Raw genomic sequence first — 230,686 nt, 5'->3', positions numbered from 1 at the left:
CGTCACCCCCGACGACTGGTCGATCGCGCCGTTCGCGGCGGACACGGTCCTCCGCCCGGACGGCCGCACCGCGATCGTGGGGCGCGGCGCGCTCGACGACAAGGGCTCCCTCGTCGCCCTGCTCGAGGCCGTCGAGGCGGCCGTCCTGCGGGGAGAGCGTCCCCGCCGCGACGTCTACCTGGTCTCCACGCACAACGAGGAGACGGCGGGGGACGGCGCACCGTCGATCGTCGCGCTGCTCGGGGCGCGCGGCGTGCGCCCCCGCTTCGTGCTCGACGAGGGCGGCAACGTCCGCCGCGGCATCGTGCCCGGAGTGACCACGCCGATCGCCGTCATCGGCGTCACCGAGCGCGGCATCATGAACCTCGAGCTGACCTGCCGCGACGCGGGCGGGCACGCCTCCGCCCCGCCGCCCCTGCCCGGCATGCTCGCCACCCAGCGGCTCGCGCGGGCGATCCACCGCCTCACCGAGAACCCGTTCCCCTCGACGCTGCCGGAGCCGATCGCCGAGCTGGTGCGCGCGGCCGCTCCCCGCGCCGACGCCGCGCACGCGGTCTGGTACGCGAAGCCGCACGAGCACCCGGACGCCGTCGTCGCGGCCCTGGCCGCCCACTCCAACCGCTCCGCCGCGATGCTGCGGACCACCGTGGCGATCACGCAGCTGCGCGGCAGCACCGGGGCGAACGTCCTCGCGTCGACCGCCAGCGCGGTCGCCAACGTGCGGATCAACCCGGGCGGCACCGTCGCCGGCGTCGTCGAGCGGATCCGCGCGGTGATCGACGACCCCGAGGTCGAGATCGAGGTGCGCGTCGCGCACGAGCCCTCCCCCGTCTCCCCCACCGGCGAGCCCGGCGACGGCGGCCCGTACGACGTGCTCCGCACCGTGGTGCAGGAGGTCTTCCCCGAGGCGATCGTCGCGCCCTACGTGCAGACCGGCGGCAGCGACGCCCGCCACTTCCACGCGATCAGCGACGGCGTCTACCGCTTCATCCCGTTCGAGATCAGCCCGCAGCAGCAGCTCGGCATCCACGGCGCCGACGAGTCGGTCGAGGTCGACCAGTTCGAGCGCGCCATCGCGTTCTACGCGCGGCTCCTGCTCGAGCTCTGACGACTCCCTCTGCAGAACCGATGCGGGCGTGGGCGATCGGTGTGCGGGGAGTGCGCACCCGGTGAGCGGTTCCTGAGGATGGAGCCGCTGTCCGGTGCCGAATCTGGGAAAACCGTTCGATGACGCGCCGGTCCTCGTTGGCCCGCCGTTCACCCCGCGATGATGGACTGAGCCTCGCGGGAGCAGTTCCCAGCCCGCGGACCAGCAGTACAGCACCATGCGACATCCCGTACCGACGCCGACTCGATCGAGCCGGCCCCACCGATCGTGGAACCCGAGGATCATGACTGTCCGCCAGGCCGAGTACCCCCGGCCGAACCACTTCATCCTTCACCTCAGCGACACCCACTTCATCGCCGGAGACGGCGGGCTGTACGGCTCCGACGTCGACAGCGAGGCCCAGCTCCGCCGCCTGTTCGACGAGCTGGAGGCCTCGGGCGGTCGCCCGGAGGCCGTGGTCATCACCGGCGATCTGGCGGACAAGGGCGAACCCGAGGCGTACGCCAAGCTCCGCGCCGTCGTCGAGCCGGCCGCCGCCCGCCTCGGTGCCGAGGTGATCTGGGTGATGGGCAACCACGACGACCGCGGTGCCTTCCGCTCCGGGCTGCTCGACCAGCTGCCCACCACGCAGCCGATCGACCGGGTGCACGACGTGAACGGACTGCGCATCATCGCGCTGGACTCGACCGTCCCGGGCGCGCACTACGGCGAGATCTCGGACGCTCAGCTCGACTGGCTCGCGGAGGAGCTCTCCAGCCCCGCGCCGCACGGCACGATCCTGGCGCTGCACCACCCGCCGGTCCCGAGCGTCCTCGACCTCTCCGTGCTCGTCGAGCTCCGCGACCAGCCCGCGCTCGCGGAGGTGCTCGAGGGCTCGGACGTCCGCAGCATCATCGCCGGCCACCTGCATTACTCCTCGACCGCGACGTTCGCCGGCATCCCCGTCTCGGTCGCATCGGCCACCTGCTACACGCAGGACCTCAACGTGCCGGTCGGCGGCACCCGCGCCCGCAACTCGGCGCAGGCCTTCAATCTCATCCACGTCTACGACGGCACGGTGTTGCACTCGGTGGTGCCGATCGGCGCCTCGACCGAGGTGTCCTACGTCTCGGCGAACGAGACCGAGCGGATCCTCGCCTCGCACGGCGTCGAGATCGCGCCGGCCACGGCCGCACCGCTCGAGCAGGTCGAGGCGCTCTACCCGCCCGTCGCGGAGCCGGTGGGCGTCAGCGCCTAGGGGCCTGCGTCCGGTCTGCAGGCGATCCGCGCCGAGAGACGATCCCGACCGCGGGTCCGAGGATCCGGGGCCGCGGATCGCCTGCAGAACGGACGTCAGCGCTTGGGACGAGTGCGGTCGAGGGCGAACAGGTGCCCCGCGAAGGCGAGGGCCGCGCCGAGCGCGATCCCGACTCCGATGCCTGCCCCGACCCCGATGCCCGGGAAGACGAGCGCGCTGGCGAGCCCGAGCAGCAGCCCGAGGACCCCTCCGCCGATCGCCCAGGCCATGCTCAGTCCACCCGCTCCCAGGGCGCCGGGATCGGGTAGTACTCCTCGAGGAAGTCGATCACGGCGCGGGTGCGCGCCTCCGCCGAGATCTCGGGGAAGCTGCCGTCGTTGAGGCAGAAGAAGTCGACGCCGCGGTTCTTCAGCAGCTTCTTCATGTCCTTGAGGCCCTGGTGCATCGTCGTGTCGACGTACTTCACCGAGGCGTTCTCCTGCACCACCGCGCGGCCGGTCATCAGCGCGTAGTAGTGGTACAGCGAGTTGGTGACGGAGACGTCGCTCGCCGAGCGGAAGCGGCTCGCAGCGGTCGCGGTGAACTCCGGCTCGAACTCGGTCTCCAGCTCGGCCATCACGCTCTTGCGGAGCGGCGTGGCGGCGTGCTCGAGGTGCCGGGTCGTCATCGCGCCGAAGCGCTCGCGGAGCAGCCGGCGGTTGACGCGCGCCGCGTTCTCGAACCCGCTGCGGGAGGCGTTGGAGTCGCCCATCCCGATGCGGGTGGTCGCCTCGATGAACTTGGTGATCCCGCCGGGCGAGAAGAAGATCGACGGGTCGACGGGGCGGCCGAAGAACATGTCGTCGTTGGAGTAGAGGAAGTGCTCGGCCAGGCCCGGGATGCGGTGCAGCTGGCTCTCGACCGCGTGCGAGTTGTGCGTGGGCAGCACCGAGAGGTCGCGGAAGTGGTCCTCGCTGCGGACCAGGGTGACGTCGGGGTGCTCGTCGAGCCAGCGCGGGCGCGGCGAGTCGGTGACGATGTAGATGTGCCGGACCCACGGCGCGTACATGTAGACGCTGCGCAGCGCGTACTTGAGCTCGTCGATCTGACGGAAGCGCGCGGGGGCGTCGTCACCCTCGCCCACGACGTAGCTGGCCATCCGGGCGGCGCGGGCGCGCTGGAACTCCAGGTCGGTTCCGTCGACCCAGGAGAAGACAATGTCGACGTCGAAGCGGATGTCGCTGACGAGCGGCTCGAACATGCCCTCGAAGGTCGGCCAGGTGCGGCCGTACGCCTCGACGTGCGCGTCGATCGCCTCGGCGACCGGGAGGCTGCTGCGCATCAGCGCGTTCTCGGCGGGAGTGGTGATCTCCTCCTCGCCGACCTTCCAGAACTCCAGGCGGACGCCGCTGCGGGCGCCGTAGCGCAGCGATCCGCTCGAGGAGACGCGGGGGCGGAAGAGCGAGAAGACCGCAGCGCGCGGGTACGGCGCGATCGCGCCCTCGGCCAGGAGCAGCGGCGGGGTGCCGCGCTTGTCGAGCGTCTTCACGTAGAACGGCTCGGTCGCGAAGGCGCGCGCGAGCAGCGTGGCCAGCTCGGCGCCGAGCGAGCGGTCGATCGCGAGGAAGGGCGCGCCCTTCGTGCCGCGGATGAGGCGGTAGGGGAACTCGGCCTCGTCGAGCACCTCGCCGAGCGCGATCAGGTCCTCGGTCCAGGCCGCCTGCGGTGTCGTACTCGAGTTGACCAGCGAGAACAGACCGGCATGGACGACCACGTCGTCACGGTCGAAATGGCGCGGACGCAGGAGGGCTGACGGCAGAGGACGGACGGAAGGCATGATTCACATTATCCGCCGCCTGTTTCGTGCGGATGACCGTCCTGCTCAGCTTGACAGGGAGTGCAGCCGCTCCAGGGCCGCGTCCCCAGCGCGCGAGGCCTCGCGAGCCCGGCTCTCCTCGCGGGCGGAGGCGACGCCGAGGGCGAACGCCGGCTCGCCGCGGCGGGCCGCCACGAGGGCGTGCGCGCGGAGCACGTCGCGGGCGGCGAGGGCGTCGCGCTCCTCCCCCAGCGCGTCGGCGACGGCCTTCGCCGCCTTGGCGATCCGGTGCGGCGTCGCGCCGACGGCGTCCGGGACGACCGCACTCCAGGCCTCGACGACGTAGCGCAGGCGCTTCGCGGCCTTGCGCAGCTCGTGCCGGGCCTCGACGTCGTCTCCACCCGTGCGGGCCTCGTCGACGCGCGAGACCTCCTTCGCGAGGGAGCGGTGGACGAGCTTCTTCGCGCTCGCGCCGGCCTTCGCCGTCCGCGGCGGGTCGGCCAGCAGGGCGTCGAGCGCGGCGAGCAGGGCGAGGTAGCGGGCGCCGCGCAGGGTCTTGGCGACCCGCTGCAGGGCGATCGCGTGCCGGCGCTCGATCGCGTCGAAGAGGGTGGTGCCGGCGACGGCCTTCGCGGGCAGTCCCTCCCCTGCCTCGTCGACGGCGGTGCGGAGCCGGGCCGCGAGGACCTCCTCGTCGCGGGCGGCGCCGAGGACGCCGGCGAGCCAGCGCAGCTCGTCGCGCAGCGGATCGAGGGCCTCGCGCTCCAGCACGGAGCGGGAGGCGGCGAGGACGCTGCGCAGGCGGCGGGTGTGCAGGCGCATCCGGTGCAGCGCGTCGTCGGCCTCGAGGCGCACCTTCGGATCGACGGCGCGCAGGCCGGTGAGGAGCTCGCGGATCGCGGCGAGCGCCGCCTCCCCGCCGTCCTCGGGTGCCGCGTGCGCGTCCTCGATCGGACCGCCGGTGGCGCGGGCGAGCTTCGAGGCGCTCTCGGCGGGGCGGGCGCCGGCGGCGAGCAGTCGCTCCTCGATCGCGTCGAGCACCGCCTCGCCCTCGGGGCCGTGGACGTCGACGAGCTCGACCTCCCACTCCCGCCAGCGCCGCTCGACGCCCGAGCGCTGATCGTGCGCGATGACCAGGTCGTCCGCGATCTCGGCGAGGCGGCGGCCGGCGGCGTCGGCGACGCGGGTGATCGAGCGGACGGTCTCCAGGGTGGCGAGCGGCTCGAGCCGCGAGCGGCCGACCTGGCCGAGCACCGGCTCCCGGACCTCGGCCGGCACGGTGCGGGAGGCTGTCAGCGCGGCGTGGATCTCGGTGCGGCCGGCCGAGCCGGGGAGCTTGACGTGCCAGCCCTCGTCCTCGCCGCCCTCGCGACGGCGGAGGGTGATCCGGCCGCGGGACAGGGCGCGGCCGGCGGTGTCGAAGTACTGGGCCCGGAGGCGGACGGGCTCCTCGGCGAGCGCCGTGGCGACGGTGCCAGCGCCGATCAGCTCCGGCAGGGCGGTGTCCGCGTCGACGTCGTACTTCCGCTCCACCTCGGTCTGCACGCGCCGCGGCGCCTCCGTCTTCGTCCGGTCCGCACGCTGAGCCATGGTCCATTGTGCGCACGTGGACGGTGCTCCCGGCGGCAGGCCCGCGGCGGGGCGCGAGGTCGGCCTAGGCTGGAGCGATGACCGCGCCCGTCCCTCCCGTCGCCCGCCGTGTCCCGCTCGAACGCCGTCACCACGGCGATCTCGTGGTCGATCAGTACGAGTGGCTGCGGCAGAAGGAGGAGCCCGAGGTGATCGCCCACCTCGAGGCCGAGAACGCCTACACCGACGCGCTCCTCGCTCCCCTCGCCCCGCTCCGCGAGCGCCTCTTCGACGAGATCCGCTCCCGCACGAAGGAGACCGACCTCTCCGTCCCCGTCCGCGAGGGCGCCTGGTGGTACTTCTCCCGCTCCTACGAGGGCCGCCAGTACGGCGTGCACTGCCGCGCGCCGATCTCCGGCCCGGACGACTGGACCCCGCCCTCCATCGCCGAGGGCGGGCCGCTCGAGGGCGAGCAGGTGGTGCTCGACGGCAACGTCGAGGCCGAGGGCCACGACTTCTTCTCGCTCGGCAGCTTCGACGTCTCCGCCGACGGGCGCTTCCTGCTCTTCGGCACCGACGTCGAGGGCGACGAGCGCTACACGCTGCGCATCCGCGATCTCAGCACCGGCGAGGACCTGCCCGACGTCGTCGAGGGCACCGGCGGCGGCGCGACCTTCGGCGCCGACGCCCGCTTCGTCTTCTACCCCACGGTCGACGAGTCCTGGCGGCCCGACACGATCTGGCGGCACACCGTCGGCACCGAGTCGACCGCCGACGAGGTCGTCTTCTCCGAGCCCGACGAGCGCTACTGGATCGGCGTGGGGCTCACCCGCAGCCGCCGCTTCCTCGTCATCGAGATCGGCAGCAAGATCACCAGCGAGTGCCTGCTGCTCGACGCGGAGGACCCGACCGGGGAGTTCCGCTCGGTCTGGCCGCGACGCGAGGGCGTCGAGTACGAGGTGGACCACGCCGTCGTCGACGGCCGCGACCGCCTGCTGATCGTGCACAACGACGGCGCACTCGACTTCGAGATCGTCGAGGAGCCGGCCGACCTCGCGCTCTCCCCCGAGGAGCGGGCGGCCGAGCGCCGCGTCCTCGTCCCGCACACCCCGGGACGGCGGATCGAGGGCGTCGACGCCTTCGCGCGGCACGTCGTCGTCTCCTACCGCGAGGCGGGAGCGACCCGCCTCGGCCTCCTGATCGACGGCGACGGCGGCGCGCGCCTGGACGAGATCGTCTTCGACGAGCCGCTGTACGACGCGGGCCTCGCCGGCAACCCGGAGTGGGAGCAGTCCGCGCTGCGGCTCGCCTACACCTCGTTCGTCACCCCCTCCACGGTGCTCACCCTCGACGTCGCGACCGGCGAGCGGACCGTGCTCAAGCAGCAGCCGGTGCTCGGCGACTACGACCCCGCGCGCTACGAGCAGCGCCGCGAGTGGGCGACCGCCGAGGACGGCACGCGCATCCCGCTGTCGCTGGTCTGGCGGAAGGACGCGGCGGCGCCCGACGAGGCCCCCGCGCCGCTCCTGCTCTACGGCTACGGCTCCTACGAGGCGAGCATCGACCCGGGCTTCTCGATCGCCCGGCTCTCGCTGCTCGACCGCGGCGTGGTCTTCGCCATCGCGCACGTCCGCGGCGGCGGCGAGATGGGCCGCTCCTGGTACGAGGAGGGCAAGACCCTCGCCAAGCGCACCACCTTCACCGACTTCGTCGACTCCGCGCGTCACCTCGTCGAGGCGGGCTTCACCACGCCCGAGCGCCTCGTCGCGCAGGGCGGCTCGGCCGGCGGGCTGCTGATGGGCGCGGTCGCGAACCTCGCCCCGGAGGCCTTCGCCGGGATCCTGGCGCAGGTGCCGTTCGTGGATGCGCTGACCTCGATCCTCGACCCGTCGCTGCCGCTGACCGTGATCGAGTGGGACGAGTGGGGCGACCCGCTGCACGACCCCGAGGTCTACGCCTACATGAAGTCGTACTCGCCGTACGAGAACGTGCGCGAGGGCGTCCGGTATCCACGGATCCTCGCGACGACGAGCCTCAACGACACCCGCGTGCTCTACGTGGAGCCGGCCAAGTGGGTCGCGCGGCTGCGCGAGGTCGGCGCGCCGGCACTGCTGAAGATCGAGATGACGGCCGGGCACGGCGGCGTGAGCGGGCGCTACGAGCGCTGGCGCGAGGTGGCGTTCGAGTACTCCTGGATCCTGGACGTGCTCGGGCTGGCGGAGGAGACCCGCGACTCCTGAGCCGGGGATCCGGATCGGGTGGGCGCGCCGCAAGCCCCACCGGAGCGTCGATCGCGCCGCGTAAGGTTCGGGGTGCCGACCGAGGGGAAGTGCAGAGATGAGCGCAGGACTGTCGATCGACCGGGCCGCGGCCTGGGTCGCCGATCAGCGGTGGTACGCGAGCAAGGGGCGCCGCCCCGAGCTGGAGATCCGGGGCGAGTGGCGCCTGGAGCGCGGTGACGGCGACGTCGTCGTCCACCTCGTCATCGACCGGGCCGGCTCGAGCCCGGTGCTCTACCAGGTGCCGGTGACGGTGCGCTCGGCGCCTTTCGCGGGCCTCGAGGACGCGCTGATCGAGAGCGACGGCACCCGCTTCGTCTACGACGGGCCCCGCGACCCGCTGTTCGCGCGGGCGCTCTTCGAGCTGATCGCCGACGGCGGCTCCTCCGACGCGGAGGGCGTTCTGGGCGGCGCCCGCGCCGAGGGCCACCGCCAGCCCGGTGCCGTGATCGGCGCGTTCGCGTCGTCGCGGATCCTCAGCGGCGAGCAGTCGAACACCTCGATCATCGTGCAGACCACCGCGGAGGACGGCTCGGCAGGCACCCCCGTGATCGTCAAGGTCTTCCGCGCGCTGCACCACGGCGAGAACCCGGACGTCACCGTGCAGTCGGCGCTGAACGCGGCGGGCAGCACGCTCGTCCCGCCGGTGATCGGCAACGTCACCGGTGAGTGGGACGACCGCGGCGAACCGACCGGCCGGGCCTTCGGGCACCTCGCCTTCGCGCAGGAGTTCCTGCCGGGCGTCGAGGACGCCTGGCGCGTCGCGCTCGAGGCCGTCGCCGGCGACACCGACTTCACCGGGCCGGCGCGTGAGCTGGGCCTGGCGACCGCGCAGGTGCACTCCACCCTCGCCGAGGTGATGCCGACCGAGGACGCGACGCCCGAGGTCGTGCAGCGGATGATCGCGACCATGCGTCGCCGGCTGCGGATCGCCTCCTCCGAGGTGCCCGTCATCGCCGAGGACGCCGACGCGATCGACGCGGTCTTCCAGGCGGCCGAGCAGGCGCCGTGGCCGCGGTTGCAGCGCATCCACGGCGACTACCACCTCGGCCAGGTGCTGGCCGTGCCCGGCCGCGGCTGGGTGCTCCTCGACTTCGAGGGCGAGCCGCTGCGGCCGATGCACGAGCGGCTGCTGCCGGACATCGCACTGCGCGACGTGGCCGGGATGCTCCGCTCCTTCGACTACGCGGCGGGCGCGCACGAGCAGGCGTCGCCGGGCGACTCCCGGTCCGCCTGGGCGCTGGCCAGCCGCCGCGCCTTCCTCGAGGGCTACACCGAGGAGGCGGGCGACGCGGTCACCGCGCACCGCGCCGTCCTGGACGCCTTCGAGCTCGACAAGGCCATCTACGAGGCGATCTACGAGGCGCGCAACCGCCCGGAGTGGCTGTCGATCCCGGTGACCGCGGTGCAGCGGCTCGTCGGACGCTCGTAGGGTGCAGGTATGACCGCACGCGACGAGACCAGCGACGCCCCCGACTCCACCAGCCACGAGGACGGGCCGCTCGACCCGCTGAGCGACTTCAGCATCCCCGGCGACACCGACCTGCACGTGGACGGCGACGCCTCCGGCGCCGACGGCCGGAAGGTCGCGGAGCCCACCGAGGACGACTCGGCCGAGTAGCTCGGCCGACGGCGGATCTCGATACGCCCGCTCCGCGGGCTACTCGATCACCAGGGGTGGCCGATGCGGGACGCCCTGCCGCAGAACATCGGCTGAGAGGGGTCGTCGTCGCTGATGAGCGATGACCGCGGCTCCCAGCTGATGTTCTGCTCGGGCCGAGCGGCTCAGCGCACCGGCGCGAGCGGGCTGACCGCCGGGCCCTCCAGCACCGACCCGTCGGCGGCGAAGCGCGAGCCGTGCAGCGGGCAGTCCCAGCTGCGCTCGGCGTCGTTCCAGGTGACGACGCCGCCCAGGTGCGGGCAGACCGCCGAGACGGCGCAGCGGCGGCCCTCGACCGTCGAGACGGCCACGGGCTGCAGGCCGTCACGGGCGAGCGCGCCGCGCCCCTCCTCCGGCACCACGTCCACCGAGCGCGGCGCGCGCAGGGCCGACCAGTAGCCGCGGGCGTACCACGCGCCGACCGCGGCGAGCGCTCCGGCCCCCTCCGCCATCACCCGGGGCAGCGTCGGGCGGCGGTGCAGGACCTTCGCCCACGGCGGCGTCTCGCCCCTCGAGTCGCCGACGAGCGTGAGCGCCGCCTGCACCGCGTTCGTCATCCCCCACTTGTCGTAGCCGGAGGCGAAGAAGATCCGCCCGCGGCCCCGCGGCAGCCAGCCGACGAACGGCACGCGGTGGAACGCCTCGTAGTCCTGCGCGCTCCACTGCGCGATCGGCTCCGCGCCGGGGAAGGAGCGGCGGGTCCAGGCGATCAGGTCGTCGACGCTCTCCTGCGTCCGCGCGCGCCGGCCGACGCCGTGGCCGTTGCCGCCGATCAGCAGCAGCCGCTCCCCGTCCCGCTCCACGTCGCGGATCGAGCGCGAGGGCCCGTCGACGGAGAGGTACATGCCGTCCGGGATCGTCTCGGCACCGCGGAAGGCCACCGCGTAGGAGCGCAGGGCGACCTGCTTGGCGAAGTAGAGGCCGCGGTCCAGGATCGGCGTGCCGGTGAGCAGGTAGGCCCGCTCGCCGGTCACCTCGCCGGCGCTGGTCCGCACGCGGACGGGCGCGGAGGCGCGCAGCCCGAGCGCGCGGACGCCCTGCACGAGGACGCCGCCCGCCGCACGGAAGTCGGCGGCGAGCGCCGCCAGCACCGCCATCGGGTCGAACTCCGCCTGGTCGTCGAGCGCCACGGCGGCGGTGCTCGGGAAGGGCGTGTCCAGCGCGCCGACGAGGCGGGTGGCGAGGCCGAAGCGGCGGGCCGTCTCGTGCTCGCGGAGCACCGCGTCCACACCGTCGGGGGTCTGCGCGTAGCTGTACGCGGTGCGGCGCTGCACGGGCACGCCGGCCTCGCGGAGGTAGTCGACGAGCCAGGTGAAGCCCGCGAGGTTCGCCGCGACGTAGGCCCGGGTGACCGCGGGGGTGTTGCGGGCGGCGATCCTCGAGAGGTGCGTCCCCTGCAGGAGGCTGAGCTTGGCGGTGCTGCTTCCGGTCGCGACCGCGCCGACCTCGCGGGCCTCGAGGACGAGGACGCGACGGCCGCCGCGCTGGAGCAGGAGCGCCGTCACCAGCCCGGAGAGGCCGGCTCCGACGATCACGTCGTCGTAGTGCGCGCCCGGCACGAACGCGTCGCCCGGGATCGGCGCGGCGTCCTGCCGCCAGAGCGAGGTCCGCTCGATCGCCGGCACGTCGATTCGCTTCATCGGGTCTCCCTGCACTCGGGCCGCGGAGGGCGGCTCGGACCGACGCTACGCGCGGCGGCCGGACCCGTCAGGGTGTTGACAGCGCGCGCGGCCGTCGGCGGCGGCTCAGAGCCAGCCCCAGCGCTTGAACAGCCGGTGCAGGACCACGCTCGAGGCGACCATCAGCCCGAGCGCCGCCGGGTAGCCCCAGGCGAGGTGCAGCTCGGGCATCGCGTCGAAGTTCATGCCGTAGACGCTGGAGATCATGGTCGGCGCGAAGAAGATGGCGGCCCAGGCCGAGATCCGCTTGACCTCGTCGTTCTGCTGGTTGCCCGCCTCCGCGAGCTTCTTCATGTCCTCGTTCTGGCGCTGCGCGACCAGCGTGGCGTTCACCGCGAGGATCTCGCGGAGCGTCGTCCGGAAGCCCTCGACGCGCTCGTCGACGACGGCGACGTGGTCGGCGACGTCGCGGAGGTAGCGGCGCAGCTCGACGTCCTCGCGGAAGACATCGAAGTCGGTGACCAGCCGGCCGAGCATGCCGGTCAGCGGACGGGTCGCCCGCTGGAAGTCGAGCACCTCCTGGGACAGCTCGTAGATGCGCCGGGACACCGCGGGATCCCCCTCGAAGACCTGCGCCTCGATCTCGTCGATGTCGTTCTCGAGGCCGGCGACGACCGGGGCGTACTGGTCGACGACCGCGTCGAGGATCGCGTAGAGGACCGCCACCGGTCCCTTGCGCAGCAGCTCGGGGTCGGCCTCCATCCGGCGCCGGACCAGGGAGAGGTCGGGCTTCTCGGAGTGGCGGACGGTGACGACGAAGTTCGGCCCGACGAAGAGGTGCAGCTCGCCGAAGTCGACCTCCTCGCGCTGGTCCGCGTAGCTCGCGGCCCGCAGCACCACGAACATGTCGCTGCCGTAGCGCTCGAGCTTGGGCCGCTGGTGCGCGCTGATCGCGTCCTCGATCGCGAGCGGGTGCATCGAGAACTCGTCCTCGAGGGCCGCCAGCTCGGCCTCGGTCGGCCGGTAGAGGCCGATCCAGGCCATCGCGTCCGGCAGCTTCTGCAGGGCAGCGAGGGCCTCAGGGATGCTGTGCGGCGAGACGACGCGACGGCCGTCCTGATAGATCGCGTTGTCGACGGTGCTCCGGCGGACCGGCTCCTCCTCGGGGCGGATCCGCTCGATCGGGCTGGTGTCCTCGGCGGCGGCGCGGGTGCGCGAGCCGAGACCGAGGAGGGTCGAGGGCACTCGGGGCAGCTTCACGCGGGGCCTCCTTCGATCGACCGACGACCCATTCTGCACCCGCGGGTGAACGGGAGGTGTCCGGCGGCGACGGCTCGGGCGGCGTCCGGTGTCGGAGCCGCTCAGTAGCCTGGAGGGGCACGACAGGGAGCGCCACCGCACACCCGCAGACCCCGCGAAAGGACGGTCGTGAAGCTCCTGCACACCTCCGACTGGCACATCGGCCGCACCTTCCACGGCCACTCGAGCGTCGCCGCGCTGGGCCTCGTGCTCGACGCACTGGTCGAGACGGTGCGCTCCGAGGCGGTCGACGTCGTCCTGATCGCGGGCGACGTCTTCGACTCCGCGGTGCCGGCGGCCGAGCACTACACCCTGCTCACCCGCACGCTCGAGGCGATCCGCGCGGCCGGCGCCGAGGTCGTGCTGACCAGCGGCAACCACGACTCCCCCGCCCGGCTGGGCTTCCAGGCCGGACTGCTGCGCGGCTCCGGCGTGCACGTGCTCACCGACCCCGAGGCGTACGCCGAGCCGGTCGTCCTCCGCGACGGGAGCGGGCTCGAGGTCGGCGTCTACGGCATCCCCTACCTCGAGCCGGCCCTCTACCGGCACCGGCACCCGGAGGAGTCGCTCCGCCGCCACGAGGACGTCCTCGCCTTCGCGATGCGCCGCATCCGCGCGCACGCCGAGGCGGCCGGGCGGTGCTGGGTGGTGCTCGCGCACTGCTTCGCCGTCGGCGCCCCGGCCGGTACGGTCGAGCGCGACATCACGGCCGGCGGGATCGACTACGTCTCGGTCGATCACTTCGCCGCTGCCGACTACGCGGCACTCGGGCACATCCACGGGCGGGCGACCCTGCTGCCGAACGTGCGCTACTCCGGCGCTCCGCTGCACTACTCCTTCGGCGAGGCCTCGAAGCCGCGCGGCGGCTGGCTGGTCGAGCTCGGCGCCGACGGGCTCGGCGAGGTGACCTGGTCGGCGCTGCCCGTGCCGCGGCGGCTCAGCGTGATCGAGGGTCGGCTGGACGAGCTGCTGAGCGACCCGTCGCTCGCCGAGTACGAGCCGGACTGGGTCTCGGCGGTGCTGACCGACGAGGTCCGCCCGCTCGACGCGATGGCGCGGCTGCAGTCCCGCTTCCCCGGCTGCGCGACGCTCGAGCACCGGCCCCCGCACGCGGCGGTCGACGAGCGGCGCTACGCCGAGCGGATCCGCGGGCGCAGCGACGTCGAGGTGATCGACGACTTCCTCGCGCACGTCCGCGGCGGGCACGGCGCGAGCGAGACCGAGCGCGCGCTCGCGCTCGACGCGCTGGCGCAGGTCGACGCCGAGGCGCTGCGGTGAGGATCCGCCGCCTCTCCTTCGCCGGTCTCGGCCCCTTCCGCGCGGAGCAGGAGATCGACTTCGACCGCCTGGAGGACGTCGGGATCTACCTGATCGCCGGGCGCACCGGCGCCGGCAAGTCGACGATCCTCGACGCGATCAGCTTCGCGCTCTACGGCTCGGTGCCGCGCTTCGACGGCACGGCCTCGCGCCTGCGCAGCGACCACAGCGCCCCCGAGGACGAGACGTTCGCCGAGCTCGACTTCGAGGCGGCCGGCCGGCTCTACCGGGTGCGCCGCTCACCGGAGTACGAGCGGCCGGCCAAGCGCGGCGGCGGCACCACCCGGCAGGCGGCGAAGGTCGCGCTGCTCGAGTACGTCGACGGCGAGTGGCGGGGCCTGTCCTCCAGCGCACGGGAGACGGGGGCCGACATCGGCCGGATCGTCGGACTGACCAAGGACCAGTTCCTCCAGGTCATCCTGCTCGCGCAGAACCGCTTCCACGAGTTCCTGCTCGCCAAGAACGACGACCGGCAGCGGCTGCTCCGGACCCTCTTCGCGACGGAGCGCTACGACCTGCTGCGCCGGCGGCTCGTCGAGCAGCGGCAGGAGAGCGGCGCGGCGCTCGAGGAGGAGCGCGCGGCGGTGACGGCGCTGGCCGACGAGGCGGTCCGGCTCACTGGTGACGAGGAGACGGCGCCGACACCGCCCGATGCGGAGTGGTTCCGCGCCCTGGTGACCCGGCTCGACGCTCCCCTCGGGCTCGCCCGCGACGAGGTGGCGGAGGCCGACGTCGCGTTCCGCGCGGCCGAGACCGCCCGGGACGAGACGCGGCTGGTGAAGCGGGCGCAGGACCGCCGCCGGAGCGCGCTGATCGAGGCCGAGGAGCTGGCGGTCGCGGAGTCGCTGGTCGTGCAGCAGCGCGAGCGGATCGAGCGCGCGCGGCGGGCGGACGGGGTGCTGCCGCTGCTCAAGGGCGCGCGCACGGCCGCCGAGCGGGCCGTCGCCGCCTCCCGGAGCCGCGACAGCGCGGCCGAGGCGTTCACGGCCGCCTTCGACGAGCCCGCGGACCGAGCCGCGGCCACCCGGGCCGCGGAGCGCCTCGCCGGAACGCTCGGCGCGCTCGCCGATGCGCTCGCCGACGAGCGCGGCCTGCCCGAGGCGGTCCGCCGCGCCGAGCGGACCGTCACCGCACGGGAGCGGTCCGCCGCCGCGCTGGCCGTCCTCGATCACGACCTGCGGGCGCTGCCCGCCCTTCTCGACGCGCTCTCGGCGGAGGAGGACGCGCTCGCGCCGGACGCGACGGCGCTGCCGGCCCGCACCGAGGAGCTGGCCGCGCTCGAGCGCCGGATCCGCGCCGCCGCCGAGCGTGCGAGTGCCGCGACCGCGCTCGATCGCCTCCGCTCCGCCCACGCCGAGGCGGCCCGGGCGCACGGCGTCCGCGCCGCCGAGCACGCCGAGCTGGTCGCCCGCCGTTTCGCGGGCTTCGCCGGCGAGCTGGCCGGAGCGCTCGTCCCCGGTGACCCGTGCCCGGTCTGCGGCTCCTGCGAGCACCCGCGGCCCGCCGAGCACGGCGAGCTGCCGCCCGTCGGCACCGGCGAGATCGAGAAGGCGCGCACCGCCGTCGACCGCGCCGCCGCCGCGATGGACGCTGCCCGCGAAGCCGAGAGCGCCGGCGCGCTCGCCCTGGCGGCCCTCGAGGAGCGGGCCGGCGCCACGACCGCCGAGGAGCTGCGGACCGCCCGCGCCGAGGCCGAGATGCGGCTCACCGCGTCCCGGAGCGCCGCGACGCGGCTCGAGGAGCTGCGGCGCGAGCGGTCGGACCTCCGTCTCCGCAGTGACGACCTCGCGGCTGCCCTCGAGACCGCCCGCGCCGAGCACCAGCGCCTCAGCTCCGACGCCGCCCTCGCCGCCGAGGCGCTGCGCCTCCTGCGCGAGCGGATCGACGCCCATCGCGACGGTGCGGCCAGCATCGCCGACCGCGTCGCGGCCCTCACCGCGCAGCGCCGCCTGGCCGAGGCGCTCGTCGAGGCCGAGGACGCGGCGACCACCCGCCGCGAGGCGGCCGAGGCGGCCGAGGTCCAGCTCGCCGAGGTGGTCGCCGACCGCGGCTTCGCGAGCGCCGACGACGCCGAGTCCGCCGCCCTCACCTCGGGCGAGCGCGCCCGCGCCGAGGCCGTGGTCGCCGAGCACGAGCGCCGCCGCAGCGCCGTCGACTCGGTGCTGGCCGACCCCGAGCTCGCCGGCCTGCCGACCGCCCCCGTCGACCTCGCCGCCGCGGAGGAGGACGCGCGCGCCGCCTCCGCCCGCCGCGACGAGGCCCGCTCGCGGCACTCGGTGCTCGAGCACCGCGCCGCCCGGCTCGCCGAGCTGGCGGGCCGCGCCGAGGAGCGCCTGGCGACTCTCGACGAGCGCCTGCGCCGACACGAGGAGCTCCGCGCCCTCGCCGAGACGATCGACGGCCGCGGGCAGAACACCCGCCGGATGGACCTCGAGGCCTTCGCCCTCGCCGGCAGGCTGGAGGAGATCGTCGCCGCCGCGAACCTGCGGCTGAACGCGATGACCAGCGGCCGCTACGCCCTCGTGCACGACGACTCGCTCGCCTACCGCGGCGCCGCCTCCGGTCTCGGGATCGACGTGCTCGACGCCTTCACCGGCGCCCGCCGACAGCCCGCGTCGCTCTCGGGCGGAGAGACGTTCCTCGCCTCGCTCGCCCTGGCCCTCGGGCTGGCCGACGTGGTCACCATGCAGTCCGGCGGCGTCTCACTCGAGACGATGTTCATCGACGAGGGCTTCGGCTCGCTCGACGCCGAGACCCTGGAGACCGCGCTCGGCACGCTCGACGCGCTCCGCTCGGGCGGGCGCACGATCGGCCTCATCAGCCACGTCGACGCGATGCGCGAGCGGCTGCCCACCGGGCTGAAGGTCGTCGTCAGCGACCGCGGTGACAGCAGGATCCTCACGGCGTGACGGAGCGACCCGCTAGGGTCGTCGGCAGTGACACGGGGTGCCCACCAGGGCTGAGAAGAGACCCGTCGAACCTGATCTAGTTCGTACTAGCGAAGGGATGTCGCGAATGAGCATTCGCACGCCTGCCCACCCGACCCTCCTCGACGGTGCGGCCGTCGCCCGAGACCTCGACGCGCTGCGCTCCGCCGCGCCCCTCGTGCAGTGCATCACCAACGCGGTGGTCACCGGCTTCACCGCCAACAACCTGCTGGCACTCGGCGCGAGTCCCGCGATGTGCGACCTGCCCGGCGAGGCCGGCGTCTTCGCGGGCATCGCCTCCGCGACGCTGGTGAACCTCGGCACCCCGCACGCCGAGCAGCGCGACGGCGCTCGCGAGGCCGTCGCGGCGGCGAACGCGGCCGGCACCCCCTGGGTGCTCGACCCGGTCGCCGTCGGTCCGCTGCCGGTGCGCACCGCCCTCGCGGCGGAGCTGCTCGAGGCGCGGCCCGCGATCATCCGCGGCAACGCCTCCGAGATCCTCGCCCTCGCCGGTCTCGGAGCGGGCGGTCGCGGAGTCGACGCCGTAGACGGCCCGGAGGAGGCGCTGGAGGCCGCGACCGCGCTCGCTCAGAGGTGGGGGTCGGTCGTCGCGGTGTCAGGTGCCGTCGACGTCGTCACCGACGGCGAGCGCGTCGTCCGCGTCACCGGGGGGCACCCGTTGCTCACCCGCGTCACCGGCGGCGGCTGCGCGCTGGGCGCCGTGATGGCCGCCTTCCTCGGCGCTCGGAGCTCCGACGCACTCGGGGCCGCGGTCGCCGCGTCCGTCGTCTGGGGGCTCGCCGCCGAGCGCGCCGCCGAGACCGCCGCCGGCCCCGGCTCGTTCGCGGTCGGCCTCCTCGACGCCCTCGCCGCGCTCTCCGCCGACGAGGTCGAGAGCGGGGCGCGGATCGCATGATCGACCTCTCGCTCCAGCTCGTCACCGACACCCGCCTCTGCGGTCCGCGCGGAGTCCCGGCGGTCGTCGCCGCGGCCGTCGCCGGTGGCGTCCGCATCGTCCAGGTCCGCGACCACGAGGCGACCGCCGCCGAGCTCGTCGCCCTGACCTGCGCCGTCGCCGCCGTCCTCGACGAGCGCACGACCCTGCTGGTCGACGACCGCGTCGACGTCGTCCTCGCCGCCCGCCTGGCCGGAGCCCGCGTCGACGGCGTGCACGTCGGCCAGTCCGACCTGCCCGTCCTCGCCGCACGCAGCATCCTCGGCGCCGGCGCGGTGATCGGGCTCACCGCGAACACCCCGGCCCACCTCGCCGCCGCCCACGCCCTGCCCGCCGGCACCGTGGACTACCTCGGCGTCGGCGTGATCCGCGCAACGGCGACCAAGCCCGACCACCCGGTCCCGCTCGGGATCGACGGCTTCGCCGCCCTCGCCGCCGCGACGCCGCTCCCCTGCGTCGCCATCGGCGGCGTCACGGCCGGCGACGCCGCGGCCCTGCGCGCCGCCGGCGCGGCCGGTCTCGCGATCGTCTCCGCGATCTGCGCGGCCGACGATCCGGAGTCCGCGGCCCGCGCCTTCCGGGCGGAGTGGGACCGATGAGCGCCGCGCTCCCGCAGCCCCGCCCGATCCCCCGCGTCCTCAGCATCGCCGGCACCGACCCAAGCGGCGGCGCCGGCATCCAGGCCGATCTCAAGTCGATCGGCGCGCTCGGCGGCTACGGGATGGCCGTGGTCACCGCGCTCGTAGCGCAGAACACCCGCGGCGTGCGCTCGATCCACCTGCCGCCCGCCGAGTTCCTCCGCGAGCAGCTCGACGCGGTCAGCGACGACGTCGAGATCGACGCCGTGAAGATCGGCATGATCGCGAACGCCGAGCTGGGCGCGGTCATCGCCGCCTGGCTCGATGCCGTGCACCCGCCGCTCGTCGTCGTCGACCCGGTGATGGTCGCGACCAGCGGCCACCGCCTGCTCGACCCCGAGGCGGAGGAGGCGGTCCGCGCGCTCGTCCGCCGTGCCGGCCTGGTCACGCCCAACCTCCCCGAGCTGGCCGTGCTCGCCGGAGCGGAGCCGGCCGCCGACTGGTCCGCTGCGCTCGAGCAGGCCCGCTCCGTGGCCCGGGATCTCTCCACCGCGGTCCTGGTGAAGGGCGGGCATCTCGACGGCCCGGCGACGCCGGACGCGATCGTCACCCCGGACGGCGGCGTGCGCGAGGTGCCGGGCGAGCGCGTCGCCACCCGCAACACCCACGGCACCGGCTGCTCGCTCTCCTCCGCGATGGCGACGCTCCTCGCCGGTGGCGGGACGACTCCGGACACCCTCACTCAGGCGCTGATCGAGGCCAAGGACTGGCTGAACGGCGCCCTCCGCGGCGCCGACGCACTCCGGGTCGGCAGCGGCAACGGTCCGATCGACCACTTCCACCGCCTGCGCGCCCCCGCGTTCTGCGAGCGGATGTGGACCGAGACGGAGGAGCTCCGCGCCGAGATCGACGCCCTGCCGTTCGTGACGGCGCTCGGCGACGGCTCCCTCGACCGCGACGACTTCGAGTGGTACCTCGAGCAGGACGCGCTCTACCTCACCGAGTACGCCCGCGTCCTCGCGATTGCGGCGCAGCGCGCGCCGAGCACCGCCGAGCAGGTCTTCTGGGCGGAGTCCTCAGCCTCGGCTCTGGCGGCGGAGGCGCAGCTGCACCGCGACCGCCTCGGCGAGCGGACGGCGACGGCGTCCCCCGTCACCCGCGGCTACGTCGACCACCTGCTCGCGGTCGGCACGAGAGGGAGCTACGGCGAGATCGTCGCCGCGCTGCTGCCCTGCTTCTGGCTCTACGCGGACATCGGCGAGCGCCTCGCGGCGGCGAACCGGCCCGGGCACCCCTACGCGGACTGGCTCGTCACCTACGCGGATCCTGCCTTCGCCGTCGCGACCGAGCGCGCGATCGCGATCACCGAGACGGCCGCCGCTCGCGGCACGAACGCGGAACGCGCCGCCATGGGCGACGCGTTCCTGCGCTCGAGCCTCTTCGAGCGCGACTTCTTCGCGGCTCCGCTCAGCCGATCGCCTCTCGGAGGACGTGCATGAGCGCGTCCAGCTGAACCGTGTCGGCCGAGGCGACCTCGGCGTCCGCGCCGTCGAGCGCGCGGGCGGCGAGGCCGGCCTTCGCGTCGATCAGCTCGGCGATCTTGGCGTCGATCGTGTGCGCCGCGATGATGCGCCAGGCCGTGACCGGCTCCTCCTGGCCGATGCGGTGCACACGGTCGATCGCCTGCGTCTGCTCGGCCGAGGTCCAGGACAGCTCGGCCAGGACGACGTTGGACGAGGCCTGCAGGTTGACGCCGACGCCCGCCGCGGTGAGCGAGCAGACCGCGACCGAGACGTCGGGGTCCTCGTTGAAGGCGTCGATCTGCGACTGGCGGAACGTCGCCGACTGGTCGCCGCGGATCGAGACGGAGGTGAGCTCGCGCTTCTCGAAGGTCTCCTCCGCCTGGTCCATGACGTCGATGTGCTTGGCGAAGAAGACCACCTTGCCGACCGAGCGGGCCAGCTGCGAGGCGTAGTCGGCGGCGAGCGCCGCCTTGGCCTGGCCGATCCGGCGCACCATTGTGAAGACGTTCTCGCCGGTCTTGGCCGACTTCGACTCCTCGAGCTCGCTCTGCGCGACGATGCGGACGAAGCGCTCGCGCTCGTCGTCGTCGAGCTCGTGCGTGATCGACGCGGTGACGGCCTTGTAGCGCTGCAGCATCCGGGCGCCGAGCTCGCGCTCCGCCTTCTGGATCGAGCGGCCGAGGTCGTCGTCCAGCTCGACCGGCAGGTCGACGATCCGCTTCGAGGGCAGGTCCGCGGCGACGTCGATCTTCTTCCGCCGGACGATGCCGAGATCGATGACCGCCTCGCGCGCCTCCGGGTAGAAGCCGGTGTCCGCGGGGGTGAGGCCGGTGTCCTCGAGCAGGCTCATCAGCTCGGGTCCGGGCTTGGTCTCGTCGATCCAGCCGAGAAAGCGCCAGATCGCGCGGAAGTCGTCCACGTCGTTGATCAGCGGCGTTCCCGTGAGGGCGATCATCAGCGGGTCGTGGCCCGGCGTCGTCTCGCGGATCTTCGCGGCGAGCGCCAGCACGCTCTGCGAGCGCTGCGAGCGGAGGTTCTTGATGAAGTGCGCCTCGTCGACGACCATGCCGCGGAAGCCGAGGCTGCCGAGCCAGCCGATGTGCCGGTCGAGGATGTCGTAGTTGACGATCACGACGTCGGCGAACGCGTCGAGCGTGCCGCCGTCGCCGTGGATGACGGTGGCGCGGCGCTGCGGCGTCCAGCGCTCGACCTCGCGCGCCCAGTTCATCTTCACGACGTTGGGCACGACGGCCAGCAGCGGGTAGGAGCCGGTGACGGACGCGGCGAGGAGGCTCTGCGCCGTCTTGCCCAGGCCCGGCTCGTCGGCGAGCAGGAAGCTGCGGTGCCCCTCGCGCGCGCCCTCGATGAAGCGGGCCTGGTGCGGCATCAGGTCGCGCCCGCGGGGGGTCACCCGGTCGATCTTCGGCGGCTCGGGCAGCTCCATACTGGCGGCGCGGCCGCCGGCGCCGTACTCGAACGCCTTGAACAGCGGACCGAGCAGCTCCCAGTCGTCGAGGCGACGGCGGGCGGGGGTGGGCGCGCTGGCGATCGAGAAGTCCGGCGGGAGGAAGGGGTTGGCGAGCTGGCGCGCGCGCACCGACGGCGGCACCACCTGGTTGACCGGCACCTCCGGCTTGGGCTCCGGCTCGGTCACGATCAGCAGCTCGTCGGGGCTCAGCTCGGCGCCGGCCTCCAGCAGCCAGTCGCGGCGCAGCTTCTGCGCCGCCGCAGTGATGCCCGCCTCCGATTCGAGCAGGGCGATCAGGCTGGTGTCGCGCGCCGCGGTCTTCGCGAGGATCGTCGCGATGCCGTCGAGGCGCTTCATCTCCTCCGCGCGCTGCGAGTCGCTCAGCTCGGTGTCGGTCTTCACCCGCTTGCGCTCCTCGCGCATCAGCAGGGCGATGACGAGGAACTTCGTGCGATTGGTGGGCCCGACCTTGCCGGTCTGGGCCTTCGCCTCGACCTCGCGCACGCGACGGGCGAGGATCGGGATGATCCCGGAGTTGTCGACGCCACGCGGGCGCGACCGCGGGCGGGTGCCCGGGCTCGCGTTCGTCGAACGACGCGACTGACCGGACTGACGCTGGCCGCTGCGAGCCATGCTCCTCCTCGACGTGGACGGGGGCGGAGGAGGGGTTCCCGCGCTCTACCGTCGCATTGCACTGTGCGTGTCTTGCGTGCTGTGCGGGTCTTGCCTGCACTGCGTGTGTTGCACTGGCCGCGTCACGCCTGGGACGAGACGGGCACCGATGCGCCCGGTGGCCGTCGGGAGCTCCGAGCAACGGGTCTGAGACCCGGTCGCAGCATCCCCGGCGTGCGGGTGCGCGTCGAGTCTACTCCTCAGCGCCGGATCGGCGGCACCTCACGCCTGCGGGCGCGTTCAGCGGCCGCCGGATCACTCGGCGACGCGCACTCGGATGATCAGTCCCGCGGCGACCACGACGCCGACCGCGGCGAGGTGGAGCGAGGACCAGACGGCGTCCGGGAAGGAGAACGGGAACACCGGGTTCCAGAGCACGACGATCGGCGCGAGCCCGATCAGCCAGTAGGACGCCTTCGCCTGGATCGCGAACCAGCCGATCACGGCCGCGAGGATCGCCACCGGATACCGGACGAAGTCGTAGGCGTCACCGCCGACCAGTGCGAGCCCCGCGAGCAGGATGATCGCCGCGAGGATCCCCGGCGCCAGCGCCATCCGCGCGCTCGAGCGGGACGGGTAGCGGGCGGTCGTGCCGCCGCGCGGGGGGCCGGACTTCTTGGCGTTCACCCGTCGATCGTACGGGGCGGTCCCGACCGCTCCGCTCCGGACCCCGCACGGCCCGTGCGGCTCCGGCCCCGCGCGAACCGACCCGAACCGGGCGCACGCCCGCGCACGGGCACCAGTACGCGTCCACTCGCAGAGCCGCGCCTCCGTGCCGTCACGATCGGACCCGGATCGGGTCCGGACCCACCCGTAGGCCCCGACAGCTGTCTGTTCGACCTCCTCCTCCCGAGCGAGTCGACCCGGTCTGGGCTCGAGTGCGCCCGCAGACCCCATCGAGCGTCGACTCGAAGGAGTGCGGCCCCGCTCGTGCGCGCCCGGACGCGACGAGGGGCCGGACGGGCCGGCGCACCCCAGCACGGGTTCACTCGTGCGCGGCACCCCGATCGAGACGACTCGAAACGGGCGCCGACGCTGCTTTCACCAATCACAGCTCGCGTCCTCTCGCGGGCCGATACCCCCGCCGGGTATCGGCGTCGAGGCGTAAACTGGGCGGGTGATCGAGGATCTGAAGAAGCGCTCCCTGCACCGCGCCCGCATCCTGGCGGGCCAGATGCGCGGCCTCGAGAAGGCCATCGAGAACGAGGACTACTGCGTCGACATCGTCACGCAGTCGCTCGCCATCCAGAAGTCGCTCGGCTCGCTGAACAAGCTGATCGTCGAGAACCATCTGCGGACGCACGTGACCGCGATGTTCGACGAGGGCGGCGACGCGCGCGAGGCCGCGATCGCCGAGCTCGTGAAGATCTTCGAGTTGTCGAACAACCGCTCGTGACCGCGCTCACCGCCGTCCGCGGCGACATCACCCGCGAGCAGGTCGACGTGATCGTCAACGCCGCCAACTCGTCGCTGCTCGGCGGCGGCGGGGTCGACGGAGCGATCCACCGCGCGGGCGGCCCCGAGATCCTCGAGGAGTGCCGGCGCCTCCGGGCGGGCGAGCTGCGCGACGGACTCCCCGCCGGCTCCGCGGTCGCGACCACCGCCGGCCGCCTGCCCGCCCGCTGGGTCGTGCACACCGTCGGCCCCGTGTACTCGCGGAGCGACGACCGCTCCGCCGTCCTCGCCTCCGCCTACACCGAGTCGATCCGCGTCGCCCGCGCCCTCGGCGCCCGCACCGTCGCCTTCCCGGCCGTCTCCGCCGGCGTCTACGGCTGGCCGATGGCCAGCGCGGCGCGCATCGCCGTCGACTCCGTCCGACTCGCCGCCGCCGAGGACCGCCCGGGCGCCCTCGACGAGGTCCGCTTCGTGCTCTTCTCGGACGACGTCCTCGCCGCCTTCCGCGAGGCCCTCGGCTAGCTCGCCGTCCCGGTCGCGGCGCCGGTGCCCGAGTCGGTCCCGGTGCCCGAATCCGTCCCGGTGCCGCTCCCCTGTCCGCCGAACGACCCGGGCCCGCCGCCGCCGGGGAAGCCGCCGTCCGGCATCCCGCCGCGCTGCGACGGGTCGAACCCGCCGACGGTGGAGGACCCGACCGAGTTCCCGACGGCGTAGCCGATCCCGAAGCCGCCGCCCAGCAGCAGTAGACCGGCGAGGACGGCGAGCGCGATCCACCGGACGCGGCGCCGTCGCCAGAGCGGCTGACGCGGCGACACCGGCCCCGCCGCACTCGGTGCCGCGGTCCCCGCCGTCGGCGGCGGCCACTCCGCCGTCCCCGGTCCCTGGTTCTCGATCGTGCTGCTCATGCTGCGCCTCCGGCTCTCGTGCGCACCCGGCCGGGTGCACGATCGACAGTGCCGTCGCCGCCTATGCCTCGGGCAAGAACCGCCGATCCATCCCCGAAGAGCCGTGCCATCGGAACAAGACTCGCGGTAGCAGGAGAAAAGAGAACCAGCCCATGTCGTTTCGGCGACTCGAGAATCAGTGAGCGACAGCGGGGCTGGTATTTCTGCATCGAGGCTACGGGCCGCTACTGTCGTCCATCCACGATGGCGTGGGATATCGGACCACTAAGGCGCAATCCGCCGCTCTCGACAACGAGGAAGGGGAGCAGGACCAGACGGTCCCACTCCCCTTCGCCTCGAGGCGCTACGCCGTCTTCGGCCGCGCGAACTCGTCGTACGGCAGCGTGATCGGCCGGGTGCGCGGCGGCATCCGCAGCACCGAGTCGAGGGCCGGGCCGAGGGCGTCGCGCCAGGCGCCGTAGCCGGCCTCGTTGAGGTGAAGGCCGTCGGGCGAGTACTGCTCGAGCAGGGCACCGTCCTCGCCGGCGAGCACCGGCCAGAGGTCGAGGTAGCCGGCGTGCGCGGTGGGCGCGAACTGCCAGAGGTGGCGGTTGACCTCGCGGATCTGCGCGCCGAACTCGCGGGCGCGCGGCAGGATCGAGGTCACCAGGATCCGCACGTCGGGGAGGTCGCGGCGGAAGGTCGCGACGATGGTCTCGATGTTGCGCACGATGTGCTCGGTCGTGCGGTGGTAGGCCAGGTCGTTCGTCCCGACGAGCAGGACCACCGTGTCGGGCGCCCCCTCGACGAGCTCGGGCAGCCGCTCGACGACGTCGTCGCTGGTCGCTCCGCCGATGCCCTCGTCGACGACCGTCGACGCGGTCAACCACTCGTCCCAGGACCCGCCCTGGATGATGCTGTCGCCGATGAAGGCGACCTTTCCCAGCTGGAGATCGCGCCCCGCGTCCGTGTCCGATCGTTCGCTCATCGTGCTCCTCTCGTTCGCGTCCGAGGCGGCGTCGCCGCCCGCGGACCCCTCCATTGTCACCGCTGCGCCCCGCGCCCACCAGGGGAGCGCTCCTCGCCGGCGTCGGCGAGGTCGGTCGCGGTGGCCGTGATGCGGTTGGCCATCCCGTTGAAGATCACGCCGTGGAAGGGCAGCACGGCGAACCAGTAGAGCCGCCCACCGAGACCCTGCGGGAAGAAGACGGCGCGCTGGGTGTACACGGATCCGCCGTCCTCGCCGGGCTCCGCGCGCATCTCCAGCCACGCGCCGCCCGGCACCTTCATCTCGGCGCGCAGGCGCAGCAGCGTCGGCCGCTCGATCGCCTCGACGCGCCAGAAGTCCAGGGCGTCGCCGGCGTGCAGCCGCTCGGAGTCGCGGCGCCCGCGCTGCAGGCCCACTCCCCCGACGAGCTTGTCCATCCAACCGCGGATCGCCCACGCGAGCGGGAAGGAGTACCAGCCGTTGGTGCCGCCGATGCCCTCGATGACCCGCCAGAGCTTCGCCGGGTCGGCGTCCGTCCGGCGCACCTTGAGGTCGACGTAGACCGTGTGGCCGGCCCACTCCGGGTCGCTCGGCAGCGGGTCGCTGGGGGCGCCGACGACCTCGGCGTTCTGCCAGCTGGTCTCGATCTCGCCCGCCTGCATCTTGCCCAGCGCGAGCCGGACCGAGCGGCGGTACGGCGTCAGCCCGCCCTCGGGGTCCGGGATCAGCCCGCGGATGTCGTCCTCGCGCACGACGCAGTCGTACTGCAGCGAGGCGATGATCGGCACCGCGAGCGAGCGCGGGATGGGCGTCACCAGGTTGACCCACTGCGAGGCGAGCCACGGCGTGAACACCGGCAGCGACGCGATCGGCCGCTGCGCGAGCCCCGCCTCGACCGCGTAGCCGTTCATCATCTGGCCGTAACGGAGGACGTCCGGTCCGCCGATGTCGAAGGTGCGGTTCAGCGTCGCGTCCTCGAGGGCGGCGGCGCCGAGCAGGTAGTGCAGCACGTCGCGGACGGCGATCGGCTGGATGAAGTTGCGGACCCACTGCGGGGCGGGCATGTAGGGCAGGACGTCGGTGAGGTGGCGGACCATCTCGAACGAGGTCGAGCCGGAGCCGATGATGACGCCGGCCTGCAGCGCGATCGTCGGCACGCCGGACGCCATCAGGATGCGGCCGACCTCGGCCCGCGAGCGCAGGTGCGGCGACAGCTTCTCCACGTCGGGGTGCAGGCCGCCGAGGTAGACGATCCGGTCGACACCGGCCGCGAGCGCGGCCTCGGCGACGTTCCTGGCGGCGCGGCTCTCCACCTGCTCGAAGCGCGCGTGGTCGGCGCCCGAGCCCATCGAGTGCACGAGGTAGTAGAGGACGTCGACACCCTCGAACGCGGCCGACAGCGACTCCGGGTCGCTGAGATCGCCCTGCGCCACCTCGACCTCCTCGGCCCACGGGACCTCGGCGAGCTTCCGCGGGTCGCGGACCAGCACGCGGACCCGGTAGCCGGCCTCGAGCAGGCGCGGGGTGAGGCGGCCGCCGATGTAGCCGGTCGCTCCGGTGACGAGCGCCAGGGGGCGCGACGGGTCCGAGGGGCGCGACGGGGCGGGTGAGGATTCGCTCATGCGAGCCACGGTACGCCGCCGCCCCTGGGCGCTCTCCCGCTGGTGCACCGCTCCGGCCACTGCTAGGACCGCCGGAGCCGCCCCCGCGGAGTCCGAGAGCGTCAGCCGGCCGGTCGCTCCGCGCCGAGGATCGTGCGGACCTTCTCGACGTCGTCGTTCATCTGCCGGATCAGCGGCTCGACGCCCTCGTAGGCCACCTGGCCGCGGATGCGCGAGACGAAGGCCACGTCGACGACGCGGTCGTAGAGGTCGATCGTCTCGTCCAGCAGGTAGGCCTCGACCTGCTTGGGCGGCACGCCGACGAAGGTCGGGTTGCTGCCGACGGAGATCGCGGCCGGGTAGCTGCGGCCCTCGGTGACGAAGCGGCCGGCGTAGACACCGTCGGCGGGGATCAGGCCCTGCGACTCGGGCGAGAGGTTCGCGGTCGGGAAGCCGAGCTCGCGGCCGCGCTTCGCGCCGTGCACGACGACGCCGCGCACCACCGGCTCGTGTCCGAGCAGCCAGGTCGCATGCTCGACGTCGCCCTCGGCGAGCAGCTCGCGGATCCAGGTGGAGGAGACGCGGCGGCCGTGCTCGGGACGCACGTCGTCGATCAGCTCGACCTCGAAGCCGTGGGTCTCCCCCAGCTCCCGCAGCATCGCGACGCCGCCGGCGCCGTGGGCACCGAAGCGGAAGTCCGAGCCGACCAGCACCACGCGCGCCTCGAGGGCGTCGACGAGCACCTGCTGCACGAACTCCTCGGCCGTGAGCGAGCGGAACCGCTCGTCGAACGCCAGGAGCAGCGTCGCGTCGATCCCCGTCCCGGCCAGCAGCTCGAGCTTCTGCTCGTTGCCGACCAGGGCCGGCGGGCACTTCTCCGGGGCGATCACGCTGAGCGGGTTGCGGTCGAAGGTGACGACGACCGCGGCCAGCCCGCGCTCGCGGGCCCGGGCGTGCAGGGTGTCGATCACGGCCCGGTGGCCGGTGTGCACGCCGTCGAACTTCCCGATGGTGACCGCGGACGGGCCGATGCCGGTGAGGTCGGCGGGGCGCTGCTCGACGCGCATCAGGCCGCCGTTCCCGCGGAGGAGCGCCGGCCCTGCACCCGCAGCCACCAGAGCCCGAGCACCGGCAGCACCAGCGGTATGAGCAGGTAGCCCGCGCCGAACGCCGCCCAGACCGTCGACTGCCGGCCGAACGGATCCGCGCTCGAGAGCCCGAGCAGCTGCGGGGCCAGCACGCTGATCGCGCCGACGACGAGCACGCCGACCAGCTCGAAGGTGATGGTCACGAAGGCGATGCGCTGCCAGACCCGGCCGGGCGCCACGAGGGCGATGGTCGCGAGGATGTAGACGACAGCCGAGAGCGCCGAGAGCGAGAACGCGAGCGGCGCCTCGTCGAAGCGGTCGATGATCTGGAAGACCGAGCGGCCCGTCGCGGCGAGCGCGAGGATGCCGTAGACGACGACGAGGAGGCTGCCGATCCCCCGGGATCGCGCCGAGCGGGCGGGTCGCTGATCCTGGTTCGGCAGAGCTGGGTCGTGGGCCGCCCGTCCGGGCGCATCGCTGGGTTGGTTCGACATCGCAGGGTCAATGGTAGGCGCTCGATGCACCCTCTCCCCCTCGGCCGGGGATCGGGAGCGTCAGGCGGCCTGGAAGAACCAGATCTGGTGCATCCGGTAGACCATCACGGCGATCGCGAGGCAGACGACGCCGAGGATGACCGTGCTCCACCGGCTGCGCTCGATCAGCGCCCAGAAGCCGGCGGCGAGCGGCAGGATCAGCGCCGAGACCAGGTAGATGTAGAACTCGGGCAGGCTGCCGGTGGGGCGGTTGCCGACCAGGGGCGAGACGATGGCGACGGCGAGCTGGACGATCAGCAGCAGCTCGACGATCGCGGTGGCGCCGACCGTGACGTCGGAGGGGCGCCGGCCGATCATGCCGAGCACCAGGCAGAGCAGGCCCGCCGCCACGGCGATGCCGACCTGGAGGGTGGTGAACCAGTCGATCACGACGCGCCCACCCGGAGCTCCTCGGTGGGGAAGTTGACGACGCTCTTCAGCGCGGCGCCACGGCGCTCGGCGAGGCCGACCAGGCGCTCCCCCGGACCGACGGCCGCGAGCAGGCCCTTGGCTCCCGCGAACGCCTCGGGCACCGGGATCCGCTTGCCGTTCGCGAGGTCGACCGCCTCGCCGGCGTCCAGGTGCAGCAGCGGGAACAGCTCGCCCGCGACCGCGGTCGGCGTGAGCAGGGCGGCGGGGACGTCGAGCTCGTCGATGACGCCGGCCCCGGCGACCCGGAACGGGCCGACGGCGGTGCGGCGGAGCACGGTGAGGTGCCCGCCGACGCCGAGCGCGGCGCCGAGATCGCGCGCGAGTGCGCGGATGTAGGTGCCGGAGGAGCAGGTGACGCGGACGTCGAGGTCGAGGAAGCCGTCGGCCTCGCGGCGCTCGAGCACGTCGAAGGCGCTCACGGTGACGGGTCGCGCCGGCAGCACGACCTCCTCGCCGTCGCGGACCCGGGCGTAGGCGCGGCGGCCGTCCACCTTGATGGCGCTGACCGCGCTCGGGATCTGCTCGATCGCGCCGGTGAGGGTCGCCACGACGGCGTCGACCGCCTCGGCGGTGAGGGCCGCCACGGCGCCGGGCTCGGCGGTCGTGAGCGTCTCGCCCTCGCGGTCGTCGGTGCTCGTGGCGGCGCCGAGGCGGATCGTGGCCTCGTACTCCTTGTCGAGACCGACCAGGTAGGTGAGGAGCCGGGTCGAGGGGCCGAGGCCGAGGATCATCAGCCCGGTCGCCATCGGATCGAGCGTCCCGGCGTGTCCGACCTTGCGCGTCCCGGCGCGGCGACGGGTCCGCGAGACGAGGTCGTGGCTGGTGATGCCGCCCGGCTTGTCCAGCAGGAGGATCCCGTTCGGAGCCGCCGCAGAAGGGCTGGGAGTCTCGAGCACGGGTGCGAGGATACACGCGCAGTTCGGGAGTCGGCCGCGCGGAGCCCGCGCCCGGCACGGCCGCCGCCCGCCGCGGTTCTAGGCTGTCCGGATGAGGATCGCCGTACTCGGAGCGGGCGCCGTCGGCGGCACCGTCGCCGCTCTCCTGGACCGCGCAGGACACGACGTCGAGGTGACCGCCCGCGGCGAGAACCTCACGGCGATCCGGCGGCAGGGCCTCCGCCTCGACGGCGCCTGGGGCGAGCACACCGCCTGGGTGCGCTGCGGCGAGACGCTCGACCTCGTTCCCGATCTGGCCGTGCTCTGCACGAAGGCGCAGGACGCCGAGGACGCGCTCCGCGCCAACCGCCGCACGGTCGACGGCACGCTCCTGGTCGTGGTGCAGAACGGGCTCGACGGCCTGGACGCCGCCGCCCGCCAGGTCCGCGACGCCCGCCTCGTCGGCGCGCTCGCCCTCTTCGCGGCCAGCCACCTCGAGCCCGGCCGCGTCACGGTGACCGCCCCGGCGACGACGACTCTCGGCGTCCCCGGCCGCCCCGCCGACGACGACGTCCGCCGGGCCGCCGCGATCCTCGGCGAGGCGGTGCCCACGGCCACCACCGACGACTTCCTCGGGGCGCAGTGGACGAAGCTGCTGATCAACGAGGTCAACGCACTGCCCGCGATCACCGGGCTCTCCGTGCAGGAGACGATCGCGCACCCGGGCCTGCGCCGGCTGCTCGCGCGGGCGATGCGGGAGGCGGCGCGGACCGGCCTGGCCGCCGGCGTCCGCTTCGGCGCACTGCAGGGCCTCTCCGGCGCCCGGATCCGCGCGCTCGCGGCCGCGCCGCTGCCGGTCGTCGAGCTGCTGCCGCGGCGGATGGCGACCCGGATGGGCGACGTGCCGAACCCGGGGTCCACGCTGCAGAGCGTGCGGCGCGGAGTCCCGAGCGAGATCGACCATCTGGCCGGCGCGGTCGTCCGCACGGCGCACCGCCTCGGGCGCGAGGCGCCGGTCAACCAGCTGCTCGTCGACCTCGTGCACGAGGTCGAGCGCTCGGGCGCCTTCCTGCCCGCGGACGACGTGGTCCGGCGGGCGTCCTCCGTCTAGCGGAGGAGCGCGGGACGACTCAGCAGGAGTCGGCGAAGAGCCGGCGCGGGTGCTCCGGGTCGCGGACGTCCACCAGGATGCCCGCGATCCGCTTCGGATCCGTGCTCGCCCGATAGGCCTCGTCGACCGGCGGCTCCTGGGTGTCGAGCCGGATCGACGTGCTCCACGCTCCGCGGAGCTCGGGGCGCAGGGCGAACGGCCCGTCGACGAGCAGCACGGCGTCGCGGCCGGCGGTGCGCCAGCGCGCCTGCCGCGCCTCGTCGCGCACGCCGTCGTAGCCGGCCAGGACGAAGCCGGTGCTGCCGCCCAGCTTGAACGGATCGAGCAGCACGCGCCGCAGCAGCTCGTAGTCGTAGCCCGCGAGGTAGGCGCGCTGCGCCTCCGGGATCGACGGATCCTCCCGCTCGGCCCGCGGACGGCGGAAGTCGGCGAGGTGCGCGACCACCGTGTCCCGGCCCGCCCGGCGCATCGCCTCGGCCAGCGCGAGCGCGGTCTCACCGGACACCTCCGGGTCGTCGCCGTCGATCCCGACCGCCACGCGGCCGTGCCCGTAGTTGTGCAGCACCTCCGCCGCGAGAGCGTCGAGCACATCGGCCTTCTGCGGAGCCCACTTGGTCATTCGGCCACGATACGCGGCACGGCCTAGGGTGACCTGATGCCCACCGGATCGACGCCCGCCGCATCGATGCCCGCCGCATCGATGCCCGCACTTTCCGCCGCGATCGTCGACTGGTTCCGCGAGAACGCCCGCGACCTGCCCTGGCGCCGCGAGGGCTTCCCCGCCTGGGGCACCCTCGTCAGCGAGTTCATGCTCCAGCAGACGCCGGTCGTCCGAGTGATCCCGCGGCTCGCCGAGTGGCTCGAGCGCTGGCCGACCCCGGCCGATCTGGCGGCCGTCCCTCCGGGTGAGGCGGTGCGCGCCTGGCAGTCGCTCGGCTACCCGCGCCGGGCGCTGCGCCTGCACGCCTGCGCCGTCGCGATCACCGAGCAGCACGGCGGTGTCGTCCCGCACGACGTCGACACGCTCCTCGCCCTCCCCGGCATCGGCGACTACACGGCGCGCGCGATCGCCGTCTTCTCCTTCGGCCACCGGCACCCCGTCGTCGACACCAACGTCCGGCGGGTGATCGCCCGCGCCATCGACGGCGCGGCCGAGCCCGGGCCACCGCGCGCGAAGACCGACCTCGCCGCGATGGCGGCGCTCCTCCCCGACGACCTCGCCGACGCCGCCGCCTTCAACGCGGGCGCGATGGAGCTCGGCGCGATCGTCTGCACCGCACGTGCTCCCCGCTGCGACGGCTGCCCGATCCGGGACGCCTGCGCCTGGCGGGCCGCCGGCTACCCGGCCTACGACGGCCCGGTCAAGGCGCGACAGAAGAAGTACGAGGGCTCCGACCGGCAGGTCCGCGGCCTCGTCCTCGCCGAGCTGCGCGCCGCGCACGGCCCGGTGACCGCCGCCGAGATCGCCTCGCTCTGGCCGGACGCCGAGCAGCGCGACCGCGCCCTCGCCGGACTCCTCGCCGACGGCCTCGCCACGGGCACGCCGGACGACGGCTACCTGCTCCCCCACTCCTGAGCGGCGCTCCAGTGTCGGAGGAGGCGGGTAGCGTGGCGCCGTGACCGGTCGCCGACTCCGACTCCCCCGCCCCGACGCCGAGCTCGACAGCGCGCTCGCCGCCGTCCGCACCGCGAACGACCTGCCGGGCGCCTTCCCGCCGGACGCCCTCGCCGAGGCCGAGCAGGCCGACCGCACGGCGGACGACACGGGCCGGATCGACCTCACGCGCGTCCCCTTCGTCACGATCGACCCGCCCGGCTCCCTCGACCTCGACCAGGCCGTGCACCTCGAGCGCCGCGGATCCGGAGTCGTGCTCCGCTACGCCATCGCCGACGTACCGGCCGTCGTCCGCCCCGGCGGGGCCCTCGACGCCGAGACCCGCCGCCGCGGCCAGACCTACTACCTCCCCGACGGCCGCGTCCCGCTGCACCCGCCGGTCCTCTCCGAGGGCACCGCCTCGCTGCTCCCCGACCTCGAGCGACGCGCCCTGGTCTGGACCCTCGAGCTCGACGACGCCGCCGAACCGACAGACGTCCGCCTCGAGCGCGCCCTCGTCCGCAGCACCGCCCGACTCGACTACGACGGCGTCCAGCGCAGCGTCTACGCCGGCGAGCCGCACCCGTCGATCGCGCTCCTTCCCTGGTTCGGCGCCGAGCGCCTCGCCCGCGAGGCCGAGCGCGGCGGAGCGAGCCTCGCCCTCCCCGAGGAGGAGATCGTCGCCGTCGACGGCGGCTACCGGATCGAGCGCCGGGCACCCCTCGCGTCCGAGGGCTGGAACGCCCAGGTCTCGCTGCTCACCGGCATGGCGGCCGCGACGATGATGCTCGACGCGGGCGTCGGCGTCCTCCGCACCATGCCTGCAGTCGACGAGGACACCGTCGCCGCCTTCCGCGCCCGCACCGAGGCCCTCGGCGTCCCCTGGGGCGCCGACGAGCTCTACGGCGCCTACCTCCGCCGCCTCGACACCGCCGACCCGGCGCAGCTCGCGATCATGTCCGCCGCGGCGACGCTCTTCCGCGGCGCCGGCTACACCGCCTTCGACGGCGTCGCCCCGGATCAGCCCGAGCAGTCCGCCCTCGCCGCCCCGTACGCGCACGTCACGGCCCCGCTCCGCCGCCTGGTCGATCGCTTCGGCCTGGCCACCTGCCTGGCGATCTCGACCGGAGCGGAGCTCCCGGCCTGGCTCCGCACGGCCCTGCCCGAGCTGCCCGCCCTGATGACCGCGAGCGACCGCCGCTCCGGAGCCGCCTCGCGCGCCGCGACCGACGTCGTCGAGGCCGCCATCCTCCGCGGCCGCGAGGGCTCCTCCTTCGAGGGCGTCGTCGTCTCCTCCGCGAGGACCCGCTCGCAGGTCCAGCTGCTCGACCCCGAGATGACCGTCGACGTCCCGGTGCCGCAGACGCCGGGAGCCCGTGTCGTCGTCGTCCTGGAATCGGTCGACGTCGCCACGGGCTCCGCGGTGTTCAGGCCTGCTGCCTAGTCCTCGTCCTCGTCCTCGCGCGGCTTCACGTAGGGGTCCGCGTCGCCGGCGTAGTCCGCCTTCGCGGCGAGCGACTGCACCTGAGTGTCCTGGTTGCGCGCCGTCGCGAGGAGGTCCTCGATGTGCTTCGCGTTCTCCGGGATCGCGTCGAGGATGAACTCGAGCGACGGCGTCAGCCGCGCCGTGATGTTCTTGCCGACCTCCGTGCGGAGCATGCCGGTCGCCGCCTTCAGAGCGAGTGCCGAGTCGGCGCGCTCCTCGTCGGTGCCGTAGACCGTGTAGAACACGGAGGCGTGCTGCAGGTCACCGGTCACCTGCACATCGGTGATGGTGACGAAGCCGAGTCGGGGGTCGCGGAGTCCGCGCTCGAGCCGCTTGGCGACGATCACCTGAATCCGTTCGGCGAGCTTCCTCGCCCGTGCCGGATCTGCCATGGCTGGTCCTCATCTCTCTCGACGAACCGTTCGGCTCGCCATCTAACCACTCCCCGGCAGTCCTGCCGGGGGCTTGCTCTGTGCTCGACGGTTCTGCGCGGCGCTGCCGGCGCGGGTGGGGTGCCTCGCCGCGTCTCCTTCCCGCGCGGCTGCGCCGCGCCCGCCAGACCCGAGCCAGGAGCCGCGACGAGACACCCCACCCGCACCTCACGTCAATACAGGCGGAAGTCCGTACTCCCGGTCCCCCTCCCGCGCAGGCGCCCCACCCCACGTGCTGGTGCCGGTACCCGACGCGACATGCCTCGGAGACCGGGCCCCCTCTGCACGTGCTGGCGAATCGATCCTCCCGCAGGGAGGGAGGCCACTCCTGCCCTCGCGCGACAGGCTCGGGTCTGGCGGGCGGGCCGCAGGCCCGCGGGAAGTCGCGCGAGGGCAGGAGTGGCCTCCCGATCCCTCGTCAGACCGGGGGCCGAAAGCCGGAAGCCAGGACCCCCTGGAACGCCGGAAGGCCCGGGCGGACCCGGGCCTTCCAGTGGGATTCAGGGTCAGCCTCGCGGCTTCTCCTTCATCTCGATCGTCTCGATCTCATCGCCGATCTGGATGTCGTTGTACTTGCCGAGACCGATACCGGCCTCGTAGTCCGTACGGACCTCCGTGACGTCGTCCTTGAAGCGACGCAGCGACTCGATGGCGAGGTTGTCCCCGACGACGACGCCGTCGCGGATGACGCGCGCCTTCGAGTTGCGGGTGATCGTGCCGGAGCGGACGATGACACCCGCGATGTTGCCGACCTTCGAGGAGCGGAACACCTCGCGGATCTCGGCGACACCGGACTGGACCTCCTCGTACTCGGGCTTGAGCATGCCCGTGAGCGAGTTCTCGACCTCTTCGATCGCGTTGTAGATGACCGAGTAGAAGCGGATGTCCACTCCCTCTCGAGCAGCGCGCTCGCGGGCCTTCGGGTCGGGGCGGACGTTGAAGCCCACGATGATCGCGTTGTCGATCGTCGCGAGGTTGACGTCCGACTCCGTGATCGCACCGACACCGCGGTGGATGATGCGCAGCTGCACCGAGTCGTCGACCTCGATCTTGACGAGCGACTCCTCCAGCGCCTCGACGGCACCGGACACGTCGCCCTTGATGATGAGGTTGAGCGACTCGACCTTGCCCTCCTCGAGAGCACGGGTGAAGTCCTCGAGCGAGATGCGCTTGCGGGCCTTGGCCAGCAGGGCGTTGCGCTGAGCGGCTTCGCGCTTCTCGGCGATCTGACGGGCGGTGCGGTCCTCCTCGGTGACGAGGAAGGTGTCGCCGGCGCGGGGCACGGACGAGAGTCCCTGCACCTGCACCGGTCGCGACGGCACGGCCTCGAGCACGGCCACGCCGTTCTCGTCGGCCATCGCACGGACGCGGCCGTAGGCCGTTCCCGCGACGATCGCATCGCCGACCCGCAGCGTTCCCGACTGGATGAGCACCGTCGCGACGGCACCGCGTCCCTTGTCGAGCTTCGCCTCGATCGCGACTCCGCGGGCCTCCTTGTCGGGGTTGGCACGCAGGTCGAGACCGGCGTCCGCGGTGAGCAGCACGGCGTCCAGGAGGTCCTGGATGCCGGTGTTGGCGCGGGCCGACACGTCGACGAACATGACGTCTCCGCCGTACTCCTCGGCGACGAGGCCGAACTCGGTCAGCTGCTGGCGCACCTTGGCCGGGTTGGCGTCGGGCTTGTCCACCTTGTTGACCGCGACCACGATCGGCACGTTGGCCGCCTGGGCGTGGTTCAGCGCCTCGATGGTCTGCGGCATGATGCCGTCGTCCGCCGCGACCACGAGGATCGCGATGTCCGTGACCTGGGCACCGCGGGCTCGCATGGCGGTGAACGCCTCGTGACCCGGGGTGTCGATGAAGGTGATCGGGCGCTCGATGCCCTCGTGCTCCGCGACGACCTGGTACGCACCGATGTGCTGCGTGATGCCGCCCGCCTCGCCGGCGACGACGTTGGCGTTGCGGATCGCGTCGAGCAGGCGCGTCTTTCCGTGGTCGACGTGACCCATGACGGTGACGACGGGGGGACGGATCTGGAGGTCCTCGTCCGTCTCGTCCTCGAGCTCCTGCTCGAGGTCGAGGCCGAAGCCCTCGAGGAGCTCCTTGTCCTCGTCCTCGGGCGAGACGACCTGGATCTTGAAGCCGAGCTCACCGCCGAGCACCTCGAAGGTGGCCTCGTCGAGCGACTCGGTCGCCGTCGCCATCTCGCCGAGGGCGAAGAGGACGGTGACCAGGTTGCCGGGGGGCACCGGCACGCCGGTCATGGCCTCGATCTTGTCGGCGAAGTCCGAGATCGACGCGCCGCGGCGCAGACGGATGACCGTCTTGCCGTCGCCGCGGGGGACGCTGACGCCGCCGAGCGACGGGGCCTCCCTGAGCTCGAACTCCTGACGCTTCGTGCGCTTCGACTTGCGGGCCTTGCTCTTGCCGCCACCGCGACCGAAGGCACCAGCGGTGCCACCGCCGGGACCGCGACCACGACCGCCGCCGCCACCGGGACGAGGGGCGAAGCCGCCACCCGCTCCGGGAGCGCCGCCGGGGCGCTGGAAGCCGCCGCCGGCCGGACGGCCGGGGCCGCCGGGACGACCGGCTCCGCCACCGGGACCGCCGGGACGCTGGCCGAAGCCGGCGGGGCGCTGGCCCATGCCGGGCCCACCGGGTCGGGGCGCACCGGGGCGGGGAGCCGCGGGACGGGGGATGTTGCTGGGCGTCGGGCGCGAGCCCATGCCCTGCGAGCTGGCGAACGGGTTGTTGCCCGGGCGCGGGGGCGTCGCGGGACGCTGGCCCATGCCCTGGTTGCTCGCGAAGGGGTTGTTGCCCGGACGCGGGGCGCCACCGGGACGGCTGGAGCCGCCGGGAGCGGAGCTGCCGCCGGACTTCGGCGGGGCTGCCGCCGGGGCCGGACGCGGGGTCGCCGGCTTCGGTCCGCCGGGGGTGGCGGGCGAGGCGGCGGGGGTCGCTGCGGCGGGCTTCTCGGCCGCGGGCGCCGGAGCGGCGGCCTCGGTCGGAGCCGGAGCGGCGGGAGCGTTCGCAGCGGCCTGGGCGCGAGCCGCGGCAGCGGCCTCCTGGGCGGCCTGAGCGGCCGCCTGACGCTCGGCGACCGACATCGGCGGAGCCGGCGCCGGAGCGGGCGGCTTGGCCGGGCCGGGCATCGGCGCGGAGGGGCGGGCACCCGAGGGGCGAGGAGCCCCGGGACGGGCGGTGCCGGCGGTGGGTGCCGACGGGGTCGACGACGCACCCGTGCTCGCGCTGCCCTGGAGGGCCTGGCGGAGCTTGCGGGCGACGGGGGGTTCGATGCTGGAGGACGGTCCCTTGACGAACTCGCCCAGTTCTTTCAACTTCGCAAGTGCGACCTTGCTGTCGACGCCGAGTTCGGCGGCGATCTCGTGCACGCGTGGTTTAGCCACTTCTCTCCTGTCTCGGACCTGCGCCCAAGACGGGGCAGGCCATCACAAACGGACGGATCTCATTTCGAGCCGCTCATCAGTCGTTGCTCATGATCAGTTCACGGGCCGTTCTGCCTGTTCTCTCTGCGGTGTGATCGTTCGCCTGGCCGGTTCCTCAGGGTGAGGAGCCGAGCCGGTCAGGTCACGGGTGACGTACTGCTCCACGGCGCTCGCGTCCACGCTCTCGCGCGTCCGGAACGCCCTGCTGAACGCGCGGCGCTTCACCGCGAGCTCGTAGCAGTCGTACGCGTCGTGCAGCCACGCTCCCCGCCCAGCACGGACACCCCGCGGATCTACCACGAGGACGTTCGAGGGGAGGACGAGCCTCAGAAGTGAGGCCCTTGGGGCGCGCAGACGGCAGCCGACGCACGTTCTGACGGGTTCCACTGTACTCCCTCGTTCCCGGGAGCGCTTCCCCGCACCGCCGACAGCGGGGATCACTCCCCGTCCATCACCGAATCGGGCTGGATGTCGATCTTGGCGCCGGTGAGCTTGGCGGCGAGTCGGGCGTTCTGGCCCTCCTTGCCGATCGCGAGCGAGAGCTGGTAGTCCGGCACGAGGGCGCGGACGGCCTTGAGGCTCTGGTCGATCACGAAGGCGCTGGTCACCTTGGCGGGCGAGAGCGCGCTGGCGACGAAGGTCGGCAGGTCGGAGGAGTAGTCGACGATGTCGATCTTCTCGTTGTTGAGCTCCGCGGTCACCGCGCGCACGCGCTGGCCGAGCTCGCCGATGCACGCGCCCTTGGCGTTGACGCCGGGCTCGGTCGCCCGCACGGCGATCTTGGTGCGGTGGCCGGCCTCGCGGGCGAGCGAGACGATCTCGACGACGCCGGAGGCGATCTCCGGGACCTCGAGGGCGAAGAGCTTGCGGACGAGCGACGGGTGCGTCCGCGAGACCTGGACCGACGGGCCCTTGGGGCCCCGGCTGACGCTCGTCACGTAGACGCGGATGCGGCGGCCGTGGCTGTAGTCCTCGCCGGGCACCTGCTCCTCGGGCGAGAGGATCGCCTCGATCGAGCCGAGGTCGACGTGGATCATCTTCGGGTTGGGGCCCTGCTGGATGACGCCGGCGACGATGTCGCCCTCGCGGCCCTTGAACTCGCCGAGGACCTTCTCGTCGCCGATGTCGCGCAGCCGCTGGTTGATGACCTGCTTGGCGGCGAAGGCCGCGATGCGGCCGAAGTCGCGCGGCGAGTCCTCGGACTCGCCGACGACGGCGCCCTCCTCGTCGATCTCGGGCACGAACACGCTGACGTGCCCGGTCTTGCGGTCGAGGTGCACGCGGGCGTCCACAGCGGTGGCCTTGTCGGCGTCGTCCGCCTGGCCGATGTGCTTGAGGTAGGCGGTGAGGATCGCCTGCTCGATGATCTGCACGAGTTCCTCGAAGGGGATCTCGCGCTCGCGCTCCAGCAGGCGCAGAACGCTCAGGTCGATGTCCATGGGCGGGCCTTTCTCTCTATTCACTTGGGGCGTGGCGGCGCAGCGCGACCACGTCGAAAACCGGTCCGACGCCGGCGGCGCCACGGCCGGAGCCGGGCCCGCGCGTCGGGACCATTGAGCATAACCGACCGCGCTGAGGGCGGACGGGACGGAGGGACCGGAGCCGCTCAGGCTCCGAGGCGGGCGAGCGCCTCGGCGGCGGGCAGCTGCTCGCGCTCGCCGGTGCGCCGGTCCCAGAGCTCGACGATGCCGTCGGCGGCGTTGCGGCCTGCGATGACGATCAGCGGCACGCCGATCAGCTCGGCGTCGCCGAACTTGACGCCCGGCGAGACCTTGGGCCGGTCGTCGATCAGCACGTCGCGGCCCGCGGCCTCGAGCGAGGCGCCGACCGACTCCGCGAGCGCGAGCGCCGCAGGGTCCTTGCCGGTCGCGATCACGTGCACGTCGAACGGCGCGACGTTCTCGGGCCAGATGAGTCCGCGGTCGTCGTGGTTGCTCTCGGCGATGATCGCGAGGATCCGGGTCACGCCGATGCCGTAGGAGCCCATCGTGACGGTGACGAGCTTGCCGTTCTCATCGAGGACCTTGAGGCCGAGGACGTCCGCGTACTTCCGGCCGAGCTGGAAGACGTGGCCGATCTCCATGCCGCGGGCGGTCTCGATCGGGCCGGAGCCGTCGGGAGCGGGGTCGCCACTGCGGACGTCGGCGACCTCGACGACGCCGTCGCCGGAGAAGTCGCGGCCGGCGACGAGGTCGAGCACGTGCTTCCCGGCGACGTTCGCCCCGGTGATCCAGGAGGTGCCCTCGACGACGCGGGGGTCGAGCAGGAAGCGGATGCCGCTCGCGGACTCCTCCCCCAGGACGGCGCCCTCGGCCGACCACGGGCCGATGTAGCCCTTGACCAGCGCGGGATGCTTCGCGAAGTCCTCCTCGGTCGCGGCCTCGACCTCGGCGGGGGCGAAGGCGACCTCGGCGCGCTTGAGGTCGACGTCCCGGTCGCCGGGCAGCCCGACGACGACGAGCTCGCGGGTTCCGTCGAGCGCGGTGAGCGCGAGGACGACGTTCTTGAGCGTGTCGCCGGCGGTCCAGGCGCGGCCGTCGGCGCGCGGCTCCTGGGCATTGGCGAGGTCGACGAGCGTCTGGATGGTCGGGGTGCCGGGCGAGTCGAAGACGCGCGCCTCGGCGAGTCCGTCCACGGGCAGCGCCTCGGGGACGGGCGTCCGGTACGCCTCGACGTTGGCCGCGTAGCCGCCGGCCGAGCGCACGAAGGTGTCCTCGCCGACCGGGGTCGGGTGCAGGAACTCCTCGCTGCGCGAGCCGCCCATCGCACCGGCGTCGGCCTGCACGATCACGTACTCGAGGCCGAGGCGCGCGAAGATCCGCTCGTAGGCGTCGCGCTGCACCTGGTAGCTCGCGTCGAGACCGGCGTCGGTGTAGTCGAAGGAGTAGGCGTCCTTCATGGTGAACTCGCGACCGCGCAGGAGGCCTGCCCGGGGTCGCGCCTCGTCGCGGTACTTGTCCTGGATCTGGTAGAGCGAGAGCGGCAGGTCCTTGTAGGACGAGTAGAGGTCCTTGACCAGGAGGGTGAAGAACTCCTCGTGCGTCGGCGCCAGCATGTAGTCCGCGTCCTTACGGTCCTTCAGGCGGAAGACGCCGTCGCCGTACTCGGTCCAGCGGCCGGAGAGCTCGTAGGGCTCGCGGGGCAGCAGCCCGGGGAAGTGGACCTCCTGCGCACCGGCGGCCGCCATCTCGGCGTGGATGATCGCCTCGATGCGGCGCTTGACCTTCAGACCGAGGGGCAGCCAGGCGAAGACGCCGGGGGCCTGACGGCGGATGTAGCCGGCCCGGACCAGGAGGCGGTGGCTCGCGACCTCGGCGTCGGCCGGATCCTCTCGGAGGGTGCGGACGAACAGGTGCGAGAGACGGGTAACCACGAGGGACGATCCTATCCGGAGTCCGCGGCGGGGTGTCCCGCGCGGTCCGGGGTGGCGGCGGACCGGGCGCGTGCCGGTCCGCCGCCCGCGGTCACTTCGAGACGACGACCACCGGGGAGCCGGTCGACGTGTCGTCGGCGGGCATCTCGGCGGCCAGGCGGTTGGCCTCCTCGATGAGCGTCTTGACGATCTCGGACTCGGGGACGGTTTTGATGACCTCGCCCTTGACGAAGATCTGGCCCTTGCCGTTGCCGGAGGCGACGCCGAGGTCGGCCTCGCGGGCCTCGCCCGGTCCGTTGACGACGCAGCCCATGACGGCCACGCGGAGCGGGACGCTCATGCCCTCGAGGCCGGCGGTCACGTCGTTCGCGAGCGTGTAGACGTCGACCTGCGCACGGCCGCAGCTCGGGCAGGAGACGATCTCGAGCTTGCGCTCGCGGAGGTTGAGCGACTGCAGGATCTGCAGGCCGACCTTGACCTCCTGCGCGGGCGGCGCGGAGAGCGAGACGCGGATGGTGTCGCCGATGCCCTCGCCGAGCAGGATGCCGAACGCCGTCGCCGACTTGATCGTGCCCTGGAACTCGGGGCCGGCCTCGGTGACGCCGAGGTGCAGCGGCCAGTCGCCGCGCTCGGCGAGCTGGCGGTAGGCCTGGACCATGATCACCGGGTCGTTGTGCTTGACCGAGATCTTGAAGTCGTGGAAGTCGTGCTCCTCGAAGAGGCTCGCCTCCCAGACGGCGCTCTCGACGAGCGCCTCGGGGGTGGCCTTGCCGTACTTCTGCAGCAGGCTGGGCTCGAGCGAGCCCGCGTTGACGCCGATGCGGATGGAGACGCCCGCGGCCTTCGCGGCGGCGGCGATCTTGCCGACCTGGTCGTCGAACTTGCGGATGTTGCCCGGGTTCACCCGGACGGCCGCGCAGCCCGCGTCGATCGCGGCGTAGACGTAGTTCGGCTGGAAGTGGATGTCCGCGATGACCGGGATCTGGCTCTTCTTCGCGATGATCGGCAGCGCCTCCGCGTCGTCGCGGCTCGGCACGGCGACGCGCACGATGTCGCAGCCGGAGGCGGTCAGCTCGGCGATCTGCTGGAGTGTCGCGTTGATGTTCGTGGTCGGCGTGGTGCACATCGACTGCACGCTGACCGGGGCGTCACCGCCGACCAGCACCTTCCCGACCTTGATCTGACGGGTCTTCCGGCGGGGGGCGAGGGTCACGGGGACCTTGGGCAAACCCAGATTCACAGCAGGCACGAGCCCCATCGTACGCGCGCCGCGCTGCCGGACGCCGCCGCTCCCCCGGTTCCCAGGTCCCGCCGATCTGCGCCGTCCGCGCGGGCCCCGCCTCCCCGAGCGAGCGACCCGCCGACGTCCGATCCGCAGGCGATCCCCGCCCGCCACGCGTCCACACCTGTCCCCTCGACTCCCCCCGGCCCCCTCGCCTGCAGATCAGACCGACCTCTCGCGGCGAGCCGGGCAGGGACCGGCGCCACCTTCAAGGCGAACGCGCGAATCGCGTGCCAGCGATTCGCGATAGCCGACCGCAACCCGCTCCTCCCCACGCCACCCGTCGCGAAGCCGACCGCGGCACGCCGGGCAGGGACCGGCGTGGAACAAGCACAGCCCGACCGCGGCGAGCCGGGCGAGGACCGGTGCCACCTGCGAGGCGAACGCGCGAATCGCGTGCCAGCGATTCGCGATAGCCGACCGCAACACGCTCCTCCCAACACCACCCGTCGAGAAGCCGACCGCGGCGAGCCGGGCAGGGACCGGCTCGCAAGACGACTCAGAACAGCGTGATCGGCTTGACGATGTCCGCGTAGATCAGCAGCGCGCTCATTCCGCCGAGGAGCAGGACGACCGCGTAGGTCAGCGGGAGGAGCTTGGCGATGTCGACGGGGCCGGGGTCGCGGCGGCCGAAGAGCTTGGCGATGCGGCGGCGCAGGCCCTCCCAGAGGGCGCCGGCGATGTGGCCGCCGTCCATCGGGAGGAGGGGGACGAGGTTGAAGACGAAGAGCGCGACGTTGAGGGAGGCGAGGACGCCGACCATCGTCTGCACCTTGGAGACGACGGGCAGCTGGTCGGAGGCGGCGATCTCGCCGGCGATGCGGCCGACGCCGACGACGCTAATCGGTCCGTTGGCGTCACGGGCCTCGGTGCCGAAGGCGGCCTGCGCGACGTCGATGAGGCGCTGCGGCAGGTTGAGGATGACCCCCGCGACGCTCCTGATGTTCTCGCCGACGGTGCCGGGGACCGCGGTGATCGGCTGCTGCACGAGGGCCTGGGTCGGCGAGATGCCGATGAAGCCGACGGTCTGCGTCTCGACCGCGCCGGCGGAGTCGAGCACCGCGTTCCCCGCGGCGTCGGTGACGGCCACCTCGTTCTCGGCCGGGGTGATCGTCAGGGTGAGGGGCTGGCCGTCGCGGTCGACGGCGACGCTGAGCGGCACACCGGCGGACGCGCGGATGATCGGGGTGAGGTCGTTCCAGGAGGAGACGGGCGTGCCGTCGATCGCGGTGATGGTGTCACCGGGCAGGATGCCGGCCGCGGCGCCGGGCGCGAGCGGGTCGTCGGCGGAGCAGCTCTCGGTGGTGGTGTCGCTCGCCGGGACCACGCACTGCGAGACCGTGGAGATGGTCGACGTGTTCTGGGCGACGCCGATGCCGCAGAGCAGCACCGCGAAGAGGACGGTGGCGATCACGAGGTTCATGAACGGGCCGCCGAACATCACGATGACGCGCTTCCAGACCGCGAGCCGGTAGAAGGCGCGGTGGTCCTCGCCCTCGCCGATCGTCTCGGCGCTGGCGGCGCGGGCCTCGTCGATCATGGTCGCGTAGCCGCCGCGGCGGGGCTCGGGGTCGGGCGCCGACTCGTTGCCGTTCAGTCCGTTGAAGAAGCCCGTGCTCGACTCGCCGACGCGGTCGCCCGGGTGCTTGGGCGGGTACATCCCGATCATCGCGATGTAGCCGCCGAGCGGCAGCGCCTTGACGCCGTACTCCGTCTCGCCGCGGCGGACGGAGAAGACCGTCCGGCCGAAGCCGATCATGTACTGCGTGACCTTGACCCCGAAGAGCTTCGCCGGAACGAGGTGCCCGACCTCGTGCAGCGCGATCGACAGGGCGACGCCCACGGCGATGATGACGACGCCGAGGACGAAGAGCAGCACGGATTCCACTCGGTCACTGTAGGCCGCGGGGTGACCCCTCGGCTGGAGAGGCGCTGGAGGATCGCGATGAGGGCGCGATCAGCCCCTCGAGGCCGGCGACCAGATCGAGCTGCTCTTGCGCCCGAAGCGCGCCGAGCTGCCGACCTGCGGTCCTCCTTCGAGCGCGCGCTCGCCTGAGGTTGGACCGCTGGACCGGCTCGAGCATGCTGATCGAGTAGCCCTCGGAGAGGGCGTATCGAGATCCACCGTCGTCCGGTGGGTGGGTCTCGATACGCCGCTCCGCGGCTACTCGACCAGCATGGTGCGGCTGCTGCCCTGCTATTCGACCAGCATGGGCTGCTGCCCGGCTACTCGACCAGCGTGGGCGGCCTCTGCCCGGCTGAGCGACCGCCTTGGTGGCCGCTGCGGAGCCGTCCTGCCAGCATGATGGGGCGTTGCAGGTTCGCGGGCCCGGCATTAGCACGCTGATCGAGTAGCCCGCCGGAGCGCATCCTTCCTCCCCATGCGCCGATCCGTCAGGAGTGGTCGCCGCCGGGTGCGCGAGAGGACCGTTCGTGACGGATCGACGGTGCGGCTCGGTGTCGGGATGCCGCAGCCGTCCCGTCGCGCTCAGGCGGCGGCGATCCGCTCATCGGCCGTGCGGCGCGCCCAGGCCTCGGCCTCGGCCAGCGACCCGCGGGTCAGCTCGCCGTCCACGGTGTGCGCGTCGACGACGGCCTCGACCGTCGCGAGGATGTCCAGGTAGCCGATCCGCCCGGCGTGGAACGCCTGCACGGCCTGCTCGTTCGCGGCGTTGAAGACGGCCGGGTAGGAGGCCCCCGCGACTCCGACCTTCTTCGCGAGCCGGACGGAGGGGAACGCCTCCTCGTCGAGCGGCTCGAACGTCCAGGACTGCGCGCGGGTCCAGTCCAGCGGTACGCCGACGCCGGCGACGCGGTGCGGCCAGTCGAGGCCGAGCGAGATCGGCAGCCGCATGTCGGGCGGCGACGCCTGGGCGATCGTGGAGCCGTCGACGAACTCGACCATCGAGTGGACGATCGACTGCGGGTGCACGGTCACGTCGATCCGGTCGTAGGGCACGTCGAAGAGCAGGTGCGCCTCGATCACCTCGAGGCCCTTGTTGACGAGCGTGGACGAGTTGGTCGTGACGACCAGGCCCATGTCCCAGGTCGGGTGCGCGAGCGCCTCCGCCGGGGTGACGTCGCGGAGGGAGGCGCGGTCCCGCCCACGGAAGGGACCGCCCGACGCGGTGAGCACCAGCCGTCGGACCTCGCGGTGCTCCCCCGCGAGCAGCGCCTGCGCGATCGCCGAGTGCTCGGAGTCGACGGGCACGATCTGACCGGGAGCGGCGAGCGAGGTGACCAGCTCGCCGCCGACGATCAGCGACTCCTTGTTCGCGAGGGCGAGGGTGCGGCCCTCCTCGAGCGCCGCGAGCGTCGGGCCGAGGCCGACCGAGCCGGTGATGCCGTTCAGGACGACGTCGGCGTCGACCGAGCGGATGAGCTGCTCGGCCTCCGCGGCACCGAAGGCGGTGTGCTCGACGCCGAAGTCGCGCGCCTGCCGGGCGACGACCTCGCGGTTGGAGCCGGCGCCCAGGCCGACCACCTCGAAGCGGTCGCGGTTCGCGCCGATGACGTCGAGGGCCTGCGTGCCGATGGACCCGGTCGAGCCGAGGATGATGACCCTGCGCATCCGCCCATCCTGGCACGGCGGTCCGCGGCCCTCCCGGGCCGGGAGCCCCAGCGGGTCAGCTCACCGCGAGGATGTCCACCACGAAGACGAGGGTGTCCGTGCCGCTGATGCCCGCGTTCGCGTTGCCCGCCTCGCCGTAGCCCTTGTCCGGCGGGATGACCACGAGCACCTGCGAGCCGACGGTCTGGCCGACCACCGCCTCCTTGAAGCCCTCGATCACGTCGCCCGTGCCGAAGGACGCGGGCGTGCCCTTGCCCCAGCTCTGGTCGAAGACCTCGCCGGTGCCCCAGACCACGCCCTGGTACTGGACGATCAGCGAGTCGCCGTCGGCCACGGTCTGCCCGTCGCCCTTCTTGAGCACCTCGAGCTGCAGCTCGGCCGGCGGGTCGGTCGCGGGGATCGTCACCGTCGGGGCGCCGTCCTCGGCGAGCGCCACCGTCGGCAGCCCGTCGACCGGGGCCTGCGGCTCGCCGGTCGCGGCCGAGGGGACGACGCCCTCGACGTCGATGACCATCACGATGGAGTCGTCCGCGGCGATCCCGAGGTCGGTGCTGCCGGCGTCGCCGAAGGCGTCGGCGGGCGGGACGACCGCGACGACGCGCGAGCCCACGGTGGCGCAGTTGACCGCCTTCACCAGGCCGGCCAGGTACTGCTCGGTGTCGACCTCGAAGGCCGCGCGGCCCCCGGAGGCGTAGCTGCTCGCCGAGAACTCGGCTCCGCTCGTGCCGTTGTACAGGGTGTAGTCGACGAGGACGGTGTCGCCCTCGGCGACCGTCTCGCCGGTGCCGTCGATGACGGTGGTGCCCTCGGTCGCGTCGACGCTCATCGGAGTGGGGAAGACGGTGACCGGCTTGGTCCCGAAGTCGCCTGCCGCATCCACCGCCTCGGACGCGTCTCCGGAGGAGATGCAGGAGAGCGGGGTCGGGGTCGCACTCGGGATGGCCTCCGGGGCACCGCCCGTGCAGGCCGCGAGGCCGAGGGAGGCGCCGAGGACGGCGAGGATCGCGAGGGTTCTGCGCACGGGTGCACCTTTCCTGCCCGGCAGGGAGCGGGACGACGTCGGGGGGATCGGTCCATCCTGCGGGCTGCGCCTCTGCCCCGGCTGAACGATCCCTCCACGGCGCCCACCCGGTCGCGCCGCCCCGGAGCGTCCCCGGCCCCCTCCCCGGGAGCCGCGCCTAGCATGGAGGAATGCGTGAATTCTCGGTCCCCCAGTCCCGCGCGCTCGTCACCGAGCTCCCCGGCCCCCGCTCGATCGCGCTGCAGGAGCGCCGCGTCGCCAGCGTCTCCCGCGGCGCCGGAACCCTCGCGAACATCTACATGGACCACGCCTCGGGCGCCGTCCTGGTCGACGTCGACGGCAACCGCCTGATCGACCTCGGCTGCGGCATCGGCGTCACCACCATCGGCCACGCGCACCCCGCGGTCGCCGCCGCCGCCGCCGCCCAGGCCGAGAAGCTGACCCACACCCTCTTCACCGTCACCCCGTACGAGAACTACGTCCGGGTGGCCGAGAAGCTCGGCGAGATCACCCCCGGCGACTTCGAGAAGCACTCGATCCTCGTGAACTCCGGCGCCGAGGCGGTCGAGAACGCGGTCAAGATCGCCCGCAAGCACACCGGTCGCCGCGCGATCGCCTCGCTCGACCACGCCTTCCACGGCCGCACCAACCTCACGATGGCGATGACCTACCGCCCCTGGCCCGAGCGGGCCGGCATGGGCCCGTTCCCCGGTGAGATCTACAGCCTCCCGATGAGCTACCCGTTCCGCGACCCCGAGGGCATGACGGGCGAGGAGGCGGCCGAGCGCTCGATCGACTACATCCGCACCCACATCGGCGCCGAGGAGCTGGCGGCGCTGTTCGTCGAGCCGATCCAGGGCGACGGCGGCATCATCATCCCGGCGGCCGGCTACTTCGAGCGGCTGTCGGAGTTCTGCACCGAGAACGGCATCGTCTTCGTCGCCGACGAGATCCAGGCCGGCATCGCCCGGACCGGCGCCTGGTACTCGATCGAGCACTTCGGCGTCGTCCCGGACCTGATCACCACCGCCAAGGGCATCGCCGGCGGCTTCCCGCTCGCCGCGGTCACCGGCCGCGCGGAGATCATGGACGCCGTCCAGCCCGGCGGCATCGGCGGCACCTTCGGCGGCAACCCCGTCTCGACCGCCGCCGCGCTCGCCACCTTCGAGGCCATCGAGTCCGAGGGCCTGATCGCCGAGGCGCAGCGCGTCGAGCGCGCCCTGCAGGCCCGCATCGGTGACTGGGCCGAGCGCTTCGCCGTGGTCGGCGAGGTCCGCGGCAAGGGCGCGATGTTCGGCGTCGAGCTCGTGCACCCCGGTACCAAGAAGCAGAACCCGGAGGCGCTCTCCGCCGTCCTGAAGCACGTCACGACGAACGGCGTCATCGCTCTGGACGCCGGCAGCTGGGACAGCGTCCTGCGCATCATGCCGAGCGTGGTCATCAGCGAGGAGCTGATCGACGACGCCGCGGGTGTCATCGAGGAGGCGCTCGCCACCTTCGGCTGAGCCACTCCCTCTGCGTCGATCTGCGGGCCGCTCCTCGTCACGAGGGGCGGCCCGCGGTCGTCCACCCCGGCCCGCGAGAAGGGCCCGGCGGAGCGGTCGGCGGAGCATGACCCGAGCGGCATGCACCCGCCGGTAGCGTCGGGCGAATGCCGACCGACGACGCTCCCGCACCGCCGACACCCCCGGGGATCGGCGTCTCCGCGCGCGTGGCCCGCTTCACGATGAGCCGCCTCGGCCGGATGATCTACCGCCCGATCGTCGAGGGCCGCGACAACGTGCCGCGCACCGGCCGCGTCATCCTCGCCAGCAACCACCTGTCGTTCATCGACTCCCCCGTGCTGACGCTGCTGGCGCCGCGGCCGGTGCAGTTCCTCGCCAAGGCCGACTACTTCACCGGCACCGGCGCGCGCGGCGCCGCGTCGCGCTCGTTCTTCACGGCGGTCGGAGCGGTGCCCGTCGAGCGCGGCGCCGGCCAGGCCGCGCAGGAGGCGCTCGATCTCGGGCGCGCGATCCTCGAGCGCGACGAGGCGTTCGCGGTCTATCCGGAAGGCACGCGCTCGCGCGACGGCCGCCTCTACCGCGGCCGCACCGGCGTGGCCTGGCTCGCGCTCACCACCGGCGCACCCGTCGTCCCGGTCGGCCTCGTCGGCACCCAGGAGCTGCAGCCCGTCGGCTCGAAGATCCCCCGCCTGCACCGGATCACCGTGCGCTTCGGCGATCCGCTCGACCTCTCCCGGCACGGCTCCGCCGACTCGGGCCGCGCGCGCCGGCATGCGACCGACGAGGTGATGGCTGCGATCCACGCGCTCTCGGGTCAGGAGGCGGCGGGCGTGTACAACGAGTCGCCGCCGGTCACGACGGTCGAGAAGATCAAGCGCGCGCTGCCGCACGAGCGGCGCTGACGACTCACGCCGCCGCACCCGACGCGCTCGCCGCGGATCAGTGCGCGTCGGCCGCCGAGGTCTGCGGCTCGTGCCCGACCGGGAAGTTCACCGAGTTCGCGATGAAGCACAGCCGCGACGCCTCGCCGTGCAGCGACTGCGCGAGCTCGACCATCGACTCGTGCGCGACGCGGACCCGCGGCCGGAGGGTCACCGAGACGAAGCGCCCGCCCTCGCCCTCCTGCACCATCCGCCCGGCGGCGTCGTCGACGTACTCGGTCACGACGACGCCGTTCTTCACCGCGACGTGCAGGAAGGAGAGCAGGTGGCACTGCGCGAGCGCGGCGAGCAGCAGCTGCTCGGGGTTCCAGCGGTCCGGGTCGCCGCGGAAGGGCTTGTCGGCCGAGGCGAGGATGGGCGGCGGGCCCTCGGCGACGAGGACGTTCTGGCGCCCGTAGTCCCGGTAGCCGCTGGTGCCGGTACCGCGGTTGCCCTCCCAGACGACGGATACGGCGTAATCGTGCTCCGCTTGCATCGGAATCCTCCTTCTCGGCCGTGGTTCAGGCCGGTCTCGACGGTCTGGACCCCTGCTGCTCCGAGGCCCGCGGGTACACTCGGGGGACCATGACAGACACGCTCGCCCCCCAGGTTCCCACGTCGGCCGTCCCCCAGGAGCGTCGCGTCGCGACCGAGATCCCGGGGCCGCGATCGAGGGCTCTGCACGAGCGCCGCCTCGCCGTCGTCCCCACCGGAGTGGGCACCGCGCTCCCCGTCTACATCGACCGCGCGCACGGCGCGATCCTCGTCGACGTCGACGGCAACCAGTTCATCGACCTCGGCGCCGGCATCGGCGTGACGACGATCGGCCACACCGACGACGCGGTCGTCGCCGCCGCCACCGCGCAGCTCGGCCGTCTCACCCACACGCTCTTCACCGTCACGCCCTACGAGCCGTACATCCGCGTCGCGGAGCTGCTCGGCGAGCACACCCCCGGCGACCACGCGAAGAAGACCGTGCTGGTCAACTCCGGCGCCGAAGCCGTCGAGAACGCGGTCAAGATCGCCCGCAAGCACACCGGCCGCCCCGGCGTCGCGGTGCTCGACCACGCCTATCACGGCCGCACGAACCTGACGATGGCGATGAACTTCAAGGCACTCCCCTACGGACTCGGCTTCGGCCCGTTCGCGAGCGACGTCCACCGCGCGCCGAGCTCGTACCCCTACCACGACGGCCTCTCGGGCGCCGAGGCGGCCGAGCAGACGATCGCGTACCTCGAGAAGACGGTCGGCGCGTCCGCGCTGGCCTGCCTCGTCGTCGAGCCCGTCCAGGGCGAGGGCGGCTTCATGGTCCCGGCGCAGGGCTTCCTCCCCGCGCTGCAGGAGTGGTGCACCGCCAACGGCATCGTCTTCGTCGCCGACGAGATCCAGTCGGGCATGGCCCGCACCGGCGCCTGGTTCGCCAGCGAGCACTTCGGCCTCGTCCCGGACCTGGTGCTGTCGGCCAAGGGCATCGCGGGCGGTCTGCCGCTCGCGGGCGTCACCGGTCGCGCCGAGATCATGGACTCCGCGCAGGCCGGCGGCCTCGGCGGCACCTTCGGCGGCAACCCCGTCGCGGCGGCCGCCGCCGTCGCGGTCTTCGAGCGGATCGAGCAGGACGGCCTCCTCTCCGAGGCCGACCGGATCGGCGCCCGCCTCGGTGCCGCGCTGCACGCCCTGCAGGAGCGCTACGACATCATCGGCGACGTGCGCGGCATCGGCGCGATGATGGCGATCGAACTCGTCGAGCCGGGGACCGCGCAGACGACCAAGCGGCCGAACACCGCGGCGGTCGGCGCGATCATCGACTACGCCGCCAAGCACGGCGTGCTCGTGCTCAGCGCCGGCACCTACGGCAACGTGGTGCGCTTCCTCCCCAGCCTCGCCCTCACGGACGAGCTGCTGGACGAGGCCGTGGCCGTCCTCGGCGAGGCGTTCGCGACCCTTTGAGCCCCGCTCCCACCGACGACGGCCCGGCCCCTCCGCTCAGGAGGCGCCGGGCCGTCGGGCAAGATGGGGGGATGTCCGCAGGTACCTTCACCCTCGCCGAGTCCGTCGAACTGGCGGTGGTCGAGCGATCCGGCTTCGTCGAGTCGCGCCACGCCGGATCGGCCGTGCTCCTCGACTCCGACGGCCGCGTCGCCCGCACCCTGGGCACCCCGACGGCGCCTGTCCTCCCCCGCTCCTGCCTGAAGCCCTTCCAGGCCCTCGCCGTGATGACCGCCGGCGTCGAGTTGAGCGGGGCGGAGGCGGTGATCGCGACCGCGAGCCACGCCGGCATCCCGCAGCACGTCGCCCTGGTGCAGAACCTGCTCTTCCGCGCGGGCCTCGACCACACCGCCCTGCAGTGCCCGGCCGACTGGCCGAGCGACTCGGCCTCGCGCACCAAGCTGCTGCGCGCCGGCGCGAGCGCGGATCCGCTCTACATGAACTGCTCCGGCAAGCACGCGGCGATGCTGCTCGCCTGCGTGCAGAACGGCTGGAGCACCGACGACTACCTCGAGCGCTCGCACCCGCTGCAGCAGCACATCGTGGACACGATCGAGCGCCTGACCGGCGAGCGGATCGCGGGCTCGGCCGTCGACGGCTGCGGCGCACCGGTGCACGCACTGCCGCTGACCGCGCTCGCGAAGGGGATCTCGCGGATCGTCTCCTCCTCCCCCGCCTCGCCGTTCGGGCTCTACCGGCAGGCCGGAGTCCTGACCGAGGCGATCCTCGAGAACGCCTGGGCCCTGGACGGGCCGGGTCGCGACAACACCGTCGTGATCGAGCGCCTCGGCCTGGTCGCGAAGCTCGGCGCGGAGGGCGTGCTCGTGATGGCGTCGCCCGATGGCACGACGGTCGCCCTGAAGATCCTCGACGGCAGCCTGCGCGCCGCCACTGTGGTGGCGCTCAAGCTGCTGGTGGAGGCGGGCACCGTCGATCGCGCCGCGGCGAACGAGGTGCTGGTGCGGCTCAATCCGGTGGTCACCGGCGGCGGGAAGCCGGTCGGCGCGGTCCGCGCCTCCTACGTCTGAGGCGCCGGGGCGCCGCCGGAGCGGCCGGTCGCGCCGCTACTGCGTGCGCGCCAGCCGCTTCGCCCGGGCCGCCGCCGACACCTGCGTGACGACGACGATCAGGATCGCCAGGACGAACACCGCCGAGGCGATCACGTTCGCCTCGGCGGGGATGCCGCGGGCCGCCGCGATGTAGATGTACTTCGGGAACGTGGTGACGGAGCCGGAGTTGAAGTTCGTGATGATGAAGTCGTCGAAGCTCAGCGCGAACGAGAGCAGAGCCGCCGCGAGGATGCCGGGCAGCAGCAGCGGGAAGGTGATCCGCCAGAAGACCTGGCCCGGGGAGGCGTAGAGGTCGCGCCCCGCCTCCTCGAGTCGCGGGTCGAGGCTCGCGACGCGCGCCTTCACCGTCACCACGACGAAGCTGATGCAGAACATCGTGTGCGCCAGGATGATCGTGACCAGGCCCTTCTCGGTCCCGAGCGCGAGGAACTGGGCGGCCAGACCGGCGCCGAGCACCACCTCCGGGGTGGCCATCGGCAGGAACAGCAGCAGGCTGATCGCCGAGCGGAACCGGAAGCGGAACCGCACGAGTGCGATGGCGATCATCGTCCCGAGTGCGGTGGCCAGCACGGTCGCCACGACGCCGACCAGCAGGCTGTTGCCGAACGCCGTCATCACCTCCTCGCTCGTCCACGCCGACACCCACTTGTCGAAGGTGAAGCCCCGCCAGGCGAGATTGCTCTTGCCCGAGTCGTTGAACGAGTAGACGAAGGTGTAGCCGATCGGGATCAGCAGGAAGATCAGGGCGAGGGCCGTGTAGATCCCGAGCCCGAGGCCCTTGAAGCGGCGCGGGCCGCGCACCGGCGCCGGAGCGGGTGCCCCCAGCGCCTCCTGAGCACTCGCGACGGGGCGGTCGGCGGTGGCGGTCACAGGAGGTCCTCCGTTCCACTGCGCTTCACGTAGAAGCCGACGATGACCAGGATCACGGCCATCAGCACGATCGACAGCGCGGCGGCGGCCGGGTAGTTCTCGAGGGTCAGGAAGTTCGCCTCGATCGCGTTGCCCACCATCGAGGTCTGCGACGAGCCGAGGAAGTCGCGGCTCGCGTTGATGTAGTCGCCCGCGGCCGGGATGAAGGTGAGCAGCGTCCCCGAGACGATGCCGGGCATCGAGAGCGGCACGGTGACCTTCCAGAAGACCGAGGCGGGGTGCGCGTAGAGGTCGGAGCCGGCCTCGAGCAGCCGGGTGTCCAGCCGCTCGAGCGTCGTGTAGAGCGGCAGCGTCATGAACGGGATGAAGTTGTAGGTGATGCCGAAGACGACGGCGATCGGGGTCCCCGTGAGGTGGCCGTCGGAGGGCAGGATCGCGACGGTCTTGAGGGCCTGCACGAGTGGGCTCTCGTCGGCGAGGATCTGCTTCCAGGCCAGGGTGCGAAGCAGGAAGCTGATGAAGAACGGCGCGATCACCAGCGTCAGCAGCAGGTTCTGCAGCAGCGGCCACGGCCGCGCCTTGACGCCGATGAAGTAGGCGAGCGGGTAGCTGATGACGAGCGCGAGCACCGTGGCGATCAGCGCGTAGCCGAAGGAGCGGATCGCGTGCGGCCAGTAGTCGGCCATCACGACGAGGTAGTTCTGCCAGGCGAAGCCCGGCGCGTACTCGCCGATGTCGCCGTCCGGCACCTCGACCTGGAACGAGGTCAGCACGAGCGAGATCAGCGGCGTCAGGAAGAACAGCAGCATGTAGACGATGCCCGGTAGCAGGAGCACCAGGGCGATCGTCGACCGCCGGCGGACCGGCGGATCGAGCGTGTCGGCCGAGCCGGTCGCGAACGCGGCGAAGGCCATGCCTACGCCCCTCCGGAGCGTCCGGCGAGCAGCCCGCGCTTCTGCAGGGCGATCGAGCGGGTGGAGTCGTCGGCGGCGAAGCGGGGCACGGTGCCCGGCTCGTCGGCCAGACCGAAGCCGTGCTCGATGCTCCAGCTGACCCAGACCTGCGCGCCCTCGCCGACGACCGGCCCGAAGACCATGTTCTGCGCGAAGACGACGATCGAGCCGAGCGTCGGGATCTCGATCGTGTACTGGGTGCTGACGCCGCTGAAGGAGACGTCGACCACGCGGCCCGGTCCGAGCACGTTGCGGTCCGGAGTGTCGGCCGGCGCCTCGGTGAGCAGGAGGAGCTTCTCGGGGCGGACGCCGATGGTCATCTCCCCGGACTCGCGAGCGGCACGGGCGGTGGGCACGACGATCCGGGCGTCGCCGGCCGCGATCGTCAGCGCCGTGGCGGTCGAGCCGACGACCTCGCCGGTGAAGAGGTTCGACTGGCCGAGGAAGTTCGCGACGAAGACCGTCCGCGGGAGCTCGTAGAGCGCCTCGGGGGCGCCCATCTGCTCGATCCGGCCCTTGTTCATCACCGCGACGGTGTCGGCCATGGTCATGGCCTCCTCCTGGTCGTGCGTGACGTGCAGGAAGGTGAGGCCGACCTCCTCTTGAATCGACTTCAGCTCGAGCTGCATCTGGCGGCGGAGCTTGAGGTCGAGCGCGCCGAGGGGCTCGTCGAGGAGCAGCAGCGCGGGCCGGTTGACGATGGCGCGGGCGAGGGCGACCCGCTGCTGCTGACCGCCGGAGAGCTGGGCCGGGCGGCGCTGGGCCAGGTGGTCGAGCTCGACCAGCCGGAGCGCCTCGTGCGCCTTGCCCACCGGGTCGTCGATCCGGCGGCGCTTGAGGCCGAAGGCGACGTTCTCGAGGATCGACATGTGCGGGAACAGCGCGTAGGACTGGAAGACCGTGTTGACCGGGCGCTGGAAGGTCTTGGTGGCTGTGACGTCCTTCCCGCCGATGAGGATCCGGCCGGCGCTGGGCTCCTCGAGGCCCGCGACGAGGCGCAGGGTGGTCGTCTTCCCGCAGCCGGAGGGCCCGAGGAGGGCGAAGAAGGAGCCCGCGGGGATCGTCAGATCCAGCGAGTCGATGGCGGTGAAGCCCGGGTACTGCTTGCTGATCCCGACCAGCTCGAGGTCGGCGCCGCGCTCGGCGAAGGTTCCCATCGCCATCAGATGCCCAGCAGCACTTTCTGGAACTCGGCCTGGTAGTCCTTCTCCTCGTCCGCGGTGAGCGTCCGGAAGATGTGGGACTGCGCGAGCGTGTCCTCGTCGGGGAAGATCAGCTGGTTCTCGGCCAGCTCCGGGTCGATGCTCTCCATGGCGTCCTTCGCTCCGTCGACGGGGGTGATGTAGTTGACCCAGGCGGCCACCTCGGCGGCGACCTCCGGCTCGTAGTAGTAGTTCATCAGCGCTTCCGCGTTGGCTTTGCGCTGGGAGCCCATCGGCACGACGAACGTGTCGTTCCACAGGGTGCCGCCCGAGTCGGGGAGCGCGAACTCCCACTTGTCGCCGGCCTCGGTGTTGATCAGCGTGATGTCGCCCGACCAGCAGATCGCCGCGAGGGTGTCCTCGTTCTGCAGGTCGTTGAGGTACGCGTTGCCCTTGATGTTGCGGATCTGGCCCTCGTCGACCTGCTTCCGGAAGACGTCGATCGCGTTCATGAACTCGTCGTCCCCCCAGGAGCCGGCGATGTCGGTGCCCTGGGCGAGCATGATCAGCCCGATGGTGTCGCGCATCTCGCTGAGCACGCCGACCCGGCCGCGCAGTGCCGGATCCCAGAGGTCCTCCACGCTCGCGAGTCCGTTCGGCAGCTTCTCCTTGTTCCAGCAGATCCCGGCGAAGCCGGCCTGGAACGGGAGGGAGCGGTGGCGGCCCGGATCGAAGTCCGGGTTCGCGAGCGAGGGGGTGAGGTTCGCGATGTTCGGGATGTTGGCGTGGTCGAGCTCCTGGATGTAGCCGCGCCGGGCCAGCCGAGAGACCATCCACTCGGTCAGGCAGACGGTGTCGGCGCCGATGTACTGGCCGAGCGCGAGCTGGTCCTTGACCTTGCCGTAGTAGGAGTTGTTGTCGTCGACCGCGACGTTGTAGGTGACGGAGATGCCGGACTGCTCCTCGAACGCCGCCAGAGTCGGGTATCCGCCGTCGTCGTCCTCGTCGAGGTACGCCGGCCAGTTGTCCCAGACCAGTCTCGGATCGGAGGCGGACTCGTCGACCGCGGCGGTGGGGGCGGCCCGCGAGACCGGGGCGCAGCCGGCGAGCGCCAGCGCGCCGACGCCGAGCCCGAGGCCGCCGAGGACCGCGCGCCGCGAGAGCATCGCGCGCCTCTCCCGCTCGCGGGATCGTGCGACGGCGATGGCCTCGCGGAGGACGGGGTCCCTCGGGAGAGGACGGGTCATGGCTGCGGCTCCTGACTGCGTCGGTGCTCGGGCCCACCGGCGTGAACGTGGGGAAATACTGGCACAGTGCTCGGACGTCTGTCGATGACGGACGGAGGAGATCGGTGATCTGGAAACATGATTGTCACGAAATCCGCGCTCCGAGGGCTCTCCGACCACGGATTCCTCCTGTTCGGCGCCGGTGGTCAGGACGCCGGGGCGTCCGGCCAGCGCGCACGACGGAGACGGTCGTCCACCAGGAGCAACACCCTGTCGCCCGCGCAGAGAGGTGCCGGCGGGAGCGGACCCAGCACGACCCGCGCCTCGGCCGGGGGGAGGTCGAGCACGACGGGAGCGCTCGCGCGGAGGCGGGCGAGGAGCGCCCTCGCCACGGACCACTCCGCGACCGACCCGAGGATCGCCGCGCCGGCCGGAGGCAGCCCGTCCGCCACCGCCGGGACCGGGAGCGCGGGGACGCCGGCCGCGGTGAGCCTCGCCCTCAGCGCCCCCGCGCGATTCGTCAGGACCGCGAAGGGCTTCTCGCCCCTCGGCACGACCGGCACGGCCGCCGGACGCCTGCCCGGCGGCGACGGCGGCGGCGCGAAGACCTGGATCCGCTCCCCGCGCCACCAGCCGCCGCCCGGGGGCAGGTCGCCGCGGTACTGCTCGCCGTGCAGCGCGAGCAGCTGGTGCTCCTGCCGGTGTGCGGCGCGCAGCAGCAGGACGTCGTCGAAGGCGTCCCGGAGGCCGGCGAGCCCGTCGGTCGCCCGGCGGGCGGTGGCGACGATCGGCTCCCCGCCGGAGCGGAGCGCCGTCTGCAGGGCGTCGAGGAGTCGCCGGCGCTCGTCCTCGGTGCAGCGCCGCAGCAGCAGATCCAGATCGTCGAGCAGGAGCGCACCGGCAGGTCCGTCCTCGGCGACGACCGCGTCCCAGGCCTCCTCGGCGTCGAGCGGGCCGACCGTGCGAGCGCCGCCGAGCTGCGCGGCGACCGTGCGGAGCGCGCCGCTGCGACCGGAGCCCGCTGCTCCGAGGACGAGGAGGGAGCGGTGAGCGAGGTGGACGACGTCCTGGCGCTGCTCGGCCGGGCGGTCGACGACGCCGAGCGCGATCCCGCCCGTCCGCCGGTGCTCCGGCAGGGGGATCCGGTCGGGCAGCGGGTCGAGCCAGGGCCGGTGCGCCGGGGCCGACCCGGCGCCGCTCCGCCTCGCCCTGGCGATGTCGTCCTCCTGCGCGAGGGCCGCCTGGACCAGCTGCCCGCGTCCGCCGATCGACACGACGCACCGGCCCGCCGCGCGGTGCGGGATCCGCGCGGCGGCGTCCGAGCCGATCAGCGCTCGCGAGTCGGCGGCGTCGTGCACCCGGAGTGCGATCCGGAGGCCGCAGTTCGCCGCGACCGCGTCGCGGACGACGCCGACCGGCCGCTGGGTGCAGAGCACGAGGTGGACGCCGAGCGAGCGCCCGCGCGCGGCGATGTCGGCGAAGGTGCGGTGCAGCTCCGGTGCGCGCTCCAGCACGACCGCGCACTCGTCGACGACGACGACCAGCCGCGCGAGCACGCCGGGTGCCAGCCGGGCGATGTCCGGAACGCCGCGCTCCGCGAGGACCACCTCGCGACGGCGCAGCTCGGCGGCGATGCTGGTGAAGGCGCGGAGAGCCCCCTCGGTGTCGAGATCGGTGATCACCCCGGTCACGTGCGGGAGGGACCGGAGCGCGCCGAATCCCGCGCCGCCCTTGAAGTCCGCGAGCAGGAACGTCACGGCGGTCGGCGGGTGCCGGATCGCCAGTCCCACGGCCCAGGCGATCAGGAGCTCGCTCTTGCCGCTCCCCGTCGTCCCGCCGACGACGGCGTGCGGACCGTCGCGGACCAGATCGATCTCGATCGGGCCGCTCGGCGTCCGCCCCAGCAGCACCGGGAGGCCGGTGCCGTCGTCGGGTCCGTCCCGGCCGCCGAGGTCGGAGAGCAGCACGGTCCCCGGGAGCTCCGCCGGCCCTGCGCCGCGGGCGGCGGCGAGCGACTCGGCGTAGCCGCGCGCCTGCTCCGCGGCCACGAAGTCGACGACCAGCGGCTCGGTGGTGCCGGGCCCTCTCCGGCCGACGACGCTCGCGACGCCGGCTCCGCCGAGCTGGACGATGCAGCGGCACCGCTTCGGCAGCTCGGCCGCTGTGCCGGCGAGGGCGAGGACGGCGTCCGCCTCGGTCGCCGCGTCCGCCTCCAGGACGGCGAGGGCGTGCGGCGCGCCGGCCGACCGCGTGTGCGGAAGAGCGCGGAGGCAGCGCCAGCCGCTTCCGTCCGGCAGCTCGATGCGGAGGGCTTCCGGCGCGACGAGCTCCGCGATCTGCACCAGGAGCCCCCGCACCAGCGCGCGAGTGAGGACGGCGGGGCCGACGACGCCGATCCCCGAGGACATCGCCGCCAGCAGCACCTCCCCGTCCTCCCGGGCCCCCTCCCCGGTCTCCCTCGTTCGACCGAGCACGACCTCGAGTCCCTCCGCCGGCCGGCGCCAGCGGGCGTCCGCCGGGACGCGCTGCTCGAGGACGTCGAGCGGGAGCGGCGACGCTCGGCGGAGGGCGGCGAGCTCCTCCGCCCGCGCCTTCGCCGTCGCGGCGGTGTGCTCCGCGAGCTCCCGGGAGTAGCGCTCCGCCTCCCGCCGCGCGGTGCGGCGGCGGAGACGAGCCGCGTCGAGGAAGGAGGCGAGCGCGACCACCGGTCCGAGAGCGGCGAGGGCCAGCGTGTACGGCGACGAGGTCAGCGCGTAGAGCACCAGGGACGACAGCACCGGGGTCAGCGCCGCGATCCACGGGAACGGCGGCCGCGGCGGCGTGCTCGGCGGAGTGGGCGGCAGGAGCCGTGCCCGGGGGTGCTGGATCGTCATCCGACCAGCGAAGCGGACGCCGGCCGCGCGCGGTGGGTCAGCGGGTGATCGGTGGACGGTTCGAGGCTGTGGAGGAGCCGTCGACCCGCTCCACCGCCATCTCGACCGCGGACAGCAGGAGCCTGCTGCCGATCTTCGCGCGGTAGCGGCGGCCCGCTTCGAGCGGGAGCGGGGCCTGCGTGGGGGCGACCAGCACGGTGCCGTTCGCGGACCATCGATCGCTGACCCACAGGCCGCCCTCGTCGAAGCCGAACTCGAGGTGCGTCTTCGACAGCGAGCGCGTCGGATCCGGGACCGCGAGGATGTGCCGGAAGGTCTCGCCCGCATCCGGCAGCGGCTGGCGGCCGATGAGACCGCTGCCGGTGACGATGGCGTGCTGCCCGGAGGCGAAGATCAGCTTCACGAGCCCCTGACTCGGCGGCGCCATGGGCGCCCCGGGAGCGGGCCGCCGGTGCCGGCCCGGTGCGAGACCGGGGAGCCAGGCACGGCGCGAGGGGTCGAGGACGGTGGTGTCGCCGGTCGACGCGGGGCGGGAGGCGCCGGGAGTCGCGTGCGAGGCCACCGAGGTGCCGCACTCTCCGCAGAGGATCGCCCCGGGATCGAGGGTGGAGCCACACGTGCTGCAGATCACCGAGACCACCCCTCCTCGACCCATGGTACCCGGGGCTCCGGCGGGCCTCCCGGGTCCTCGATCAGTCGCTCTCGCCGGTGACGGCGAGCACGTCGACGACGATCACCGTCACGTTGTCGCGTCCGCCGTTGCCGAGCGCCGCCTCGACCAGTCCGTCGGCGGCGTCCTGGGCCGTCTCCGCGGTGGAGAGCACGTGCTCGAGGCCCGCGTCCGTGAGCTCCTTGGTCAGGCCGTCCGAGCAGATCAGCAGCCGCGACGGGGCGATGACGGGAACGAGACGGTAGTCGGGGACGGGCGGCTCGTGGAAGCCGACCGCCCGGGTGATCACGTTGCTGTGCGGGTGCACGTCGGCCTCGTCCCGGGTGATCAGGCCCGCATCGACGAGCTCCTGGACGATCGAGTGGTCGACCGTCAGCTGGACCAGGGCGCCCTGGACGCAGAGGTAGACGCGCGAGTCGCCGATGTTGAAGACGGACCAGTAGGGCTCGCCGCCCACGGCGGTCAGTGCCGCTCCGGTGACGGTGGTCCCGGTCCCGCCGTCGGCGGTCTGCGACTGGCGGGCGATGTCGTCCACGGCCTCACGGAGCGCGCGGTCGATCTCCTCCGCTCCCACCGTGCTGCCGGTCGCGGCGAGGGAGAGCCGGGACACGACGGCGTCGCTCGCCACCTCTCCGGCCGCGTGGCCGCCCATCCCGTCGGCGACGGCGAAGAGCGGCGTCTTCGCGAGGTAGCTGTCCTCGTTGGCACTGCGCACCAGGCCGACCTCGGTGCGCGCCGCCCAGCCGAGGGTGACCTCCGCGGAGGGCGTGTCCGACGACCAGGCCGAGACGGGGACGGTCACCGACGCTCGGCTGCGGCCGATCTGCGTCATCGCGTCTCCTCGCCTCCGCCGGCTCCGCGCGCGCGGGCCGATCCCTCCGATGCTAGCGGCTGTGCGAGCACCGGAGACGCCCGCTCAGCGGCGCTCCGCAGCGCTCCCGCGAAGGATCGGACCGACCGTCGCCCGCATGGGCGAGAGCGCTTCCGCGACAGTGGATTCCGTCATCCGGGACGCCTCGCCGATGCGGATTCACTTGCCGGGCCCCGCCGAGGCTGCCAGGATCATCGCATGAGCCCCTCCCGCCCTCCTGCGCCGCGCCCGCTCCAGCTCGACGACGTGTCCAAGGCGATCATCGAGCAGCTGCAGGCCGACGGCCGGCGCTCCTACGCCGAGATCGGCAAGGCGGTCGGGCTCAGCGAGGCGGCCGTCCGCCAGCGGGTGCAGAAGCTGACCGAGTCGGGCGTGATGCAGATCGTCGCCGTGACGGACCCGATGCAGCTCGGCTTCTACCGGCAGGCGATGATCGGCGTCCGCGTCACGGGGGACACCAGGGTGGTCGCGGACAGCCTCGCGGCGATCCCCGCGGTGGACTACGTGGTGCTGACGGCCGGCACGTTCGACATCCTCGCCGAGGTCGTCTGCGAGAACGACGACGACCTGATCGCCCTGCTCAACCAGGAGATCCGGTCGCTTCCGGGGGTGCTCTCGACCGAGACCTTCGTCTATCTGAAACTCCACAAGCAGTTCTACAACTGGGGAACGCGGTAATCGATGACCACAGAGACAGCATTCTCGAGCCAGGGCCTCGCGTCCGGCGATCCGGTGAAGGGCGAGGACGCCCCGGCCGGCTTCGACGACGCAGCGCTGCAGAAGAAGGCCAAGGACCACCTCTGGATGCACTTCACCCGGCAGTCGGTGATGGACTCCGGCGCGGGCGTCCCCGTCATCACCCGGGGCGAGGGCCACCACATCTGGGACAGCACGGGCCGGAAGTACTTCGACGGGCTCTCCGGGCTCTTCGTCGTCAACGCGGGCCACGGCCGGCGGCGGCTCGCCGAGGCCGCGGCCAAGCAGGCGGCCGAGCTCTCGTTCTTCCCGCTCTGGTCCTACGCGACGCCCTCGGCGATCGAGCTCGCCGATCGTCTCGCGGATCACGCACCGGGCGACCTCAACCGCGTTTTCTTCTCGACCGGTGGCGGTGAGGCCGTCGAGACCGCCTTCAAGCTGGCGAAGCACTTCTGGAAGCTCCAGGGCAAGCCGGGCAAGCACAAGGTGATCTCGCGCGCGGTCGCCTACCACGGCACCCCGCAGGGCGCGCTGGCGATCACCGGCATCCCGGCGATGAAGGCGATGTTCGAGCCGATCGTGCCGGGCGGCTTCCGCGTGCCGAACACCAACTTCTACCGCGCGCCCCAGCACGGCGACGACCTGGAGGCCTTCGGCGTCTGGGCCGCGGACCGCATCGAGGAGATGATCGAGTTCGAGGGCCCCGAGACGGTCGCCGCCGTCTTCCTCGAGCCGGTGCAGAACTCCGGTGGCTGCTTCCCCCCGCCGCCCGGCTACTTCCAGCGGGTGCGCGAGATCTGCGACCGGCACGACGTGCTCCTCGTCTCGGACGAGGTGATCTGCGCCTTCGGGCGGATCGGCCACATGTTCGCCTGCGACGAGTACGGCTACGTGCCGGACATGATCACCTGCGCGAAGGGCATGACCAGCGGCTACTCCCCCATCGGCGCCACCATCGTCAGCGACCGCATCTACGAGCCCTTCCGGCACGGCGAGGTCTCCTTCCCGCACGGCTACACCTTCGGCGGGCATCCCGTCTCGGCCGCGGTCGCGCTGGAGAACCTCGACATCTTCGAGGAGGAGAAGCTCAACGAGAACGTGCGGGAGAACTCGCCGCTCTTCCGCTCCACGCTCGAGAAGCTGCTCGACCTGCCGATCGTCGGCGACGTCCGCGGCGCGGGCTACTTCTTCGGGATCGAGCTGGTCAAGGACAAGACGACCAAGGAGACCTTCGACGCGGAGGAGTCCGAGCGCCTGCTCCGCGGCTTCCTCTCGAAGGCACTGTTCGATGCCGGGCTGTACTGCCGGGCGGACGACCGCGGCGACCCCGTCGTGCAGCTCGCGCCGCCGCTGACGATCGGACCGAAGGAGTTCGACGAGATCGAGCAGATCCTCCGCTCGGTGCTGACGGAGGCCTGGGCGCGACTCTGACGCGCTCGTGCGCGCCGCCGGATCGAGTGGCGGCGCGCACGAATCCGCCGGACACGCCTCACGCGGCACGTCGCCCCTCGACGGCCCACGGGCACGGTCCGCCGCGATCGAGTGCCGCCAGGAGGAGCCGCGCATCGTGATCGTGCGGATCGAGGCGGACCGCCTCCCGCGCGAGGAGCTCCGCTGAGCGGGTCGACCCCGACGACCAGAGGAGCGTGGCGAGCAGGACCAGCAGCGGTCCCCGCTCGGTCCCCGGCGCCGCCGCGGTGGCGTGCGCGACGAGCCCGATGACGGACAGCGCAGCGGCGCGGTCGAGAGAAGCGACGAGTCGGATCACCCGCTCCCGGCCTTCCCGCCGCTGCGCGCCGACGATGAGCGCCGCGAGGGCGCGGGTCCGCGGCTGCCAGGGACGACCCGACGCCGCGCGCAGCAGGAGGGTCTCGACGTCGGTCATCACCGCCTCGGGGAGACGAGCGCGCGGGTGCCGGTCGAGCAGCGCGTCCACCTCCGCCGCGATCGCGAGCGCCTCCCCTCGGTCGACGACGGGCAGGAGTTCCGCCGAGGGGGTGTCGTCGGCCCTCCTGAGGATCGTCGTTCCGCTGCCCGGCCGAGTCGGGCGGCGTGCGCCGGAGGGGACGAGCACCTCCACGGCGAGTCCGACCTCCTGCGCTCGACTGCTCAGCGCGCCGAGGAGCGCACCGGCGGACGGGTCGCGCCGGCCGCTCGAGAACAGCGCGATCACCAGGCGCTCCACGCGCCCGAAGCGCCCGAGGGCCCCGATCCAGACCCGTGCTGCTCGTGTCGGATCGCCGACAGCGAGGTCGAAGCGGAGGGCACCGGTGGGCGTGCCGCCCCTCAGCGGAACGAGGACGACGCTCTCGTGCGGCGGATGGCCGAGCAGGCGAGGGATCGCCGCGAGCACGGCGCTGTGATCAACGGGACGGACCGGAGGCGATGCAGTGGATGTCATCCGGCAACGGTGGCGGGCCCGGCATCGCAGCGGGGCGGGCCCCTCGGCGACCGGAAGACAGATCGCCGGAACGCCACCTGTGGAGGACGCCCGCCGACGGCGCCCGGACGCGCGCCCACCTGCTGGTCGACCGGCCGCAGCCCATCGCGCGCGAGGACATGCTGGACGACCGACCGCAGGCGAACACGCGCGCGGACATGCTGGTCGAGTAGCCGCCGCAGGCGGCGTATCGAGACCCACCGTCTCTCGGTGGTTGGATCTCGATACGCCCGCTCCGCGGGCTACTCGATCAGCATGGGGGCCCGACGCTCCGCAGTCGGCACAGTCATGCTGGTCGAGTAGCCCCGCAGGGGCGTATCGAGACCCGCCCACCGTCAGCACGGCGGGACTGCGAGGTCAGTGGATCTCGACGCGCCCGTTGCGTCCTCCACAGGCCGCCGAGCTACGGAGCCGTCCACCGATGTCCGATTCCCGCCGGTCGGCCGCGGGTCCCGCGGATACTCTCGTGGCATGAGAACGACTCCCCTGCACGTGCGCCGCACCGTCAGCCCCCTCGGCCGGATCGAGGTCGGCAGCGACGGCGAGTCGATCGTCTCGCTCGCGATCGAGAAAGGCGGAACCCTCCCGCACGACCACCTGCCCGACGGCTCGCTCCCCGTCCTCTGCAGCGCGGTCGACCAGCTCGACGCGTACTTCGCCGGAGAGCGGCGCACCTTCGACCTGCCGCTGCTGCTGCGCGGGACGCCCTTCCAGCTGGAGATCTGGGGAGCGCTCCAGGGCATCGGCTTCGGCGAGATCACCTCCTACGGCGCCCTCGGGCAGGCGACGGGACGGCTCCGCTCCGGCCGGCCCATCGGCGGCGCCGTCGGCGCGAACCCGATCCCGATCCTCGTCGGCTGCCACCGGGTGCTGGCCGGAGACGGCCGGATCACCGGCTTCAGCGCCGGCGAGGGCGTCGCCACGAAGGCCTGGCTGCTCGATCACGAGGGGATCGCGCACCGATGACGGCCGAGGACGGGCTGATCACCGACGCGGACGGGACCGTCCGCTGCGGCTGGAGCGGCGACGACGTCGAGTACCGCCGCTACCACGACAAGGAGTGGGGCGTCCCCCTGCACGGGGACCGTCCGCTCTTCGAGAAGATCTGCCTCGAGGGCTTCCAGGCGGGGCTCTCTTGGATCACCATCCTCCGCAAGCGGCCTCGGTTCCGCGAGGTCTTCCACGGCTTCGATCTCGACGTCGTCGCAGCGATGGACGAGGACGACGTGGACCGCCTGATGGACGACGCCGGCATCATCCGCAGCCGCCCCAAGATCCTCGCGACCATCGGCAACGCGCAGGCTGCCGTCGCCCTGCGCGAGCGCGGCGGCGAAGGCGCGCTCGACCGCCTGGTCTGGTCGTTCGAGGAGGACACGCCGCCCGGCCGCGTCGTCCGCCCCACCGACGTCCCCACCTCGACGCCGGCGTCCCTCGCGCTCTCGAAGGCGCTGCGGAAGGCCGGCTTCCGCTTCGTCGGTGCGACGACCATGTACGCGCTGCTGCAGTCGGCCGGCGTCGTCGACGACCACCTCACCGGCTGCTTCCGCGCCCGCTCCTGACGCTCAGGCGGACCGCACGACGAGATCCAGCTCGCCGCTGCCGGCGTTCGGCGCCAGCTCGAACCCGCGGGACGCCGCCCACTGGATCAGCTCGGCGAGGGAGTCGGTCTCGACGCCGTCCTCCGCGAGCGCGCGGACGAAGAGACCCTTGCCCTGCTTGTTGAAGTGGTTGAGGTTGCGCAGTTGCCCCGACGCGTCGCGCGACCGCACCCGGACGAAGAAGCGCTCCTCCCCCGGCTGCAGCGGCCCGAGCGCCGCGTAGGACTCGCTGCGCAGGTCGAGGACGAGTCCCGGGAGCGCCGACAGCTCACGCCCCGCCCCGGCAGCCCACCAGCGCTTGAGCGGCATTCCGGGGATACGCGAGTCGTGCGACAGCCGGTACGCGGGGATGCCGTCGAGGCCCCGGACGGGACCCCAGAGCGCGGACTGCACCACGACGATCCGGCCGAGGACGCCGCGCGCCCCGGCCGAGAGCGACGCAGCATCGAGCGCATCGAACAGCACGCCGTCGAAGCGGTCCACCGCGGGCATCGCCGGCGCGGTCGGCAGTGCCGCGTTGCGCTCGATCTCGCCGAGCTGCCGGGGACCGAGCTTCAGTGCGCGGGCAGCCGCGTCCCGGTCGCCGGCGAGCGCGACCAGGGCGTCGCGCAGGGCGACTCGACGCTCGGTCAGCCCCGGGAACGACAGCTCCTCGACCCGGAACTCGGCCGAGCCGCCGTCGCGCTTGGTCTCGGACGGGGGAAGCAGGACGTGCACGGGACTCCTCGGGGAAGACGGCGCGCGAGAGCGCACGGGTGGAACGCGGCAAGGGGACGCCGCGCACGACGGAGGGGCCGGGCGATCGCGATGATCACCCGGCCCCTCCGGTCGCCGCCCGAGGCGGCGGGTCGTCAGACCAGCGCGGCCTCGCGGGCCACGACGGTGACGACGTCGTTCTCGACGGACAGGAAGCCGTCGTCCGCCTGAGCGGTGATCCGGCTGCCGTCCGCGGCCGTGACGCGGACCTCGCCCGAGGCGAGGATCGCGAGCATCGGCTCGTGACCGACCAGGATGCCGATCTCACCCTCGACGGTGCGGGCCGAGATCTGCTTGGCCTCACCCGCCCAGACCTCCGCGTTCGCGGAGACGACGCTGACCTTCAGGAACGCGGCCATGATCAGCCGTTCTCCTTCTGGATCTGAGCCCACTTCTCCTCGACGTCCGTGATCGGGCCGACGTTGAAGAACGCCTGCTCCGCCACGTGGTCGAACTCGCCACGGGCGATCGCGTCGAACGACTCGATGGTGTCCTTCAGCGGGACGGTCGAGCCCTCCACGCCGGTGAACTTCTTCGCCATGTACGTGTTCTGCGAGAGGAACTGCTGGATCCGGCGCGCACGCGACACCGTGATCTTGTCCTCCTCGGAGAGCTCGTCGACACCGAGGATCGCGATGATCTCCTGCAGCTCCTTGTTCTTCTGCAGGATCTGCTTGACGTTCGTGGCCACGCGGTAGTGGTCGGCACCCAGGTAGCGGGGGTCGAGGATGCGCGAGGTCGAGGTCAGCGGGTCGACGGCCGGGTAGAGGCCCTTCGACGCGATCTCACGGGAGAGCTCGGTCGTCGCGTCGAGGTGCGCGAACGTCGTGGCCGGCGCCGGGTCGGTGTAGTCGTCGGCGGGGACGTAGATCGCCTGCAGCGAGGTGATCGAGTGTCCGCGCGTCGAGGTGATGCGCTCCTGGAGCACGCCCATCTCGTCGGCGAGGTTCGGCTGGTAGCCCACCGCGGACGGCATGCGGCCCAGCAGGGTCGACACCTCCGAGCCGGCCTGCGTGAAGCGGAAGATGTTGTCGATGAAGAGCAGCACGTCCTGCTTCTGCACGTCGCGGAAGTACTCCGCCATCGTCAGCGCGGAGAGCGCGACGCGGAGGCGGGTTCCCGGCGGCTCGTCCATCTGGCCGAAGACGAGTGCGGTCTTGTCGAAGACGCCCGCCTCCTCCATCTCGGCGATGAGGTCGTTGCCCTCACGGGTGCGCTCGCCGACGCCGGCGAACACGGACACTCCGCCGTGGTCCTGCGCGACGCGCTGGATCATCTCCTGGATGAGGACGGTCTTGCCGACGCCCGCTCCGCCGAACAGGCCGATCTTGCCGCCCTGCACGTACGGGGTGAGGAGGTCGATGACCTTGATGCCGGTCTCGAAGAGCTCGGTCTTCGACTCGAGCTGGTCGAACGCCGGGGGCTTGCGGTGGATCGGCCAGCGCTCGGTGATCTCGAACGACTGTCCGTTGATCGTGCCGTCGGCGTCAGCGTTGAGCACCTCGCCGATCACGTTGAAGACCTTGCCCTTGGTCACGTCGCCGACGGGGACCGAGATCGGCAGGCCGGTGTCGTGGACCTCCTGGCCGCGGACGAGTCCGTCGGTCGGGTTGAGCGAGATGGCGCGGACGAGGTCGTCGCCCAGGTGCTGCGCGACCTCGAAGGTCAGCTTGGACGAGACGCCCTCGACCTCGACGTGCGTGTAGAGCGCGTTGTAGACCTCGGGGATCGCGTCGTGGGGGAACTCGATGTCAACGACGGGGCCGGTGACGCGGGCGATACGGCCGACGGCCCCGCCCGGAGTCCCGGTCGCCGCCTCAGGTGCGGTCAGTGTCATTGCTTCTTCCTTCTGTGGTCTCACCGCACCCGGAGGGCGGAGGCTTCGTGTCGGGGAGGTGCGCCGTCTACTTCGAGGACGACAGGGCGTCGGCGCCGCCGACGATCTCGGCGATCTGCTGCGTGATCTCGGTCTGGCGCGCGTTGTTGGCGAGCCGGGTGTACGTCTTGATGAGCGTGTCGGCGTTGTCGCTCGCCGACTTCATCGCCTTCTGGCGCGCCGCGTGCTCGGACGCCGCCGACTGCAGCATCGCGTTGAAGATGCGGCTCTCGACGTAGACCGGCAGGAGGCGGTCGAGGACCGTCTCGGGGTCGGGCTCGAACTCGTAGAGCGGGTACAGATCGGTGTTCTGATCCTCGGCGCCCTCGACGACCTCGAGCGGCAGGAGCCGGACGACGGTCGGCTGCTGGGTGACCATGCTGACGAAGCGGTTGTACACGAGGTGGATCTCGTCCACTCCGCCCTCTTCGTCGTCGAGGTTGTAGGAGTCGACGACAGCGTCGGCGATCTCCTTCGCCGTCTCGAACACCGGCTGGTCGGTGCCGCCCGTCCAGATGCGGACGCTCGGGCGCCGGCGGAACGAGAAGTACGCGTTCGCCTTGCGGCCGACCAGGTAGAAGACGACCTCCTTGCCCTCGCTGCGCAGCAGCGAGGCCAGCTCCTCCGCCTCCTTGAGCACGCTCGAGGAGAACGCGCCGGCGAGGCCGCGGTCGGAGGTGAAGATCACGATCGCGGCCGTATCGAGCTTCTCGCGCTCGGTCGTGAGCGGGTGCTCGACGTTCGAGTAGGTTGCGACGGCCGACACGGCGCGCGTGATGGCGTTCGAGTACGGCGCCGCGGCGGCGACGCGGTTCTGCGCCTTCTGGATGCGCGAGGCCGAGATCAGCTCCATGGCGCGGGTGATCTTCTTGGTCGTCTGGGCCGAGCGGATCTTCGACCGGTAGACCCGGAGTTGCGCTCCCATGTGTCTCCTGTAGTCCTTCTCTGAATCGTCAGGGGGCCGCTGTTAGCGACGGCCCTTGACGATCTTCTCCTGGCCGACCTCGTCGGCCGAGATCGCCTTGTGCTCCTCGCGCCCGACCGAGGCGAGCGGCTTGCCCTCACCGGTCTGGAACTCGAGCTTGAAGCCGTCGACGGCACGGTGCAGCTCGGCGACGGTGTCGTCGGAGAGCACGTTGGTGTCGCGCAGCGTGGAGAGGACCTGCGTGTTGCGGCCCAGGTAGTCGAGCAGCTCGCGCTCGAAGCGCAGCACGTCGGGGACGGGCACCTCGTCAAGCTTGCCGTTCGTTCCGGCCCAGATCGAGACGACCTGCTCCTCGACGGGGTACGGCGAGTACTGCGGCTGCTTGAGCAGCTCGGTGAGGCGGGCGCCGCGGGCGAGCTGACGACGCGAGGCGGCGTCGAGGTCCGAGGCGAACATCGCGAAGGCCTCGAGCGAGCGGTACTGCGCCAGCTCGAGCTTCAGCGTTCCGGAGACCTTCTTGATCGACTTGACCTGGGCGTCACCGCCGACTCGCGACACCGAGATGCCCACGTCGACCGCCGGACGCTGGTTGGCGTTGAAGAGGTCGGACTGGAGGAAGATCTGGCCGTCGGTGATCGAGATCACGTTGGTCGGGATGTACGCCGAGACGTCGTTCGCCTTGGTCTCGATGATCGGGAGGCCCGTCATCGAGCCGGCGCCGAGCTCGTCGGACAGCTTCGCGCAGCGCTCCAGCAGGCGGGAGTGCAGGTAGAAGACGTCGCCGGGGTACGCCTCGCGTCCCGGCGGGCGGCGCAGGAGGAGCGACACGGCGCGGTAGGCCTCGGCCTGCTTCGACAGGTCGTCGAAGATGATCAGGACGTGCTTGCCGCCGTACATCCAGTGCTGGCCGATGGCCGAGCCTGTGTAGGGGGCGAGGTACTTGAAGCCGGCGGGGTCCGAGGCGGGGGACGCGACGATCGTCGTGTACTCCATCGCTCCGGCGTCCTCGAGCGCGCCCTTCACCGAGGCGATGGTCGAGCCCTTCTGGCCGATGGCGACGTAGATGCAGCGGACCTGCTTGTTCGTGTCGCCGGACTCCCAGTTGGCCTTCTGGTTGATGATCGTGTCGATCGCGATGGCCGTCTTGCCGGTCTGGCGGTCGCCGATGATGAGCTGGCGCTGTCCGCGGCCGACGGGGATCATCGCGTCGATGGCCTTGATGCCGGTCTGCAGCGGCTCGTGGACCGACTTGCGCGACATGACGCCCGGGGCCTGGAGCTCGAGGGCGCGGCGGCCCTCGGAGGCGATGTCGCCGAGTCCGTCGATCGGGTTGCCGAGCGGGTCGACGACGCGGCCGAGGTAGCCGTCGCCGACGGGGACGGAGAGGACCTCGCCGGTGCGGGTGACCTCCATGCCCTCCTCGATGCCGGAGAACTCGCCGAGGACGACGACGCCGATCTCGTTCTCGTCGAGGTTCTGGGCGAGGCCCAGCACGCCGTTGGAGAAGCGGATCAGCTCGTTCGCCATGACGCCGGGGAGTCCCTCGACGTGGGCGATGCCGTCGGCGGCGTCGATGACGTAGCCGACCTCGGTGGTGGACGCCTTGCCCGGCTCGTACGACGAGACGAAGTCCTTCAGCGCGTCGCGGATCTCATCCGGGCTGATGGTGATATCTGCCATGGGAATTCCTATTCGTTGGGTCCGTGCGAGCCGAAGCGGTCGTCGGGGCCTGACCTGGGTGGTGCGGAGGTCGGAGGCGGCGCGAGCCGCTCCCTGAGGATACGTGCGTCCGTCAGGACGCGAGCTGGAGCTTCAGGTCGGACAGCCGCGCCGAGACGGAGCCGTCGATGACCTCGTCGCCCACGTGCAGTCGCATGCCGCCCAGGAGGGCGGGGTCGACCAGGACGTTGACGGAGACCGGGCGGCCGTACTGGCGCGTGAGCGCCGAGCGGAGCCGGTCGAGCTGCTCGGGGTGCAGCGGAGCCGCGACCGAGACCGTGGCGATGGTGAAGCCGCCCTGGTCCGCGACGACGCCCGCTGCGAAGCGGACGAGCTCGGGGATGCGGCGACCGCGCGGGTGCGCGATCAGCTGGCGGAGGATGGCGAGGGTCTCCGCGGCGGCCTTGCCCTCGAGGAGGCGCTGCACGAGCGCGACCTTCGAGTCCGCCGCGGCGAGCTTGCTGCCGAGCGCGAGCTCGAGCTGCGCGTCCGACGCCACGACGGCGCCGAAGGTCTGCAGCTCGGTCTCGAGCGAGACGCCCTCCGGGGTGGCGGACGCGATCGCACGGACCCCGACCTCCTCGATCCCGGCGATCAGATCGCTCGGGCTCGACCAGCGGTGGCCCACGACGACGGTGAGCAGGCGCTTGGCCGGCTCGCCGAAGGGCGCGAACACCCGGGCGACGAGAGCCTGGCGGCTGCCCGCGTCCGTGCTCGGGTCGGAGAGGACCGTGCGCAGCTGCGCCTGCCCGTCGATGACCCGGGCCGCTTCGAAGAGCTGCTGGGCCGTGTCGAGGGACGCCTGGCCGCCGAGGGCGGAGAGCTCCGCCTTCGCCGACGCGAGTGCCTGCCTGGACGCGCTGCCCATCAGCTGTTCGCCTTCTCCGAGGCCTCGAGGTCGGCGAGGAAGCGGTCCACGATCGCGGACGCCTTCGCGTCGTCGTTGAGGCTCTCGCCGATGACGCCGGAGGCGAGATCGATGGCGAGGGTTCCGACTTCGGAGCGCAGAGCGACGACGGCCGACTGGCGGTCCGCCTCGATCTGGGCGTGCGCGTTCTGGAGGATGCGCTCGGCCTCGACCTGCGCCTGCTCCTTCTTCGCCGCCACGATCGCGTTGCCGTCGGCGTTCGCCTTCTCGCGGATCACTCCGGCCTCGGCGCGGGCCTCGGCCAGCTGAGCGGTGTACTTCTCGAGTGCGATCTCAGCCTGTCGCTGGGCCTCGTCGGCCTTCGCGATGTTCCCCTCGATCGCGGCGGAGCGCGCGTCGAGCATCGTCTGGATGCGCGGCAGGACCAGCCTCCAGAAGAAGAACAGCAGGATGAGGAAGATCACCCCCGACCAGAAGAAGTCGTAGAACTCCGGGATCAGAATGACCGCGGGGACGTCACCTTCTTCCGCAGCGATGTTCACAGCGGTGCTGAACACGACTACGCCGCGAAGATGAAGTAGGTGGCGAGACCGATGAGCGCGAGCACCTCGGTGAACGCGATGCCGAGGAACATCGTGGTCTGGAGGCGGCCGGCCATCTCGGGCTGGCGCGCCATGGCCTCGACGGTCTTGCCCGCGACGATGCCGACACCGATGCCGGGGCCGATCGCTGCGAGGCCGTAACCGACCGTCGCGATGTTGCCGGTGAGTTCGGCGAGAACGGTGACTGAGTCCACGAGTGGGTCCTTTCAGTGGGGTGATCGTGTGAACGGGCGGGAGCCCGTGAGTAGTGGGGTCAGTGCTCCTCGGCGACGGCCAACTGGATGTAGACCGCTGCGAGGAGAGTGAAGATGTAGGCCTGCAGCACCGCGACCAGCAGCTCGAAGAGCGTGAAGGCGCCGCCGAAGGCGAAGGTCACGACACCGAAGAGCTTGAAGCCCGGGTCGATCTGCGAGCTGAAGAGGAAGAACTGCGTGGCCGAGAAGCACAGCACCAGGAGGAGGTGCCCGACGATCATGTTCATCACGAGCCGCAGCGCGAGCGAGAGCGGACGGATGATGAACGTCTGCAGCAGCTCGATGGGCGTGAGGATGAAGTAGATCAGGAACGGGGCTCCGGGCGGGAAGAGGGCGTTCTTGAAGAAGCCCATCCCCCGGTCCTTGATGCCGGCGTAGATGAAGGTGACGTACGCGACCAGCCCGAGGAAGAGGGGCATGCCCACGACCGACGTTCCCGCGATGTTCAGGAACGGGACGATGCCGGTGAGGTTCATCGCGATGATCGCGAAGAAGATCGTCACCAGGATCGGCAGGAAGCGGCGCGCGTCCTTCTCGCCGAGGATGTCCTTCGCGATCGTCACGCGGACGAAGTCGAAGGCCATCTCCACGACGCTCTGGAAGCGGCCCGGGACGATGCGCATCTTGCGCGTCCCGAGGTAGAAGAACAGCATCAGGGCGATGACCGCGATGAAGCGGACCAGCATGACGCGGTTGATCTCGAAAGGGGTTCCCTCGAAGAGGAAACCGGGCGGGAAGAACTCGGAGATCGACGGGGTGTGGAAGTCACTCTCACCGGTCGAGGACGAGACCAACAGGGTCACAGCGTTAGCAAACAGCGCTAGCTCCTGGAATTCGGGGCGTGGCACGTGGCAGACGAACGACGTGAATCGTTCGGACGCAACGCTCTCGCGACGACGAAAGGTGGGGTATTCCGCTCGGACGGCGTTCGCACTCGGCGGTCGACATCAACGATGAGACGACCTGAGGACGGGCACACGTCGCCTGCGGGGATTGGACCCTACTGTAGCAACAGAACGGCCTGAGAGCCGAATCGTGATCCTCTCAGACGCCACTCGGGGCGCGCTCATCGGGCGATGTCGCTGACGTTCGCCATGCGCGAGCGCGAGACGACGAGCACGTCGATGACGAGCGAGCCGAGGACCGCCGCGATGATCGTGACGAACATCGCGGTGCTGTTCAGCCACGGCTGGTCGCGCAGCACGAGGGCCGCGATCACGAAGAGGACGAACTTCGCGAGCCAGGTGCCGAGCACCACGGCGAAGAAGCCGCCGATGTCCATCCGGTTGGCGACGAGGATGCTGGCGGCGGTGAGCGCCACCATGACCCCGCCGACGACGGCGCCGATCAGGGCGCCGACGGCGCCCTCCCCGCCGGCGGCGAGGAATCCGACGACCGCGCCGACGACGGCGAGAGCGAGGACGAAGACGCCGCCGACGGCGAGCGTGCGCATGAGGACGGGCACCGAGGCGGGCTGGGGGCGGGGGGCGGCCGGGGAGGCTCCGGTCATGATGCTTCTTTCCGCGCCTGGTGCGGCGCTGTCGTGTCGCGACCGAGCGGCAGGCCGATCGGCGAACGGCTCGTGTCCGTCTCGGACGCGCGGTCGAGGGGGTCGAGGACGGGGGACGCCTCCGCCGACTGCGCCGCCGCCTCGAGCCGCTTGCGGCGGCTGAGCGGGAGGAGCGTGACGACGGTGCAGGCGAGCAGTCCGATCGCGAGGAAGGCGAGCGGCACCCAGAGCACGTCGACGACGAACATCAGCAGGCAGCTGAAGGCGACGACGGCCGTCCAGGCGTAGAAGATCAGCACGGCGTGCAGGTGCGAGTGCCCCATATCGAGCAGCCGGTGGTGCAGGTGCTTGCGGTCGGCGCTGAACGGCGACTTGCCCGCGCGCAGCCGCCGGATCACCGCGAGGCCGAAGTCCATCAGCGGGACGACCAGGATCGCGAAAGGCAGGATGATCGGGATGAACGCGGGCAGCAGCTCCTTCGCCGCGAGCTGCGAGGGGTCGATCTGGCCGGTGACGGCGATGGCCGACGTCGCCATCAGCATGCCGACGAGCAGCGCTCCCCCATCGCCCATGAACATCTTCGCCGGGCGCCAGTTGATCGGCAGGAAGCCCGCGCAGGCGCCGACGAGGACGACCGCGATCAGCGAGGCGAGGTTGAAGTAGTCGGTCGGCGACGTCTGCTGCACCAGCAGGTAGCTGTAGAGGAAGAACACGCCGTTGGCGATCAGCGCGACGCCGGCGACGAGGCCGTCGAGGCCGTCGATGAAGTTCAGCGCGTTGGTCACCAGCACGATCGCCAGCACGGTGATGATCAGCGACATCCAGGGCGAGCCGACGGTGAGGCCGCCGATCGGCAGCGAGACGATCTGCACGCCCTTCCAGGCGATCAGCCCCGCGGCGATCATCTGCCCGGCGAGCTTCGTCGTCCAGTCGAGGTCCCAGATGTCGTCGGCGACGCCGATCAGGACGATCAGGAGGCTCGCGCCGAGGATCGCGAGGATCGGCTCGGGATTGGCGAACACCAGCCTGAAGTAGGGCAGCTGCGAGGCGATGCCGAAGCCGACGAGGATCCCGAGGAACATGGCGATGCCGCCCAGGCGCGGGGTCGGCCGGGTGTGCATGTCGCGCACCCGGATCGCCGGGTAGAGCCGGTACCGCAGGCTCAGCTTCCAGATGACCCACGACAGCCCGCAGGTCACGACCGCGACCGCGAGCGAGACCAGGACGAAGGTGATCATCGGCTACTCACCCGGGGTGGAGTCGGGGCGCGCGGTGCCGCTCGCCGCCGGCTCGTCCTGCACCTGAGCGCGCGACGCCCAGTCCGGTCGCGCCGTGGGAGCGGGCTGCTCCTCGGCGGCGACGGGCTCGTCGTCCTCGACGGTCGGGTCGCTGAGCTCGGTGGAGGCGTCGTAGGACGCGACCGGCGCGGGGGCCTCGGGCTCCTCGGACGTGGCGACGCCGTCGAGGAGGAGGTCGCCGACGACCTCGCGGATGCGCCCGGCCGAGACGACGCCCTGGCGGAGGATGCGCAGGGTGCCGCCCTCGAAGCTGAGCGCGGTCGCGTCGACGATGGTGGAGGACTCGCTCGCACCGACCGGCCGGTCGCTGTAGCGGCTGCCGGCGGTGCCCGCGTCGAGGTAGACGTCGACGGAGTCGCCGAGCTGGTCGAGCGCCTCCTGGGCGGTGGTGGCGGACGGGCGGCCGGTGCGGTTGGCCGAGGAGACCGCGAGCGGCCCCGTCTCGGCGAGGAGCTCGAGGGTGACCGGGTTGTCGGGCATCCGGAGGGCGACCGTGCCCCGGGTCTCGCCCAGGTCCCAGACGAGGGAGGGCTGCGCGTGCAGCACGATCGTGAGCCCACCCGGCCAGAAGGCCTTCGCCAGCTCGCGGACGGCCTCGGGCACGTTCTCCGCGAGGGCGTCGAGCGCGGCCACGTCGCCGATCAGCACGGGCGGCGGCGACTGCCGGGTGCGCCCCTTCGCGTCGAGCAGGCGCTGCACCGCCGCGGCGTCGAACGCGTTGGCCGCGATCCCGTAGACCGTGTCGGTCGGCAGGACGACGAGCTCGCCCCGGCCGATCGCGGTGCGCGCGAGACGGGTGCCGGTCAGGAGGTCCGTGTCGACGGAGCAGTCGTAGATGCGTGACATAACGCCGCAATGATACGGGACCACCGGTGGTGACCACCCGGAGGGCGCGCACCGCTCCGGCGGACGGCTCCTGTGCCGAGGGACCGCACCGAGACGGGGCCCGCTGCACGGAAGCAGGCGATCCGCGCCCCGGGACGCGCCACGCGAGGCGAGGAGGAACGGGGGCGTCCTACCGTGTCCCGGCGGCTCGCCTGCCGTCGTGATCCCCGATCGGGAGGCTCCCTCGATGGACCGGACGTCCTGCTGCGCGCCGGAGTGCCGGGTTCGCCGCCCCGGAGCTCGATGATCCACCGCGTCGCCGCACTGCTGCGCTCTCCGACAGCGCGGAACTCCTCGAACGCCGCCCTCGAACGGCTCGTCTCCCGCGGCACGAGCGCGGTCGTCGGCCTCGTCGTCGCCGTCCACGTGTCACCCGCGGAAGCAGGCGTCTACGCGATGGCGTTCCTCGTGCTCTCCCTCCTGCAGGAGATCGGCGAGAACACGGTGCGCCCGCTCGGCGTCGCGATGTGGCGGAGGGAGGGAGGCGCGCGCCGGCTCCGGCGCGCCGCGGCCGTCGTCTCCGTCGGCGGGGCGACGGCGATGGCGGTCGCGATCGGTGTGCTCTGGGCCCTGTCGGCGGCGTCCGCCGCGCAGGCCGCCGCCCTCCTGCCGTTCGTCGCCGTCGCGGCGCTCCACGGAGCGATCCTGCCCGCACTGACCAGGGCGCAGTACCACGGTCGCTGGGCCTCGATCGCGCGGGGCCAGGCCCTCGGCAGCATCGCCTCGATCGTCGTCTGCGTCCCACTCGCTCCCGTCCTCGGCATCGCGGCCGGATCCCTCCAGACCGGGGTGACCGAGGGGATGCTCCTCCTCCTGCTCTCGAGACGGGGGACGCTGCCGACTCCCGACCTGCCACGTCGGCCGATACTCAGGGACTACGTGATCCCCACCCTGCAGAGCAACGTCTTCGGCTGGTTGCAGGGCCAGTCCGAGCGGATCGTCCTCTCCGCTCTCGGTGGAGCCACGACGCTCGGTCTCTACTCGATCGCGAGTCAGATCGCGCGCGCCGTCTCGGACGCCGTCGTCCTCGGACTCACCAACGTCCTCCGCGCCCGGGTGGCCACCTCCCGGACGGACGAGGAGCGGCGCGCCGTGCTCCGCTCCGTGATGATGCAGGCAGCGGTCGGCGCCCTGGTCGTCCAGGCGACGATGGTCGCCCTGGATCTCCTCGTCCTCGGCCGCGTCCTCGACTCCTCCTGGCATCCCGCCCTGCTGATCGTGCCGATCCTCTCCATCTCCTCCGCGCCGATCGCCTGCATGTGGTGCGCCTCCTCGTTCCTGATCGTGCAGGGCCGCGCGAGCGTGCTCGTGCCGTGGCACTGGATCGGCGTCGCTCTCAGCGTCGGAGCCGGATTCGCCGTCGCCGCCGATCTGCTCGCGGGCGCGTGCGCCGCCGTCCTCCGCGACGCCGTCGCCCTCGCCGGTCGCCTGCCGCACGTCGCGCAGGACATCGGCCGCGCCGACGTCCTGCGCGTCTACGGCTGCCTCTCGGCCGGCCTGCTCATCGGCGCCGCAGGCTTCTGCGCGGCGCTCCTCCCCTACAGCTGACCACCCCTGCCCCCACCCCCGACCTCTGAGGCGACCCGCCATGACACCACCTCCCACCGGCTCGCACCGGCGTTCGCTCGCGCGGTCTCCACGACGACTGCCGCCACCGCCCGGTCAGCCGGAGTCCCCGCGCCCGGGCAGAGCGCCCGCGCAGCGCTCGAACGCCGTCTGGCTTCCCGCCCTCGCGGTCCTCCTGCTCGGCGCCGCGGTGGTCGCCGTCGTCACCGGCGAGCTCCGGATCCCGGCGCTCGCCGCCGCGGCGGCCTGCGTGCTGATCGTCGCCCGCCTGCTCCCGCCGGCCGCCGCCCTGACGCTCGTCCTCGCCCTCTACGCGGTCGTCCCGTTCGACTACCTGGCACTGCCCGCGCCGTTCCCGATCCTCAGTCCGATCATCGTCTTCGCGGCACTCCTGGCGATCGCCACCGGAGCTCCACCACCGCCCTGGCTCCGCAGGACCCGGCTGGTGGCGCCGATCGCGTTCACGGTCTACGCACTGGTGATCCCCGTCCTCCGGCCGCAGGGGCAGATCGAGACGATCGCCTCCTGGACGGTCGTCGTCGTCATCGCGCTGATCGCCCTTCCACTGTGGATGAGCGACCCCTCGGTCTTCCGGCCGCTGACCACCGCCCTCCTCCTCGTGTCGGTCGTCCTCGCGATCGTCGGGACGGTCGAGTTCACGACGCGGTCGAACCTGTACGCCGAGATCTTCGCCTCCGCTCCGTTCCCGCTCACGCAGAAGTGGAGCGTGTACCGGATCCTGACGACGCTCGGGCACCCCCTGGTGAACGGCACCTTCTTCGCCTCGGTCGGGTCCCTCGCGTTCGGGCTGTTCCTCAAGGGCAGACGGCCGGGTGCCCTCCTCGGCTTCGCGGCCTGCTGCGCAGGCGTGCTGCTCTCCGGATCACGCAGCGCCGTGATCGCGATCGCGGTCGGCGTCCTGGTGGCGGGCGGCGTGACCGTCGTCCGCCTCACGGGCAACCGGCTCGTCCGACTGATCCTCGCGTTCGCCCCTCTCCTCGTGATCGTGTCGACCGTGGGTGCGCAGGCCCTCGACCCCCGCTCCGAGACGGAGGAGGGCGCCCGGTCCGCGGACGTCCGCGACCTGGTCCTCCGGATCGGTCTGAAGGTGCTGCCGACGGAGTCGGGCGTCTTCGGCTCCGGCGGAGGACTGTCGGGCGTCGTCTTCGCGCAGAACGGCGGGGGGAACTACGTCCTCGAGAGCAGCCTGTGGCAAACGGTCTTCAGCTACGGGCTCATCGGCACGACGCTCCTGCTGGCCCACCTCCTGATCGTCCTGATCTGCTCGATCGCCCGGGGTGCCGTGGCCGGTCCCGCGATGCTGGTCGCCTACCTGGTGGCGGCGTCGGCCTTCAACCTCCTCGAGTCGGCGCCGGCCTCTCTGATCATCCCGGCGCTCGCCCTCCTGCTGACCATCGCGGAGGCCCGGTCGGAACCGGCACCGCCGCGCGCACTCCCACCCGTCCCTCCGCGCCGCGTCCGCCCCGGCGAGCGCTCCGCACGGAGCACGGACCCTCACGGCGCCAGCGGCGCAGGACGGGCGCGCCGGAGCAGCCGGACCGGCGACAAGCCGGGTCGTTCCGGCCGCGCCGCGCCAAGAGCCCCGGAGTCCGCGCCGCACGCCGCAGTGCCGGCGAGCGTCTTGGTAGCGTCCCGCGAGCCGCTGGACATCCCGCCCCCGGCGGACACCGAGGAGTGCTGATGACATCGACGCGGCGCTGGCTGGTCGCCACCACGGAGTACGCGGGGCTGACGCCCTACACCGGCGGAATCGGGCGCGGCTTCGCCTCGCTGCTGCCGGCACTGGTGAGGGCGGGCGTCGAGGTCGACCTCGTCGTCCTCTGCTGCGACCCGCCTCTCGACGGCTTCGATCCCGAGGGCGTGCGGATCCTCGAGTACGTCCGTCTGCGCCGTCGGCCCGCCATCGGCCGGCTCCTGCAGCGGGCGCTCCACCTGCGCGCGCTCGTCCGCCGCACCCGCTACGACGCGATCTTCCTCGCCGAGTGGGAGGGCCTGGGCGCGCTGCTCCCGCGGCACGCCCCGCTCGTGACGAACCTCGCGTCCGGCTACCGCATCGCGGACTGGATCGCGGGCGGGTCGGCGAGAGGGCGCCCCCTCCGCACGCGCCTCCTGATCGGGCTCCAGAAACGCCTCGAGACCCGCCAGATGAGACGGTCGCGCGGACTCGTCCCGATCTCCCGCGCGGTCCGGGACTGGTACTCGACGCGGATCCCCGAGCTTCCGCCCTCGATCGTCGTCCGCAACTGCATCGACGTTCCGATGGTGCAGCAGAGTGCGCGGTCCGGCGACCTCCCGGACGGCTGGCCGCCGGGCCCGGGTCCCGTGGTGCTCTTCCTCAGCCGCATCGAGCGGCGCAAGGGCGTCGAGACCGCGATGCACGCCTTCGAGGCACTGGCCCGGACCCGTCCGGACGTCTCCTTCGTCTTCGCGGGAGCCTTCTGCTTCCTCGAGCCGACGGAGGCCGAGCTCCTCGGCACGGTCGCCGACGAGCACCGCGACAGGTTCACGTTCCTCGGCCACGTCGGTGGTGACGAGGTGTTCGCCGCGATCAGGGCCGCCACCGTGGTGACCTGTCCCTCGCGCTGGGAGGGCTTCGGGAACGCGGCGCTCGAGGTCAAGGCGGTGGGAACCCCGCTCGTCGCCACCACCGGCAGCGGCTTCGACGACTTCTGCGAGGACGGCGTGGATGCGCTGATGGTGCCTCGGGACGACCGCTCGGCGCTCAGCGAGGCGATCGGACGACTGCTCGACGAGCCGGAGCTCAGGCAGCGCCTCATCGATCGCGCTGCGCGCGGGATCCACGCCTTCACCGCGGACGCGGTGGCACCGGACCTGCTCGCGGCCGCCCAGCAGCTGCTCGAGGGCGACGGCCGGGCGATCGGCGGGGCGAGCGCCTCGAACGGGCACCGATGACCCGCCCGAGCACGGCGCGTCCCCGCTCGGTCACGATCGGCGTCCCGGTCCACGGGGTCTCCGCGTACGTCGAGTGCTGCCTCTCCTCGCTGTGGGCGCTCGCGCTGCCGACCGGATGCGCGGTGGAGGTGATCATCGTGGACGACGCGAGCCCCGACGACTCGATGGTGAAGGTCCGCGCGTCGATCGCGGACGCGCCTTCGTCGTTCTCGGTGCTGGTGGTGACGCACGAGTCGAATCTCGGGCTCGCCGAGGTGCGGAACACGATCCTCGAGCGCGCCTCCGGAGACGCCGTCTGGTTCGTCGACTCCGACGACCACGTCCATCGGGACATGCTCGCCGCGATGGTCGACGCGATGTCCGGTGAGGTGGACGTCGTCGTCACCAATCTCGTCGCCGTCGGCGAGTCGGGCGAGCGGCTCGCCGTCGGTGCGATGCCGTACACCGGGGACCGCCTCTGGACGGGATGCGACGCCGCGGTCGAGCTCTTCGAGTTCCGGCTCTGGGCCTTCCTCTGGAACAAGCTCGTCCGACGCGAGCTCTACGACGGCCTCCGCTTCCCCGGCTCCCGCTCCTACGAGGACACGGCGCTGATGGCCGTCCTGCTCGCGCGTGCGCGCACGGTCTCCTTCGTCGATCGCGAGCTCTACGTCTACTCCGTCCGCCCCGGCGCGATCACCGACGGCCTGCGGGTCGACCTCCTGGACCTCTCGAGGAACGTCCGTCACGCCGTGCGCCTGCTCGAGGCGGACTTCCCCCGACTCGCCGCGCACCCCTCGGTCAGCTCCTACACGGCGCGGGTCGCCCACCTGTCGGCGCTGCACCACGTCGCCGAGCACCCCTCCGCCGGCGACGTCGGCCGCACGATCGAGCGGGAAGTCTCGGCCGACGTCCGAGCGAGCGACGTCCTCCGCACCGCCCGCGACGGGCACCTCGCCGTCGCGGGCGCACTCGCCCTCATCGCCGTGTCGCCGAGCACCTACGTCGGTCTGCGCCGCCGGTCGACGATGACGTGCATCCTGCGCCACCTGCGCCGATTCCGGCGCGTCTGACGCGGTCCGAGCGGTGCTGCGCGCCAGTCCCCCGACGAACACGTCCCTCCGGGTCGACGCTCGGTCCCGCGCGAATAGCGTCCCCGCCATGCCAAGATCCCTCGCCGTCCTCGGCACGCGCGGCTACCCCAGCTACTACGGCGGCTTCGAGACTGCGGTCCGCCGGCTCGCCCCCCACCTCGTCGACGCGGGCTGGGACGTCACCGTCTACGGGCGCCCAGGAGCGACCGTCGACGACGCCGAGGGACGGGACCCGCGCGTCCGCACCGTGGTCACCTCCGGCTGGGACTCCCGGTCGCTGAGCACGCTGAGTCACGGGCTGAGCGCGACCCGCGACGCGGTGCGACGCGCCCCCGACGTCGCACTCGTCATGAACGCCGCGAACGGCCTCTTCCTCCCGCTGCTCGAGCGAGCCGGCATCCCCACCCTCGTCAACGTGGACGGCATGGAGTGGGAGCGGGAGAAGTGGGGGCCTCTCGCGCGATCCGTCTTCCGGAGGGGCGCGCGGATGACCGCGGCGCACGCCACCGAGCTCGCCTTCGACTCGCACGAGATCGCCCGGCGCTGGGGCGCCGACTTCCAGCGCGACGGCGTCTTCCTGCCGTACGGCGGCGACGTCCCGCCGGCCCTGCCCGTCGAGCCCGGGCTCCGGCACCGGTCGTACGCCCTCCTCGTCTCGCGGTTCGTTCCCGAGAACACCGTCGAGGAGTTCTTCGCCGCCGCTCCCGCGATCGCGCGCACCCACGACGTCGTCATCGTCGGCTCCACCGGCTGCGGCGGCGCGCTGGATCAGCGGGCGGCTCGTCTGGCGGCGTCCCACGAGCGCATCCACCACCTCGGTCACCTCCGCGACGACGCCCGGCTCTTCTCGCTCTGGCAGCACGCCGGCGCCTACTTCCACGGTCACAGCGTCGGCGGCACCAACCCCGCGCTGGTCCAGGCCATGGCCTGCGGCGCTCCGACGGTCGCTCGCGACACCGTCTACAACCGGGAGGTGCTCGGGGAGGGCGGCGTGTTCGTCGCACCGGACGCCCCGTCGATCGCCGCGGCGGTCCGGCGGATGCTCCTCTCCCCCGACGAGCAGTGCGCCGCGAGCGACGCGGCCCGCGAGCGCGCCCGCGAGCACTACACCTGGAACGCCGTCTGCACCGCCTACGAGGAGACCCTCGCAGGGCTGGTGGACGGCGCCTCGGCACGGTCGCCACATCCGCGCGCCCACCGCCGCCCGCTGGTGAGCCGGTGAGCGGGTCCGCCGGCCGGCGACGCCGTCCCCGCCTTCCGGCCGCGGCGTCCTGCCCGCGGACGATCCTGTTCCTCCATCCCTCCGACGAGACCTACGGCGCCGATCGGGTCCTCCTCGAGGCGCTGCGAGCGGTCCCCGAGGACGTGACGGCCGAGGTCTGGCTCCCGGACGACCTGGACTACCCCGCTCGCCCCCTCACCCGCCTGCTCGAGGAACGCGGTGTCACCGTGCGCCGCATGCCGCTGCCCGTGCTCCGGCGCGCCTACCTCCGCCCGCGCCACCTGCTCTCCTTCCTGCGGCGGATCAGGGCGACCGGCCGGGCGATCCGCGAGCTCGGTCCGGCGCTCGTCTACGTGAACACCGCCGCGCTCGCGCTCGTGCTGCCCGTCGCCCGCCTCCTCGGTGCACCGACCCTCCTGCATCTGCACGAGCACAGTCGAGGGATCGAGCGGTGGGTCCTCTGCCTGCTGTTCCGCTCGGCGGACCGCCTCGTCGTCGTGAGCCGAGCGGTCGCGGACACGCTGACCGCCTCGAACCGGAGACGGTCGACCGTCGTCCACAACGGATTCGAGAGCGCGCCGCCGGTCCCGCTCCCGCAGGGAGACGAACTCGTCTTCGTCCTGGCGAGCCGGTGGAACGCGTGGAAGGGCCACGAGCACTTCCTCCGGGTGTGGAGTCGCCTCGAGCGCCGGGACGTGCGGCTGATCGTCCTCGGCGGGCCTCCGGTCTGCGGGACCGGAGTGGACGTCCCCGGCATCGTGGCGGGCATGCGGAACGGCGAGTCCGTCGAGGTGCGCGGCGAGTGCGAGGACGTGCGGCGAGTGCTCGACGCGGCTCACGTCGTCGTCGTGCCGAGCACGTCGCCGGATCCCCTGCCGACGATCGCCCTGGAGGCCGCCGCAGCCGGACGAGCAGCCCTCGTCAGCCGCTCCGGCGGGCTCCCCGAGATCGTGCTGGACGGAGTGACCGGACGCACTCTCGCTCCCGGCGCGGTGGAGGAGTGGGTCGCGGTCCTCGAGGGGCTGGATCGGGCTGCCGTCGAGTCGTTCGGCAGGGCCGCGCACGAGCACTCCAAGGCGGCGTTCTCGCGGACCGAGTTCGTGCGCCGCATCGGCGAGGAGCTCCGGGCGATGCTGCGATGACGCGGCCGAGACGTGCACTCGTCGTCGCGAGCCCGTACTCCGAGGGGGCGGCCAGGGCCCTGATCGCCGGCGCCGCGTCCCGCGGGGCTCTGGCCGCGGAGATCCTCCCGCGGACGAGGCTGGTCGCTCTCGCCGCGTCGCTCCCCCTCCCGTCCGCTGCAGCCCGCACGACCTTCGGGCGGCGGATGCGCGTCCTCCGGGACGGCTACGCCGCCTCCCGTCCCCACCGGGTCGAGCGGGTGTCGCATCTGGCCGAGATGGTGCTCCGCGCGGGTCTCCGGCTGCCCTGTCCCGGTCTCGCGCTGCGGGCGTCCTACCTCTCCAAGGTCCTCTTCGACCGGGCGGCGGCGGCTGTCGAGCTCCCCGAGGGCGCGGTCGTGCTGGGCTTCCCGGGCGCCTGCCTCGCGCTCTTCCGCGCCCACCCCGACGCCCGGCGGGTCCTCCACGCCGTCGACGCGCATCCGCGAGCGCACAACGGCGAGCTCCTCCGGCACTTCTCCCGCCGCCGGACCTGGGACGAGCGCTACCCCGGGCGACTCGTGCGCCGGATCGAGAAGGAGCTCAGGCTCGCCGACATCGTCCTCACCCCCTCGGCGCTCGTCTCGGAGCAGATGGCCCGGTACGGCGTCGATCGCGCGAAGATCGTGCAGATCCCCTACGGCGTGAGCCTGACGGGCTTCACCCCGGACGGACCGTCCGTCGATCGGGACCCCGAGCGGCGACGACTCGTCTGCGCGGCCCACCTCTCGCATCGCAAAGGGATCCCCCAGCTCCTGGACGCCGTTCGAGGGCTGCCGGTCGACCTCGTCCTGGCCGGCGGGGTCTTCGATCGGCGCCTCCTGCGCGGTGCCCCGCCGAACGTGATCGTCACCGGCCCGCTCTCCGCGGAGGAGCTCGCGCGGGAGTTCCGGGCCGCCGACGCCTTCGTCCTCCCGACGCTGGAGGACGCCTGCTCCCTGGTCGTCGCCGAAGCCGCGGCCTCCGGGCTCCCGGTCATCACGACCGACGCCAACGGCGCCTCCGCCCTTCTCGACCCGCTGCACAGCACGGTCCTGCCCGCGGGAGACGTCCGGGGGCTCCGAGACGTGCTCGGCCGGGTGCAGCCGCTCGATCGGGCGACCCGGCTGGCGATCGCGGACTCGGCGCGCGCCGCGGCGACGTCGATCACCGACTGGACCACCTACGCGGAGCGGGTGCTCGACGTCGTCCTCGCCGAAGAGGGGAGACAGGGGACGGACGCTCGGGCGGGCAGCGGTCCGCGACGCGAGCGGAACTGAGAGAATCTCCCCCAATAGCGAGCGCACCTCATTTTCTCGTGTACGGTGCTGTTCCTGTCCTCCTCGCTCGAGGCGGCGCCGCTTCCGGCGCCCGCCTCCCGCTCCCGCCCCTCATCGAAGAAGAGACCACCGCCATGCTCCGACGCCTCGACGGCACCGAACCCCGGGTCATCGCCGTGATCGTGACCACCGGAAAGCGCACGACGACACTCGCCCGCGTCGTCGAGGCGGCTCTGCAGGCCGGCGCCGACTCGGTGCACGTCGTCTTCAGCGGCAACGGCGGCCAGGAGCGCGTGCTGCGCGGACTGCTCCCGGCGGGCGTCGACGCCCGAGTGAGCTCCACGGTCCTTCCGAACGATCTCGGCACCGCCGGCGGCTTCCGGGCCGCGATCGAGCACTGTCGCACGCAGGAGCTGGACTACGCCTGGCTCCTCGAGGACGACACCGCGCCGCGGCCGGACGCGCTCGCCGTGCTGCTGGCCTCTCCCCTGGCGCTCGATCCGCGGGCCTGCCACGCGAGTCTGCGCGAGACCGACTTCTACCAGTCCCAGCTCGTCACGGGTCGGCCCACCGCCGAGGTGTTCCCGAGCCCCGGCCGGTTCCTGGACACCGACGTGCGCCGGCTGCTGAAGCGCGGAGCCGGAGGCCGGTGCGGGGCGCGGCCGCAGGACCCGATCGTGGTCCCGATCGCACCCTACGGCGGCCTGCTGATCTCTCGCGCCGCGCTCGTCGAGGTGGAACCGCCGCGTCAGGAGTTCGTGCTCCAGGGCGACGACCGGGAGTGGACGCGGCGGATCACGCAGGCCGGCTTCACGATCACTCTCCACCCCCTCAGCCGGATCGACGATCTCGACCGGTGCCGGAGCGCGGCCGAGCGCGCGTCGGCGACCGACGTGCTCCTGCACTCCTCGAACTCCCGCGAGCTCTATCTCGCCGTCCGGAACCGGACCGCCCTCGACCTCGAGCTGGCCCGGACGGAGGGGCGCCGCGGCGGCAGCGTCTTCGCTCTGAACCGCGGAATCTACTGCGCCGCGCTGGCGGCCCGGGGCCTGCGATGGGGCCGGACCGCGACGACCCGCACGATCCTCCGCGGCGTCGTCGCGGGCAGCCGAGGGCGCTTCCTCTCCGTGCGCTGAGTCGTCGCCGGACCTCCGGGCCGGGCCGTCGATCCCCCGGGTGGGCCGTCGGCTCCTCGGGCCGGATCGCCGGGTCCGGGGTCAGGCCGCCAGGAGGCCGAGCTCGACGAGCTCGTCGAGGAGCTGCTCGATCTCCGCCCGACGGCCGTCGTCGAGCACGTCGCCGAGATCGTCCGCGGCGCGCACCACCGCGGCGGCCCCTGCCCGCGAGCGCGCGTCCTGAGCGGAGAACCGCTCCCAGAGCAGCCGAGCAGACCCCTGCAGCACGACCGGCTGCGCGCTCGCGGAGGCACCGAGGGGCAGGAGGTAGAGGCCGTGCGGGGTCGCCATCGCCGCCACGCGGGCCCCCGTCGCGGACGGCCGGCCGGACGTCCGCGCGGCGTCCACGACCGACCCTGCCGCCGGAGATGTCCGCTCGATGCCGGACGTCGGCGCGGGAGCTCCGCCGACGGGAGTGGTCCTCCCGGGCGCGAGTCGCGGAGCAGCGATCGGGTCGGCGCCCCCCGGAGAGGCACGGCGCACGGCCACGAGGTCCTGGATCGCGGGCAGGAGCGCACGCGTCGCGGCGATGAAGCGCCGGGCACGGATCGCCAGGCGGGCGGAGGCGGTCGGCGGGAGCAGCGGGTGGTCGATCACGAGGTCCCGGCCGGTGGGGTGGAGCGCTCGCCGGAGCACGACGAGACGCTCCGCGAGTGTCGGCGCCTGGACGATCGCCAGCAGCCAGTCGGCCGTCCTGCTCGGCCGGCGCGTGCGCAGCCGCCAGAGCGCGTACTGGCGACTCGGCCGGGCGGGCAGTGCGACGGTCCTGCCGATCCGCGCGAGGAAGGGGGCGATCGGCTCCAGGCAGCCGAGCTCCGCGGCTCGAGCGACCACCGCCTCCTCCCGGCTCTGTGCCGCCACGACTGCGACGAGCTCCTCGAACTCCTCCTCGCTGCGCTGCTGATACGGCGAGCGCAGGCTGTGCAGGGCGGAGACCACGACGGACGTGTCGAAGCCGATCGCCCGCACCGGAACGCCGGCGACGACGATCTCGCAGCGGGTCCGCCAGAGCACCTCGAAGGCGAGCTGCGGATCGACGAAGAAGCCGGGCCAGCTGGTGTGCACGTCGATGTCGCAGGGCCAGGAGGGGTGGAGGAGGGTGATCGAGTGGGTCACGAACGCCCGGTGCGCGGCGGATCCCGGCCGGACCGACCAGCCGCGCTCTCCGAGCAGGGTGAGGAGCCGGTCCGCGTCGCCCGGGGCGACGAGGACGTCCGCGTCGCTGGAGGGATGAGGACGGCGGATCCGGTGCGCGTCGGCGATCGGGCCCTTCAGGAACAGGGTGCGGATCCCCGCGCCGCGGGCGAGGTCGTCCACCAGAGCGTGGACCAGGCCGACGGCGGCGGCGAGTGGGAGGTCGACGACGGGTCGCATGGTGACTACTGCCCCTCTCACTCGGTGGCACGAATCCGCACCGCAGAACACCGTAGGAGCCGTTGGTAGGAGAACTTCGCCTCGGCGCATTAAGCGGTCAATTGTGGTCGCGGAACATCACCCGGACGGGGGGAAACCACCTTCTCGAGAGCGTGCGGGACCGTCCGACTGCCCGCCCGGCGTGCGGTAACGTCCCAAAGGGAAGCCCCTGTCCCCCCTTTTCTCCCCACTCACAACAGGAGCACTCGTGCGAATTCTCGTCACCGGCGGAGCCGGCTTCATCGGCTGCAACTTCGTCCACCTGACTCTCCGGGAGCGCCCTGACGCGCAGATCACCGTGCTGGACAAACTCACGTATGCGGGCAATCGCGCCTCCCTCGCCCCGGTCGCCGACCGGATCACGTTCGTCGAGGGCGACATCGCCGACGCCGAGCTGGTCGACCGCCTGGTCGCCGACGCGGACCTGGTCGTGCACTTCGCCGCGGAGTCGCACAACGACAACTCGCTGAACGACCCGACGCCGTTCCTCGAGACCAACATCATCGGCACCTTCACGCTGCTGCAGGCGGTGCGGAAGCACGACGTCCGCTACCACCACATCTCGACCGACGAGGTCTACGGCGACCTCGAGCTCGACGACCCGGCGAAGTTCACGGAGCAGACGCCGTACAACCCCTCCAGCCCCTACTCCTCGACCAAGGCCGGCAGCGACCTGCTGGTGCGCGCGTGGGTCCGCTCCTTCGGCGTGAAGGCGACGATCTCGAACTGCTCGAACAACTACGGGCCGTACCAGCACGTCGAGAAGTTCATCCCCCGGCAGATCACGAATGTGATCGACGGCGTCCGGCCCAAGCTCTACGGTGCCGGCGAGAACGTCCGCGACTGGATCCACGTCGACGACCACAACAGTGGCGTCTGGGCGATCATCGAGCGCGGAGCGCTCGGCGAGACCTACTTGATCGGCGCGGACGGCGAGAAGAACAACCTCGAGGTCGTGACCCTGATCCTGAAGGAGTTCGGCCGGGGCGCCGACGCCTTCGACCACGTCACCGACCGGCCCGGCCACGACCTCCGCTACGCGATCGACTCCACGCGCCTGCGCACGGAGCTGGGCTGGGAGCCGCGCTACACGGACTTCGAATCGGGCCTCGCCGCGACGGTGCAGTGGTACCGGGAGAACGAGGACTGGTGGCGTCCGCAGAAGGCGGCGACCGAGGCGAAGTATTCGGCACAGACCGGTGCCTCTTCGTGACAAGGTCCGTCGCGATCATCGGCACTCGTGGATACCCTAGCTACTACGGCGGATTTGAAACTGCCGTGCGACGGATCGCTCCGTATCTCGCAGAAAGCGGTTGGGATGTCACCGTCTACGGCAGACCCGGATCGACCAAAGCCGATGATGTCGATAGAGATCCGCGGGTAATCAGCCGAGAAACTCGCGGCATCGAGTCCAAATCGCTGAGCACGCTCACCTACGGCCTTTCTTCCTGCCTCGATGCAGCGCGCCGCAAGCCAGACGTCGCCCTTGTGATGAATGTAGCGAACGGGTTTTGGCTTCCCGCACTCAAAGCGCGAGGCATACCCTCGCTCGTGAATGTGGACGGCATCGAGTGGGACCGTGCCAAGTGGGGGCGGGCCGCCAAAGCGATGTTCCGAGCCGGCGCGAAAATGACCGCCCTCACAGCCGATCAGCTCCTGTTCGACGCCGAGGCGATTGGGGCACGCTGGCGTCGCGATTTTCATCGCGACGGCGTGTTCGTCCCGTACGGCGGCGACGTGCCGCCAACGCTTCCCGTGCAGGAAGGTCTCACGCACCGGGGCTACGTGCTGGTGGTCGCACGGTTCGTACCCGAGAACTCGATCGGCGAGTTCCTAAGCGCCGCTGTTCTCCTCAGTGAGCGCTGGCCTGTAGTCATCGTCGGATCGACCGGATACGGAGGAGAGTTCGACGTCCGGGCTAAGAGCCTCAGTGACGAGAATGCGAACATTCAATGGCTCGGTCACGTCAGCGACGACCGACGACTTCTCTCCCTTTGGCAACACTGCGGCGTCTACTTCCACGGCCACAGTGTCGGTGGCACCAACCCGGCTCTGGTGCAGGCGATGGCGTGCGGAATCCCGATCGTCGCACGAGACACAATCTACAACCGCGAGGTTCTGAGTGATAAGGCCGTCTTCACGTCGCCTGACCCGCTGAGCATTGCTAGAAATATCGATCGCCTGATGTCTGATCGAGAACTACAGTCCAGTCTGGCGGCGGCGGTCCAAGAGCGAGCGAGTACTGACTATTCCTGGAACTCCGTATGCGAACGCTACGAAGAAGCTCTGCTGAAGCTCATCGGCGAGACCGTCTCGGCTTGAGACAGCCGCGAGCTCAACAGGCTTGCGACTTTAAGGAAACGAGGAGACACCCTCGTTCGATCCACGCCTGCTCGTTCGCTTACTTCAAGTGGACAGCCGCACTATGTCGGTTCAAACGTGTTGACCCCTGTAGCGGGATGACGCCGTCCCGGTACGACGTGGACCTGCGAAGTTCCTTCCGGCCCTGCGCCCGAGGCCTGGGGTGTCTTCAACCACGAGGGCGCTACTTCTCGCGAATACACCCGTGAGCCCGACGCCGACCAACAGCCAGATCAAGAAGCTGACCGCGCCCTCCTGGAAGGTAGGAAGGACCATCTGGCTGACCATGGTCGCTGAGAGCACGGCAATCGGGAGGAACGCAACTCCGTCGCTACCTGCGCGTAGAGACACTCGCGAGATCCTCCACATCAGGGCGATATAAATGACCAGGACTGCGACGCCCGATTCTAGTGCCAGGAGTAGAAGAAAACTCTCGACGTGGTAGGAATCCTCGTACTGCGCTGCACGAGGTCCCACCACTCCAAGCCCTAGTCCAAGCGGATTCTCGAGCAGGGTTCGAATCCCTGCCTCCAAGCTCAGCGAATGCCCTCCCACTGACGGGTCACCGGCGTCTCCGAGTCGGTTCGAAATATAGAGAAAGGCGCCCGCGAATACTCCAACGACGGCGATCACGACAAAGGCGCCTGTGAGCAAGGGAGAGCGTCGATGAATGCCTCGTGCGGCGAGTACGCAAAGAACGACCACAAGACCGAGAATTCCACTTCGCGACTCCGACAGCATTACGGCGACCATCGGCAGCACCGTTAGCAGGAGACGATGCGACGTCCTCAGGCGCGGTATCAGCCAGACCACGGCAATGGTAGCCGCCATCACGACAGCCATCTCGTTGGGCGCCACAAACGGGCTGAACGCGCGTGGTCGGTCGCTACCAGACGAGAAAAGCGACGTCGGAAAATCATCCCTGTTTGCAACCGGGAGGCGGCCGATCTCTGTGAGCCAGGGAAGACCCCGATTCCACGTGATCACAGCCGTTGCCGCGGCAATTTCCATCACCGCAACGAAGGTGGCGAGGAGCCGCGGTATGGAGCGCGATTCGATCAATGCCGGCACGACAAGCAGCATGAGCAACGGCTCGTAGTCATTGCGCCAGCCATAGCTCGCTTGTCCAACTGAAGGTGAGAAGACAGCCGAGATCAAGGGCACTGTTACCATGAGCGCGACAAGCGCGAGGAGCCAGCCGGGCACTCGCCTGATCTTCCCTGACACGATTGCGACGACCAGCAGACCGAGAAGGATCGCATCCTTCGAAGCGCCGTACGCCGTGCCGATCGCATTCCCTTCGGCCAACTGCGTAATAAGTCCATTGAATGGCACAAGCACGATGAGAAGATAGAGACCGAGCGTCGGAAATCGCAGGAGAAGAAGAACTGCCACGAGGCCGCACAGCCCGAGAAGTGTAAACCCCGGTCCAAGGACGAACATCGCGATCGAGAAGACCGCCGCCAATCCCGCAACAGCAAAAGCCCCCTTCGCGAGAATCTTTCCCATCACAGTCTGCATCTCTCGCTCGGCAGCGAACCTTCAGGAAGGGACCATCTCGTCCGGATCATTCTGCAGCGCCCCCTCAGTGATACCTCAGCAGATTGTACGGGATTTCGAACCGAACAATTTTTCCGACCATTCCTCACTATGGGCAGCTCCGCCCCAAGGCGGGAGACATGAAGATTATGGCAACTTGAATTCACCCGTTTGGGGTGGCCACGACCGATCCGATTCGGACGATGCCTACGCCTACTAGACTGAGAGCGTTCTGCCGCGGCGGCCAATGATGTCTCGGCTCGGCCTCGATCTCGCTGATCCGCCGGGTGCATCCCGTCGGAAGAAGGTAGATGCGATGAAGGTTCTCTTCTGCCACCCGGGCAGCGAACTGTATGGGAGCGACCGCATGGCCGCCGCAACGGTGAAGGCACTGGCAGATGCCGGCCATGTGGTGACCGTTGTGCTTCCGGAGATCGGTCCCCTCGAAGGGCTGCTGACGTCCTCCGGCGCTGACGGTGTGCACACTCTCGATCTCCCCGTTCTGCGCAAGGCGCTTCTGAAACCCGTTCCCTTCACGCGCCTCGTGCTCTCCCTGCCGCTCACCATCGCCCGCTGCATCAGGGCACTCAGGCGAACCCAGGCGGATTTGGTGATTGCGAATACAATTACGCAGCCGTGGTGGATCCTGGCGGCGCGCGCACTCGGCCTCCCGAGCGTGGTCCACGTGCGCGAGGCCGAGACGGAGATCCCCGTGATCGCACAGAGGGTACTGCTCGCGCCTCTCGCGCTCGCCGATCGGGCCGTTGCGAACTCGCGCGCCACCCAAGAGCACGTGGTGCTTCGTGGGTTGCGAATGGAGGGGAAGACATCGGTCGTCTACAACGGGAAGAACTGGGATCCCTACTTCCGTTCTTCGTTCGCAGGAGTGTCAAGCCGACCGCATCTCGTGCTGGTCGGCCGGCTGAATCCTCGAAAGGGGCCCGACGTCGCGATTCGCGGTCTGAGTGCACTGGTCGCTAGAGGGCACGACGCCTCGCTCACCCTGGTCGGCTCAATCTTCCCTGGGTACGAGTGGTACTGGGCCGAACTACACACGCTCGTTTCAGCGCTCGGGCTGGAAGACCGCGTCGTTTTCGCAGGTTTCCAGGAGGACACGACCGGATACCTCGAGCGCGCCGACATCGTCCTCGCTCCGTCAAGGAGCGAACCTTTCGGCACCATCGCGGCGGAGGGCATGGCCGCCGAACGGCCGGTCGTAGTTTCGAATGTGCAGGGGTTAGTCGAGATCGTGAACGGACCGTCGGTCGGCCGGGTGTTCAACTCCGAGGACTTCGGAGCGCTTGCCGAGATCTGCGAGGAGCTCATCGCAAGCCCGGAGGAGGCGGTCCGGATGGCCAGAGAAGGCCGCGCAACCGTGTTGGAACGCTTCTCCGAGCACCGCTACGAACGTGAAATGGTCGCAATCGTCGAAGATACTCGCGCAGGACGCCGTGCGCGGCACATGAGAGGGACTCAGCGATGACCGTCTCCCAGTTCGAGACATCCGTTGTAATAGTCACTTTCAATTCTCGCGACGATATCGTGACGTGCATCTCTCGACTTGATTCGTCGCACGCAACCGAGATTGTCGTGGTCGACAACGCTTCCAGCGACGGTTCAGAGGCCGTGCTGCAACAGTTGCACGAGGACGGCTTAATCAACACCCTCATCCTTTCCGACCATAACGAAGGCTTCGCGAAGGCGGTGAACGCCGGCATTCGAGCGTCCCATGGTGCAGACATCTTCTTGTTGAACCCCGACGCTCAGATCTCGGGTGCCGCACTGGACGAGCTCCGCGCCGCCGCGCGGATGGATGCAACCATCGGCATTATCGCACCGCTCGTCGAGAGCGGCCCCGGCGTTGCGGTAATGGCCGCTGGGCGCCAGCCGACACTGTGGCCCATATTCACGCACTTCACCGGCCTCGCGCGCGCATTCCCTCGGGTCCGATTCCTCAGAGGCCGACATCTGTACATGGCCGCTCACTCCTCTGACGTGCAGGAGGTGGAGTGGGTGTCGGGGTGCGCTCTCTACCTCACAGCCGTCGCGCGTTCCAGAGTTGGACTTCTCTCCGAGCGATGGTTCATGTACGGGGAAGACATCGAGCTTGCCCATCGAGTGCAACTCGCCGGACTACGGGTGATCGTGACGCCCCATGTGCGCGCATTCCACGCAATCGGCTCGTCCGTAAACAAGGCGGGCGGGCGGGTGTCGACAATGTGGGCAGAGAATACCTTCGATTATTACGTCCAAGAATTCCGTCCCGGACTGCTCCGCCGGACGCTTTGGCGAATCATCTTTTCAGGCGGCCTACTCTCGCGCGCCCTGCTGATCCGCACGAAGGCCGCACGCGCGACCTCTGAGCGGGATGAATTGAACGGGCGCGCCACCCGCTTCGAACACTTCGCCTTTGCAGTGTGGAAGCGTCGTCATGGCCGCTAAACCTCCGCCTCACAAGGATGCTGGACCTCCGTCCATCCCGGCTAGCTGTTCTGACGGCGAAGAGAGCTCTGGCGGACATACCCGTCGGACGCTACTCAGCTCGCTGCCTCTGAGCGTGCTCGCGGGAGGGGTGGCCGGCGCTGGCGCGGGCCACCTCACCGATCTGCTCCATCCGGAACCGCGCGCCTCATCCGCTGCACCGTTACAGCTTCCGACTGCTACCACGGACGGCACCGACACCAGGGCTGAGTCGAATGGCTCATCGGACACGGTCGGCCTGATCGCAGACGGAATCACGGACAACTCAGGGCTGCTCAACAAAATCCTCGAGGGCTCGGCACCAGGTTCAGAGATCCGGTTGCCCGCTGGCGTCCTCGTCATCGCGGCCCGGCTCCGTCTGCCCTCCAACATCACCCTGAGCGGGGCAGAGGGCCGATCGACGACGATCCGCCTCGCCGACGGAGCCGATGCACCCTTCGTCCTCGCGAAGGATCTGGACGGCGTCACCATCAGGAATTTGACCCTCGACGGCGGTGTCCAGAACACCAGCCCGGTCTCCCTTCAGATCGACAGCTGCTCGAAGGTGCTGGTGGAGGAGTGCAATTTCGTGCGGATGAGCCATGCAGTACATGTCTACGGCAGCGAACACGCCGACTCCGAGTCGATCATAATCCGACGGAACTCCTTCTCCCAGATCGATGACTTCGCCGTACGGGTGAGCGAGGGAAGCAACTCCGTGACTATACGAGAAAACATAGTCACCGACGTCAAGAAAGTCTCGGCACCGAGCCCCGCAGCCTTCTATATCGTTGGTCGCGGTGTAAGCGTGATCGGCAATACAGTGTTGAGTTCCGAGGACACCGGTGTCCTGATTGCCGGCGAAGGGGCCCAGGACATCTCCGTCTCAGAGAACGTGATGTCGACGATGCTCGTATCAGTTTTCGCAGGAAGCGGCGCTCGTCGGGTGAGGATCAGCGGCAATCGACTCATCTCTGAGCGTGATTTTGGAATCCATCTTTTCGATCGCGAGGCGCGAGCATTGGCGGCCGTTGTTATCGGAAACCAGATAATTTCCTCCGGGAAATCCGGCATTCAGGTTGAGGGTGTGTCGGAAATCACGATCACCGCCAATGCGATTACTGACCCTGGAACGCGCTACGGCATGAAGACGACCTGGCGTGGGGGAATTGTCGTCGAGAAGACCGAGGGCGGTACCGCGAACTCTTTGACGATCAGCGGAAACGTGATTGCCAGCAGCGGAGAATCTTCCCAGATGTCAACTGGCATCCTGGTCGCTGACGCAAGCGAGAACGTGCACGTCCAAGGCAACTCGATCAGTGGGTCACGCGGTGCGGATGTTTCAGTTGATAAATCGATTCGCGCGCCGTATTACGTCGAGACGAAGACGAAAATCTTCTCCTCCCGATCGGCATCTGAACGCTGAAGGGTTGGCACCCCGCCGCACTGCACCCGGCGGACGTGCGACAGATGCCGCCAGACTACCCACCACCCTCGAGAACCTGCCCAAAAAGGACAGAACGCGAGGCCAACGACAGCCGCAGCGCGATGTCCTCAAGTCAGCCTGAAGGGTTGCTCAATGCTCGCGTCTCCATTGGGCCCCGTCGTCGTGACCCTGAAGTAATAGGAGCCGGCTGCGGGCGCCGCCCCGTTTGACCGACGACCGTCCCACTGCACTGTTCGAGGACCCGATTGGAACTTCTGCCCGTCGATCAGCGTCCTGACGACCGTTCCGTCGGCCGCGAAGACGCGGACGGTCAGAACCGTTCGATCTCCAGTCACCAAGGAAAGCCCGACGGGATCACCCCGCGTCGCGACCGCCGGACGTACGTCCGGGTCCGACACGACGAAGACGGGATCCGGCGACAGCGAGACCGAAGCCAGACCGTTTTCAACCGGGAGCACCGCCATTGAGCCAGCGTCGTTGATCCAAGCAGCGGCGCCAGGCACAGAAAGTGACACCTGGTCCTGGGCGAGAGCATAGACCGCTTGCGTGACGGCACCGTCGCCCATGAACACCACTCCACGAGTCGCCCCGCCGTAATGAGCGGTGAGATCATCCAGAATCAATCGTCCGCTGCTCGGCCCAGCGGTGGACTTGTAGATATGCACATTCGTCACGACAATGGGGTAATCGACTATATTGTCATTGTTCCCACCCGAACTGGTACTGTTTGGATTGCCGTTGTCAAGATAGAATACCAGCCTAGACCAGTTAGCCCCACCGACGGCACCGATCTTCGACTCAAAGGATTCGCCCGTGGCATCCCTGACCTTCAAGAAGATCGTGGCATTGCTATTGTTACCATAGGCCCAAATGGAAAGCGCTGTCGGAGCACCTTGAACCGACTTATTCATCGTGAGAACGCCGCCTTTCGCGGCGCTGGAGGAGTAGTTGTAATCTACCGCCAGCGCTCCAGCTCCGGACATGCGACTCGTTGTCGTCTGCAGTGATGTCGAGCCGCCCGACCCCAGTGATGAGCGAGTGATTCCCGTCGTGGATGCCAGATCATCGATAATAGTCGTAGACCCATCCGAGCTGGGATTTGCATGGCCGATCGGAACCGATCGTGCCGTCGCTCGTCCGAACTGCGCGAACGTTTGGTAAGCGGGCTTCGCCCGACCGTTCCTCTCGACGAGGCCATAGTTGTCGATCGAATTCGTCGAGGTGCCGAGTTCGCGGAGATTGAACCACACAACTCCCTTGACCCCCTGACCAGCCGCGTCGATCGCTAGCCGCGAGAGGAACTGGGCCTGCTGCTGCTCCGTGACCCGAGCGGAGCATTCTCCGCAGGTCGTCCAACCGAACTCCGTCAACCACAGGGAGCGTCCCGGAACGTTGCGCGCTACCCAGGTCTGAGCCGAGTTGAACCAGGTGTCGATAATGCTCGGCTCGGGCGCACCCGTGACGTACATGTGCAAGGCGATCCCGTCATACGAGTCGCCTGCCCCGTTCGCAGCAACGCCGTCCATGAACGACTCCGAGAAACCGCCCGCGAGACCTCCCACCAGAACCGTCGCCGACGGATCTATCGCCTTGATGGTGGTCGAGCTAGCGCGCAGCAGCGACGCGTACCCAGCGGGATCAGGCGCCGGTGCCCAATACTTGTCAATATTTGGCTCGTTCCACACTTCCCATACTGAGACACGTCCCGCGTACCGATGGACCGTCGCACCGACGTAGTCGCGCCATGCATCCAAGTCCGACGGCGGATAGTAACGGGCCGCAGCACTGGGAGTTCCGATGGGGGCACTAGATGCCCAGTCCGCCGAGTACACAAGCTTCCCTACGATTTGAAGGTTGCGCGCCTCGGCGACTGCGACCATCTGATCGAACTTCGCCCAATCAAAATAGCCATCACGAGGCTCGACGCGGTTCCACTCAAACTCTTCGCGGGCATATTTGACGTAGGCATCCTCCATCCACTTTGCCTCGGTATCGGCCGCGCCGATCGTTTCATAGGTCGACATCGAACTATTGACGCCGAGAACTGCTGAGCTGGTGTCATCGGCTGGCCTCGCGGAGATGCCGGCGAAGTACGGCACTCCCTGCGTAGTTGTTTTCGTCATGCCTTCTATCGGGCCGTACGAGAGAATTGCCGAGATGTTGCCACGCAAGCCCTGCCCTGAGTCTGAGAGGCCGTCCCAGGTGACGGTTTGCGAGCCTGCCGCGGGCGCGCTGCCAGCGAGCGTGCGCCGCAGTCCGGTTGAATCAATAAGTACCACCCGCCAAGGACCGGCTCCCCCTGCATTCACAGTCACAGAGGTGAAGCCTCCCGCGGTGAACAACTTCGGGGTCGCGGTCTGAAGTGTCCAGCCATCATCGACAGTTCTGAGGTTATCGACGGCGACTGAGCCCGATGAGGGCTGCGTTCCGTTCCGGACGACCGCGAGGCGATAGACCGAGACCGGCGCATCTAGGACGCTGTTCCCATTGCCACCGCTTGCTGCTGCTGGCGACATCAGATCGATGGTACCCGTCGTCCACGTTGTTTTGTTCAGGGTACCGACCCTGTAATAAAGGACCTCTCCGGTGGCGTCCCGGAGACGCAAGTAGAGTGTGTTGTAAGTACCATCACCTCGATAGTCAAGCTTGAGCGCTCTGTAGGCCTTCGACTCGAGCTCGGCGGGAGTTCGCGTTCGTCCGACCTCGAAAGCGCGTGCGCTCACGTCGTACCCAAGGAGGAGGGCCGTCCTCCCTTCGCTCGGCGCGGATGAATCGCTCCCCGAGGTACCGGTGCCGAGAACAGGCATCCAGGACGATCCACCGTCCTCGAATGACTCGACCACGGACTCGGTCGCCGCCGCCGACGCGTGCTGACCAGGCCCAGCCAACGTCGCGATCAATGAACCGACGAACACCGCGGAGACGAAGGCTACGGCTGACAAGCGCGATCTGGGCATTTCCCCTCCAGATGACCGTTCCTGATCCCCCGCCCCGTTGCGAGGAACAGCGTCAGTGACGACTCGGAATCGACGCTATGTAGCGTTGGTCAGCCGCCGTCTCAAATGAGGCTTCTTTTCCGCTCGACACCCCCGGTAGAGGGGCGTCAACCACTCGATCGTACGGTGGGAGAAACGTTCATCGTCAGCAGCCCGCCTACTTTCACCGTCCTCGAGGATATCTGGTGGCGATTCACTAGGATTTAGTAAAGGACCCGCGGGAGCGACGCGGGCGAGGACTCGATGAACTTGGAGCAATTGCGTGAGCAGACCGACCGTTACCGTGGTAATCCCCACCATCGGACGGCCAGAGGTCGAGCGCGCAGTCCTCTCAGTCCTCGCGCAGACCTCGGCGGTCACCGAGATCCTCGTCGTCGCCGACACCCTCGACGAGTTTCAGCTTCCAGAGGACGGACGGGTCAAGATCCTTCGTGTTGGTCCGGGAGCCGGCGGAAACGGCGCACGTCAGGCCGGAGTCGAGGCTGCGTCAGGTGAACTGATCGCGCTCCTCGACGACGATGATGAGTGGCTCCCCGAGAAGCTGGAGAGGCAGCTCTCTTTGATCGGTGACGAGCGGTCGGGTACGTGGGTCTGTACCTCACGCGTAGTGATGATCCGACCGGGGGGCGACCGTCAAGTGCAGCCGCGGTTCCCGTTCGAGGCGGGGAGCGACCTTCTCCACTATATGTTCCGCAAAACCAGTCCTCTATCCGGTCACGGCTTCATCCAGGCCTCCACGTTGGTCTTTCCACGCGCCCTCGCGCTGGAGGTGCCGTTCGATACATCCCTGCGATTCCACCAGGACATCAGCTGGCTGGTCGACGTCTATCGGGCCCACTCGGATATCACGGTGATTCAAGCCTGGGCTCCGCTGGCCGCCTACCATTCCACCGTTGGCTCCGTCTCGAAGCGTATCGACCCGCGCGCCTCCATCGAATGGGCGAGAAAGCGGCTCGCTGCCGACCCGCGCACGATGGGCGACTTCATTCTCACGCAGTCGCTGGGCTTCGCACGGAGGTCTTCCTCGCCTTTGCGGATGATCCAGGTTCTAGGCGCGGGAGTGAGACACGGGCGTCCGGGCCCAAGTGCCGTCGTCTATGCGGCTGGCGCCATTGCCAAAACGGCGGTCGGCCGATGAACCGCGAGATCGTGATCACCGTTGCCACGTACAAGCGACCAGATCTGCTCAGCGAGTTGCTCAGGTCCTTAGAAAAAGAGCATCGACGCACGGCATTCACTGTCATCGTCATCGATAACGACGCCTCCGGCTCCGGCGAAGCCGTCGTAGCGTCATCGGATCTGCCGATCACCTACGCGATCGAGCCGGTGCCGGGGATCGTCGCCGCGCGTAATGCCGCACTGGACCGCCTTCCGGCCACTGCGACTCACGTAGTTTTCGTCGACGACGACGAGACGGTGAGCGAGGGATGGCTCGATGAGCTGCTCCGCGCCGAGGAGCGTTACGGTGCGGATGTCGTGTGCGGCCCCGTGCTTTCGGTCTTCCCTGACGATAGCCCCAGATGGATTCGCGATGGCGGCTACATTCAGCGATCGAACGAGTCCGAGGGAGTCACCAACCGAGTGCCCGCTACGAATAACACGCTTGTCACGACAGCCCTTCTCCACCGAGCCGGCGATCCCCGTTTCGACGAGGCCTTTTCGCACACCGGAGGCAGCGATACCGCGTTCTTCACCCCCCTCATCGCTGGCGGTGCGCGCGTCGCGTGGGCACCCTCCGCCCTCGTCTCCGAAAGGGTGCCCTCGAACCGTCTCACGTTCAAGTGGGTCATGCGCCGATATATCCGGGTCAACAATGTCTCCGGACGGATGATGCTCGCCACGACCTCGCGCCCTGTATTGCTGAGCAAGGCGCTGGCGAGTATCGCGTACGGCGTGGCGAAGACGACCTTCGCGGTGGTCCGTGGAAAGGGCCTGCGCCTGGTCGACACACGCTACGTCACCCGCGGCCTCGGCTGGCTCGGTGCGGTATCAGATCGACTGGTGCAGGAGTACTCGCGCCCCGGCAAGGACGGTTAAGCGACCGAGCATTGGACCATCGGCTCGGCGTCAGGAGGCGGAGCCACCCCGACGGCGAGCGAGGATCATCCTGATGATCGCGATCTGCGCTCGATAAGCGGGTACCGATGCGACGATGACTGCCGTGTAGAGCGCGACCAGGACCGAAGCGACCACCAGCGCCGCGATTGCACCGGGTACGAGCGCTGTGATGAGGAGGCCAGCGCACGCGGCCGGCACTCCGAGGACTGCCACGATTCCGAGTCCGGACAAGATCAGCGGTCCGGTACTCACAGGCGAGCTACGACCAGCCCACCACATCTGAATGAACCAGAACAGCAGGTATCCGATTGAGCTGCCGATCGCCACACCCAGCCCGCCCCACGGGACTCCAATGAGAATCGCCAGAACCACGACGGGCTGCGAGATCAGATAGATGGTGAATTGCTTCCCGGTCAGCCCGAGAGAAACAAAAATCCAATATGGAACCTGGCCCATCGCACGGAAGATTCCGGAGACTGCAAGGGCCTGCAAGATCGGTACGACCGGCATCCACTTCTCTCCGAGTATCACCTGCACGAGGGGACTCGCAAGGCCTACCATGCTCGAGTAAAAGATTGACGCAAGTGCGACAGTGAAGAACTGGCCGGAGCGCAGGAAGCGGAGGAACTGCACTCTGTCGTCTTGCACACGCGACAAGATGGGGATCGCAACCCGCGAGAGGGGTGCCGTCAACTGGTTCAGCGGAAGGACAATCAGCTGATAAGCCCGGCTGTAGTGGCCGAGTGAGCCCGCGCCGTAGAAAATTCCGAGCATCACGTTGTCGATGTTCTTGGCAACGTAAGCGAGGCCCTGCGTTCCTGCGAGCGCACCCCCGAACCGTAGAAATCGGCTGATTGAAGTGTGAAAGCGAGGAAGGCCAGGAAACCATCGCGCGAAAAACACGTCGAGCGCGAGTGCGGAGATGGAAACGCTAAGCGCTTGGACGACCAGCGCCCAGTATCCGCCCCCTGAGGCGGCAACCAAGATCGCAAGAGCAAGACCCAGCGCTTGCGGAAGCGCTTCTGAGAGCCCCAACGTCATGAAACGGAGATCTCGGTTGATCTGCGCCTTGAATTGAGACGCGACACCGTTGACCAAAAAAGTCGTCGCGAGTACCTGTGTGATCTGGACGAGACGTGGCTCGTTATATAGCGCAGCGAGCCCCCAAGAGGAGAAAAAGACAATCGTTGCGAGGATGAGACCCGCAGCAGTATTCGCCCAGAAGAGATTCGTCTTCTCGGCGGATTCGAGCTTCTTCGCCTGTACCGCTGCAACGGAAAGCCCGAGATCCCGCAGTAGTTCACCGACGCCGATCACGGCGGTAACCATGGCGAGCAGACCGTAGTCGGCCGGAGCGAGAAGCCGCGCGAGGATGACGATGGAGAGGCCGAGGAGGCCTATCCGAATACCTTGCCAAAGCAGCGTGGCCCCGACTCCGTTGAGCGCCCGACCACCGAGGGAACCAGTCATAGACCGACGCCCACGTGGAGGGCCCGACGCGTTATCCTTTCGATCGCCTCATCGGCGACCTCGAGAGCGCGATCGAGTTCTGCACGGCGGAGTAGCTGTCGTGCCAGCGCGTCGGCTACGGCGTCGGCCGAAAGATCTTCCGAAAGTACCGTCACTCCGCGGTATTCGATCGCATCGAAGTGGCGAGCGACCTTGGGGTCCTTCTCATCGACGAGGTTGACGGGAACGGCTCCCTCGGTCGCACCGACGATCAGCACATGCAGGCGGTCGCTGACGACAAGAGCCGCGCTACGGTAGACCTCACGAAGACGTTCCTCCTGCTCGGCGTGCGGGACTCCGTCGTCCCAGAGCAACGCAGCGCTTCCGAGAGTCTTCGCGAGCTCGCGGGTGCGCTCGTTGTCCCGCCCTACCTGGGTGCACACGATGACCGAGAGTTGAGCCCGCTCAGCAAATCGGCGGATCCCTTCCAGTGTGGGAGCGGCCAATATTGTCCGGTCACTGCGATATGAGAGCACGATCGATCCACGATCCGCCTGGGATCGGTCACTTCCGACCGCAGCGAAACCCCAATCCGGCATGACCTCGCCGATCCCGAAGGCGGCTGCGCTCTCCGGGTCCCGCCATGCCACGAGGTTTGAAAGCCGGTACAAACGGCGGAACATCGGCACAACCGCGGGATTAGCGACTCGTTGGCCGATGCCGAGTCGCAGGACTCGGCCTCCGGTCACTCGTACTGCGGCGATGAGTGGCAGCAGGCTGCGTTGACCGAGGTAGATGTCTCGTGTGACGAGAACTTCCCCGGGCTTGTCTACAAACCAGGTAGAGCCGCGCACTGCGGACGCGATAGCCGCCCTTTTCCACGTCTTCATATCAGAATATACGACATCTCCAGATTCAAGAGCCAGAGCCTCGATGAAGTTTTTAGAGGCATCTCCGAGGAAGAGGTGTAGCGCACCTACTGCTCTAAGTCGATCAAACAACTCGCGCCGCAGGACGACATCCCCGATGTTGTCCTCTTGACCAGTACCTCGAACGAAAACACTTCTTGTCACGCACTCACTGCTTTCTCGCGTCGCTTCGTCGTTCTGTCCGGCAACTCGTCGCGGCTCGGAGCCCCGGCGCTCGCCCAGGCTAGTCCACGTCAAAGGCGCCGCTGACCTCGCGGGGAACCAGTAACGCGGGATCAGCCTTCGCCCAGGCATTTCTGACGAGCTGTACCGCGGATTCACCCCGGAAGGGGGTCCGAGCCCACCTCCTCAAGCAATCCGAGCGAAACGAGCCGGTCCACGAACGCCTCGACGTCAGAACGCACGGCGGAGTCTCGCAGACCGTAGTTCGCGCACAAAGTCTGAATGATCTCGTTCGTCGAGTGGGGAGAGCTGAACCCCTCCCAGATCGCGAGCGCGCTCGACACCAGTTCCAGCGGGAGGAACTGATGTTGTATCGGCTCGGCCAGTAGATAGAGGCTGTCTCCGCTGGTCATCGAGATGGTTCCCGACGCTTGCTCATAGAGACGAGACACGATCCTCCTCGTGGGCCGCGGGATGCGTTCCCGCTGCAGGGCGTCAGCCACAGACGCTAGAGTGGCTGTCCGTGCAGCCGAGTACGAGGTTACCGCTCAACGTCGCCACCGCTTTCGCACACGCGATGGTCTCAAAAGAGGCGGAGGGCGCGGGGATCCGGTTGATCTCGATCAAAGGCCCGGTCAATCTGCATTACGGTCTGCGAACGAACTACACGCCCAGCGATGCCGACTTCCTCGTCGACCCGGCGCGTTTCGACGAGCTCCTGCAGATGCTCCAGACGAACAACTGGCGGATCCGTCCTGTCGTCGGTCATCCACGTATGGTTGAACTTCACTCGGTCACTCTCATCCATCCTGATTGGCCGTGCGATCTGGACGTCCACCGATTTTTCCCGGGCTTCCTCGTCGATCGTCAGGACGTCTTCGATTTGGTATGGGCCGATCGCCACACGATGACGATCGCCGGACGAGAATGCTCGATCCCCTCGTTGCCGATGGCCTGGGCTATCACTGCGCTTCACGCTCACCGTGACGAGATCCGAGAGGGTGGACGGCGGCAGCTCCGGCGGTTGGAGTTGTTCGCCTCACAGCGCCTCGCGGAGGGCGAGCTCGCGGACCTTGGGCAATTCTTGAACGACTCAGGCGCCATGGAGACGTTGCGAAGCTCGATCGAGCCGCTGGGAATCTACTCGAGGACCGCATCGGCCAACTCCCCCGAGCTCGTCGCGTGGAATATTCGGCGCTTCGCAGGGATGCACCCGGCCGTCGCCCTCATCGATGCCCTCCGCTCACGCCGCTACCGCGAAGTAGCTCGAATGGCACGATCGATTCTCATGGAGGGCCGCCCCGAACGCCACGACACCGGCTTACGCGCACTCATAGCGCAGACCGCCTTCTTCTGGTTGCAGCTCCGGCGAGTGATCGCAGCAGTTCCGTCGATACCTCGCTGGTACCGAGTAGTCCGGGATGCACGTCGCGGTCGGCCCGTGCGCTGACAAGCGCTGTTCGGCCCCTCAGCGCACCGCCACCGTCGACCGATCGCGCCCGGTCAGATCCCGCTGCGTCGTCGCCCCGCGCCAGCCGTCCGCGGTCAGCAGCGCGCGGATCTCCGCCCCCTGCAGCTCGCCGTGCTCGATGACGAGCACTCCCCCGGCCCGGAGCAGCCGGAGCGCCGTCCGCGAGAGCGAGCGCACGACGTCGAGCCCGTCCTCGCCGCCGTAGAGCGCGGCCGGCGGGTCGTAGCGCTGCACCTCGATGTCGCGCGGGATCGCCGCCGACGGGATGTACGGCGGGTTGGAGACGACGACGGAGACCGTGCCGTCGAGCTCGGGCAGCGCGTCCGCGAGGTCGACGAAGACGATGCGGGCGTTCTCCAGGCCCAGGCGGTCGCGGTTGCCGCGCGCCCAGAGGAAGGCGTCGACGGAGTTCTCGACGCCGATCACCCGCGCGTGCGGGACTTCGTGCGCGAGCGCGAGTGCCAGAGCTCCGCTGCCGGTGCCGAGGTCGACGGCGATGGGCGACTCGTCGGGAACGGCACGGAGGGCGTCGATGGCGAGCTGCGCCACTCCCTCCGTCTCGGGCCGCGGCACGAAGACGCCGGGGCCGACCGCGAGCTCGAGCGAGCGGAAGGGCGCGACGCCGGTGATGTGCTGGAGGGGCTCGCGCGAGGCCCGGCGCTCGATCGCGAGATCGTAGGCGTCGCGGGTCGTCTCATCGAGCGGGAGTCCGGTGATCAGCCACGCCTGGAGCGACCCGCGGCCGAGGCCGAGCAGGTGGCCGAGCAGCAGCTCGGCGTCGACGTCCGGGGTGGGCACGCGCGCCGCGGTCAGCCGGGCGACGGCGTCCGCGAGGAGCGCACGCGCGTCGAGGTCCATCGTCACCGTGCTCACGACTCGTCGGAGCCGATGTCGGCCAGGCGGGCCTCCTCGTCGAACTGAATCGCGCTCTCGACCACGGGGTCGAGCGCTCCGTTCATCACGCCGTCGAGGTTGTAGGCCTTGTAGCCGGTGCGGTGGTCCGCGATGCGGTTCTCGGGGAAGTTGTAGGTGCGGATGCGCTCGGAGCGGTCCATCGTGCGGATCTGCGTCTTGCGCGCGTCCGAGGCGGCGGCGGCGATCTCCTCCTGCTGGCGCGCGAGGATGCGGGCGCGCAGGACGCGCATGCCGGCCTCGCGGTTCTGCAGCTGGCTCTTCTCGTTCTGCATCGAGACGACGATGCCGGTCGGGAGGTGGGTGATCCGCACCGCGGAGTCGGTGGTGTTGACCGACTGGCCGCCGGGTCCCGACGAGCGGTAGACGTCGATCTTGAGGTCGTTCTGGTTGATCGCGACCTCCTCCGGGGCGTCGACCTCGGGGAAGACGAGCACGCCGGTCGTCGAGGTGTGGATGCGGCCCTGCGACTCCGTCACGGGGACGCGCTGCACGCGGTGCACGCCGCCCTCGTACTTCAGGTGCGCCCAGACGCCCTGCGACGGGTCGGTCGCGTTGCTCTTGATGGCGACCTGGACGTTCTTGTAGCCGCCGAGGTCGGACTCGTCGCGGTCGAGGATCTCGGTCTTCCAGCCCTTCGCCTCGGCGTAGTGCAGGTACATCCGGAGCAGGTCCGCCGCGAACAGCGCGCTCTCGGCGCCGCCCTCGCCGCCCTTGATCTCCATGATCACGTCGCGGCCATCGTCGGGGTCGCGCGGGATGAGCAGGCGGCGCAGCTTCTCCTGCGCGACGCGCAGGGACTCCTCGAGCTCCGGCACCTCCTCGGCGAAGGCGTCGTCCTCGCGGGCGAGCTCGCGCGCGGCCTCGAGGTCCTCGCCGGCCTGGATCCAGGCGGCGTGGGCCGACTTGATCTGGTTCAGCTCGGCGTAGCGGCGGTTGACCTTCTTCGCGCGCGCGGCGTCCGCGTGCAGGGCGGGGTCGGACAGCTGCGTCTGGAGGTCCTCGTGCTCGGCGAGGAGGACGCTGACGGATTCGAACATGGGGTGATCCTGGTTTCCGGGGGTCGTAGGAGGCGGGTGGGCAGGACTTGCTGGTCGAGTAGGTGCCGCAGGCACCGTATCGAGACCGACGTGCTCAGCGGGGTGGGTCTCGATACGCCCGCTGCGCGGGCTACTCGACCAGCATGGGCGGCCCGCTGCGCGGGCTGCTCCATCATCACGGGCGGCCCGCTGCCCGGGCTGGCCGAGCCACAGCACATGCTGGTCGAGTAGGTGCCGCAGGCACCGTATCGAGACCGACGTGCTCGGCGGGGCGGGTCTCGATACGCCCGCTGCGCGGGCTACTCGACCAGCATGAGCGGCCCGCTTCGCAGGCTGAATGAAGTACAGGGCGGCCCGCTCTGCGGGCTGCTCGACTGCGGAGCCGCACCGCAAGCGCTGTGGGACGAGAAAACGCCCGCGGCCGCCCCCGGAGGGGCGACCGCGGACGTCGGGGCAGCTAGTGGTGGCCGTTGCCGTGGTTCGCGGTGGTCGGGCCGACGGCGGACTTCGAGACCTGCATCAGGAACTCGACGTTCGAGGACGTCTCCTTCAGGCGGGACAGGATGATCTCGAGCGCCTGCTGCTGGTCGAGCCCGGCGAGGGCGCGGCGCAGCTTCCAGGTGATCTTGACCTCGTCCGAGCTGAGGAGCATCTCCTCGCGGCGGGTGCCCGACGCGTTCACGTCGACGGCGGGGAAGATCCGCTTGTCGGCGAGGTGACGCGAGAGGCGGAGCTCCATGTTGCCGGTGCCCTTGAACTCCTCGAAGATCACCTCGTCCATCTTCGAGCCGGTCTCGATGAGCGCCGTCGCGAGGATGGTGAGCGATCCGCCGTTCTCGATGTTGCGCGCCGCGCCGAAGAACTTCTTCGGCGGGTACAGCGCCGACGCGTCGACGCCACCCGAGAGCACGCGGCCTGAGGGAGCGGCGGTCACGTTGTAGGCGCGGCCGAGGCGGGTGATCGAGTCGAGCAGCACGACGACGTCGTGGCCCAGCTCGACGAGACGCTTGGCGCGCTCGATGGCGAGCTCGGCGACCGTGGTGTGGTCCTCCGCCGGGCGGTCGAACGTGGAGGCGACGACCTCGCCGCGCACGGTGCGCTGCATGTCGGTGACCTCCTCGGGACGCTCGTCGACGAGCACGACCATGAGGTGGACCTCGGGGTTGTTCTGCACGATCGCGTTCGCGATCTGCTGCAGGACGATCGTCTTGCCGGCCTTGGGCGGCGCGACGATGAGGCCGCGCTGGCCCTTGCCGATCGGGGCGACCAGGTCGATGATCCGCTGGGTCAGCTTGCCCGGCTCCGTCTCGAGGCGCAGGCGCTCGGTCGGGTAGAGCGGCGTGAGGTCGTGGAACTCGACGCGCGCGGCGGCCTCGTCGACGGTCTGGCCGTTGATCGAGTCGACGCGGACGATGGCGTTGTACTTCTGGCGGCCGCCGCCCTCGCCCTCGCGGGGCTGGCGGATCGCGCCGACGACGGCGTCGCCCTTGCGCAGGTTGTACTTCTTGACCTGGCCGAGCGAGACGTAGACGTCGCTGACACCGGGCAGGTAGCCCGTGGTGCGCACGAAGGCGTAGTTGTCGAGGACGTCGAGGATGCCGGCGACCGGGATGAGGACGTCGTCCTCGCTGATCTCGGGCTCGAAGTCGTCGCCGACCGCTCCCCCGCGGCGCTTGCGGTCGCGGTAGCGGCTGCGGCGGCCGTCCTCGCCGTCGGCCTGCTGGCCGTTCTGCGAAGATCCCTGGGCGTTCTGCCCGTTGCCGCCCTGCGGCTGACCGCCCTGGTTGCCGCCCTGGTTCGACGGCGCCTGGCCGTTGCCGTTCTGCGCGGCGCCGTTCTGGCCGTTGCCGTTCTGACCGTTGTTCTGGCCGCCGTTGTTCTGCGCGTTGCCGCCCTGGCCGTACTGCTGGCCGTCGTTCGCCTGGCGGTCCTCGCCGCGGCGGTTGCGGTTGCGGCGGTTGCGGCCGCGGCCGGTGCCCTGCTGGTCGCCGCCGTTCTGCTGGCCGTCGTTCTGCTGGTCGCCGGAGTTCTGCTGCTCGTCCTGGCGGTCGCCGGAGTCCGGCTCGTCGCCGGCGTCCTGCGCGGAGGACTCGACGGCGTCGGTGGTCTCGGGCTGCTCGTTCTGCTCGGCGCTGCCGCCGCGGCTGCGACGGCGTCCGCGACGCTCGCGCTGGCCGCCCTCGCGGGAGGAGTCGTCCGACTCCGGCCCGTTGGGCAGCTCGATCTCGATGACGGGCCGCGGCGCCTGCTCGGCGTCGGGGGCCTGCTCGATCACGGGCGGGAGCTCGGGGATGAGCGACTCGACGCCGCTGCCAGCGGGGATGTTGACGTGCTCGCCGGCGGCGACGGTGCCGCTGGACGCGCGACGAGAGCCGCGGCGACGGGGAGCGCGCTCGGCGGGCTCGGCGACCGGCTCGGCGGCGACGGGGAGCTCGAGCTCGACCGGTGCGGCCTCGGCGGCGGCGGGTGCCGGCTCCTCGGTCGTGGCGGCGGCCTGCTCGAGGACGTCGGCGGTGTCCGCCTCCGTGCTCTCGGCGGGCGCGGGCACCTCGGCGGGGGCCTCGAGCACCGGAGCGCTCTGCTCCGCCACGTCGGCGGGCTCGGCCTCGACGCTCGTGCCGTCGACGACGGGCTCGGCCTCGGCCGGCTCGGCGAAGGCCTGCTCGGCGACCGAGGGCTCGGCGGGCGCCTGCTCCTCGGCGGGAGCGGCGGGCTCGGCGCCCTCGGAGTCCGCACCGGCGCGGAGGTCCGAGATGGCCGAGACGAGCTCGCCCTTGCGGAGCTTGGAGGCTCCGCCGATGCCGAGGCTCGTCGCGAGGGCCTGGAGCTCCGCGACGCGGAGGCCGATGAGATCGGCGTTGGTGTCCGCGGCGGTACCGCGGGTGTTGACATCTGTCACTGGAGAGGGGTTCCTTCCCCCCGGGAGCGATCGCTCACCGGGAGAGCACATCAGCCGTGCGGGTCCATCGCGAGTTCTGATCCACGCGATGCTCTCGGTCGCCGGCTCGACCTGCCTCGGGAAGCGCAGAGAGGGCACGAGCGACCAGGCGCTGATCTGCAAGAGAAGCAGGGGCGCCCTTCACACGATGTGATGGCCGTGATTATCGGGACGATCCGTCGGACAGATTCCGCTCGTTACGCGGCTCCTCGGGATGCGATCCCCACTGTAGCACCCTTGAAGTCGACGGCCAGCATGTGCGCCCGCCAGGGCGTGTGCGCCTCCTTCGCCACCAGATCTGCGGCGGCGAGGCGCTGCGCGGGGTCGCTGCAGAGCACGAGGACGCTCGGTCCGGCGCCGGAGACGACGGCCGCGTAGCCGTGCGAGCGCAGCAGCGCGATCAGCTCGGAGGTCTGCGGCATCGCCGCCGCCCGGTAGTTCTGGTGCAGCTTGTCCTCGGTCGCCGCGAACAGCAGCTCGGGGCTCTGGATGAGGGCCGCGATGAGCAGCGACGAGCGCGACACGTTGAAGACCGCGTCCTCGTGCGGGACGCTGATCGGCTGCAGCGAGCGCGCCAGCCGCGTCGACATGGTGTGCTCGGGCACGAAGACGACCGGCGAGACGCCGCGGTGCACCATCAGCTTCTTGGAGCGCGGCCGCAGCGGCGCCTCCGGCCCGCCCTCGGCACCGGGCTCCACCCAGGCGATGGTGAGACCGCCGAAGAGCGCCGGCGCGACGTTGTCGGGGTGCCCCTCCATCTCGGTCGCGATCCGGAGCAGGTCGTCGGAGTCGAGCTCGACGATGCCGTCGAGCAGACCCTTGGCCGCCATGATCCCGGAGACGATCGCCGCTCCCGAGGAGCCCATGCCGCGGCCGTGCGGGATGATGTTGCGCGCCGTCACCTCGATGCCGGGCATCTCCTGCCGCTGGTCGGCGAAGGTGTAGGCGATGGCCTGCACGACGAGGTTCGTCTCGTCGGTCGGCACCTCGCCCTCGCCCACGCCGTGCACCGAGACCCGAGCACCCGTCGCCGTGACGGCCGTCACCTCGAGCTCGTCGTAGGCCGAGAGCGCGAGGCCGAGCGTGTCGAACCCGGGGCCGAGGTTCGCCGAGGTCGCGGGGACCTTGACGTGCACGGTGCGGCCGACGGGAACCGCCGAGGTCATGCGCCGGCCAGCCCCAGCACGTCGGCGATCGCCGCGGTGTCCACGGGCACGACGGTCGGAGTGATGTCCTCGCCGTCCGCGGTGCGCAGGGCCCACTGCGGGTCCTTCAGGCCGTGGCCGGTGACGGTCAGCACGACGGTGGCGTCCTTGGGGATCGCCCCCGCCTCGGCGCGCTCCAGCAGGCCGGCGACGCTGATCGCGGAGGCGGGCTCGACGAAGACGCCGACCTCGCCCGCGAGGATGCGGTACGCCTCGAGGATCTTCTCGTCGCTGATCGCGCCGAAGTAGCCGTCGCTGACGCTGCGCGCGTTGAGCGCGAGCTCCCACGAGGCCGGGTTGCCGATCCGGATCGCGCTGGCGATGGTCTCGGGGTGGCGGACGACCGCGCCGTGCACGATCGGCGCGGAGCCCTCGGCCTGGAAGCCGAACATGCGGGGCAGCTTCGTCGACTCGCCGCGCTCGAGCTCCTCGGAGTAGCCGCGGAAGTAGGCGGTGTAATTGCCCGCGTTGCCGACCGGGACGATGTGGAAGTCCGGCGCGTCGCCGAGGACCTCGACGACCTCGAAGGCCGCGGTCTTCTGGCCGGCGATGCGGTCCGGGTTGACCGAGTTGACCAGGTGCACCGGGTAGTTCTTCGCGAGGTCGCGGGCGATGTCGAGGCAGTCGTCGAAGTTGCCCTGGACCTGCAGCAGCTGCGCGTTGTGCGCGATCGCCTGGCTCAGCTTGCCGAGCGCGATCTTGCCCTCGGGCACGAGCACCGCGGCGGTGATGCCGGCGTGCGTCGCGTAGGCCGCGGCGGAGGCGGAGGTGTTGCCGGTCGAGGCGCAGATGACGGCCTTCGCGCCGTGCTCGACGGCCTTCGAGATCGCCATGGTCATGCCGCGGTCCTTGAAGGAGCCGGTCGGGTTCATGCCCTCGTACTTGACCCAGACCTTCGCGCCCGTGCGGGCCGAGAGAGCCGCCGCCGGGATGAGCGGGGTGCCGCCCTCGCCGAGCGTGATGACGGGGGTCGCCTCGGTGACATCGAGGCGGTCCGCGTACTCGTGCAGGACTCCGCGCCACTGCTTGGCCATCTCAGGCTCCTTCAACTCGTAGAACGGACGTCACGGCGCCGACGAACCCGTGGGATTGGAGAGCGGTGACGGTGGCCGCCAGATCGGACTCTGCCGCGGCGTGCGTGCCGATGACCAGGGTAGCGGTCGGCTCGCGCCGCTCCGCACCGGCGTCGGCCAGCGGGTCGAGCACCGGCGGGGTCTGCACGAGCGTCTCGACGGACACCCCGTGCTCGGCGAAGACGCCGGCGATCTGGGCGAGCACGCCGGGGCGGTCGAGCACCTCGAGCGTCACCTGGTAGCGGGTGGTGACGTGCCCGATCGGAAGCACCGGGAGTCCTGAGCTGGCGCTGGTGACGAGGCCCGGACCGCCGACGACGTGGCGGCGCGCGGCCGAGACGACGTCGCCGAGCACGGCCGAGGCGGTCTCGACGCCGCCGGCGCCCGCGCCGTAGAACATCAGGCTGCCGGCGGCCTCCGCCTCGACGAAGACGGCGTTGTTCGCGCCGTGCACGGCGGCGAGCGGGTGCGAGCGGTGCACGAGCGCGGGGTAGACGCGCGCCGAGACGCCCTCCTCCCCCGTCTTCGCGTCGACCAGGCGCTCGCAGATCGCGAGCAGCTTGATGACGTAGCCGGAGGCGCGCGCCTGCTCGACCTGCTGCTGCGTGACGGCGGTGATGCCCTCGCGGTGCACCAGCGAGACCGGCACGTCGGTGTGGAAGGCGAGCCGGGCGAGGATCGCCGCCTTCTGCGCGGCGTCGTAGCCCTCGATGTCGGCGGTCGGGTCGGCCTCGGCGTAGCCGAGCTCGGTGGCGAGCGCGAGCGCCTCCTCGAGCGTGGCGTGCTCCGTGTCCATCCGGTCGAGGATGAAGTTGGTGGTGCCGTTCACGATGCCGAGGATCCGGTGCACCCGGTCGCCGGCGAGGCTGTCGCGCAGCGGGCGGATGATCGGGATCGCCCCGGCCACCGCGGCCTCGTAGTTGAGCTGCGCTCCCACCTGGTCGGCCGCCTCGAACAGCTCGTTGCCGTGCGCGGCGAGCAGCGCCTTGTTGGCGGTGATCACGTCGGCGCCCGAGGAGATCGCCTTGAGGATGTAGCTGCGCGCCGGCTCGAGGCCGCCGATCAGCTCGACGACGATGTCGGCGCCGAGGATCAGCGCCTCGGCGTCGGTGGTGAGGTACTCCTTGGGGATGTCCGCGGTGCGCGGCGCGTCGAGGTCCCGGACGGCCACGCCGGCGAGCTCCAGCGGCGCCCCCACGCGCTGGGCGAGCTCGTCGCCGTGGTCGAGCAGGAGGCGTGCCACCTGGGCACCGACGGACCCGGCGCCCAGCAGGGCGACGCGGAGGCTGCGGTACTCGATCATCGGAGGATGGCCTTTCGTTCGATGCCGGCATCGCGGCGGAGGAGGTCGTCCTCGGTCTCGCCGTGCACGATGACGCGCGCGACTCCGTCCCGGACGGCGACGACCGGGGGGCGGCCGAGGTGGTTGTAGTTGCTCGACAGCGACCAGCAGTAGGCGCCGGTCGCGGCGACGGCGAGCAGGTCGCCCGGCTGCACGTCGGCGGGGAGGAAGTCGTCGTGGACGACGATGTCGCCCGACTCGCAGTGCTTCCCGGCCACGCGCACGAGGGCCGGCTCGGCGTCGGAGACGCGGTTGGCGATCCGCGCCGTGTAGTCCGCGCCGTAGAGGGCGGGCCGCGCGTTGTCGCTCATCCCGCCGTCGACGCTGACGTAGCGGCGCACGCCGTCCGTGCCGACCGCGACGTCCTTGATGGTGCCGACCTCGTAGAGGGTCAGCCCGGCGGGCCCGATCAGCGAGCGGCCCGGCTCGATGGCGATGTGCGGCACCGGGATCCCGCGGCTCGCGCACTGCTCGCCGACCGCGTCCGCGATCGCCGCGGCGATGTCGTCGATCGGGGTCGGGTCGTCGGCGCTCGTGTAGGCGATGCCGAAGCCGCCGCCGAGGTTGAGCTGCGGGACCGGACCGTCCGCGAGGAGCCCCGCGTGCACCGCGAGCAGTCGCGAGGCCGACTCGGCGAAGCCGGCCGAGCCGAAGATCTGCGAGCCGATGTGGCAGTGCAGGCCGAGGAAGCGCAGGCTCCCGTGCGAGCGGATCCGGGCGACGGCGTCCGGGCAGTCCTCGAGGGTGATGCCGAACTTCTGGTCCTCGTGCGCGGTGGCCAGGAAGCTGTGGGTGTGCGCGTGCACGCCGCTGTTCACCCGGAGCCGCACCGGCTGGACGCGGCCGTGGCGCTCGGCCGCCGCGGCGACCCGCTCGATCTCGAGCACGCTGTCCAGGACGATCGCGCCGACGCCGGCCTCGACCGCCCGGTCGATCTCGGCGAGCGACTTGTTGTTGCCGTGCAGGCCCATGTGCTCGGGCTCGACGCCGGCGGCGAGCGCGACCGCGAGCTCTCCCCCGCTGCAGGTGTCGATGTTCAGGCCCTCGGCGCGCATCCAGCGCGCGACCTCGGTGGAGAGGAACGCCTTGCCGGCGTAGTAGACGGTGACGCCGGTGCCGATCCGGCCGAGCTCGCGCTCGAAGGCCTCGCGCGTCGCGACGGCGCGGCGGCGGGCGTCGTCCTCGTCGACGACGTAGAGCGGGGTGCCGAAGCGGGCGGCCAGCTCGGTCGCCGCGACGCCGGCGATCTCGAGACCGCCGTCCGCCGAGCGGAGCGTGCCGCCGGACCAGACGCCGTCGGCGAGCGCGTTCGCGTCCTCGGGGCGGTGCAGCCAGTCCGGAGCGAGGGGATGACGGGGGGCGCGGACGGGTGCGTCGGCGTGTGCCACGGGTGAGACCTCACAGGAGAGAGTGGGAGCGTCACTGCGTGGCGAGCGAGTCCGGATTGACCCCTGAAGCCAGCAAGATCCTTGAGAGTGCTGTCGGTGGCAGTGCTCTCGGTGCGCGCACTGCCGGCGTTCGGCCCACGGGACACGCGGGCACAGGGCTCCGATCCTACCGGTCGGGCGCTGCGCGTCCGTCCCGGGTCAGGAGCAGACGCCGGTCTCCTGCTGCGCCGGGTCGCTGAGGAACGTCGGAGAGAGGTCGAAGGAGGCGTTCAGCGAGTCGGCCGTCACAGCCACGCCGGTGAGGGCGAGGCCCTGCGGCACCGCGTCGGCGATGCAGACGGAGCGCGCGGCGAGCAGCCCCTCGGCGACGGCGCCGAAGCGGTCCTCGACGTCGGCGGCGCTGATCGTGGTGCCGCCCGCCGTCACCTCGGACGGCGTCAGCTCGATCGCGCCGTCGGCCGCGCCGAGCTCGATGCCGACGCCCGCGGCGAGGGTGAGCCCGAGCACGTCGACCGAGGTGCTGACGCGCACCAGCGGCGGGTCGAGCGTGACACCGTCGATCGGCACCTGGCTGCGCGCGGCGACGAGCGTGCTCACCGAGTCGGGGTCGAGGGCCACGGTCGCGCGTCCCGCCTCGAGCGGACCGTCGCCGCTCGCGGGGACGCCCTCGAGAGTCGCGTCGACATCGCCGTTGAGGTCGCCGAACGCGACGTCCTCACTGCGGATGTCGAGCCGGCCGAGCGAGCCGGCGATCAGCTGCGGCAGCACCGCCCAGCCGGCGACCTCGACCTCGACGGGGTGGTCCGCGGGGAGCGAGAGCGCCTCCCGGATGCTCGACGCCGCGGTGTCGGCGACCGCGCGGCGGGCGAGCACGTCGCCGACGACGGCGGCGACCGCCAGCAGCACGATCACGATCACGGCGACGATCGCGATCCGGCGGCCGCGGCGCGGCGCACCGGCATCGGCGGCGGTCACATCCGGTCCGGAGCGGTCACGCCGAGCAGCGAGAGCCCGTTGCGCAGGACCTGCGCCGTCGCGTCGTTCAGGCGCAGGCGGGTCGAGTGCACGGCCTCGATCGGGTCGTCGCCCTGCGGGACCACGCGGCAGTTGTCGTACCAGCGGTGGTAGAGACCGGCGATCTCCTCGAGGTAGCGGGCCACGCGGTGCGGCTCGCGCAGCTCGGCGGCCAGGGCGACGATGCGCGGGAACTCCTGCAGCCCGCCCAGCAGTGCCGACTCGCTCGGGTGCACGAGCGTCTCGGGGGCGAACGGCTCGCGCGGCACGCCCGACGCCTCCGCCTTGGCCGCCACCTGCCGGGTGCGGGCGTGCGCGTACTGCACGTAGTAGACGGGGTTGTCGTTGCTGCGCTTCGTGAGCAGGTCGAGGTCGATGTCGAGCGAGGAGTCGGCCGAGGAGCGCACCAGCGAGTAGCGCGCGGCGTCGACGCCCACAGCCTCGACGAGGTCCTCCATCGTCACCACGGTGCCGGCGCGCTTGGACATCCGGACGGCCTGCCCGTCGCGGAGCAGGTTGACGAGCTGGCCGATCAGGATCTCGAGGTTGACGCCCGGGGTGTCGCCGAAGGCCGCGCACATCGCCATCATCCGGCCGATGTAGCCGTGGTGGTCGGCGCCGAGCATGATGATGGCCCGGTCGAAGCCGCGCTCGCGCTTGTCGAGGTAGTAGGCGAGGTCGCCGGCGATGTAGGCCGCCTCCCCGTCGCTCTTGATGATGACGCGATCGCGGTCGTCGCCGAAGTCCGTGGTGCGCAGCCAGGTCGCTCCGTCGGCCTCGAAGATGTGGCCGAGCTCGCGGAGGCGCTCGATCGCGCGCTCGACGGCACGCGACTCGTGCAGCGAGTTCTCGTGGAAATAGACGTCGAAGTCGACGCCGAACTCGTGCAGGCTCTGCTTGATCTCGCCGAACATCAGGTCGACGCCGATCGAGCGGAAGGTCTCGTTCAGCTCGGCCTCGGGCAGGACCGAGAGGTCGCCCGGGTAGGCCGCGACGACGCGATCGGCGATGTCGGCGATGTACGCGCCGCCGTAGCCGTCCTCGGGCGTCGGCTCGCCGCGATAGGCGGCGAGGACGCTCCGGGTGAAGCGGTCGATCTGCGCGCCGTGGTCGTTGAAGTAGTACTCGCGGGTCACCTCGGCGCCCTGCGCGATCAGCACGCGGGCCAGGCTGTCGCCGACGGCCGCCCAGCGGGTCCCGCCGATGTGGATGGGGCCGGTGGGGTTGGCCGAGACGAACTCGAGGTTCATCTTCAGACCGGAGTAGGCGGAGCCGGTGCCGTAGGCCTCGCCCGCGTCGACGATCGCGCCGGCGAGCGCGCCCGCCGCGGCGGCGTCGAGCCGCACGTTGAGGAACCCGGGGCCGGCGACCTCGACCGAGGCGACGCCGTCGACCGCGCCGAGGCCCTCGGCGAGCTCGGTCGCGAGCTCGCGCGGGTTCGCCCCGGCCTTCTTCGCGATCTTCATCGCGATGTTCGAGGCCCAGTCGCCGTGGTCGCGGTTCTTCGGCCGCTCGAGCACGACGTCGCCGAGCGCGACCTCGGCGTCGCTCCCTCGTCGCTGCACGGCGTCGAGGACGAGGGCGTGCAGGGAGGCGGCGAGCTGTTCGGGAGTCACGGGGCACGATTCTACCGGCCGGTCCCCACGCGCCTTCTTCCTGCTGATCGGGCCGCCGTCTTCCTGCTGATCGAGCAACCGGCGTATCGATATCCACCGATTCATGCTGATCGAGTAGCCGGCGCAGCCGGCGTATCGAGATCCACCGTCACCGAGAGCCCGCCCGTCAGACCCCGCCCGCCCGCGCCTCGGCGCCCCGCCCGCCGCGATTGCTAGGGTGCAGCGCATGCGCCGACCCGCCGCCCTCGCCCTCCTCGTCGTCGTCGCCGCCCTCGCCGGCTGCGCGCCGGCCGCGGATCCGGTGCCGAGCGCGAGCGACGCGGTCACCGGCACGCCGGTAGCCGTCACCTGCGAGCAGCTCGTGCCCGCCTCCGCCCTGACCGGCCTCTGGGCGGGCTTCTCCCCCAGCGACGCGGTGGAGCCGACCGCGGTCTCCGCCGAGATCGCCGGCTACGACGGCCTGGTCTGCGGCTGGGCCGACTCCGAGGGCGCCGACTTCCAGCTCGCGGTCGCCCGGCTCGACCCGGCCGTCATCGAGGCCCTCAAGAACGAGTTCTTCACCACGAGCGAGGCCGTCCCCACCTACGGCCGGCCGCCGGAGATCGAGGGGTACTACGAGGTCGCCGACAGCCGCGGCATCGCGGACGCCTTCATCGGCGACCACTGGCTCGAGGCGTCGAGCGCGTCGTTCGTCGAGCCGGGCGATCCGGAGCCGCTCGTGCGCGCGGCGCTGGACGCCCTCGCCGGCTGACCGCCCCGGTCGGAGGGGGTGGGCTCAGCCCAGGCGCACCGGCGAGACGTGGTCGTCCTCGACGACCTCGTCGCAGGTCGCCTCGACGTTCATCGTCTCGAGCCGCAGGTCGGTGAGGTAGCTGCTGAGGAAGGCCGTGTCGGCGGTGTCGCGGCCGGAAGAGATCCGGAGCATCGACGGCCGCGGAGCGAGCCGGGTCGCGTCGACCACGTGCCAGGCTCCGTCGACCCAGGCCTCCGACACCGCGTGGAAGTCGCGCGGCTCGAGGCCGGGAGCGTAGACGGCGGTCACCCGCGCCGGGATGTCGAGCGCGCGGAGCAGCCCCACGACGGTGTGCGCGAAGTCGCGGCAGACGCCCTGCCCGCTCTCGATCACCTGCGCGGCTCCCCCGGTCGCGACCGTCGAGCCGTAGACGTAGGAGAGATGCGCGTGCACCCACTCCTCGACCGCGGCGAGCGCCTCGAAGCCCCGCGCCCGGCCGAACTCGCGCCGGGCGATGCCGCCGAGCGCATCCGTCTCCGCGTAGCGGCTCGGCCGCAGGTACTCGACCAGCTCGAGCTCGCTCGGCTCGTCCGGCACACCGCGCCCGGAGACGCGACCGCGGTACTCCACCTGCATCGCCCCGGCGTTCGCCGCGACACGGTGCACCCGCGCGCCGTGCCGCGCCGGGAACTCCCGCACCGGGACGGGCTCGCCGTCCAGAGTGACGGTGAACGAGTCCTCGAACCCGTCTCCGGTCGGCGTCGCCGCCATCAGGAAGATCAGGTCGGTCGGCCCGTTCAGTCGCAGGCCCAGCGAGGCGGAGACGGTGCGCAGCATGCCTCCATCGTGGCACGACCGCACGGCCCGCCAGGGCGTCCGGCAGCGCCCACCCCGGGTGCTAATGTTGACAGGCACTCCTGGCCCCCATAGCTCAGGGGATAGAGCACTGCCCTCCGGAGGCAGGGGCGTAGGTTCGAATCCTACTGGGGGCACCACTTCCCAAGGCCCGGAATCACGCTGAAAGCAGCGCAGCCGGGCCTTCCTCGCTCCCGCTCGCCTTCTCCGACGACCGTCCCGACCAGGTCAGGGTCCTCGGCTGATCAGCCGCCGCCTGTGGCCGCGCGCCGCGGTCGCCGGAGACGCTCGACGACGCCGAGCACCCGGGCACGCACGGCCTCGGTCCTCCGCTCCGTGAGCGCGCCGAAGGCCCAGCCCACGGCGCAGGCGAGGAGCGCGAGAGCGAGGACGGTCGCCCAGCTCGCCGCCGAGGGCTGCCACCAGGCCGACGGCGGCGGGAACAGCAGCGCGTGGAGCAGCATCAGCACGGGCACGTGCGTCGCGTAGAGCGAGAACGAGAACCCCGAGACCCAGGTGCCGCCGCGCAGCAGGCGGTCGAGACCCGTGCCGGGAGTCCCCTCGGAGTGGCACAGCACGACGACGAGGGCCGCCGCCGCGACCGTCGTCGCCCACGTCGTCCAGCCGAGATCGTCCGTCCCTGCTCTCGCGAGGCGATCGACCGACATCGCCGCGATCAGGAGCAGCAGCACCGCGAGGATCGAGGCGGCGGTGCCCTTCGGTCCGAGTCGGGAGAGGAACCGCGTGGCCGCCGATCCCTTCCAGGCGACCGCCGCGCCGGCGAGCCAGGCGAGGAAGAGGCCGGTGCCCGCCGGCCCGAGAACGCAGACGATCACGACGGCGGCCCCGGCGCGCAGCACTCTCCGCTGCCGGGAGCCGCACGTGAGCCCGACGAGGAGCAGCGGGAACAGGAGGTAGTAGCCGGCCTCGTAGCCGATCGACCAGAGCGGCTGGTCGGTGCCGAAGGGCCGGACCAGGTGCGGCTGGAGGAAGATCACGTTGCCCAGCGCCCCGAGGACGCCGCCATCGACCTGGGCGGAACCCCCCGGCGCGTACTGCGGCCGGTCCGCGAGGAAGGCGACGCCGACGGCGTCGAGGACGGCGGTGAGCACGAGGGCCGGGATCAGGACGAGCCAGAGCCGGGTCAGTCGGGACGTGAGGTACCTGGTCCAGCTGAATGTGCCGCGGGAGAGGGAGCTGAGCACGGAGCCGCCGACGAAGAAGCCGCTCAGGACGAAGAAGACGATGACGGCGCCGTGACCGAGGGAGGTCAGCGCATAGAGCGTGCTGTCGACGGGACCGAGCCGCGTCTCACCGGCCGGGATCAGGAAGGCCTGCCGCACGTGGGCGACGAGGACGAGCAGCGCCGCGCAGGCCCGGATGGAATCGAGGGATCGATAGGTCATCGCGGCCGCTCCGTCCCGTCACCCGGACGCGGCGGAGCTCGCAGCGATAGCAGCGGGGGACGTCAGCAGGCTGCCGCATCGGCGGCGGCTCTCGTCCTCAGGACGCTGCCGACGGCGGAACTGGCGCGGGACGGCACGTCCACCACTCTCCGCGACGCCGCCGTCAGGCGCTCAGACCGGACCTCTGCGCTTTGCGAGCGCACGTGAGGAGCAGTACAGCTCGGCCGCAGGGTTCGTCTCCCACAGTACCCGCAGGGAGGTCGGGCGCGATCAGACGTACAGGTAGTTCGTCCTCGCACAGGCGTCGTCACAGAAGCCGTCGCGTCGAGCCGGCTTGACGCCGCAGGCCTCGCACCGTGAGGAACTGGAGTTCTTGCGCGAGAACGAGAACGCCGCCGCAGGAGCCCTACGGTGCGACTGCTGCGGGGTGGACCGCTGGGCTGCCGATTCCTTGGGGATTCTGACGGCCGCTCCGATGAAGCGGGCGAGGATCGAGGGCGGTCGTGAGATCTTCATGAGCATCGTTCGCTCCGTATCTACGCGACTTTCGGGTCGTCGCGTTTTGACGTACTTTACGCCCCCCGTAGGGGTACTGGCAGGGTGGAATTCCGTGCAAGTGCTGGAAAGTCTGGGCCTCCGCGCTCAGCACGTCCGCAACAGAGGAGCGGCAGCAGCACGATCACGTCCCGGCCGGTGAGCAGCGCGTTCCTCTCCCTCGCGCCGGGACACGCTCGGCGCACACGTCGTTCCTGAGAGCGGCGTCGTAGGGTGAGCCCGTGAAGATCCTTGTCGTCGAAGACGATCCAGCCATGGGCGAAGCACTCGTGGGCGGCCTAGAAGACGCCGGCTACGAAGCGGAGCTGACGACGAACGGCATCGACGCGCTCGTCGCGTTCAGCAACGCCGAGTTCTCGGCCGCCATCGTCGACGTGATGCTCCCCGCGATGTCGGGCTTCGAGATCTGCCGGCGCATCCGCGAGCTGGGCCGCTCCACGCCCATCCTGCTGCTCACCGCCCGCGACTCCGTCGAGGACCGCGTCTTCGGCCTGGACGCCGGCGCCGACGACTACCTGACGAAGCCGTTCGCGTTCACCGAGCTGAACGCGCGGCTGCGGGCTCTGCTGCGGCGGAGCCCCTCGCTGATGTCCACCTCGATCGAGGTCGGCCGCATCACCGTGGACGGCTCGAGCATCCGCCGCACCGCCGACAACACGCGCATCCACGTCAGTCCGAAGGAGCTCGAGCTGCTGAAGCTGCTGATCTCGCCGGTCGGCTCGGTCGTCACGCGCCAGCGGATCCTCTCCGAGATCTGGGGCGGTGGCGAGATCGTCGACAACAACATCGTCGACCAGTACGTCAGCTACCTCCGCAAGAAGCTGCCCGCCGAGGACACCGGGGTCAGCATCGTCACGGTGCGCGGCAAGGGCTACTTCCTCCGCCCGGTCGAGTAGCCGCATGGCCGCCCCGAGCCCGCTCGCCGCGGCGCGTGCCGCGAGGCGGCGCTCGGGAGCCCTGTCGATCCGCGCCCGGATCACGGTCGGCTCCGTCGCCGTCGCGACCGTGCTCTTCGCCCTCGCGGCGATGCTCTTCTACCAGGTCGTCACCGGGATCGTCGAGCGCAGCGAGCGGACGATCCTCGTCTCGATCGAGGACGAGATCCGGCGGGACATCGCGGCGGGCGACGTCCCCCGGGTCCGGGACTCCTCCACGGGTCAGCTCTATCTCGCGATCACCCCGGACGGCGCGGTCGACGCGACCACCATGCCGACCGAGGTGCGCCGCTCGGTGCAGGCGGAGCTGCGCGACCGCGCGGCCGACGCAGTGCCGCGCTACACCGAGGTCGCCACCGCCACCACGCGCTACCTGGTGCGCATCACCGCGGTGGAGGGCGAGGACGGCACCTGGAGCGTCGCCACCGCCCGCGACCAGGCCGCGTCGCAGCTGGTGCTCGACGACTTCGCGCACGTGCTGGTCTACGCCGCGATCTTCCTCGTGGTCACCTTCGGGCTCGCCTCCTGGATCCTCACCGGAGCAGCACTGGCCCCGGTGCGCCGGATGCGCGCGCGCGCCGACCAGATCGCTGCCGACCCCACTCCCGGCGATCAGCTGCCGGTCGTCGGCACCCGGGACGAGATCGACGAGCTCGCCGAGACTCTCAATGCGTTCCTCGCCAAGCAGACGGCCTCCCTGGCGCGGGAGAAGCAGATGGTCTCGGACGCCAGCCACGAGCTGCGGACGCCGCTCGCCGCCCTCTCCGCTCAGCTCGAGATCGCGCACCACCGCGTCGAGGACCCGGTCGCGGTCGACCGCGTGATCCTCGACGCGCAGAAGAGCGTCGACCGCCTGGTCCGCCTCGCGTCTGCACTGCTGGACATCTCCCGGATCGAGAGCCGCTCGGCCCGGCCCGCCTCGCCCTTCGCCGAGCTGGTCGACGAGCTGGTCGGCGCGGTCGACCGCACCCGGCTGCTCGCCGCCGAGTCGGACGTCGAGATCGACTACGAGATCGACGAGCGCGAGCCCGCCCGGCTCTACGCCGTCGCCACCCAGGACTTCGGCCGGGTGATCGACAACCTCGTCCGCAACGCGATCCAGGCGATCGGCCGCGGCGGGACGATCGTCGCGGCGCTCGCGCAGAAGGACGGCCGGCTGCTGCTGACGGTCTCCGACGACGGACCGGGCATGCCGGCGGAGTTCATCCCGGTCGCCTTCGATCGCTTCTCCCGTCCCGACGACTCGCGCACGATCGCCTCGGGCGGCAGCGGCCTGGGTCTCGCCCTCGTGCACACCACGGTGCTCTCCGGCGGCGGGACCGTGGCGCTCTCCAACCGGGAGCCGCACGGCCTCGCGGTCGACATCGTCCTGCCTCCGGTGGGCTCCGCCGCCCGCTGAGGCGACGGCCCGGCGGAGGGGCCGTCCGATCGCGACGGCCCGGACGCGACGAAGGCCCCCGGATCGCTCCGGGGGCCTTCGAGGTGGGTCAGCGCCGCTCGTCCTCCGGACGGATCGGAACCGGCTCCGCGTCCGCGGGCGGCGGCGACCAGACCGGCGCCGCCGACTCGGCGGGGGTGCCGTCGAGCAGGTTGCGCGCGCGGTTCACCACCTCGGGGTCGACGATCACCGAGTAGCTGGTGGCGATGACCTGCATCGTCGAGGTGAAGTCGCGGCGGCGGCGGTTGACCGCGTAGGAGGCGAGGCCGAAGAGCATGCCGAAGCCGGCACCGAGCAGCACGGCCGCGATGAGGAAGGAGAACTCGGTGGCCGGCGAGAAGATGATCAGCAGCAGGCCGAGGAAGACACCGAGCCAGGCGCCCGAGGCGGCGCCGGCCAGGGCGACGCGGCCCCAGGTCAGTTTGCCGGTGACGCGCTCCACGCTCTTGAGGTCGTTGCCGAGGATGGCCAGCTGCTTGACCGGGAAGTCGGCCCGGGCGAGGACGTCGACGGCCTGCTGCGCCTTCTCGTAGGTGTCGAAGGTGGCGAGGATCTCGCCGCGCGGGATCGTCGGGGAGACGGCGCCCCGGCGGTTGTTCATGGGCATCTGCTGAGTCACCCGCTCAGACTGTCACAGAGGACTTGGAGCATTCTGGACACGGATCGAGAGCTTCCCGAGCGCGCGATGGGAGCGCCGGGACCCCGCGCTCGGCTTCCGCAGGGGCGCCCGGGTCTAGGTTGGTAGCCGTGAGTTCCGCCAGAGTCTTCGTAGCGCGCTTGGCCGGTTGCAGCGTCTTCGACCCGGCGGGCGATCGCGTCGGCAAGGTCCGCGACGTCCTGCTCGTCCCCCGACAGAACGACGCGCCGCGCGTGGTCGGCCTGGTCGTCGAGATCCCCGGCCGCCGCCGGGTCTTCGTCTCGATCGGACGGGTGACCAGCATCGGCAGCGGGCAGATCATCACCACCGGCCTGATCAACGTGCGCCGCTTCGAGCAGCGCGGCGGCGAGGTCCGCGTCATCGCCGAGCTGCTCGGCCGGAAGATGACCTTCGTCGACGGCTCGGGCGACGCGATCGTCGAGGACGTCGCGATCGAGGAGGTCGGGCCGGGCGAGTGGGAGCTCGCACAGCTCTTCGTCCGCCGCCCCAAGACCAGCCCCTCCCCCTTCGCCAAGGGCGCCACCACCTTCGCCGGCTGGCGCGAGGTCCGCGAGAGCGTGTCCACCGAGGCGCAGTCCGCCGAGCAGTACGTGGCGAGCCTCGCCGAGCTCAAGCCCGCCGACCTGGCCAGCACGCTCCTCGACCTGCCGCAGCAGCGGATGCTCGAGGTCGCGGGCGAGCTCTCCGACGACCGGCTCGCCGACGTCCTCGAGGAGATGCCCGAGAGCGAGCAGGTCGAGATCCTCGGCCGGCTCGACGACGACCGCGCTGCCGACGTCCTCGATCAGATGCAGCCCGACGACGCCGCCGACCTGATCGCGCAGCTCTCGGACGAGCGCGGCGAGGCGCTCCTCGGCCTGATGGAGCCGGAGGAGGCGGACGACGTCCGCATGCTCCTCTCCTACGCCCCGGAGTCGGCCGGTGGCCTGATGACGACCGAGCCGATCATCGTCTCCTCCGAGGCGACCGTGGCCGAGGGCCTCGCGATGATCCGCCGCCACGAGCTGGCCCCGGCGCTCGGCGCCGCGGTCTGCGTGACCCTGCCGCCCTACGAGCCGCCGACCGGCCGCTTCCTCGGCATGGTGCACTTCCAGCGGATGCTCCGCTACCCGCCGCACGAGCGCCTCGGCACCCTGCTCGACCAGAGCCTGGACCCGATCACGCCCGACACCTCCGCAGCCGAGGTCGCCCGTATTCTCGCGAGCTACAACCTCGTCTCGGTGCCGGTCGTGGACGAGTCGCACCGCCTGGTCGGCGTCGTCACGATCGACGACGTGCTCGACTACCTCCTCCCCGACGACTGGCGCAGCCACGACGGCGACGACGAACCGCGCGTGCCGGTGAGCACGACGACCCAGGGCATACCGATCCCGGCACCGGTGGCGGCGGCGGGCAGGTTCAAGGCAGGACGACGAGGACGGAGGGGTGCGCGTGGCTAGGGACACCAAGCAGGATCGACGGCTCGACGCCCCGAAGGGCCTGCGCACGCGGGTGCTCCCCCGGCGCAACCGGCAGAGCAGCGACCGCTTCGGCCGCCTGACCGAGTCGTTCGCCCGCGGCATGGGCACGCCGTGGTTCCTCGTCGGCATGACGATCTTCTGCGTGTTCTGGCTGCTGTTCAACACCTACGGTCCGGAGGAGTCGCGCTTCGACTCCCAGGCCCTCGGCTTCACGGTGCTCACGCTGATCCTGTCGCTGCAGGCCTCCTACGCGGCGCCCCTGCTGCTGCTCGCGCAGAACCGCCAGGACGACCGCGACCGCGTGCAGATCGAGCAGGACCGCCAGCGCGCCGAGCGCAACCTGGCCGACACGGAGTACCTGGCCCGCGAGGTCGTCGCGCTGCGACTGGCGATCCGCGACATGGCGAGCAAGGACTTCATCCGCTCCGAGCTGCGCAGCCTCGTCGAGGAGCTCGAGAAGGACCGGGCGGAGTCGACCGCGAGCGAGCGGCGCGATGCCTGACCCGGCGACGCCCGACACGGTCGATCCCGCCGCTCTCGAGCAGGCGGTCCTCGCCGCACTGGCGCGAGTCATCGATCCGGAGATCCGGAAGCCGATCACCGAGCTCGACATGGTCGACTCGGTGTCGGTGGCCGAGGACGGCGCGGTGACCGTGGCGATCCGGCTGACGATCGTCGGCTGCCCCGCGGCGTCCGCGATCGAGCGCGACGTGCGCGCCGCAGCCGAATCGGCTGCAGGCGTCGGCGCCGTGCAGGTCGAGGTCGGCGTGATGACGCCGGCGCAGCGCACGGCTCTGACCGAGCGGCTGCGCGGCGGGCGGCGCGAGATGCCGTTCGGCCCGGACTCGCTGACGCGGGTCTACGCGGTGACGAGCGGCAAGGGCGGGGTCGGCAAGTCCACGGTCACCGCGAATCTCGCGGTGGCTCTGGCCCGGCGCGGACTCGCGGTCGGGCTGGTCGACGCCGACGTGCACGGCTTCTCCATCCCGGGGCTGCTCGGCCTCATGCACGACGGCCGCGTCGCGGGGCCGACGCGGGTCGGCGAGCTGATGCTCCCCCCGGTCGCCCACGGCGTGAAGGTGATCTCGATCGGGATGTTCCTCGAGGGAGACACCCGCGGCGCGGCCGTCTCCTGGCGCGGGCCGATGCTGCACCGCACCATCTCGCAGTTCCTCACCGACGTGTACTTCGGCGACCTGGACGTGCTGCTGCTCGACCTGCCACCGGGCACGGGCGACGTCGCGATCTCGATCGGCCAGCTCCTGCCGCACGCGGAGGTGCTGATCGTGACGACGCCGCAGCCGGCTGCCGCCGATGTGGCGGAGCGCAGCGGTGCGCTCGCCCGGCAGTCGGGGCAGCGGATCGTCGGCGTGGTCGAGAACATGTCCGGGCTGCCGCAGCCCGACGGGTCCGTGCTCGAGCTCTTTGGCAGCGGCGGCGGGGCCGAGGTGGCCCGCCGGCTCAGCGCGAGCGGTGAGGACGTGCCGCTGCTCGCCTCGCTGCCGATCAGCGTGGCGCTGCGCGCGGGCGGCGACGACGGCCTGCCGGTCGTCATCGGCGATCCGGAGGACCCGGCCGCCGTCGCGATCACGGAACTGGCTCGGATGCTCGCCTCGCGCCCGCGCGGTCTGACGGGCCGCCGCCTCCCGATGTCGGTCGGCTGAGGCCTTCGCCGCACGCCCCGGTTCGGGTGGGTCTCGATACGGCCGCTGCGCGGCCTACTCGACCAGCATGAGGGAGCCCGCTGCGCGGGCAGCTCGACCATCATGCAAGGGCCGCACTGCGGGCTGCTCGACCAGCAGCATCCGAGGGAAGTGCCGCGATCATGCTGGTCGAGTAGCCCCGCAGGGGCGTATCGAGCGGCGAAGCCGCTTCGCGTCTCGGTGGTGAGGGAAAGGGACGCGGCTGCGCCGCGTCATGCTGGTCGAGTAGCCCCGCCAGGGGCGTATCGAGACCCGCCGTCACCAGCAGAGCGGGTCTGCAGACTCAGGTGCAGACGGTGGTGGATCTCGATACGCCCGCTGCGCGGGCTACTCGATCAGCATGGTTCTTCCATACTTGTGAGGTGATCTTTCCTAGGAGACCCACCAGCGTCAGCACGTCGGCCGACGGGAGCGCGTCAGGTGGCTTCGAGGTCGATGGGCGGGGGCGCCACCGTCGAGAGCTCGCCGGCTCCGGCCGAGCGCTTCATCGTCGTGTAGTAGCTGTCCGCCGTGGAGGCGCCGCCACCCGCGGTGACGGGCGCGGAGACCGCGGAGGGCGGTTTGACCGTGGGGGCCGGCTCGTCCTCGAGCAGGGCGTCGCGGATGATGCGCCGCGGGTCGTACTGCCGCGGATCGAGCTTGCGCCAGTCGACCTCGTCGAACTCGTCGCCCATCTCGTCCTTCACGCGCTCGCGCGCCTGCGTGGCGAATCCGCGGACCTTCCGCACCAGCGCAGCGAGCTGCGAGGCGTAGTAGGGGAGGCGGTCAGGGCCCAGCACGAAGACGGCGATGACTCCGATGATGAGGAGCTTGTCGAACGTCAAACCGAACACGGGACCACCCTAGTCCGCCGCGCCTGCGCCGACGACCGCACGGACCCCCGTACCCTGGCGATGCGCAGGCGCGATCCGCCCGCCGCGACCACCACCAGAGGAGCCCACCCGTGTCCGACAAGGATGCCAACTGGAAGTACGCCGAGGACGCCGTCGTCGAGCCCGAGGCGATCGCCTCCGCCCGGCGGCTCGCCGTCGAGCTGGGCATCGACGCGATCGCGCCCTCGATCGGCGCGCAGTCCGCCCTCGTCGCGGCGGCCGCGCGGGCGACGTCGATCATCGAGATCGGCACCGGCACCGGCGTGAGCGGACTCTGGCTGCTCGACGGCGCTCCGGAGGCGATGCTGACCTCGATCGACTCGGAGGCGGTGCACCAGCAGCACGCGCGCGCCCAATTCCACGAGGCCGGCATCTCGCCGAACCGCCTGCGCCTGATCCCGGGACGCGCCCTCGAGGTGCTCCCCCGGATGAACGAGAACTCCTACGACATCGTCTTCGTCGACGGCGACCCGCTGCAGGTCATCGAGAACGTCGAGCACGCGCTGCGCCTGGTCCGCGTCGGCGGCACGGTGCTCGTGCCGCACGCTCTCTGGCGCGGCCGCGTCTCGAACCCGGCGCAGCGGGACGAGATCGCCTCCGCCTTCCGCACGCTGGTCGCCGAGGTCTGCGGCTCCCCCGCCGTGGTCAGCGTGCTGTCGCCGATCGGCGACGGGCTGCTCCAGGCGAACAAGCGCCGCGCCTAGCACCGAGCCGACCCCGGGAACGAGGGAACGCCCGCCGCATCGGATGCGGCGGGCGTTCTCGACGGTGCTGGTGGGTCAGGCTGGAGTCACCACCGACGCGAGAGCGTCGTGGAGTTCTTTCGCCTCTGCATCGTTGACTGAGACGACGAGGCGTCCGCCGCCTTCGAGCGGAACGCGCACGACGATGAGTCGCCCCTCCTTAACAGCCTCCATCGGTCCGTCTCCGGTCCTCGGCTTCATGGCCGCCATAGAGTTCCCCTTTCGTGACGTATCCGTCTATTATCGTGCATCCGCGCCAGGGACGAAATCGGCGGCCTTCCGCGGAAACACGGCGTCGATCACGGCGGCGTCCAGTCGTAGCCGTCGACGGCCCAGCCGATGGTGATCCAGCCGATCTGGCCGGCGATCGAGACGAGCACCAGCGCGCTCCGGAACAGGGGCGAACGCGGAACCGCGAGCGCTCCGACCAGCGGGAACATCGGGCCCAGCAGGCGGAACGTGCTCGACTGCGGGAAGAAGAAGGCGAAGAGGTAGACGCCGTAGCCCGCGACCCACGCGCGGCTGAAGAGGTCCAGCCGCCGCGTCCAGGGCGAGGCCAGGATGCCGACGAACAGCAGCACGAGGACGACGACCAGCGCGATGCCGAGCATCGGCGCGCCGAACCACCAGCCGCCCCACCACGCTCCGCCCTGGAACCAGGAGGTGAACGGGAAGAGCTCCTGGTAGCCGATGTAGGAGGCTCGCCAGGCCAGCTCGGTGTCGGTGTAAGCCGTCGGCGAGCCGGTGACCGCCCAGGCGACGGCCGGCCACAGGAAGCCGACCACGAGGCCCCAGACCGTCAGCGCGACCGCGGGCACGGCGTCGGACCGCGGGAACGGCTCCTTCGCGCGCCGGACGAACCGGTAGAGGACGTAGAGGCCCATCGCCGCGGCGAAGGCCAGCCCGCTCGGGCGCGTCAGCCCGAGCGCGAGCACGGTCGGGAAGACCCAGGCGTACCGGCGCCGGACGAGCAGCAGCAGCACGATCGCGGTCAGCATCATCGCCATCGACTCGGCGTAGGCGATCTGCAGCATCGGCGAGGTGGGCGCGACGCAGAAGAACAGCACGGCGACGAGGGACTGCGACTCGCTCAGCGAGTGCCGCATCAGCCGGTAGAGCACCAGGCAGGTGACGGCCGCGCAGATCACCGAGACGGCGACGCCCGCGGTGGCCCAGCCGAGCCCGGTCAGCACCATCAGCAGGCGCACGACGACCGGGTAGAGCGGCATGAACGCCCAGGCGTTCTCGCCGATCTCCCCGGCCTCGGTCACGGGCAGCTCGGTCGGATAGCCGGCGGTCGCGATGATCTCGTACCAGCGGCCGTCCCACATCGTCGCGAAGTCGACATAGGCGGGTGACGGGCCGGTCCACGAGTTCGCCTGCTGATTCGCGGCGAACTGGAGCATGATCACGGTCGTCACGATGCGGGTGAGGACGAAGACCGCGAGGACGCGCGCCCACCAGGGGACGAGGCGCAGCTGCGCGCGGCGGCGGACCGGGAGCCCGGTGAGGACGGCGCTCACGCGGAGCCGCTCAGCCAGCGGCGGAGGCCCTCGGTGCAGGCGGTGATCTCGTGCACGGCGACGTGCTCGTCGTCGGCGTGCGCCTTGAGCGGGTCGCCGGGGCCGTAGTTGACGGCGGGGATGCCCATCGCCGAGAAGCGGGCGACGTCGGTCCAGCCGTACTTGGGCTTCGCCTCCGCGCCGACCGCGGCGATGAACGCCTGCGCCAGCGGGGCGTCGAGCCCGGGGCGCGCGCCCTCCGCCAGATCGACGACCTCGAGCTCGAAGCCCTCGAACAGCTCGCGGAGGTGGGCGACCGCCTCCTCGCCGGTGCGGCTGGGCGCGAAGCGGTAGTTGACGTGCACCGTGCAGAGATCGGGGATCACGTTGCCGGCCACTCCCCCGCTGATGCGGACCGCATTGACGCCCTCGCGGTAGACGAGGCCCTCGACCTCGACCTCGCGCGGCTCGTAGGCGGCGAGCCGGTCGAGGATCGGGGCGGCGGCGTGGATCGCGTTCTCGCCGACCCAGCTGCGGGCGGAGTGCGCGCGGCGGCCGTGCGTCGTCACGTCGACGCGGAGGGTGCCGTTGCAGCCGCCCTCGACCTCGCCCCGCGTCGGCTCGCCGAGCACCGCGAAGTCGGCGGCGAAGACGTCAGGGCGGTGGCGGGAGAGGCGGCCGAGGCCGTTGAGGTCGGAGGCGACCTCCTCGTTGTCGTACCAGATCCAGGTCACGTCGACGACCGGATCGGTCAGCTCGGCGGCGAGGACCAGCTGGACGGCGACGCCGGCCTTCATGTCGGTCGTGCCGCGGCCGACGAGGTGCTCGACGCCGTCGATCGTCTCGGCGCGCACCGGGAGGTTGTCAATGATCGGGACGGTGTCGAGGTGGCCGGCGACGACGACGCGCTGCTCGCGCCCGAGGTTCGTCCGGGCGACCACGGTGTGGCCGTCGCGGATCACCTCGAGGTGCGGGTACTGCTCGAGGGCGAGCTGGACCGCGTCGGCCAGCGCCAGCTCGTCGCCGGAGACGGAGGGGACGTCGCAGAGCACGCGGGTCAGCGCGATCGGATCCGAGCGCAGATCGAGGGGCGCGACGGGCGCCGGGGCGGAGGTCGGTACGGCCATGCGCCCCAGGGTACCGGCCGGATCGTGCGCGCTACCCTGGGCGACATGAGCCCCCAGAACACCGCTGACTCCGCCGTGCCTGCGCCCGCCTCCGCCTGGGGCTACGGACTGGCGACGATCGCCTCGGACGGCACCGTCCTCGACACCTGGTTCCCCGAGCCGCGGCTGGGCACGATCCCCGCGGGCCGCGACCCGTGGATCGTGCCGGCGGAGTTCGAGTCCCTCGCCGGCGAGGACGCGCGGCGCGAGGTGCGGATCGACGTGGTGACGCTGCAGATCGACCTGCAGAGCGCGCCGGCCTCGACCTCCGACGCGTACCTGCGGCTGCACCTGCTCTCGCACCTGCTCGTCCAGCCGAACACCGTGAACCTCGACGGGATCTTCGCGCACCTGCCGAACGTCGTGTGGACGAACGCCGGGCCCGTCGCGCCGGACTCGTTCACCCGGCTGCGTCCGTCGCTGCGGCGCCACGGGATCCAGGCCGCGGGGATCGACAAGTTCCCGCGACTGACCGACTACGTCACGCCGGCGAAGGTGCGCATCGCGGACACGTCGCGGGTGCGATTGGGCGCGCACCTCGCTCCCGGCACGACGGTCATGCACGAGGGGTTCGTCAACTTCAACGCCGGGACGCTCGGCAGCTCGATGGTCGAGGGCCGCATCTCGCAGGGCGTCGTCGTCGGCGACGGCTCGGACATCGGCGGCGGCGCCTCGATCATGGGGACGCTCTCCGGCGGTGGCGTGCAGCGCGTGTCGATCGGCGCGCGGGCGCTGCTCGGTGCGAACTCCGGCATCGGCATCTCGATCGGCGACGACACCGTCGTCGAGGCCGGGCTCTACGTCACGGCGGGCACGAAGGTCGTCGTGGTCGGCGGCGCCCCGCGCGCCGACGGGCGGCCGCAGACGGTGAAGGCCGTCGAGCTCTCGGGGGTGCCGAACCTGCTCTTCCGCCGCAACTCGCTCACCGGCGCGGTCGAGGTGCTCCCCCGCACCGGCGCCGGCATCGAGCTGAACACGGCACTGCACGCCTGACGCAAGGCTTCGATGCGCCGCGATCGGTCCATGCTGGTCGAGTAGCCGCGGAACGCGGCGTATCGAGATCCGCCATCTGCAGACGGCGGGTCTCGATACGCCCGCTGCGCGGGCTACTCGACCAGCATGAGAGGCCCGCGAGCGGGCTACTCGACCAGCACGGTGCGCCCGCGGCGCGGGCTGCAGGATCGGCGATCCGGGCCCGCGGAGCGGGCTCCTCGGGCCGGGTCAGCGGTCGGTGGGCCAGTGGCGCTCGGGGGCTCCCGTGTAGAGCTGCTGGGGGCGGCCGATCTTGGTCTGCTTGTCGGTGTTCATCTCGCGCCAGTGGGCGATCCAGCCGGGCAGGCGGCCGATGGCGAAGAGGACGGTGAACATCCGGGTCGGGAAGCCCATCGCCTTGTAGATGACGCCGGTGTAGAAGTCGACGTTCGGGTAGAGGCGGCGCTCCTTGAAGTAGTCGTCCTCCAGCGCGAGGGCCTCGAGCTCCATCGCGATGTCGAGCAGCGGGTCCTTGACGCCGAGCGCCTGCAGCACCTCGGAGGCGCTCTCCTTGACGAGCTTCGCGCGCGGGTCGTAGTTCTTGTAGACCCGGTGGCCGAAGCCCATCAGGCGGACGCCCTCCTCCTTGTTCTTCACCCGCTCGACGAAGGTCTGGACGCTCTCGCCCGACTCGCGGATGCGGCCGAGCATCGTCAGCACGGCCTCGTTCGCGCCGCCGTGCAGCGGGCCGAACAGGGCGTTGATGCCGGCCGAGACCGACGCGTAGAGGTTTGCCTCGGTCGAGCCGACGAGGCGGACGGTGGAGGTCGAGGCGTTCTGCTCGTGGTCCTCGTGCAGGATCAGCAGGCGGTCGAGCGCCTTGGAGAGCACCGGGTCCACCTCGAACGGCTCGGCCATGGTGCCGAAGTTCAGGCGGAGGAAGTTGTCGACGAAGCTCAGCGAGTTGTCCGGGTAGAGGAACGCCTGGCCGATCGCCTTCTTGTGCGCGTACGCCGCCATCACCGGCAGCTTCGCGAGCAGGCGGATGGTGGTCAGCTCGACCGCCTCCGGGTCCTTCGGGTTCGAGCTGTCCTCGTAGTAGGTCGACAGCGCGGAGACGCCGGCCGAGAGGACCGACATCGGGTGCGCGCTGTGCGGCAGCGCGTCGAAGAAGCGCTTGAGGTCCTCGTGCAGCAGCGTGTGCCGGCGGATGCGGTCGTCGAAGCCGGCGAGCTCGTCCGCGGTGGGCAGCTCGCCGTAGATCAGCAGCCAGGCCACCTCGAGGTACGTCGCGTTCGTCGCGACCTCCTCGATCGGGTAGCCGCGGTAGCGCAGGATCCCCTCGTCGCCGTCGATGTAGGTGATGCTCGACTTGGTGGCGGCCGTGTTGACGAAGCCGTAGTCGAGCGACATCAGACCGGTCTGCTTCGACAGGGTCGAGAAGTCGATGCTCGAGGAGCCGTCGACGCTGCGCAGGACCGGGAACTCCGCGGTGCGATCACCGAACGTGAGCGTCACCTTCTCGGGCAGGACCTCGGCCGCGGCCGGCGCACTCTCCGTGGCGGGCTCGGGTGTCTCCACCGTCGCGGTTCCGTCGCTCTGCGTGCCGGATTCGGTCACAACGCCTCCCAGGTCATCGGTCGCACCCGGGTGCGCTCGCGCGGAGCGGGCGGCGCCGGGGGCTGGAACTGGCCGGACCCAGGGCCGTTTGTGGCGACACTGACCGAACCGCATACAGCCTATGGGCAAAGCGGGGGCACTGTGACATCGCCCAGTGCTCGCCCCCGTCCCTTGTGGAGATCCTTCAGGAACGGGGTGCGCGCGGGGTCAGAGACCGCCGGCGAGCCGCTCGGCGGCCGCCGCGATGCGCTCGTCCGTCGCCGTCAGCGAGAGGCGGACGTGCTCGGTGAAGTGGTCGCCGTAGAAGACGCCGGGCCCGGCGAGGATCCCCAGGCGCGCGAGCCGGTCGATCGACTCCCAGGCCGGCCGCCCCTCGGTCGCCCAGAGGTAGAGACCGGCCTCGCTGCGGTCGACGCGGAAGCCCGCGGCCTCGAGCGCCGGGCGCAGGAGGTCGCGCCGGGCGCGGTAGCGCTCCTTCTGCTCGGCCACGTGGCCGTCGTCGGCGAGAGCGACGACCATCGCCTCCTGCAGCGGTGCGGGGACGATCATCCCGGCGTGCTTGCGGACGGTGACGAGCTGAGCGATCAGCTCGCGGTCGCCCGCGACGAACGCGGCGCGGTAGCCGGCCAGGTTGGACTGCTTGCTGAGGGAGTAGACGCCGAGCACGCCGCGGCGGTCCTCGCCCGCCACGCGGGGATCGAGGACGCTCGGGATCGGCTCGTCTGCCCAGCGGCCGTCCCAGCCGAGCTCGGCGTAGCACTCGTCGCCCGCGACCACGGCGCCCAGCTCGCGCGCCCGGTCGACCGCGCGCCTCAGGGCGTCGACGTCGAGCACGGCGCCGTCGGGGTTGCCGGGCGAGTTCAGCCAGACGAGGCGCGTCTCGGCCGGCCACTCGTCGGGATCGTCGGACGCCAGCACCGAGGCTCCGGCGATCGCGGCGCCCATCGCGTAGGTCGGGTAGGCGGCGCGCGGGTGGACGACGACGTCGCCCTCACCGAGACCGAGCAGGAACGGCAGCCAGGCGACGAGCTCCTTCGAGCCGATCGTCGGCAGCACTTCGTCGAGCCCGAGACCCGGGACCCCCCGGCGCCGGGCGTACCAGGCGGCGATCGCCTCGCGCAGGGCGGGCGTGCCGACCGTGGTCGGGTAGGCGTGGGCGTCCGTCGCCCGGGCGAGCGCCTCGCGGATCGGCTCCGGCGTCGGGTCGACGGGCGAGCCGATCGAGAGGTCGACGAGGCCGCCGGGGTGCGCGGAGGCGACCCGGGTGGCGGGACCCATCAGGTCCCAGGGGTAGTCCGGCAGCGGTCCGAGTGACACGGACGCGCGCTCAGTGGCTCTGCGGCGGGAGGACGGCGATGACCGGGTGGTCCTTCGCGATCACTCCGACCTTCGCGGCACCGCCGGGCGAGCCGATCTCGTCGAAGAACTCGACGTTGGCCTTGTAGTAGTCGGACCACTCCTCGGGGAGGTCGTCCTCGTAGTAGATGGCCTCGACGGGGCACACCGGCTCGCACGCCCCGCAGTCGACGCACTCGTCGGGGTGGATGTAGAGCGAGCGCTCGCCTTCGTAGATGCAGTCGACCGGGCATTCGTCGATGCAGGCGCGGTCTTTGACATCGACGCACGGAAGTGCGATCACGTAGGTCACGGTCGTGGACGTCCCTTCGAACAGTGTTCTCTATCGTACGGGGAGCGGCGGGGCGGTGCTGTCGGCCGCCGGTTCCGCCGGAGCGGGGCGGGACGGCGGGCGGACCCGCGGCCAGGCGATCACCACGAGGGCGATCAGCGCGGGGGCGAAGGTCCAGACCACGCCGAGGCCGTTGGCCGGCACGAGGACCGAGCCGCCGGTGCTGCGCAGGGCCAGCAGCCCGATCGCGCCGAGCAGGCCCATCGCGGTGCAGAAGGCGACGAAGCGGTCCACCATCACGAGACGGAGGCCGAGCAGCAGGAGCAGCACGGCGGCCAGCGACACGGCGAGGCCGACCGGGAGCTCCGCATCGCCGACGGTCACGGTGCTCTGGTGCGCGACGGTCGTGATCGCACCGACCACCGCGCCGGTCAGCACCGAGAGCAGGCCCGAGACGATGCGGGTGCCGAGATCGGGCCGCTCCTCGGCGACCGGCTCCGGCGGCGTCGGCGCACCCTCGGGGCGGAAGCGCTCGAGGCGGCCGATCGGGAACGCCGGGCCGCTCGAGAGCCGCAGCTCGTCGCCGTCGACGACGAGCTGCGTGCGGTGCGCCTCGAGCGCCGCGCGCTTGCGGGCGTAGTCGCTGTCGTCGAGCTCGATCGCGACGTCACCGGGCTGCTCGGCGACGGCCTCGGGCAGGACGGCGAGGTAGCGCAGTCCGAGCCGCTCGGCGGCCGTCGAGGCGATCAGGGCGGCCCGGATGTGGTCGGGATGGCCGTAGCCCCCGCCGACGTCGTAGGAGAGCACGAGGGTCGCGCCGGTCTGCACGAGGACGGCGACGAGGTCGGCGATCGCCTCCTCCTGCGGCGCGGAGGTGAAGGAGCGCGGGTCGACCGGCTCGAGCGGGACGGGCACTCGGCCCGGGCCCCACTGCATGCCGGAGTCGCGGTAGACCCGCGGGGCGAGGCCTGCGGCGCGGGCGGCCGGGTCGCCGAGGAAGCGGTGATCGGCGACGCCGAGGGCGGTCAGGGCGACGACCAGCTCGGTGGTGCGGTGCGCGGCGAGCTCGTCCGAGCCCTCGAGGTGCGCGAGATCGGGCGGGATGACCTCGCCGCACTCGCCGCGCGTCGCGGTGACGACGGTGACCGCGGCGCCGTCCGCGACGAGTCGCGCGAGGGTCCCGCCCATCGTGATGGTCTCGTCGTCGGGATGGGCGTGCACCGCCACGACCCGCTCGCCTGCGCCGTCTCGACTCGCGTCCACTCTCCGCCTCTCGTCCGTCCCGTGCTCTCGTTCCGCCGCGCGGCCCCGCCCGAAGCGCCTCCGACCGGCTGCCCGGCGCCGCACATCGCACGCCCGGCGTCCTGTGTGGACACGCGACCGGATGGCCACTACAGTCGTCCACGGGTTAGGCAAGGCTTACCTGAGGATGCGGCCCGGGGGTGGGCTTCGCACCGTCCTCCCGTGCAGACGACGAAGAGAACACACGTGCTCGCAAACTACCTCATCGGCCTCCGTGAAGGCCTCGAAGCCGGGCTCGTCGTTGGCATCCTCGTCGCGTACCTGACCAAGCTGCAGCGGCGCGACGTGCTCCCCCGCCTCTGGACGGGCATCGCCGCCGCGGTCGTCCTCTCCCTCGTCACCGGCGCGATCCTCACCTGGGGCCCCTACGGCCTCAGCTTCACCGCGCAGGAGCTCCTCGGCGGCGGCCTCTCGCTGCTCGCCGTCGGCCTCGTCACCTGGATGATCTTCTGGATGGGCGCGAACGCCCGCAGCCTGAAGGGCGAGCTCGAGTCCAAGCTGGACGCGGCGGTCAGCGGCTCCGCCCTCGGGATCGTCGTGCTCGGCTTCGTCAGCGTCGGCCGCGAGGGGATCGAGACCGCGCTGTTCGTCTGGGCGAGCGTCTCCTCGAGCAGCGCCTCCTCCGACTCGGACGCCTGGGTCGGCACGGTCGGCGCGTTCCTCGGCATCCTCAGCGCGGTCGTCGCCTCCTACCTGATCTTCCGCGGCTTCGTCCGGATCGACCTCGGCCGCTTCTTCACCTGGACGGGCGGCTTCCTCATCGTCGTCGCGGCCGGCGTGCTGCTCTACGGCGTCGGCGACCTGCAGGAGGCGGCGCTGCTGCCCGGCTCGGGCACCCCGCTGTTCGACCTGGGTCCGATCCTGCCGGCGCCGGTCGCCGCGATCCTCGGTGGGCTCTTCAACTACACGCCCGAGCCGACGGCGCTGCAGTTCTCGGCCTGGCTGCTCTACCTCGTCGTCGTCGGATCCCTCTTCGTCCGCCAGGTCCGCTCCCGCCGGCCGCGACGGGGCAGCGCGGCCCCGGTCGCCGCTCCCGTCGCCACCTCCGTCTGATCCCGCCCCGGCACCGCCGGAACGACCTCCCACCACCAGGAGAACCATGCCCCCGCGCACTCGACCCCGCCTTCCCCGCGTCGCCTCCGGCCTCGCCGGCGTCGGCGCTCTCGCCCTGCTCCTCACCGGCTGCGTGCCGAACACCCCGGCCGCCTCCTCCGCCGCGGCCCTCGACGTCGCGATCGACGACGGGGCCTGCGCGGTGTCCGCCGCCACGGCCGAGGCGGGTGCGGTCACCTTCGCGCTCGAGAACACCGGATCGGACGTCAACGAGTTCGAGATCCTCGCCGAGGACAAGCTGCGCATCGTGGGCGAGAAGGAGAACGTCACCCCCGGTCAGAGCGTCTCCTACGTCGCCCAGCTCGAGCCCGGCACCTACTACACGGCCTGCAAGTTCCAGCAGGTCGGCGCTCCCGTCGGGCTCGCCGAGTTCACCGTGACCGGCGAGGCGACCGAGCAGTCGGCCGACGAGCAGGCCGCGACCGAGGCCGCCGTCACCAACTACGTCTCCTACGTGCAGTCGCAGTCGGGCGAGCTACTGCCCGCCGTGACGGCCTTCGCCGACGCGTACGCGGCCGGCGACGACGAGAAGGCGCGCAGCCTCTTCGCCGCGACCCGCGTCTTCTACGAGCGCATCGAGCCGACCGCCGAGGCGTTCGGCGACCTCGACCCGAAGATCGACTACCGCGAGGTGGATGCCGTCGCCGAGGGCCTGGACTGGACCGGCTTCCACCGCATCGAGAAGGACCTCTGGGTCCCCGCCGCCGATGCACTGAACTCCGACGGCACGAGCGCCTGGCTCGACTGGGCGCCGTCCACTCCCGAGCAGCGCACCGCGTTCGCCGACGGGCTCGTCTCCGACGTGCAGGACCTCTACGACCTCGTCGCCGCACCCGACTTCACCGTCTCAGTCGGCGACATCTCGAACGGCGCGATCGGCCTGCTGGACGAGGTCGCCGCGGGCAAGATCACCGGCGAGGAGGACTGGTGGTCGGGCACCGACCTGACCGACTTCGCCGCGAACGTGCAGGGCGCGGAGGTGGCCTTCGGCAACGTCGAGCCCATCGCGACCGCCTCCGGCGAGGACGGCGCGGCGCTGACCGCCGAGATCGGCCGGCGCTTCGCCGAGCTCGACGCGATGCTCGCGCAGTACGGCTCGCTCGACTCCGGCTTCGTCGCCTACTCGAGCGTCACCGCCGAGCAGAAGAAGGAGCTCTCCGACCAGGTGAACGCCCTGTCCGAGCCGCTCTCGCAGCTCACGCACACGGTGCTCGGCGTCGAGGAGCCCGCGGAGTAGTGGAGCCCGAGCAGAACAGCGCCGACCCCGGCACCGACCCGGGCCCGAGCGCCGAGCAGCCCCGCCGCCTCTCGCGGCGCGGGCTGCTCGGCCTCGTCTCGGCCGGGACCGCGGGCCTCGCCGCGGGCATCGGCGGGACCGTCGCCGTCACCTCCTCGGCCAGCGCGAGCGCCTCCTCCGCCGCGACCCGGGTCGTGCCGTTCTTCGGCGCGAACCAGGCCGGCATCACCACGGCCGCGCAGGACCGGCTGCACTTCGCGGCGTTCGACCTGGCCTCCACGGCGACCCGCGACGACCTGATCGAACTGCTGCAGGACTGGACCCTCGCGGCCGCCCGCCTCACGCAGGGGCTCGACGTCAGCGAGGAGGGCGCCGTCGGCGGCCCGGACACGGCGCCGCCGGACGACACCGGCGAGGCGCTCGGCCTCGACGCGTCCTCGCTCACCCTGACCTTCGGCTTCGGGCCGACGCTCTTCACCGACGAGTCGGGTGCCGACCGCTTCGGCCTCGCCGACCGCCGGCCGGCCGAGCTCGCGGCACTCCCCCGCTTCCGCGGCGACGCGCTGGTGCCGACCGCGGGCGGCGGCGACCTCTGCATCCAGGCGTGCGCCGACGACCCGCAGGTCGCGGTGCACGCGATCCGCAACCTCAGCCGCATCGCCTTCGGCCGCGCCTCGCTGCGCTGGTCCCAGCTCGGGTTCGGCCGCACCTCCTCCACCTCGACGGCGCAGGCGACTCCGCGGAACCTCTTCGGCTTCAAGGACGGCACGGCCAACATCAAGTCCGAGGAGCCGGACGCCGTGCAGGAGCACGTCTGGGTGCAGGACGCCGACGGCCCGGCCTGGCTCGCGGGCGGCAGCTACCTCGTGGCGCGCAAGATCCGGATGATCATCGAGACCTGGGACCGCAGCCAGCTCGGCGAGCAGGAGCGCGTGATCGGCCGGAGCAAGGGCTCCGGCGCCCCGCTCTCGGGCGGCGGCGAGTTCACGGAGCCCGACTTCGAGGCGGCAGGAGCGACCGGCGTGCCGCTGGTCGACAAGGAGTCGCACGTGCGGCTCGCGCACCCGACCGTCAACAACGGCGTCCGGCTGCTGCGCCGCGGCTACAACTTCGTCGACGGGAACGACGAGCTCGGGCGGCTGAACGCGGGGCTCTTCTTCCTCTCGTTCCAGCGGTCGCCGGAGCAGTTCATCACCGTGCAGAGGAACCTCGCGACCGATGCGCTCAACGAGTACATCAAGCACGTCGGCTCGGCGGTCTTCGCCGTCCCGCCGGGCGTGCGCGACGAGGGCGACTTCGTGGGGTCGGGGCTGTTCGCCTGAGCCGCTCGGATTCCTGAGGGAATCTCCATGTGGGCACAGGTCGTCGACGGCTGCCTCTCCGAGTGCGGCAAGGTCGGCTCCCTAGCCTCGACCGCGATGTCCGGGAACAGTGCGAAGAACCAGCCGACCAAGCGCGAGCGTCAGGAGCTCGCCCGCCTCGAGGCGAAGGAGCGGCGCGAGCAGGAGCGGCGCCGGAAGCGGCGGAACCGGCTGCTCGGGCAGAGCGGTGCGGTGGTCGGCGTGCTCGCCGTCGTGGCGCTCGTCGCGTGGAACGTCTGGTCGCAGCAGGAGATCGCGAGCACCGGGCCGGCGAACATGCTGAGCGACGGCATCGTGCTCGCGGGAGCGGAGTCGGCGGTGACTCCCGTGACGACCGCTCCCCTCGAGGCGGGCGAGGAGCCGGTGCCGACCGACGAGACCGCTGCGCGCGCGGGCGGCGTCGTCACCGTCGACCTGTACGTGGACTACCTCTGCCCGTACTGCGGGCAGTTCGAGACGGCGAACACGGCGAATCTCCAGTCGTGGCTGACGCAGGGGGCGATCACGCTCGAGATCCATCCGGTCGCGATCCTCGACTCCTCCTCGGCGGGGTCGGAGTACTCGAGCCGGGCGGCGAACGCCGCGGCCTGCGTGGCGGACGAGGATCCGGACCGCTTCCTCGCCGTGCACGAGGCACTGTTCGCGAAGCAGCCGGCGGAGGGGACGACCGGGCTGAGCGACGACGAGCTGCGGGCGCTGGTGACCGGGGCGGGCGTGACGGACGACGACGTGCTGGCGTGCATCACGAGCGGCGAGTTCCGGCCGTGGGTCGCGGCGGCCACGAAGCGGGCGACGAGCGGGACCCTGGCGAACTCCTCGGTCGCGAAGCTGAGCTCGACGCCGACCGTGCTCGTCAACGGCGAGCAGTACACGGGGAAGCCGGACGACGCCGACGCGTTCGTCGCCTTCATCACGGCGACGCTCGAGGCGGAGGGCGCGACGGCGACCCCGACGCCGGCGGGCTGACGGCGGGGTCTCGATACGCCGCGTTCCGCGGCTACTCGACCAGCATGCTGCGCTCCATGCTGGTCGAGCAGCCCTCGGAGAGGGCGTATCGAGACCCGGCGGACCGCGGAACGACGAACGACCGGCGGAGCGGGCTCCGGCCGGTCGTGCGTCGTGGGAGCGCCGCTGGGGCGCCCCGGGTCAGGCCTGCTTCTTGAGGCGGCTGGTCGCGCGGGCGCGGGCGTTCGCGTCCAGCTCGACCTTGCGGATGCGGACGATCTCGGGGGTGACCTCGACGCACTCGTCCTCGCGGGCGAACTCGAGGCACTCCTCGAGCGTCAGCTGGCGCGAGGGCGTCATCGACTCGAACGTGTCGGAGGTGGACTGACGCATGTTGGTCAGCTTCTTCTCCTTGGTGATGTTCACGTCCATGTCGTCGTTGCGCGAGTTCTCGCCGATGACCATGCCCTCGTAGACCTCCTCGGTGGGGTTCACGAAGAAGGTCATCCGCTCCTGCAGGGCGATGATCGCGAACGGCGTCACGACGCCGGTGCGGTCGGCGACGATCGAGCCGTTGTTGCGGGTGACGATGGCGCCGGCCCACGGCTCGTAGCCGTGCAGGATCGCGTTCGCGATGCCGGTGCCGCGCGTGGTGGTGAGGAACTCGGTGCGGAAGCCGATCAGGCCGCGCGAGGGCACGATGAACTCCATGCGGACCCAGCCGGTGCCGTGGTTCGCCATGTTCTCCATGCGGCCCTTGCGGGCGGCGAGGAGCTGCGTGATCGCGCCGAGGTACTCCTCCGGAGCGTCGATGGTGAGGTGCTCGAAGGGCTCGTGCACCTTGCCGTCGACCTGGCGGGTGACCACCTGCGGCTTGCCGACCGTGAGCTCGAAGCCCTCGCGGCGCATCTGCTCGACGAGGATGGCCAGCGCGAGCTCGCCGCGGCCCTGGACCTCCCACGAGTCGGGGCGGCCGATGTCGAGGACCTTGAGCGACACGTTTCCGATGAGCTCGCGGTCGAGGCGGTCCTTGACCATGCGCGCCGTGAGCTTGTGGCCCTTGACCTTGCCGACCAGCGGCGAGGTGTTGGTGCCGATGGTCATCGAGATCGCCGGGTCGTCGACCGTGATGGCCGGCAGCGGGCGGATGTCCTCCGGGTCGGCGATGGTCTCGCCGATGGTGATCTCGGGGAAGCCCGCGATCGCGACGATGTCGCCGGGGCCGGCGGTCTCGGCCGGGTAGCGGTCGAGCGCCTTCGTGATCAGCAGCTCGGTGATGCGCGCGTTGGTGTGCGAGCCGTCGTGGTGGACCCAGGCGACGGTCTGGCCCTTCTTGATCGTGCCGTTGAAGACGCGGAGGAGGGCGAGGCGGCCGAGGAACGGCGACGCGTCGAGGTTGGTGACGTGGGCCTGGAGGGGCGCCTCGTCGTCGAAGGTCGGCGCCGGGATGTGCTTGAGGATCGCCTCGAACAGCGGCTCGAGGTCCTCGGCGTCGGGCAGCGTGCCGTCCTCCGGCTTGTTCGCGGAGGCCCGGCCGGCCTTGCCGGACGCGTAGACGACGGGGACGTCGAGGATGGCGTCGAGGTCGAGGTCGGGGACGTCGTCCGCCATGTCGGAGGCGAGGCCGAGGAGGAGGTCCTGGCTCTCGGCGACGACCTCGTCGATGCGGGCATCGGGGCGGTCGGTCTTGTTGACCAGCAGGATGACGGGGAGCTTCGCCTCGAGCGCCTTGCGGAGCACGAAGCGGGTCTGCGGGAGGGGGCCCTCTGACGCATCGACGAGGAGGCAGACGCCGTCGACCATCGACAGGCCGCGCTCGACCTCGCCGCCGAAGTCGGCGTGGCCGGGGGTGTCGATCACGTTGATCGTGATGGGGCCGTCGACCGCGTGCTTGCCGCTGTAGGACACAGCGGTGTTCTTCGCGAGGATCGTGATGCCCTTCTCGCGCTCGAGCTCGTTCGAGTCCATCGCGCGCTCGTCCACGTGGGCGTGCGCGTCGAAGGAGTTCGTCTGCTTGAGCATGGCGTCCACCAGGGTGGTCTTGCCATGGTCGACGTGGGCGACGATCGCGACGTTGCGCAGGTCGGAGCGGGTGGCACTTGCCATGTGAACGGACTCGTCTCGTGTTCTCGTGCAGTAAGGGGGACCCTCCATCGTACCGCAGGCTCGCGCCGAGACGGCGGAGGGCCCCGTTCCGGGCCGGCGACTCGATGAACATCGGGTGTCGCCGGCCCGGAACGGGGCCCTCGTGGAGTGGATCCGGCGGACTAGACCGCGAACTCGATCCCGGCGCCGGGGATGGCGGCGAGCAGCTCGCGGGTGTACTCCTGCTGCGGCGACTCGAACACGGTGTCGGTCGAGGCGTGCTCGACGATCCGGCCCTTCTGCATCACGCAGACGTCGTCGGCGATCACGCGGACCACCGCGAGGTCGTGCGTGATGAACAGGTACGTCAGCCCCAGCTCGGCCTGCAGGTCGGCCAGGAGGCGGAGGATCTGCGCCTGGACGAGCACGTCCAGGGCCGACACCGCCTCGTCGAGCACCACGATCTCGGGCTTGAGCGCGAGCGCGCGGGCGATCGCCACGCGCTGGCGCTGGCCGCCGGAGAGCTCGTTCGGGTAGCGGCTCGCGATGACCCGCGGGAGGGACACCTGGTCGAGCAGCTCGAGCACGCGCTCGCGCTGCGAGGTGCGGTCGCCGACCTTGTGCACCCGCAGCGGCTCGGAGATGGTGTTGCCGATGTTGTGCAGCGGGTCGAGCGAGCCGTACGGGTCCTGGAACACCGGCTGCATCGAGCGCCGCAGCGCCAGCATCTCCTTGCCGCGGAGCTTCTCGGTGCGACGGCCGTCGATCGAGATCGCGCCGGACGTCGCCGTCTCGAGACCGAGCACGAGGCGGGCGATCGTCGACTTGCCCGAGCCCGACTCCCCCACGAGCGCCGTGGTGGTGCCCTTGGGGATCGAGAACGACACGTCGTCGACCGCCGTGAAGTCCTCGGCCTTCAGCCCGCCGCGGCGGATCTTGAAGACCTTGGTGAGCCCGTCGAGCTCGATCATCGGCCGCGCGGTGGTGGTCGCCGTGCCGTGGTGGGCGCCGGCCGCGCCGACCAGGTCGACCTCGCGGACGGCCTCGGACTCGCCGGGCACCGCCTCGGTGGCCTTCCCGGCGGTCGACTGGATGCGGCGCGAAGCGAGGCTCGGCGCCGCGGCGATCAGGCGCTGCGTGTAGGGGTGCTGCGGGTTCTGCAGCACCTCCACCGAGGCGCCCGACTCCACGATCCGGCCCTTGTACATCACGATGAGCTTCTCGGCGCGCTCGGCGGCGAGGCCCAGGTCGTGCGTGATGAAGAGCAGCGCGGTGCCGTCGGTCCTCGTCAGGGTCTCGAGGTGGTCGAGGATGCGCCGCTGCACGGTCACGTCGAGCGCCGAGGTGGGCTCGTCCGCGATCAGCAGCTGCGGCGACGCGGCCAGGCCGATGCCGATCAGCACCCGCTGGCGCATGCCGCCGGAGAACTGGTGCGGGAACTGCTTGAGACGCTTCTCGGCGTCCGCGAGTCCGGCGTTCTGCAGGACCTCGATCGCCTTGGCGCGGACCTCCTTGCGGCCGGAGGCGAGGCCGTTGGCCTTGATCGTCTCCTCGACCTGGAAGCCGACCGACCAGACCGGGTTGAGGTTGGACATCGGGTCCTGCGGCACGTAGCCGATCCGGCGGCCGCGGATGTCCTCCAGCTCGGTCCTGGTCGCCTTCGCGAGGTCCTTGCCGTCGAACAGCACGGAGCCGCCGGTGACCGTGCCGGTGCCGGGGAGCAGGCCGATGATCGCCGCGGCGGTCGTCGACTTGCCGGAGCCGGACTCGCCGACGATCGCGACGGTCTGGCCGTGCTCGATCGTCAGGCTGACGCCGCGGAGTGCGGGGACCAGTCCGCTGCCGGTCTGGAAGCCGACCTCGAGGTCGGTGACCTGGAGCAGCGGCCCCTGCGGGGTGCTCGGTGTCGTGGACGTCATCGGAGGGCCCTCGCCTTCGGGTCGAGCGCGTCGCGGAGCGACTCGCCCAGGAGGATGAAGCTCAGCACCGTCACCGTCAGCGCGATCGACGGGTAGATCAGCGTCTGCGGGTTGGTGCGCAGGTCGCGCTGCGCCTGGCTGATGTCGTTGCCCCAGGACATCACCGAGCCGGGCAGGCCGACGCCGAGGAACGACAGCGTCGCCTCCGCGGTGATGGCGGCGCCGAGCGAGATGGTCGTGACGACGATGACGGGGGCGATCGAGTTCGGCAGCACGTGCCGGAACAGGATCGCCATCTTGGACAGGCCCGTCGCGGTGGCGGCGCCGACGAAGTCGGACTGCTTGACGCGGAGGACCTCGGAGCGCAGCACTCGCGCCGTAGTCGGCCAGGCGAACGCTCCGATCGCCAGGGCGATGACGAAGACGTTCCGGTAGGCCGAGAAGACCGACATGATGACGACCGCGGCGAGGATGTAGGGGATCGAGAAGAAGATGTCGCCGAGGCGCATGATCACGGTGTCGACCCAGCCGCCGAAGAAGCCGGCCAGCGCGCCGCCGATGACGCCGGAGACGGTCGTGATGACGATCACGATCAGACCGACGGTCAGCGACGTGGACGTGCCGTGGATGATGCGCGAGAAGACGTCGCAGCCCTGCTTGGTGTAGCCGAGCAGGCTGCCGCCGCCCGGGCCCTGGTTGCTGAACGAGAGCGCGCACTGCCGCGGGTCCACCGAGGTGAACAGGCCGGGGAGCAGGGCGACCGCGATGATCAGGACGATCATCACGCCGGAGATCCAGAACATCGGGCGCTTGCGCAGGTCGCGCCAGGCGTCGGTCCAGAGGTTGCTGGGCTTCTCGTCGAGGTTGACCGCGTCGACGGACGCGATCGGCGTCTCCTCGAGCGGGGCGACGAAGTGGTCGATGCGGCGGGCCTTCTGCGCGCCGCCGGAGAACTCATTTGGCATAGCGGATCCTCGGGTCGAGTACGGCGTAGAGCAGGTCGACGAGGATGTTCACCACGAGGTAGAACAGCACCATGACCGTGACGAAGGAGACGACGGTCGGTCGCTCCCCTCGGATGATCGCCTGGTAGAGCGTGTTCCCGACGCCGGGAACGTTGAAGATGCCCTCGGTCACGGTGGCACCGACGATCAGGAGGCCGAAGTCGGCTCCGAACTGCGTGGTGACCGGGATCAGCGAGTTGCGCAGGACGTGCACAGGGATGACGCGACGACGCGAGAGTCCCTTGCTGTACGCGGTGCGCACGAAGTCCGAGCCGGCGGTCTCGATGACCGAGCCGCGGGTCAGGCGGATCGCCGAGGCGACCACGAACAGCGCGAGCACGATCGCCGGGAGCAGGAGCCTCTGGAACGACGCGTCGGCACCGACCGTCGGAGGGAACCAGCCCAGCTGGATCGCGAAGAACGACTGCGCGATGAAGCAGAGCACGAAGATCGGCACCGAGACGAGCAGGAGGCTGACGACCAGGGCGCTCGCGTCGAAGAAGCTGCCCTTGCGCAGTCCGCTGATGAGGCCGATGGTCAGCGCCACGACGATCTCGATGATGATCGCCATCATCGCGAGGGTCAGGGTCACCGGGAAGGTGCGGGCGAGGATCTCGTTGACCGACTGGCCCGAGAACGAGATGCCGAAGTCGCCGCGGACGACGCCTCCCAGGTAGTACAGGTACTGGACGATGAACGGCTCGTTCAGGTGGTACTGCTCCTCGAGGCGGGCGAGGAGCGCGGGGCTCGGCGTCTTGTCGCCGAAGAGCGACAGGAGCGGGTTCCCCGGCATGGAGAAGACCATGAAGTAGATGAGGAACGTGGTGCCGATGAGCACGGGGACGGCTTGCAGGATGCGTCGGACGATGTAGGCGAGCATGTCAGCCCAGCCGGTTCCGGAGTCGCATGGATGGGGACCTCATTCGATTGTGACCGAAACAGGGCGCTCCGCCCGTGCCGTGACCTGGTGGCCGGCGGCACGGGCGAAGCGCCCCAGTGGTTCGAGCTTAGTTCTTGGTGATCTCGTAGTAGAGCGGCACCGAGTTCCAGCCGAACTCGACGTTCGACACGCCCTCGCCGTAGCCGCCGGTCACGTTCGCGTACCAGAGCGGCAGCGCCGGGAGGTCGGTGAGGAGGGTCTCCTGTGCCTGCTGGAACGTGGTGTTCGCAGCGTCGGTGTCGGCGTCGGAGAGGCCCGAGGCGACGAGAGCGTCGAACTCGGGGTTCGTGTAGTCGCCGTCGTTCGACGAGGCGCCGGTCACGTAGAGCGGTCCGAGGAAGTTGTAGAGGCTCGGGTAGTCGGCCTGCCAACCGGTGCGGAACGCCGTCTCGATCGAGCGGTCGACGATCTTGGTGCGCGCCTCGGCGAAGGTCGGGTAGGCGTCGCCCTCGGCCTCGATGCCCAGCGTGTTCTTGATCGAGTTGGTCACCGCGTCGACCCAGCCCTGGTGGCCGCCGTCCGCGTTGTAGGCGATCTTGAAGGTGCCGTCCCAGGGGCTGATCGCGTCGGCCTGAGCCCACAGCGCCTTGGCCTCGTCGGGGTTGTACTCGAGCACGTCGGCGCCCTCGAGGGAGTCGCTGTAGCCGTCGATCACCGGGGAGGTGAAGTCGGAGGCGGGGGTGCGGGTGCCCTCGAAGATCACGTCGGTGATCTCCTTGCGGTCGAAGGCCATCGAGATGGCCTGACGGCGCAGCTGGCCCTCCTCACCGCTGAAGTGCGCGAGGCGCTCCGGGATGGTGAAGGACTGGAAGATCGCGGCGGGCTGGTTCACGGCGCGGTCGCCGAGGTCGCTCTCGAAGGTGCCGAAGGCGGAGTCCGGGATCTGGTCGACCACGTCGACGTTGCCGCCGAGCAGGTCGGCGTAGGACGCGTCCTGGGTGGCGTAGAAGACGATCTTCAGGCCGCCGTTCTGCGCCTCGCGGGGACCGGAGTAGTCCTCGTTCTTGACCAGGTCGATCTGGACGTCGTGCTGCCACGCGTCGTCGCCGGCCAGCTTGTACGGGCCGTTGCCGATCGGGTTCTCGCCGAACGCGGCCATGTCGTCGAACGCGACGGCGGGCAGCGGGTAGTACGCCGAGTAGCCGAGGCTGATCGGGAAGTCCGACTGCGGGGACTTGAGCGCCACGGTGAAGGTGGTGTCGTCCACGGCCTTGAGGCCGGTGAGCTCGCTGTCCTCGGTGTCGCTGTAGCCCTCGAAGTTCGCGAAGAACGACGAGCTGAGCTGGTTGTTCGAGAGCTTCCCGCCGTAGTTCCAGGCGTCGATGAAGGAGCTCGAGGTCACCGGGTCGCCGTTCGTGAACGTCAGGCCATCCTTGATGGTGATGGTGTAGTTCTGCGCGTCGTCCGACTCGATCGACTCGGCGACGTCGTTGTTCGGCGCCCCCTCGGCGTCGTAGTAGACCAGGCCCGCGAAGATCTCGTCGAGGATCTTGCCGCCGCCCACCTCGTTGGTGTTGGTCGGGACCAGCGGGTTCTGCGGCTCCGAGCCGTTGGTGGAGACGATCGCGGCGGTGTCGCCGCTCGCGTCTCCCCCGCCCGAGTCGTTCGAGCTGCTGCAGCCGGCCAGGACCAGCGTGCTCGCGGCGACGAGCGCCAGAGCTCCGAGGCCGTAACGTCTGATTTTCACAATTCCTCCAGTGGTGTGGGGGCGCGCGAGAAGTGGTTTCCCTGACGCGTGGAGTGCCGTGCGCGTGGCGACGACGTCGGCGCGCGAGACTGGTGGCCACCGCGCGAATGCCTCCGACGAGACTATGTATCGACTGCCTATCGCCACAAAACGATGAGGAAACCGTTACACAGCGGTAACCAGGAGGTGGAATCCTTGCGCGGATTCGCACGAAACGTGCGTCTGCGCGTCGTTCCGCGCACACCAGCGAATCCGAGGAAGGGGCCCGCGTGTCCACCGCTCCCCCAGCGTCCGCACAGTCCCGGGGCCGGATCGGGGCGGAGATCCTCCTGGTCCTCGGGCTCTCCCTCGGGGCGTCGGCGGTCTACTCCGTCGTCTCGATCGCCAACAAGCTCACCCGCTCGGTGTCGCTCGGGCAGCAGTCGACGACGATCAACGGAGCGCTCAGCGACCGGCCCGCTTTCGACCTGATCTACCAGCTGCTCGCGCTGTTCTTCGACCTCGTGCCGGTGCTGCTGTGCGTCTTCCTGCTCTGGCAGGGCGGTCGGCGTCCGCTCGGTCGGCTCGGTCTCGACCTGCGCCGGCCGCTCCCCGACCTCGGCACAGGAGTCGTGCTCGCGGTGGCGATCGGCGCACCCGGCATCGGTCTGTACGCGCTCGGCCGGGCGCTCGGGATCACGGTCGCGGTGGTCGCGTCACCGCTGGACGCCTACTGGTGGACGGTGCCCGTGCTGGTGCTCTCCGCGATCCGGGCGGGGGTGCAGGAGGAGGTGATCATGATCGGCTACCTCTTCGCGCGCCTGGGCGACCTCGGCTGGGGGCGGTGGAGGATCCTGTTCGCGAGCGCCCTGCTCCGGGGCAGCTACCACCTGTACCAGGGCATCGGGCCGTTCATCGGCAACGTGATCATGGGCGTCGTGTTCGGGCTGTTCTACCAGCGCTTCGGTCGCACGCTTCCGCTGGTGATCGCGCACTCGATCATCGACATCGTGTCGTTCGTGGGCTACCCGCTGGCGGTCGCCCTCTGGCCGGAGCTGTTCGCGGCGCCGACGCCGCAGCCGACGCCCTCGGTCACTCCCACCCCCTGACGCCCCTCGTCGTCCGACGCCGAGCCGATCCGTCACGAACGGTCGTATCGCGAGAGCGGACACGACCGTTCGCGACGGATCGGCGGCGGGCGTCAGGCGCTGATCAGGCGAAGGCCTCGATCGGCGGGCAGGCGCAGACGAGGTTGCGGTCGCCGTAGGCCTGGTCGACGCGGCGGACCGGCGGCCAGTACTTGCCGCGGACCAGCGAGCGGACCGGGTACACGGCCTCCTCGCGGCTGTACGGGTGCGACCACTCGGCGTCGACGAGGCACTCCGCGGTGTGCGGGGCGCCCCGCAGCGGGTTGTCGTCCACCGGCCACTCCCCCGCGCCGACGCGGTCGGCCTCGGCCTTGATGCCGATCATCGCGTCGATGAAGCGGTCGATCTCGGCGAGGTCCTCGCTCTCGGTCGGCTCGACCATCAGCGTGCCCGCGACGGGGAAGCTCATCGTCGGCGCGTGGAAGCCGTAGTCGACGAGGCGCTTGGCGACGTCGTCCACCGTCACTCCGGTGGCCGCGGTGAGCGGGCGGATGTCGAGGATGCACTCGTGCGCGACGAGTCCGCTGCCGCCGGTGTAGAGCACCGGGTAGTGCTCGCGCAGGCGGGCGGCGACGTAGTTGGCCGAGAGGACAGCGGCGCCGGTGGCGGCGCGCAGTCCCTCCTCGCCCATCATCCGGGCGTAGGCCCAGGAGATCGGCAGGATGCCCGGGCTGCCGTACGGGGCCGCGGAGACGGGAGCGCCGCCGTGCACGACGGTCTCGCCGTGCTGGCCGACGGAGTGCTCGAGCCGGTGCGCGAGCGGGTGGCCCGGCAGGAACGGCGCGAGGTGCGCCTTCGCGGCGACCGGGCCGACGCCGGGGCCGCCGCCGCCGTGCGGGATGCAGAACGTCTTGTGCAGGTTGAGGTGCGAGACGTCGCCGCCGAAGTCGCCGAAGCGGGCGAAGCCGAGGAGCGCGTTGAGATTCGCGCCGTCGACGTAGACCTGGCCGCCGGCCTCGTGCACGAGCCGGCAGATCTCGGCGACCTCGTGCTCGTAGACGCCGTGGGTGGACGGGTAGGTGATCATCAGGGCGGCGAGGCCCTCGGCGTGCTCGGCGATCTTCGCGCGGAGGTCGTCGAGGTCGACGTTGCCGAGCTCGTCGCAGGCGACGACCACGACGCGCATCCCGGCGAGGACGGCGCTGGCCGCGTTCGTCCCGTGGGCGCTCGAGGGGATGAGGCAGACCGTGCGCGCCTCGTCGCCGCGCGAGCGGTGGTAGCCGCGGATGGCGAGGAGTCCGGCGAGCTCGCCCTGCGAGCCGGCGTTGGGCTGCAGGGAGACGGAGTCGTAGCCGGTGAGGTGCGCGAGCCAGCGCTCGAGCTGGTCGATCAGGGCGAGGGAGCCCTCGACGTCGGCCACGGGCGCGAAGGGGTGCAGTCCGGCGAACTCGGGCCAGCTGACCGCCTCCATCTCGGCGGCGGCGTTGAGCTTCATCGTGCAGGAGCCCAGGGGGATCATGCCGCGGTCCAGCGCGTAGTCGGCGTCGGCGAGGCGCTTGAGGTAGCGCATCATCGAGGTCTCGCTGCGGTGCGTGTTGAAGACGGGGTGCACCAGGAACGGCGTGGTCCGCTCCAGCGCACCGGGGATGCTGCGCGCGGCGCCGGCGAGGACGCCGTGCCGGGCGTCGAGATCGCCGATCGCGACGGCGACCGCCACGACCTCCGCCGGGGTCACGGTCTCGTCGAGGGCGACCGCGACGGTGTCCGCGTCGACGAGGCGCAGGTCGAAGCCGGCCTCGCGGGCGCGGGCGACGGCCGCCTCCGCGCCCTGCGGCACGACGACCGCGACGGTGTCGAAGAAGTCGGCGTGCCGGAGCGCGTGGCCGCGGTCGAGCAGGAGCCGCGCCAGCAGCGCGGCACGGGAGTGCACCTGCTCGGCGATCCGGGCGAGACCGTCCGGCCCGTGGTAGACCGCGTACATCGCGGCCATCACGGCGAGCAGGACCTGCGCGGTGCAGATGTTCGAGGTCGCCTTCTCGCGGCGGATGTGCTGCTCGCGCGCCTGCAGTGAGAGCCGGTAGGCGGGGTTGCCCGCCGCGTCCTGGCTGACGCCGACGAGGCGTCCGGGCAGCTGGCGCTCGAGGCCCTTGCGGACGGCGAGGTAGCCGGCGTGCGGCCCGCCGAAGCCCATCGGGACGCCGAAGCGCTGGGTGGTGCCCACGGCGACGTCGGCGCCGAGCTCGCCCGGCGAGCGGACGAGGGTGAGCGCGAGGAGGTCGGCCGCGACGACCGCAAGACCGCCGTGCGCCTTGACCGCGCCGAGGACGGCGGACGGGTCCCAGAGGTGGCCGGACGCGCCGGGGTACTGGACGAGGGCGCCGAAGGACTCGGGCAGCTCGTCCGCGTCGGTCCGCGAGAGCGGCAGCTCGACGATGCGGATGCCGACCGCCTCCGCCCGGCCGCGCAGCAGCGCGAGGGTCTGCGGCAGCGCGTCGGAGTCGACGACGAAGACGTCGGTCTTCGCCTTGGAGGCGCGGCGCGCCAGCAGCATCGCCTCGACGACGGCGGTGCCCTCGTCGAGCATCGAGGCGCCGGCGGTGTCGAGACCGGTGAGGTCGGCGACCATCGTCTGGAAGTTGATCAGCGCCTCGAGCCGGCCCTGGGAGATCTCGGGCTGGTACGGCGTGTACGCCGTGTACCAGCTCGGGTTCTCGAGGACGTTGCGCTTGATCACGGCCGGGGTGAGCGTGCCGTGGTAGCCGAGGCCGATCAGCGGACGTCGCACGGTGTTGCGCGCGGCGAGGGCGCGCAGCTCGGCCAGTGCCTCGGCCTCGGTGGCCGGCGCGGGGAGCACCGGTGCGAGATCGCGGACGTGGATCGACTCGGGGACGGCGGCCTCGACCAGCGCGTCGACGGAGTCGTAGCCGAGGGCGGCGAGCATGGTGCGCTGGGCGTCGGCGTCGGTCCCGATGTGGCGGGACTCGAACTCTCCGGGCGTGCGGGCCGCCATCTACTCGCCCACCAGCTCGTCGTAGGCGGCGGCGTCGAGCAGGCCGTCGGGCAGGGCGTCGAAGCGCACCTTGATCAGCCAGCCGTCGCCGAAGGGGTCGGCGTTGACCAGCTCGGGGTTGTCGACCACCGCGGCGTTGGTCTCGAGGACCTCGCCGTCGACGGGGGCGAACAGCTCGCCGACCGACTTGGTCGACTCGATCTCGCCGACGACGCTGCCGCCCTCGACTCGGCTGCCCGCCTCGGGCAGCTCGACGAAGACGACGTCGCCGAGCTTGTCGGCGGCGTACGCGGTGATGCCGACGGTCGCGGTCTCACCCTCGACCAGGATCCACTCGTGGTCGGAGGTGTACTGGAGCTCGGTGGGAACGGCCATGGTCAGTTCTTCTTTCTGGAGTAGAAGGGGAGCTCGGTGACGGTCATCGGGAGCCGGCTGCCGCGGATGTCGACGGAGACGACGCTGCCGGGCTGCGCGGAGGCCGGCGCGACGTAGGCCATCGCGATCGGCACGCCGAGGGTGGGCGAGAGGACGCCGCTGGTGACGACGCCGATGACGTCGTCGTCGGGGCCGTGCACGCTGTACTCGGCGCGGGCGGCGCGGCGGCCCTCGCCGATCAGGCCGACGAGCACGGGAGCGTCGCCGGAGGGGCCCTCCTCGCTGGCCGCGCGGCCGACGAAGTCGATCGGCTTGCCGAGGGCGACGACGCGGCCCAGGCCGGCCTGCGCCGGGAAGACGTCGCGGGAGAGCTCGTGGCCGTAGAGCGGCATGCCCGCCTCGAGGCGGAGGGTGTCGCGCGCGGCGAGCCCGGCGGGGACGAGGCCCGCGCCGGCGCCGGTCTCGGCGAGCGCCTCCCAGAGCTCCGGGGCGGTGTCGGGGGCGACGTAGATCTCGAAGCCGTCCTCGCCGGTGTAGCCGGTGCGGGCGATCAGGATCGGGTGCGCCTCGAAGCTGGCGGGCACGGCCCGGTAGTAGCGCAGCTCCTCGAGCAGGCGGGCGGCGTCGTCGGTGTCGAGCACCGACTCCTCGCCGCGGTCGACCTCGATCGCGAGGCCCTGCACGTTCTGCAGGATCTCGAGCGAGCGCGGGCCCTGGATCGCGATCAGGGCGACGTCGTCGCTCTCGTCGTATAGCTCGCACTCGAACATCGCGGTGCGGTCGCGCAGCTGCTCGGCGACGACGTGGCGGTTGGCCGCGTTCGCGACGACCATGAAGCGGTCCTCGCCGGTGCGGTAGACGACGAGGTCGTCGATCACGCCGCCGGTGCGGTCGAGCAGGAGGGTGTACTTCGCGCGGCCGACGGCGACGGCGGAGAGGTCGCTCGCGAGCGCGTAGTCGAGGGCGTCCACCGCCTCCGGGCCGACGACGAGGATCTCGCCCATGTGGGAGAGGTCGAAGAGGCCGGCCGCGGTGCGGACCGCGTGGTGCTCGGCGAGGTCTCCGGAGTAGCGGACGGGCATCCACCAGCCGGCGAAGTCGGTGAAGGAGGCGCCGGCGGCCACGTGCACGTCGTGCAGCGGCGAACGGCGGGGCTCGGTGCTCGGCGCGGTGGCGTCGGGCGAGTCGATCTCGATGCCGCCGGTCTCGGGGGCGCCGGTACCGGCGGGGGTCTCTTCGACGGAGTTTTCTTCGGACATGTGGGAGTTCTCCATTTCGTCGCAGTGCTGCGCACGCGCCCGCACAGGTCGGTGATGCGTGGCACAGCAGTGCCGTGGGAACTCCCCCTCTGTCGTGGTGCCTGAGAGATTCACGCCGTCCCTCGCGGGGCGATCGCTTTCACCATCGGCGGATCCTCTGCGGATCGCTTTCCAGAGTGGCCAGTTCGACGCGGTACAAGACCTGAGAGATTGGCGGGGAGGCTTGCTCCTTCGGTGCCGACCGGAGTCGGCTCTCCCGCGTCGCGTATGCGGCCCGGTATTCGGTTGTCCGCTCACCCTAGCGGGCGGGTGCGCGTCCTGTCCCCCCGCCGCGAGATGCCACTTGTGCACGCTTCTCACGGCGTGTCGCGTACGCAAGTGGCATCTCGCGGCGGGGAGGACGGCGTGTGCCGGGGTGGTGTTCGGGTCGGGGTGACACTAAGCTCGGGGAAGTCGTTAGCGTCAGGGTGACTTTTAGGGGGTCTCGTGGAGGCAGCAGTGCCGCAGCTCGCGGTGTCCACCGTGATCTTCGCGCTGCGCCCGCATCCGGAGACCGGGGCCGCGGCCGTCTGGATCCCCGTCGTCCGCCGCCTGCGCGATCCCTATCAGGGGCTCTGGGCGCTGCCCGGCGGTCCGCTCCGGCCCGACGAGGACCTCGCCGAGGCGGCGCGCCGCACCCTCCGCGAGACGACGGGCCTCGCCCCGCGCTACCTGGAGCAGCTCTACGCCGTCGGCGGCACCGAGCGCTCCCGCGGCGAGCGCCGCGTGGTCTCCATCGTCTACTGGGCCCTGGTGCGCACCTCCGAGGCCGACGCGGCGATCGTCGACGGGAACGTCGCCTGGCTCTGCACCGATCTGCTGCCCGAGCTGGCCTTCGATCACGGGCTGATCGTCGACTACGCCCTCTGGCGCCTGCGCAACAAGATGGAGTACTCCCGGATCGCGCAGGCCTTCCTCGGCGAGACCTTCACGCTCGCCCAGCTGCGCGAGGTGCACGAGGCCGTCCTGCAGAAGCCCCTCGACCCGGCGAACTTCCGCCGGACGATCGAGGCCTCCAAGACCGTGGTGCCGACCGAGCAGCGGCTGACGGGCACCCGTCACCGCCCGCCCCGGCTGTACCGCTACGACGGGTCCGTGGCACTCGTCGACAACGGGCCCCTGCCGGTCTAGCACCGGCCGCCGCCCCCGTCCGAACCGCACCATCGAGGAGACACCGTGACATCGGTCGACAGCACCATCCAGCTCATCGAGCGGGGAGCCGCCCCCGGCGCGACCTGCGCACCCGAGCTCGCCGAGGCGCCCTGGGCGTTCGACCTCGGCCTCCCGGCCTACGGACCCGGCGCCTCGCAGGCGGACCCGATCCCGGCGGCGTCGCCCGTGCAGGGCCGGCTGCCCGACGAGTACACCGCGGCGAGCGCCGACGAGCTGCACCGCCGCATCCTCGCGGCGAAGGAGACGCTGGGCGAGCGCGTCGTCGTGCTCGGCCACTTCTACCAGCGCGACGAGGTGGTGCAGTACGCGGACTTCGTCGGCGACTCCTTCCAGCTCGCGAAGGCGGTGGCGAACCGGCCCGACGCCGAGGCCATCGTCTTCTGCGGCGTGCACTTCATGGCCGAGACGGCGGACATCCTCTCCCGGCCGGACCAGGCGGTCATCCTGCCGAACCTCGCCGCGGGCTGCTCGATGGCGGACATGGCCGACATCGACTCGGTCGAGGACGCCTGGGCCGAGCTGACCGAGCTCTACGGCACCGAGCCGGACGCCGACGGCCGGGTGCCGCTGATCCCGGTGACCTACATGAACTCCTCCGCGGCACTCAAGGCGTTCTGCGGGCGCAACGGCGGCGTGGTCTGCACCTCGTCGAACGCGACCACCGTGCTCGAGGACGCGTTCGCGCGCGGGCAGCGGGTCCTCTTCTTCCCGGACCAGCACCTCGGCCGCAACACCGCGAAGGCGATGGGCGTGCCGCTCGAGCGGATGCCGATGTGGAACCCGCGGAAGCCGGGCGGCGGCTCGGACGAGGCGACGCTGCTCGACGCGCAGGTCATCCTCTGGCACGGCTTCTGCTCGGTGCACAAGCGCTTCACGGTCGCGCAGATCGAGCGCGCGCGGCTCCAGCACCCGGACGTCCGCGTGATCGTGCACCCGGAGTGCCCGATGGCGGTCGTCGACGCGGCGGACGAGTACGGCTCGACCGATTACATCGTCAAGGCGATCCAGGCCGCGCCGGCAGGCAGCACCTTCGCGATCGGCACCGAGATCAACCTCGTGCAGCGCCTCGCGGTGCAGTACCCGCAGCACACCATCTTCTGCCTCGACGACGTGGTCTGCCCGTGCTCGACGATGTACCGGATCCACCCGGGGTACCTCGCGTGGGTGCTGGAGGGGCTGGTCGCCGGGACGGTGCACAACCGGATCTCGGTCGACGAGTCGGTGCAGGACCAGGCGCGCGTGGCGCTCGAGCGGATGCTCGCCGCGGTGCCGCCGGCCGGGCCGGTGGCTCCTGCTCCTACGCCTGCTGCGGGGGTCTGACGTGGCCCGCGTCGTCGTGGTCGGCAGCGGGATCGCCGGCCTGGTCGTCGCCCTGCTGGCCTCGCGCCGGCACGAGGTCGTCCTCGTCACCAAGGGCGCGCTCGCGGAGTCGAGCACGCGCGCCGCGCAGGGCGGGATCGCCGCCGTCACCGCGGCGGGAGACTCCGTCGCGCTGCACGTCGAGGACACTCTGACCGCGGGCGCCGGGCTCTGCTCGCGCTCGGCCGTCGAGGTGCTCTGCGCCGAGGGCCCGGCGGCGGTCGCCGCGCTGCAGGCGTGGGGCGTCGGCTTCGACCGCGACGGCGACGACCTCGCCCGCGGACTGGAGGGGGCGCACTCGCGGCCGCGCATCCTGCACGCCGGCGGCGACGCGACCGGCTCCGCGATCGAGGAGGCGCTCGTCGCCGCGGTGCGCGCGGCCGCCGTCACGGTGCTCGAGGAGACGGTGCTGGTCGACCTGGTGCGGCCGGGACCCGCCGTGACCGGCGTGGACGTGCTGCGGGACGGCCGGGTCGAGCGGATCGACGCCGACTCCGTCGTCCTCGCGACCGGCGGCGCCGGGCAGCTCTACCGGCACACCACGAACCCCGCGGTCGCGACCGGCGACGGGCTCGCCGCGGCGCTCCGGGCCGGTGCCCAGACGGCCGACCTGGAGTTCTACCAGTTCCACCCGACCTGGCTCGCGCTGGCCGGCGGGTTCCTGGTGTCGGAGGCGGTCCGCGGCGAGGGCGCGGTGCTGCGCGACGCCGCGGGCGAGCGCTTCCTCGTCGGGGTGCACCCGGACGCCGAGCTGGCGCCCCGCGACGTGGTGGCCCGTGCGATCGCCGACCGGATGCTGCTCCAGGGCGGACTGCCGGTACACCTCGATGCGCGCGCCATTCCCGCGGACGTGCTCGCGCACCGCTTCCCGACCATCTCGGCCGCCTGCCGCGCGGGCGGTCTCTCGCTCGCCGACGACCTCATCCCCGTGACGCCGGCCGCGCACTACTGGATGGGCGGGATCGCCACCGACCTCGACGGGCGGACCAGCCTCCCCGGGCTCTTCGCCGTGGGCGAGGTCGCCTGCACCGGCGTCCACGGCGCGAACCGGCTGGCGTCGAACAGCCTGCTCGAGGGCGTCGTGTTCGCCCGGCGGGTCGCGGCGGCGCTCGACGGCCCGCCTGCGGTGCCCTCGTCCGAGGCGCCGCAGCCTTCCGCCCTCGTGCCGCTCGCGCTCGACCGCGCACTCCTGCAGGAGACGCTCTGGACGGGGGCTGGTCTCTCCCGCGACTCCGCCGGTCTCGAGGCCGCCCGGGCTGCCCTCGCCGCCGCCGGCTCCCCCGCGCCGCTGACTAGAGCGACGCTGGAGGACGCGAACCTCCGCGCCTGTGGTCTCGCCTTGATCGACGCCGCCCTGGCCCGCGCCGAGTCGCGCGGCGCCCACCACCGCACCGACCACCCCCACCCCTCGGCGAGCGCCTACCGCGTCGCCGGCACGAGAAAGGTCGCCGTCCCGTGCTGACCCGTCAGAGCATCGAGCGCATCGTCACCCTGGCCCTGGAGGAGGACGCCCCCTGGGGCGACCTCACCTCCGACACCCTGCTGCCCGCCGACGCGACGGCCTCCGCGGCCCTCGTCGCCCGCGAGCCCGGCGTCTTCAGCGGCGGCGCGGTGCTGCTCGGCACGTTCCTGCAGGCCGACTCGCGGATCCGCGTGCAGGACGTCGCCGCGGACGGCACGGTCTTCGCGGCCGGCGACGTCCTCGCGCGGATCGACGGCCCCGCCGGCGGGGTGCTGCGCGGCGAGCGCGTGGCGCTCAACCTCGTGCAGCGGATGAGCGGCATCGCGACGCTGACCGCGCGCTACGTCGAGGCGGTGGCGGGCACCCGTGCGCGCATCGTCGACACCCGGAAGACCACTCCGGGCCTGCGCGCCCTCGAGCGGCACGCGGTGCGCAGCGGCGGCGGGCACAATCACCGCTTCTCGCTCTCGGACGCGATCCTCGCGAAGGACAACCACCTCGCGATCCTCGCCCAGCGCGGTCTCGACCTGACGGAGGCGCTGCTCGCGGCGCGCGCGGCCGTCTCGCACACGACGCACATCGAGGTCGAGGTCGACCGGCTCGAGCAGATCGGCGCGGCCCTGGCCGGCGGCGCCGACACGATCATGCTCGACAACTTCACCCCCGAGCAGCTGGCGCAGGGCGTCGTGCTGATCGGCGGCCGGGCCGTGGTCGAGGCGAGCGGCGGGGTGAACCTCGAGACGGTCCGCGCCATCGCCGAGGCCGGCGTCGACGTGATCTCGGTCGGGGCCCTCACGCACAGCGTCCGCTCGCTCGACCTCGGCCTCGACATCGCGATCGAGGCTCCGGCCGCGTGATCTACCTCGACCACGCGGCGACCTCGCCCGTGCGCCGCGAGGTGCTCGAGGCGATGTGGCCGTACCTCACTGGCGAGTACGGCAACCCGTCGAGCAGTCATGCGCTGGGCGCGTCGGCGGCGCGCGCGCTGGAGGAGGCGCGGCGGCACGTGGCGCGCTTCCTCGGCGGGCGCGGCTCGGAGGTCCTCTTCACCTCGGGCGGGACGGAGTCGATCAACACGGCGGTCAAGGGCATCGCGCTCGGCGGTCTCGCCGCGGGGCGAGGCCGGCACGTCGTGATCTCGGCGATCGAGCACGAGGCGACGGTGGAGTCGGCCGATCATCTGCGGCGGCTGCACGGCTTCGAGGTGTCGGTCGCGCCGGTGGACGGCGCGGGGCGGCTCGACTTGGCGGCGCTCGCCGCATTGCTGAGACCGGACACGGCGCTGGTCTCGGTGCTGGCGGCGAGCAACGAGATCGGCACGCTGCAGGACGTGCCGGCGATCGCGGCGCTCTGCCGGCCGCACCGGATCCCGCTGCACGTGGACGCGGTGCAGGCGGCGGGGTGGATCGACCTGGTCGGACTCGGCGCGGACGCGGTGTCGATCTCGGGGCACAAGCTCGGGGCGCCGAAGGGCGTGGGGGCACTGCTGCTGCGCAGTCGCGTGCCGTTCGAGCCGCTCGTGCACGGCGGCGGTCAGGAGCGGGCGCGGCGCTCGGGGACCGAGAACGTGGCGTTCGCGGTGGCCCTCGGGGCGGCGGTGCAGCTCGTGGATCCCGCGCGGGGCACCCGCGTCTCGGCGGTGCGCGACGCGTTCGCGGCGCGGGTGGCGGCGGAGGTGCCGCGGGCCGTGCCGCTCGGGGCGGCGGAGCACCGGCTCCCCTCGATCGCGTCGTTCGTCGTGCCGGGGCGCAGCGGCGAGTCGATCCTGCTCGCGCTGGAGGAGCGCGGCGTCGTGGTGTCCAGCGGCTCGGCCTGCGCGGCCGGCCGTGACGAGCCGTCGCCGACGCTGCTGGCGCTCGGGCTCGAACCGTCCGTCGCCCAGACGGCGGTGCGCTTCAGCTTCGGCGCGGAGTCGACGCCCGCGGACGCGGACGCGGCGGCGGACGCGTTCGCGGCGGTGCTCGCGCCGGCGTAGGGCGCGGCGCGAGTGCCCCCCTCCCTGCTGGTGAGGAGTGGAGCAGGCGCACCTCCTCCCTGCTGATCGAGTAGCGCGCGCAGCGGGCGTATCGAGATCCACCACCGTCAGGAGCAGGGCCCTCAGCGCTCACGTACCGACGGGGCAGGTCTCGTGACGCCACTGCGGGGCTGCTCGACCAGCATGTGAGTGCGGCCCGATCCACTGACCAGACGTCGCGCGCCGATGCCCTCGAGTTCTTGCGCCGGGAAGGCTCTGGCTGTCGATCGTGCCTAGGGTCCTCTACGGACCAGGACGACGACGATCCTGCAGAAGGACGAGCGGTCGGTGTGCAGATGGTGATTCGCGAGCCGACGCCGTCGCCCTCCCGGTCCGGCGCCAGGGCCGTGACCGTCCTCGCGGTCGTGACCGCCGTCCTCAGCGGCTGCGCACTCGGACTGCCGCCGATCGACGGATCCGCACAACCGTCGCCCGCTCCGAGCGCCGTCCCGAGCGTCGACGGACCCGGTCAGGCCGTGCCTCTCGATCTCGAGGCGTTCGACGCGATCAACAGCGCGTCGGTCGCGTCGATCAGCGACCCGAGCGGCGCGGATCTGACGCGGGCGCTGATCGCCGGTGGCGTGGACCGGGCCGGTCTGGAGGTCACGGCCGACATCACGACCGCCGACAAGAGGGCCGATGCGGTCTTCGTCGCGGTGAGGGTCGGCGGCTCCTGCCTCGTGGGTCAGTACCGGCACAAGGCCTCGGGCGAGGACGGCGACCCGAGGTACCTCGGGGCGGTCGTCGCACCGCTCGCCACCGGTCGGTGCCTGATCGGGGATCCGGTTCCCGTCGAGTGACGATCGCGTGGGCGTCATGCTGATCGAGTAGCGGCCGCAGGCCGCGTATCGAGATCCACCGGCGACAGACGAGACGACTGTCGACCTGCCCTGCTGGGGACGGTGGGTCTCGATACGCCCCTTCGGGGCTACTCGACCAGCATGCAGTCGCGACATGCCCCTGCAGGGCAGCTCGACCAGCATGCAGTCGCGGCGGCGGTGCGCCGTCGCGCCACCACTCGCCTCGCGGCCGACACGCCGGATGCGCGACGGATGTCGGCCGATCGGGAATGTCGGAGGCGCCTGGCAGTGTTCTGAGTCTCGTACCACCCGTCGCATCGACGTCACCCTGGCGATGCGCCCCCTCACGACGATCCCCTTCACGACCGGAGACGCACCAGTGACCGAGCGCACCCTTCCCGAGACGCGGCCCGCCGCCGCGACCGACACGCCCTCGACGGCCCTCGATCCGCGCAGCCGCCTGGTGATCAGCCTGCTGCTGGTCTCGGCCTTCGTCGTCATCCTCAACGAGACGATCATGAGCGTGGCGCTGCCCGACCTCATGCGCGACTTCGGTGTCGAAGCTCACGTGGGCCAGTGGCTGTCCACGGCGTTCATGCTGACGATGGCGGTCGTCATCCCGATCACCGGCTACCTGATCCAGCGGCTGCACACCCGCACGCTCTTCGCCGCCGCGATGACCCTCTTCAGCCTCGGCACGCTCAGCGCCGCGCTCGCGCCGACCTTCGAGGTCCTGCTGGCGGCGCGCGTCGTGCAGGCCGGCGGCACGGCGATCATGATGCCGCTGCTGATGACCACCGTGATGACCCTCGTGCCGCCGGCGATCCGCGGCCGGATGATGGGCAACATCTCCATCGTCATCTCGGTCGCACCCGCCGTCGGGCCGACGATCTCGGGCGTCATCCTCAACTTCCTCAGCTGGCGCTGGATGTTCTGGATCGTGCTGCCGATCGCCGTCGGCGCCCTGATCCTGGGCCTCCGCAAGGTCGAGAACGTCACCGAGCCGCGCAAGATCCCGATCGACTCGCTCTCCGTCGTCCTCTCGGTCTTCGGCTTCGGCGGCCTGGTCTACGGCCTGAGCAGCCTCGGCGAGGGCGGCGAGGCGATCGTCGCTCCCTGGGTGCCCTTCGTCGTCGCCGGTGTCGCGCTCGCCGCCTTCATCGTCCGCCAGCTGCTGCTGCAGAGGACCGACCGCGCCCTGCTGGACCTGCGCACCTTCTCCTCGGGCAACTTCACCGTGGTCATCGTGATGATGGCGGTGAGCATGTCGGCGCTCTTCGGCACGCTGATCCTGCTCCCGCTCTACACGCAGAACGTGCTCGGCCTCACCCCGCTCGAGACCGGTCTGCTGCTGCTGCCGGGCGGGCTGCTGATGGGTCTGCTCGCGCCGTTCGTCGGCCGCGGCTACGACCGCTTCGGCCCGCGGGTGCTGCTGGTGCCCGGCTCGATCATCGTGGCCGGTGCGCTCTGGGGCTACACGACGCTCGACGAGAACTCGGTCTCCTGGTTCATCCTCTCCCTGCACGTGGTGCTGAGCCTCGGCCTCGCGCTGGTCTTCACGCCGCTGTTCACCGCGGGCCTCGGCTCGGTGCGCCCCGCGCTGTACTCGCACGGCAGCGCGATCATCGGCACGGTCCAGCAGCTCGGCGGCGCAGCCGGCACGGCGCTGTTCGTCACGGTTCTCTCGGTGCAGTCGGCCGCGCTCGCCCGCGAGGGCGTCGACGAGGTCGTCGCCACGGCGGGCGGCATCCACTCCGCGTTCGTCTGGGGAGCCTCGATCGCGACCGCCGCGATCGTCGCCGCCTTCTTCGTGAAGCGCCCCGCCGAGACGGACGGCCCGCGGCCGATGGTCGCGCACTAGGCCGACCGTCGGTGCTCCGCGTCCGCGCGGGGCACCGGCTGTTCACCTCCGCGACACCGGGTGCCCCTACCGTGGCGCCCCGGCCGATCCGCTCCCGGACGCGCGGCCGGAACGGAGAGCACTCGTGAGCACGGACGCGCATCCCCAGGACCTCCTCGACGCCGGCGCCCTCGCCCCGGCACCGCGGACCCTGATCGACGTGCTCCGCGACACCGCCGAGCGCCACCCCGACGCCTCCGCACTCGAGGATCCCGCCGGCGCCCTCAGCTACCGCGAGCTGCTCGCCCGCGTCGTCTCCGCCGCCGCCGAGCTGACCGCCGCCGGGGTGCGTCGCGGCGACCGAGTGGGCGTGCGGATGGCCAGCGGCTCGCGCGAGCTCTACCTCGCGATCCTCAGCATCCTCGCCGCCGGTGCCGCCTACGTCCCGGTCGACGCCGACGACCCCGAGGAGCGGGCGCGACTCGTCTTCGGCGAGGCCGCCGTCCGCGGTGTCATCACCGGCTCCGGACGCTTCGAGCGCGCCGACGCGGAGCCCGCGCGGCTGTTCACCGGGTCGGCGCCGCACCCCAGCACCGCCTCGATCCCGCTGCTGCAGCCGCCGACCCTCGAGGACGACGCCTGGATCATCTTCACCTCGGGCTCGACCGGCACACCGAAGGGCGTGGCCGTCAGCCACCGCTCGGCCGCGGCCTTCGTCGACGCCGAGGCGCGCGTCTTCCTCCAGGCCGAGCCCCTCGGGCCCGGCGACCGGGTGCTCGCGGGCCTCTCGGTCGCCTTCGACGCCTCCTGCGAGGAGATGTGGCTGGCCTGGCGGCACGGCGCCTGCCTCGTGCCTGCGCCGCGCTCGCTCGTGCGCAGCGGGATGGACCTCGGCCCCTGGCTGACGACGCACGGCATCACCGTCGTCTCGACCGTGCCCACCCTCGCCGCGCTCTGGCCCGCCGAGTCGCTCGAGAACGTCCGCCTGCTCATCTTCGGCGGCGAGGCCTGCCCGCCCGAGCTCGGCCAGCGCCTGGCCGTCGACGGCCGCGAGGTCTGGAACACCTACGGCCCCACCGAGGCGACCGTCGTCGCCTGCGCCGCTCCCCTCGGCGGGTCCGGCCCGGTGCGGATCGGCCTGCCGCTGGACGGCTGGCGGCTCGCCGTCGTCGATCCCGAGGGCCGCCGCGTCGGCGAGGGCGAGGTCGGCGAGCTGATCATCGGCGGCGTCGGGCTGGCCCGCTACCTCGATCCCGCGAAGGACGCCGAGAAGTACGCTCCCGCGCCGACGCTGGGCTGGGAGCGCGCCTACCGCTCCGGCGACCTCGTCCGCTTCGAGAGCGCCGGGCTGGTCTTCCAGGGCCGCGCCGACGACCAGGTCAAGCTCGGCGGCCGGCGGATCGAGCTCGGCGAGGTCGAGGCGGCGCTGCAGGGGCTGCCCGGGGTCTCGGGTGCCGCGGCCGCCGTCCGCACCACCGGCGCGGGGATCCAGGTGCTCGTCGGCTACCTCGCCCTCGCCGGCGGCCGTGAGCTCGACCGCGACGCGGCGCTGACGCGGCTGCGCGAGGAGCTGCCGGCCGCGCTGGTCCCGCTGCTCGCGGTGGTCGACGAGCTGCCGACGCGCGTGTCGGGCAAGGTCGACCGGGCCGCTCTGCCCTGGCCGCTGCCCGAGAGCACCGCGGCCGACCCCGGGCTCGACGCCGGGACCGCCCGGCTCGCCGGACTCTGGCGCGAGGTCCTCGGCGTCCCGGTCGACGAGAGGGCGAACTTCTTCGACCTCGGCGGCGGCTCGCTCGCCGCCGCCCAGCTCGTCGCCCGGATCCGCGAGCAGGACCCCGAGTTCACCGTCGCCGACGTCTACGCGCACCCCCGGCTCGCGGCGATGTCGGCCGAGATCGCGAGTCGCGCGACCGGCGCCGGCGAGGTCTCGAGTCACCGGATCGCCCCGGTCCCGCGCCGGATGCAGGTGCTGCAGACCCTCCTGGGCGCGCCGCTCCTGGTGCTGAGCGGCGCCCGCTGGACGACGGTCGTGCTCACGGTCTGCGCCCTGCTCGACCTGCTGCCCGGCTTCGGCTGGCTGCCGACCGTGCCGCTGCCCGGGCTCGTCGTCGCGTTCGCGCTCTTCTGCACTCCGTTCGGCCGGATGGGCCTCACCGTCCTCGCCGCCCGCGCACTGCTGCACGGGGTGCGCGCCGGCGACCACCCGCGCGGTGGCGGGGTGCACCTGCGGCTGTGGCTCGCGGAGCGGATCGCCCACCAGCTCGGCGCCGTCAGCCTCGCCGGAGCGCCCTGGGTCGCGCATTACGCCCGTGCGCTCGGCGCCCGGATCGCCGACGACGTCGACCTGCACTCGCTCCCGCCGCTGACCGGCATGCTGACCCTCGGCCGCGGCGCCGCGATCGAGCCCGAGGTCGATCTCTCCGGCTACTGGATCGACGGCGACGTCCTGCGGGTCGGCGCGGTCCGCGTCGGCGCCGGCAGCACGGTCGGCGCCCGCAGCACCCTCCTGCCCGGCACCCGCATCGGCAAGAACGCGCAGATCGAGCCCGGCTCCGCGGTCTTCGGCCGGGTGCCGGCCGGCCAGCGCTGGGGCGGCTCGCCCGCGCAGCGCCTCGGCAAGGCGAGCGCGGGCTTCCCCGCCGAGCGCCCGCCGCGTGCGACGCCGTGGGTCTGGGCCTACGCCGTCTCGGCAGTCGGCCTGGCCGCCGTGCCGGTCGTCTCCTTCGCGGCGGGACTCGGCGTCCTCGCCCTCGCCGTGCAGGGCGCAGCGGATCTCGCGGAGGCTCTCCCCCGCGCCGTCGCCGCCCTCGTCCCCGCGGTCGCCGTCACCGGCGTCGTGCTGGCGGGGCTGGTCGTCGTGCTCGTGCGCCTGCTCGGCCGCGGCGTCGAGGCCGGCACGCATCCTGTCCGCGGCCGGATCGGCTGGCAGGTCTGGTCCACGGAGCGCCTGCTCGACCACGCGCGCGCGCTCCTCTTCCCGCTCTACTCCGGCCTCTTCACGCCGGTCTGGCTGCGGCTGCTCGGCGCGAAGGTCGGCCGCGACGTCGAGGCCTCGACCGTGCTGCTGCTGCCCGCGATGACGACCATCCGCGACGGCGCCTTCCTCGCCGACGACACCCTCGTCGCCTCCTACGCCCTCGGCGGCGGCTGGATGCGGCTGGCCCGCGCGGAGATCGGCGAGCGCGCGTTCCTCGGCAACTCCGGAATGGCGGCGCCCGGCCACACGGTGCCGGCCGGCGGGCTGGTCGCGGTGCTCTCCTCCGCCCCGCGGAAGTCGAAGGCGGGCTCGTCCTGGCTGGGCTCGCCGCCGGTGCGGCTGCGGCGCACCGTGGTCGAGGCGGAGTCGGCGCGCACGTTCCGGCCGGCCGCGCGCCTTCGCGCCGCCCGGATCGTCTGGGAGCTGCTGCGCTTCGTGCCGGTCGTCGTCTCGATGGCGATCGGCCTCGGCGTCGTCGCGGCCCTGCTGGCGCTGATACCGGTTACCGCGTCGAGTCCTACGATCTCGACCTGGACTACCGGGTCTCGAGCAACCGGCTCGCCGGCCGGGCGACCCTGCGGATCGTCGCGCTGCAGCCGCTGCGCCGGTTCTCGCTCGATCTCAGCCGCCTCCGGGCGACGCGGGTGCGGGTCGCCGGTCGCAAGGCGCGCAGCGACCAGGCGGCGCACAAGCTCCGGATCACGCCCGCTGAGCCGCTCGAGGCCGGCGCGAGCGTCGTCGTCGAGATCGAGTACGGCGGGCACCCCGGGCCGCGCGCCAGCCACTGGGGCGAGCTCGGCTGGGAGGAGCTGACCGACGGCGTGCTCGTCGCCTCGCAGCCCTCCGGCGCGTCGACCTGGTACCCCTGCAACGACGACGTCGCCGACAAGGCGACCTACCGGATCAGGGTGAGCGCGGAGGAGGGCTACTCCGTGCTCGCGAACGGCGTGCTGCTCGAGACGAGCGAGCGCTCGGGCCGCCGCACCTGGCTGTACGAGCAGCGCGAGCCGACCGCGAGCTACCTCGCGTCGGTGCAGATCGGCCGCTACGTGCTCGAGGACCGCCTGCTCTCCGGAGTGGCCGTGACGCTGGCGCGCCCGGCCGCGCTGGCCGCGCGGGTCGCCCGCGACTTCGCACCGCTCAGCGCCATGCTCGCGTTCTTCTCCCGGGTCTTCGGCCCGTACCCGTTCCGCCAGTACACCGTCGTGGTCACCGCGGACGAGCTGGAGATCCCGCTCGAGGCGCAGGGCATGGCCGTGTTCGGCGCGAACCACGTCGACGGCCGCGGCGGCTCGGAGCGGCTGATCGCCCACGAGCTCGCGCACCAGTGGTTCGGCAACAGCGTCGGCCTCGCCCGCTGGCGGCACATCTGGCTGAACGAGGGCTTCGCCTGCTACGCCGAGTGGCTGTGGTCGGAGGAGTCGGGCGGACTCAGCACCGACGCCCAGGCCCGCCGGCACCACGCGCTCCTGCGGTTCCAGCGCCAGGACCTCGTGCTGGGCGACCCAGGACCGGTGGACCTCTTCGACGATCGCGTCTACAAGCGGGGCGCGCTGACGCTGCACGCGCTGCGGCTCCGGCTCGGCGACGAGGCGTTCTTCCAGCTCCTGCGCACCTGGACCGCGCGGCACGCGTCCGCCACCGCCAGCGAGGTCGACTTCCGCGCGCTCTGCGCCGAGGTCGCCGGCGGCTCGGCGATCGCGGGCGGCACGGCGGCCTCGGCGGTCGAGTCGCTGCTCGACGCCTGGCTCGTCGACGTGCGGCTGCCGCCGCTACCGCCCGCCCGCTGAGACCAGCGAGTCCTCGAGCGCGTCGCCGTGCTCGCGGCGCCAGCCGATGATCGGACCGGCACCTCCGACGGAGTCGCCCAGCGCGACGCTGACCCGGAGCGACGGGTCGAGGTGCGGCTCGGCGAGCCGGAAGCGCGAGGTGTCGATGCGAGCCTCCGCGGTGAAGCGCGACTCGTGGATCCGGACGCGCCGTGGGTCGACGTCCAGCCCGCGGCCGTCGGCCTTCAGTGCGGCCTCGATGCGGGTCCAGTGCAGGATCGGATCGGCGGCGCGGAACCCGCCCGTCGCGAAGGGAGCGCCGGCGATCCGCGTGATCGCGACGCCGCGCTCGGGCGGACCCGCGACCGGCTCGACGTCGACCCCGACGACGCCCGCGCTGCTGGCCGCGACGACGACCGCGCCCGGGCAGTGCGCGATGCTGACGGAGAGATTCTCGGCGCCCTCGATCCAGGGACGCCCGTGCGGACCGCCGCAGCGGGAGCAGCGGGCGGTGACCCGGATCATCGAGGCGGACAGCCCCAGGAGCTCGCCCGCGAGCATGCGCAGCAGGACGCGGCCGAAGACGAAGCGCTCCGCCACCGCCGCCGACCCCGTCGCGCGGTAACGCTCCCGCTCCGCCGTGCCGAGCAGCGGCAGCAGCCGCTCGGCGTCGAGGCGCTGCTCGTCGAGCGCGAGCCAGCGCAGGTGCACCCCCGGCAGATCGCGCACGCCGTCATCGTTCCTCATCCCGTCCCCCACGGTCGTGTCCCCCATGATCCCGTTACCCCGGTCCGGCGCTACTCGGCAGCCCGAGCGGTCGCCGCGTGCTCGCCGCGCTCGTAGACGTCCGCCGCCGAGCCGACGATCAGCGGATCGGGTCCGAGCGGCGAGACGACCTCGTCGTCCCGGCCGTCGTAGTCGTACAGGCTCAGCACGTAGCGCATCGCCTCGAGCCGGGCGCGCTTCTTGTCGTTGCTCTTGACGATGGTCCACGGCGCGTCGGCGGTGTCGGTCGCCGCCATCATCGCCTCCTTGGCCGCGGTGTAGTCGTCCCACTTGTCCAGCGAGGCGAGGTCCATCGGCGAGAGCTTCCACTGCCGCACCGGGTCGATCATCCGGATGGTGAACCGGGTGCGCTGCTCCTCGGCCGAGACCGAGAACCAGAGCTTGACCAGGTCGATGCCCTCGCCGACGAGCATGCTCTCGAACAGCGGCGTCTGCCGGACGAACTCGTCGTACTGCTCCGGAGTGCAGAAGCCCATCACGCGCTCGACCCCCGCCCGGTTGTACCAGGAGCGGTCGAACAGCACGATCTCGCCCGCGGCGGGCAGGTGCGAGACGTAGCGCTGGAAGTACCACTGCGTGCCCTCCCGCTCGGTCGGCTTCTCGAGCGCGACCACCCGGGCGCCGCGCGGGTTGAGGTGCTCGGTGAAGCGCTTGATGGTGCCGCCCTTGCCCGCGGCGTCGCGCCCCTCGAAGACCACGACCAAGCGCCGGCCGTGCTTCTTGATCCAGTTCTGCAGCTTGAGCAGCTCGATCTGCAGCAGCCGCTTGCCGGCCTCGTACTCCTCGCGCGACATCCGCTCGTCGTAGGGGTAGCCCTCGCGCCAGGTGTCGATCTGCGTGCCGTCGCGGCGCAGCAGCACCGGATCGTCGTCGTCCTCGTCGAGCACGACGAGATCGCGGGCGTCCTCGGGCGTGAGCGAGCGGAGCAGCTCGGGCGTCGGCACGAGGGCGCCGTGGGGAGCGGCATCGGGAGTGGCGTCGGGAGCGGCATCGAGGACGGCGTCGGAGCTGAGGGAGCGATCGGAGACGGAGGGCACGGAGCGACGCTAGGGGCCCCGAGCGACGCCGGGGTGAACGGCGGGTGTCCGCCCTCTCGCGCCCGCGCCGCCGAAGGACCGCGTGGTCGAGGCGGCGAAGGTCCGCGAGCGCTCGGCCCAGCGCTTCGCCACGGCGTGAGGTGCGACGCACGCGCCGGCCGATCCGGGAGAGGCACGCGCTAGCCGATCAGGTAGACGAAGCCGCGACCCGACCGCGCGATCCGGGACGCGAACTCCACGGCGCGGTCCAGGTACTGCCCGAGCTGCTCCCCCTCGGGATGCTGCGACAGGCCCTCCTCGAGCTCCTGCCGGAGCGCGAGCAGATCGTCGGCGATCTCGGCGACCTCGCCCGGGGTGATCGCGCGCGTCCACGGGTCCCAGCACATCCCCCGCAGCGAGACCCGGCCCTCCAGCATCCGGTGCGCCGGCCGCGGCGGCTGCCCCGGCGAGCGCGGAGCGGTCAGCGCCTGCAGCCCGGACCACGCCCGGTCGAGGAAGAGCATGTCGTCCTCCGGCACCGGCTTCGGCAGGTCGGCGGCCTCGATCTCGGCGCCGTGCGGCATCCCCCAGGCGCCCGCCAGGGCGGTCTCGCCGATCACGCTCCGCGGGTCGGCGAGCGCGCGCTCGGTCAGATCGGCATCGAAGGCGTAAGCGTAATAACGGATTCCCATGCGTCGATGGTGGCGAGCGCCGCGCTCGCTCCGGCGCCGGATCCCGAGATCTGGGGAGGGCCGGGCGATCCCGCGACTGTGGAGGACTTCCGTCCTCGAAGCGGAGCGGAGCAGACCCCGATGGCTCTCGAGCAGAATCGATGTCTCAGACGGTCCGCAGAGCCTCGGGCGTCCATCGTGGCCAGTGAGGGCTGCCCACGGGCGTCCCGTGCTCGAACACCGCGCAGAGGCGGAACGGCTCCCGTGCACTGCTGTTGTCGAACACCTCGACGACGTCCGCGATCCTGATCGCGCTCCTGATATGGCCCCACAGTCGCTCGTAGCGGTCCCGGATCTTCTGCTCCGGCACACTGTGCCCACCCCTGCGGACCCGCTCGAGCACGCGTTGCACCGTCAGTTCGACCGGGACCATCACGACGTGGAGATGGACGAGATACCCCGCTTCCACCGCATCGGACAGCAGCTCGATCTTGCTCGGGTGCGAGAACACCGTCTCCGAGATGAAGGATCTCCTCGCGGCGAGCAGCTCGCGTCGACGGGTCTCCGCCATCCGCGCCGCCTCGTACGCGCGCTCGGCCTCCGCACCAGGCCACACCGCTGCCGCGATCTCATCGGCGTTGATGAACGGCAGGTGCGTCGTAGGCGCGAGGACGTCACGCACATACGTCGACTTGCCTGCTCCGTTCGGACCGGCGAGAAGATGCAGCAGTGGCATCAGGAGTGAGCGGGGTGGACGACGAGATCGCCGTTCTCGTCGACCTCCGAGTAGGACTCTCCGGACGCGGCGAACGCCGCTTCGTAGTCGAGGTCGGCGCGCAGAGCGGCCTGCCGATCCGCCCACTCCTTGCGCACCACGGCCTGCTCGCGCTCCTCGAGATCGTCGTAGGACCCCGCGCCGACGAGGACCTCGGTGATCGCCCGGTTGTTGATCTGGGGAGACATCTCCAGCTCCCTGCCGATCCGCGCCCAGTGGGCGATCTGCTGCGGGACCGTACGGGAGGAGAACCGCGCCGCTGTCACCGCGGAGTCGTACACGTCGGAGGGAAGGCGAGTCGGCTGACTGGAGCGCGTCATGAGCTCACGGTAGCACCGTGCTACAGAACCCGGCTCGATCCCACCGAGCCGGCCGCCGTCAGGCGTCGAAGGCCGCCGGCGGCAGGTCCGTCTCGCCCTCCTCGACGGCGCGGACGATGCGCGCAGCGACCGACTCCGGCGAGTGCCCCGCGCCGAAGCGCGGAGCCGTGCCCGCCAGCGGGTGCTGCGACAGCGCGGTCTCCGTGTGGCCGGGCCGCGCGTCGAGCAGCAGGACGCCCGCCTTCCTGTACTCCCGTGCCGATGCCCGGACGAACGAGTACAGGGCCGCCTTGGACGCGGAGTACGCCGCGAGACCGGCGGTCGGCGCCTCGGCGACCACCCCGCTGATCGTGACCGCGAAAGGCCGATTCCCGGAGGCGGACAGGGCGGCGAACGACGCCGTGAGCACGCGGATCGGCGCCAGGGCGTTCACGTCGACGAGCTCCTCGAGCACCGCCGGATCGAGCTCGGCCGAGGGGCCGAAGGCGACGACGCCGGCCGCGACGACGAGGCCGTCGAGACGCCCGTGGCGGCGCAGGACCTCGTCCACCAGGCGCTGCGGGGCGTCCTCGCCGAGGAGATCGGCGACGAGCGGCGCGTCGCCGAGGTCGGCGGCGCGGCGCCCGGAGCGGACCACGGTCGCGCCGCGCTGCTCCAGCTCGTCCGCGATCAGCCGCCCGAGCCCGCCGGAGGCACCGAGGACGAGGACGACGGAGCCTTCGAAACGAGTCATGTCCGAAGCGTAGACGGGGGGTCTGGCGCGAATCGCCTCTACCGGGACGCAAGGGCCGTCAATACGGTGGATCGCATGTCGCGTCCGGACACCTGCGCCGTGCTCCACCGACTGGTGGAGGTCCTCGAGGACCCCGCGCCGATCAACCCGGGCCACGCCCGGCACGTGAGCGGACTGCTCGCCGGCGCCCTCGACTCCGCCCCGGTCCTCCGCGACTGCGCCGGCGCCCCGGCCCAGCTCGTCGCCTTCGCGACGGAGGACCCGGCGGACGAGAACCCGGCCCTTTGAGCGCACCGACCGCCACCGCGTCACCCGGCACTTCACCGCCTCGCTCCACTCCTCAGAAGTCGCGGTAGTCGAGCGCGAGTACCGCGACTTCCGCGGAGTCGGGGCCTCCTCCGCCGAGCGGAGGGGCGCCGCGGGCCCCTCGTAGACTCGACAGGCCGAGAGAACGGGGACCCGGTGGATGACGAACGCGCCGCACCTGCGGGCTGGTACCGCGATGACGCCCACCCGGGGTCGATGCGCTGGTGGGACGGCACCGCCTGGACCGACGCCCGCCGCTCCGCGGAGGACTCGGCACCCGGCGACCCGGACGAGCACGAGCAGCGCAGGCTGCCGGAGACCGCCTCCGAGCACGTCGAGTACCGCCTCCCCCACTCCGCAGGCACCCCCACCGTCGACGCCGTCGACGAGGCGGAGCGGATCGAGGAGATCGCGTCCGTCATCGGCCGCCCGCTGCGCGTGGGCGAGATCTCGAATCAGATCCTCGACGTCGTCCTCGTGCCCGAGCCGGACCACCCCACCGGCACTCCCGCCGTCTCGGTCCGCGCCGGCGGACGCGTGATCGGCTACCTCCCCGACGCCTACCGCCGCGCTCCCGCGCTTCCCGGGCTCTCCCGCGTGGTCGCGAGTCGCGCCGCCCCCACCACCACCGCCCGGCTCCGCGCCGAGCGGACGGAGGAGGGCCTGCGCGCCTCGGTGAAGGTCGCCCTTGTCGCCCCCGAACTCCTCGTGCCGCTCAACGCTCCGCCCCAGGAGCGCTACTCGATCCTGCCCTGGGGCCGCGCACTGCAGGTGCAGCGCGAGGACGAGCACTTCGTCCGTCTGGCCGGCGTGGTCCCCGAGGGCGGCCGCGGGCTCCTCCTCGTGACGCTCCACCCCGTCGGCGGCCTCGTGGAGATCCGCCTCGACGGCGACCGCGTGGGCGAGCTGACCGCGGCGATGTCCGAGCAGTTCGCGCCCACCCTCCGCCACCTCGCCGGCCTCGGCCTCACCGCCGTCGCCTACTGCTCTCTGCAGGGCTCGCCGCTGAAAGCCGAGTTGACGCTGCAGGCGGCCCGCGCCGCAGAGCTGCCCGCGGACTGGGTCGACGGCCGCCCGGCGACCCTCCCCCGCCTGATCCCCGGCGCCTCGGAGGCCCCGCCCGCCTACGTCGCGCCGCTGCGGCCGACCCCGCGCACCTCGGAGTCCGTGGCCCGGTCCACCCGCCGCACCGTCGCCTGGGTCGTCGTCGGCGTCTGCACGCTGGTCGGCCTCTCCAGCTGGATCATCGGCGACGTCCTGAACTGACCCGATCGGAACACGAGCTACTCGACGGCCCGCGTCCACGATCCGAGCAGCCTCGCCGTGCCCTCCGCAGTGACGGAGCCGGTGGCGACGCCGATGACGAGGTCGTACGCGTCGTCCTCAGGGGCGTCGAGCTCGAGTCCGTCGAGCCCGAGGAAGACGACGACGGACAACCAGCCGAGCCGAGGAGACCACGATCGCGGGTGGGCGGCACCCCGGATCGTAGGGCCGGAGCGAGCAGGTCTTCGAGCCGCAGACATCGCACCTGTCGCGAGTCCCTCGCCGAACTACTCAGCGAGCCGATCGAGCAGAGCCGCATACCGCGCTCGCCCACGGGCGGACAGCGCAGCGACGTTGTCGCGGTGCGCGCGTCGATCCGCTGCCTCGAGGGTGGCGCGCACCGCCGCCTCCTGCTTGCCGGTCCCCTGCGCCTCCGTCGGCTCGGTCGGAGAACTGTCCTGAGCGTCGGTCGGTCGAAGAGTCCTGGCCATGACCTGACAATACCGAGGTGAGATCGCGCGCGCAGGGAAGTACGAGATTCGCGAGGATCCGAGATCACCCGGACCCGAGAAGAAGAGACGTCAGCTCTGAGGATCGGTGTCGACAGACAGATATTCAGCGAGCTCGCGGAAGTAGTCGTGCCCTCGCCACGCGTCGCCGTCGCCGATGACGAACAGTCGACGGCTGGCTCGACTGGCCGCGACGTTCACGAGGTTGACAGAGGAGGCGGCCCACGCGCGAGCCCCCGGCGAGCTCGGATCCCCGCCCAGGACCAGGAACACCACGGGCGCCTCCTTCCCCTGCGCCGTGTGGATCGTGCCCGCCGTGAGACCCGGATACTGCGCGGACAGCGCAGAGAGCCGATCGGCGACAGCGCGGAACGGCGAGATCGCGATCACCTGGCTCGGAGGGATCCCGAGCCCCTTGAGATACGACAGACCGCTCTCGAGGCGCGCGATCTGGTTCTCCTGGAGATGCGTTCCCGGTGTCGGAGCCGCTTCGTCGATCCACCGGCTCGTGACGACGCGCGGGCCGGCTTCTCTGTCGAAGAGATCGGGCTTCTCAGGGTGAGTGAGGTCGCGCTTCACGCCGTTCACCATGATGCCGTCGTAGGCGATCGCGTTGCAGAGGCTGAACATCGGGTCGTCGCAGCGGCGGTGCACGGTGAGCGGCGCACTCACCCACACCTGACGATCCGCCTGCGTGAGTGTCGTGCCGTGCAAGGAGACCCTGTCGGCCAGGGTCTGCACCGACGCCTGCGGGGGAATCCAGGTGTCGTCCAAGCCGAACGCGGAGGCGATGTCGCGCTGAGCCTTCCGCGGCATCGTCACGACGGGCTGGAGCTGGAGGGGATCACCGACCGCGACGACGCGGCGCGCCCGCCAGATCGCTCCTGCGGCGTACTGCGGGCAGGCCTGGCCCGCCTCGTCGATGAGGAGCCAGCCGATGCTCTCCTGACCGACGTCGCCGAACATCCGCCCGAGCGACGCGAACGTCGTCGAGACCAGCGGGACGACGAGGAAGAAGAGCTGCCAGGCTGCCAGCCGCTTGGCCGGCTCCAGCCCGCGTGGCCCTCCGCCCACGACGACGTCGAGTGCCGCGCGCAGCCCACGGATCATCTCGGCCGCCGTGTTCGCGAGGAGATCCCTGTGCAGAGCCAGTGCAGCGAGGAAGAGATCGGATCGGGCTTCGTCCAGCACCGGGTCGAGCCAGGGGGCGATCATCTCGCGGGCGTTCCCCGTCCACGCCTCGCCCGGGTACCCGGCACCGACCTGCTCCTCGTCGGCGGCGAGCTGCTGCCTCAGCCGGGCGAGGGACTCCGTCGCCTGCGCTCGCTCACGCCGAGCACTCGCGAGGTCGCGGTCGAGCCGCTCTCCGCGGTCGTCGATCCCGGCGAGCCGGGATCGTTCCTCGTCGCGGGCGGCGCTCGCGGCACGGGCCGAGGCCTCAATTGGAGTCAGTTCTCGTCGCCAGTCGCGTCGTGACCGACCGAGGGACATGATCGTCGCGAGGACGCCGGGCCTCCGGGAACGGATGCGCTCCCGGGCGACCTCGATGCTCGCGAGGAGAGCGCTCGCACCATCGACAGCGGCTTCGCAGGCGATCCGCTCCTCTTTCGCAGCGTCGAGGCGGGACCGGAGCGACGTGACGATCTCCGCGATCCGGTTCTGCTCCTCCACCGCTCGGGGAAGCGTCGAATGGCGTGCCTGCTGCTCCCGTCGTTGTTCGAGCAGCGCCTCGACGCGCCGCTCCGCCTCCCCGAAAGCGTCCCGCGCCGCCTTCCACGAGCGAGGCGGGCCGGCGCCGTCGCGCCACTCCTTGAGCACCGCCAGCATGCCGCCGGCCGGGTCCGCTTCGGAGGCATCGCTCGCCGAGCCCCTTCCGCCGAACCAGAAGGCCGACTGGAACGCGCTGCGGTTGCGCTTGTTGCCGAGTCGTGCCGCCACCAGGCCCCACGCATCGACAGCCTCATCACCGTCGCTCCGGGACGCGGAGGCAGCGAGCACCTCTCGAGCGATGTCGGCGAAGTAGTCCGCTTCTTCACTCCACGGGGGCTCGATCGCTGTCCGCGCCGGGATCTCCGCCGTCACGTTCTCCACGGCCGCATTGTTGGCAGAGGCGACGACCATCTCGTAGCCGGTCAACTCCGGCCGCACCTCCCGCACGGTGTGCGTGCGGCCGTCTCCCGCCTTCCAGCAATGGGTCTTCGGGCCGAACGCGTCCTCCGCTCGCTCCAGGGCGGCGAGGCGGCGGGCCCGCTCGACGACGTTGCCCGCGAGGATGTCGCGGAGCATCGTCGTCTTGCCCGTGCCGGGCGGTCCGTTCACGCCCATCAGTCCGCGCCCGGGCCCGAGGTCGACCAGTGCCCGGTTCACCGCGAACTGCTGACGCAGGGAGAGACCGTGCTCGGGCGTGGAAGGCCAGCGCCCGAGCGGAAGCCGTTCGACGACGACGCCGTCCTCGGTCGCCGCGTCGTCGAGCATGACATCGACGCGAGAGCTCTCGTCGAGCCGGCCCCCGCTGGTCAGATACCCGGTCAGCGCCTCGCCGCCGTGCCCCTGCGCGACAGCGGCGCGGACGGCCGCGAGGTCGTCGAGGAACAGGCTGTTGAGGAAGTCGATGTCAGCCGGCTCGTTCTGGCGCCGGACGGAGACGGCGACGGACTGGATGACCGCGACGGGGGTGGCGAGCTCCGGCCTTCCGCTCACCCCCTGCAGCTCATGAGCGATTCGCGTCAGCGCGGTCAGCGATTCGGAGTCCTGTGCGCGGGCGGCGTCGCCACGACCGCCCGGGCGCCCGCCCTCGTGCTCGTCCACCGCCTCTCGGAACGCCTTCACCGCCTCCGGGAAGCCCGCTGCCCACTCCGGATCATCGATGCCGCGCGTCTCGATCCGCCCGACCGCCCACAGCGCGGACGAGAGGACCGCGGAGTCGACCGCCAGAACGCCCTCGGCGTCCACGAGCAGGCCTGCCGCAGCACTGCGCCCCGCCGACCGTTCGTCGTACGCGTCTGCGTCCTCCCCGAACGCGCGCTGGAGGCTGTCGTACGTCGACTCGAGGTCGTAGACGCCCAGATACACCGTGTGTCGCCATGCTCGCTCGGATCCGCCCACTCGCCGCGGAGTCTGCAGCTCCTTCCACGGCAGCGGGTCACCCGGACACCACGCGATCACCTGCCGGTCGGCCGCCCCCGCTACACGCGGTGTCGGCCGCGGCACGCTCTGCGGACTGAACAGCTCGAGGAGCCACCAGAAACGCAGGATCCGCTGTCGTTCTTCACTGCTGCTCATCGAACGCGTCCCCCCTGAATCGCAGCTTCGGACGCCCGTCGCGTCAGAACCGCCCCGCACCGACGACGACAGACCGTTTCCGCCCCGGGCAGGTGCCCCGGGCGGTCGCGCGTCTCGGACGACGAGTGGTCGCCGTGTTCAGGAGAACACGGCGGAGGACTCAGACCACCGCGGGCGCTTCGACGCTGTCACGGCGCATCTCCTCGACACGCACTGTCGGCCAGCCCGGTGTCCCCAGCGACGCGGCGTGCGATGCGGCGCGGACGAGAGCCAGGGCCCAGGTGAGCGGATCACTCGTGTCGTCCTCGTCGTCGACAGGGATCTCGAAGACGAGGGAGCGTGTCGACGCCGAGCCCGAGATCGCGACTCCGAGGCCGCCATCAAGGCGGGACATCTCAGTCGCCACGCTGCAGATCGCGTCATCGAACTGAGACTCCTCAGCTGCTCCGATGACGATGCAGCTCACTTCCACGTAGCCCTGCATCATCGGTCTTCCTCCTCGGTCGTACACGAGTACTTTTCCACCGACCGTCGTCGGATCTCAATCATCGGCCGGATCTCAGCGACGTTCTGCACGAGCTCACGGTGCCCGCAGGTCCCGCCGCACCGCCCGATGAAGTGAGCGTCGCCGAGGCTGACCGACCACCCGATGCTCTCCAACCACTGAAGGAACTGCTCGGCACGGGCATCCGGATGCTGCGGTCTCCCCGGCACGTCTTCCCCTCGTGTCACACGGCGTTGACCGAGTCTGTCGGAGCCGGCTCGCGGAAGAATGTCCGGCACGGAAACTGGCGCGCCATCCGTCCGCGGCACCTGCGCCGAGCAGTGATCCGCTCCGAGCGGACCCGACTTCATGACCCGCTCGGCGCGAGCTCACCCACAGCCCGGCCGGCAGAGCTGAAGCGCGTCAGACGTTGAAGCGGAACTCCACCACATCGCCGTCCTGCATCACGTAGTCCTTGCCCTCGATGCGGGCCTTGCCCTTGGCGCGCGCCTCGGCGATGGAGCCGGTCTCGACGAGGTCGTCGAACGAGATGATCTCGGCCTTGATGAAGCCCTTCTGGAAGTCGGTGTGGATCACGCCGGCCGCCTGCGGGGCGGTCCAGCCCTTGCCGATCGTCCAGGCGCGCGTCTCCTTCGGGCCCGCCGTGAGGTAGGTCTGCAGGCCGAGCGTGTCGAAGCCGATGGACGCGAGCTGGTTGAGGCCCGACTCGGTCTGGCCGGTGGACTCGAGCATCTCGGCCGCGTCCGCCTCGTCGAGGTCAATCAGCTCGGACTCGATCTTCGCGTCGAGGAAGATCGCGTGCGCCGGGGCGACCAGCGCGGCCAGCTCGGCCTTGCGCGCCTCGTCGGTCAGCACGGCCTCGTCGACGTTGAAGACGTAGATGAAGGGCTTCGCGGTCAGCAGGCCCAGCTCGCGGATCGGCTCGAGCTCGATCGAGGACGCCGAGAGCGGCTTGCCGGAGTCGAGGAACTCGCGCGCCTTCTTCGCCGTCTCGAGGACGATGGGCTCGATCTTCTTCCCCTTCAGCTCCTTCTCGTAGCGCGCCTCGGCCTTCTCGAGGGTCTGCAGGTCGGCGAGGACGAGCTCGGTGTTGATCGTCTCCATGTCGCTCGCGGCGTCGACCTTGCCGTCGACGTGCACGACGTCGGCGTCCTCGAAGCCGCGGATGACCTGGGCGATCGCGTCGGCCTCGCGGATGTTGGCGAGGAACTTGTTGCCCAGACCCTCGCCCTCCGACGCGCCGCGGACGATGCCGGCGATGTCGACGAACGACACGGGCGCGGGGAGGATGCGCTCGGAGCCGAAGATCCCGGCGAGGACCTCGAGGCGGGAGTCGGGCAGGTTCACGACTCCGACGTTGGGCTCGATCGTCGCGAACGGGTAGTTCGCGGCGAGCACCGTGTTCTTGGTCAGCGCGTTGAAGAGCGTCGACTTGCCGACGTTGGGGAGTCCGACGATTGCGATAGTGAGAGCCACGGGCATCCATCCTACGGCGTGGTCGCGGGGGCGCCGCGTGCCGGTCCCGGCGGCGTCGGAGGTGCGTGAGAGGGTGAAGTCGTGCCCATCGACTTCACCGCCATCGACTTCGAGACCGCCAATTCGCACGGAGCCTCCGCCTGCTCGGTCGGGCTGGTGAAGGTGCGCGACGGCCGCGTCGTGGACCGCGCGGGCTGGCTCATCCGCCCGCCCTACGGCTACGACGACTTCCTCGAGTGGAACACCCGCATCCACGGCATCCGCAAGCACGACGTGCACGGCGCCGCCTCCTGGGTCGAGCAGTTCGCCGACCTCGTCGCCTTCGCCGGCGAGGACGTCTTCGTCGCCCACAACGCCGGCTTCGACATGAGCGTCATCCGCGCCGCCTGCGCCGCGACCGCGCTCGAGCTCCCCGCCTACGACTACCTCTGCTCGCTCCAGCTCGCCCGCAGGACGTACCAGCTCGAGTCCTACCGCCTGCCGTCCGTCGCGTTCGCCGCCGGCTACGACGACTTCCGCCACCACGACGCCTCGGCCGACGCCGAGGCCTGCGCTGCGATCGTGGTGCACGCCGCCCGCCGGCACGGGGCCGCGAGCCTGGCCGAGCTCGGCGAGCTGGCCGGGGTGTCGGTCAAGCGCCTGCGGCCGAAGGCGCCGGTCGCCGCCTGACTCCCGGGTCGGCGATCCGAGGGCCGCTGCAACTCACTCCCCCGCGCGCGGGTCGCCGAACCAGTTGCTGAAGATGCGCCAGAAGTTGCGGTTGCCGTAGGCCGAGCACGCGTCGCCCGAGCCGTAGAGGTTCGCCAGCGCCGCGGCGTTCGGCTGGTACGGCGTGTAGTAGTACAGCCCCGCCGTCGCCGCGTTCTCGATCCGCACCGGAGCCGTCCCGCAGGCGGCGTCGGGCGAGTACTGGATCTCGCTGGTCTCGCCGACCGGGTACCAGTCGAAGCTGCTGTCGGGGTTCCGGTAGCGCTGGAACTGCCAGGCCGCGCCGTAGACCTGGCCGAAGAAGCCGAAGTAGTCGCTGTCGCAGTCGGCGGTGTCCGGGCAGCCGTAGCCGGTGGCGCTGCGGAACTGCCGCTCGCTCGGCGCACTGTCGGTGACGAGCGACTGCTCCTTCTGCAGCAGTGTCAGCAGGACGGCGGGGCTGACGTCGCAGGCGCCCGCCACCGCGCTGACGATCTCCGCGGCGGAGACGTCCTGCCCGCCGAGGTACGCGTCGCACTGCTCGTCGGCGGCGACGTCGCCGGTGTCCTCGGCGTAGTCGCGCAGGCAGGGGACGTCGGTCCCGTTGCAGGAGGGCACCCGCGCGTTCAGGAACGCCTGCACGGTCAGCGGGCCGAGCGCCCCGCCGTCGAAGAAGACCTCGTCCGAGACGATGTCGCCCGGGTCGAAGCCGGACTCGTCCACGCCGCCGGCCAGGTCCGTCCACATCCGGATGCCGGGCACCTCCGTCGCGGGAGCGGCCGCGGCGCCCAGGTCCGTGGCTCCGGTGAGCAGCAGCACGACCCCGAGGGCGGCGAGGACCGCCGTCCCTCCCCGGCGCCGTCGGACGGCGGACGAGGAGGCGGCGGCCGGTGAGGGATCGGCCGGGCTCATCCCTCCACGCTAGCGGCCGGGCGCCGGACGATCCGCTGCAGGGCGCGCGCCGCGCGGCAGCGTCCGACCGCGTGTCCGGCGCCCCGGGAACCGGTGGAGGACACCCCGTCGAGCGCAGCTCTCCGGGGCGCAGGACGGCCGCTCCGGAGCGCCGCCGCTCGGATGTCGGAGGTCCGTGGTCTCCTCGGCGCATGGAACTCAGCTTCGTCCTCGGCCTCGCGGTCGGTGCGCTCCTCGCCGCCGTCGTCGCCGTGCTGCTCGCCCGCGCCCGTACTCCCGACACCGCGCTCGCCCTCGAGCTGGCCATCGCACAGGCGCGGGCCGAGGGGCTCGAGGAGCGGCACGAGTCCGTCGTGGAGCAGCACCGCGAGCACCTCGGCTCCGCCCGCGACCAGATCCGCGAGCTGCAGGAGCAGCTGCGGGTCGTCGCCGAGCGCGAGCGCCACGACGCTCGGATCCTGCAGACGCTGTCCCCCGTCGCCGAGAGCCTGCGTGGGATGCAGGAGTCGGTGCGCCGCCTCGAGAGCGAGCGCGCCGCGCAGTTCGGCGCCATCACCGAGCAGCTGGAGGGGCAGCGGCTCGCCGGGGAGAGGCTCCGCTCGACCACCGAGACGCTCGCCTCGGCGCTGCGCTCGAGCGCCAGCCGCGGTGCGTGGGGCGAGACGCAGCTGCGCAACGTCGTGGAGGCGGCCGGGCTGACGCAGCGGGTCGACTTCGACGTGCAGTTCGGCCTGGAGGGCGAGGGCGGGAAGGGCCGCGCCGACATGGTCGTGCGCCTGCCCGGCGGCAAGGCGATCGCCGTCGATGCGAAGGTGCCGTTCGACGCCTACCTCGAGGCGAGCGCGATCCCCGCCGGCGCCGGGGCCGAGGAGGAGGCCCGGCGCGCCGGGCTGCTGCGCGCGCACGTGCGTGCCCTGCGCGGGCACGTCGACGCCCTCGCCGGCCGCGCCTACTGGACCGGGCTGCCGGCGAGCCCGGAGTTCGTCATCGCCTTCATCCCCAGCGAGCCGCTGCTCGCCAGCGCGCTCGACGCCGACCCGACGCTGCTGGAGTACGCGTTCCGCAAGCGGGTCGCCCTCGCCTCGCCGGTGACGCTCTGGTCGGTGCTGAAGACCGTCGCCTACACCTGGCAGCAGGACGTCCTGACCGACGACGCGAAGCGGCTGCTCGACCTCGGCAAGACCCTCTACGCGCGCCTCGCCACCCTCGCCGACCACGCAGAGGGGCTGCGCCGCTCCATCGAGAAGACGGTCGACTCCTACAACGCCTTCGCCGGCTCGCTCGAGACCCGCGTCCTCGTCACCGCGCGCCAGTTCGACACCCTCGACGAGTCCCGCGTGATCGCGCCGGCCGGCGGCGTCACGACGTCCCCCCGTCGGCTGACCGCCGTCGAGCTCCTCGCCCCGGACGAGCGCACGGCCTGAGCCGCGGGGTCTCGAGACGCCGCTGCGCGGCTACTCGACCAGCATGTGGGCGCCGCTCCGCGGCGGCTCGACCGTCGGACAGGGCGCGCCCCACCATGCTGATCGAGTAGCGCCCGCAGGGCGCGTATCGAGATCCACCGTCCGATGGCGGCGGGGTCTCGATACGCCGCTCCGCGGCTACTCGACCAGCATGGGTGCGCCGCTGCGCGGGTACTCGACCGGCGTGTGGCGGCCTCGGCCTAGACCCACTTCTCCGCGAGGTGCTGGGCCGTCACGCGGCGGATCGTGCCCGAGCGCGAGCGCAGGACGATCGACTCGGTGGTGATGATGTGGCCCTCCTTGCGGACGCCCTTCACCAGACCGCCGTTGGTCACGCCGGTGGCGACGAAGTAGGTGTTGTCGCTGCGGACCAGGTCGTTCGCGTGCAGGACGCGGTCGAGGTCGTGGCCTGCGTCGATCGCGCGCTGGCGCTCGTCGTCGTCCTTGGGGCGGAGGATGCCCTGGATGACGCCGCCGAGCGCGCGGATCGCGCACGCGGTGATGATGCCCTCGGGCGTTCCTCCGGTGCCGACGCACATGTCGACCCGCGAGTCGTGACGAGCGGCGTTGATGCCGCCCGCGACGTCGCCGTCGAGCAGCAGCCGCGTCCCGGCACCGGCGGCGCGGATGTCGTCGATCAGCTGCGCGTGCCGCGGGCGGTCCAGCACCGCGATCCGCATCTCGTCGACGGGCTTGCGCTTCGCCCGCGCCAGCGCGCGGATGTTCTCGCCGATCGGGCGCTCGATGTCGATGATCCCGACGCCCTCGGGCCCGGTGACGATCTTCTCCATGTAGAACACGGCGGACGGGTCGAACATCGCCCCGCGATCCGCGACGGCGATCATCGACAGCGCGTTCTGCCGGCCCGCCGCGGTCAGCGAGGTGCCGTCGATGGGGTCGACGGCGATGTCGGCGGCCGGCCCGGAGCCGTTGCCGACGTGCTCGCCGTTGTAGAGCATCGGGGCGTTGTCCTTCTCGCCCTCGCCGATGACGACGACCCCGTCGAAGTTGACGGTGCCGAGGAAGGTGCGCATCGCGTCGACGGCGGCGCCGTCGGCGGCGTTCTTGTCGCCCTTGCCGATGAAGGGGACGGCGCGGATCGCGGCCGCCTCGGTGGCTCGGACGAGCTCCATGCCGAGGTTGCGGTCCGGGTGGAGGTAGAGCGAGTCGTGGTCGATTTCGGTCACAGCGCGGAGTCCTTCGCGTTCGAGTTCGTGCAGACGGCGTCGTCGCAGGACCCGCGGAGCGGATCCCCATCCCAGGGCGAAGCCTATCGGAGGCGTGCCCCGCGCCCGGGGGATGCCAGGGAGCCGCCTCGCTAGACTCGACGCCGACGCGGGCCTCGCCCGACCCCCTCCCGTTCATCCGTCAAAGGAGATGCCATGCCCGTCGCTACCCCGGACCAGTACGCAGAGATGCTCGACAAGGCGAAGAAGGGCGGCTTCGCGTACCCCGCGTTCAACGTCTCCTCCTCGCAGACCATCAACTCGGTGCTGCAGGGCCTGTCCGAGGCCGGCTCGGACGGCATCATCCAGGTCACGACCGGAGGCGCCGACTACTTCGCCGGCCACACGGTCAAGAACCGCGCCGCCGGTGCGATCGCCTTCGCGAAGTTCGCCACCGAGGTCGCCAAGAACTACCCGGTCACGGTCGCGCTGCACACCGACCACTGCCCGCAGAACGCGCTCGAAGGCTTCGTCTACCCGCTGATCGCCGCCTCCGAGGAAGAGGTCAAGGCCGGTCGCGAGCCGCTCTTCCAGTCGCACATGTGGGACGGCTCGGCCGTGCCGCTCGACGAGAACCTGAAGATCGCGCAGGAGATCCTGCCGCGCGTCAAGGCGATCAACGCGATCCTCGAGGTCGAGATCGGCGTCGTCGGCGGCGAGGAGGACGGCGTCTCGCACGACATCAACGAGCACCTCTACACCACGCTCGACGACGCGATCGCGACCGTCGAGGCCCTCGGCTTCGGCGAGCAGGGCCGCTACATGGCCGCGCTGACCTTCGGCAACGTCCACGGCGTCTACAAGCCCGGCAACGTGCGCCTGCGCCCCGAGCTGCTCCGCGAGATCCAGGACGGCCTGCAGAAGAAGTACGGCACCGAGGCCCTCCCGCTCGACCTCGTCTTCCACGGCGGCTCCGGCTCGACCGACGAGGAGATCGCCGAGGCGGTCCGCAACGGCGTCGTGAAGATGAACATCGACACCGACACCCAGTACGCCTTCAGCCGCTCGGTCGCCGACACCGTGCTGAAGAACTACGACGGCTTCCTCAAGGTCGACGGCGAGGTCGGCAACAAGAAGGTCTACGACCCGCGCTCGTGGGGCAAGATCGCCGAGTCCGCCATGGCCGTCCGCGTCGCCGAGGCGACCCGCCAGCTCGGCTCCGCCGGCCACTCCGGGAAGTAGGGCACCGCTCCGTGACGAACGCACACGACCAGCCGAGCGGCTCCCCGCGCCCGGAACCGCAGTACGGCGAGTACGCGCCGCCCGGCTGGTCGTGGACGCCTCCGGAGGACGCCGTCGTCGTCCCCGACCCGCGAGGGTCCGAGACCGATCCGCGGCCCGCGACCGCGCCGTCGGCGAAGACCGTCGCGCACCCCGTCGACCGGCTGATCACGATCGTCCTGCTCGCGCTCGGCGTCTTCTTCGCCGTGCCGACGCTGCTCGACCCGTCGAGCTTCGCCACCACGCTCTCCGAGCTCTACACGAGCCAGGGCATCGGCACCTACGCCTCCCCCGACCTCGCCCGCACCCTCGGGCTGGTCGTGGCGCTCGCGCAGGCGCTGATCGTCGCGTTCGCGGTCTGGATCTCGATCCGCCGGCTGCGGGCCGGCAAGCGCGCCGTGCTGGTGCCGATCCTGGGGATCGTCGCGACGGTCGTGCTCTCGCTGACGGTCGCGGCCATCGCGATCCTCGGCGATCCGACCTTCGCCGACTACGTCTCGCGGATGTCCGCCGGGACCGGCACGGACGTCTAGCGCCCGAGCCCGCACACGTGAGAAGGCCGCCCTCCCTCGGGAGCGGCGGCCTTCTTCTCGTTCTGGGTGCGGAGCGTCAGGCGCTGACGGAGGCGCTCACGCGTCCGCCGGCCCCGCGGGCGTCGCGCTTGCCGGCGACGTCCTTGCGCAGCTCCTTGGGGAGCGAGAACATCAGGTCCTCCTCGGCCGTCTTGACCTCCTCGACGTCGCCGTAGCCGGCGGCGGCGAGGTCGTCGAGCACCTCGCGCACGAGGACCTCGGGCACCGAAGCGCCGCTGGTGACGCCGACGGTGCGGATGCCGTCCAGCCACTCCTGCTTGATCTCGCTGGCGTAGTCGATCCGGTAGGCGGCCTTCGCGCCGTACTCGAGCGCGACCTCGACGAGGCGGACCGAGTTCGAGGAGTTCGCGGAGCCGACCACGATGACCAGCTCGGCGTGCTCGGCGACCTTCTTGATCGCGACCTGGCGGTTCTGGGTGGCATAGCAGATGTCGTCGCTCGGCGGGTTCTGCAGGTTCGGGAAGCGCTCGCGGAGGCGGCGCACCGTCTCCATCGTCTCGTCGACCGAGAGCGTGGTCTGCGAGAGCCAGACGACCTTGTCCGGGTCCTTCACCACGATGTTCGGGACGTCGTCGGGGCTGCCGACCAGGGTCACGTGATCGGGGGCCTCGCCCGCGGTGCCCTCGACCTCCTCGTGGCCCTCGTGGCCGATCAGGAGGATCTCGAAGTCGTCGCGCGCGAAGCGGACGGCCTCGCGGTGCACCTTGGTGACCAGGGGGCAGGTCGCGTCGATCGCCTGGAGGCCCCGGTCGGCCGCGCCCTGCACGACTGCCGGCGAGACGCCGTGCGCGCTGAAGACGATGTGCGAGCCCTCGGGGACCTCGTCGACCTCCTCGACGAAGATCGCGCCCTGGCTCTCGAGCGTGGAGACGACGTGCACGTTGTGCACGATCTGCTTGCGCACGTAGACGGGGGCGCCGTAGTGCTCGATGGCCTTCTCGACGGCGACGACCGCGCGGTCGACGCCGGCGCAGTAGCCGCGCGGGGCGGCGAGGAGCACCCGCTTGGCGCCGTCGACGGGCTCGTCGCGCAGGCGCCCGGTAGCGCGGGGCATGCGCGGCATGGGCAGGCTGATCGGGGCTTCACTCACCCCGCGATTCTACGCGGTGCATCCTGTGCTCCCCGCGGAAGGGCCGGATCCGCTGACCGGCGGCCGGACGGGCGGCCCTGCGCCCGTCCGGCGCCGCTGCCGCCGAGGTGTCGGAGGCATCCCGTACCGTTGTCGTCGCGGGCCCGCCACCCGCTCCCCCGCCCGCCCGCTCCAGCGAAGGCACCGATGACAGACGCCCCTCCCACCGCCGATGCTCCCTGGCCGGTCGGTCTGCTCGCGAGCAAGATCAAGGGCTGGATCGAGCGCCTCGGCACCGCGTGGGTCGAGGGCGAGATCACGCAGTGGGGCGTCTCCGGCGGCAACGTCTACGGCAAGCTCAAGGACCTCTCCGGCGACGCGACCGTCGGCTTCACGGTCTGGTCCTCCGTCAGGGCCCGCCTCCCGGCGGATCTCAAACAGGGCGACCGGGTGATCGCGCTGGTCAAGCCGAACTACTGGGTCAAGGGCGGCACCCTCTCGATGCAGGTGTTCGAGATGCGGCACGTCGGGCTCGGCGATCTGCTCGAGAAGCTCGAGCGGCTGCGCCGGCAGCTCGCCTCGGAGGGGCTGTTCGAGCCCGCGCGCAAGAAGCGGCTGCCCTTCCTCCCCCACGGGGTCGGCCTGATCACCGGCAAGGACTCCGACGCCGAGAAGGACGTCCTCCGCAACGCCCAGCTGCGCTGGCCGGCCGTCCGCTTCCGCGTCGTGCACGCCGCCGTGCAGGGCGAGCGCACGGTGTCCGAGGTGACCTCGGCACTGCGCACCCTCGACGCCGACCCGAGCATCGACGTGATCGTGATCGCCCGCGGCGGCGGCGACTTCCAGAACCTGCTCGGCTTCAGCGACGAGTCCCTCGTGCGCGCGGTCGCCGCCTGCGCCACGCCCGTCGTCAGCGCCATCGGCCACGAGGCCGACCGCCCGCTGCTCGACGACGTCGCGGATCTCCGCGCGTCCACGCCGACCGACGCGGCGAAGCGGGTCGTCCCGGACGTGTCCGACGAACTGCTCCGCGTGCAGCAGGCTCGGCTGCGGATGACCACCCGGGTCAGCGGACTCGTCTCGCACGAGATCGACCGCCTCTCGCAGCTGCGCTCCCGGCCGGTCCTCGCGCAGCCCCGGGTCCTGGTCGACCAGCGCTCGGAGGAGCTGACCCGCTGGGTCGCCCGCGGCGCCGAGCTGGTCGAGCGGCGGATCGAGCGCACCCACCTCGAGGTCGAGCGCCTGCACGGCCACCTCCGCGCGCTGTCGCCGCAGCACACCCTCGACCGCGGCTACGCGATCGTGCAGAACGGCAGCGGTCACGTGGTCCGCACCCCGCAGGACGCGGCCGAGGGCGAGGCGCTCGTGCTCACCCTCGCCGAGGGCGCCGTCGCCGCCCGCTCGACCGGCCCCGCGGCCGATCCCGCCGGCCGCGGCTGACCCGTCCCGCTCCCACCCGCCCGCGCCCTCCTCGCAGCCCCGATCGATAGGATCACCCCCATGGCCGACGCCCGCACCGACTCCCCCGCCGTGCCGTCGAGCGACCCCGTCCCGACCCGCGAGTCCGACGTCTCCGGCTTCAGCTACGAGCAGGCGCGTGACGAGCTCGTCCGCGTCGTCTCCGAGCTCGAGCAGGGCAGCTCCACCCTCGAGCGCTCGCTCGCGCTCTGGGAGCGCGGCGAGGCCCTCGCCGCCCGCTGCGAGGAGTGGCTGATCGGCGCCCGCGCCCGGCTCGACGCCGCCCGCTCGGGCGGATCGGCCGCCGGCGGATCGAGCGCCGGATGAGCCGCGAGAAGCCGCCGCGCGTCGTCGCCGAGCTCGGCCGTCCCGAGACGGCCGCCGAGACCGCGGCCCGCAAGGCCGAGAACTCCCGGCTCTACCGCCAGCGCAAGACCGTCAACAACCTCGTCTTCTCGCTGCTCGCCACCGTCGGCGCCGTCGCGCTGATCGTCCTGATCGTCCCCCGCGGCGAGGGCACCGTCCGCGATCCCGTCGACGTCCCGGCGGTCGCCGCCCAGTTCCAGCTCGGCGAGAGCGAGACCCTCGCCGCGCCCGACATGCCCGACTCCTGGTCCTCGAACGCGGCCGAGCTTCGCGAGGACGGCGGGATCGAGTACTGGTACGTCGGTCTGATCACGCCGAAGAACGGCTACATCGGCGTCAGCCAGGGCTTCGACGCCGACGAGCGCTGGGTCTCCGGCCAGCTCGACAGCGCCGCGGCGACCGGCGTCGAGCAGATCGACGGCCGCGAGTGGACGGTCTACGACCACCGCGACGGTGCCGGCGAGACCGGCAACAGCCCCTACGCTCTCGAGACGACGGCCGGTGGCAGCACCTACCTCGTCTACGGCACGGCGCCGACGGACGAGATCCGCCAGGTCGTCGACGCCATCACCCCGCAGATCGGCCAGGAGGAGTCCCGTTGAGCTTCGATCCGTCGAGTCCCCAGCACGAGGTCCCGCAGAGCATCGCCGTCGCGCGCGAATCGCGCCCGCCGTCGTGGGTCTGGAAGGAGATGCTGCGCGGCAACCAGCGCTTCGTCGCCGGTGAGCCCCGCCACCCCCGTCAGGACGTCGAGCGCCGCAACGAGCTCGCCGCCGAGCAGAAGCCGCTCGCCGCGCTCTTCGGCTGCAGCGATTCGCGCCTCGCGGCCGAGATCATCTTCGACCTCGGCCTCGGCGACCTCTTCGTGGTCCGCAACGCCGGCCAGGTCATCGCGGACTCGATCATCGGCTCGCTCGAGTACGGCGTCGCTGTGCTCGGCGTGAAGCTGATCCTCGTCCTCGGGCACGACGAGTGCGGAGCGGTCAAGGCCGCGATCCAGTCGCAGGCGCCCGACGCCGAGCGCCTCCCGCCGCACATCGAGCACCTGATCGAGCCGATCATCCCGGCCGTCCGCCGCATCGTCGGCCCGCAGCCCGACGGTCGCGTGCTCGTCGACCCGTCGACGACCGACGCCCTCGCGGTCGGCCGCGAGCACCTCCGCGACACGGTGGCCGAGCTGCTGCAGCGCTCCCCGCTCATCGCCGACGCGGTCGCCGCGGGAGAGCTCGCGGTCGTCGGCGCCAACTACCGCCTCGCCGACGGCACCGTCGACTCCGACGTGGTCCTCGGCATCGACCCGCCGCAGATGAGCCCGTACCGCTCGGAGCAGGAGCGCACCTCCAGCCCCCTGCAGAGCGTGTCGAGCCCCGACGCGACCGCTCCGGCCGCCGAGTAGCCGGCCCTCGACCTCCTCTCTCCGAACCGATGAACCGAACAGAACAGGACGAACACAGCGTGGTGGACACCTCCCCGACCGACTCCGGCGCCGACGACGCCTTCCGCATCGAGCACGACACGATGGGCGAGGTCCGCGTCCCGCGCGACGCGCTCTACGCCGCGCAGACGCAGCGCGCGGTCGAGAACTTCCCGATCTCCGGCGCCGGCCTCGAGCCCGCCCAGATCGCGGCCCTCGCCCGGATCAAGAAGGCCGCGGCCCTCGTCAACGCCGATCTCGGCGTGCTCGAGGGCGAGATCGCCCGCTCCATCGCCGACGCGGCCGACCTCGTCGTCGGCGGCGGCTACGGCGAGCACTTCCCGATCGACGTCTACCAGACCGGCTCCGGCACGTCGTCGAACATGAACATGAACGAGGTGCTCGCCACCCTGGCGACCACCGCGCTCGGCCGCCCGGTGCACCCGAACGACCACGTCAACGCCTCGCAGTCCTCGAACGACGTCTTCCCCACCTCGGTGCACGTCGCCGTGACCGGTGCGCTGATCCAGGACCTGGTGCCCGCCCTCGAGCACCTCGCCGAGGCCCTCGAGACCAAGGCCGAGCTGTGGGCCGAGGTCGTCAAGGCCGGCCGCACCCACCTGATGGACGCGACGCCCGTGACCCTCGGCCAGGAGTTCGGCGGCTACGCGGCGCAGATCCGCCTCGGCATCGAGCGCGTGCAGTCCGCCCTCCCCCGGGTCGCGGAGGTCCCGCTCGGCGGCACCGCCGTCGGCACCGGCATCAACACGCCCGCCGGCTTCCCGGCGAAGGTCATCGCCCGCCTCGCGGAGGAGACCGGCCTGCCCGTCACCGAGGCGCGCAACCACTTCGAGGCGCAGGGCGCCCGCGACTCGCTCGTCGAGGCGTCCGGCGCGCTCCGCGTGCTCGCCGTCAGCCTCACCAAGATCAACAACGACCTGCGCTGGATGGGCTCCGGCCCGAACACCGGCCTCGGCGAGCTCAGCATCCCGGACCTCCAGCCCGGCTCGTCGATCATGCCGGGCAAGGTGAACCCGGTGATCCCGGAGGCGGTCCTGATGGTCTGCGCCCGCGTGATCGGCAACGACGCGACGATCGCCTGGGCCGGCGCCTCCGGAGCCTTCGAGCTGAACGTCGCCATCCCCGTGATGGGCACCGCGCTGCTGGAGTCGATCCGCCTGCTCACCGCCTCGGCCACGCTGCTCGCCGACAAGACCATCGACGGCCTCGAGGCGAACGTCGAGCACGCGCGCGCCCTCGCCGAGTCCTCGCCCTCGATCGTCACGCCGCTGAACAAGGTGATCGGCTACGAGGCCGCCGCCAAGGTCGCGAAGAACTCGGTCGCGAAGGGCATCACCGTCCGCGAGTCCGTCGTCGACCTCGGCTTCGTCGAGCGCGGCGAGGTGACGGAGGAGCAGCTCGACAGCGCCCTCGACGTCATGTCGATGACCCACCCGGGCTGAGCCGGCCTCCCTGCTGGTCGAGTAGCGCCGCAGGCGCGTATCGAGACTCACCCTCCGGACACCGGCGGATCTCGATACGCCCGCTCCGCGGGCTACTCGATCAACATGAAGGGTCGGCCGTCGCGCGACGGGCGCCCGCGCATGCTGGTCGAGTAGCCCCGCAGGGACGTATCGAGACCCGCCGCCGTCAGCGCGCGGCCGGCCGCCGCGCCCACGACGGCGCGCGCTCGGGCCGCGGACCGATGCCGACCAGTGCCGCCGGCACGACGGCGAGCCCGGGCAGCAGCCGGAGCAGCGCAGCGAGCGCGGGCGGCGGCCCTGAGAGCCGCCCGGCCAGCGCCGGCAGGATCAGGCGTGCGTGCAGCACCCGCTGCAGCGACTGGATCAGCACCGCGGGCAGCGCGCGCCGGCGCTGCACCCGGGCGAGCACGCGGTCGCCCGCCGCCGTCCGCAGGACGCCGCGGCGCAGCGGCCCGGCCAGCAGGCGCGCCGCCGCCACCGCGTCCTGCACGGCCAGGTTGATGCCGACGCCGCCCACCGGCGACATCGCGTGCGCCGCGTCGCCGAGGCAGAGCACCCCCGGAGCGTGCCAGCGCGGCAGCCGCTCGAGCCGCACGTCGAGGTGCTTCACATCGTCCATCGACGCGATCCCCGCCACGTCCTCGGCGACCTCGGGGAGCAGCTCGGCCGCCTCCGCCCGGAACGCCGCGATCCCCCGCTCCCGGACGGCGGCATCGGTGCCCTTCAGCCCGAGCCGCGCGATCTGCAGGTAGCCGTCGCGCGGGATCGCGATCGACACCCGCCCGCGCCCGATCCGCGGCAGGAGGGACTCGCCCACGGCCCGCGCGGTCGGCAGGCGGTACCACCAGACGTCGAAGCCGACCGGCAGCGACCGCACCCGCAGCCCGACCGCCCGGCGCACCGCCAACCAGCGCCCGTCGCAGGCGACGGTCAGATCGGCGAGCAGGCGCCCCTCCCCGGCCGGCGACCGGTACTCGACGCCGACGACCCGCCCGCCCTCGCGGACGACGCCGGTCACCTCGTGCTCGGTGAGGAGCGTGAAGCGGCGCTCGGCCTGCGCCGCCTCGGCGACCAGGGCGAGCAGGTCCCACTGCGGCACCATCGCGACGTACGGGTGGCGTACCGGCAGCCGCGCGAAGTCCGCGATCACCACGTCGCGCCCGTCGCGGCCGGGGATCGTCACCCGCTCCACCCTCGAGTGCCGGATCGCCTCGAACCGGTCGAGGAGCCCGAGGTCCTCGAGCAGCCCCAGCGTCGTCGGATGCACCGTGTCGCCGCGGAAGTCGCGGAGGAAGTCGGCGTGCTTCTCCAGGACCGTCACCGCGACGCCGGCCCGCGCCAGCAGCAGACCGAGCACCAGGCCTGCCGGGCCACCGCCCACGATCGCGCAGGTCGTCCGCCGCTCCCGCACCGCGCTCCCGCTGTCCGTCCCGTCGTCTCCGCCGCCGTCCGCCATGTCGGCCTCCTCGCTCGGCACCGGTCTACACCTCCGCGACCGTGCTGACCAGCGTCCGAGGCTCGCCCGTCACGCGCCGACGATGACGAGCCAGAACGCGGCGAGCTGGAATGGTCCGAACGGGATCCGCTCGCCCCCGCCGCGGAGCGCCGACGGCAGACTCCACGCGCCGGCCAGGACGAACGCCAGCACCGGCGCGGCCAGCGCGAGCCCCGGATCGCCCGCCGCGAGCGGAAGCGCGAGCCCCGTCCCGAGCTTCACGTCGCCCCGGCCGAGCCCGCCCGCGAGGTGCAGCACCCCGAGCGCGAGCGCGGTCACCAGCGCGGCGGGGAGCTCCGACGGCACCCGGCCGACCGAGGACCCGCCGGCCATCGACGCGAGCCCCGCCAGCAGGATCGGCACCGTCATTGCGTTCGGCAGCCGCCGCTCGCGCACGTCCGCGAGCACGAGCGGCACGGTGGCCGCGGCGACGACGAGGACGACGATCGCCGCCCGCCCCTCGACCCGCGCGAGCCCGATCGCGCCGAGCAGGACCGCGCCGACGAGCGCTGCCGAGAGGTCCTGGAGCCGGTGCATCCGGAGACTGTAGGGCCGATCGCCCCGCGCACGCCGGAGTTGTCCACAGGCGATGCCGGACGTCCACCGCTCACTCCCGCGGCGGCACCGGCCCGAGCAGCGCGTTCGCGAAGAGCCCGTGCGCGGACTCGTCGTCGGAGGGGTGGAAGAGCCCGGCGAGCACGTCGCGGTAGAGCCGGGAGAGCTCGGAGTCGCGGCGGTAGGACGAGCCGCCCGAGACGCGGACCGCGCTCTCGACGATGCGCAGCGCCGCCTCGGTGGTGCGGATCTTCACACCGACGAGCGACGGGAACCAGCCCGCCCCGCGGTCCACGAGCGCGTCGACGTCGGCCGCCGCGCTCGCGAGCGGTGCCCGGAGCCCGTCGAGCAGGATCGCGGCGTCGGCGAGGCGCCAGCGGATGTCCGGGTCCTCGGAGAGCGGCCGCCCGCCGGCCCGGAGCGACGTCCGCTTCCGCGCCGACGCCACGCCGAGCTCGAGGGCGCGCTGGGCGACTCCGAGGTAGACCGAGGCGATCAGCAGTTCGAAGTCGGCGAAGATCGCGAAGACCAGTGGGTCGGCGGTCGGGCCGACGGGCAGCGAGCGGAACATCCGCGCGGCCGGCACCTCGACGCCGTCGAGCACCGTGGTCCGGCTCTGCGTGGCGCGCATGCCGAGGGTGTCCCAGTCGTCGTGCACGGTGAGCCCCGGCACCGGCGCGTCCGGCGACGGCCGGTCGACGAAGCCGTGCACGAGCCGCGGCTCCGGCCCGCTGTCGTCGCGGCCGAAGACGCCGAGCCGGGTCCAGGCGGGCGAGAGCGAGGTGAAGATCTTGGTTCCAGTGAAGCGGTAGCCGCCGTCGCCGAGCGGCTCCGCGCGGGTGAGCGAGTCGGAGAGCACGAGGTCGTTGCCGGGCTCGCTGTTGCCGAAGGCGAAGACGTGCCCGGCCGCCGCCTCGACGAGGACGTGCTCGAGCGAGACGTCGCCGCGGGCGCGCAGGGCCTTCGCGATCCCGGTCCAGACCAGGTGCATCGTGGTCGCGAGCGCGGTCGCGGGAGCGGCCGTCGCCAGCCGGGTGTGCTCGGCCGTGGCCTGCTCGAGGCCGAGGCCGCCGCCGCCGAGCTCCGCCGGGACGAGCATCGTCAGATACCCGGCGGCCTTCAGCTCCTCGAGGTCCTCGGTGAAGAAGACGTTGCGCGCGTCGTAGTCGGCCGCGCGGAGGCGGAAGCGCTCGAGGAGCGCGTCGTCGAGGATGCTCACCCGCCCCACGCTACGCGCCGCACCCCCGGATCACTCCAGCCGTGGAGCACCTCCGGCACGCGGAACGACCTCCGGCTCGCGGGAACCAGTGATTCCGGCGAGCCGGACGTGATTCTGCGAGCCGGAGGCGACCGAAGGTCGCTCAGGACCTAGGCCGACTCGTTCGACTCCAGCATCTCGGTCACGAGCGCCGCGATCGCCGAGCGCTCGGAGCGGGTCAGCGTCACGTGCGCGAACAGCGGGTGCCCCTTCAGCGTCTCGATCACCGAGGCGACGCCGTCGTAGCGGCCGACCCGCAGGTTGTCGCGCTGCGCGACGTCGTGGGTGAGCACCACCCGCGAGTTCTGGCCGACCCGGGACAGCACCGTCAGGAGCACGTTGCGCTCGAGTGACTGCGCCTCGTCCACGATCACGAAGGCGTCGTGCAGCGAGCGCCCGCGGATGTGCGTCAGCGGCAGCACCTCGAGCATCCCGCGCTCGATCACCTCGTCGAGCACGTTCTGCGAGACCAGCGCGCCGAGGGTGTCGAAGACCGCCTGCGCCCAGGGGTTCATCTTCTCGGCGGCGTCGCCGGGCAGGAAGCCGAGGTCCTGGCCGCCGACCGCGTAGAGCGGCCGGAAGACCATGATCTTCTTGTGCTGGCGCTTCTCCAGCACCGCCTCGAGCCCCGCGCAGAGCGCGAGCGCCGACTTGCCGGTACCGGCCCGACCGCCGAGCGAGACGATGCCCACCTCCTGGTCGAGCAGCAGGTCGATCGCGAGCCGCTGCTCCGCGGAGCGGCCGTGCAGGCCGAAGACGTCCTTGTCGCCGCGCACGAGCGTGATCTGGCGCTTGCCGGTCACCCGGGCGAGCGCGGAGCCGCGATCGGAGTGCACGACCAGGCCGGTGTTGATCGGGATGTCGGCGACCTCGTCGGTGAAGAGCCGCTCGCGGTCGTAGAGCTCGCTCATCTGGTCGCCCTGCAGGGTGACGTCGTCCATGCCCGTCCAGCCCGACTCGGGGGCGAGCTCGGCGAGGTACTCCTCGGCGGCGAGGCCGATCGAGGCGGCCTTCACGCGCATCGGCATGTCCTTGGACACGACCGTGACGAGGGCGCCCTCGCTCTGCAGGTTCATCGCCACGGCGAGGATCCGCGAGTCGTTGTCGCCGAGCTGCAGTCCGCTGGGCAGCACCGACATGTTCGAGTGATTCAGCTCGACGCGGAGGGTCCCGCCCCGGCCGACCCGGATCGGGAAGTCCAGCCGCTCGTGCTTGACCCGCAGCTCGTCGAGGTGCCGCAGCGCCTGGCGGGCGAAGTAGCCGATCTCGGGGTCGTTGCGCTTGCCCTCGAGCTCGCTGATCACGACGATCGGCAGGACGACGGCGTGCTCCGCGAAGCGGAACATCGAGGAGGGATCCGACAGCAGCACCGAGGTGTCGAGGACGTAGGTGCGCTGGAGCTGCTCGGTGCGATCCGAGGAGCCGTGCTGCGCGCGGCGGTGGACCGCGCCCTGTGTGCCGTTCTGCGGATCCGTACCCTGGGGAACTGTCACGTCGACTCTCCACATTCCGGGGGCCGGAGCCCCCGACTCACTTCAGAGGATTCGAGTCGGCCGGTGGTGCGTCTCGGCACCGCGCAGTTCCTTCACTGGCAGTCATCGAGTCGTACTTGTGTGGCCGACTCGACCAGGCGCGTCACCTGATGATCCGAACCTAATCCCGGAAATGACAGCCGTGTGGTTCTTGCCGAGACGAACGTGTAACGGCTATGTGAACAGCGCGCGCGGGAGGGCGGCTCAGCTGCCGAATCGGCGGTGCCGGCCGGCGTAGTCGCGCAGCGCCCGAAGGAAGTCGACCTCGCGGATGTCGGGGCCGAGCGCCTCCATGAAGTAGAACTCGCTGTGCGCGCTCTGCCAGAGCATGAAGTCGGAGAGGCGCTGCTCGCCCGAGGTGCGGATCACCAGATCCGGGTCGGGCTGCCCGCTCGTGTAGAGGTGCTCGCCGATCAGCTCGGGGGTGAGCAGCCCCGCGACGTCCTCGATCGACGAGCCGCGCTTGCCGTGCTCGTCCAGGATGCTGCGGACCGCCTGCGCGATCTCGTGGCGGCCTCCGTAGCCGACCGCGAGGTTCACGTGCAGACCGGTGTGCGAGGCGGTGCGCTCCTCCGCGCAGTCGAGCGCCGAGACGAGCGACTCCGGCAGCCCGTCGTCGGAGCCCACGTGCTGCACGCGCCACTCGGGCTGCTGCGAGACCTCCTCGGCGAGGTCGGCGATGATCGCGATCAGCTCGGTCAGCTCGGAGCTGTCCCGGCCGACCAGGTTGTCCTGCGAGAGCAGGTAGAGGGTGACGTGCCGGACACCGAGCTCGTCGCACCACTGCAAGAACTCGTGCACCTTGGCGGCGCCCGCCCGGTGGCCGTGGGCGGCCGTCTCGAGTGCGCGCTGGCGGGCCCAGCGGCGGTTGCCGTCGATGATCATCGCGACGTGGTTCGGCAGCGCGGCGCCCTCGAGACTCGAGCGCAGCCGCTTCTTGTAGACGCCGTAGAGGAGGTCCCTTCCCACAGGCAGTCTCGGCTTCGGCACCCTGCCACGGTAGTCGAAGACGGACCCGGATGACGGACCCCGGCCACTCCCCCGTCCGAGCGCGGACTCCCGGTGCGGGCGGAGCGGCGGGTCGTATCCTCGACCGTATGAGCCACCGGCCGACCTCCCCCACGCCCGATCCGGATGCGCGCGCCCTGGCGGAGGACGACGCGGCAGGCCCGGCGCTGCCCGCCCTCCCGCTCGTCGAGGACGAGATCGCGCACGGTGCGGCGACGGAGGCGCGGCCGACCTGGCGCGGCTGGATCCACGCCGGACTGTTCCCGATCGCGATCGTGGCCGGCATCGTCCTGGTGACGCTCGCGGACGGCGCTCCGGCGAAGTGGGCCGCGACCGTGTTCGCCGTCTCGTCGCTGCTGCTCTTCGGCAACTCGGCGCTCTACCACCGCTTCGACTGGTCGCCGCGGACCAAGATGATCCTCAAGCGGATCGACCACGCGAACATCTTCCTGCTGATCGCCGGTACCTACACGCCGCTCGCCGCGCTCGCCCTGCCGCCCGCGCAGGGCTCGCTGCTGCTCGTGCTGGTCTGGGCGGGGGCGCTGCTCGGGATCGGCTTCCGGGTGTTCTGGATCTCCGCGCCGCGCTGGCTCTACGTGCCGCTCTACCTACTGCTGGGCTGGGCGGCGGTGATGTACCTCGGCCCGCTGTTCGAGGCGAGCGCGGCGATGATGGTGCTCGTCCTCGTCGGCGGCCTCTGCTACTCCGTCGGCGCGGTCGTCTACGGGATCAAGCGGCCGAACCCGGTGCCCGGGGTCTTCGGCTTCCACGAGATCTTCCACGCGCTGACCGCGGTGGCGTTCCTCTGCCACTGGACGGCGGCGCTGATCGTCTGCCTGCACCCGACCTACAACGTCGGCTGAGCGCCGGAGGCATCAGCGATCGGGACTCAGCGTCCGGGCGTCAGCGCCCGGAGGCGTCCTCCGCACGCTCGCGCTCCTCGGAGTCGAGCTGCTCGTTGACCTGGGCGCGGTAGGTCGTCCGGCGGACCCGGCGGACCATGTCGAGTGCGAGGAACACGGCGGCGAGCGCGATCACGAACATTGTGATGAAGCCGAACAGGCCGGGCGTCACCGTGTCCTCGTTGAACTCCGGCGCGGTCGTCGGGACCGGCGTCGCCTCGGCGGCGCGGATCAGGGCGAGGTGGGCGGCCTCGAGAACGGTCGCGGCGATCATGCGGACTGCTCCTCGGGGGCAGGGGCGGCGAGGGCGGCGTCACCCGGCAGCGCGACGTCGATCCCGGCGAAGAGGTCGGTCTCCGGCGTCGGCGCGTCGACCCGGCTCTGCACGAGCTGGAAGTCGTCGGTCGGCCACGCGGCGTCGATCGCGGAGTGCGGGAGGAAGAAGAACTTGTTGTCGGGCGCGACCTGGCTCGCGTGCGCCAGCAGTGCCGCGTCGCGGCGGTCGTGGAAGCCGGAGACGACGATCTTCGTGGTGGCGAGGTAGGGCGTCTCCTCGTTCCAGCGCTTCATCTCCTCGAAGGAGGCGAGCAGCGGGTCCTCCGGGTCGATCGAGCGGATGTGCTCGGCGATGGCCCGCAGCTTCTGCGAGGAGAAGACGCGGTCGTAGTAGAGCTTCGAGACGGACCAGGCGGCGCCGGTGCCGGGGTACTCGTCGGCCTCGCCCGCGGCGCGGAACGCCTCGACCGCGACCTGGTGCGCGCGGATGTGGTCCGGGTGCGGGTAGCCGCCGTTCTCGTCGTAGCTGATGATCACGTGCGGGCGGAACCGGCGGACGAGGCGCACCAGCGGTGCCGATGCGGTCGGCAGCGGCAGGCCGGCGAAGGAGTCCGCGGCGACGGCGCCGTCCTCGGGCATCCCGGAGTCGACGAAGCCCAGCCAGGCGTGCTCGATGCCGAGCGCGCGCTGCGCGGCGGCCATCTCGTAGCGGCGCAGGCCGCCCATGTCGCGCTCGGCGTGCGCGCGGGCGCCGAGCGCCTCGTTCAGAACGGAGCCGGCCTCGCCGCCGGTGCAGGAGACGACCATGACCTCGGCGCCGCGATCGGCGTAGGAGGCGAGGGTCGCGGCGCCCTTGCTGGACTCGTCGTCCGGGTGGGCGTGCACGGCGAGCAGGCGCGGGACCTCGCGCGGCGCGGCGTCCGCACGCGCCTCTGAATCTGCGGAGACCTGGACGGCCTGGGACACGATCGCTCGATTCCTCGGGGTTTAATGGGGGGCGTCGCTCGGTTCTCACCCGCGCACGTCATCCGCCAGAATAGTCGCTTCACCCAGGGAGTTCCGTGGCCGCCCGAACGTCCGAGAGCGACGAGCGCGCGAGCGACCCCGCCCTCGACCCGGACGCCGTCCGCGCCGCCGGACCCCTCGCCTCCCGCTACGGGAGAACGCCGCGCAGCCGCCGCGGCGACCGCCGGCTCTTCGCCCTCGTCGCCGTCGCCTTCGTCGCGGTGTTCGCCGCCTGGGTGATCTGGGCCGGCCTCGACGGCGCCCGCGACGGCGTCGACGTGCAGGACACCGCGCACGTGGTCGTGGACGACCGCACCGTCCAGGTGTCCTTCGACCTCACCGTCCCGACCGGGCGCGACGCGGCCTGCGCTGTCCAGGCGCTCAACGAGCAGTCCGCCGTGGTCGGCTGGCTCGTCGTCGAGTACCCCGCGTCCACCGATCGCTTCCGCTCCTACACCGAGACGGTGCGCACCACGGAGCTCGCCACGACAGGTTTGATCTCCTCCTGCTGGCTCCCGTAGGGTGTCGGGGTGCCCTGACGGACTCGTCGGGGCCTTGTCTTTTCCCCCGCCGCACGCCCTCGGTCGATCCGCTCGACGGGCCAGGCGCCCGACAGCACCGTCGGTCGCGCGCGGCCGTCATGTGAGGAGCCCACCATGGCCGACCAGCCTCAGGTCACCTGGATGACCCAGGAGTCGTACGACCGCCTCCAGGCGGAGCACACCGAGCTGTCCACCAACGGACGCCTCGAGATCGCCAAGCGCATCGAGGTCGCGCGCGAGGAGGGCGACCTCAAGGAGAACGGCGGCTACCACGCCGCCAAGGACGAGCAGGGCAAGATCGAGGCGCGCATCCGCCAGCTGACCGCGCTGCTGCGCGAGGCCGAGATCGGCACGCCGCCCGAGAGCCACGGGGTCGTCGAGGCCGGCACGATCATCACCGCCGAGATCGCCGGCGACGAGTCGCGCTTCCTCCTCGGCAACCGCGAGATGGCGGGCGAGAGCGACCTCGACGTCTACAGCCCGCAGAGCCCGCTCGGCGGCGCGATCATGGGTCTGAAGGTCGGCGACTCCACCACCTTCGAGGCCCCCAACGGCCGGAACATCACGGTCAAGATCGTGAACGTCGAGACCTGGAACGGCCACTGACCCTCAGCGCTGACGCACTCCGCGAGATGCCACTTGTGCGCTCGACACGCCGTGTCGGGCCGTCACAAGTGGCATCTCGCGTTTTTGGAGGGCTAGCCGCGGGAGAGGCGGGGGCTGTAGCCGGCGTCGCGGAGGACCTGGAGGACGCGGTCGGCGTGCTCGGGGCCGCGGGTCTCGACGCTGATCTCGAGCTCGACCTCGCTGATCTGCAGGCCGCGGCCGTGCCGGGTGTGCAGCACCTCGACGACGTTGGCGTTGGCCTCCGAGATCAGGTCGGCGATCCGCGCGAGCTGACCCGGCCGGTCCGGCAGGCCGATGCTCATCTTCAGGTAGCGCTCGGAGGCGGCGAGGCCCCGGCTGATCACCCGCTCCATCATCAGCGGATCGATGTTGCCGCCGGAGAGGATGACGGCGGTGCGGCCCGCGTTCCGGATCTTGCCGGTGAGGATCGCGGCGATGCCGACGGCTCCGGCCGGCTCGACGACGAGCTTCGCGCGCTCGAGCAGCACCAGCAGCGCCCGGGCGGTGTCGTCGTCCTCGACGGTGACGACCTCGTCGACGACCTCGCGGATGATCTCGAAGTTCAGCTGGCCGGGCTTCGCGACCGCGATGCCGTCGGCGATGGTGGGCGAGATCGTGATGGCGATCGGCTCGCCGGCCGCGAGCGAGAGCGGGTAGGGCGCGGCGTTCGCGGCCTGGACGCCGATGACGCGCAGCGTGCGGCCCTCCTGGGCGGCCTTCTGCTTCGCGGCCGACGCGACGCCCGCGATGAGCCCGCCGCCGCCGATGGGGACGACGAGCGTCTCGACGCCGGGGGCCTGCTCGAGGATCTCCAGGCCGATGGTGCCCTGACCCGTGATCACGTCGGGGTGGTCGTAGGGCGGGATGAAGACCGCGCCCGTGCGCTCGGCGAACTCGGCCGCCGCGGCGAGGGCCTCGTTGAAGATGTGCCCGCTGAGCACCACCTCCGCGCCGTAGTCGCGGGTCGCCGCGAGCTTGGGCAGCGCGACGCCGATCGGCATGAAGATCGTCGCCTTGATGCCGAGCTCGCGCGCGGCGAAGGCGACACCCTGCGCGTGGTTGCCGGCCGAGGCGGCGACGACGCCGCGCTCCCGCTCCTCGGGGGTGAGGTGCGAGAGGCGGAACACGGCGCCGCGGATCTTGTACGACCCGGTGCGCTGCAGGTTCTCGCACTTGAGGAAGACGGGCGAGCCGAGGACCTCGGCGAGGAAGGTGCTCGTCTCCATCGGGGTGTTCGCGATGACGGGGGCGAGGACGGTTCGGGCCGCCTCGAACTCGCTCAGGGTCGGTCCGACGACGCGGCTAGTCTGCATGCTCTTCGGCAACTCTCTCGGGGGTTCGGGTCGGCGAGCGCCAGGCTCCGCTCGCGACGTAGTTGACCATGACGTTGAGGGTCGCGACCACGGGGACCGCGAAGAACGCGCCCGCGATGCCGGCGACGATCGAGCCGCCGGCGACCGCGAGGACGACGGCGAGCGGGTGCACCTTGACGGCGGAGCCCATGATCAGGGGCTGGAGGATGTGACCCTCCAGCTGCTGCACGCCGAGGACGACGATCAGCAGGATCAGCGCGATGACCGGTCCGTTGTAGACCAGGGCGATGAAGACGGCCAGCGCGCCGGTGACGACCGCGCCGATCACGGGCACGAAGGAGCCGAGGAAGACCAGCACGCCGATCGGGATCGCCAGCGGGACGCCGAGCAGGAAGGAGCCGAGTCCGATGCCGACCGCGTCGACGAAGGCGACCAGGATCTGCACCTTCACGAAGTTGGTCAGCGTGATCCAGCCCGCGCGGCCGGCCCCGTCGACGGCGCTCCGGGCGCGGTGCGGGAAGAGCCGCACGACCCAGCGCCAGATGTTCGGGCCGTCGATCAGGATGAAGAGGGTCGAGAACAGGGTCAGCAGCACGCCGGTGAGCACGTGCCCGACCGTCGAGCCGACGCTGAGGGCACCGCTGACCAGCATTCCCGAGTCCTGCTGCACGGCGGCGAGCGCCTGCTGCGCGTACTGGTTGATGTCGGTCTCGGTCAGGTGCAGCGGGCCCTCGAGCAGCCACGACTTCAGGGCGTCGTAGGACTGCACGGTCTGGCGGCTGAGGTCGTCGAAGCCCGAGGTGACCTGGGTGACGACGAGGAAGAGCAGGCCGCCGATCACGAGGACGATGCCGAGCTCGGCCACCACGATCGCGAGCCACTTGGGCCAGTGGTGCCGCTGCAGGAACGTCGAGAACGGCACGAGCAGCGCCGCGATGACGATCGCGAGCAGCAGCGGGATGACGATCAGCCGCAGCTCGATCACCAGCAGGCCGATCACGGCGAGGGCGCCGGCGACCACGAGGATGCGCCAGGCCCAGGCGCCGGCGATGCGCATCCCGGTGCTGACGAAGGCGGCGTCCGGGTCGAGCGGGCGGGGCTGCGGAGCCCGCTCGGGAGCCGCGGCGGCGCGGACGGCGTCGCGGGCGCCGGACGTGCGGCGGGACCGGCCGAGTCTCATCCGCCCAGACTAATCCCCGCCGCATTCCGCGGGCGGAATCCGCGACAGCTCACGAGGCGGCGCGGACGGCCACCGGCCGCCGCGCGAGCGAAAGGCCGACCCGCTCCCCCGGCTCGAGCCGGGTCCCGGCCGCGTGCTGGACGACGAGCTCGTCCCCCTGCTCGGTGCGGACGGTCGAGCGGCGCACCGGGCCGAGGAAGCTGGTGGCGACGACCACGGCAGGCAGATCGCCCGGAGCGCCGCCCGGCACGATCTCGATGTCCTCGGGGCGGAGGAACGCCGAGACGGCGCCGTCGACGGCCGCGCTGTCCACCAGCGGCAGGCGCGCGCCGAGCACGGAGACCGCCCCGCTCGAGACGACCCCCGGCACGACGTTCGAGAGGCCGACGAAGTGGGCGACGAACGACGACGACGGCCGGGCGTAGAGGTCCTCCGGCGCGCCGAGCTGCTCGATCCGCCCCGCGTTCATCACCGCGACCCGGTCGGCGACGGCGAGCGCCTCCTCCTGGTCGTGGGTGACGAAGAAGGTGGTGATGCCGATCTCGGACTGCAGGCGCTTGATCTCGTCGCGCAGCTGCACGCGGACCTTCGCGTCCAGCGCGGAGAGCGGCTCGTCCAGGAGCAGCACCCGGGGGCGGGTGACGAGCGCCCGCGCCAGCGCCACCCGCTGCTGCTGTCCACCGGAGAGCTGGTGCGCGTAGCGGTCGCCCAGGGCGCCGAGGCCGACCAGGTCGAGCGCGTCCTGGGCGGCCGTCCGGCGCTCCTTGGCCGCGACGCCGCGGGTGCGCAGGCCGAACTCGACGTTCTCGCGCGCGCGCAGGTGCGGGAAGAGCGAGTACGACTGGAAGACCATGCCCATGTCGCGGCGGGCGACCGGCAGATCGGCGACGTCGCGCTCGTCGACCAGGATGCGGCCGGAGTCGATCCGCTCGAGCCCGCTGAGGGCGCGGAGAGCAGTGGTCTTGCCGCAGCCCGAGGGGCCGAGCAGGGCGATGAACTCCCCGGGCGCCACGTCGAACGAGACGCCGTCGAGGGCTTTCGCCGCGCCGAAGTGCCGGGCGACGTCGAGGAAGCGGACGCGGGCGCCCGGGGAGGAAGGCGCGGTCACGAGGTGCCTTTCGAGGCGCGGCGCCCGGTGGCGACGAGGCCGATCCGCGCGAGGCGGCCGATCCCGAGCAGCAGGGCGAAGGCGAACAGGAGGGAGAGGAGGGAGAAGATCACGGCGACGTAGGCGTCCTGCTTCGACACCTGCACGAGACCGGTCTGCAGCGTCGTGCGACTGAGCAGCGAGGCGATGGTGTACTCGCCGAGGACCACGGCGACCGTGATCAGTGCGGCGGCGACGAGACCGCGGCGGAGGTTCGGCAGCAGCACCCGGACGAGCACACCGAAGGGGCCGGCGCCCAACGAGCGTGCGGCCTCCGAGAGCGTGATCGCGTCGAGCCCGGCGAGGTCCGCGGCGATCGCGCGGTAGGCGTAGGGCAGCACGAGCACGCCGTAGGCGAGCGCGAGCGTCCACGGGGCCGAGCCGACGAGCCGGGTGATCACCGAGTAGACCGGGGCCAGCCCGACGACCAGCACGATCGCGGGGACGGTCAGCGGGAGCAGGCAGACCAGCTCGAGCGCCCGGCGCAGGCGCGGCAGGCGGATCTCGACGAGGAGCATCGTCGGCACCAGCAGCACCAGCACGATCAGGGCGGTGACCACCGCGAGGATCAGCGAGTTGCCGATGCCCTGGAAGAGCGCGCGGTAGCCGCGCTCGTTCTCGGGGTCGAGGATCGCGGTCCAGTGCGAGAGGTCGTAGCCGCCGGCGCCGCGGAGGGTGAACTCGGCCATCGCGATCAGGGGCACCGCGAAGGCGAGGCCGGTGACGACCAGGACGAGGCGGGACAGCGCGCGGGTCATCGCTGCCACCGCCGGGCCCGGCGCTGCAGCAGCGCGTAGCCGGACATCAGCACGATCATCACGAGGAGCATGCCGAGCGCGAGCGCGCCGGCCAGGTTCTCCCGGCCGAGGACCGTCTCGCTGACGAGCGCGGCGCGGATCTGCAGCGGCACGATCTGCGCGCCCTGGCTGATCAGTGCCGCGGCCGTGGCGAACGAGGAGAACGCGTTGGCGAACAGCAGCAGCACTGAGCCGAGGAAGGAGGGCGCGAGGACGGGAACGGCGACCCGCCACCAGTAGCTCACCGCTCCCCCGCCGAGCACGGCGTTCGCCTCGGCCCACTCGGGGCGCAGCCCCTCGAGCGCGGGCAGGAAGGTCAGCACCATCAGCGGCACCTGGAAGTAGAGGTAGGGCAGGATCAGCCCGGGCAGCTGGTACAGCCAGACGCCGTCGGCGTAGAGGTCGACGCCGGCGCCGGCCAGGAGGGTCGTGACCAGGCCCTGGACGCCGATCGTCGCGATGAAGGCGAAGGCGAGCATCACGCCGCCGAACTGGGCGAGGACGCTCGCGGCGGCGTCGACGATCGTGCGGAGCGGTCCGCGCGGATCGGCGCCGAGCAGAGCGAGGCAGACGATGCCGCCGAGGACCGCGCCGACGACGGCGGTGAGCGCCGACAGTCCGAGCGAGGCGCCGAAGGCGGACAGGACGACCGGGTCGCCCAGCGCCGTGACGTTCGCGAGCGTCGGCCGGCCGTCGCCGTCCACGAAGCCCGTGCCGACCGCGAGGACGGTCGGCACGGCGAGGAAGAGCAGGACGTAGACCGCGAACGGAGCGACGCCGAGCGCTGCGGGGAGACCGCGCCGTCCCCGGGGTGCGCGGGCCCCGGAGACGGCGCGGACGGCGGCGGTCGTCACTGGATCGCCGCGCCCCACTTCTCGGCCAGCAGGGCCGAGGCGGCCTCGGTCTGCTCGGAGGTGAACTGGACGAGGTCCTCCGGAGCGGCGCCGACGGCGTCGAGGGCCTCCTTGTCCACCGTGCCGGCGTCGACCATGGCCGCCAGGCGCACGGGGTAGGCGCCCGCCGCGAGGTAGAGGTTCTGCGCGGCGTCGGAGTAGAGGTACTCCTGCCAGAGGCGCGCGGCGGCCGGGTTCGGCGCGTCGGCGTTGATCGCCTGGTTGTAGTAGCTGCCGACCGCGGTGCCGGGCAGCACCGTCGTCGTCCACTCGCGGGTGCCCTCGTTCGCCTTCGCGGCGGCGAGGTTGTTGTAGCTCCAGTCGAAGACGACGGGGGTCTCGCCGGAGGCGATGGTCGCGTCGGTCGGGTCCAGCGGCAGGAAGTTGCCCGCGTCGTTGAGCTTCTCGAAGAAGTCGATGCCGGGCTGGACGTCGTCGGCCGAGCCGCCCGACTGCAGGGCGGCGAGCTGCACGGCGGCCGCCGCGGCGCCGGCCTGGGTCGGGTCGCCGTTGATCGCGACGGAGCCGCGGTAGTCGGCGCCGAGCAGGTCGTCGAGCGACTCGGGCGCGGGCACGGCGACGGCGTCGTAGCCGATCGACATCAGGCCGGTGTAGTCGTTCACCCAGAGGCCGGTCTCCTCGCGGTTGCCCTCCGGGATGTCGTCCCAGGTCTCGACCTTGTACGGCGCGAACAGGTCGGTGTTCGCGAGCGCCACGGCGGCACCGAGGTCGAAGACGTCCGGAGCGGTGTCCTGGCCGGCCAGGTTCTGCGCGGTGCTGATCTCCTCGGCGGAGGAGACGTCGGGGTCGGCCGAGTTGACGGTGATGCCGTACTCGTCCTCGAAGCCCGAGATGAGCTCGCCGTAGTTGGCCCAGTTGTCGGGCAGCGCGATCACGTTGAGCTCGCCCTCGGCCTTCGCGGCCTCGACCAGGGCGTCGAGCCCGCCGAGGTCGGCGGCGGAGGTCGCGGTCGAGGCGTCGACGGACGCGTCGCCGGACGCGGAGCCGGACGAGGCACCGGCGTCGCCGGAGCAGGCGGTCAGGGTGAGAGCGAGAGCGGCGGTCGCGGCGGCGAGCACACCGGCGCGGGGGAAGCGCTGGGTCGTCAAGAGTCCTCCAGGAGTCGGGTGGGTGGGCCCCTGCGGGCGCCTCGGGAAACGTAGGGGCGGCTCCCGACATCCCGGGGCCGCCCGGATGAACCGGACGGGAACACTCGGCGCCGAAGCCGGATCGCCTCCGATCGGCCGATGTCGGCGGCCTTCGCTAGCGTGGGTGCACCATGACCGAGCAGCTCAGCCCCGCGCTCGCGCGCCGCATCGCCCTGGCCGCCCAGGGCTTCGGTGCCGCCCCGCCGCCGCGGGTCGGCACGCGGCAGATCCTCGGCGTGATCGACCGGATCCGGCCGCTGCAGCTCGACTCGGTCAACGTCTTCGAGCGGAGCCACTACCTCCCCGTCCTCGCCCGCCTCGGCCCCTACGACCGCGCCCTCCTCGACGCGGTCGCGTTCTCGCCGAAGGGCCACTACCTCGAGTACTGGGCGCACGAGGCGGCGCTGATCCGCCGGGCCGACCTCCCGCTCTACCGCTGGCGGATGGAGCACTACCGCCGCGTGCGCCTGCCCGAGCACGAGGGCTGGGCGGCCGACAACCGGTCCACGCTCGACTGGCTGCGCGCGGCTCTCGCCGACGGCCCGCTCCGTGCCTCGGAGATCGAGCACGAGGCCAACACCCGGACCGGTCCGTGGTGGGGCTGGTCCGACATGAAGCGCGGGCTCGAGGTGCTCTTCCGCTGGGGCGAGGTGGTGACCGCGGGGCGCACGCGCTTCGAGCGCTCCTACGCGCTCGCCGAGCAGGTGCTGCCCCGCGAGGTGCTCGACGCCGAGGTCTCCGCCGAGGACGCGGTCCGCGAGCTGGTGCGCCGCTCCGCGCTCGCGCTCGGGGTCGGCACGCTCGGCGACCTGGCCGACTACCACCGGCTGCTGAAGGCGCCGACGCTCGCGGCCGTGCACGACCTCGTCGACGCGGGCGAGCTGGTGCCGGTCGAGGTCCGCGGCTGGGAGCGCTCGGGACGCCCGCTGCCGCTCTGGCGGCACACGGCGGCGCGGCGACCGCGCGAGCTGCGGGCCGACGCACTGCTCTCCCCCTTCGACCCCGTGGTCTGGCACCGCCCGCGCGCCGAGCTGTTCTTCGACTTCCACTACCGGATCGAGATCTACACCCCCGCGGCGCAGCGCGTGCACGGCTACTACGTGCTGCCCGTGCTGCTCGACGACGTGATCGCGGCGCGCGTCGACCTCAAGAGCGACCGGCAGAACGGCGTGCTGCGGGTGCAGGCGGCCTGGCGCGAGCCCGGTGCGCCGCCGGACACGGCCGAGCGCCTCGCCGCGCTGCTCGTCGCCGCCGCGCACTGGCAGGGGCTCGACACCGTCGATGTCGTCGGGCGCGGCACCCTCGCGCCCGCGCTCCTCGTCGCACTCACCACCGGCCACCGGGAGGTCCTCGCATGAGCGGTCCGCAGGAGCGGCAGGGCACCATCGCGCTCGCCCTGTCCGAGAAGTGCGTCGCCCTGCTGCTCGAGCGCGGGACCACGAAGGGCGTCAGCTCGATCGACCTGGCGCACGCCGCCGGCATCTCGCTGCGCACCTTCCACCGCTACCTCGGCGGCAAGGAGGACTGCGTGCGGCCCGTGCTCTACGCGGCCGTCGCGGCGATGGCGCGCGAGCTCGTCGCGCGGCCGGAGCCGGAGTCGCTGAACACCGCGCTGGGCGCCGCCTTCGCCGCGGCCGCGTCCGGTCCGCAGCTCGAGCGGACGCTGCGGCTGATGCCGCTGCTCACCGAGACGCCCGGCATGCGCGCGGTCTGGGCGCAGTCGCTGCACGACGGCGAGGCCGCGCTCACCCCGAGCATCGCGCAGCGGATGGGGCTCCCCGCGGCGGACGAGCCGCGCGCGGCCGTGCTCGCCACGGTCGTGCTCGCGCTGGTGCGGCGCGCCCTCGTGGACGCCGTCGCGACGGGCACCGACCCGTCCCCCGTCTTCGACGAGTACCTCACGACGCTCGACGGCGGCCCGCTCGCGGCGGGAGCCCCGGCGGCGCGCTGACGCGGGGTCTCGATACGCCCCAGCGGGGCTACTCGACCAGCATGAGGGGGCGCCGCTGCGCAGCTACTCGACCGGCATGAGGGGGCGCCGCCAGGGCCGCTTCCCCCGCGGCGTCAGAACTGGACGCGGGGCGGCTCCGAGATGGCGGCGAGGTCGCCGACCTCGAAGAACTCGCGCTCGGAGAAGCCGAGGCGGCGGGAGAAGAGCGTGTTGGGGAAGACGGTGACCTTGGTGTTCATCTCGCGGACGCCGCCGTTGTAGAAGCGGCGGGCCGACTGGATCTTGTCCTCGGAGTCGACCAGCTCGCCCTGCAGCTGCAGGAAGTTCTGGCTCGCCTGCAGCTGCGGGTACGCCTCGGCGACGGCGAAGATCGACTTCAGCGCCTTCTGCATGTGGTCCTCGGCGGCGGACGCCTCAGCCGGACCCTGCGCGGAGAGCGTCTCGGCACGGGCACGGGTCACCGAGTCGAACACCTGCCGCTCGTGCGAGGCGTAGCCCTTCACCGAGTCGATGACGTTCGGGATCAGATCCGCCCGCCGCTTCAGCTGGACGGTGATGTCGCTCCAGGCCTCGTCGACGCGGACGTTGAGCGTGACGAGGGAGTTGTAGGTGGCCCAGAGGTAGATCCCGAGGATCACGACGAGCACGACGACGACGATGAGCGGGACGAGCCATTCCATGCCGACAAGTGTAGGGAAGGACCCCGCGCCGTTCCCCGCAGTCCGGCGCATTCGCAGAGACGCGGGTGGCGCTACTTCAGCGTCTTCTGCATCAGCACGGTGCTCAGCCAGCGCTCGAACTTGAAGCCGACGCGGCCCATCCGGCCGACCTCGACGAAGCCGTACTTCGCGTGCATCGTCAGCGACGCCTCGGCCCCCTTGTCCGCGATGACGGCCATGACCTGGCGGATGCCGACGGCCTTCGCGCGCTCCAACAGCTCGGTCATCAGCGCCTTGCCGAGGCCCTTGCCGGTCGAGGCGGCGCGCAGGTAGATCGAGTTCTCGACCGTGAAGCGGTAGGCGCGCTTGGACGACCACGGCGACACCATCGCGTAGCCGAGGATCTGACCCGAGGGCGAGACGGCGACGATGAACGGCAGCCCGAGCTTTTGGTTGCGCGCGAACTTCGAGCGCCACTCCTTCAGCGTCGAGTCGTCCTCGTCGAAGGTCACCACGGTGTTCCGGACGTAGTGGTTGTAGATCTCCTGGATGTCCGGCAGGTCCGCGCTGCGCGCCTCGCGGATCTCGAAGGAGAACTCCGGCTCGGGGGCGGGTGCCCGGCGCAGGTGCGGCGGCAGGACCCGGCGCTGCTCGTACTCTTCCTCGAGCATCTCGCTCCTTCTCGGCGGTGGTGGTCGGCATCGCTGATCCCGGGCGGCGGCCGCGATCCGGGCCAGCGTAGCCGGGGTGGCGGAGCGCCGCACGCGCGGCGGGCCGCGGTGGGCGGGCCCCGAGGCTCAGGGCAGGAGCGCCCAGTCGACGGGCTCGGCCCCGCGCTCGGCGAGCAGCTCGTTCGCGCGGCTGAACGGCCGCGAGCCGAAGAAGCCGCGCGACGCGGACAGCGGGCTGGGGTGGGCGCTCTCGACGATGCCGGAGTCGCCCAGCAGCGGCCGGAGGTTCGCCGCGTCGCGCCCCCAGAGGATCGCGACGAGCGGCTGATCGCGGGCGACCAGCGTGCGGATCGCGTGCTCGGTGACCCGCTCCCAGCCCTTGCCGCGGTGCGAGGCGGGCGCGCCGGGTGCGACGGTGAGGACGCGGTTGAGCAGCAGCACCCCGCTGCGCGTCCAGCCGCTGAGGTCGCCGTGCTCGGGCGGGGCGACGCCGAGGTCGTCGCGGAGCTCGCGGTAGATGTTCTGCAGACTGCGCGGCAGCGGCCGGACGTGCCGATCGACGGCGAAGGACAACCCGATCGGATGCCCGGGTGTCGGATACGGATCCTGCCCGACGATCAGGACGCGGACGTCCTCCAGGGGCGCGGCGAACGCGCGGAGCACCTGCGCCCCGGCGGGGAGGTAGGGCCGCCCGGCCGCGGTCTCCGCGCGGAGGAAGTCGCCCATCGCCGCGATGTCGCCGGCGACCGGGGCGAGCGCCTCGGCCCAGCCGCGGTCGATCAGGCCGGCACCGGCCAGCTCCTGCAGGTCCACGCTCAGCTCGCGGCGAGGGTGGCGACCGACACTCCGGCCTCGCCCGCGCTCGCGCGCCAGACCGAGCCGGCGCCGCGGACGCGCAGGGCACCCATGCCGACGGTGAGCACGGTCGACTCGTCGATCGCGACGCCGCCGTCGACCAGTCCGGCCTCGACGGCCGCGACCAGGCGGCCGAGCGTGCCCCACTGCGCGGCGTGCACGTCGATCGAGACGTCGACCAGGCCGATGCCCTCGAGCACCGTCACCTCGTCCAGCTCCTCGGCCGCGAGCTCCGGCGCCACAGCGACTCCGCCGATGCGGTCGCCGCCGACGATCGCGCGGTCGGCGGCGACCGCGGCGCCCGCGGAGTAGCCGGCGTACGGCACTCCGGAGGAGACGAGGTCGCGCAGGCGCGGGAAGGACGCCTCGAGCGCGTCGCGGTAGGCGGGGGTGAGGCCGCCGCCGACGAAGATCCCGTCGACGTCGTCGAAGACCGCGGGGTCGATCCGGCCGCCCTCGGGCTTCATCACCGCGAACGGGAGGAGCTTGCCGACCGTGGCGAGCGTCGCGGCCCAGCCCGCGTAGACCTCGGGGCCGAGGCCGTCGTGCACGACGACGATCGCGATCCGCGGGCCCTCGATGCGGCCGGCGTCCACGGCGCGGTCGTGCGCCTCCGCCAGGAACGCGCCGTAGAGCTGCTGGTCGTGCTCGACGCCGCCACCGCCGCCGATCAGGTGGACGCTCACTCGCCGTCCTCCGCGAGGGCTCCCGCCACCGGGGGCAGAGCCGACCACGGGAAGACGATCCAGCGCGGCGTGCGCCGCCAGAAGAAGTCGGGCTCGAGCACCGTGCGGGGCTTGGTGTAGAGGGTGACGGTCTGCACCTCGGCGCCCATCGCGCGGATCAGGTCGACCGAGAGGGCGAGGGTGTGGCCGGAGTCGGAGACGTCGTCGACCAGGAGGATGCGCTTCCCGCGCACAGACGCCTCGTCCAGCAGCGGCGGCAGGACGACGGGGGCCGCGAGCCGCGCCTCGACGCCGGTGTAGAACTCGACGTTCAGCGCACCGCAGCTCTTGATGCCCAGCGCGTAGGCGACCGCGCCCGCGAGCAGAAGACCGCCGCGCGCGATGGCCACGACCAGCTCGGGTCGGTAGCCGGAGGCGACGACGTCGTCGGCGAGATGGCGAGCGGCGTCACCGAATTCGAGCCAGCCGAGGACCTCCTTCTCCGTGGCGGCGAGGAGGGCGGCGGAGTCGTCGGCGTCGGAAACCATGAGGGACAGGCTAGAGCGTCGCGAGGCCCCGCGTCACATCACGGGGCCCCGCGACGGGCGCCTGTCACGCCTTCGGGGTGAGCGCGCCCTTGATCACCTTGTGCGGGGCGGCCTGCGCCACCGGCTTGATCGTCACCAGATCGAGGTTGACGTGAGGCGGCAGCTCGACGGAGGAGACGATCGCCGCGGCGACGTCCTCGGCGACCAGCGGGGCGGGGACCTCGGCGTAGACCTTGTCGGCGCGCTCCTTGTCGCCGCCGAAGCGGACCAGCGAGAACTCCTCGGTGTGCACCATCCCGGGCGCGATCTCGATCACACGGATCGGCTCGCCGGCGAGCTCGAGACGGAGCACCGCGACGAGCGCGTGCGCGGCGAACTTCGCGGCGTTGTAGCCGCCGCCGCCCTCGTAGGCGACGTGGCCGGCGATCGAGGTGACGGTGACGACATCGGCCGAGCCCTCGGAGCCGGCGTCGGCGATGCCCGCCCGGAGCAGCGGGAGCAGAGCGCTCGTGACGAGCTTGACCGAGAGCACGTTGATCTCGAACATCCGGGTCCAGTCGGCGGGGTCGGACGCCTCGACCGAGTCGAGGCCGAGCGCGCCGCCGGCGTTGTTGACGAGGGCGTGCACGGCGCCGGTCTCGGCGAGGTGATCGCGCAGCGCGTCGACCTGCGCCGCGTCGGTGAGATCGGCGACGAACAGGCTCGCCCCGGTCTCCGCGGCGAGCGCCTCGAGCCGCTCCCGGCGGCGGGCGACCGCCACCACGTCCCAGCCGTGCTCGCGGAACAGGCGGACCGTCGCCGCACCGATCCCCGAACTCGCTCCTGTCACCACGACGCGTCGAACCACGCTCGTCCTCTTTCCGTCAAGCCTCGGACACCATCGACTCCGTCGTCGGAGCCAACGCTAGCCTGGCCGCATGCAGCCCGCCGACCCGGCTCCCGCCACTGCCGGGTCGCCCACCGCCCCCAAGCGCCGCGTGCCCCTCTGGGACAACGCCCGCTTCGTCTGCGTCGCGCTCGTGGTGGTCGGCCACGGCATCCAGCGGCTGACCGCCAACTCGGACACGTCGCTCGTCGTCTACCTGACGATCTACGCCTTCCACATGCCGGCCTTCGCGATCATCTCCGGCTACTTCTCCAAGGGCGGAGCGCCGAACGCCCGCGCGATGCGCCGGGTGCTCACCGACATCCTGCTGCCCTACCTGATCATGGAGACGATCTGGACGCTGGTGCAGTTCGCGGTCGAGGGCAAGCAGGAGTTCAACCCGACCAAGCCGAGCTGGACGCTGTGGTTCCTGCTCGCGCTCGGGATCTTCCGGCTGGTCCTCCCCTACCTCGCGCTGCTGCGCTGGCCGCTGCTGATCAGCGTGGTGCTCGCCGTCGGCGTGAGCTACTACGACAACATCGACTCGACCTTCTCCCTCGCCCGGGCGATCGGGATCCTGCCGTTCTTCGTCTTCGGCTGGCGGCTGCGCGGCTGGAAGGCCGGCTCGCGGCTGCTGGTGGACCGCTGGCTCGACCTGACGCCGCGGCAGATCCTGCTCTCCCGGGTGATCGCCGTCGCCCTCTTCGCGGCGACGGTCGTCGTGATGACCGTCAACATCGACGCCTTCCGCGCGGCGGACCTGCGCTACTGGTTCTTCTACGACCGGCCGTACGACGCGCTCGGCGAGACCGCCTGGTGGGCCGGGCTCGTCCGCCTGGCGCTGATGGCGACCGCGGTCGTGCTCTCGCTCGCGCTGTTCAGCCTGATCCCGCGCCGACGCACCGCGATGACGGCCTGGGGGCAGTCGACGATGTACGTCTACCTGCTGCACAGCTTCGTGCTCTACCCGCTGCGCGAGTCCGGGCTGCTGTCCGCGACCGAGAGCACGGTCGCGCTGATCCTGATGATCGTCTTCTGCATCGCGGTCGCGATCGCGCTCTCGCTGGGCTGGACGCGCACCGTCTTCCACAAGATCGTCGAGCCGAGGGCGACCTGGCTCTTCGCGCCGGTCGTCGACGAGCGACCCGAGCGCCCGAACCGGGCCGACCCGACCGGGTCCAAGCGCGACCCGCATCCGACGTCCGGGATCCGCACCGGACGCTGATCCGTCGCGGTTACCCCGTGTGTCGGTCGCCCTGGCCGCACCGGGGACCCGCACCTAGGCTCGTCGCGACGGGGAACGGCCTTCCGTTCCGAACCGACGATGCGATGGGATGCACCATGACCGACTCCGAGAAGTGGCAGTTCGAGACCAAGCAGATCCACTCCGGAGCCGCGCCCGATCCCGTCACCAAGGCGCGCGCGACCCCGATCTACCAGACCACCTCCTACGTCTTCGACAACGCCGAGCACGCGAAGAACCTCTTCTCGCTCGCCGAGTTCGGCAACATCTACACCCGCATCCAGAACCCGACGCAGGCCGTCGTCGAGGAGCGCCTCACCGCGCTCGAGGGCGGCTCGGGGGCGCTGCTGCTCGCGTCCGGCCAGGCGGCCGAGACCGCGGCAGTGCTCAACATCGCGCAGGCGGGCGACCACCTCGTCTCGTCGTCGTCGATCTACGGCGGCACCTACAACCTGTTCAAGTACACGCTGGCCAAGCTGGGCATCGAGACGACCTTCGTCGAGAACCAGGACGACCAGGAGGAGTGGCGCCGCGCGGTCCGCCCGAACACGAAGCTCTTCTTCGCCGAGACCATCGGCAACCCGAAGATCAACATCCTCGACATCCGTGCCGTGGCCGATGTCGCGCACGCGGCGGGCGTCCCGCTGATCGTCGACAACACCATCGCGACGCCGTACCTGATCCGCCCGTTCGAGCACGGCGCGGACATCATCGTGCACTCGGCGACGAAGTTCCTCGGTGGTCACGGCACGGTGATCGGCGGCGCGATCGTCGACGGCGGCACCTTCTCCTGGACCGCGAACGCGGCGAAGTTCCCCGGGCTGACCACGCCGGACCACTCGTACCACGGCGCGGTCTACACGGACGCGGTCGGCGACTCCCTGGCGTACATCATCAAGGCCCGCGTGCAGCTGCTGCGCGACCTCGGCGCCTCGATCGCGCCGGCGAGCGCCTGGCAGCTGATCCAGGGCATCGAGACGCTGTCGCTGCGGATCGAGCGCCACGTGCAGAACGCGCAGGAGATCGCGGAGTACCTGGAGAACCACTCCGACATCGCGACGGTCAACTACTCGGGGCTGCCCACCTCGCCCTGGTACGCGGCGGCGAACCACTACGCGCCGAAGGGCGTGGGCGCGGTCCTCTCCTTCGAGCTCAAGGGCGGGGTGGACGCGGGACGCGCGTTCGTCGACTCGCTCGTGCTGTTCTCGCACCTGGCGAACATCGGCGACGTCCGCTCGCTGGTGATCCACCCGGCATCGACCACGCACTCGCAGCTCACCCCGGAGCAGCAGCTCACCGCCGGCGTCACCCCCGGGCTCGTCCGCCTCTCGGTCGGCCTCGAGAACATCGACGACCTGCGCGCCGACCTCGCCCAGGCCCTGCAGGCCGCCCGCAGCGTCGTCGAGGCCTCCCGCGCGAACGCCTGACGGCCCCGTCATGCTGGTCGAGTAGCCGCGCAGCGGCGTATCGAGACCCACCGTGCTGAGAACGGCGGATCTCGATACGGCCGCTCCGCGGCCTACTCGATCAGCATGAAACGGCGCGCCTCCGTCCGTTGAGCAGCCGCGGAGCGGCGCCCTTCATGCTGGTCGAGTAGCCGCGCAGCGGCGTATCGAGACCCACCCTGCTGAGAACGGCGGATCTCGATTCGGCCGCTGCGCGGCCTACTCGATCAGCATGGGTGGGCGGCCGCTCCGCGGCCTACTCGATCAGCAGGACGAGCGTCACCCCCGCGTAACAAAGGCCGGGCGCCCGCTGCGCTCTGCCACGATGGACACCGCTATGGACTGGCAGCAGACACTCGAGGACACCGTCCCTTCGGCGTTCGTCACCGAGCGCCAGCTCCGCTCGGTGATCGGCAAGCCCCCTGCCACCGGGGCCTGGCGCGAGGGCGACCACCCCGGCGGCCGGCGCTTCGTCGAGATCGGCCCGTACGCCTTCGAAGCGGGCGGTCGCCTCCCCCACGTCCGGGTGGCCTACGAGAGCTGGGGCGAGCTCTCCCCCGCACGCGACAACGCGATCCTCGTCCTGCACGCGCTGACCGGCGACTCGCACCTCATCGGCCGCGGCGACCCGGGTCACGCGACCGACGGCTGGTGGTCCGGACTCGTCGGCCCCGGCCTCGTGATCGACACCGACCGCTACTTCGTCGTCGCTCCGAACATGCTCGGCGGCTGCCAGGGCTCGACCGGCCCCGCCTCGCTCGCCCCCGACGGGCACGAGTGGGGTGCGCGCTTCCCGTACACGACGATCCGCGACCAGGTCGCCGTGCAGGCGCTCTTCACCGACCGGCTCGGCATCGACCGCTGGCACACCGTCATCGGCGGCTCGATGGGCGGGATGCAGGCCCTGGAGTGGGGCATCGACCACCCCGAGCGGGTCGCCCGGCTCGCGGTCCTCGCCGCTCCCCCGCGCGCGACCTCCGACCAGATCGCGCTCAACTTCGTCCAGCTCGAGGCGATCCGCACTGACGCCGCCTTCGCGGGCGGCGCCTACTACGACGCCGGTGACGGCAAGGGCCCGTATCACGGCCTCGCGCTGGCCCGCCGGATGGCGCTGCTCAACTACCGCAGTCCGTCCGAGCTCAACGACCGCTTCGAGCGGAGCTGGCAGTCCGGCCTCAGCCCCCTGGGCGGCGGCGGCCGGTTCGCGGTCGAGTCCTACCTCGACTTCCACGGCAACAAGTTCACCCGGCGCTTCGACGCGAACAGCTACATCACCCTCGTCGAGGCGATGAACTCGCACGACGTGGGGCGCGGGCGCGGCGGCGAGGCCGAGGCGCTCGAGCGGATCACCAGCCCGACGCTCGTGCTCGGGATCGACAGCGACCGGCTGTTCCCGGTGGACGGGCAGCGGATCATCGCCGCCCACGCCCGCGGCAACATCGACGGCGACGAGGTCGCGGTGATCAGCTCGACGTTCGGGCACGACGCCTTCCTCATCGAGGACGACGCGGTCGGCGGCCACCTCGCGAGGCTCCTCGCGGTCTGACCCGATCCCGGCCGTCCCGCGGGCCGACCGCCGGTCTGTGACTATCGTGAGACGGGGGTCCGCCCCGCGCCGCCCACCGGAAGGAGCGTGCCCGTGCCGTTGGTCCGCAGCGCTCGCGAGCGCGACCGCCTCCTCCGCCAGTCCGCGTGCGGCATCGGCCTCCTGATCGACGCCACGGCGATCGCTCTGGTCCTCGGCCCCGGGGCAGTGGCGCCCGACGCCGTGCCGTTCGCGGTGGCGCTGCTCCTCGGACTCGCTGTCCTCCACCTGCAGCTCGGCCGCAGCGGACGCACGCTCTGGGTGCTCCTGCTCGCCGTCGGCGGCCTGGCACTGAGCATCGGGCTCGCGAGCGCCATCGGCGTGAGCAGCGGCTTCGAGGGATACGTGCTCGTCGGCACCGCCAACGCCGTCACCAGCACCGTCGCCGTCGTCGTCACCACCTCCGTCCGCCGGCTGCTGCTGCTCCTGCCCGTCCTGGTGCCGAGCGTGGTCGTCTCCGTGCTGGTCGCCGAGGAGGCGATGCTGTCCAACGCGCTCGTGCAGAGCCTGCTGCCCTGGGGCACGCTCGCCGGTTTCGCGCTCTGGATCAGCACGGCCGTCCCCCGGGTCGTCCGGCGCATCGACAGCATCGGCAACGCGCACCGCGTCGAGCGGCAGGCCAGCGAGACGGAGGCGCAGCGCCGCCAGGGAGCGCGGCTCCTGCACGACACGGTGCTCGCGACGCTCACCCTGCTCGCCCACTCCGGCCGCGGCGTCTCCAAGGACGCGCTCCGCCGCCAGGCCGCGCAGGACGCGCAGCTCCTGCGCCAGCTGCGCCTCGGCGGGACGCCGACGCCGAGCGCGTCCGGCTCGTACCAGCTGACCAGCGTCACCGCGTCGCCTGCCGCGACCTCGCTCGAGGACGTCCGGGACCGGTTCGGCCGGCTGGGCCTCGAGGTCGTCCTGCACGGCTCCGGGGAGGTCGTCCTCGAGGGCGACGCGCTCGACTCCTTCCTGCTCGCCCTCGCCGAGTGCCTCGAGAACGTGCGGCGGCACTCCGGTGTCGAGTCCGCCGACGTCACGATCACCGAGGACGAGCAGACCGTCCGCGCGATGGTGACGGACGCCGGTGCCGGCTTCGACATCGCCACGGTGCCCGCGACGAAGCTCGGGTTCAAGGAGTCGGTCGTCGCGAGGCTCGCCGACGTCGGCGGCCGCACCCGGCTCTTCAGCTCGCCCGGCTCCGGCACCACCGTCGTGCTGGAGGTGCCCAAGTGAGCGCCGGCACCGAGCGGGCCTCCCCCCTCCTCGGCGGACCCGGCGCCGCTCCTCGCCGGCCCGACGGCTCGCCCCGCTCCGCCCGCGCGCGGAAGGGCCAGCAGGAGACCCTCGGCACCAGCTACCTCGGCAGCGGCCTCACCGGCATCGCGGCGGCGCTGATGGCCTACGAGCTCCTGGTCTTCCTCGCCACCGTCGACGACTACGCGCGGCCGGGGCTGGTCGTCGTCGCCTGGCTCCTCCTCGTCGCCTCCTTCACGGCGACCGTCGTCGCCATCCACGTCTGCGGACAGCGGCTGCCCACCGCCGCCTACGTCGGCCTGCTCGTCGGGATCACCGGTGCCGTGGCGCTGGACCTGATCGCCGTCGCCGGGCACGGCCCGTCCGCCGCCGTCCCGACCGCCGCGGTGGCCGCCGCGGTCGCCCACGCCGCGATGATCGTGCACCGCCGCAGCATCGAGGTCCTCGCCGTCGCCTTCGCCATCGCGGTCGCCGAGCTCGTCGGCTACAGCGCCATGGGCTCGGGCGACGAGACCTCGTTCTCGGTGCGGATCAGCGCGATGGCCGTGACCCTCGCGCCCGCCGTCGTCGCGGTCGTGATGATGCGCGGCTTCCGCCGGATGGTCCAGCTCGAGATCGACCGCGCCCTCGTGCAGAGCACCACCCTCGGACCGCGCTACGCGGTCGGCATGCTCGCCTCGGAGGAGCTCGCCCGCCTCGACCTCGCGGCCGAGCGCCTGCTCGCCGAGGTCGGCGACGGCACGACCGTCCTGCCGCTCGATCCGCACCGCGCCGCCCACGCCGCCGCACTCGCGACCAGCCTCCGCCTGCACCTGATCGAGGGGCGTCGCGAGACCTGGCTGCACCACGCGATCCAGGAGTCCGAGCTGCTGGCCCCGCTCGTCGATCTGCACGACCCCGACGGCACCGCCGGCCTCCTCGGCCACCAGCAGCGCGACGGCCTGCTCTCCGCCATCTGGCTCATCCTCGACGGCGCCTCCGGGCTCACCGTCGTGCTGCACGTCGAAGCCGGAGCACCGCGCGAACCGGACGCCGACGCCCCGCCGCGCTCCCTGCTGGTGCCGCTCACTCTGCAGTCCGAGGGCGTGCCCGTGCGCGGAGTCGATCCCGCGACGTGGGAGGCTATCGCACAGGTCGGTGCGTTCCGCGACACGTCCCACGACGACGCGCTCCGGATCGAGATCGACTGCTACGTCGAGAATCCGGCCGATCGCTGAGCAGAGACGACCGCCCCGCCCTCCCGCCGAGCCGAAGGACACCGATGACCTCCACCGCAGAACCGAAGATCACGCTCGCCGTGGTCGACGATCACAAGATGCTCCTCGGTGCCCTCACGGAGTGGATCCGCGGCGCCGCGTCGGACATCCAGCTGGTCGCCGCGGTCGCGTCCTGGCCGGAGCTGCTCACCCACCCCGAGTTCCCCGTCGACGTCGTGCTGCTCGACCTGGACCTCAAGGACAACATCCCGATCTCGGTCAAGCTCTCCACCCTGAAGACCACCGGCGTGAAGACCGTGCTGATGAGCACCTACTCCGAGCCGGCCGTGGTCCGCGAGGCGCTCGCCTCGGGTGCGCTCGGCTACCTCGTCAAGACGGAGGACGCCGACATGATCGTCGAGGCGATCCGCGCGGCCAAGGACGGCCACTCCTACATCTCGCACGAACTCGACATGGCCCTCTCCACCGGCGACTCCGACGGCGCCCCCAAGCTCAGCGCGCAAGAGCGCCGCGTGATGGCGCTCTACGGCGGCGGCGAGCCCGTCAAGTCCGTCGCCTTCGAGCTCGGCATCTCCGAGGAGACCGCGAAGTCCTACCTCAAGCGCATCCGCGAGAAGTACCGCGTGGTCGGCATCGACGTCGGCACCAAGGTCGCGCTGCGCAAGCGCGCCATCCACGACGGCATTTTGATCGAAACGGATTGAGGTGGGCGCGTTCCGCAGAGCGTCTTACGGCGGCTGCGGAAATCCGCTGGCACGCCGTCCCGAGAGATGCGTGCCCGCTTCCCTGCTGGTCGAGTAGCCCCGCAGGGGCGTATCGAGACCCACCGGCGTCGACACGACGGCATGCAGACCCCCCGTCCGGTGCCGGCGGGTTCCGCCGGGCCGGCCTTACAGGGCGTTGACCGGGACGCTGCCCGTGGCGGGGCGGGCGGGGTCGCGCGGCGCGTCGACGGTGCCGCGGGCGCGGTCGATGGCGATGCTGGCGAACGCGAGCAGGATGCCGGCCGCGGTGAGGCCCACGCCGACCCAGATCGGCGACAGGTAGCCGAGGCCGGCGGCGATGGTCACCCCGCCGAGAGCGGCGCCGACGGAGTTGCCGATGTTGAGCGCGGAGTGGTTGAGCGCCGCGGCGATGGTCTGGCTGTCGCGGGCGACGTCCATCAGCCGGGTCTGGATGGCCGGCGAGGCCCCCGCCGAGAAGCCCGCCGCGAGGAACGTGAACACGACCAGGCCCACGACCGACGTCGCGGTCAGCGCCAGGCCGATCAGCGACACGAGCACTCCGAGGAACAGCACCACGAGTGCGAGCCGCACGTTCCGGTCGGCCGCCCAGCCGCCCGCCAGGTTGCCGACCGTCATGCCCAGGCCGATCACCACCAGGATCCACGGCACGGCGCCCAGCGGCAGGCCGGTCACCTCGGTCGACAGCGGCGTGATGTAGCTGTACATCGCGAAGAGTCCGCCGAAGCCGATCGCGCCGATCAGCAGGGTCATCCAGACCTGCAGCCGGCCGAAGGCCTTCAGCTCGTTGCGCATGGTCGCCCCAGGGTTCCCCCGCTGGAACGGCACGAGCAGCCACACGGCCACCACGGTCACAGCGAAGATCGCCGCGACGACCAGGTAAGCGCTGCGCCAGCCCGCGTTCTGCCCCACCCAGGTGATGGCGGGCACTCCGACGACGTTCGCGATCGTGAGCCCCGACAGCACGAAGGCGACGCCCTTGCCGCGCTTGCCCGGCCCCATCAGGTCGGCGGCGACGAGGGAGGCGATGCCGAAGTACGCGCCGTGCGGCAGCGCCGCGACGAAGCGGGCGGCCAGCACGAGCGGGAAGGTCGGCAGCAGGGCCGAGGCGACGGTCCCGATCGTGAACGCGGCCAGCAGCATCAGCAGCAGGCGCTTGCGCGGCCAGCGGGCGGCGGCCGCGGCGATCGTCGGAGCACCGACGACGACGCCGAGCGCGTAGGCGGAGATCAGCAGCCCGGCCTGCGAGTTGGCCTGCTCGGAGCTCACGGCGTAGACGTCCGGGAGCAGGTCGGCGGCGAGCTGCGGCAGCAGCCCCATCGCGACGAACTCGGTCGAGCCGATGCCGAAGCCCCCCATCGCGAGGGCGAGCAGGGCGAGGCGGGTCCGGGCTGGGGAGAGGGTCACCGGACCACGATAGCGAGGATCGGAAGCGGATCGAAACGATTCGAGTCGGAGAGCGCTCCCGCGCGCCTCACTCCTCGAGCGCGCGGCCGAGCCGCTCGATCTTCGCGTCGATCTCGCCCGAGTAGCCGGGCCGGATGTCGGCCTTCAACACCAGCGACACCCGCGAGCCGTAGGCGCCGACCGCCTCGGTGGCGCGCTTGATCACGTCGAAGACCTCGTCCCACTCGCCCTCGATCTCGGTGAACATCGAGGTCGTGCGATTCGACAGGCCGGAGTCGCGGACGATGCGGACGGCGGCGGCGACGGCGTCGTGGACGGAGGCGTCGGGGCCCTCACCGCCGGACGGAGCGACGGAGAATGCGACCAGCACGAGGGACCTCCCAGCGGATCCGACCACCGGACCCGCCGACCAGCCTAGGCGCGCGGACCGCCGACGGCGCCGTCGGCCACCGCGGTCTGCGCGAGCGGCGACCGCTCCTCCGAAGCCTCCGGCGAGACGTCCCGCGCGCGGCTCCCCGTCCGCCACAGCTCGCGGAGCACCCAGCCGAGCAGCACGAGCAGCAGGACGTTGCGCACGGTCAGCGCCAGCACCATGCCCGCGTTCGACCAGAGCAGGAAGAGGTAGAGGTACGGGTAGACGATCTGCGTGAACACCGCGATCGCCAGGGTCAGCTTCGCCGGCGTCGCGAAGTCGCGACCGGCCACCACGAGCCCGACGATCACCGGCGGCGCCAGCCAGACGATGTACTGCGGCGAGAGCACCTTGTTGATGTCGATCAGCACCAGCACGAGCCCGAGGCTCAGCAGCGGCAGCAGCCGCACCGGCGACGCCTTCGCGCGCAGCGCACGGAGACCGAGCAGCACCGTGCCGATCACCGCGAGCGCGAGCGCCGGGTTCATCAGCTCGGCGGCGACATCGGTGAACGGGCCGTGCATCTCGAAGGTGTTGATGTCGGCGGCGTACCAGACGTAGCTGCCGGCCCAGCCGCCGATCGAGAGCCACATCCAGAGCGTGCTGACCGGCGCCTCGATCTGCAGACCGCGCGTGGTCTGGTCGGTGACGAAGCTGAAGACGTACTCGCCGCCGCCGAGCGCGTACACGCCGGCGATGATCGCGACGGAGAGCCCGGCGCCGACGGCCACCAGCCGCCAGCGGCCGCGCAGCACCAGGACGGCGGCGCCCAGCAGGGCCGCGGGCCAGACCTTGATCCACGTCGCGACGGTCAGCGCGAGCGCGGCGACGACCGGTCGGCTCGAGGCCCAGAGCAGTCCGGCGATGGCGAGCGGAACGGTGAAGGCGTCGATCCGGCCGACGGCGATCGGCCCGAGGAGCACCAGGAAGAGCAGCCACCAGCGCGCCGCGGCGAGCCGGGCGGGGACGCCCCGGTGCAGGAGGAGCGCGAAGGCCGCCGCGTCGACGGCGATCACGCCGATCAGCCAGGTCAGGTCGTAGCCCGCCTCGCCGAAGAGCCAGGCGGCGCTGATCGGCACCAGGGCGAGGATCGGGTAGACCCAGCCGGTGTCGAAGCCGACGAGCCCGCCGCCCTCGACGGCGGTCCGCATCCAGCCCTTGTAGACGATGCTCACGTCCCCCATCGGCAGTCCCGGAGCGTACAGCGCGAGCAGGGAGAGCAGGACGTGCACGAGGGCGAAGCCGCTCCACAGCACGGCGGCGGAGTCGCGGTTCTCGCGCAGCCACGCGACCGGGCGCGAGGAGGCCCGGGGGGCGGCGGTCTCTGAGGCGGCAGGGGTCGGCACCGCGTCAGTGTAGAGGGCGACCTCATCGGACCCCTGAACGGCGCTGGGAACTCCTCCCTGAGCGGCCACCGGCCGCATCAGTACCCGGCGAAGGCGTCGGTGCGGACCTTCTTCGCACCGGCCGACCGGAGGGCGCCGCGGACGGAGTCGACGAACGCGGGCGAGCCGGAGACGAAGCCGACGCGGCGGGGCGCGTCGGGCACGGCGTCTGCGAGGCGCTCCGCCGTGATCCGGCCGGCGACGTGCGACCAGCCCTCGGGCAGCCGATCCGGCGCCTCGGGCGAGACCAGCACGACGCGGGCCCCGGAGGCGCGGAGGAGCTCGCGGTACGCCACGTCCTCCAGCCGGGCGGCCGCGTAGACGACGACCACGTCGCGCTCCGGTCCGGCCGCGATCGCCGTGAGCTGGCTCGCGAACGGGGTGATGCCGATGCCGCCCGCGACCAGGAGCAGCGGCGTCGCCGGGTCGGCCGGCAGCACGAAGTCGCCACCGACGCTCGTGACGCGGACCACGGCCCCGGGCTCGAGACCGGCGAGCGCCCGCTTGAAGCTGCTCGCCTTCTCGGGCAGCCGCATGGCGACGGCGATCTCGCCGTCGGTGGGAGCGGAGGCGATGGAGAAGGTGCGCCGGCTCCCCCGGCCGTCGGAGCGGTGCGGCACGTCGAGCTCGAGCCACTGGCCCGCCTCGAAGCGCACCGGCGTCCGCGGGGCGAAGCGGTACTCCGTGATGCCCGGCGCGATGACGCTCGAGGAGCGCAGCTCCAGCGACAGCCGCCGGCGCTGGCCGAAGAAGAACGCGATCGCGTTGCCCGCGACGAGGCCGAGCTCCGGGCTCGCGTGCAGCGGTCCGAGCGAGAACGGGACGGTCGTGAGCAGAGCCGCGACGACGGCCACGATCAGCTGCTGCGAGCGCTTGGGCGCCAGGGTCAGCGGCTCGGTCAGCATGAAGGCGCCGGCGAACACGAACGGGTACGCGGTCAGGACCAGCGACAGCGCGGCTCCGGGCTCCTGGCCGTTCATCACCGAGTTGAGCACGGACACGGCGCCGGCGACCGCGATGAACACGACGACGATCGCCCAGCGGCGCACCCGTGCGACGACGACGAGCGCGCCGACCAGCACCCACGGCCAGAGCGCGCCGGTGGGCAGAGCCCAGGCCGCGGCGGTCAGCGAGCCCGCGAACGGGGTGTCCTGCAGCAGGCCCTGCGCGATGCCGACGATCAGCACCGCGACGGCGGCCGGGTTGAAGAGGTGGCGACCGCGCCACACCAGCACGTACTTGGAGGCCGCCGCGATCACGCCGATCAGCGCCACGACGAGGAGCGCGCGCGGCTCCGAGGTCGGGAAGAGCAGGAACGCGATCAGCAGTCCGGTCACCAGCGACGACTCGAGGTGGGCGGGCGAGCCGACCAGCCGGGCGATCAGCCAGGTCGCCCCGGTCGTCGAGACGATCGCCACGACCGCCGTCGCCGCGATCTCGATTGGTGTGAAGAAGATCAGCCCGGCGGCGGAGTAGCCGAGCGCGACCACGAGGAGCGCGGCGAGCGTCAGCCAGACCAGCCGGTACATGGTGATGCGACCGAGGGCGCGATCGAGGGTGCCGAGCATCAGAAGACCTCTCCGGGGAAGCGGGGCGAGTAGTGCAGCCCGCCGGCGCTGAGCACGCGGACGAACTCGAAGTCGAAGCGCTCGGCGAGCACCTCGGGCGGGCGGACGAAGAGGGCGGTCGCGAGTCCGTCGGCGACGAGGGTGCTGTCGGCGACGACCCAGGTGGCGACGACCGTGTCGACGGGACGGCCGGTGCGGCCGTCGAGGACGTGGTGCAGCCCGTCGCCCCAGGCCCGCCGGTTGCCGGCCGAGGCGCAGAGCGCTCGCTCGCCCGGCTCGGCGACGCCGATCGCGCGGCTCGCGTCGAAGGGGTGCTCGAGGCCGACGCGGTAGGCGCCGACCCCGCGGGCGCGCAGGTCGCCGCTCGCGTCGACGACGGCGCGCTCGACACCGGCGCTCGCGAGCTCGTCCAGGACGAGGTCGACGAGCTGACCCTTGCCGGCCGCGCCGACGTCGAGCACGACTCCGGCGGCGGTGCGCAGCGTCGCTCCCCCGCCGCCGCGGGCCGCGGCCCAGGACGGAGCCGGCGCGACGGGGCCGCGCGGCACCAGGGAGTAGGCCGGGTCGTAGCCGAGCTGCTCGAGGGCGTCGCCGATGAACGGCGTGACGCCGCCCCCGGTCAGCGCGAAGAGCTCGTCGTAGAGGGCGAACAGCTCGACCGCCTCCGCCGGGAAGACGTGCTCGCCGGGCTCGGTCCGAAGGCGCGAGGCGGCGGAGTCGTCGCGGAACCGCGACCAGGTGCGGTCGTAGGCCTCGATGCGCGCGCGGACCCGTTCGCGCACGACCGCGTCCAGCGGTGCGTCCGTGTCGATCTGCCAGGTGGTGCCGATCGCGTCGAACCGCCAGGCGCTCTCGAGGACGCGCCGGGTCGCGGTCGGCGCGGCGTCAGGGTGCAGAGGTTCAGGCCGCGGCATCGGCCTTGATCGTCTCGACGGCGTCGTTGAAGCCGCCGGAGGTGAGCGAGGAGCCGGAGACCTTGGTGACGTCGAGCTCGTCGAGGCTCTTGCCGACGACCTCGCCCGAGATGCCGCTGGCGAAGCGGGTCTGGTACTCCTGGCCGGTCGGGTTCTCGGACTCGGGGGTCACCGTGACGGCGGTGACGACGCCCGACTCGAGGGTCAGCTCGACGCCGACCGACTCGTTGCCGCCGGGCGAGGTGTAGGAGCCGTCGGCCTCGTAGGTGCCGTCGGCGTAGGCGCCGGTCGCGGCGGAGCCGGTCGAGTCGGTGCCGGTCGACTCGGAGGAGGAGGCGCTGGAGGTGGCGGCGGGCGCGCTGGTCGCGGCGGCGCTCGAGCCGGCGTCCTCGGTCCCGGCGGTGGCGGTGCTCGAGCAGGCGGCGAGGGCCGCGAGGGTGCCGGCTCCGGCGAGGAGGGTGAGGGCGTAGCGGACGGGAGTCGTGGTCTTCGCGGTCATGTCTGTTCTCCTGTGTGGGGGTCGGACGCGGCTGTCGTCTCCGACGCTAGGGCCGGGAGCTCGGGGGTTCCGATGAGGCGGCTGTGCGGCTCCGATGTCCGGGTCGCGGGGGAAGCCCGCCTCTCCTGTGTCAACGGACCGAGGACGCGATCGGTTCAGTGCGGCAGGCGATGCCGGCGTTTCAGTTCAGCAGCCGCGCGACGACGCCGGGGAGCTGCTCGGCGATGTCGAGGGCCGCGATCGGCCCGCCTCCGGACGCCGCCGCGCCGGCCTGCGCGTGCAGGACGGCCGCGGCGGCGGCGACCGCCGCGAGATCCTCGTCCCCGAGCGCCGTCCCCCGGCTCTCCGCGTCCGCGGCCCGGCCGGCCAGCAGAGCGCCGAGCACTCCGCCGAGGACGTCGCCGCTGCCCGCCGTGGCGAGCCAGGGCGTCGAGCCGCTGACCTCGTGGGCGGTGCCCCCGGAGACCACGTGCGTGGTGCTGCCCTTGAGCAGCACGCAGACCCCGAAGTGCTCGGCGGTGCGCCGCGCCCAGCCGCTCGCGTCGGCGGCGATCGCGGCCGCGTCGACGTCCACCCCGGCGCGCGTGAGCAGGCCGGCGAGCTCGCGGTAGTGCGGAGTGACGACCACCGGCCCGCGAGCCTCGCCGATCAGGTCGAGCGCGCCCGCGTCGAGCACCACGGGGACCCCCGAGTGCAGCTGCTCGAGCAGGACGGCGCGCTCGTCCTCGGACCGGTCGTCCGCGCTCGTCCCGGAGCCGAGGAGCCAGGCCTGCACCCGCCCGGCCGAGGTCACGACCTCGGGGCGACGCGCCAGCACAAGGGCGGACGGCCGCTCCGGCCCGAGGTAGCGCACCATGCCGAGCCCGGTGCGCACCGCCGCCTCGACCCCGAGCACCGCCGCCCCCGGGTAGCGCTCGGACCCGGTCGCGATCCCGAGCACCCCGCGGCTGTACTTGTCGTCGTCGGCGCGCGGCACCCGCACGGCCAGCGCCGCCTCCGCGAGCCCGAACTCCCTCTGCCCATCCGTCATTCCGCCAGCCTAGGTCGCACCCCCGACGCCACCCTCTGCGCGATCCACCCGCAGCAGAACGTCGGCAGCCGCGCGCCTGGTGACCGCGGGTCTCGACACGCCCTGCGGGCTACTCGACCAGCATGGTCGAGCCCGCGCCGACGCGCCCCGCACGCCCTGTCGCCTCGCCCGCCCTGACCGCCGGCGCGCGCGCCGATGCGCCTTCCCTGCTGATCGAGTAGCCCGCATCGCGGGCGTATCGAGATCCATCACCGTCAGAACGGCGGCGGCACATCGACGAAGCGCGGTCGCCGGGGCGGGTCCGGCGGCCGCCCGGGCAGCGGGGGCGGCCGGTTGCTGATGCGCCTGCCGGTCGGTGTCGTCCACACGATCGTCCCGTCGTCGTCCTTCGTGTACGTCCACCGGTCGCCGTGCCGGAGGTGATGGTGCGCCGTGCACAGTGAGACGAGGTTCTCGAGCGAGGTCTCGCCGCCGTTGCGCCACTCGATCGTGTGGTCCGCCTCGCTGCGGGCGGAGGTGCGCAGGCAGCCGGCGAAGCGGCAGGTCTGATCCCGCAGCTGCACGTGCAGGCGCATGCGGGACGGCGGGAGGCGCTGCGTGCGGCCGACGGAGACGACCGCACCGGTGTCCCGATCGGTCAGGACGCGCGTGAAGGAGGCCGCCGTCCGGATGAGCTCCCGCGCGACAGCGGCGGGGACGGGGCCGTAGCCGTCCAGCTCCGCTGGTTCGTCGTCGAGGTCGACGGCCGTGGAAGCCGCGAGCGTGAGCCGCACCTCCGCCCGGACACCGGGAACGAACGTCGGGTCGGGCGGTCCTCGGCGTCGGGGGTGGTGCCGATGATGTCGCCGTCGCAGAGCAGGTCCACGGCGACGTCCGCGCGAAGCTGCGAGAGCGTGCGCACATCCCCGGCATCACGCAGAGAATGCGCCATCCGGTCCGCGCGGTCGTAGGCGCCCATCACCGCAGGGGCCGGCCCGTACAGGCAGAGCGTCGCCATCCCGTCCACGTCCGGCGTGACCCACACGGCCCGGTCCGTCCGGGCGCGGGAGTGCCGCGCCGCGAGGGACTCCTGGTGCAGCTCCTCCCGCCAACGGCGCAGGGCGCGACGCAGCTGCGTGAGCGTCATCGACGGCGCCGCCTCCGCGACGCGCTCATCGAGAGTGGCGCGGGACCCCTCGGGGAGGCTGCTGGCGGTCGCGCAGATCGCCTCCCCCTCCTCCCAGTGCAGGCGCGCCTGCGCGAGCAGCTCGCGCGTCAGCGGGAGGTGCTCGAAGAGCAGCTGCGCGTTCTCGAGACGGCGGGCGATCACCTGCTCCGACAGACCCTCCGCGACCGCGAGCTCTGCGCGGATGGAGCGCTCGACGAGATCGCGGGTCTCGCTGGGGGTCGCGCCGCGGGCGAAGGCGTCGGGGTGGGCGAGGGCCGTGCGATGGAAGTCGTAGAGGAATCGGGCCTCGGCGAGACGCGGCCGGGCTGCGGCGCGGGCGTTCGCGGCGGCGCCGTCGCTGAGGGCGCGCAGGTGCTTCAGCACCTCTTCCGTCGATCCGAACTCCGTCATACGAGTATTGAAGCAGGGACCACCGACACGGGGTCCGGCTCGAGGGTGCAGCGGGACGATCGCGGGCTGAATCGGGGCTGTGGAGGAGGCACTGCGCTGGTGGGCGGGGGCGGTTTCATACGGTTGTTGCAACGGAGGGGTGGTTGCATGCCGGGTCGTCGGTTGGATGCGGGTGAGCGGGGTCAGATCGCGGTGTTGTT

The 230,686-nt window shown here is 71.7% G+C and carries 201 protein-coding genes, 1 tRNA gene, 2 pseudogenes and 2 riboswitches (1 of these 206 cut by a window edge); of the genes and pseudogenes, 84 read left to right on the top strand and 120 right to left on the bottom strand.

Annotation, left to right across the window (positions count from 1 at the left end):
- A protein-coding gene (locus EDF36_RS04480; protein WP_123732067.1) for a M20/M25/M40 family metallo-hydrolase crosses the window boundary here: on the top strand, window positions 1-1,108 show its 3' portion. The gene continues 245 nt to the left of window position 1, outside the view; only the last 1,108 of its 1,353 coding nucleotides appear in the window; its start codon lies off the left edge, out of view; the stop codon is at window positions 1,106-1,108.
- A 283-nt stretch (window positions 1,109-1,391) separates the two neighbouring features.
- Entirely contained in the window at window positions 1,392-2,345 is a 954-nt protein-coding gene (locus tag EDF36_RS04475; protein ID WP_123702995.1) for a phosphodiesterase, read from the top strand.
- Between the two features lie 95 nt (window positions 2,346-2,440).
- On the opposite strand, the gene EDF36_RS21155 is transcribed toward EDF36_RS04475, so the two are convergent.
- The 3 genes from EDF36_RS21155 to EDF36_RS04465 form a co-directional block, all read right to left on the bottom strand.
- Complete coding sequence (locus tag EDF36_RS21155) at window positions 2,441-2,614, bottom strand: hypothetical protein (protein ID WP_185020369.1); 174 nt, start codon at window positions 2,612-2,614, stop codon at window positions 2,441-2,443.
- Window positions 2,615-2,616: 2 nt separating this feature from the next.
- Window positions 2,617-4,098 carry a stealth family protein gene (locus EDF36_RS04470; protein ID WP_243646392.1) on the bottom strand — a complete coding sequence of 494 codons (1,482 nt, stop codon included), beginning with the start codon at window positions 4,096-4,098 and terminating at the stop codon, window positions 2,617-2,619.
- Between the two features lie 108 nt (window positions 4,099-4,206).
- The gene (locus tag EDF36_RS04465) at window positions 4,207-5,730 is read right to left on the bottom strand and encodes a CYTH and CHAD domain-containing protein (protein WP_123732066.1); all 1,524 of its coding nucleotides are present in this window, start codon (window positions 5,728-5,730) and stop codon (window positions 4,207-4,209) included.
- Between the two features lie 77 nt (window positions 5,731-5,807).
- On the opposite strand from EDF36_RS04465, the gene EDF36_RS04460 reads away from it, so the two are divergent.
- The 3 genes from EDF36_RS04460 to EDF36_RS04450 all read left to right on the top strand — a co-directional run bounded on the left by EDF36_RS04460 (window position 5,808) and on the right by EDF36_RS04450 (window position 9,609).
- Window positions 5,808-7,949 carry a S9 family peptidase gene (locus EDF36_RS04460; RefSeq protein WP_123732065.1) on the top strand — a complete coding sequence of 714 codons (2,142 nt, stop codon included), beginning with the start codon at window positions 5,808-5,810 and terminating at the stop codon, window positions 7,947-7,949.
- 97 nt (window positions 7,950-8,046) lie between these two features.
- On the top strand, window positions 8,047-9,420 hold the full coding sequence (locus EDF36_RS04455; protein ID WP_123732064.1) for a maltokinase N-terminal cap-like domain-containing protein: 1,374 nt from the start codon (window positions 8,047-8,049) through the stop codon (window positions 9,418-9,420).
- A 9-nt stretch (window positions 9,421-9,429) separates the two neighbouring features.
- The gene (locus tag EDF36_RS04450; protein WP_123732063.1) at window positions 9,430-9,609 is read left to right on the top strand and encodes a hypothetical protein; all 180 of its coding nucleotides are present in this window, start codon (window positions 9,430-9,432) and stop codon (window positions 9,607-9,609) included.
- A 164-nt stretch (window positions 9,610-9,773) separates the two neighbouring features.
- Here EDF36_RS04450 and EDF36_RS04445 read toward each other — a convergent pair whose 3' ends face one another.
- Entirely contained in the window at window positions 9,774-11,288 is a 1,515-nt protein-coding gene (locus tag EDF36_RS04445; protein WP_123732062.1) for an FAD-dependent oxidoreductase, read from the bottom strand.
- A gap of 105 nt (window positions 11,289-11,393) precedes the next feature.
- Complete coding sequence (locus EDF36_RS04440; RefSeq protein WP_123702982.1) at window positions 11,394-12,527, bottom strand: magnesium and cobalt transport protein CorA; 1,134 nt, start codon at window positions 12,525-12,527, stop codon at window positions 11,394-11,396.
- Window positions 12,528-12,695: 168 nt separating this feature from the next.
- Between EDF36_RS04440 and EDF36_RS21150 the strand changes: the two genes are divergently transcribed.
- From EDF36_RS21150 to thiD, 5 genes are all read left to right on the top strand, one after another.
- Window positions 12,696-13,844 carry an exonuclease SbcCD subunit D gene (locus EDF36_RS21150; RefSeq protein WP_185020368.1) on the top strand — a complete coding sequence of 383 codons (1,149 nt, stop codon included), beginning with the start codon at window positions 12,696-12,698 and terminating at the stop codon, window positions 13,842-13,844.
- Complete coding sequence (locus EDF36_RS21145; RefSeq protein ID WP_185020367.1) at window positions 13,841-16,792, top strand: AAA family ATPase; 2,952 nt, start codon at window positions 13,841-13,843, stop codon at window positions 16,790-16,792. Before EDF36_RS21150 ends, EDF36_RS21145 begins: the two co-directional genes overlap by 4 nt.
- A gap of 23 nt (window positions 16,793-16,815) precedes the next feature.
- Window positions 16,816-16,907, top strand: a riboswitch (TPP riboswitch).
- Window positions 16,899-17,726 (top strand): hydroxyethylthiazole kinase, encoded by an 828-nt coding sequence (gene thiM / locus EDF36_RS04425; RefSeq protein ID WP_123732061.1) that lies wholly within the window; start codon window positions 16,899-16,901, stop codon window positions 17,724-17,726. (Overlaps the previous riboswitch by 9 nt.)
- Window positions 17,723-18,364 (top strand): thiamine phosphate synthase, encoded by a 642-nt coding sequence (gene thiE / locus EDF36_RS04420; protein WP_123732060.1) that lies wholly within the window; start codon window positions 17,723-17,725, stop codon window positions 18,362-18,364. The genes thiM and thiE overlap by 4 nt, the downstream gene beginning before the upstream one ends.
- Window positions 18,361-19,842, top strand: coding sequence for a bifunctional hydroxymethylpyrimidine kinase/phosphomethylpyrimidine kinase (thiD, locus tag EDF36_RS04415; RefSeq protein WP_123732059.1), 1,482 nt, complete (start codon window positions 18,361-18,363; stop codon window positions 19,840-19,842). The genes thiE and thiD overlap by 4 nt, the downstream gene beginning before the upstream one ends.
- On the opposite strand, the gene EDF36_RS04410 is transcribed toward thiD, so the two are convergent.
- Together EDF36_RS04410 and EDF36_RS04405 are read right to left on the bottom strand one after the other, a co-directional pair.
- Window positions 19,811-21,967 (bottom strand): DEAD/DEAH box helicase, encoded by a 2,157-nt coding sequence (locus EDF36_RS04410; RefSeq protein ID WP_123702974.1) that lies wholly within the window; start codon window positions 21,965-21,967, stop codon window positions 19,811-19,813. The genes thiD and EDF36_RS04410 overlap by 32 nt on opposite strands.
- A gap of 294 nt (window positions 21,968-22,261) precedes the next feature.
- Complete coding sequence (locus EDF36_RS04405) at window positions 22,262-22,633, bottom strand: DUF6804 family protein (RefSeq protein WP_260300523.1); 372 nt, start codon at window positions 22,631-22,633, stop codon at window positions 22,262-22,264.
- Window positions 22,634-23,123: 490 nt separating this feature from the next.
- Between EDF36_RS04405 and EDF36_RS04400 the strand changes: the two genes are divergently transcribed.
- Window positions 23,124-23,402: a metal-sensitive transcriptional regulator gene (locus tag EDF36_RS04400; protein ID WP_123445545.1), complete on the top strand. Its 279-nt coding sequence runs from the start codon at window positions 23,124-23,126 to the stop codon at window positions 23,400-23,402.
- The gene (locus EDF36_RS04395; protein WP_123732058.1) at window positions 23,399-23,923 is read left to right on the top strand and encodes an O-acetyl-ADP-ribose deacetylase; all 525 of its coding nucleotides are present in this window, start codon (window positions 23,399-23,401) and stop codon (window positions 23,921-23,923) included. Before EDF36_RS04400 ends, EDF36_RS04395 begins: the two co-directional genes overlap by 4 nt.
- On the opposite strand, the gene EDF36_RS04390 is transcribed toward EDF36_RS04395, so the two are convergent.
- The 7 genes from EDF36_RS04390 to truB form a co-directional block, all read right to left on the bottom strand.
- A complete protein-coding gene (locus EDF36_RS04390) occupies window positions 23,920-24,306 on the bottom strand; it encodes a hypothetical protein (RefSeq protein WP_123732057.1) in 387 nt (128 codons plus the stop codon). The genes EDF36_RS04395 and EDF36_RS04390 overlap by 4 nt on opposite strands.
- A gap of 343 nt (window positions 24,307-24,649) precedes the next feature.
- The gene (locus tag EDF36_RS04385) at window positions 24,650-25,273 is read right to left on the bottom strand and encodes a GDSL-type esterase/lipase family protein (protein WP_123732416.1); all 624 of its coding nucleotides are present in this window, start codon (window positions 25,271-25,273) and stop codon (window positions 24,650-24,652) included.
- 56 nt (window positions 25,274-25,329) lie between these two features.
- Window positions 25,330-26,895, bottom strand: coding sequence for an SDR family oxidoreductase (locus tag EDF36_RS04380; RefSeq protein WP_123732056.1), 1,566 nt, complete (start codon window positions 26,893-26,895; stop codon window positions 25,330-25,332).
- A gap of 101 nt (window positions 26,896-26,996) precedes the next feature.
- On the bottom strand, window positions 26,997-27,941 hold the full coding sequence (locus tag EDF36_RS04375) for a bifunctional riboflavin kinase/FAD synthetase (RefSeq protein ID WP_123702966.1): 945 nt from the start codon (window positions 27,939-27,941) through the stop codon (window positions 26,997-26,999).
- The gene (locus EDF36_RS04370; protein ID WP_260300522.1) at window positions 27,941-28,456 is read right to left on the bottom strand and encodes a hypothetical protein; all 516 of its coding nucleotides are present in this window, start codon (window positions 28,454-28,456) and stop codon (window positions 27,941-27,943) included. Before EDF36_RS04370 ends, EDF36_RS04375 begins: the two co-directional genes overlap by 1 nt.
- A gap of 60 nt (window positions 28,457-28,516) precedes the next feature.
- Window positions 28,517-28,885, bottom strand: coding sequence for a hypothetical protein (locus EDF36_RS04365; RefSeq protein WP_123702964.1), 369 nt, complete (start codon window positions 28,883-28,885; stop codon window positions 28,517-28,519).
- Window positions 28,882-29,823 (bottom strand): tRNA pseudouridine(55) synthase TruB, encoded by a 942-nt coding sequence (truB, locus tag EDF36_RS04360; protein ID WP_123732055.1) that lies wholly within the window; start codon window positions 29,821-29,823, stop codon window positions 28,882-28,884. Before truB ends, EDF36_RS04365 begins: the two co-directional genes overlap by 4 nt.
- 91 nt (window positions 29,824-29,914) lie before the next feature.
- Here truB and EDF36_RS04355 point away from each other — a divergent pair, with 91 nt between their 5' ends.
- The gene (locus EDF36_RS04355) at window positions 29,915-30,913 is read left to right on the top strand and encodes a ketopantoate reductase family protein (RefSeq protein ID WP_123732054.1); all 999 of its coding nucleotides are present in this window, start codon (window positions 29,915-29,917) and stop codon (window positions 30,911-30,913) included.
- 19 nt (window positions 30,914-30,932) lie between these two features.
- On the opposite strand, the gene EDF36_RS04350 is transcribed toward EDF36_RS04355, so the two are convergent.
- Window positions 30,933-31,532, bottom strand: coding sequence for a hypothetical protein (locus EDF36_RS04350; protein WP_123732053.1), 600 nt, complete (start codon window positions 31,530-31,532; stop codon window positions 30,933-30,935).
- Between the two features lie 81 nt (window positions 31,533-31,613).
- On the opposite strand from EDF36_RS04350, the gene EDF36_RS04345 reads away from it, so the two are divergent.
- Window positions 31,614-32,489 (top strand): A/G-specific adenine glycosylase, encoded by an 876-nt coding sequence (locus EDF36_RS04345; protein WP_123732414.1) that lies wholly within the window; start codon window positions 31,614-31,616, stop codon window positions 32,487-32,489.
- 40 nt (window positions 32,490-32,529) lie between these two features.
- Complete coding sequence (locus tag EDF36_RS04340) at window positions 32,530-33,951, top strand: ribonuclease catalytic domain-containing protein (RefSeq protein ID WP_123732052.1); 1,422 nt, start codon at window positions 32,530-32,532, stop codon at window positions 33,949-33,951.
- Here EDF36_RS04340 and rbfA read toward each other — a convergent pair.
- From rbfA to EDF36_RS04295, 9 genes are all read right to left on the bottom strand, one after another.
- Window positions 33,948-34,385, bottom strand: a complete 438-nt coding sequence (gene rbfA / locus EDF36_RS04335) for a 30S ribosome-binding factor RbfA (RefSeq protein WP_123445535.1) — start codon at window positions 34,383-34,385, stop codon at window positions 33,948-33,950. The two genes, EDF36_RS04340 and rbfA, sit on opposite strands and share 4 nt — an antisense overlap.
- Window positions 34,386-34,930: 545 nt before the next feature.
- Window positions 34,931-37,831: a translation initiation factor IF-2 gene (gene infB, locus EDF36_RS04330; RefSeq protein WP_185020366.1), complete on the bottom strand. Its 2,901-nt coding sequence runs from the start codon at window positions 37,829-37,831 to the stop codon at window positions 34,931-34,933.
- Window positions 37,832-37,924: 93 nt separating this feature from the next.
- On the bottom strand, window positions 37,925-38,257 hold the full coding sequence (locus EDF36_RS04325; protein WP_123702952.1) for a YlxR family protein: 333 nt from the start codon (window positions 38,255-38,257) through the stop codon (window positions 37,925-37,927).
- Between the two features lie 50 nt (window positions 38,258-38,307).
- Window positions 38,308-39,309: a transcription termination factor NusA gene (nusA, locus tag EDF36_RS04320; protein ID WP_123445531.1), complete on the bottom strand. Its 1,002-nt coding sequence runs from the start codon at window positions 39,307-39,309 to the stop codon at window positions 38,308-38,310.
- Between the two features lie 167 nt (window positions 39,310-39,476).
- Window positions 39,477-41,243 carry a proline--tRNA ligase gene (locus EDF36_RS04315; protein WP_123732050.1) on the bottom strand — a complete coding sequence of 589 codons (1,767 nt, stop codon included), beginning with the start codon at window positions 41,241-41,243 and terminating at the stop codon, window positions 39,477-39,479.
- A gap of 91 nt (window positions 41,244-41,334) precedes the next feature.
- On the bottom strand, window positions 41,335-42,492 hold the full coding sequence (ispG, locus tag EDF36_RS04310) for a flavodoxin-dependent (E)-4-hydroxy-3-methylbut-2-enyl-diphosphate synthase (RefSeq protein WP_123445529.1): 1,158 nt from the start codon (window positions 42,490-42,492) through the stop codon (window positions 41,335-41,337).
- 532 nt (window positions 42,493-43,024) lie between these two features.
- Entirely contained in the window at window positions 43,025-44,413 is a 1,389-nt protein-coding gene (locus tag EDF36_RS04305) for an RIP metalloprotease (protein WP_185020365.1), read from the bottom strand.
- A 600-nt stretch (window positions 44,414-45,013) separates the two neighbouring features.
- Window positions 45,014-46,096 carry a 1-deoxy-D-xylulose-5-phosphate reductoisomerase gene (locus EDF36_RS04300; RefSeq protein WP_123732048.1) on the bottom strand — a complete coding sequence of 361 codons (1,083 nt, stop codon included), beginning with the start codon at window positions 46,094-46,096 and terminating at the stop codon, window positions 45,014-45,016.
- 55 nt (window positions 46,097-46,151) lie between these two features.
- Window positions 46,152-47,117 carry an FKBP-type peptidyl-prolyl cis-trans isomerase gene (locus EDF36_RS04295; RefSeq protein WP_123732047.1) on the bottom strand — a complete coding sequence of 322 codons (966 nt, stop codon included), beginning with the start codon at window positions 47,115-47,117 and terminating at the stop codon, window positions 46,152-46,154.
- A gap of 170 nt (window positions 47,118-47,287) precedes the next feature.
- Between EDF36_RS04295 and EDF36_RS04290 the strand changes: the two genes are divergently transcribed.
- Together EDF36_RS04290 and EDF36_RS04285 are read left to right on the top strand one after the other, a co-directional pair.
- Window positions 47,288-48,622 (top strand): aminotransferase class III-fold pyridoxal phosphate-dependent enzyme, encoded by a 1,335-nt coding sequence (locus EDF36_RS04290; RefSeq protein WP_123702939.1) that lies wholly within the window; start codon window positions 47,288-47,290, stop codon window positions 48,620-48,622.
- A gap of 146 nt (window positions 48,623-48,768) precedes the next feature.
- A complete protein-coding gene (locus EDF36_RS04285; RefSeq protein WP_123702938.1) occupies window positions 48,769-49,524 on the top strand; it encodes a 1-acyl-sn-glycerol-3-phosphate acyltransferase in 756 nt (251 codons plus the stop codon).
- A 37-nt stretch (window positions 49,525-49,561) separates the two neighbouring features.
- On the opposite strand, the gene EDF36_RS04280 is transcribed toward EDF36_RS04285, so the two are convergent.
- Window positions 49,562-50,038, bottom strand: coding sequence for an OsmC family protein (locus EDF36_RS04280; protein WP_123702936.1), 477 nt, complete (start codon window positions 50,036-50,038; stop codon window positions 49,562-49,564).
- Window positions 50,039-50,127: 89 nt separating this feature from the next.
- Here EDF36_RS04280 and gabT point away from each other — a divergent pair, with 89 nt between their 5' ends.
- On the top strand, window positions 50,128-51,489 hold the full coding sequence (gene gabT, locus EDF36_RS04275) for a 4-aminobutyrate--2-oxoglutarate transaminase (protein ID WP_123732046.1): 1,362 nt from the start codon (window positions 50,128-50,130) through the stop codon (window positions 51,487-51,489).
- A gap of 71 nt (window positions 51,490-51,560) precedes the next feature.
- Window positions 51,561-52,556 (top strand): asparaginase, encoded by a 996-nt coding sequence (locus EDF36_RS04270; RefSeq protein ID WP_123732045.1) that lies wholly within the window; start codon window positions 51,561-51,563, stop codon window positions 52,554-52,556.
- 36 nt (window positions 52,557-52,592) lie between these two features.
- On the opposite strand, the gene EDF36_RS04265 is transcribed toward EDF36_RS04270, so the two are convergent.
- From EDF36_RS04265 to EDF36_RS04240, 7 genes are all read right to left on the bottom strand, one after another.
- Window positions 52,593-53,360 (bottom strand): ABC transporter permease, encoded by a 768-nt coding sequence (locus tag EDF36_RS04265; RefSeq protein ID WP_243839966.1) that lies wholly within the window; start codon window positions 53,358-53,360, stop codon window positions 52,593-52,595.
- Window positions 53,361-53,464: 104 nt separating this feature from the next.
- Entirely contained in the window at window positions 53,465-54,382 is a 918-nt protein-coding gene (locus tag EDF36_RS04260) for an ABC transporter permease (protein ID WP_123732044.1), read from the bottom strand.
- Window positions 54,383-54,384: 2 nt separating this feature from the next.
- Window positions 54,385-55,584, bottom strand: coding sequence for an ABC transporter ATP-binding protein (locus EDF36_RS04255; protein WP_123445519.1), 1,200 nt, complete (start codon window positions 55,582-55,584; stop codon window positions 54,385-54,387).
- Window positions 55,584-56,810, bottom strand: coding sequence for a PotD/PotF family extracellular solute-binding protein (locus tag EDF36_RS04250; protein ID WP_123702926.1), 1,227 nt, complete (start codon window positions 56,808-56,810; stop codon window positions 55,584-55,586). The genes EDF36_RS04255 and EDF36_RS04250 overlap by 1 nt, the downstream gene beginning before the upstream one ends.
- A 185-nt stretch (window positions 56,811-56,995) precedes the next feature.
- A complete protein-coding gene (locus EDF36_RS04245) occupies window positions 56,996-59,662 on the bottom strand; it encodes an FtsK/SpoIIIE domain-containing protein (RefSeq protein ID WP_185020364.1) in 2,667 nt (888 codons plus the stop codon).
- Between the two features lie 37 nt (window positions 59,663-59,699).
- The gene (locus EDF36_RS21140) at window positions 59,700-60,224 is read right to left on the bottom strand and encodes a hypothetical protein (protein WP_148059117.1); all 525 of its coding nucleotides are present in this window, start codon (window positions 60,222-60,224) and stop codon (window positions 59,700-59,702) included.
- A 130-nt stretch (window positions 60,225-60,354) separates the two neighbouring features.
- Window positions 60,355-61,164 carry a PP2C family serine/threonine-protein phosphatase gene (locus tag EDF36_RS04240; RefSeq protein WP_123445515.1) on the bottom strand — a complete coding sequence of 270 codons (810 nt, stop codon included), beginning with the start codon at window positions 61,162-61,164 and terminating at the stop codon, window positions 60,355-60,357.
- Between the two features lie 237 nt (window positions 61,165-61,401).
- Here EDF36_RS04240 and EDF36_RS04235 point away from each other — a divergent pair, with 237 nt between their 5' ends.
- Complete coding sequence (locus tag EDF36_RS04235; RefSeq protein ID WP_123445514.1) at window positions 61,402-61,881, top strand: Lrp/AsnC family transcriptional regulator; 480 nt, start codon at window positions 61,402-61,404, stop codon at window positions 61,879-61,881.
- A 126-nt stretch (window positions 61,882-62,007) separates the two neighbouring features.
- Window positions 62,008-63,330, top strand: coding sequence for an aspartate aminotransferase family protein (locus EDF36_RS04230; RefSeq protein ID WP_397459892.1), 1,323 nt, complete (start codon window positions 62,008-62,010; stop codon window positions 63,328-63,330).
- Between the two features lie 58 nt (window positions 63,331-63,388).
- Here the strand turns inward: EDF36_RS04230 and EDF36_RS04225 are convergent, their stop codons facing one another.
- Window positions 63,389-64,300 (bottom strand): DUF4192 family protein, encoded by a 912-nt coding sequence (locus tag EDF36_RS04225; RefSeq protein ID WP_123732041.1) that lies wholly within the window; start codon window positions 64,298-64,300, stop codon window positions 63,389-63,391.
- Window positions 64,301-64,810: 510 nt separating this feature from the next.
- Between EDF36_RS04225 and EDF36_RS04220 the strand changes: the two genes are divergently transcribed.
- Window positions 64,811-65,305 carry a methylated-DNA--[protein]-cysteine S-methyltransferase gene (locus EDF36_RS04220; RefSeq protein ID WP_123732040.1) on the top strand — a complete coding sequence of 165 codons (495 nt, stop codon included), beginning with the start codon at window positions 64,811-64,813 and terminating at the stop codon, window positions 65,303-65,305.
- A complete protein-coding gene (locus EDF36_RS04215; RefSeq protein WP_123732039.1) occupies window positions 65,302-65,898 on the top strand; it encodes a DNA-3-methyladenine glycosylase I in 597 nt (198 codons plus the stop codon). The genes EDF36_RS04220 and EDF36_RS04215 overlap by 4 nt, the downstream gene beginning before the upstream one ends.
- Window positions 65,899-65,901: 3 nt before the next feature.
- On the opposite strand, the gene EDF36_RS04210 is transcribed toward EDF36_RS04215, so the two are convergent.
- The 12 genes from EDF36_RS04210 to EDF36_RS04155 all read right to left on the bottom strand — a co-directional run bounded on the left by EDF36_RS04210 (window position 65,902) and on the right by EDF36_RS04155 (window position 76,591).
- Complete coding sequence (locus EDF36_RS04210) at window positions 65,902-66,654, bottom strand: YaaA family protein (RefSeq protein ID WP_123732038.1); 753 nt, start codon at window positions 66,652-66,654, stop codon at window positions 65,902-65,904.
- A gap of 134 nt (window positions 66,655-66,788) precedes the next feature.
- Window positions 66,789-67,052: a F0F1 ATP synthase subunit epsilon gene (locus EDF36_RS04205; RefSeq protein ID WP_123732037.1), complete on the bottom strand. Its 264-nt coding sequence runs from the start codon at window positions 67,050-67,052 to the stop codon at window positions 66,789-66,791.
- 2 nt (window positions 67,053-67,054) lie between these two features.
- The gene (gene atpD / locus EDF36_RS04200; RefSeq protein WP_123445507.1) at window positions 67,055-68,530 is read right to left on the bottom strand and encodes a F0F1 ATP synthase subunit beta; all 1,476 of its coding nucleotides are present in this window, start codon (window positions 68,528-68,530) and stop codon (window positions 67,055-67,057) included.
- Between the two features lie 67 nt (window positions 68,531-68,597).
- On the bottom strand, window positions 68,598-69,494 hold the full coding sequence (locus tag EDF36_RS04195; protein ID WP_123445506.1) for a F0F1 ATP synthase subunit gamma: 897 nt from the start codon (window positions 69,492-69,494) through the stop codon (window positions 68,598-68,600).
- Window positions 69,495-69,536: 42 nt separating this feature from the next.
- Entirely contained in the window at window positions 69,537-71,174 is a 1,638-nt protein-coding gene (gene atpA, locus EDF36_RS04190; protein ID WP_123702905.1) for a F0F1 ATP synthase subunit alpha, read from the bottom strand.
- Window positions 71,175-71,286: 112 nt separating this feature from the next.
- On the bottom strand, window positions 71,287-72,081 hold the full coding sequence (locus EDF36_RS04185; protein ID WP_123732036.1) for a F0F1 ATP synthase subunit delta: 795 nt from the start codon (window positions 72,079-72,081) through the stop codon (window positions 71,287-71,289).
- On the bottom strand, window positions 72,081-72,638 hold the full coding sequence (locus EDF36_RS04180; RefSeq protein WP_243582674.1) for a F0F1 ATP synthase subunit B: 558 nt from the start codon (window positions 72,636-72,638) through the stop codon (window positions 72,081-72,083). Before EDF36_RS04180 ends, EDF36_RS04185 begins: the two co-directional genes overlap by 1 nt.
- Window positions 72,639-72,640: 2 nt before the next feature.
- On the bottom strand, window positions 72,641-72,877 hold the full coding sequence (locus tag EDF36_RS04175) for an ATP synthase F0 subunit C (RefSeq protein WP_055794702.1): 237 nt from the start codon (window positions 72,875-72,877) through the stop codon (window positions 72,641-72,643).
- Window positions 72,878-72,936: 59 nt separating this feature from the next.
- Window positions 72,937-73,740 carry a F0F1 ATP synthase subunit A gene (gene atpB / locus EDF36_RS04170; RefSeq protein ID WP_123445503.1) on the bottom strand — a complete coding sequence of 268 codons (804 nt, stop codon included), beginning with the start codon at window positions 73,738-73,740 and terminating at the stop codon, window positions 72,937-72,939.
- A gap of 263 nt (window positions 73,741-74,003) precedes the next feature.
- Window positions 74,004-74,447, bottom strand: a complete 444-nt coding sequence (locus tag EDF36_RS21135; RefSeq protein WP_185020363.1) for a hypothetical protein — start codon at window positions 74,445-74,447, stop codon at window positions 74,004-74,006.
- Window positions 74,444-75,685, bottom strand: a complete 1,242-nt coding sequence (locus tag EDF36_RS04160; RefSeq protein ID WP_123702899.1) for an MraY family glycosyltransferase — start codon at window positions 75,683-75,685, stop codon at window positions 74,444-74,446. The genes EDF36_RS21135 and EDF36_RS04160 overlap by 4 nt, the downstream gene beginning before the upstream one ends.
- Window positions 75,686-75,688: 3 nt before the next feature.
- Window positions 75,689-76,591, bottom strand: coding sequence for an L-threonylcarbamoyladenylate synthase (locus EDF36_RS04155; protein ID WP_123732035.1), 903 nt, complete (start codon window positions 76,589-76,591; stop codon window positions 75,689-75,691).
- Between the two features lie 282 nt (window positions 76,592-76,873).
- On the opposite strand from EDF36_RS04155, the gene EDF36_RS04150 reads away from it, so the two are divergent.
- From EDF36_RS04150 to EDF36_RS04115, 8 genes are all read left to right on the top strand, one after another.
- On the top strand, window positions 76,874-78,178 hold the full coding sequence (locus tag EDF36_RS04150) for an oligosaccharide flippase family protein (RefSeq protein ID WP_123732034.1): 1,305 nt from the start codon (window positions 76,874-76,876) through the stop codon (window positions 78,176-78,178).
- Between the two features lie 40 nt (window positions 78,179-78,218).
- Entirely contained in the window at window positions 78,219-79,898 is a 1,680-nt protein-coding gene (locus EDF36_RS04145; RefSeq protein ID WP_148059968.1) for an O-antigen ligase, read from the top strand.
- Entirely contained in the window at window positions 79,898-81,130 is a 1,233-nt protein-coding gene (locus tag EDF36_RS04140; RefSeq protein ID WP_123732032.1) for a glycosyltransferase family 4 protein, read from the top strand. The genes EDF36_RS04145 and EDF36_RS04140 overlap by 1 nt, the downstream gene beginning before the upstream one ends.
- Window positions 81,127-82,182: a glycosyltransferase family 2 protein gene (locus EDF36_RS04135; protein WP_123732031.1), complete on the top strand. Its 1,056-nt coding sequence runs from the start codon at window positions 81,127-81,129 to the stop codon at window positions 82,180-82,182. Before EDF36_RS04140 ends, EDF36_RS04135 begins: the two co-directional genes overlap by 4 nt.
- Before the next feature lie 88 nt (window positions 82,183-82,270).
- On the top strand, window positions 82,271-83,425 hold the full coding sequence (locus tag EDF36_RS04130) for a glycosyltransferase (RefSeq protein ID WP_123732030.1): 1,155 nt from the start codon (window positions 82,271-82,273) through the stop codon (window positions 83,423-83,425).
- Window positions 83,422-84,567, top strand: coding sequence for a glycosyltransferase family 4 protein (locus EDF36_RS04125; protein WP_123732029.1), 1,146 nt, complete (start codon window positions 83,422-83,424; stop codon window positions 84,565-84,567). Before EDF36_RS04130 ends, EDF36_RS04125 begins: the two co-directional genes overlap by 4 nt.
- Window positions 84,564-85,844, top strand: a complete 1,281-nt coding sequence (locus EDF36_RS04120) for a glycosyltransferase family 4 protein (protein ID WP_123732028.1) — start codon at window positions 84,564-84,566, stop codon at window positions 85,842-85,844. Before EDF36_RS04125 ends, EDF36_RS04120 begins: the two co-directional genes overlap by 4 nt.
- Window positions 85,845-85,978: 134 nt before the next feature.
- Complete coding sequence (locus EDF36_RS04115; protein ID WP_123732027.1) at window positions 85,979-86,980, top strand: glycosyltransferase; 1,002 nt, start codon at window positions 85,979-85,981, stop codon at window positions 86,978-86,980.
- Between the two features lie 81 nt (window positions 86,981-87,061).
- On the opposite strand, the gene EDF36_RS04110 is transcribed toward EDF36_RS04115, so the two are convergent.
- On the bottom strand, window positions 87,062-88,393 hold the full coding sequence (locus tag EDF36_RS04110; protein WP_185020362.1) for a nucleotidyltransferase family protein: 1,332 nt from the start codon (window positions 88,391-88,393) through the stop codon (window positions 87,062-87,064).
- A gap of 247 nt (window positions 88,394-88,640) precedes the next feature.
- Here EDF36_RS04110 and rfbB point away from each other — a divergent pair, with 247 nt between their 5' ends.
- Window positions 88,641-89,645 carry a dTDP-glucose 4,6-dehydratase gene (gene rfbB / locus EDF36_RS04105; protein WP_123732025.1) on the top strand — a complete coding sequence of 335 codons (1,005 nt, stop codon included), beginning with the start codon at window positions 88,641-88,643 and terminating at the stop codon, window positions 89,643-89,645.
- Window positions 89,582-90,754, top strand: coding sequence for a glycosyltransferase (locus tag EDF36_RS04100; RefSeq protein ID WP_260300521.1), 1,173 nt, complete (start codon window positions 89,582-89,584; stop codon window positions 90,752-90,754). The genes rfbB and EDF36_RS04100 overlap by 64 nt, the downstream gene beginning before the upstream one ends.
- A gap of 111 nt (window positions 90,755-90,865) precedes the next feature.
- On the opposite strand, the gene EDF36_RS04095 is transcribed toward EDF36_RS04100, so the two are convergent.
- On the bottom strand, window positions 90,866-92,302 hold the full coding sequence (locus EDF36_RS04095) for an O-antigen ligase (protein WP_148059967.1): 1,437 nt from the start codon (window positions 92,300-92,302) through the stop codon (window positions 90,866-90,868).
- 346 nt (window positions 92,303-92,648) lie between these two features.
- Here EDF36_RS04095 and EDF36_RS04090 point away from each other — a divergent pair, with 346 nt between their 5' ends.
- From EDF36_RS04090 to EDF36_RS04080, 3 genes are all read left to right on the top strand, one after another.
- Window positions 92,649-93,815 carry a glycosyltransferase family 4 protein gene (locus EDF36_RS04090; RefSeq protein ID WP_185020361.1) on the top strand — a complete coding sequence of 389 codons (1,167 nt, stop codon included), beginning with the start codon at window positions 92,649-92,651 and terminating at the stop codon, window positions 93,813-93,815.
- Complete coding sequence (locus EDF36_RS04085) at window positions 93,812-94,774, top strand: glycosyltransferase (protein ID WP_123732021.1); 963 nt, start codon at window positions 93,812-93,814, stop codon at window positions 94,772-94,774. The genes EDF36_RS04090 and EDF36_RS04085 overlap by 4 nt, the downstream gene beginning before the upstream one ends.
- Before the next feature lie 115 nt (window positions 94,775-94,889).
- Window positions 94,890-96,218: a right-handed parallel beta-helix repeat-containing protein gene (locus tag EDF36_RS04080; RefSeq protein ID WP_185020360.1), complete on the top strand. Its 1,329-nt coding sequence runs from the start codon at window positions 94,890-94,892 to the stop codon at window positions 96,216-96,218.
- Window positions 96,219-96,346: 128 nt separating this feature from the next.
- Here the strand turns inward: EDF36_RS04080 and EDF36_RS04075 are convergent, their stop codons facing one another.
- Window positions 96,347-98,962, bottom strand: coding sequence for a FlgD immunoglobulin-like domain containing protein (locus EDF36_RS04075; protein WP_185020359.1), 2,616 nt, complete (start codon window positions 98,960-98,962; stop codon window positions 96,347-96,349).
- Window positions 98,963-99,497: 535 nt separating this feature from the next.
- On the opposite strand from EDF36_RS04075, the gene EDF36_RS04070 reads away from it, so the two are divergent.
- Together EDF36_RS04070 and EDF36_RS04065 are read left to right on the top strand one after the other, a co-directional pair.
- On the top strand, window positions 99,498-100,373 hold the full coding sequence (locus tag EDF36_RS04070) for a glycosyltransferase family 2 protein (RefSeq protein WP_123732018.1): 876 nt from the start codon (window positions 99,498-99,500) through the stop codon (window positions 100,371-100,373).
- A complete protein-coding gene (locus EDF36_RS04065; RefSeq protein ID WP_185020358.1) occupies window positions 100,370-101,272 on the top strand; it encodes a glycosyltransferase family 2 protein in 903 nt (300 codons plus the stop codon). Before EDF36_RS04070 ends, EDF36_RS04065 begins: the two co-directional genes overlap by 4 nt.
- A gap of 30 nt (window positions 101,273-101,302) precedes the next feature.
- On the opposite strand, the gene EDF36_RS04060 is transcribed toward EDF36_RS04065, so the two are convergent.
- From EDF36_RS04060 to EDF36_RS04050, 3 genes are all read right to left on the bottom strand, one after another.
- Window positions 101,303-102,763: a lipopolysaccharide biosynthesis protein gene (locus tag EDF36_RS04060; protein WP_123732016.1), complete on the bottom strand. Its 1,461-nt coding sequence runs from the start codon at window positions 102,761-102,763 to the stop codon at window positions 101,303-101,305.
- Window positions 102,760-103,815 carry a polysaccharide pyruvyl transferase family protein gene (locus tag EDF36_RS20865; RefSeq protein WP_148059966.1) on the bottom strand — a complete coding sequence of 352 codons (1,056 nt, stop codon included), beginning with the start codon at window positions 103,813-103,815 and terminating at the stop codon, window positions 102,760-102,762. Before EDF36_RS20865 ends, EDF36_RS04060 begins: the two co-directional genes overlap by 4 nt.
- A 173-nt stretch (window positions 103,816-103,988) precedes the next feature.
- Window positions 103,989-104,285, bottom strand: coding sequence for a PqqD family protein (locus tag EDF36_RS04050; protein WP_221181606.1), 297 nt, complete (start codon window positions 104,283-104,285; stop codon window positions 103,989-103,991).
- 71 nt (window positions 104,286-104,356) lie between these two features.
- Between EDF36_RS04050 and EDF36_RS04045 the strand changes: the two genes are divergently transcribed.
- The gene (locus tag EDF36_RS04045; RefSeq protein WP_148059965.1) at window positions 104,357-105,283 is read left to right on the top strand and encodes a nucleotidyltransferase family protein; all 927 of its coding nucleotides are present in this window, start codon (window positions 104,357-104,359) and stop codon (window positions 105,281-105,283) included.
- Between the two features lie 18 nt (window positions 105,284-105,301).
- On the opposite strand, the gene prmC is transcribed toward EDF36_RS04045, so the two are convergent.
- The 9 genes from prmC to argS form a co-directional block, all read right to left on the bottom strand.
- Window positions 105,302-106,162 (bottom strand): peptide chain release factor N(5)-glutamine methyltransferase, encoded by an 861-nt coding sequence (gene prmC / locus EDF36_RS04040; protein WP_123732412.1) that lies wholly within the window; start codon window positions 106,160-106,162, stop codon window positions 105,302-105,304.
- Between the two features lie 11 nt (window positions 106,163-106,173).
- Window positions 106,174-107,256, bottom strand: a complete 1,083-nt coding sequence (gene prfA / locus EDF36_RS04035) for a peptide chain release factor 1 (RefSeq protein WP_123445476.1) — start codon at window positions 107,254-107,256, stop codon at window positions 106,174-106,176.
- Between the two features lie 457 nt (window positions 107,257-107,713).
- Complete coding sequence (gene rho / locus EDF36_RS04030; protein ID WP_260300520.1) at window positions 107,714-110,155, bottom strand: transcription termination factor Rho; 2,442 nt, start codon at window positions 110,153-110,155, stop codon at window positions 107,714-107,716.
- Window positions 110,156-110,391: 236 nt separating this feature from the next.
- The gene (gene thrB, locus EDF36_RS04025; protein ID WP_123732011.1) at window positions 110,392-111,360 is read right to left on the bottom strand and encodes a homoserine kinase; all 969 of its coding nucleotides are present in this window, start codon (window positions 111,358-111,360) and stop codon (window positions 110,392-110,394) included.
- Complete coding sequence (gene thrC / locus EDF36_RS04020; protein WP_123702854.1) at window positions 111,357-112,433, bottom strand: threonine synthase; 1,077 nt, start codon at window positions 112,431-112,433, stop codon at window positions 111,357-111,359. The genes thrB and thrC overlap by 4 nt, the downstream gene beginning before the upstream one ends.
- A gap of 1 nt (window position 112,434) precedes the next feature.
- Window positions 112,435-113,775, bottom strand: coding sequence for a homoserine dehydrogenase (locus EDF36_RS04015; protein ID WP_123732010.1), 1,341 nt, complete (start codon window positions 113,773-113,775; stop codon window positions 112,435-112,437).
- Window positions 113,772-115,202 carry a diaminopimelate decarboxylase gene (gene lysA, locus EDF36_RS04010; RefSeq protein WP_123702850.1) on the bottom strand — a complete coding sequence of 477 codons (1,431 nt, stop codon included), beginning with the start codon at window positions 115,200-115,202 and terminating at the stop codon, window positions 113,772-113,774. The genes EDF36_RS04015 and lysA overlap by 4 nt, the downstream gene beginning before the upstream one ends.
- 198 nt (window positions 115,203-115,400) lie before the next feature.
- Window positions 115,401-116,177 carry a DUF2993 domain-containing protein gene (locus EDF36_RS04005; RefSeq protein WP_123732009.1) on the bottom strand — a complete coding sequence of 259 codons (777 nt, stop codon included), beginning with the start codon at window positions 116,175-116,177 and terminating at the stop codon, window positions 115,401-115,403.
- Complete coding sequence (argS, locus tag EDF36_RS04000) at window positions 116,174-117,832, bottom strand: arginine--tRNA ligase (RefSeq protein WP_185020357.1); 1,659 nt, start codon at window positions 117,830-117,832, stop codon at window positions 116,174-116,176. The genes EDF36_RS04005 and argS overlap by 4 nt, the downstream gene beginning before the upstream one ends.
- Window positions 117,833-118,058: 226 nt before the next feature.
- On the opposite strand from argS, the gene EDF36_RS03995 reads away from it, so the two are divergent.
- Window positions 118,059-118,583, top strand: coding sequence for a hypothetical protein (locus EDF36_RS03995; RefSeq protein WP_148059964.1), 525 nt, complete (start codon window positions 118,059-118,061; stop codon window positions 118,581-118,583).
- A gap of 24 nt (window positions 118,584-118,607) precedes the next feature.
- On the opposite strand, the gene EDF36_RS03990 is transcribed toward EDF36_RS03995, so the two are convergent.
- Window positions 118,608-119,402 (bottom strand): transglutaminase family protein, encoded by a 795-nt coding sequence (locus EDF36_RS03990; RefSeq protein WP_123732006.1) that lies wholly within the window; start codon window positions 119,400-119,402, stop codon window positions 118,608-118,610.
- An 83-nt stretch (window positions 119,403-119,485) separates the two neighbouring features.
- On the opposite strand from EDF36_RS03990, the gene EDF36_RS03985 reads away from it, so the two are divergent.
- Window positions 119,486-119,560, top strand: a tRNA-Arg gene (locus tag EDF36_RS03985).
- A gap of 105 nt (window positions 119,561-119,665) precedes the next feature.
- On the opposite strand, the gene EDF36_RS03980 is transcribed toward EDF36_RS03985, so the two are convergent.
- Window positions 119,666-120,826, bottom strand: coding sequence for an acyltransferase (locus EDF36_RS03980; RefSeq protein WP_123732005.1), 1,161 nt, complete (start codon window positions 120,824-120,826; stop codon window positions 119,666-119,668).
- 776 nt (window positions 120,827-121,602) lie between these two features.
- Here EDF36_RS03980 and EDF36_RS03975 point away from each other — a divergent pair.
- Together EDF36_RS03975 and EDF36_RS03970 are read left to right on the top strand one after the other, a co-directional pair.
- Entirely contained in the window at window positions 121,603-122,277 is a 675-nt protein-coding gene (locus EDF36_RS03975; protein WP_260300519.1) for a response regulator transcription factor, read from the top strand.
- 4 nt (window positions 122,278-122,281) lie between these two features.
- Window positions 122,282-123,715 carry a cell wall metabolism sensor histidine kinase WalK gene (locus EDF36_RS03970; protein ID WP_123732004.1) on the top strand — a complete coding sequence of 478 codons (1,434 nt, stop codon included), beginning with the start codon at window positions 122,282-122,284 and terminating at the stop codon, window positions 123,713-123,715.
- 88 nt (window positions 123,716-123,803) lie between these two features.
- Here EDF36_RS03970 and EDF36_RS03965 read toward each other — a convergent pair whose 3' ends face one another.
- Complete coding sequence (locus EDF36_RS03965) at window positions 123,804-124,355, bottom strand: general stress protein (protein ID WP_185020356.1); 552 nt, start codon at window positions 124,353-124,355, stop codon at window positions 123,804-123,806.
- Between the two features lie 146 nt (window positions 124,356-124,501).
- Between EDF36_RS03965 and EDF36_RS03960 the strand changes: the two genes are divergently transcribed.
- Genes EDF36_RS03960 through EDF36_RS03950 form a run of 3 tightly spaced genes read left to right on the top strand, consistent with a single transcriptional unit; the run spans window position 124,502 to window position 127,536 of the window.
- On the top strand, window positions 124,502-125,851 hold the full coding sequence (locus tag EDF36_RS03960) for a magnesium transporter MgtE N-terminal domain-containing protein (RefSeq protein ID WP_123732003.1): 1,350 nt from the start codon (window positions 124,502-124,504) through the stop codon (window positions 125,849-125,851).
- The gene (locus EDF36_RS03955) at window positions 125,844-126,374 is read left to right on the top strand and encodes a DUF1003 domain-containing protein (protein WP_123704723.1); all 531 of its coding nucleotides are present in this window, start codon (window positions 125,844-125,846) and stop codon (window positions 126,372-126,374) included. Before EDF36_RS03960 ends, EDF36_RS03955 begins: the two co-directional genes overlap by 8 nt.
- Complete coding sequence (locus tag EDF36_RS03950; RefSeq protein WP_123732002.1) at window positions 126,367-127,536, top strand: Mrp/NBP35 family ATP-binding protein; 1,170 nt, start codon at window positions 126,367-126,369, stop codon at window positions 127,534-127,536. Before EDF36_RS03955 ends, EDF36_RS03950 begins: the two co-directional genes overlap by 8 nt.
- A 455-nt stretch (window positions 127,537-127,991) precedes the next feature.
- Here EDF36_RS03950 and EDF36_RS03945 read toward each other — a convergent pair whose 3' ends face one another.
- Window positions 127,992-128,408, bottom strand: coding sequence for a Sec-independent protein translocase TatB (locus tag EDF36_RS03945; RefSeq protein ID WP_123445460.1), 417 nt, complete (start codon window positions 128,406-128,408; stop codon window positions 127,992-127,994).
- Between the two features lie 110 nt (window positions 128,409-128,518).
- On the opposite strand from EDF36_RS03945, the gene EDF36_RS03940 reads away from it, so the two are divergent.
- Entirely contained in the window at window positions 128,519-129,151 is a 633-nt protein-coding gene (locus tag EDF36_RS03940; RefSeq protein WP_123702830.1) for an O-methyltransferase, read from the top strand.
- A 75-nt stretch (window positions 129,152-129,226) separates the two neighbouring features.
- Here the strand turns inward: EDF36_RS03940 and EDF36_RS03935 are convergent, their stop codons facing one another.
- The 3 genes from EDF36_RS03935 to dapE form a co-directional block, all read right to left on the bottom strand.
- Window positions 129,227-129,400 carry a DUF3117 domain-containing protein gene (locus tag EDF36_RS03935; protein ID WP_077221916.1) on the bottom strand — a complete coding sequence of 58 codons (174 nt, stop codon included), beginning with the start codon at window positions 129,398-129,400 and terminating at the stop codon, window positions 129,227-129,229.
- A gap of 89 nt (window positions 129,401-129,489) precedes the next feature.
- Window positions 129,490-130,713, bottom strand: a complete 1,224-nt coding sequence (locus EDF36_RS03930) for a hypothetical protein (RefSeq protein ID WP_260300518.1) — start codon at window positions 130,711-130,713, stop codon at window positions 129,490-129,492.
- A complete protein-coding gene (gene dapE / locus EDF36_RS03925) occupies window positions 130,710-131,819 on the bottom strand; it encodes a succinyl-diaminopimelate desuccinylase (protein ID WP_123732001.1) in 1,110 nt (369 codons plus the stop codon). Before dapE ends, EDF36_RS03930 begins: the two co-directional genes overlap by 4 nt.
- A 45-nt stretch (window positions 131,820-131,864) precedes the next feature.
- Between dapE and dapD the strand changes: the two genes are divergently transcribed.
- Entirely contained in the window at window positions 131,865-132,851 is a 987-nt protein-coding gene (gene dapD / locus EDF36_RS03920; protein ID WP_123702826.1) for a 2,3,4,5-tetrahydropyridine-2,6-dicarboxylate N-succinyltransferase, read from the top strand.
- Window positions 132,852-133,079: 228 nt separating this feature from the next.
- Here dapD and EDF36_RS03915 read toward each other — a convergent pair whose 3' ends face one another.
- The 4 genes from EDF36_RS03915 to EDF36_RS03900 all read right to left on the bottom strand — a co-directional run bounded on the left by EDF36_RS03915 (window position 133,080) and on the right by EDF36_RS03900 (window position 137,340).
- Window positions 133,080-134,360 (bottom strand): citrate synthase, encoded by a 1,281-nt coding sequence (locus EDF36_RS03915; protein ID WP_123445980.1) that lies wholly within the window; start codon window positions 134,358-134,360, stop codon window positions 133,080-133,082.
- 297 nt (window positions 134,361-134,657) lie between these two features.
- Window positions 134,658-135,767 (bottom strand): succinyldiaminopimelate transaminase, encoded by a 1,110-nt coding sequence (dapC, locus tag EDF36_RS03910; protein ID WP_123732000.1) that lies wholly within the window; start codon window positions 135,765-135,767, stop codon window positions 134,658-134,660.
- 10 nt (window positions 135,768-135,777) lie between these two features.
- Window positions 135,778-136,098: a ferredoxin gene (gene fdxA, locus EDF36_RS03905; RefSeq protein WP_085475430.1), complete on the bottom strand. Its 321-nt coding sequence runs from the start codon at window positions 136,096-136,098 to the stop codon at window positions 135,778-135,780.
- Between the two features lie 30 nt (window positions 136,099-136,128).
- On the bottom strand, window positions 136,129-137,340 hold the full coding sequence (locus EDF36_RS03900; protein WP_133961592.1) for a PIG-L family deacetylase: 1,212 nt from the start codon (window positions 137,338-137,340) through the stop codon (window positions 136,129-136,131).
- 225 nt (window positions 137,341-137,565) lie between these two features.
- On the opposite strand from EDF36_RS03900, the gene efeU reads away from it, so the two are divergent.
- The 4 genes from efeU to EDF36_RS03880 all read left to right on the top strand — a co-directional run bounded on the left by efeU (window position 137,566) and on the right by EDF36_RS03880 (window position 142,056).
- Window positions 137,566-138,432 carry an iron uptake transporter permease EfeU gene (gene efeU, locus EDF36_RS03895; RefSeq protein WP_123702821.1) on the top strand — a complete coding sequence of 289 codons (867 nt, stop codon included), beginning with the start codon at window positions 137,566-137,568 and terminating at the stop codon, window positions 138,430-138,432.
- Between the two features lie 46 nt (window positions 138,433-138,478).
- Window positions 138,479-139,729, top strand: a complete 1,251-nt coding sequence (gene efeO, locus EDF36_RS03890; RefSeq protein WP_123731999.1) for an iron uptake system protein EfeO — start codon at window positions 138,479-138,481, stop codon at window positions 139,727-139,729.
- Window positions 139,729-141,051, top strand: coding sequence for an iron uptake transporter deferrochelatase/peroxidase subunit (gene efeB / locus EDF36_RS03885; protein WP_123731998.1), 1,323 nt, complete (start codon window positions 139,729-139,731; stop codon window positions 141,049-141,051). The genes efeO and efeB overlap by 1 nt, the downstream gene beginning before the upstream one ends.
- Window positions 141,052-141,147: 96 nt before the next feature.
- Window positions 141,148-142,056: a thioredoxin domain-containing protein gene (locus tag EDF36_RS03880; protein ID WP_185020355.1), complete on the top strand. Its 909-nt coding sequence runs from the start codon at window positions 141,148-141,150 to the stop codon at window positions 142,054-142,056.
- Between the two features lie 180 nt (window positions 142,057-142,236).
- Here the strand turns inward: EDF36_RS03880 and typA are convergent, their stop codons facing one another.
- The 5 genes from typA to EDF36_RS03855 all read right to left on the bottom strand — a co-directional run bounded on the left by typA (window position 142,237) and on the right by EDF36_RS03855 (window position 149,670).
- The gene (typA, locus tag EDF36_RS03875; RefSeq protein WP_123445448.1) at window positions 142,237-144,141 is read right to left on the bottom strand and encodes a translational GTPase TypA; all 1,905 of its coding nucleotides are present in this window, start codon (window positions 144,139-144,141) and stop codon (window positions 142,237-142,239) included.
- A 161-nt stretch (window positions 144,142-144,302) separates the two neighbouring features.
- The gene (locus EDF36_RS03870) at window positions 144,303-146,039 is read right to left on the bottom strand and encodes an ABC transporter ATP-binding protein (RefSeq protein WP_123731996.1); all 1,737 of its coding nucleotides are present in this window, start codon (window positions 146,037-146,039) and stop codon (window positions 144,303-144,305) included.
- On the bottom strand, window positions 146,036-147,004 hold the full coding sequence (locus tag EDF36_RS03865; protein WP_123731995.1) for an ABC transporter permease: 969 nt from the start codon (window positions 147,002-147,004) through the stop codon (window positions 146,036-146,038). Before EDF36_RS03865 ends, EDF36_RS03870 begins: the two co-directional genes overlap by 4 nt.
- A complete protein-coding gene (locus tag EDF36_RS03860; protein WP_123445445.1) occupies window positions 146,994-147,923 on the bottom strand; it encodes an ABC transporter permease in 930 nt (309 codons plus the stop codon). Before EDF36_RS03860 ends, EDF36_RS03865 begins: the two co-directional genes overlap by 11 nt.
- A 127-nt stretch (window positions 147,924-148,050) precedes the next feature.
- Window positions 148,051-149,670 (bottom strand): ABC transporter substrate-binding protein, encoded by a 1,620-nt coding sequence (locus tag EDF36_RS03855; RefSeq protein WP_123731994.1) that lies wholly within the window; start codon window positions 149,668-149,670, stop codon window positions 148,051-148,053.
- Between the two features lie 269 nt (window positions 149,671-149,939).
- Here EDF36_RS03855 and EDF36_RS03850 point away from each other — a divergent pair, with 269 nt between their 5' ends.
- Complete coding sequence (locus tag EDF36_RS03850; RefSeq protein ID WP_123731993.1) at window positions 149,940-150,758, top strand: CPBP family intramembrane glutamic endopeptidase; 819 nt, start codon at window positions 149,940-149,942, stop codon at window positions 150,756-150,758.
- Window positions 150,759-150,861: 103 nt separating this feature from the next.
- Here the strand turns inward: EDF36_RS03850 and gcvP are convergent, their stop codons facing one another.
- The 3 genes from gcvP to gcvT are packed head-to-tail and all read right to left on the bottom strand — an operon-like array spanning window position 150,862 to window position 155,381.
- Complete coding sequence (gene gcvP / locus EDF36_RS03845; protein WP_123731992.1) at window positions 150,862-153,747, bottom strand: aminomethyl-transferring glycine dehydrogenase; 2,886 nt, start codon at window positions 153,745-153,747, stop codon at window positions 150,862-150,864.
- On the bottom strand, window positions 153,748-154,122 hold the full coding sequence (gene gcvH / locus EDF36_RS03840) for a glycine cleavage system protein GcvH (protein ID WP_123702805.1): 375 nt from the start codon (window positions 154,120-154,122) through the stop codon (window positions 153,748-153,750). It lies immediately after the preceding gene.
- A 2-nt stretch (window positions 154,123-154,124) separates the two neighbouring features.
- Entirely contained in the window at window positions 154,125-155,381 is a 1,257-nt protein-coding gene (gene gcvT / locus EDF36_RS03835; RefSeq protein WP_123731991.1) for a glycine cleavage system aminomethyltransferase GcvT, read from the bottom strand.
- A 181-nt stretch (window positions 155,382-155,562) separates the two neighbouring features.
- Window positions 155,563-155,650: riboswitch (glycine riboswitch) on the bottom strand.
- Window positions 155,651-155,867: 217 nt separating this feature from the next.
- On the opposite strand from gcvT, the gene EDF36_RS03830 reads away from it, so the two are divergent.
- From EDF36_RS03830 to EDF36_RS21720, 9 genes and pseudogenes are all read left to right on the top strand, one after another.
- Window positions 155,868-156,551: an NrtR DNA-binding winged helix domain-containing protein gene (locus tag EDF36_RS03830; RefSeq protein WP_123731990.1), complete on the top strand. Its 684-nt coding sequence runs from the start codon at window positions 155,868-155,870 to the stop codon at window positions 156,549-156,551.
- Window positions 156,552-156,596: 45 nt separating this feature from the next.
- Window positions 156,597-157,913: a quinolinate synthase NadA gene (nadA, locus tag EDF36_RS03825; RefSeq protein WP_123731989.1), complete on the top strand. Its 1,317-nt coding sequence runs from the start codon at window positions 156,597-156,599 to the stop codon at window positions 157,911-157,913.
- A 1-nt stretch (window position 157,914) separates the two neighbouring features.
- Window positions 157,915-159,414, top strand: a complete 1,500-nt coding sequence (gene nadB, locus EDF36_RS03820; protein WP_123731988.1) for an L-aspartate oxidase — start codon at window positions 157,915-157,917, stop codon at window positions 159,412-159,414.
- On the top strand, window positions 159,408-160,271 hold the full coding sequence (gene nadC, locus EDF36_RS03815; RefSeq protein ID WP_123702795.1) for a carboxylating nicotinate-nucleotide diphosphorylase: 864 nt from the start codon (window positions 159,408-159,410) through the stop codon (window positions 160,269-160,271). Before nadB ends, nadC begins: the two co-directional genes overlap by 7 nt.
- A complete protein-coding gene (locus EDF36_RS03810; protein ID WP_123702794.1) occupies window positions 160,268-161,389 on the top strand; it encodes a cysteine desulfurase family protein in 1,122 nt (373 codons plus the stop codon). The genes nadC and EDF36_RS03810 overlap by 4 nt, the downstream gene beginning before the upstream one ends.
- Before the next feature lie 335 nt (window positions 161,390-161,724).
- On the top strand, window positions 161,725-162,228 hold the full coding sequence (locus tag EDF36_RS03805) for a DUF6993 domain-containing protein (RefSeq protein ID WP_148059963.1): 504 nt from the start codon (window positions 161,725-161,727) through the stop codon (window positions 162,226-162,228).
- Between the two features lie 334 nt (window positions 162,229-162,562).
- Window positions 162,563-164,089: a DHA2 family efflux MFS transporter permease subunit gene (locus EDF36_RS03800; RefSeq protein WP_123731986.1), complete on the top strand. Its 1,527-nt coding sequence runs from the start codon at window positions 162,563-162,565 to the stop codon at window positions 164,087-164,089.
- A 124-nt stretch (window positions 164,090-164,213) separates the two neighbouring features.
- A pseudogene (locus EDF36_RS03795) lies at window positions 164,214-167,540 on the top strand (Pls/PosA family non-ribosomal peptide synthetase); the annotation flags it as partial.
- On the top strand, window positions 167,462-168,835 hold the full coding sequence (locus tag EDF36_RS21720) for a M1 family metallopeptidase (protein ID WP_260300555.1): 1,374 nt from the start codon (window positions 167,462-167,464) through the stop codon (window positions 168,833-168,835). The pseudogene EDF36_RS03795 and the gene EDF36_RS21720, both read left to right, overlap by 79 nt.
- Here the strand turns inward: EDF36_RS21720 and EDF36_RS03790 are convergent.
- The 6 genes from EDF36_RS03790 to EDF36_RS03765 form a co-directional block, all read right to left on the bottom strand.
- A complete protein-coding gene (locus tag EDF36_RS03790) occupies window positions 168,818-169,561 on the bottom strand; it encodes a 4'-phosphopantetheinyl transferase superfamily protein (protein ID WP_148059962.1) in 744 nt (247 codons plus the stop codon). The two genes, EDF36_RS21720 and EDF36_RS03790, sit on opposite strands and share 18 nt — an antisense overlap.
- Before the next feature lie 50 nt (window positions 169,562-169,611).
- A complete protein-coding gene (ppk2, locus tag EDF36_RS03785; RefSeq protein ID WP_397459888.1) occupies window positions 169,612-170,637 on the bottom strand; it encodes a polyphosphate kinase 2 in 1,026 nt (341 codons plus the stop codon).
- Window positions 170,638-170,816: 179 nt separating this feature from the next.
- A complete protein-coding gene (locus tag EDF36_RS03780; protein ID WP_123731983.1) occupies window positions 170,817-171,308 on the bottom strand; it encodes a DUF1877 domain-containing protein in 492 nt (163 codons plus the stop codon).
- Between the two features lie 145 nt (window positions 171,309-171,453).
- Window positions 171,454-172,023 (bottom strand): zeta toxin family protein, encoded by a 570-nt coding sequence (locus EDF36_RS03775; protein WP_123731982.1) that lies wholly within the window; start codon window positions 172,021-172,023, stop codon window positions 171,454-171,456.
- A complete protein-coding gene (locus EDF36_RS03770; RefSeq protein ID WP_123731981.1) occupies window positions 172,023-172,382 on the bottom strand; it encodes a TA system antitoxin ParD family protein in 360 nt (119 codons plus the stop codon). Before EDF36_RS03770 ends, EDF36_RS03775 begins: the two co-directional genes overlap by 1 nt.
- Before the next feature lie 58 nt (window positions 172,383-172,440).
- Complete coding sequence (locus tag EDF36_RS03765) at window positions 172,441-173,115, bottom strand: SDR family oxidoreductase (protein ID WP_123731980.1); 675 nt, start codon at window positions 173,113-173,115, stop codon at window positions 172,441-172,443.
- Between the two features lie 75 nt (window positions 173,116-173,190).
- On the opposite strand from EDF36_RS03765, the gene EDF36_RS03760 reads away from it, so the two are divergent.
- On the top strand, window positions 173,191-173,403 hold the full coding sequence (locus tag EDF36_RS03760) for a hypothetical protein (RefSeq protein ID WP_123731979.1): 213 nt from the start codon (window positions 173,191-173,193) through the stop codon (window positions 173,401-173,403).
- A 174-nt stretch (window positions 173,404-173,577) separates the two neighbouring features.
- Window positions 173,578-174,687: a DUF2510 domain-containing protein gene (locus tag EDF36_RS21550; RefSeq protein ID WP_260300517.1), complete on the top strand. Its 1,110-nt coding sequence runs from the start codon at window positions 173,578-173,580 to the stop codon at window positions 174,685-174,687.
- A 17-nt stretch (window positions 174,688-174,704) separates the two neighbouring features.
- Here EDF36_RS21550 and EDF36_RS03750 read toward each other — a convergent pair whose 3' ends face one another.
- From EDF36_RS03750 to ychF, 4 genes are all read right to left on the bottom strand, one after another.
- Complete coding sequence (locus tag EDF36_RS03750; RefSeq protein WP_221181604.1) at window positions 174,705-174,857, bottom strand: hypothetical protein; 153 nt, start codon at window positions 174,855-174,857, stop codon at window positions 174,705-174,707.
- A 408-nt stretch (window positions 174,858-175,265) separates the two neighbouring features.
- Window positions 175,266-178,265 carry a DEAD/DEAH box helicase gene (locus tag EDF36_RS03740; RefSeq protein WP_260300516.1) on the bottom strand — a complete coding sequence of 1,000 codons (3,000 nt, stop codon included), beginning with the start codon at window positions 178,263-178,265 and terminating at the stop codon, window positions 175,266-175,268.
- Window positions 178,266-178,635: 370 nt separating this feature from the next.
- The gene (locus tag EDF36_RS03735; RefSeq protein ID WP_123731976.1) at window positions 178,636-178,962 is read right to left on the bottom strand and encodes a hypothetical protein; all 327 of its coding nucleotides are present in this window, start codon (window positions 178,960-178,962) and stop codon (window positions 178,636-178,638) included.
- A 420-nt stretch (window positions 178,963-179,382) separates the two neighbouring features.
- Window positions 179,383-180,456 carry a redox-regulated ATPase YchF gene (gene ychF, locus EDF36_RS03725; RefSeq protein ID WP_123731974.1) on the bottom strand — a complete coding sequence of 358 codons (1,074 nt, stop codon included), beginning with the start codon at window positions 180,454-180,456 and terminating at the stop codon, window positions 179,383-179,385.
- Window positions 180,457-180,537: 81 nt separating this feature from the next.
- Between ychF and EDF36_RS03720 the strand changes: the two genes are divergently transcribed.
- A complete protein-coding gene (locus EDF36_RS03720) occupies window positions 180,538-181,125 on the top strand; it encodes an exonuclease domain-containing protein (protein WP_123731973.1) in 588 nt (195 codons plus the stop codon).
- A gap of 33 nt (window positions 181,126-181,158) precedes the next feature.
- Here the strand turns inward: EDF36_RS03720 and EDF36_RS03715 are convergent, their stop codons facing one another.
- The gene (locus EDF36_RS03715) at window positions 181,159-182,055 is read right to left on the bottom strand and encodes a hemagglutinin (RefSeq protein WP_123702765.1); all 897 of its coding nucleotides are present in this window, start codon (window positions 182,053-182,055) and stop codon (window positions 181,159-181,161) included.
- A gap of 191 nt (window positions 182,056-182,246) precedes the next feature.
- Between EDF36_RS03715 and EDF36_RS03710 the strand changes: the two genes are divergently transcribed.
- Window positions 182,247-183,479 carry a DNA recombination protein RmuC gene (locus EDF36_RS03710; protein WP_123731972.1) on the top strand — a complete coding sequence of 411 codons (1,233 nt, stop codon included), beginning with the start codon at window positions 182,247-182,249 and terminating at the stop codon, window positions 183,477-183,479.
- 239 nt (window positions 183,480-183,718) lie between these two features.
- Here the strand turns inward: EDF36_RS03710 and glpX are convergent, their stop codons facing one another.
- Window positions 183,719-184,651 (bottom strand): class II fructose-bisphosphatase, encoded by a 933-nt coding sequence (gene glpX / locus EDF36_RS03705; RefSeq protein WP_123445977.1) that lies wholly within the window; start codon window positions 184,649-184,651, stop codon window positions 183,719-183,721.
- A 249-nt stretch (window positions 184,652-184,900) separates the two neighbouring features.
- On the opposite strand from glpX, the gene fbaA reads away from it, so the two are divergent.
- Complete coding sequence (gene fbaA / locus EDF36_RS03700; RefSeq protein ID WP_123445424.1) at window positions 184,901-185,926, top strand: class II fructose-bisphosphate aldolase; 1,026 nt, start codon at window positions 184,901-184,903, stop codon at window positions 185,924-185,926.
- 11 nt (window positions 185,927-185,937) lie between these two features.
- Window positions 185,938-186,498 carry a DUF6264 family protein gene (locus tag EDF36_RS03695; RefSeq protein WP_123731971.1) on the top strand — a complete coding sequence of 187 codons (561 nt, stop codon included), beginning with the start codon at window positions 185,938-185,940 and terminating at the stop codon, window positions 186,496-186,498.
- A gap of 76 nt (window positions 186,499-186,574) precedes the next feature.
- Here EDF36_RS03695 and EDF36_RS03690 read toward each other — a convergent pair whose 3' ends face one another.
- A complete protein-coding gene (locus tag EDF36_RS03690; protein ID WP_123445422.1) occupies window positions 186,575-187,621 on the bottom strand; it encodes a 4-hydroxy-3-methylbut-2-enyl diphosphate reductase in 1,047 nt (348 codons plus the stop codon).
- Between the two features lie 213 nt (window positions 187,622-187,834).
- Here EDF36_RS03690 and xseA point away from each other — a divergent pair.
- The 5 genes and pseudogenes from xseA to EDF36_RS03665 form a co-directional block, all read left to right on the top strand.
- Window positions 187,835-189,113, top strand: a pseudogene (gene xseA, locus EDF36_RS03685) (exodeoxyribonuclease VII large subunit); the annotation flags it as partial.
- Window positions 189,114-189,127: 14 nt separating this feature from the next.
- Window positions 189,128-189,412, top strand: coding sequence for an exodeoxyribonuclease VII small subunit (locus tag EDF36_RS03680; RefSeq protein ID WP_243582433.1), 285 nt, complete (start codon window positions 189,128-189,130; stop codon window positions 189,410-189,412).
- Window positions 189,409-190,053 carry a DUF4245 domain-containing protein gene (locus tag EDF36_RS03675; protein WP_123445420.1) on the top strand — a complete coding sequence of 215 codons (645 nt, stop codon included), beginning with the start codon at window positions 189,409-189,411 and terminating at the stop codon, window positions 190,051-190,053. Before EDF36_RS03680 ends, EDF36_RS03675 begins: the two co-directional genes overlap by 4 nt.
- An 89-nt stretch (window positions 190,054-190,142) precedes the next feature.
- Window positions 190,143-190,847, top strand: a complete 705-nt coding sequence (locus EDF36_RS03670; RefSeq protein WP_123732408.1) for a carbonic anhydrase — start codon at window positions 190,143-190,145, stop codon at window positions 190,845-190,847.
- Between the two features lie 59 nt (window positions 190,848-190,906).
- Window positions 190,907-192,328: an aspartate ammonia-lyase gene (locus tag EDF36_RS03665; protein ID WP_243840057.1), complete on the top strand. Its 1,422-nt coding sequence runs from the start codon at window positions 190,907-190,909 to the stop codon at window positions 192,326-192,328.
- Window positions 192,329-192,515: 187 nt separating this feature from the next.
- Here EDF36_RS03665 and EDF36_RS03660 read toward each other — a convergent pair whose 3' ends face one another.
- The 5 genes from EDF36_RS03660 to EDF36_RS03640 form a co-directional block, all read right to left on the bottom strand.
- Window positions 192,516-193,805, bottom strand: a complete 1,290-nt coding sequence (locus EDF36_RS03660) for an FAD-dependent oxidoreductase (RefSeq protein ID WP_123732407.1) — start codon at window positions 193,803-193,805, stop codon at window positions 192,516-192,518.
- Window positions 193,806-193,874: 69 nt separating this feature from the next.
- Window positions 193,875-194,381 carry a prepilin peptidase gene (locus tag EDF36_RS03655; RefSeq protein ID WP_123702755.1) on the bottom strand — a complete coding sequence of 169 codons (507 nt, stop codon included), beginning with the start codon at window positions 194,379-194,381 and terminating at the stop codon, window positions 193,875-193,877.
- Between the two features lie 70 nt (window positions 194,382-194,451).
- Window positions 194,452-195,627 carry an acyl-CoA dehydrogenase family protein gene (locus tag EDF36_RS03650; RefSeq protein WP_123702753.1) on the bottom strand — a complete coding sequence of 392 codons (1,176 nt, stop codon included), beginning with the start codon at window positions 195,625-195,627 and terminating at the stop codon, window positions 194,452-194,454.
- A gap of 140 nt (window positions 195,628-195,767) precedes the next feature.
- On the bottom strand, window positions 195,768-197,165 hold the full coding sequence (locus EDF36_RS03645) for a PhoH family protein (protein WP_123702751.1): 1,398 nt from the start codon (window positions 197,163-197,165) through the stop codon (window positions 195,768-195,770).
- Window positions 197,166-197,393: 228 nt separating this feature from the next.
- Complete coding sequence (locus EDF36_RS03640) at window positions 197,394-198,158, bottom strand: isoprenyl transferase (protein ID WP_279587533.1); 765 nt, start codon at window positions 198,156-198,158, stop codon at window positions 197,394-197,396.
- A gap of 128 nt (window positions 198,159-198,286) precedes the next feature.
- Here EDF36_RS03640 and EDF36_RS03635 point away from each other — a divergent pair, with 128 nt between their 5' ends.
- On the top strand, window positions 198,287-199,060 hold the full coding sequence (locus EDF36_RS03635) for a hemolysin III family protein (RefSeq protein WP_123731968.1): 774 nt from the start codon (window positions 198,287-198,289) through the stop codon (window positions 199,058-199,060).
- A gap of 40 nt (window positions 199,061-199,100) precedes the next feature.
- On the opposite strand, the gene EDF36_RS03630 is transcribed toward EDF36_RS03635, so the two are convergent.
- Together EDF36_RS03630 and mca are read right to left on the bottom strand one after the other, a co-directional pair.
- Window positions 199,101-199,373, bottom strand: a complete 273-nt coding sequence (locus EDF36_RS03630) for a hypothetical protein (RefSeq protein WP_123731967.1) — start codon at window positions 199,371-199,373, stop codon at window positions 199,101-199,103.
- A complete protein-coding gene (gene mca / locus EDF36_RS03625) occupies window positions 199,370-200,341 on the bottom strand; it encodes a mycothiol conjugate amidase Mca (RefSeq protein ID WP_185020354.1) in 972 nt (323 codons plus the stop codon). Before mca ends, EDF36_RS03630 begins: the two co-directional genes overlap by 4 nt.
- Window positions 200,342-200,436: 95 nt before the next feature.
- On the opposite strand from mca, the gene EDF36_RS03620 reads away from it, so the two are divergent.
- Together EDF36_RS03620 and greA are read left to right on the top strand one after the other, a co-directional pair.
- Window positions 200,437-200,901: a DUF4307 domain-containing protein gene (locus EDF36_RS03620; protein ID WP_123702743.1), complete on the top strand. Its 465-nt coding sequence runs from the start codon at window positions 200,437-200,439 to the stop codon at window positions 200,899-200,901.
- A gap of 135 nt (window positions 200,902-201,036) precedes the next feature.
- Window positions 201,037-201,528 (top strand): transcription elongation factor GreA, encoded by a 492-nt coding sequence (gene greA, locus EDF36_RS03615; protein ID WP_123731966.1) that lies wholly within the window; start codon window positions 201,037-201,039, stop codon window positions 201,526-201,528.
- A gap of 92 nt (window positions 201,529-201,620) precedes the next feature.
- On the opposite strand, the gene ilvA is transcribed toward greA, so the two are convergent.
- Genes ilvA through EDF36_RS03585 form a run of 6 tightly spaced genes read right to left on the bottom strand, consistent with a single transcriptional unit; the run spans window position 201,621 to window position 207,988 of the window.
- Entirely contained in the window at window positions 201,621-202,862 is a 1,242-nt protein-coding gene (gene ilvA, locus EDF36_RS03610) for a threonine ammonia-lyase (protein WP_123731965.1), read from the bottom strand.
- Complete coding sequence (locus tag EDF36_RS03605; protein WP_123702736.1) at window positions 202,852-204,042, bottom strand: AI-2E family transporter; 1,191 nt, start codon at window positions 204,040-204,042, stop codon at window positions 202,852-202,854. Before EDF36_RS03605 ends, ilvA begins: the two co-directional genes overlap by 11 nt.
- A 49-nt stretch (window positions 204,043-204,091) precedes the next feature.
- Window positions 204,092-205,150, bottom strand: a complete 1,059-nt coding sequence (locus tag EDF36_RS03600) for an ABC transporter ATP-binding protein (protein ID WP_123731964.1) — start codon at window positions 205,148-205,150, stop codon at window positions 204,092-204,094.
- Complete coding sequence (locus EDF36_RS03595) at window positions 205,147-205,947, bottom strand: ABC transporter permease (RefSeq protein ID WP_123731963.1); 801 nt, start codon at window positions 205,945-205,947, stop codon at window positions 205,147-205,149. The genes EDF36_RS03600 and EDF36_RS03595 overlap by 4 nt, the downstream gene beginning before the upstream one ends.
- Window positions 205,944-206,840 (bottom strand): ABC transporter permease subunit, encoded by an 897-nt coding sequence (locus EDF36_RS03590; protein ID WP_123731962.1) that lies wholly within the window; start codon window positions 206,838-206,840, stop codon window positions 205,944-205,946. Before EDF36_RS03590 ends, EDF36_RS03595 begins: the two co-directional genes overlap by 4 nt.
- On the bottom strand, window positions 206,837-207,988 hold the full coding sequence (locus EDF36_RS03585; RefSeq protein ID WP_185020353.1) for an ABC transporter substrate-binding protein: 1,152 nt from the start codon (window positions 207,986-207,988) through the stop codon (window positions 206,837-206,839). Before EDF36_RS03585 ends, EDF36_RS03590 begins: the two co-directional genes overlap by 4 nt.
- Before the next feature lie 170 nt (window positions 207,989-208,158).
- Here EDF36_RS03585 and EDF36_RS03580 point away from each other — a divergent pair, with 170 nt between their 5' ends.
- A complete protein-coding gene (locus EDF36_RS03580) occupies window positions 208,159-209,385 on the top strand; it encodes a winged helix-turn-helix domain-containing protein (protein WP_123731961.1) in 1,227 nt (408 codons plus the stop codon).
- Complete coding sequence (locus EDF36_RS03575) at window positions 209,382-209,978, top strand: TetR/AcrR family transcriptional regulator (RefSeq protein WP_123731960.1); 597 nt, start codon at window positions 209,382-209,384, stop codon at window positions 209,976-209,978. Before EDF36_RS03580 ends, EDF36_RS03575 begins: the two co-directional genes overlap by 4 nt.
- Window positions 209,979-210,091: 113 nt before the next feature.
- Here EDF36_RS03575 and EDF36_RS03570 read toward each other — a convergent pair whose 3' ends face one another.
- From EDF36_RS03570 to EDF36_RS03545, 6 genes are all read right to left on the bottom strand, one after another.
- Window positions 210,092-210,658, bottom strand: coding sequence for a LemA family protein (locus EDF36_RS03570; RefSeq protein ID WP_123702724.1), 567 nt, complete (start codon window positions 210,656-210,658; stop codon window positions 210,092-210,094).
- Window positions 210,659-210,729: 71 nt separating this feature from the next.
- Window positions 210,730-211,308, bottom strand: coding sequence for a GNAT family N-acetyltransferase (locus EDF36_RS03565; protein WP_123702722.1), 579 nt, complete (start codon window positions 211,306-211,308; stop codon window positions 210,730-210,732).
- Window positions 211,309-211,434: 126 nt separating this feature from the next.
- Entirely contained in the window at window positions 211,435-212,121 is a 687-nt protein-coding gene (locus EDF36_RS03560; protein ID WP_397459887.1) for a uracil-DNA glycosylase, read from the bottom strand.
- Window positions 212,122-212,123: 2 nt separating this feature from the next.
- On the bottom strand, window positions 212,124-212,849 hold the full coding sequence (locus EDF36_RS03555; RefSeq protein ID WP_123731959.1) for a Type 1 glutamine amidotransferase-like domain-containing protein: 726 nt from the start codon (window positions 212,847-212,849) through the stop codon (window positions 212,124-212,126).
- On the bottom strand, window positions 212,846-213,376 hold the full coding sequence (locus tag EDF36_RS03550; RefSeq protein WP_123731958.1) for a phosphoribosyltransferase: 531 nt from the start codon (window positions 213,374-213,376) through the stop codon (window positions 212,846-212,848). Before EDF36_RS03550 ends, EDF36_RS03555 begins: the two co-directional genes overlap by 4 nt.
- A gap of 64 nt (window positions 213,377-213,440) precedes the next feature.
- Window positions 213,441-214,223 (bottom strand): SDR family NAD(P)-dependent oxidoreductase, encoded by a 783-nt coding sequence (locus tag EDF36_RS03545; RefSeq protein ID WP_260300514.1) that lies wholly within the window; start codon window positions 214,221-214,223, stop codon window positions 213,441-213,443.
- Window positions 214,224-214,293: 70 nt separating this feature from the next.
- On the opposite strand from EDF36_RS03545, the gene EDF36_RS03540 reads away from it, so the two are divergent.
- From EDF36_RS03540 to EDF36_RS03515, 6 genes are all read left to right on the top strand, one after another.
- Entirely contained in the window at window positions 214,294-215,466 is a 1,173-nt protein-coding gene (locus tag EDF36_RS03540; protein ID WP_123731957.1) for an acyltransferase family protein, read from the top strand.
- A gap of 116 nt (window positions 215,467-215,582) precedes the next feature.
- Window positions 215,583-216,911 (top strand): bifunctional o-acetylhomoserine/o-acetylserine sulfhydrylase, encoded by a 1,329-nt coding sequence (locus EDF36_RS03535; RefSeq protein WP_123445398.1) that lies wholly within the window; start codon window positions 215,583-215,585, stop codon window positions 216,909-216,911.
- A gap of 355 nt (window positions 216,912-217,266) precedes the next feature.
- The gene (locus EDF36_RS03530; protein WP_123731956.1) at window positions 217,267-218,475 is read left to right on the top strand and encodes a homoserine O-acetyltransferase; all 1,209 of its coding nucleotides are present in this window, start codon (window positions 217,267-217,269) and stop codon (window positions 218,473-218,475) included.
- 93 nt (window positions 218,476-218,568) lie between these two features.
- The gene (locus EDF36_RS03525) at window positions 218,569-219,732 is read left to right on the top strand and encodes a sensor histidine kinase (protein ID WP_260300513.1); all 1,164 of its coding nucleotides are present in this window, start codon (window positions 218,569-218,571) and stop codon (window positions 219,730-219,732) included.
- Entirely contained in the window at window positions 219,729-220,970 is a 1,242-nt protein-coding gene (locus EDF36_RS03520; RefSeq protein ID WP_123731954.1) for a hypothetical protein, read from the top strand. The genes EDF36_RS03525 and EDF36_RS03520 overlap by 4 nt, the downstream gene beginning before the upstream one ends.
- A 44-nt stretch (window positions 220,971-221,014) precedes the next feature.
- Window positions 221,015-221,674: a response regulator gene (locus EDF36_RS03515; RefSeq protein WP_123445394.1), complete on the top strand. Its 660-nt coding sequence runs from the start codon at window positions 221,015-221,017 to the stop codon at window positions 221,672-221,674.
- 186 nt (window positions 221,675-221,860) lie between these two features.
- Here EDF36_RS03515 and EDF36_RS03510 read toward each other — a convergent pair whose 3' ends face one another.
- The 9 genes from EDF36_RS03510 to EDF36_RS21540 all read right to left on the bottom strand — a co-directional run bounded on the left by EDF36_RS03510 (window position 221,861) and on the right by EDF36_RS21540 (window position 230,486).
- Window positions 221,861-223,072, bottom strand: a complete 1,212-nt coding sequence (locus EDF36_RS03510; protein ID WP_123704698.1) for an MFS transporter — start codon at window positions 223,070-223,072, stop codon at window positions 221,861-221,863.
- Between the two features lie 115 nt (window positions 223,073-223,187).
- Complete coding sequence (locus EDF36_RS03505) at window positions 223,188-223,490, bottom strand: thiamine-binding protein (RefSeq protein ID WP_123731953.1); 303 nt, start codon at window positions 223,488-223,490, stop codon at window positions 223,188-223,190.
- A 44-nt stretch (window positions 223,491-223,534) separates the two neighbouring features.
- Window positions 223,535-224,878 carry a glycosyltransferase family 87 protein gene (locus tag EDF36_RS03500; protein ID WP_185020352.1) on the bottom strand — a complete coding sequence of 448 codons (1,344 nt, stop codon included), beginning with the start codon at window positions 224,876-224,878 and terminating at the stop codon, window positions 223,535-223,537.
- A 77-nt stretch (window positions 224,879-224,955) separates the two neighbouring features.
- The gene (locus EDF36_RS03495) at window positions 224,956-226,485 is read right to left on the bottom strand and encodes an RnfABCDGE type electron transport complex subunit D (RefSeq protein ID WP_123731951.1); all 1,530 of its coding nucleotides are present in this window, start codon (window positions 226,483-226,485) and stop codon (window positions 224,956-224,958) included.
- Window positions 226,485-227,399, bottom strand: a complete 915-nt coding sequence (locus EDF36_RS03490; protein WP_123731950.1) for an FAD:protein FMN transferase — start codon at window positions 227,397-227,399, stop codon at window positions 226,485-226,487. The genes EDF36_RS03495 and EDF36_RS03490 overlap by 1 nt, the downstream gene beginning before the upstream one ends.
- A complete protein-coding gene (locus EDF36_RS03485) occupies window positions 227,386-227,898 on the bottom strand; it encodes an FMN-binding protein (protein WP_123702702.1) in 513 nt (170 codons plus the stop codon). The genes EDF36_RS03490 and EDF36_RS03485 overlap by 14 nt, the downstream gene beginning before the upstream one ends.
- Window positions 227,899-228,079: 181 nt before the next feature.
- The gene (locus EDF36_RS03480; RefSeq protein WP_123702700.1) at window positions 228,080-228,928 is read right to left on the bottom strand and encodes an ADP/ATP-dependent (S)-NAD(P)H-hydrate dehydratase; all 849 of its coding nucleotides are present in this window, start codon (window positions 228,926-228,928) and stop codon (window positions 228,080-228,082) included.
- A 254-nt stretch (window positions 228,929-229,182) separates the two neighbouring features.
- Window positions 229,183-229,491, bottom strand: a complete 309-nt coding sequence (locus EDF36_RS21545) for an HNH endonuclease signature motif containing protein (RefSeq protein ID WP_221181603.1) — start codon at window positions 229,489-229,491, stop codon at window positions 229,183-229,185.
- 74 nt (window positions 229,492-229,565) lie between these two features.
- Window positions 229,566-230,486 carry a DUF222 domain-containing protein gene (locus EDF36_RS21540; RefSeq protein ID WP_148059961.1) on the bottom strand — a complete coding sequence of 307 codons (921 nt, stop codon included), beginning with the start codon at window positions 230,484-230,486 and terminating at the stop codon, window positions 229,566-229,568.
- Between the last annotated feature and the right edge of the window lie 200 nt (window positions 230,487-230,686).

The sequence above is a fragment of the Rathayibacter sp. PhB152 genome, assembly GCF_003751395.1.
Taxonomy (GTDB): domain Bacteria; phylum Actinomycetota; class Actinomycetes; order Actinomycetales; family Microbacteriaceae; genus Rathayibacter; species Rathayibacter festucae.
This window is presented reverse-complemented; position numbering and strand designations above follow the sequence as displayed.

Coding starts and splice junctions, on each gene's coding strand:
- EDF36_RS04475 (WP_123702995.1), top strand. CDS start 1,392: ATGACTGTCCGCCAGGCCGAGTACCCCCGGCCGAACCACTTCATCCTT.
- EDF36_RS21155 (WP_185020369.1), bottom strand. CDS start 2,614: ATGGCCTGGGCGATCGGCGGAGGGGTCCTCGGGCTGCTGCTCGGGCTC.
- EDF36_RS04465 (WP_123732066.1), bottom strand. CDS start 5,730: ATGGCTCAGCGTGCGGACCGGACGAAGACGGAGGCGCCGCGGCGCGTG.
- EDF36_RS04460 (WP_123732065.1), top strand. CDS start 5,808: ATGACCGCGCCCGTCCCTCCCGTCGCCCGCCGTGTCCCGCTCGAACGC.
- EDF36_RS04455 (WP_123732064.1), top strand. CDS start 8,047: ATGAGCGCAGGACTGTCGATCGACCGGGCCGCGGCCTGGGTCGCCGAT.
- EDF36_RS04450 (WP_123732063.1), top strand. CDS start 9,430: ATGACCGCACGCGACGAGACCAGCGACGCCCCCGACTCCACCAGCCAC.
- EDF36_RS04445 (WP_123732062.1), bottom strand. CDS start 11,288: ATGAAGCGAATCGACGTGCCGGCGATCGAGCGGACCTCGCTCTGGCGG.
- thiM (WP_123732061.1), top strand. CDS start 16,899: ATGAGCATTCGCACGCCTGCCCACCCGACCCTCCTCGACGGTGCGGCC.
- thiE (WP_123732060.1), top strand. CDS start 17,723: ATGATCGACCTCTCGCTCCAGCTCGTCACCGACACCCGCCTCTGCGGT.
- thiD (WP_123732059.1), top strand. CDS start 18,361: ATGAGCGCCGCGCTCCCGCAGCCCCGCCCGATCCCCCGCGTCCTCAGC.
- EDF36_RS04410 (WP_123702974.1), bottom strand. CDS start 21,967: ATGGCTCGCAGCGGCCAGCGTCAGTCCGGTCAGTCGCGTCGTTCGACG.
- EDF36_RS04390 (WP_123732057.1), bottom strand. CDS start 24,306: ATGAGCAGCACGATCGAGAACCAGGGACCGGGGACGGCGGAGTGGCCG.
- EDF36_RS04385 (WP_123732416.1), bottom strand. CDS start 25,273: ATGAGCGAACGATCGGACACGGACGCGGGGCGCGATCTCCAGCTGGGA.
- EDF36_RS04380 (WP_123732056.1), bottom strand. CDS start 26,895: ATGAGCGAATCCTCACCCGCCCCGTCGCGCCCCTCGGACCCGTCGCGC.
- EDF36_RS04375 (WP_123702966.1), bottom strand. CDS start 27,941: ATGCGCGTCGAGCAGCGCCCCGCCGACCTCACCGGCATCGGCCCGTCC.
- EDF36_RS04370 (WP_260300522.1), bottom strand. CDS start 28,456: ATGTCGAACCAACCCAGCGATGCGCCCGGACGGGCGGCCCACGACCCA.
- EDF36_RS04355 (WP_123732054.1), top strand. CDS start 29,915: ATGAGGATCGCCGTACTCGGAGCGGGCGCCGTCGGCGGCACCGTCGCC.
- EDF36_RS04350 (WP_123732053.1), bottom strand. CDS start 31,532: ATGACCAAGTGGGCTCCGCAGAAGGCCGATGTGCTCGACGCTCTCGCG.
- EDF36_RS04345 (WP_123732414.1), top strand. CDS start 31,614: ATGCCCGCACTTTCCGCCGCGATCGTCGACTGGTTCCGCGAGAACGCC.
- rbfA (WP_123445535.1), bottom strand. CDS start 34,385: ATGGCAGATCCGGCACGGGCGAGGAAGCTCGCCGAACGGATTCAGGTG.
- nusA (WP_123445531.1), bottom strand. CDS start 39,309: ATGGACATCGACCTGAGCGTTCTGCGCCTGCTGGAGCGCGAGCGCGAG.
- EDF36_RS04300 (WP_123732048.1), bottom strand. CDS start 46,096: ATGCGCAGGGTCATCATCCTCGGCTCGACCGGGTCCATCGGCACGCAG.
- EDF36_RS04290 (WP_123702939.1), top strand. CDS start 47,288: ATGCGTGAATTCTCGGTCCCCCAGTCCCGCGCGCTCGTCACCGAGCTC.
- EDF36_RS04285 (WP_123702938.1), top strand. CDS start 48,769: ATGCCGACCGACGACGCTCCCGCACCGCCGACACCCCCGGGGATCGGC.
- EDF36_RS04280 (WP_123702936.1), bottom strand. CDS start 50,038: ATGCAAGCGGAGCACGATTACGCCGTATCCGTCGTCTGGGAGGGCAAC.
- gabT (WP_123732046.1), top strand. CDS start 50,128: ATGACAGACACGCTCGCCCCCCAGGTTCCCACGTCGGCCGTCCCCCAG.
- EDF36_RS04270 (WP_123732045.1), top strand. CDS start 51,561: ATGTCCGCAGGTACCTTCACCCTCGCCGAGTCCGTCGAACTGGCGGTG.
- EDF36_RS04260 (WP_123732044.1), bottom strand. CDS start 54,382: ATGGCCTTCGCCGCGTTCGCGACCGGCTCGGCCGACACGCTCGATCCG.
- EDF36_RS04255 (WP_123445519.1), bottom strand. CDS start 55,584: ATGGCGATGGGAACCTTCGCCGAGCGCGGCGCCGACCTCGAGCTGGTC.
- EDF36_RS04250 (WP_123702926.1), bottom strand. CDS start 56,810: ATGACCCGTCCTCTCCCGAGGGACCCCGTCCTCCGCGAGGCCATCGCC.
- EDF36_RS04245 (WP_185020364.1), bottom strand. CDS start 59,662: ATGACGATCCAGCACCCCCGGGCACGGCTCCTGCCGCCCACTCCGCCG.
- EDF36_RS04240 (WP_123445515.1), bottom strand. CDS start 61,164: ATGACGCAGATCGGCCGCAGCCGAGCGTCGGTGACCGTCCCCGTCTCG.
- EDF36_RS04235 (WP_123445514.1), top strand. CDS start 61,402: ATGAGCCCCTCCCGCCCTCCTGCGCCGCGCCCGCTCCAGCTCGACGAC.
- EDF36_RS04230 (WP_397459892.1), top strand. CDS start 62,008: ATGCACTTCACCCGGCAGTCGGTGATGGACTCCGGCGCGGGCGTCCCC.
- EDF36_RS04225 (WP_123732041.1), bottom strand. CDS start 64,300: ATGACATCCACTGCATCGCCTCCGGTCCGTCCCGTTGATCACAGCGCC.
- EDF36_RS04220 (WP_123732040.1), top strand. CDS start 64,811: ATGAGAACGACTCCCCTGCACGTGCGCCGCACCGTCAGCCCCCTCGGC.
- EDF36_RS04215 (WP_123732039.1), top strand. CDS start 65,302: ATGACGGCCGAGGACGGGCTGATCACCGACGCGGACGGGACCGTCCGC.
- EDF36_RS04205 (WP_123732037.1), bottom strand. CDS start 67,052: ATGGCCGCGTTCCTGAAGGTCAGCGTCGTCTCCGCGAACGCGGAGGTC.
- atpD (WP_123445507.1), bottom strand. CDS start 68,530: ATGACACTGACCGCACCTGAGGCGGCGACCGGGACTCCGGGCGGGGCC.
- EDF36_RS04195 (WP_123445506.1), bottom strand. CDS start 69,494: ATGGGAGCGCAACTCCGGGTCTACCGGTCGAAGATCCGCTCGGCCCAG.
- atpA (WP_123702905.1), bottom strand. CDS start 71,174: ATGGCAGATATCACCATCAGCCCGGATGAGATCCGCGACGCGCTGAAG.
- EDF36_RS04185 (WP_123732036.1), bottom strand. CDS start 72,081: ATGGGCAGCGCGTCCAGGCAGGCACTCGCGTCGGCGAAGGCGGAGCTC.
- EDF36_RS21135 (WP_185020363.1), bottom strand. CDS start 74,447: ATGACCGGAGCCTCCCCGGCCGCCCCCCGCCCCCAGCCCGCCTCGGTG.
- EDF36_RS04160 (WP_123702899.1), bottom strand. CDS start 75,685: ATGATCACCTTCGTCCTGGTCTCGCTCGCGGTCGCGGTCGTGACCTGC.
- EDF36_RS04155 (WP_123732035.1), bottom strand. CDS start 76,591: ATGTCACGCATCTACGACTGCTCCGTCGACACGGACCTCCTGACCGGC.
- EDF36_RS04150 (WP_123732034.1), top strand. CDS start 76,874: ATGATCCACCGCGTCGCCGCACTGCTGCGCTCTCCGACAGCGCGGAAC.
- EDF36_RS04145 (WP_148059968.1), top strand. CDS start 78,219: ATGACACCACCTCCCACCGGCTCGCACCGGCGTTCGCTCGCGCGGTCT.
- EDF36_RS04140 (WP_123732032.1), top strand. CDS start 79,898: ATGACATCGACGCGGCGCTGGCTGGTCGCCACCACGGAGTACGCGGGG.
- EDF36_RS04135 (WP_123732031.1), top strand. CDS start 81,127: ATGACCCGCCCGAGCACGGCGCGTCCCCGCTCGGTCACGATCGGCGTC.
- EDF36_RS04130 (WP_123732030.1), top strand. CDS start 82,271: ATGCCAAGATCCCTCGCCGTCCTCGGCACGCGCGGCTACCCCAGCTAC.
- EDF36_RS04120 (WP_123732028.1), top strand. CDS start 84,564: ATGACGCGGCCGAGACGTGCACTCGTCGTCGCGAGCCCGTACTCCGAG.
- EDF36_RS04115 (WP_123732027.1), top strand. CDS start 85,979: ATGCTCCGACGCCTCGACGGCACCGAACCCCGGGTCATCGCCGTGATC.
- EDF36_RS04110 (WP_185020362.1), bottom strand. CDS start 88,393: ATGCGACCCGTCGTCGACCTCCCACTCGCCGCCGCCGTCGGCCTGGTC.
- EDF36_RS04095 (WP_148059967.1), bottom strand. CDS start 92,302: ATGGGAAAGATTCTCGCGAAGGGGGCTTTTGCTGTTGCGGGATTGGCG.
- EDF36_RS04090 (WP_185020361.1), top strand. CDS start 92,649: ATGAAGGTTCTCTTCTGCCACCCGGGCAGCGAACTGTATGGGAGCGAC.
- EDF36_RS04085 (WP_123732021.1), top strand. CDS start 93,812: ATGACCGTCTCCCAGTTCGAGACATCCGTTGTAATAGTCACTTTCAAT.
- EDF36_RS04065 (WP_185020358.1), top strand. CDS start 100,370: ATGAACCGCGAGATCGTGATCACCGTTGCCACGTACAAGCGACCAGAT.
- EDF36_RS04060 (WP_123732016.1), bottom strand. CDS start 102,763: ATGACTGGTTCCCTCGGTGGTCGGGCGCTCAACGGAGTCGGGGCCACG.
- prmC (WP_123732412.1), bottom strand. CDS start 106,162: ATGGACCTCGACGCGCGTGCGCTCCTCGCGGACGCCGTCGCCCGGCTG.
- prfA (WP_123445476.1), bottom strand. CDS start 107,256: ATGTTCGAATCCGTCAGCGTCCTCCTCGCCGAGCACGAGGACCTCCAG.
- thrB (WP_123732011.1), bottom strand. CDS start 111,360: ATGACCTCGGCGGTTCCCGTCGGCCGCACCGTGCACGTCAAGGTCCCC.
- thrC (WP_123702854.1), bottom strand. CDS start 112,433: ATGGCCAAGCAGTGGCGCGGAGTCCTGCACGAGTACGCGGACCGCCTC.
- EDF36_RS04015 (WP_123732010.1), bottom strand. CDS start 113,775: ATGATCGAGTACCGCAGCCTCCGCGTCGCCCTGCTGGGCGCCGGGTCC.
- EDF36_RS03995 (WP_148059964.1), top strand. CDS start 118,059: ATGCGCCGACCCGCCGCCCTCGCCCTCCTCGTCGTCGTCGCCGCCCTC.
- EDF36_RS03990 (WP_123732006.1), bottom strand. CDS start 119,402: ATGCTGCGCACCGTCTCCGCCTCGCTGGGCCTGCGACTGAACGGGCCG.
- EDF36_RS03980 (WP_123732005.1), bottom strand. CDS start 120,826: ATGACCTATCGATCCCTCGATTCCATCCGGGCCTGCGCGGCGCTGCTC.
- EDF36_RS03970 (WP_123732004.1), top strand. CDS start 122,282: ATGGCCGCCCCGAGCCCGCTCGCCGCGGCGCGTGCCGCGAGGCGGCGC.
- EDF36_RS03965 (WP_185020356.1), bottom strand. CDS start 124,355: ATGAACAACCGCCGGGGCGCCGTCTCCCCGACGATCCCGCGCGGCGAG.
- EDF36_RS03950 (WP_123732002.1), top strand. CDS start 126,367: ATGCCTGACCCGGCGACGCCCGACACGGTCGATCCCGCCGCTCTCGAG.
- EDF36_RS03935 (WP_077221916.1), bottom strand. CDS start 129,400: ATGGCGGCCATGAAGCCGAGGACCGGAGACGGACCGATGGAGGCTGTT.
- dapE (WP_123732001.1), bottom strand. CDS start 131,819: ATGGCCGTACCGACCTCCGCCCCGGCGCCCGTCGCGCCCCTCGATCTG.
- dapD (WP_123702826.1), top strand. CDS start 131,865: ATGAGCCCCCAGAACACCGCTGACTCCGCCGTGCCTGCGCCCGCCTCC.
- efeO (WP_123731999.1), top strand. CDS start 138,479: ATGCCCCCGCGCACTCGACCCCGCCTTCCCCGCGTCGCCTCCGGCCTC.
- EDF36_RS03880 (WP_185020355.1), top strand. CDS start 141,148: ATGTCCGGGAACAGTGCGAAGAACCAGCCGACCAAGCGCGAGCGTCAG.
- typA (WP_123445448.1), bottom strand. CDS start 144,141: ATGGCAAGTGCCACCCGCTCCGACCTGCGCAACGTCGCGATCGTCGCC.
- EDF36_RS03870 (WP_123731996.1), bottom strand. CDS start 146,039: ATGACGTCCACGACACCGAGCACCCCGCAGGGGCCGCTGCTCCAGGTC.
- EDF36_RS03865 (WP_123731995.1), bottom strand. CDS start 147,004: ATGCCAAATGAGTTCTCCGGCGGCGCGCAGAAGGCCCGCCGCATCGAC.
- EDF36_RS03860 (WP_123445445.1), bottom strand. CDS start 147,923: ATGCTCGCCTACATCGTCCGACGCATCCTGCAAGCCGTCCCCGTGCTC.
- gcvP (WP_123731992.1), bottom strand. CDS start 153,747: ATGGCGGCCCGCACGCCCGGAGAGTTCGAGTCCCGCCACATCGGGACC.
- gcvH (WP_123702805.1), bottom strand. CDS start 154,122: ATGGCCGTTCCCACCGAGCTCCAGTACACCTCCGACCACGAGTGGATC.
- gcvT (WP_123731991.1), bottom strand. CDS start 155,381: ATGTCCGAAGAAAACTCCGTCGAAGAGACCCCCGCCGGTACCGGCGCC.
- EDF36_RS03805 (WP_148059963.1), top strand. CDS start 161,725: ATGGTGATTCGCGAGCCGACGCCGTCGCCCTCCCGGTCCGGCGCCAGG.
- EDF36_RS03800 (WP_123731986.1), top strand. CDS start 162,563: ATGCGCCCCCTCACGACGATCCCCTTCACGACCGGAGACGCACCAGTG.
- EDF36_RS03790 (WP_148059962.1), bottom strand. CDS start 169,561: ATGAGGAACGATGACGGCGTGCGCGATCTGCCGGGGGTGCACCTGCGC.
- EDF36_RS03780 (WP_123731983.1), bottom strand. CDS start 171,308: ATGGGAATCCGTTATTACGCTTACGCCTTCGATGCCGATCTGACCGAG.
- EDF36_RS03775 (WP_123731982.1), bottom strand. CDS start 172,023: ATGCCACTGCTGCATCTTCTCGCCGGTCCGAACGGAGCAGGCAAGTCG.
- EDF36_RS03770 (WP_123731981.1), bottom strand. CDS start 172,382: ATGACGCGCTCCAGTCAGCCGACTCGCCTTCCCTCCGACGTGTACGAC.
- EDF36_RS03765 (WP_123731980.1), bottom strand. CDS start 173,115: ATGACTCGTTTCGAAGGCTCCGTCGTCCTCGTCCTCGGTGCCTCCGGC.
- EDF36_RS03760 (WP_123731979.1), top strand. CDS start 173,191: ATGTCGCGTCCGGACACCTGCGCCGTGCTCCACCGACTGGTGGAGGTC.
- EDF36_RS03735 (WP_123731976.1), bottom strand. CDS start 178,962: ATGATGCAGGGCTACGTGGAAGTGAGCTGCATCGTCATCGGAGCAGCT.
- EDF36_RS03715 (WP_123702765.1), bottom strand. CDS start 182,055: ATGAGCCCGGCCGATCCCTCACCGGCCGCCGCCTCCTCGTCCGCCGTC.
- EDF36_RS03710 (WP_123731972.1), top strand. CDS start 182,247: ATGGAACTCAGCTTCGTCCTCGGCCTCGCGGTCGGTGCGCTCCTCGCC.
- glpX (WP_123445977.1), bottom strand. CDS start 184,651: ATGGAGCTCGTCCGAGCCACCGAGGCGGCCGCGATCCGCGCCGTCCCC.
- fbaA (WP_123445424.1), top strand. CDS start 184,901: ATGCCCGTCGCTACCCCGGACCAGTACGCAGAGATGCTCGACAAGGCG.
- EDF36_RS03690 (WP_123445422.1), bottom strand. CDS start 187,621: ATGCCGCGCATGCCCCGCGCTACCGGGCGCCTGCGCGACGAGCCCGTC.
- EDF36_RS03680 (WP_243582433.1), top strand. CDS start 189,128: ATGGCCGACGCCCGCACCGACTCCCCCGCCGTGCCGTCGAGCGACCCC.
- EDF36_RS03675 (WP_123445420.1), top strand. CDS start 189,409: ATGAGCCGCGAGAAGCCGCCGCGCGTCGTCGCCGAGCTCGGCCGTCCC.
- EDF36_RS03670 (WP_123732408.1), top strand. CDS start 190,143: ATGCTGCGCGGCAACCAGCGCTTCGTCGCCGGTGAGCCCCGCCACCCC.
- EDF36_RS03660 (WP_123732407.1), bottom strand. CDS start 193,805: ATGGCGGACGGCGGCGGAGACGACGGGACGGACAGCGGGAGCGCGGTG.
- EDF36_RS03655 (WP_123702755.1), bottom strand. CDS start 194,381: ATGCACCGGCTCCAGGACCTCTCGGCAGCGCTCGTCGGCGCGGTCCTG.
- EDF36_RS03645 (WP_123702751.1), bottom strand. CDS start 197,165: ATGTGGAGAGTCGACGTGACAGTTCCCCAGGGTACGGATCCGCAGAAC.
- EDF36_RS03635 (WP_123731968.1), top strand. CDS start 198,287: ATGAGCCACCGGCCGACCTCCCCCACGCCCGATCCGGATGCGCGCGCC.
- EDF36_RS03630 (WP_123731967.1), bottom strand. CDS start 199,373: ATGATCGCCGCGACCGTTCTCGAGGCCGCCCACCTCGCCCTGATCCGC.
- greA (WP_123731966.1), top strand. CDS start 201,037: ATGGCCGACCAGCCTCAGGTCACCTGGATGACCCAGGAGTCGTACGAC.
- ilvA (WP_123731965.1), bottom strand. CDS start 202,862: ATGCAGACTAGCCGCGTCGTCGGACCGACCCTGAGCGAGTTCGAGGCG.
- EDF36_RS03605 (WP_123702736.1), bottom strand. CDS start 204,042: ATGAGACTCGGCCGGTCCCGCCGCACGTCCGGCGCCCGCGACGCCGTC.
- EDF36_RS03595 (WP_123731963.1), bottom strand. CDS start 205,947: ATGACCCGCGCGCTGTCCCGCCTCGTCCTGGTCGTCACCGGCCTCGCC.
- EDF36_RS03580 (WP_123731961.1), top strand. CDS start 208,159: ATGACCGAGCAGCTCAGCCCCGCGCTCGCGCGCCGCATCGCCCTGGCC.
- EDF36_RS03575 (WP_123731960.1), top strand. CDS start 209,382: ATGAGCGGTCCGCAGGAGCGGCAGGGCACCATCGCGCTCGCCCTGTCC.
- EDF36_RS03570 (WP_123702724.1), bottom strand. CDS start 210,658: ATGGAATGGCTCGTCCCGCTCATCGTCGTCGTCGTGCTCGTCGTGATC.
- EDF36_RS03565 (WP_123702722.1), bottom strand. CDS start 211,308: ATGCTCGAGGAAGAGTACGAGCAGCGCCGGGTCCTGCCGCCGCACCTG.
- EDF36_RS03550 (WP_123731958.1), bottom strand. CDS start 213,376: ATGGTTTCCGACGCCGACGACTCCGCCGCCCTCCTCGCCGCCACGGAG.
- EDF36_RS03540 (WP_123731957.1), top strand. CDS start 214,294: ATGCAGCCCGCCGACCCGGCTCCCGCCACTGCCGGGTCGCCCACCGCC.
- EDF36_RS03535 (WP_123445398.1), top strand. CDS start 215,583: ATGACCGACTCCGAGAAGTGGCAGTTCGAGACCAAGCAGATCCACTCC.
- EDF36_RS03530 (WP_123731956.1), top strand. CDS start 217,267: ATGGACTGGCAGCAGACACTCGAGGACACCGTCCCTTCGGCGTTCGTC.
- EDF36_RS03515 (WP_123445394.1), top strand. CDS start 221,015: ATGACCTCCACCGCAGAACCGAAGATCACGCTCGCCGTGGTCGACGAT.
- EDF36_RS03510 (WP_123704698.1), bottom strand. CDS start 223,072: ATGGGGGGCTTCGGCATCGGCTCGACCGAGTTCGTCGCGATGGGGCTG.
- EDF36_RS03495 (WP_123731951.1), bottom strand. CDS start 226,485: ATGCTCGGCACCCTCGATCGCGCCCTCGGTCGCATCACCATGTACCGG.
- EDF36_RS03490 (WP_123731950.1), bottom strand. CDS start 227,399: ATGCCGCGGCCTGAACCTCTGCACCCTGACGCCGCGCCGACCGCGACC.
- EDF36_RS03485 (WP_123702702.1), bottom strand. CDS start 227,898: ATGACCGCGAAGACCACGACTCCCGTCCGCTACGCCCTCACCCTCCTC.
- EDF36_RS03480 (WP_123702700.1), bottom strand. CDS start 228,928: ATGACGGATGGGCAGAGGGAGTTCGGGCTCGCGGAGGCGGCGCTGGCC.
- EDF36_RS21540 (WP_148059961.1), bottom strand. CDS start 230,486: ATGACGGAGTTCGGATCGACGGAAGAGGTGCTGAAGCACCTGCGCGCC.